This is a genomic window from Clostridium amazonense, from assembly GCF_056431285.1.
In genome coordinates this window covers 576211-806896 of record NZ_JBWKMH010000033.1, presented here as the reverse complement: position 1 = coordinate 806896, position 230686 = coordinate 576211, and the positions used below count along the sequence as shown (strand labels likewise).

Annotated in this window: 231 protein-coding genes, 1 other RNA gene and 1 other annotated feature (2 of these 233 running past the window's edge); of the genes, 212 read left to right on the top strand and 20 right to left on the bottom strand. The window is 27.4% G+C overall.

The genetic code is table 11. The features are described 5' to 3' along the window. The 5 genes from AC07E4_RS18605 to AC07E4_RS18585 form a co-directional block, all read left to right on the top strand. A protein-coding gene (locus AC07E4_RS18605; RefSeq protein WP_478217166.1) for a glycosyltransferase family 2 protein crosses the window boundary here: on the top strand, positions 1-487 show its end. The gene continues 545 nt to the left of window position 1, outside the view; only the last 487 of its 1032 coding nucleotides appear in the window; its start codon lies off the left edge, out of view; the stop codon is at positions 485-487. A gap of 56 nt (positions 488-543) precedes the next feature. Further along, positions 544-1809 (top strand): O-antigen ligase family protein, encoded by a 1266-nt coding sequence (locus AC07E4_RS18600; protein WP_478217165.1) that lies wholly within the window; start codon positions 544-546, stop codon positions 1807-1809. A gap of 103 nt (positions 1810-1912) precedes the next feature. Further along, on the top strand, positions 1913-2566 hold the full coding sequence (locus tag AC07E4_RS18595) for a sugar transferase (protein ID WP_430829929.1): 654 nt from the start codon (positions 1913-1915) through the stop codon (positions 2564-2566). After that, positions 2566-3273, top strand: a complete 708-nt coding sequence (locus tag AC07E4_RS18590; protein ID WP_478217164.1) for a WecB/TagA/CpsF family glycosyltransferase — start codon at positions 2566-2568, stop codon at positions 3271-3273. The genes AC07E4_RS18595 and AC07E4_RS18590 overlap by 1 nt, the downstream gene beginning before the upstream one ends. 42 nt (positions 3274-3315) lie before the next feature. Next, on the top strand, positions 3316-4437 hold the full coding sequence (locus AC07E4_RS18585; RefSeq protein WP_478217163.1) for a glycosyltransferase family protein: 1122 nt from the start codon (positions 3316-3318) through the stop codon (positions 4435-4437). 22 nt (positions 4438-4459) lie between these two features. On the opposite strand, the gene AC07E4_RS18580 is transcribed toward AC07E4_RS18585, so the two are convergent. After that, positions 4460-5620, bottom strand: coding sequence for a glycosyltransferase (locus AC07E4_RS18580; protein ID WP_478217162.1), 1161 nt, complete (start codon positions 5618-5620; stop codon positions 4460-4462). Positions 5621-5628: 8 nt separating this feature from the next. Then, the gene (locus tag AC07E4_RS18575; RefSeq protein WP_478217161.1) at positions 5629-6699 is read right to left on the bottom strand and encodes a glycosyltransferase; all 1071 of its coding nucleotides are present in this window, start codon (positions 6697-6699) and stop codon (positions 5629-5631) included. A gap of 323 nt (positions 6700-7022) precedes the next feature. Between AC07E4_RS18575 and AC07E4_RS18570 the strand changes: the two genes are divergently transcribed. The 14 genes from AC07E4_RS18570 (at position 7023) to spoVAE (ending at position 21804) form a co-directional block, all read left to right on the top strand. Then, positions 7023-7994 carry a glycosyltransferase gene (locus AC07E4_RS18570; protein WP_478217160.1) on the top strand — a complete coding sequence of 324 codons (972 nt, stop codon included), beginning with the start codon at positions 7023-7025 and terminating at the stop codon, positions 7992-7994. A gap of 460 nt (positions 7995-8454) precedes the next feature. Beyond that, the gene (locus AC07E4_RS18565) at positions 8455-10170 is read left to right on the top strand and encodes a peptide ABC transporter substrate-binding protein (protein ID WP_478217159.1); all 1716 of its coding nucleotides are present in this window, start codon (positions 8455-8457) and stop codon (positions 10168-10170) included. Positions 10171-10404: 234 nt separating this feature from the next. Continuing rightward, the gene (locus AC07E4_RS18560; RefSeq protein ID WP_478217158.1) at positions 10405-11331 is read left to right on the top strand and encodes a DMT family transporter; all 927 of its coding nucleotides are present in this window, start codon (positions 10405-10407) and stop codon (positions 11329-11331) included. A 337-nt stretch (positions 11332-11668) separates the two neighbouring features. Further along, positions 11669-13192, top strand: a complete 1524-nt coding sequence (gene hutH / locus AC07E4_RS18555; RefSeq protein ID WP_478217157.1) for a histidine ammonia-lyase — start codon at positions 11669-11671, stop codon at positions 13190-13192. Positions 13193-13323: 131 nt separating this feature from the next. Continuing rightward, positions 13324-14220: a glutamate formimidoyltransferase gene (gene ftcD / locus AC07E4_RS18550; protein ID WP_478217156.1), complete on the top strand. Its 897-nt coding sequence runs from the start codon at positions 13324-13326 to the stop codon at positions 14218-14220. A gap of 37 nt (positions 14221-14257) precedes the next feature. Further along, a complete protein-coding gene (gene hutI, locus AC07E4_RS18545; RefSeq protein WP_040330337.1) occupies positions 14258-15493 on the top strand; it encodes an imidazolonepropionase in 1236 nt (411 codons plus the stop codon). A 16-nt stretch (positions 15494-15509) separates the two neighbouring features. Beyond that, the gene (locus AC07E4_RS18540) at positions 15510-16145 is read left to right on the top strand and encodes a cyclodeaminase/cyclohydrolase family protein (protein WP_040330218.1); all 636 of its coding nucleotides are present in this window, start codon (positions 15510-15512) and stop codon (positions 16143-16145) included. 155 nt (positions 16146-16300) lie between these two features. Beyond that, positions 16301-18064: an Eco57I restriction-modification methylase domain-containing protein gene (locus AC07E4_RS18535; protein WP_341350024.1), complete on the top strand. Its 1764-nt coding sequence runs from the start codon at positions 16301-16303 to the stop codon at positions 18062-18064. A gap of 253 nt (positions 18065-18317) precedes the next feature. Further along, positions 18318-18653, top strand: coding sequence for an anti-sigma F factor antagonist (gene spoIIAA, locus AC07E4_RS18530; RefSeq protein WP_040330219.1), 336 nt, complete (start codon positions 18318-18320; stop codon positions 18651-18653). A 15-nt stretch (positions 18654-18668) separates the two neighbouring features. Beyond that, positions 18669-19100: an anti-sigma F factor gene (spoIIAB, locus tag AC07E4_RS18525; protein ID WP_040330220.1), complete on the top strand. Its 432-nt coding sequence runs from the start codon at positions 18669-18671 to the stop codon at positions 19098-19100. 9 nt (positions 19101-19109) lie between these two features. Continuing rightward, complete coding sequence (sigF, locus tag AC07E4_RS18520; RefSeq protein WP_081771052.1) at positions 19110-19862, top strand: RNA polymerase sporulation sigma factor SigF; 753 nt, start codon at positions 19110-19112, stop codon at positions 19860-19862. A 108-nt stretch (positions 19863-19970) separates the two neighbouring features. Then, entirely contained in the window at positions 19971-20417 is a 447-nt protein-coding gene (gene spoVAC / locus AC07E4_RS18515) for a stage V sporulation protein AC (protein WP_040330221.1), read from the top strand. Positions 20418-20421: 4 nt separating this feature from the next. After that, positions 20422-21444, top strand: coding sequence for a stage V sporulation protein AD (gene spoVAD, locus AC07E4_RS18510; protein WP_040330222.1), 1023 nt, complete (start codon positions 20422-20424; stop codon positions 21442-21444). Further along, complete coding sequence (gene spoVAE, locus AC07E4_RS18505) at positions 21445-21804, top strand: stage V sporulation protein AE (protein WP_040330224.1); 360 nt, start codon at positions 21445-21447, stop codon at positions 21802-21804. 68 nt (positions 21805-21872) lie between these two features. Here spoVAE and AC07E4_RS18500 read toward each other — a convergent pair whose 3' ends face one another. After that, positions 21873-24377: a transglycosylase domain-containing protein gene (locus AC07E4_RS18500; protein ID WP_478217155.1), complete on the bottom strand. Its 2505-nt coding sequence runs from the start codon at positions 24375-24377 to the stop codon at positions 21873-21875. 188 nt (positions 24378-24565) lie between these two features. Between AC07E4_RS18500 and yunB the strand changes: the two genes are divergently transcribed. Continuing rightward, complete coding sequence (yunB, locus tag AC07E4_RS18495) at positions 24566-25195, top strand: sporulation protein YunB (RefSeq protein ID WP_051540477.1); 630 nt, start codon at positions 24566-24568, stop codon at positions 25193-25195. Between the two features lie 23 nt (positions 25196-25218). Here yunB and hpt read toward each other — a convergent pair whose 3' ends face one another. The 4 genes from hpt to AC07E4_RS18475 all read right to left on the bottom strand — a co-directional run bounded on the left by hpt (position 25219) and on the right by AC07E4_RS18475 (position 27842). Next, entirely contained in the window at positions 25219-25743 is a 525-nt protein-coding gene (gene hpt, locus AC07E4_RS18490) for a hypoxanthine phosphoribosyltransferase (protein WP_040330226.1), read from the bottom strand. A 118-nt stretch (positions 25744-25861) separates the two neighbouring features. Beyond that, complete coding sequence (locus tag AC07E4_RS18485) at positions 25862-26929, bottom strand: tyrosine-type recombinase/integrase (RefSeq protein ID WP_478217154.1); 1068 nt, start codon at positions 26927-26929, stop codon at positions 25862-25864. A 27-nt stretch (positions 26930-26956) separates the two neighbouring features. Next, a complete protein-coding gene (locus tag AC07E4_RS18480; protein WP_478217153.1) occupies positions 26957-27406 on the bottom strand; it encodes an ImmA/IrrE family metallo-endopeptidase in 450 nt (149 codons plus the stop codon). 7 nt (positions 27407-27413) lie between these two features. Beyond that, the gene (locus tag AC07E4_RS18475; RefSeq protein ID WP_478217152.1) at positions 27414-27842 is read right to left on the bottom strand and encodes a helix-turn-helix domain-containing protein; all 429 of its coding nucleotides are present in this window, start codon (positions 27840-27842) and stop codon (positions 27414-27416) included. Positions 27843-28023: 181 nt separating this feature from the next. Here AC07E4_RS18475 and AC07E4_RS18470 point away from each other — a divergent pair, with 181 nt between their 5' ends. The 43 genes from AC07E4_RS18470 (at position 28024) to AC07E4_RS18260 (ending at position 57293) form a co-directional block, all read left to right on the top strand. Continuing rightward, positions 28024-28221: a helix-turn-helix domain-containing protein gene (locus tag AC07E4_RS18470; protein ID WP_478217151.1), complete on the top strand. Its 198-nt coding sequence runs from the start codon at positions 28024-28026 to the stop codon at positions 28219-28221. Positions 28222-28243: 22 nt separating this feature from the next. After that, complete coding sequence (locus AC07E4_RS18465) at positions 28244-28534, top strand: histidine kinase (RefSeq protein WP_478217150.1); 291 nt, start codon at positions 28244-28246, stop codon at positions 28532-28534. Positions 28535-28640: 106 nt separating this feature from the next. Then, the gene (locus AC07E4_RS18460; protein ID WP_478217149.1) at positions 28641-28802 is read left to right on the top strand and encodes a hypothetical protein; all 162 of its coding nucleotides are present in this window, start codon (positions 28641-28643) and stop codon (positions 28800-28802) included. Positions 28803-28903: 101 nt separating this feature from the next. Then, positions 28904-29776 (top strand): phage replisome organizer N-terminal domain-containing protein, encoded by an 873-nt coding sequence (locus AC07E4_RS18455; protein WP_478217148.1) that lies wholly within the window; start codon positions 28904-28906, stop codon positions 29774-29776. Then, the gene (locus AC07E4_RS18450; RefSeq protein ID WP_478217147.1) at positions 29773-29928 is read left to right on the top strand and encodes a hypothetical protein; all 156 of its coding nucleotides are present in this window, start codon (positions 29773-29775) and stop codon (positions 29926-29928) included. Before AC07E4_RS18455 ends, AC07E4_RS18450 begins: the two co-directional genes overlap by 4 nt. Before the next feature lie 107 nt (positions 29929-30035). Then, a complete protein-coding gene (locus AC07E4_RS18445; RefSeq protein WP_478217146.1) occupies positions 30036-30182 on the top strand; it encodes a Spo0E family sporulation regulatory protein-aspartic acid phosphatase in 147 nt (48 codons plus the stop codon). After that, a complete protein-coding gene (locus AC07E4_RS18440) occupies positions 30146-30283 on the top strand; it encodes a hypothetical protein (RefSeq protein WP_478217283.1) in 138 nt (45 codons plus the stop codon). Before AC07E4_RS18445 ends, AC07E4_RS18440 begins: the two co-directional genes overlap by 37 nt. Next, on the top strand, positions 30264-30401 hold the full coding sequence (locus AC07E4_RS18435) for a hypothetical protein (RefSeq protein ID WP_478217145.1): 138 nt from the start codon (positions 30264-30266) through the stop codon (positions 30399-30401). Before AC07E4_RS18440 ends, AC07E4_RS18435 begins: the two co-directional genes overlap by 20 nt. Next, a complete protein-coding gene (locus AC07E4_RS18430; protein ID WP_478217144.1) occupies positions 30401-30694 on the top strand; it encodes a hypothetical protein in 294 nt (97 codons plus the stop codon). Before AC07E4_RS18435 ends, AC07E4_RS18430 begins: the two co-directional genes overlap by 1 nt. A 197-nt stretch (positions 30695-30891) precedes the next feature. Further along, the gene (locus AC07E4_RS18425; protein ID WP_478217143.1) at positions 30892-31668 is read left to right on the top strand and encodes a DUF5986 family protein; all 777 of its coding nucleotides are present in this window, start codon (positions 30892-30894) and stop codon (positions 31666-31668) included. A gap of 34 nt (positions 31669-31702) precedes the next feature. Then, positions 31703-32917, top strand: a complete 1215-nt coding sequence (locus tag AC07E4_RS18420; RefSeq protein ID WP_478217142.1) for a helix-turn-helix domain-containing protein — start codon at positions 31703-31705, stop codon at positions 32915-32917. Positions 32918-33051: 134 nt separating this feature from the next. After that, complete coding sequence (locus tag AC07E4_RS18415) at positions 33052-33243, top strand: hypothetical protein (RefSeq protein ID WP_478217141.1); 192 nt, start codon at positions 33052-33054, stop codon at positions 33241-33243. Positions 33244-33312: 69 nt separating this feature from the next. Further along, the gene (locus tag AC07E4_RS18410; RefSeq protein ID WP_478217140.1) at positions 33313-33750 is read left to right on the top strand and encodes a sigma-70 RNA polymerase sigma factor region 4 domain-containing protein; all 438 of its coding nucleotides are present in this window, start codon (positions 33313-33315) and stop codon (positions 33748-33750) included. A gap of 40 nt (positions 33751-33790) precedes the next feature. Then, the gene (locus tag AC07E4_RS18405) at positions 33791-34339 is read left to right on the top strand and encodes a site-specific integrase (RefSeq protein WP_478217139.1); all 549 of its coding nucleotides are present in this window, start codon (positions 33791-33793) and stop codon (positions 34337-34339) included. A 226-nt stretch (positions 34340-34565) separates the two neighbouring features. Next, a complete protein-coding gene (locus tag AC07E4_RS18400) occupies positions 34566-34829 on the top strand; it encodes a transglycosylase (RefSeq protein ID WP_478217138.1) in 264 nt (87 codons plus the stop codon). Between the two features lie 2 nt (positions 34830-34831). Next, entirely contained in the window at positions 34832-35293 is a 462-nt protein-coding gene (locus tag AC07E4_RS18395) for a hypothetical protein (protein ID WP_478217137.1), read from the top strand. 11 nt (positions 35294-35304) lie between these two features. Continuing rightward, a complete protein-coding gene (locus tag AC07E4_RS18390; RefSeq protein ID WP_478217136.1) occupies positions 35305-35736 on the top strand; it encodes an HNH endonuclease in 432 nt (143 codons plus the stop codon). A gap of 320 nt (positions 35737-36056) precedes the next feature. After that, positions 36057-36563, top strand: a complete 507-nt coding sequence (locus tag AC07E4_RS18385) for a phage terminase small subunit P27 family (protein WP_478217135.1) — start codon at positions 36057-36059, stop codon at positions 36561-36563. Then, positions 36556-38301, top strand: coding sequence for a terminase large subunit (locus AC07E4_RS18380; protein WP_478217134.1), 1746 nt, complete (start codon positions 36556-36558; stop codon positions 38299-38301). Before AC07E4_RS18385 ends, AC07E4_RS18380 begins: the two co-directional genes overlap by 8 nt. A 1-nt stretch (position 38302) precedes the next feature. Beyond that, a complete protein-coding gene (locus tag AC07E4_RS18375; protein ID WP_478217133.1) occupies positions 38303-38479 on the top strand; it encodes a hypothetical protein in 177 nt (58 codons plus the stop codon). Further along, the gene (locus tag AC07E4_RS18370) at positions 38479-39708 is read left to right on the top strand and encodes a phage portal protein (protein WP_478217132.1); all 1230 of its coding nucleotides are present in this window, start codon (positions 38479-38481) and stop codon (positions 39706-39708) included. Before AC07E4_RS18375 ends, AC07E4_RS18370 begins: the two co-directional genes overlap by 1 nt. Then, positions 39701-39838, top strand: a complete 138-nt coding sequence (locus AC07E4_RS18365) for a hypothetical protein (RefSeq protein WP_478217131.1) — start codon at positions 39701-39703, stop codon at positions 39836-39838. The genes AC07E4_RS18370 and AC07E4_RS18365 overlap by 8 nt, the downstream gene beginning before the upstream one ends. A 53-nt stretch (positions 39839-39891) precedes the next feature. Beyond that, entirely contained in the window at positions 39892-40497 is a 606-nt protein-coding gene (locus tag AC07E4_RS18360; protein ID WP_478217278.1) for an HK97 family phage prohead protease, read from the top strand. A gap of 43 nt (positions 40498-40540) precedes the next feature. Continuing rightward, complete coding sequence (locus AC07E4_RS18355) at positions 40541-41722, top strand: phage major capsid protein (protein WP_478217130.1); 1182 nt, start codon at positions 40541-40543, stop codon at positions 41720-41722. Between the two features lie 9 nt (positions 41723-41731). Then, positions 41732-42037: a head-tail connector protein gene (locus AC07E4_RS18350; RefSeq protein WP_478217129.1), complete on the top strand. Its 306-nt coding sequence runs from the start codon at positions 41732-41734 to the stop codon at positions 42035-42037. Next, a complete protein-coding gene (locus AC07E4_RS18345; RefSeq protein ID WP_478217128.1) occupies positions 42037-42360 on the top strand; it encodes a phage head closure protein in 324 nt (107 codons plus the stop codon). The genes AC07E4_RS18350 and AC07E4_RS18345 overlap by 1 nt, the downstream gene beginning before the upstream one ends. Then, positions 42353-42739 (top strand): HK97-gp10 family putative phage morphogenesis protein, encoded by a 387-nt coding sequence (locus AC07E4_RS18340; protein WP_478217127.1) that lies wholly within the window; start codon positions 42353-42355, stop codon positions 42737-42739. The genes AC07E4_RS18345 and AC07E4_RS18340 overlap by 8 nt, the downstream gene beginning before the upstream one ends. Before the next feature lie 86 nt (positions 42740-42825). After that, complete coding sequence (locus tag AC07E4_RS18335; RefSeq protein WP_478217126.1) at positions 42826-43158, top strand: hypothetical protein; 333 nt, start codon at positions 42826-42828, stop codon at positions 43156-43158. Between the two features lie 20 nt (positions 43159-43178). Then, complete coding sequence (locus AC07E4_RS18330; RefSeq protein ID WP_478217125.1) at positions 43179-43790, top strand: major tail protein; 612 nt, start codon at positions 43179-43181, stop codon at positions 43788-43790. A 12-nt stretch (positions 43791-43802) separates the two neighbouring features. After that, positions 43803-44090: a phage tail assembly chaperone G gene (gene gpG, locus AC07E4_RS18325; RefSeq protein WP_478217124.1), complete on the top strand. Its 288-nt coding sequence runs from the start codon at positions 43803-43805 to the stop codon at positions 44088-44090. 92 nt (positions 44091-44182) lie between these two features. Further along, positions 44183-44308 (top strand): hypothetical protein, encoded by a 126-nt coding sequence (locus AC07E4_RS18320; RefSeq protein ID WP_478217123.1) that lies wholly within the window; start codon positions 44183-44185, stop codon positions 44306-44308. A 49-nt stretch (positions 44309-44357) separates the two neighbouring features. After that, positions 44358-49931 (top strand): phage tail tape measure protein, encoded by a 5574-nt coding sequence (locus AC07E4_RS18315; RefSeq protein WP_478217122.1) that lies wholly within the window; start codon positions 44358-44360, stop codon positions 49929-49931. A gap of 15 nt (positions 49932-49946) precedes the next feature. Further along, positions 49947-50816, top strand: a complete 870-nt coding sequence (locus tag AC07E4_RS18310) for a phage tail family protein (RefSeq protein WP_478217121.1) — start codon at positions 49947-49949, stop codon at positions 50814-50816. A 1-nt stretch (position 50817) separates the two neighbouring features. After that, the gene (locus tag AC07E4_RS18305; protein ID WP_478217120.1) at positions 50818-51894 is read left to right on the top strand and encodes a siphovirus ReqiPepy6 Gp37-like family protein; all 1077 of its coding nucleotides are present in this window, start codon (positions 50818-50820) and stop codon (positions 51892-51894) included. Continuing rightward, positions 51895-52863 (top strand): hypothetical protein, encoded by a 969-nt coding sequence (locus AC07E4_RS18300; protein WP_478217119.1) that lies wholly within the window; start codon positions 51895-51897, stop codon positions 52861-52863. Next, positions 52856-54022: a hypothetical protein gene (locus AC07E4_RS18295; protein ID WP_478217118.1), complete on the top strand. Its 1167-nt coding sequence runs from the start codon at positions 52856-52858 to the stop codon at positions 54020-54022. The genes AC07E4_RS18300 and AC07E4_RS18295 overlap by 8 nt, the downstream gene beginning before the upstream one ends. Positions 54023-54041: 19 nt before the next feature. Further along, positions 54042-54413, top strand: a complete 372-nt coding sequence (locus tag AC07E4_RS18290; protein ID WP_478217117.1) for a hypothetical protein — start codon at positions 54042-54044, stop codon at positions 54411-54413. Next, a complete protein-coding gene (locus AC07E4_RS18285) occupies positions 54407-54544 on the top strand; it encodes an XkdX family protein (RefSeq protein ID WP_478217277.1) in 138 nt (45 codons plus the stop codon). The genes AC07E4_RS18290 and AC07E4_RS18285 overlap by 7 nt, the downstream gene beginning before the upstream one ends. 104 nt (positions 54545-54648) lie before the next feature. Further along, a complete protein-coding gene (locus AC07E4_RS18280) occupies positions 54649-55035 on the top strand; it encodes a phage holin family protein (protein WP_478217276.1) in 387 nt (128 codons plus the stop codon). Then, positions 55035-55808, top strand: coding sequence for an N-acetylmuramoyl-L-alanine amidase (locus tag AC07E4_RS18275; RefSeq protein WP_478217116.1), 774 nt, complete (start codon positions 55035-55037; stop codon positions 55806-55808). The genes AC07E4_RS18280 and AC07E4_RS18275 overlap by 1 nt, the downstream gene beginning before the upstream one ends. Before the next feature lie 241 nt (positions 55809-56049). Further along, positions 56050-56229 (top strand): type II toxin-antitoxin system HicA family toxin, encoded by a 180-nt coding sequence (locus tag AC07E4_RS18270; RefSeq protein ID WP_478217115.1) that lies wholly within the window; start codon positions 56050-56052, stop codon positions 56227-56229. A 56-nt stretch (positions 56230-56285) separates the two neighbouring features. Then, on the top strand, positions 56286-56687 hold the full coding sequence (locus tag AC07E4_RS18265; protein ID WP_478217114.1) for a type II toxin-antitoxin system HicB family antitoxin: 402 nt from the start codon (positions 56286-56288) through the stop codon (positions 56685-56687). A gap of 432 nt (positions 56688-57119) precedes the next feature. After that, entirely contained in the window at positions 57120-57293 is a 174-nt protein-coding gene (locus AC07E4_RS18260; RefSeq protein WP_478217113.1) for a hypothetical protein, read from the top strand. Between the two features lie 127 nt (positions 57294-57420). Here the strand turns inward: AC07E4_RS18260 and AC07E4_RS18255 are convergent, their stop codons facing one another. Then, positions 57421-57849 carry a TIR domain-containing protein gene (locus AC07E4_RS18255; protein ID WP_478217112.1) on the bottom strand — a complete coding sequence of 143 codons (429 nt, stop codon included), beginning with the start codon at positions 57847-57849 and terminating at the stop codon, positions 57421-57423. Between the two features lie 61 nt (positions 57850-57910). Here AC07E4_RS18255 and AC07E4_RS18250 point away from each other — a divergent pair, with 61 nt between their 5' ends. Beyond that, the gene (locus tag AC07E4_RS18250; protein WP_478217111.1) at positions 57911-58105 is read left to right on the top strand and encodes a hypothetical protein; all 195 of its coding nucleotides are present in this window, start codon (positions 57911-57913) and stop codon (positions 58103-58105) included. A gap of 12 nt (positions 58106-58117) precedes the next feature. Here the strand turns inward: AC07E4_RS18250 and AC07E4_RS18245 are convergent, their stop codons facing one another. After that, the gene (locus AC07E4_RS18245) at positions 58118-58546 is read right to left on the bottom strand and encodes a DUF4231 domain-containing protein (RefSeq protein ID WP_478217110.1); all 429 of its coding nucleotides are present in this window, start codon (positions 58544-58546) and stop codon (positions 58118-58120) included. A 336-nt stretch (positions 58547-58882) separates the two neighbouring features. Here AC07E4_RS18245 and AC07E4_RS18240 point away from each other — a divergent pair, with 336 nt between their 5' ends. The 14 genes from AC07E4_RS18240 to AC07E4_RS18175 all read left to right on the top strand — a co-directional run bounded on the left by AC07E4_RS18240 (position 58883) and on the right by AC07E4_RS18175 (position 76530). Then, the gene (locus AC07E4_RS18240; protein ID WP_478217109.1) at positions 58883-59971 is read left to right on the top strand and encodes an AAA family ATPase; all 1089 of its coding nucleotides are present in this window, start codon (positions 58883-58885) and stop codon (positions 59969-59971) included. Between the two features lie 16 nt (positions 59972-59987). Next, positions 59988-62210, top strand: coding sequence for a S8 family peptidase (locus tag AC07E4_RS18235; RefSeq protein ID WP_478217108.1), 2223 nt, complete (start codon positions 59988-59990; stop codon positions 62208-62210). Between the two features lie 427 nt (positions 62211-62637). Continuing rightward, the gene (hflX, locus tag AC07E4_RS18230; RefSeq protein WP_478217107.1) at positions 62638-64431 is read left to right on the top strand and encodes a GTPase HflX; all 1794 of its coding nucleotides are present in this window, start codon (positions 62638-62640) and stop codon (positions 64429-64431) included. A gap of 148 nt (positions 64432-64579) precedes the next feature. Next, on the top strand, positions 64580-65236 hold the full coding sequence (locus AC07E4_RS18225) for a HEAT repeat domain-containing protein (RefSeq protein ID WP_040330342.1): 657 nt from the start codon (positions 64580-64582) through the stop codon (positions 65234-65236). Between the two features lie 14 nt (positions 65237-65250). Further along, positions 65251-65898, top strand: a complete 648-nt coding sequence (locus tag AC07E4_RS18220) for a YigZ family protein (protein ID WP_040330228.1) — start codon at positions 65251-65253, stop codon at positions 65896-65898. 132 nt (positions 65899-66030) lie between these two features. Continuing rightward, complete coding sequence (locus AC07E4_RS18215) at positions 66031-66768, top strand: YebC/PmpR family DNA-binding transcriptional regulator (RefSeq protein ID WP_040330229.1); 738 nt, start codon at positions 66031-66033, stop codon at positions 66766-66768. 839 nt (positions 66769-67607) lie between these two features. After that, on the top strand, positions 67608-68624 hold the full coding sequence (locus AC07E4_RS18210; RefSeq protein WP_203226306.1) for an ornithine cyclodeaminase: 1017 nt from the start codon (positions 67608-67610) through the stop codon (positions 68622-68624). Between the two features lie 217 nt (positions 68625-68841). Further along, entirely contained in the window at positions 68842-69732 is an 891-nt protein-coding gene (locus AC07E4_RS18205; RefSeq protein WP_478217106.1) for a GNAT family N-acetyltransferase, read from the top strand. A gap of 113 nt (positions 69733-69845) precedes the next feature. Beyond that, positions 69846-70799, top strand: coding sequence for a patatin-like phospholipase family protein (locus tag AC07E4_RS18200; protein ID WP_040330238.1), 954 nt, complete (start codon positions 69846-69848; stop codon positions 70797-70799). 229 nt (positions 70800-71028) lie between these two features. After that, on the top strand, positions 71029-71562 hold the full coding sequence (locus AC07E4_RS18195) for a hypothetical protein (RefSeq protein ID WP_040330239.1): 534 nt from the start codon (positions 71029-71031) through the stop codon (positions 71560-71562). 76 nt (positions 71563-71638) lie between these two features. Then, positions 71639-72331: a response regulator transcription factor gene (locus tag AC07E4_RS18190; RefSeq protein WP_478217105.1), complete on the top strand. Its 693-nt coding sequence runs from the start codon at positions 71639-71641 to the stop codon at positions 72329-72331. Positions 72332-72335: 4 nt separating this feature from the next. Then, complete coding sequence (locus tag AC07E4_RS18185) at positions 72336-73718, top strand: sensor histidine kinase (protein ID WP_478217104.1); 1383 nt, start codon at positions 72336-72338, stop codon at positions 73716-73718. Positions 73719-73844: 126 nt separating this feature from the next. Beyond that, on the top strand, positions 73845-75203 hold the full coding sequence (locus AC07E4_RS18180) for a hypothetical protein (RefSeq protein ID WP_478217103.1): 1359 nt from the start codon (positions 73845-73847) through the stop codon (positions 75201-75203). A gap of 37 nt (positions 75204-75240) precedes the next feature. Then, positions 75241-76530, top strand: coding sequence for a hypothetical protein (locus tag AC07E4_RS18175; RefSeq protein ID WP_478217102.1), 1290 nt, complete (start codon positions 75241-75243; stop codon positions 76528-76530). A 62-nt stretch (positions 76531-76592) separates the two neighbouring features. Here the strand turns inward: AC07E4_RS18175 and AC07E4_RS18170 are convergent, their stop codons facing one another. The 3 genes from AC07E4_RS18170 to AC07E4_RS18160 form a co-directional block, all read right to left on the bottom strand. Continuing rightward, complete coding sequence (locus AC07E4_RS18170; protein ID WP_051540479.1) at positions 76593-77621, bottom strand: PTS sugar transporter subunit IIC; 1029 nt, start codon at positions 77619-77621, stop codon at positions 76593-76595. A 382-nt stretch (positions 77622-78003) separates the two neighbouring features. Then, the gene (locus AC07E4_RS18165) at positions 78004-78852 is read right to left on the bottom strand and encodes a response regulator (RefSeq protein ID WP_478217101.1); all 849 of its coding nucleotides are present in this window, start codon (positions 78850-78852) and stop codon (positions 78004-78006) included. A 5-nt stretch (positions 78853-78857) separates the two neighbouring features. Further along, the gene (locus tag AC07E4_RS18160) at positions 78858-80144 is read right to left on the bottom strand and encodes an ATP-binding protein (protein ID WP_478217100.1); all 1287 of its coding nucleotides are present in this window, start codon (positions 80142-80144) and stop codon (positions 78858-78860) included. 191 nt (positions 80145-80335) lie between these two features. On the opposite strand from AC07E4_RS18160, the gene AC07E4_RS18155 reads away from it, so the two are divergent. The 21 genes from AC07E4_RS18155 (at position 80336) to AC07E4_RS18055 (ending at position 100865) form a co-directional block, all read left to right on the top strand. Further along, positions 80336-80962: a hypothetical protein gene (locus AC07E4_RS18155; protein WP_040330248.1), complete on the top strand. Its 627-nt coding sequence runs from the start codon at positions 80336-80338 to the stop codon at positions 80960-80962. A gap of 329 nt (positions 80963-81291) precedes the next feature. Continuing rightward, positions 81292-81885, top strand: coding sequence for a Holliday junction branch migration protein RuvA (gene ruvA, locus AC07E4_RS18150; RefSeq protein ID WP_478217099.1), 594 nt, complete (start codon positions 81292-81294; stop codon positions 81883-81885). A 34-nt stretch (positions 81886-81919) separates the two neighbouring features. Further along, positions 81920-82924 (top strand): Holliday junction branch migration DNA helicase RuvB, encoded by a 1005-nt coding sequence (ruvB, locus tag AC07E4_RS18145; RefSeq protein ID WP_478217098.1) that lies wholly within the window; start codon positions 81920-81922, stop codon positions 82922-82924. A gap of 145 nt (positions 82925-83069) precedes the next feature. Continuing rightward, complete coding sequence (gene queA / locus AC07E4_RS18140; protein ID WP_040330252.1) at positions 83070-84095, top strand: tRNA preQ1(34) S-adenosylmethionine ribosyltransferase-isomerase QueA; 1026 nt, start codon at positions 83070-83072, stop codon at positions 84093-84095. A gap of 24 nt (positions 84096-84119) precedes the next feature. Further along, on the top strand, positions 84120-85250 hold the full coding sequence (gene tgt / locus AC07E4_RS18135; protein WP_478217097.1) for a tRNA guanosine(34) transglycosylase Tgt: 1131 nt from the start codon (positions 84120-84122) through the stop codon (positions 85248-85250). Between the two features lie 211 nt (positions 85251-85461). Next, on the top strand, positions 85462-85755 hold the full coding sequence (gene yajC / locus AC07E4_RS18130) for a preprotein translocase subunit YajC (RefSeq protein WP_040330254.1): 294 nt from the start codon (positions 85462-85464) through the stop codon (positions 85753-85755). 54 nt (positions 85756-85809) lie between these two features. After that, positions 85810-86178: a TIGR04086 family membrane protein gene (locus AC07E4_RS18125; protein ID WP_040330255.1), complete on the top strand. Its 369-nt coding sequence runs from the start codon at positions 85810-85812 to the stop codon at positions 86176-86178. Between the two features lie 42 nt (positions 86179-86220). Continuing rightward, positions 86221-86358 carry a six-cysteine ranthipeptide SCIFF gene (gene scfA / locus AC07E4_RS18120; protein WP_017414649.1) on the top strand — a complete coding sequence of 46 codons (138 nt, stop codon included), beginning with the start codon at positions 86221-86223 and terminating at the stop codon, positions 86356-86358. A 60-nt stretch (positions 86359-86418) separates the two neighbouring features. Further along, positions 86419-87789 carry a thioether cross-link-forming SCIFF peptide maturase gene (gene scfB, locus AC07E4_RS18115; protein WP_040330258.1) on the top strand — a complete coding sequence of 457 codons (1371 nt, stop codon included), beginning with the start codon at positions 86419-86421 and terminating at the stop codon, positions 87787-87789. Between the two features lie 97 nt (positions 87790-87886). Continuing rightward, on the top strand, positions 87887-89131 hold the full coding sequence (gene secD, locus AC07E4_RS18110) for a protein translocase subunit SecD (protein ID WP_478217096.1): 1245 nt from the start codon (positions 87887-87889) through the stop codon (positions 89129-89131). Between the two features lies 1 nt (position 89132). Then, positions 89133-89999, top strand: a complete 867-nt coding sequence (gene secF, locus AC07E4_RS18105; RefSeq protein ID WP_040330262.1) for a protein translocase subunit SecF — start codon at positions 89133-89135, stop codon at positions 89997-89999. 142 nt (positions 90000-90141) lie between these two features. After that, positions 90142-91032 (top strand): DHH family phosphoesterase, encoded by an 891-nt coding sequence (locus AC07E4_RS18100; RefSeq protein WP_051540481.1) that lies wholly within the window; start codon positions 90142-90144, stop codon positions 91030-91032. Positions 91033-91186: 154 nt separating this feature from the next. Beyond that, entirely contained in the window at positions 91187-91705 is a 519-nt protein-coding gene (locus tag AC07E4_RS18095) for an adenine phosphoribosyltransferase (protein WP_040330263.1), read from the top strand. Positions 91706-91947: 242 nt separating this feature from the next. After that, positions 91948-94107: a RelA/SpoT family protein gene (locus AC07E4_RS18090; protein WP_040330264.1), complete on the top strand. Its 2160-nt coding sequence runs from the start codon at positions 91948-91950 to the stop codon at positions 94105-94107. 15 nt (positions 94108-94122) lie between these two features. Next, the gene (gene dtd, locus AC07E4_RS18085; protein ID WP_040330265.1) at positions 94123-94578 is read left to right on the top strand and encodes a D-aminoacyl-tRNA deacylase; all 456 of its coding nucleotides are present in this window, start codon (positions 94123-94125) and stop codon (positions 94576-94578) included. 20 nt (positions 94579-94598) lie between these two features. Next, positions 94599-95210 carry an MBL fold metallo-hydrolase gene (locus AC07E4_RS18080; protein ID WP_478217095.1) on the top strand — a complete coding sequence of 204 codons (612 nt, stop codon included), beginning with the start codon at positions 94599-94601 and terminating at the stop codon, positions 95208-95210. A gap of 18 nt (positions 95211-95228) precedes the next feature. Continuing rightward, a complete protein-coding gene (locus AC07E4_RS18075) occupies positions 95229-96686 on the top strand; it encodes a coproporphyrinogen III oxidase (RefSeq protein ID WP_478217094.1) in 1458 nt (485 codons plus the stop codon). A gap of 79 nt (positions 96687-96765) precedes the next feature. After that, the gene (gene hisS / locus AC07E4_RS18070) at positions 96766-98025 is read left to right on the top strand and encodes a histidine--tRNA ligase (RefSeq protein WP_478217093.1); all 1260 of its coding nucleotides are present in this window, start codon (positions 96766-96768) and stop codon (positions 98023-98025) included. 12 nt (positions 98026-98037) lie between these two features. After that, positions 98038-99831 carry an aspartate--tRNA ligase gene (gene aspS, locus AC07E4_RS18065; protein ID WP_478217092.1) on the top strand — a complete coding sequence of 598 codons (1794 nt, stop codon included), beginning with the start codon at positions 98038-98040 and terminating at the stop codon, positions 99829-99831. Positions 99832-99995: 164 nt separating this feature from the next. Continuing rightward, positions 99996-100176: non-coding RNA, 6S RNA (gene ssrS / locus AC07E4_RS18060), on the top strand. Positions 100177-100295: 119 nt separating this feature from the next. Continuing rightward, positions 100296-100865 carry a DUF3867 domain-containing protein gene (locus AC07E4_RS18055; RefSeq protein ID WP_040330270.1) on the top strand — a complete coding sequence of 190 codons (570 nt, stop codon included), beginning with the start codon at positions 100296-100298 and terminating at the stop codon, positions 100863-100865. 39 nt (positions 100866-100904) lie between these two features. Here the strand turns inward: AC07E4_RS18055 and AC07E4_RS18050 are convergent, their stop codons facing one another. Then, positions 100905-101357 (bottom strand): threonine/serine exporter family protein, encoded by a 453-nt coding sequence (locus AC07E4_RS18050; protein ID WP_040330271.1) that lies wholly within the window; start codon positions 101355-101357, stop codon positions 100905-100907. After that, on the bottom strand, positions 101354-102124 hold the full coding sequence (locus AC07E4_RS18045; RefSeq protein ID WP_040330273.1) for a threonine/serine exporter family protein: 771 nt from the start codon (positions 102122-102124) through the stop codon (positions 101354-101356). Before AC07E4_RS18045 ends, AC07E4_RS18050 begins: the two co-directional genes overlap by 4 nt. A gap of 473 nt (positions 102125-102597) precedes the next feature. Here AC07E4_RS18045 and glyA point away from each other — a divergent pair, with 473 nt between their 5' ends. The 9 genes from glyA to orr all read left to right on the top strand — a co-directional run bounded on the left by glyA (position 102598) and on the right by orr (position 113413). Next, entirely contained in the window at positions 102598-103836 is a 1239-nt protein-coding gene (gene glyA, locus AC07E4_RS18040) for a serine hydroxymethyltransferase (RefSeq protein WP_040330274.1), read from the top strand. A 13-nt stretch (positions 103837-103849) separates the two neighbouring features. Next, the gene (locus AC07E4_RS18035; RefSeq protein ID WP_040330275.1) at positions 103850-105208 is read left to right on the top strand and encodes a sigma-54 interaction domain-containing protein; all 1359 of its coding nucleotides are present in this window, start codon (positions 103850-103852) and stop codon (positions 105206-105208) included. 297 nt (positions 105209-105505) lie between these two features. Beyond that, positions 105506-106555, top strand: a complete 1050-nt coding sequence (gene ord / locus AC07E4_RS18030; protein WP_040330277.1) for a 2,4-diaminopentanoate dehydrogenase — start codon at positions 105506-105508, stop codon at positions 106553-106555. A gap of 35 nt (positions 106556-106590) precedes the next feature. Beyond that, on the top strand, positions 106591-106884 hold the full coding sequence (gene ortA, locus AC07E4_RS18025) for a 2-amino-4-oxopentanoate thiolase subunit OrtA (RefSeq protein ID WP_040330278.1): 294 nt from the start codon (positions 106591-106593) through the stop codon (positions 106882-106884). Between the two features lie 22 nt (positions 106885-106906). Beyond that, the gene (ortB, locus tag AC07E4_RS18020) at positions 106907-108319 is read left to right on the top strand and encodes a 2-amino-4-oxopentanoate thiolase subunit OrtB (RefSeq protein WP_040330279.1); all 1413 of its coding nucleotides are present in this window, start codon (positions 106907-106909) and stop codon (positions 108317-108319) included. A 102-nt stretch (positions 108320-108421) separates the two neighbouring features. Next, on the top strand, positions 108422-108790 hold the full coding sequence (locus AC07E4_RS18015; RefSeq protein ID WP_040330280.1) for an ornithine aminomutase subunit alpha: 369 nt from the start codon (positions 108422-108424) through the stop codon (positions 108788-108790). After that, positions 108784-110958 carry a D-ornithine 4,5-aminomutase subunit OraE gene (gene oraE, locus AC07E4_RS18010; protein WP_478217091.1) on the top strand — a complete coding sequence of 725 codons (2175 nt, stop codon included), beginning with the start codon at positions 108784-108786 and terminating at the stop codon, positions 110956-110958. The genes AC07E4_RS18015 and oraE overlap by 7 nt, the downstream gene beginning before the upstream one ends. 35 nt (positions 110959-110993) lie before the next feature. After that, positions 110994-112325 carry a GlmL-related ornithine degradation protein gene (locus AC07E4_RS18005; RefSeq protein ID WP_478217090.1) on the top strand — a complete coding sequence of 444 codons (1332 nt, stop codon included), beginning with the start codon at positions 110994-110996 and terminating at the stop codon, positions 112323-112325. Beyond that, on the top strand, positions 112322-113413 hold the full coding sequence (orr, locus tag AC07E4_RS18000) for an ornithine racemase Orr (RefSeq protein ID WP_081771055.1): 1092 nt from the start codon (positions 112322-112324) through the stop codon (positions 113411-113413). The genes AC07E4_RS18005 and orr overlap by 4 nt, the downstream gene beginning before the upstream one ends. Positions 113414-113444: 31 nt before the next feature. On the opposite strand, the gene AC07E4_RS17995 is transcribed toward orr, so the two are convergent. Then, positions 113445-114047: a zinc dependent phospholipase C family protein gene (locus tag AC07E4_RS17995; protein ID WP_040330283.1), complete on the bottom strand. Its 603-nt coding sequence runs from the start codon at positions 114045-114047 to the stop codon at positions 113445-113447. A 444-nt stretch (positions 114048-114491) separates the two neighbouring features. Further along, the gene (locus AC07E4_RS17990; protein ID WP_478217089.1) at positions 114492-115841 is read right to left on the bottom strand and encodes an aminotransferase class V-fold PLP-dependent enzyme; all 1350 of its coding nucleotides are present in this window, start codon (positions 115839-115841) and stop codon (positions 114492-114494) included. 566 nt (positions 115842-116407) lie between these two features. Here AC07E4_RS17990 and AC07E4_RS17985 point away from each other — a divergent pair. The 64 genes from AC07E4_RS17985 (at position 116408) to AC07E4_RS17670 (ending at position 186392) form a co-directional block, all read left to right on the top strand. After that, a complete protein-coding gene (locus AC07E4_RS17985; protein WP_478217088.1) occupies positions 116408-116851 on the top strand; it encodes an RrF2 family transcriptional regulator in 444 nt (147 codons plus the stop codon). Further along, complete coding sequence (nifS, locus tag AC07E4_RS17980; RefSeq protein ID WP_478217087.1) at positions 116844-118034, top strand: cysteine desulfurase NifS; 1191 nt, start codon at positions 116844-116846, stop codon at positions 118032-118034. The genes AC07E4_RS17985 and nifS overlap by 8 nt, the downstream gene beginning before the upstream one ends. After that, entirely contained in the window at positions 118034-118468 is a 435-nt protein-coding gene (gene nifU, locus AC07E4_RS17975) for a Fe-S cluster assembly scaffold protein NifU (RefSeq protein ID WP_040330288.1), read from the top strand. Before nifS ends, nifU (AC07E4_RS17975) begins: the two co-directional genes overlap by 1 nt. 11 nt (positions 118469-118479) lie before the next feature. Then, positions 118480-119556 carry a tRNA 2-thiouridine(34) synthase MnmA gene (mnmA, locus tag AC07E4_RS17970; protein ID WP_478217086.1) on the top strand — a complete coding sequence of 359 codons (1077 nt, stop codon included), beginning with the start codon at positions 118480-118482 and terminating at the stop codon, positions 119554-119556. Positions 119557-119781: 225 nt separating this feature from the next. Next, positions 119782-120321: a sigma-70 family RNA polymerase sigma factor gene (locus AC07E4_RS17965; protein WP_478217085.1), complete on the top strand. Its 540-nt coding sequence runs from the start codon at positions 119782-119784 to the stop codon at positions 120319-120321. Then, a complete protein-coding gene (locus AC07E4_RS17960; protein WP_040330291.1) occupies positions 120314-120604 on the top strand; it encodes a hypothetical protein in 291 nt (96 codons plus the stop codon). The genes AC07E4_RS17965 and AC07E4_RS17960 overlap by 8 nt, the downstream gene beginning before the upstream one ends. A 1-nt stretch (position 120605) precedes the next feature. Further along, positions 120606-121346: a PLD nuclease N-terminal domain-containing protein gene (locus AC07E4_RS17955; RefSeq protein WP_478217084.1), complete on the top strand. Its 741-nt coding sequence runs from the start codon at positions 120606-120608 to the stop codon at positions 121344-121346. Between the two features lie 429 nt (positions 121347-121775). Beyond that, on the top strand, positions 121776-122183 hold the full coding sequence (gene nifU, locus AC07E4_RS17950; RefSeq protein WP_040330299.1) for a Fe-S cluster assembly scaffold protein NifU: 408 nt from the start codon (positions 121776-121778) through the stop codon (positions 122181-122183). Positions 122184-122242: 59 nt separating this feature from the next. Further along, complete coding sequence (locus AC07E4_RS17945; protein WP_478217083.1) at positions 122243-124234, top strand: ATP-binding protein; 1992 nt, start codon at positions 122243-122245, stop codon at positions 124232-124234. Positions 124235-124345: 111 nt separating this feature from the next. Then, positions 124346-125653: a sigma-54-dependent transcriptional regulator gene (locus tag AC07E4_RS17940; protein ID WP_242838450.1), complete on the top strand. Its 1308-nt coding sequence runs from the start codon at positions 124346-124348 to the stop codon at positions 125651-125653. A gap of 450 nt (positions 125654-126103) precedes the next feature. Next, the gene (locus tag AC07E4_RS17935) at positions 126104-127450 is read left to right on the top strand and encodes a sodium-dependent transporter (RefSeq protein ID WP_478217082.1); all 1347 of its coding nucleotides are present in this window, start codon (positions 126104-126106) and stop codon (positions 127448-127450) included. Between the two features lie 160 nt (positions 127451-127610). Further along, on the top strand, positions 127611-128126 hold the full coding sequence (locus AC07E4_RS17930) for a PRC-barrel domain-containing protein (RefSeq protein ID WP_478217081.1): 516 nt from the start codon (positions 127611-127613) through the stop codon (positions 128124-128126). Continuing rightward, the gene (locus tag AC07E4_RS17925; RefSeq protein WP_051540484.1) at positions 128107-129135 is read left to right on the top strand and encodes an AI-2E family transporter; all 1029 of its coding nucleotides are present in this window, start codon (positions 128107-128109) and stop codon (positions 129133-129135) included. Before AC07E4_RS17930 ends, AC07E4_RS17925 begins: the two co-directional genes overlap by 20 nt. Before the next feature lie 127 nt (positions 129136-129262). Further along, positions 129263-129436, top strand: a binding site (T-box leader). A gap of 495 nt (positions 129437-129931) precedes the next feature. Further along, the gene (alaS, locus tag AC07E4_RS17920) at positions 129932-132574 is read left to right on the top strand and encodes an alanine--tRNA ligase (RefSeq protein ID WP_478217080.1); all 2643 of its coding nucleotides are present in this window, start codon (positions 129932-129934) and stop codon (positions 132572-132574) included. 148 nt (positions 132575-132722) lie between these two features. Beyond that, the gene (locus tag AC07E4_RS17915) at positions 132723-132974 is read left to right on the top strand and encodes an IreB family regulatory phosphoprotein (protein ID WP_040330761.1); all 252 of its coding nucleotides are present in this window, start codon (positions 132723-132725) and stop codon (positions 132972-132974) included. Positions 132975-133203: 229 nt separating this feature from the next. Beyond that, positions 133204-133614 carry a Holliday junction resolvase RuvX gene (ruvX, locus tag AC07E4_RS17910; protein WP_040330760.1) on the top strand — a complete coding sequence of 137 codons (411 nt, stop codon included), beginning with the start codon at positions 133204-133206 and terminating at the stop codon, positions 133612-133614. An 18-nt stretch (positions 133615-133632) separates the two neighbouring features. After that, positions 133633-133884, top strand: a complete 252-nt coding sequence (locus AC07E4_RS17905; RefSeq protein ID WP_040330759.1) for a DUF1292 domain-containing protein — start codon at positions 133633-133635, stop codon at positions 133882-133884. A 255-nt stretch (positions 133885-134139) separates the two neighbouring features. Further along, positions 134140-134586 carry a Fur family transcriptional regulator gene (locus AC07E4_RS17900; RefSeq protein WP_040330771.1) on the top strand — a complete coding sequence of 149 codons (447 nt, stop codon included), beginning with the start codon at positions 134140-134142 and terminating at the stop codon, positions 134584-134586. Positions 134587-134691: 105 nt separating this feature from the next. Beyond that, a complete protein-coding gene (locus AC07E4_RS17895; RefSeq protein WP_430830000.1) occupies positions 134692-136359 on the top strand; it encodes a ribonuclease J in 1668 nt (555 codons plus the stop codon). 550 nt (positions 136360-136909) lie between these two features. Continuing rightward, complete coding sequence (gene typA / locus AC07E4_RS17890; protein ID WP_040330757.1) at positions 136910-138730, top strand: translational GTPase TypA; 1821 nt, start codon at positions 136910-136912, stop codon at positions 138728-138730. Between the two features lie 28 nt (positions 138731-138758). Next, positions 138759-139760 carry an endolytic transglycosylase MltG gene (mltG, locus tag AC07E4_RS17885; protein ID WP_478217079.1) on the top strand — a complete coding sequence of 334 codons (1002 nt, stop codon included), beginning with the start codon at positions 138759-138761 and terminating at the stop codon, positions 139758-139760. Between the two features lie 77 nt (positions 139761-139837). After that, positions 139838-140521 carry an O-methyltransferase gene (locus tag AC07E4_RS17880; RefSeq protein ID WP_040330755.1) on the top strand — a complete coding sequence of 228 codons (684 nt, stop codon included), beginning with the start codon at positions 139838-139840 and terminating at the stop codon, positions 140519-140521. Next, entirely contained in the window at positions 140487-141716 is a 1230-nt protein-coding gene (locus tag AC07E4_RS17875; protein ID WP_430830003.1) for a peptidase U32 family protein, read from the top strand. The genes AC07E4_RS17880 and AC07E4_RS17875 overlap by 35 nt, the downstream gene beginning before the upstream one ends. After that, positions 141716-142351, top strand: coding sequence for a uridine kinase (gene udk, locus AC07E4_RS17870; protein ID WP_040330753.1), 636 nt, complete (start codon positions 141716-141718; stop codon positions 142349-142351). Before AC07E4_RS17875 ends, udk begins: the two co-directional genes overlap by 1 nt. A gap of 99 nt (positions 142352-142450) precedes the next feature. Beyond that, entirely contained in the window at positions 142451-144133 is a 1683-nt protein-coding gene (locus AC07E4_RS17865; RefSeq protein ID WP_478217078.1) for a penicillin-binding transpeptidase domain-containing protein, read from the top strand. Positions 144134-144297: 164 nt separating this feature from the next. Further along, positions 144298-145008: an RNA polymerase sporulation sigma factor SigK gene (gene sigK / locus AC07E4_RS17860; RefSeq protein WP_040330750.1), complete on the top strand. Its 711-nt coding sequence runs from the start codon at positions 144298-144300 to the stop codon at positions 145006-145008. A 44-nt stretch (positions 145009-145052) separates the two neighbouring features. After that, positions 145053-145829 (top strand): shikimate dehydrogenase, encoded by a 777-nt coding sequence (gene aroE / locus AC07E4_RS17855; RefSeq protein WP_040330749.1) that lies wholly within the window; start codon positions 145053-145055, stop codon positions 145827-145829. A gap of 374 nt (positions 145830-146203) precedes the next feature. Beyond that, the gene (ftsA, locus tag AC07E4_RS17850) at positions 146204-147457 is read left to right on the top strand and encodes a cell division protein FtsA (protein WP_040330748.1); all 1254 of its coding nucleotides are present in this window, start codon (positions 146204-146206) and stop codon (positions 147455-147457) included. 15 nt (positions 147458-147472) lie between these two features. After that, positions 147473-148600: a cell division protein FtsZ gene (gene ftsZ, locus AC07E4_RS17845; protein WP_040330746.1), complete on the top strand. Its 1128-nt coding sequence runs from the start codon at positions 147473-147475 to the stop codon at positions 148598-148600. Positions 148601-150068: 1468 nt separating this feature from the next. Continuing rightward, positions 150069-150872 (top strand): sigma-E processing peptidase SpoIIGA, encoded by an 804-nt coding sequence (gene spoIIGA, locus AC07E4_RS17840; protein ID WP_040330744.1) that lies wholly within the window; start codon positions 150069-150071, stop codon positions 150870-150872. After that, entirely contained in the window at positions 150872-151612 is a 741-nt protein-coding gene (gene sigE / locus AC07E4_RS17835; RefSeq protein ID WP_051540530.1) for an RNA polymerase sporulation sigma factor SigE, read from the top strand. Before spoIIGA ends, sigE begins: the two co-directional genes overlap by 1 nt. A gap of 76 nt (positions 151613-151688) precedes the next feature. Next, positions 151689-152462 (top strand): RNA polymerase sporulation sigma factor SigG, encoded by a 774-nt coding sequence (sigG, locus tag AC07E4_RS17830; RefSeq protein ID WP_040330743.1) that lies wholly within the window; start codon positions 151689-151691, stop codon positions 152460-152462. 115 nt (positions 152463-152577) lie between these two features. After that, on the top strand, positions 152578-152841 hold the full coding sequence (locus AC07E4_RS17825) for a YlmC/YmxH family sporulation protein (RefSeq protein ID WP_101541728.1): 264 nt from the start codon (positions 152578-152580) through the stop codon (positions 152839-152841). A gap of 94 nt (positions 152842-152935) precedes the next feature. Continuing rightward, complete coding sequence (nrdR, locus tag AC07E4_RS17820; RefSeq protein WP_040330768.1) at positions 152936-153388, top strand: transcriptional regulator NrdR; 453 nt, start codon at positions 152936-152938, stop codon at positions 153386-153388. A 908-nt stretch (positions 153389-154296) separates the two neighbouring features. Continuing rightward, positions 154297-155010, top strand: coding sequence for a peptidoglycan editing factor PgeF (gene pgeF / locus AC07E4_RS17815; RefSeq protein WP_040330740.1), 714 nt, complete (start codon positions 154297-154299; stop codon positions 155008-155010). A 9-nt stretch (positions 155011-155019) separates the two neighbouring features. Beyond that, the gene (locus AC07E4_RS17810) at positions 155020-155718 is read left to right on the top strand and encodes a response regulator (RefSeq protein WP_040330739.1); all 699 of its coding nucleotides are present in this window, start codon (positions 155020-155022) and stop codon (positions 155716-155718) included. Beyond that, a complete protein-coding gene (locus tag AC07E4_RS17805) occupies positions 155705-157426 on the top strand; it encodes a HAMP domain-containing sensor histidine kinase (RefSeq protein ID WP_478217077.1) in 1722 nt (573 codons plus the stop codon). Before AC07E4_RS17810 ends, AC07E4_RS17805 begins: the two co-directional genes overlap by 14 nt. A 234-nt stretch (positions 157427-157660) precedes the next feature. Beyond that, complete coding sequence (locus tag AC07E4_RS17800; RefSeq protein WP_040330738.1) at positions 157661-158995, top strand: radical SAM protein; 1335 nt, start codon at positions 157661-157663, stop codon at positions 158993-158995. Positions 158996-158997: 2 nt separating this feature from the next. Then, positions 158998-160317, top strand: coding sequence for a ribosome biogenesis GTPase Der (der, locus tag AC07E4_RS17795; protein WP_478217076.1), 1320 nt, complete (start codon positions 158998-159000; stop codon positions 160315-160317). Positions 160318-160545: 228 nt separating this feature from the next. Continuing rightward, positions 160546-161553: an NAD(P)H-dependent glycerol-3-phosphate dehydrogenase gene (locus AC07E4_RS17790; protein WP_478217075.1), complete on the top strand. Its 1008-nt coding sequence runs from the start codon at positions 160546-160548 to the stop codon at positions 161551-161553. Positions 161554-161746: 193 nt separating this feature from the next. After that, positions 161747-162868: a TlpA family protein disulfide reductase gene (locus AC07E4_RS17785; RefSeq protein ID WP_478217074.1), complete on the top strand. Its 1122-nt coding sequence runs from the start codon at positions 161747-161749 to the stop codon at positions 162866-162868. Between the two features lie 37 nt (positions 162869-162905). After that, the gene (locus AC07E4_RS17780; RefSeq protein ID WP_430829543.1) at positions 162906-163043 is read left to right on the top strand and encodes a CD1871A family CXXC motif-containing protein; all 138 of its coding nucleotides are present in this window, start codon (positions 162906-162908) and stop codon (positions 163041-163043) included. Further along, positions 163036-163911: a 4Fe-4S binding protein gene (locus tag AC07E4_RS17775; protein ID WP_040330735.1), complete on the top strand. Its 876-nt coding sequence runs from the start codon at positions 163036-163038 to the stop codon at positions 163909-163911. The genes AC07E4_RS17780 and AC07E4_RS17775 overlap by 8 nt, the downstream gene beginning before the upstream one ends. Before the next feature lie 262 nt (positions 163912-164173). Beyond that, positions 164174-165649: a stage IV sporulation protein A gene (gene spoIVA / locus AC07E4_RS17770; protein WP_478217073.1), complete on the top strand. Its 1476-nt coding sequence runs from the start codon at positions 164174-164176 to the stop codon at positions 165647-165649. 365 nt (positions 165650-166014) lie between these two features. Further along, positions 166015-166998, top strand: coding sequence for an asparaginase (locus AC07E4_RS17765; protein ID WP_478217072.1), 984 nt, complete (start codon positions 166015-166017; stop codon positions 166996-166998). A gap of 309 nt (positions 166999-167307) precedes the next feature. Beyond that, entirely contained in the window at positions 167308-168654 is a 1347-nt protein-coding gene (locus AC07E4_RS17760) for an NCS2 family permease (protein ID WP_081771080.1), read from the top strand. Positions 168655-169251: 597 nt separating this feature from the next. After that, positions 169252-170403, top strand: a complete 1152-nt coding sequence (locus AC07E4_RS17755) for an aminotransferase class I/II-fold pyridoxal phosphate-dependent enzyme (protein WP_101541727.1) — start codon at positions 169252-169254, stop codon at positions 170401-170403. A gap of 425 nt (positions 170404-170828) precedes the next feature. Continuing rightward, positions 170829-171707: a YicC/YloC family endoribonuclease gene (locus AC07E4_RS17750; protein ID WP_040330729.1), complete on the top strand. Its 879-nt coding sequence runs from the start codon at positions 170829-170831 to the stop codon at positions 171705-171707. A 12-nt stretch (positions 171708-171719) separates the two neighbouring features. Then, positions 171720-171995: an extracellular matrix/biofilm regulator RemA gene (gene remA, locus AC07E4_RS17745; protein ID WP_040330728.1), complete on the top strand. Its 276-nt coding sequence runs from the start codon at positions 171720-171722 to the stop codon at positions 171993-171995. 1 nt (position 171996) lies between these two features. After that, positions 171997-172596: a guanylate kinase gene (gmk, locus tag AC07E4_RS17740; protein WP_040330765.1), complete on the top strand. Its 600-nt coding sequence runs from the start codon at positions 171997-171999 to the stop codon at positions 172594-172596. Positions 172597-172598: 2 nt separating this feature from the next. Further along, positions 172599-172823 (top strand): DNA-directed RNA polymerase subunit omega, encoded by a 225-nt coding sequence (gene rpoZ / locus AC07E4_RS17735; protein ID WP_040330727.1) that lies wholly within the window; start codon positions 172599-172601, stop codon positions 172821-172823. A gap of 1 nt (position 172824) precedes the next feature. Beyond that, positions 172825-174018 carry a bifunctional phosphopantothenoylcysteine decarboxylase/phosphopantothenate--cysteine ligase CoaBC gene (gene coaBC, locus AC07E4_RS17730; protein WP_478217071.1) on the top strand — a complete coding sequence of 398 codons (1194 nt, stop codon included), beginning with the start codon at positions 172825-172827 and terminating at the stop codon, positions 174016-174018. 183 nt (positions 174019-174201) lie between these two features. After that, positions 174202-176412, top strand: a complete 2211-nt coding sequence (gene priA, locus AC07E4_RS17725) for a primosomal protein N' (RefSeq protein WP_478217070.1) — start codon at positions 174202-174204, stop codon at positions 176410-176412. 71 nt (positions 176413-176483) lie between these two features. After that, complete coding sequence (def, locus tag AC07E4_RS17720) at positions 176484-176924, top strand: peptide deformylase (protein ID WP_478217069.1); 441 nt, start codon at positions 176484-176486, stop codon at positions 176922-176924. 8 nt (positions 176925-176932) lie between these two features. Next, the gene (fmt, locus tag AC07E4_RS17715; RefSeq protein ID WP_478217068.1) at positions 176933-177874 is read left to right on the top strand and encodes a methionyl-tRNA formyltransferase; all 942 of its coding nucleotides are present in this window, start codon (positions 176933-176935) and stop codon (positions 177872-177874) included. Positions 177875-177979: 105 nt separating this feature from the next. Next, positions 177980-178660 carry a zinc metallopeptidase gene (locus tag AC07E4_RS17710; RefSeq protein ID WP_478217067.1) on the top strand — a complete coding sequence of 227 codons (681 nt, stop codon included), beginning with the start codon at positions 177980-177982 and terminating at the stop codon, positions 178658-178660. Between the two features lie 189 nt (positions 178661-178849). Continuing rightward, positions 178850-180178, top strand: coding sequence for a 16S rRNA (cytosine(967)-C(5))-methyltransferase RsmB (gene rsmB / locus AC07E4_RS17705; RefSeq protein WP_478217066.1), 1329 nt, complete (start codon positions 178850-178852; stop codon positions 180176-180178). Between the two features lie 8 nt (positions 180179-180186). Continuing rightward, a complete protein-coding gene (gene rlmN, locus AC07E4_RS17700) occupies positions 180187-181221 on the top strand; it encodes a dual-specificity RNA methyltransferase RlmN (protein ID WP_040330764.1) in 1035 nt (344 codons plus the stop codon). 2 nt (positions 181222-181223) lie between these two features. Continuing rightward, complete coding sequence (locus tag AC07E4_RS17695; protein ID WP_040330720.1) at positions 181224-181970, top strand: Stp1/IreP family PP2C-type Ser/Thr phosphatase; 747 nt, start codon at positions 181224-181226, stop codon at positions 181968-181970. Beyond that, complete coding sequence (gene pknB / locus AC07E4_RS17690) at positions 181945-183954, top strand: Stk1 family PASTA domain-containing Ser/Thr kinase (protein WP_040330718.1); 2010 nt, start codon at positions 181945-181947, stop codon at positions 183952-183954. Before AC07E4_RS17695 ends, pknB begins: the two co-directional genes overlap by 26 nt. A gap of 12 nt (positions 183955-183966) precedes the next feature. Further along, a complete protein-coding gene (gene rsgA / locus AC07E4_RS17685; RefSeq protein ID WP_040330717.1) occupies positions 183967-184833 on the top strand; it encodes a ribosome small subunit-dependent GTPase A in 867 nt (288 codons plus the stop codon). Next, entirely contained in the window at positions 184830-185480 is a 651-nt protein-coding gene (gene rpe / locus AC07E4_RS17680) for a ribulose-phosphate 3-epimerase (RefSeq protein WP_040330716.1), read from the top strand. The genes rsgA and rpe overlap by 4 nt, the downstream gene beginning before the upstream one ends. Position 185481: 1 nt before the next feature. Then, positions 185482-186114 (top strand): thiamine diphosphokinase, encoded by a 633-nt coding sequence (locus tag AC07E4_RS17675; RefSeq protein WP_430829553.1) that lies wholly within the window; start codon positions 185482-185484, stop codon positions 186112-186114. Between the two features lie 92 nt (positions 186115-186206). Beyond that, complete coding sequence (locus AC07E4_RS17670) at positions 186207-186392, top strand: hypothetical protein (protein WP_430829554.1); 186 nt, start codon at positions 186207-186209, stop codon at positions 186390-186392. A gap of 226 nt (positions 186393-186618) precedes the next feature. On the opposite strand, the gene rpmB is transcribed toward AC07E4_RS17670, so the two are convergent. Then, positions 186619-186810 (bottom strand): 50S ribosomal protein L28, encoded by a 192-nt coding sequence (gene rpmB, locus AC07E4_RS17665; protein ID WP_040330712.1) that lies wholly within the window; start codon positions 186808-186810, stop codon positions 186619-186621. 412 nt (positions 186811-187222) lie between these two features. Between rpmB and AC07E4_RS17660 the strand changes: the two genes are divergently transcribed. From AC07E4_RS17660 to AC07E4_RS17635, 6 genes are all read left to right on the top strand, one after another. Next, positions 187223-187573 (top strand): Asp23/Gls24 family envelope stress response protein, encoded by a 351-nt coding sequence (locus tag AC07E4_RS17660; protein ID WP_040330711.1) that lies wholly within the window; start codon positions 187223-187225, stop codon positions 187571-187573. 12 nt (positions 187574-187585) lie between these two features. Beyond that, on the top strand, positions 187586-189238 hold the full coding sequence (locus AC07E4_RS17655; protein ID WP_040330710.1) for a DAK2 domain-containing protein: 1653 nt from the start codon (positions 187586-187588) through the stop codon (positions 189236-189238). 49 nt (positions 189239-189287) lie between these two features. Continuing rightward, positions 189288-191321 carry an ATP-dependent DNA helicase RecG gene (gene recG / locus AC07E4_RS17650; RefSeq protein WP_478217065.1) on the top strand — a complete coding sequence of 678 codons (2034 nt, stop codon included), beginning with the start codon at positions 189288-189290 and terminating at the stop codon, positions 191319-191321. A gap of 26 nt (positions 191322-191347) precedes the next feature. After that, entirely contained in the window at positions 191348-191905 is a 558-nt protein-coding gene (rsmD, locus tag AC07E4_RS17645; protein ID WP_040330707.1) for a 16S rRNA (guanine(966)-N(2))-methyltransferase RsmD, read from the top strand. Between the two features lie 3 nt (positions 191906-191908). Continuing rightward, a complete protein-coding gene (gene coaD, locus AC07E4_RS17640) occupies positions 191909-192412 on the top strand; it encodes a pantetheine-phosphate adenylyltransferase (protein ID WP_040330706.1) in 504 nt (167 codons plus the stop codon). Between the two features lie 145 nt (positions 192413-192557). Next, positions 192558-193124 carry a hypothetical protein gene (locus tag AC07E4_RS17635; protein WP_040330705.1) on the top strand — a complete coding sequence of 189 codons (567 nt, stop codon included), beginning with the start codon at positions 192558-192560 and terminating at the stop codon, positions 193122-193124. Here AC07E4_RS17635 and ylbJ read toward each other — a convergent pair. Next, the gene (gene ylbJ / locus AC07E4_RS17630; protein ID WP_478217064.1) at positions 193107-194288 is read right to left on the bottom strand and encodes a sporulation integral membrane protein YlbJ; all 1182 of its coding nucleotides are present in this window, start codon (positions 194286-194288) and stop codon (positions 193107-193109) included. The two genes, AC07E4_RS17635 and ylbJ, sit on opposite strands and share 18 nt — an antisense overlap. 126 nt (positions 194289-194414) lie before the next feature. Beyond that, the gene (locus tag AC07E4_RS17625) at positions 194415-195644 is read right to left on the bottom strand and encodes a nucleotidyltransferase (protein ID WP_341350029.1); all 1230 of its coding nucleotides are present in this window, start codon (positions 195642-195644) and stop codon (positions 194415-194417) included. A 426-nt stretch (positions 195645-196070) separates the two neighbouring features. On the opposite strand from AC07E4_RS17625, the gene pta reads away from it, so the two are divergent. The 19 genes from pta to AC07E4_RS17530 all read left to right on the top strand — a co-directional run bounded on the left by pta (position 196071) and on the right by AC07E4_RS17530 (position 214098). Further along, complete coding sequence (gene pta, locus AC07E4_RS17620) at positions 196071-197078, top strand: phosphate acetyltransferase (RefSeq protein ID WP_040330702.1); 1008 nt, start codon at positions 196071-196073, stop codon at positions 197076-197078. Positions 197079-197210: 132 nt separating this feature from the next. After that, entirely contained in the window at positions 197211-198407 is a 1197-nt protein-coding gene (locus AC07E4_RS17615; protein ID WP_040330701.1) for an acetate kinase, read from the top strand. 290 nt (positions 198408-198697) lie between these two features. After that, complete coding sequence (locus AC07E4_RS17610; RefSeq protein ID WP_478217063.1) at positions 198698-199219, top strand: YceD family protein; 522 nt, start codon at positions 198698-198700, stop codon at positions 199217-199219. 12 nt (positions 199220-199231) lie between these two features. Then, positions 199232-199414, top strand: coding sequence for a 50S ribosomal protein L32 (gene rpmF, locus AC07E4_RS17605; RefSeq protein ID WP_040330700.1), 183 nt, complete (start codon positions 199232-199234; stop codon positions 199412-199414). A gap of 141 nt (positions 199415-199555) precedes the next feature. After that, positions 199556-200566: a phosphate acyltransferase PlsX gene (gene plsX / locus AC07E4_RS17600; RefSeq protein WP_478217062.1), complete on the top strand. Its 1011-nt coding sequence runs from the start codon at positions 199556-199558 to the stop codon at positions 200564-200566. A gap of 132 nt (positions 200567-200698) precedes the next feature. Continuing rightward, entirely contained in the window at positions 200699-200929 is a 231-nt protein-coding gene (gene acpP / locus AC07E4_RS17595) for an acyl carrier protein (RefSeq protein ID WP_040330698.1), read from the top strand. Between the two features lie 210 nt (positions 200930-201139). After that, positions 201140-201841 (top strand): ribonuclease III, encoded by a 702-nt coding sequence (gene rnc, locus AC07E4_RS17590; protein WP_040330697.1) that lies wholly within the window; start codon positions 201140-201142, stop codon positions 201839-201841. Beyond that, a complete protein-coding gene (locus AC07E4_RS17585; protein ID WP_040330695.1) occupies positions 201834-202883 on the top strand; it encodes an elongator complex protein 3 in 1050 nt (349 codons plus the stop codon). Before rnc ends, AC07E4_RS17585 begins: the two co-directional genes overlap by 8 nt. Positions 202884-203403: 520 nt before the next feature. Then, on the top strand, positions 203404-206961 hold the full coding sequence (gene smc, locus AC07E4_RS17580; protein ID WP_478217061.1) for a chromosome segregation protein SMC: 3558 nt from the start codon (positions 203404-203406) through the stop codon (positions 206959-206961). A 160-nt stretch (positions 206962-207121) separates the two neighbouring features. Then, entirely contained in the window at positions 207122-208033 is a 912-nt protein-coding gene (ftsY, locus tag AC07E4_RS17575; RefSeq protein WP_040330693.1) for a signal recognition particle-docking protein FtsY, read from the top strand. Between the two features lie 96 nt (positions 208034-208129). Further along, a complete protein-coding gene (locus tag AC07E4_RS17570; RefSeq protein ID WP_040330692.1) occupies positions 208130-208468 on the top strand; it encodes a putative DNA-binding protein in 339 nt (112 codons plus the stop codon). Positions 208469-208478: 10 nt separating this feature from the next. Continuing rightward, positions 208479-209840 (top strand): signal recognition particle protein, encoded by a 1362-nt coding sequence (ffh, locus tag AC07E4_RS17565; RefSeq protein ID WP_430829563.1) that lies wholly within the window; start codon positions 208479-208481, stop codon positions 209838-209840. Positions 209841-209879: 39 nt separating this feature from the next. After that, positions 209880-210122 carry a 30S ribosomal protein S16 gene (gene rpsP / locus AC07E4_RS17560; RefSeq protein WP_034438745.1) on the top strand — a complete coding sequence of 81 codons (243 nt, stop codon included), beginning with the start codon at positions 209880-209882 and terminating at the stop codon, positions 210120-210122. Between the two features lie 30 nt (positions 210123-210152). Then, on the top strand, positions 210153-210386 hold the full coding sequence (locus AC07E4_RS17555) for a KH domain-containing protein (protein ID WP_034438743.1): 234 nt from the start codon (positions 210153-210155) through the stop codon (positions 210384-210386). A gap of 196 nt (positions 210387-210582) precedes the next feature. After that, on the top strand, positions 210583-211077 hold the full coding sequence (gene rimM, locus AC07E4_RS17550; RefSeq protein WP_034438742.1) for a ribosome maturation factor RimM: 495 nt from the start codon (positions 210583-210585) through the stop codon (positions 211075-211077). Next, positions 211077-211808 (top strand): tRNA (guanosine(37)-N1)-methyltransferase TrmD, encoded by a 732-nt coding sequence (gene trmD, locus AC07E4_RS17545; protein WP_478217060.1) that lies wholly within the window; start codon positions 211077-211079, stop codon positions 211806-211808. The genes rimM and trmD overlap by 1 nt, the downstream gene beginning before the upstream one ends. Positions 211809-211915: 107 nt before the next feature. Continuing rightward, positions 211916-212260 carry a 50S ribosomal protein L19 gene (rplS, locus tag AC07E4_RS17540; protein ID WP_034438737.1) on the top strand — a complete coding sequence of 115 codons (345 nt, stop codon included), beginning with the start codon at positions 211916-211918 and terminating at the stop codon, positions 212258-212260. A gap of 131 nt (positions 212261-212391) precedes the next feature. Further along, positions 212392-213264 carry a ribosome biogenesis GTPase YlqF gene (ylqF, locus tag AC07E4_RS17535; protein ID WP_034438735.1) on the top strand — a complete coding sequence of 291 codons (873 nt, stop codon included), beginning with the start codon at positions 212392-212394 and terminating at the stop codon, positions 213262-213264. A 9-nt stretch (positions 213265-213273) separates the two neighbouring features. After that, on the top strand, positions 213274-214098 hold the full coding sequence (locus AC07E4_RS17530) for a ribonuclease HII (RefSeq protein ID WP_478217059.1): 825 nt from the start codon (positions 213274-213276) through the stop codon (positions 214096-214098). A 50-nt stretch (positions 214099-214148) separates the two neighbouring features. Here the strand turns inward: AC07E4_RS17530 and AC07E4_RS17525 are convergent, their stop codons facing one another. After that, positions 214149-214523, bottom strand: a complete 375-nt coding sequence (locus tag AC07E4_RS17525; protein WP_430829565.1) for a YraN family protein — start codon at positions 214521-214523, stop codon at positions 214149-214151. Between the two features lie 137 nt (positions 214524-214660). Here AC07E4_RS17525 and AC07E4_RS17520 point away from each other — a divergent pair, with 137 nt between their 5' ends. The 15 genes from AC07E4_RS17520 to AC07E4_RS17450 form a co-directional block, all read left to right on the top strand. Next, complete coding sequence (locus AC07E4_RS17520) at positions 214661-216187, top strand: YifB family Mg chelatase-like AAA ATPase (RefSeq protein ID WP_478217058.1); 1527 nt, start codon at positions 214661-214663, stop codon at positions 216185-216187. A gap of 10 nt (positions 216188-216197) precedes the next feature. Then, positions 216198-217280, top strand: a complete 1083-nt coding sequence (gene dprA, locus AC07E4_RS17515) for a DNA-processing protein DprA (RefSeq protein ID WP_034438728.1) — start codon at positions 216198-216200, stop codon at positions 217278-217280. Between the two features lie 197 nt (positions 217281-217477). After that, a complete protein-coding gene (topA, locus tag AC07E4_RS17510) occupies positions 217478-219565 on the top strand; it encodes a type I DNA topoisomerase (protein WP_034438725.1) in 2088 nt (695 codons plus the stop codon). A gap of 490 nt (positions 219566-220055) precedes the next feature. Beyond that, positions 220056-220829 carry a GTP-sensing pleiotropic transcriptional regulator CodY gene (codY, locus tag AC07E4_RS17505; protein ID WP_034438723.1) on the top strand — a complete coding sequence of 258 codons (774 nt, stop codon included), beginning with the start codon at positions 220056-220058 and terminating at the stop codon, positions 220827-220829. 285 nt (positions 220830-221114) lie between these two features. Continuing rightward, positions 221115-221816, top strand: coding sequence for a 30S ribosomal protein S2 (rpsB, locus tag AC07E4_RS17500; protein ID WP_034438719.1), 702 nt, complete (start codon positions 221115-221117; stop codon positions 221814-221816). 123 nt (positions 221817-221939) lie between these two features. Next, a complete protein-coding gene (gene tsf / locus AC07E4_RS17495) occupies positions 221940-222857 on the top strand; it encodes a translation elongation factor Ts (protein WP_034438717.1) in 918 nt (305 codons plus the stop codon). A gap of 97 nt (positions 222858-222954) precedes the next feature. Beyond that, a complete protein-coding gene (pyrH, locus tag AC07E4_RS17490; protein WP_034438715.1) occupies positions 222955-223680 on the top strand; it encodes a UMP kinase in 726 nt (241 codons plus the stop codon). A 17-nt stretch (positions 223681-223697) separates the two neighbouring features. Then, a complete protein-coding gene (gene frr, locus AC07E4_RS17485; protein ID WP_034438713.1) occupies positions 223698-224255 on the top strand; it encodes a ribosome recycling factor in 558 nt (185 codons plus the stop codon). 181 nt (positions 224256-224436) lie between these two features. Then, positions 224437-225231 carry an isoprenyl transferase gene (locus AC07E4_RS17480; RefSeq protein WP_430829567.1) on the top strand — a complete coding sequence of 265 codons (795 nt, stop codon included), beginning with the start codon at positions 224437-224439 and terminating at the stop codon, positions 225229-225231. 44 nt (positions 225232-225275) lie between these two features. Further along, the gene (locus AC07E4_RS17475) at positions 225276-226046 is read left to right on the top strand and encodes a phosphatidate cytidylyltransferase (RefSeq protein ID WP_034438779.1); all 771 of its coding nucleotides are present in this window, start codon (positions 225276-225278) and stop codon (positions 226044-226046) included. Positions 226047-226048: 2 nt separating this feature from the next. Further along, positions 226049-227065, top strand: a complete 1017-nt coding sequence (locus tag AC07E4_RS17470) for an AI-2E family transporter (protein WP_051539860.1) — start codon at positions 226049-226051, stop codon at positions 227063-227065. 179 nt (positions 227066-227244) lie between these two features. Further along, positions 227245-228402 (top strand): 1-deoxy-D-xylulose-5-phosphate reductoisomerase, encoded by a 1158-nt coding sequence (locus AC07E4_RS17465; protein ID WP_034438709.1) that lies wholly within the window; start codon positions 227245-227247, stop codon positions 228400-228402. Between the two features lie 14 nt (positions 228403-228416). Then, the gene (gene rseP / locus AC07E4_RS17460; RefSeq protein WP_034438706.1) at positions 228417-229454 is read left to right on the top strand and encodes an RIP metalloprotease RseP; all 1038 of its coding nucleotides are present in this window, start codon (positions 228417-228419) and stop codon (positions 229452-229454) included. A 12-nt stretch (positions 229455-229466) separates the two neighbouring features. Beyond that, positions 229467-230516, top strand: coding sequence for a flavodoxin-dependent (E)-4-hydroxy-3-methylbut-2-enyl-diphosphate synthase (ispG, locus tag AC07E4_RS17455; protein ID WP_034438703.1), 1050 nt, complete (start codon positions 229467-229469; stop codon positions 230514-230516). An 18-nt stretch (positions 230517-230534) separates the two neighbouring features. After that, on the top strand, positions 230535-230686 hold the beginning of the coding sequence (locus tag AC07E4_RS17450) for a PolC-type DNA polymerase III (RefSeq protein ID WP_478217057.1). It continues 4195 nt past the right edge of the window; the window shows 152 of its 4347 coding nt (coding positions 1-152); its start codon is at positions 230535-230537; its stop codon lies beyond the right edge, outside the window.

Below are 230686 nucleotides of genomic sequence, written 5' to 3'. Positions count from 1 at the left end.
TGAATTAGTTAGAAATCAAGATGACGAAATAAACTTTAGGGTTACTAAAGGAGGATATAAAATATTATTATCTCCAGAAATTAAAGCTACATATTATAGTAGAGGTTCATTTAAAAAATTATGGAGACAATACTTTCAATATGGTTTTTGGAAAGTTAGAGTTATGCAGAAACATGGAAGAACACCATCTGTAAGACATTTAGTACCAATGGCTTTTGTACTTGGAAATATAGGAGCAGCTATATTAAGCTTTTTATTTAAACCTATATTTTATATTTGGATGGTAGTTTTAGGCTTATATATTATAGGAGATTTGGTTTCTTCACTTAAACTTACTAAAGGAAAAAGAAAACTTTTGAAATATATTCCTATAGTTTTTCCAATATTACATTTTAGTTATGGAATAGGTTTTTTAGATGGATTAATAAATTTTTATTTATTAAAGTCAAATAAGAAAATAGATAAAAATATGAAAACTTCAAGATAATAAATTAAGGATATTTGTATAATTAAGCGCCCTTGCTTTAAGTATGGGCACTTTCAATGTTTATAGAAGTTGGTGGTAATATGAATAAAATATCTAAAATATTGTATTATTTAATTTGTGTGTATGTAATAACGTTACCTATTATAAATGATAAAATGGGTATAGTAGGTAAATTACCAGATATTATATTAATATCTACTATTTTAATTTTTGTTATCTATTCATTAATAAATAAAGAAAATAGAAAAAATTTATATTTAAATATAAAAAATTTTATAACTTCATTTTTAGGGGCGGTATTGGTAATATTAACAATACTGATGCTGATATCTACAACCTATGCAACAGAAAGAGCTTTAGCAATAAAGGAAGCTGTGAGATTTATAACATATATAGGTTTAATATTCATTATAAAATATGAAATCAAAGAAAAGAAAAATATTAAAAATATAATAAAATGTTTTATAGGAACAACAACTATTTTATGCATATATGGGATCATTCAGTATTTTACAAAAGTTGGATTAAATCCTACGTTTATATCTGAACAAGGAACTCGTATTACAGCAACAATGGAAAATCCTAATGGATTAGGTGCATATTTAGTATTAAGCTTTTTCCCAATATTTATGCTTGTTTTTGATGAATGTAATAAAAAGAAAAAAGCATTCTATGTGGCAATATCGTTATTAATGATTGTTAATATACTATTAACAGGATCAAGAAATGCTACAGTTGGATTTATGATAGGACTTTTAATTTTAGCTATTTTATATAACTATAAAATAGTAGCTGTGTTTATTTTATGTATTCCAGTATTCTTTTTAGATAAGTCTTTATCCAACAGGTTTTTAAATATTAAAGAATCTGTTTTAAATGATCCAAGAATAAAATTATGGAAAGTAGCAATAAAAATGATAAAAGAACATCCTATAAAGGGAGTTGGAAATGGCAATTATGTGGCATTGTATGATGAATATGTTTTAAAATATCCAGAGTTAGCATATGGTGATTATCATAGATTTAGTAGTCATAATTCATACTTAAAAGTACAAAGTGAATTAGGTATACTAGGGATAGTTACATTTCTATTGGTAATAATAGCATCTATTAAAAATGTTATAAAGGTATATAAAAATACAGAAGATAAAATGTATAAACTATTTTTTATGGGGGTAATGGCATCTATTGTTGCTTTCTTAGCAATGAATTTATTAGATAATTTATTTTTTTCACCACAAACAACAACTTATTTTTGGCTATTTATAGCATTAGCAGAAAGTATTTTATTTAATGAAAAAATAAATATAGATAAAAAGTAAAACTATAGAATTATAAATTAAAATTTAGGATAATATTAATAATGTATAAATTTAATTCTAAAATGTAAATAGAACAATATATAACAGTAGATGGAGGAGTATAATGGATGCTAAAGATATAAAAATTGATGTTTATAGTGAAATAAGAGGAAAATCAGTACAATTTTTTGTGAAAAGAATTTTTGATATAATATTATCTTTAATAGGAATAGTGGTATTGTCACCAATATTTTTAATACTTTGGATATGGATAAAGCTAGATTCTAAAGGACCAGCTGTGTTTAAACAAATTAGAGTTGGAAAAGATGGAAAGAATTTTACTATTTATAAGTTTAGAACTATGGTTATAAATGCAGAAGCTAAAAGAGAATTAGATATAAACCCAGAGGATATGGATAATTTTGTTTTTCAAAGTAAATCTGATAATAGAATAACTAAATCAGGTGCATTTTTAAGAAAAACTAGTTTAGACGAAATACCACAACTATTTAATGTGTTAAAAGGTGATATGAGCTTAGTTGGACCTAGACCTGAGATACCTGACATAGTAAAGTTTTATCCTGAAAGCTATTATCAGAGATTACTAGTTTTACCTGGTATTACTGGTCTTGCACAAACGAATGGTAGAGGCGAAATAGAACTTGGAAAAACAGTATATTATGATTTAACATATATAAAAAATTTTTCTATTTGGCTAGACATTAAAATATTATTTGATACAGTTGTTAAAGTGTTTAAAAGTGAGGGGGCATTTTAATGGGGTCAAAGTTATTTAACTATGACATATTTTCAGAAACCCAAGATGAACTTATAGAAAAAGTATTTTCTATGAATAAAGTTAATATTGTTTCAGGTAACCCAGAAATTTTAAATTTAGGATTACATGATGAAAAAATATTAAGTCTATTTAATGATGAGAAGTCAATTATAATTCCAGATGGTATAGGGACAGTTATAGCTTCAAAAATTGTAAAAAATCCTGTAAAAGAAAAAATTGCAGGTGTTGAAGTCATGGAGAAAATAGTAAAAAAGTGTTCAGTAACTAATAGATCAATATACTTACTTGGTGCTTCACAAGAAGTTGTTGACAAATGTGAGGATGTATTAAAGATAAAATATCCAGGAATAAATGTATGTGGAAAACACAATGGATATTTTGATATGGAAAATTGTGAGGATATAGTAAAAGATATAGAAGAAAAAAATCCATATGCATTATTTATAGCTATGGGAGCACCAAGACAAGAATTATTTATAATGAAATATATTAATAGACTACCTTGTAGTATATATATGGGTGTTGGAGGAAGCTTTGATACAATCTCAGGAAAAACAAAGAGAGCACCTAAATGGATGATAAATTGCGGAATGGAATGGGTATATAGAACTATTAAAGATCCTAAAAGAATTTCAAGATTAGTAGTAATACCTAAATTTTTATTCAAAGTAATAAAAGAGAAATAGTAATTTTATAAAGAACTTAAAGTTATGAATGAAGGTGAAAATATGAAACAAGTTTTATTTATATCATATTTCTTTGAACCATATAGTACAGTTGGAGCTAAAAGGGTATCTTATTGGGCAAAAAATATTAATAGAATAGATAATTCAATACAATGTGATGTTGTAACAGCAATAGAACAAAAAAATGAATATGATTATATAAATAAAGTTTACTATGTAAAAAATACTGGAAAAGGTTCTATGTTAAAAAAGGTAATAAAGGATGAAGGAATAACTTGGAAAAATGACTTGCTAACATTTTTTGAAAATAATTTTGATTTACCTAAATATGATGTAGTTATTATCAGTGGTGGACCTTTTATGCATTTTGAAATAGGAAAATACCTTAAAAATAGATTTGGATGTAGAATTTTATTAGACTTTAGGGATCCTTTTGCTAATAATCCTAGATTTGGAAGCAGTAAAATAAAAAATACTATAAAAGAACATTTTGAAAAAAAATTTATAAAATATGCAGATTATGCTGTAACAGTAAATGAATATTGTAAGAGTATATTAAGTTGTGAGGATGAAAAAAAATTAAAAGTTATAGAAAATGGGTATGAAGAGAATATAATTAATTTTGTTTTAGAAGAAAATATTAAAAAGGATAATAATAAAATACGATTAATTTATGCAGGGAAAGTATATAACAATTTCAATATAAGTAAATTAATTGATGTTATTATAAGTGATGACTATAAAGATAGATTTGAATTTAAATACATAGGAACTGATTGTAAAATATTTGAAAAGTACTTTAATATTAACAATATTTTTATAGAAGATGCAAAGTCTTATATTGAAGCAATGAAGGACATAAAAGATTCAAGTGTAGGGGTTATATTTACACATGGAGATAAGTTTGAATCAACTACTAAAATATTTGATTATATTGGATTAAAAAAGTCAGTATATATATTAACAGAAGGTAATACAAAAGAAGGTAACATACATAATATAACAAAGGATTTAAAAAATGTATTTTGGAGTATCAATAGTGAAGATGACATTAGAAGAGCCCTTGACTCTATGAAAAATATGGATTTAAATAATTCAAGTGATGATACTTATAAATTTTCAAGGGAATATGGCTTAAAAAAATTAATAGAATTAATAAAGTAAGGAATATAACCAATATGTTAAATTATACATATTGGTTATATTTTTTTATTAATTTAGATGTTATAACTTGTTCGCTGAAATTTTTTTCTGCAAATAAAGAAATATCATCAGCATTATAACTATTATAGTTTTTCATTATATTAAGGATGCCTTCTGCCATTGAGTCTATATCATTATTTTCAACTAGTATACCTGTAGAACTATTTACATATGTTTCAGGACCACCACATTTTGTAGATATAACAGGAAGACCACAAGACATAGCTTCTATTCCGGATACGCAAAATGTTTCCTTTTTACTAGAAATAACTAGACAGTTACATGATTTTAGATAACTAGAGATTTCATCATTTGATTTCATACCATAAAGTGTACAATAATCATTTAAATTTAATTTTGTTATTAGATTTTCGATAGAAGATTTGCTTGGACCGTCTCCTATTAAGTGAAAGTGTATGTTGTTTATATTATAAGTATTAATTAATTTATCCAACGCATTAATAATTAAAGGGATATTTTTTATATCTTTTAAAAGAGATATATTAATAATATTAAACTTACCATTGTTCTTAATTGCATCTATTACAGAAGAAGATTTAATAGATGTTAAATCTACATAATTAGGTACAACAGAGCAAGAACGACCACTATATTTTTCAACTTCATCTTTTAAAACATTTCCAACAGCCATATATTCACTAGCATTTCTAAATACATTTTTACAAATCTCAGGATTTGTATCAACTAAATTTTTAAAAAAGGAAAAGTGTTCTGTAACAACATATGGTATATTATATTTTTGACTTATCAAATATGCTAGATAACCACCAAAAAAAGTTGAATGAGCATGAATTATATCTGGCATACCAAATTCAGAAATTACTTTTTCAAAGCATTTATATATATGGATCTTATATAAGGAATTTACAATGTTTTTAAATTTCAAGCCATAATTAAATTCTCTAAAATGAAAAGTTTTAACGTTGTTTTCATTTTCGTAAGAATATTTTTTTATATTAGAATAGTTTTTCAAATTTTTTAATGAAAGCAAGTCAAAGTCTAGAACTGCAATGTCTAAATATTTAGCTAAAGCTTCAGATTGCTTTTTGAAAAATATGCCTCTTAAGGGCTCATGATTACTAGGATAAGTTGTTGGAATAACTAATACCTTTAGCTTTTTCATAATATCACCTATTTCTTTATTAATTTTAAATATATGTTGTGCATATGGTTTGCATTATCTTTCCAATCATAATTATCTAAAACAAATTTTCTTCCAGAAGAAGAAAACGAGTGCATTAAAGCTTCATTTTCAACTAGAAGTTTTAATTTGTTTTTTAAATCAACAATATCTTCTGATTTGAAAATGTATCCTGTTTTAGAATCAGAAACTACTTCTTTTAAGCCACCAACATCACTACAAACAACAGGCCTACCACAGGATTCAGCTTCCAGTGCAGCGACACCAAAGCTTTCACTAAGTGATGGTAATGCTACAATATCCATTTTATTCATATATATTGGAACATCGTTATTCTCTACAGAACCTACAAATGTAATTTTATCGGCAATATTTAATTCATGGGATAAGGTTTCTAAAGGTTTTCGTTCTGGACCATCACCAACAATTAAAAGTCGTATATCTTTATTAACTTCTTTTATAAGCATAGCAAAAGATTTTAATAAAATATCTATTCCATAAATTCTATTTAAGTGCTTAGAAACACCGATTGTAATATAAGAATTTGATAATATATTATTATGTATGTTAAATTTATTAGTATCAACACCAAAAGGTGTTATTTCAATATCTTTTTTATTGTAATATTTGCGTATCTCATTTGCCATATCATTGCTTGTTGAACAAATTACATCAGCACCATCTAAAATATAATTAAATAACTTTGCTTTTAGTTTACTTGATTTAGGAAATTCATAAACATCACTGCCCCAAACAGAAACAATAAATGGATGAAAACCACATAATCTTCCATACAAGCCATAACTAGTTGCATAATGACTATGAACTAAATCAGGATTAATTGATTTAATTAAATTTCTAATTTTATTAATTATAAAAAAGTAAGAAAATTTACTTTTGAATGGTGGTTCTATAATATGAAGTTTAACATTAGATTTATATTTATGATTACTTTTACGCATAGATATTAAATGAATTTCATCATAATAATCGGAAAAATAATCAACCCATTTTTGAGTATGAGAGCTATTTGCATCTGATAAATAGCAGATTTTAGTCATTTAAAAGTCCTCCAATTTTGAATTATAAATTAAGAATATTTATAAATATATTTCCATTTCAATGAAAATTATACTACAATAATTATGAATGTTAAAGAGACTATACAATTTATTCTTTACTATAAAAGTAGTATAATTTATAAATGATGATATTTATAAAAACATGTTAAACTTGGGAGGGGATTAGTATTAAAGTATTACATATTATATCAGGAAATGATAATGGTGGTGGTGCTCAACATGTACTTAGTATATGTAATGAAGAAAATATTTATTTTGAAAATGTATTAGGCTGTATAGGTGAGGGATATCTTTATAATAAAGTGGAAAATTTAAATATACAGTATAAATTATTTCCCAAGAAAGTTTTTAATAAGGAAATTGTAAAGTATGCAAATGATAACAACATAGATATAATAAATTTTCATGGAGCTCAACCATTTTTAATTCATTTATTTATAAAAAATAGATTGAAATGCGAAACTGTAGCTACAGTTCATAGTGATTATAGATATGATTTTTTAAATAGTAAGATTAAGTATTATATGTATACACCTTTAAGTGAACTTGGGTTAAAGAGCTTTGATAATTATGTAACAGTATCAGAAAATTTATTAAAACTTTTAGAAGAAAAAAATTTTAATGGTAATAGGTCTGTAATTAATAATGGTATAAATGTTGAAAAATTTATAAAAAGATCAAATAATGAAGATATAAGAGAAAAATTTGAAATAGGTAAAGATGAGTTTGTATTTGGAGTTATAGCAAGATTTCATCCTATAAAGAATCATGAAAGTATAATAAGAGCATTTTCAAAATTTATTAAAGATAATCCAAAATCGAAATTATTGTTATTAGGTGATGGAGAAAATTTAAAAAATATAAAAAAAATCATAGATGAATTACAAATAAATGATTATGTTATTATGCCAGGGTTTGTGGAGAATATATGTGATTATATAAAAATATGCAACGTAACTATAATTGCATCATATAGTGAAGGTGGTGCACCGCCATTAGCAATGATTGAATCGGCAGTAATGAGCGTACCCATACTATCTACAAAAGTTGGAGATTTAGAAAATATGATAAAACCTAATAATGGTTTAATAATTAATTCTCAAAATGAAAAAGATATATATATAGCTATGCTGGAGTGCTATGACAAAAAAAATAACTTAGAAGTATGGGGAAAGAATATAAAAACAATGGTTCTTGAAAACTTTACTATAGAAGAGTTTTGGAAACGATATAATGATGTTTATATAAATATCATTAGAGCTAAATTAAATTAATAAATTAGAATATAAATTTTTTAAATATAAAATGATAAGGATTTTTAAACATTCTTATCATTTTTTTTTATATGTTAATTAAATTCAAATTATCAAGTAAAAACATATATTAAAAAAAATCATTTTGTTTACATCATATTAATAAATAAACCATAAAAAAAATCAATTTAATACATTAAAGCCTTAAAAAAGAAAATAATATACATAAAAATTCACTTTATAATTAATAAAGTGTAAAAAAATAAATTCAGCATAATAAAAAATATATTAATATAAGTAAAAAAACTTTGTCACAATAGATAAAAAGTTCAATATATTTAATTATTGACTTAAAATTATAAGAGATATAATATAAAAACAAGGGGAAATAATTAAAATACCAATATAAAAATTTAGATATATTAAATTAACCAATAAAATTTTATAAAAACAATCTGTAAAATATTGAGGGGGTAGAATTATGAGAAAAAAGAAAATAATAGCAAATATATTATTAGTGGCGGTATTATCAACAATGGTGTTAGGTGGGTGTGGAAGTGATTCCAAGAAAAAAAATAGTAATAAACATAATATCAAAGAAGATACAAAAGAAAAAAGTGCAAGTATTGATAAGGATCAATACTTAAATTTATTATTAGGTTCAGACCCACAAACGCTAGATCCATCTAAAGTTTATGATGTTTATTCTACAATGATTCATGTTAATACTATGGAAGCATTAACTAGATTAGAGACAGATAAAGATGGAAAGGATTTAATAAAACCTGGAATTGCTGAAAGTTGGGAAGCATCTAAAGATGGATTGACATGGACATTTAAACTTAGGGATGCTAATTGGAGTGATGGAAAAGAAGTAACTGCAGAGCAATTTGTATATGGAATAACAAGAACTTTAGATTCTAAAACTGCATCGCCATGTGGATATTTATTATTTCCTATAAAAAATGGTGAAGAGTTTAATGCTGGGAAAGCAAAAATAGAGGATGTAGGAGTTAAAGCATTAGATGAAAAAACATTAGAAATAAAATTAGAACATCCATGTGCATATTTCTTAAATATGACATATTCAAAAATTATGGAACCACAAAGAAAAGACATTATAGAAAAAAGTGGTGAGAAATATGGTTCAGAGGTAAATACAATGCTATATACAGGTCCTTTTAAAATTTCAAGTTGGGTGCAAAATAGTGAAATTAAATTAGAAAAAAATTCAGAATATTGGGATAAAGATAAAGTAAAACTTGAAAAGGTTACATTTAAAATTATAAAAGAAGAAAGTGCAAGAATGAATGAACTATTAAATTGTAATTTGGATTTAGCTGGAGTAAGTAGTCCGGAATGGATAAAAAAATTAGATGAAAGTAATAAATTTAGTGTAAAAAAAGGATATGATACATCAATTTGTTATACTTTTTTTAATCAAAACGATAAGTATTTAAAGAATGCTAAAATAAGAAAGGCATTACTATTAGCGCAAGATAGAGAAGGTGCTGTTTCAACATTATATAAGAATTTAGCTGAACCAGCTTATGCATGGGTACCACCAACAGTTTTTGTAGGTAATGAGGAGTTTAGAAAAAAGAGTAACTATGAACCTATTAATGAACTAAAAAAAGAAAATCCAGATCCTAAAGCATTATTAGTAGAAGGGTTAAAGGAAGAAAATTTAGATCCAAATCCAGAGAATCACACATTAACATTGTTACAATCAGGAACAAGTTCATCTTCTAAGCAAATGGCTGAATTTGATCAACAAAATTTCAAAAGTAAATTGGGTATAAATATAAAGTGTAATTTTGTTGAGTGGCCAATATTTCAAAAAAGGACTAATGAGCAAGATTATCAAATAGCATCACAATCTGTATCAGCAGATTATAATGATCCAATAACGTATTTTGACATGTTCATGTCTACAGCTAGTACAGTTCCAACAGGATGGAAAAATAGTGAATATGATGAATTAGTAATAAAGGCATCTAAAACTAGTGATAATGAAGAGCGAGCTAAATTATTCAATGAAGCTGAAAAAATCTTTATATATAAAGATGCTGTAGTTAGTCCAACAGTTTGGAGATTGAAAAACACATATGTTCATAATTATGTTAAAGAGTATATGGCACCAACATTTGGCTCAATAGATTTAAAATACACTTATACAGAAGGAAGAGATAAGTAAATTTTAAAAGTTAATATTATATTAAAAAATTAAATTGATTAAGACAAATAGAAAACAATATTTTATGTAAATTAATAAGAAATTTATTAATTTTTGACATCTAATAGGGGATAATTGATAATGTAGATTGATTATCTAGTATATGCATAAATTCAAAAGATGGTTGAAAATATAATATGGCATAAATATTGAAGTTGATAAATTTAAATGAATATGTAAAATGGAGTGTTAATTATGGAGAATTTAAAGGGTAAAATATATGTTATATGTTCAGCTATTTTATTTGGAATTATGCCAATACTAGCTAAGTTATCATATGAATCAGGTTCTAATGTTCAATCTACATTATTTTTAAGATTCTTATTTAGTTCAATAATAATTTATATTTATTTAAAACATAAAAGGATATTGATAAAATTAAATATAAAAAATTTAATTTTGGTTTGTACACTAGGTTTTTTAGGATATTCACTTATGTCAATATTTTTGTTTACATCGTATAATTACATGCCTGTTGGTGTTGCGAGTATGATATTCTTTATTTACCCAACTATAATTTCATGTATAGAGTTTACTATTTTTAAAGAAAAAATTACAAAAAGAAAAACTTTAAGTTTAGTGTTATCAACAATAGGAATTATTACAATAATAGGAATAGGACAAAGCAAAATAAAATCAATTGGATTAATATTTGTATTATTAGCTGCATTAAGTTATTCCACATATGTAATAGGAATAAATACTAAATCAATAAGAAAAATTAATAATATTGTTATTATTTTTTATGTTGTTGCAACTTGTACAATAACAACAGGATTAATGGGGGTAGCAACTAATTCAATCAATTTTAAAATAGGCTATATGGGAATTATATATATATTAATATTATCCTTAATATCAACAGTTATACCATTTATTCTTTTTTTACAAGGTGCAAAAATTATAGGAAGTTCTAATGCTGCTATATTAGGAAATTTAGAACCAATAGTAAGTCTTTTATTAAGTGATATATTCTTAGATGAAAAATTAAATTTTAGAATTATAGTAGGAAGTGTATTAGTACTAATATCTATGGCACTAATACAAAGAAATGACATGCAGGATATTAAATCTATAGAATCAGAAAATTTTATTAAAAAATCTAAAATTAAGAATTCTTAATAGATATAATTGTATAAAATTATTTTAAAATCTGTAAATAGAAATAGACTTATGTTTTAATAAGTCTATTTCTATATTTTTATATAAAAATATACATAAAACTGTAAAATAATTTAGGACTTTATCAAATTAAAAATATTCAGACAATTTATTTTTCATTTTTAGAAGGTTAAACAGGTATTATAAAGAATATGTATAAATATATTTATATAGTAAAAGGGTAGTAAATTTTATTTGTAAATATAAAAATTGGGGAATTTTATATTTTATTTAATAGAATTAAAAAATAGTTTTATTAATTTTTAAATTTACTAATATAAAGAGGGGGCTATTAAAAATGAATAAAGTAATTATAAATGGAAACGATTTAACACTACAACAAATAATAGATGTTGTGCGAAATGATTTTGTAGTGGAAATTAGTGATGAGGCAAAAGAAAGAGTTATTAAATCAAGAAAAATAGTAGATAAAATAGTAGAGAATGAAGAAGTTATATATGGAATAACAACTGGTTTTGGAAAATTTGCAGATGTAACAATAAGCAAAGATGACTGTAAAACATTGCAAAGAAATTTAATAATTTCTCATTCTTGTGGTTTTGGAGAGAAGTTAGACAGAGAATATGTTAGAGGAATAATGTTACTAAGAGCAAATGCATTATCAAAAGGATATTCAGGAATTAGATTATCAACATTAGAAACTTTAATAGCAATGTTAAATAAAAAAGTTCATCCATGTATACCAGAAAAAGGTTCATTAGGAGCTTCAGGAGATCTAGCACCACTTTCTCATATGGTGTTACCAATGCTTGGTGAAGGTGAAGCTGAATTTGAAGGAGAAATATTAAGTGGTAGAGAAGCCATGAAAAAGGCTAATATAGAAGTTATAGAATTAACAGCTAAAGAAGGGTTAGCACTTATAAATGGAACTCAAGTAATGACATCTGTAGCAGCAATAACTACTTATGATGCTATAAATTTAGTAAAGCTTAGTGATGTGTCAGCAGCTATGACAGTAGAAGCATTGAGGGGAATAAAGGATGCATACGATAGTAGAACTCATATAATAAGAAATCATGAGGGTCAAGGAAAAACTGCTAAAAATATATTAAACCTTGTTAAAAACAGTACTTTTGTAACTAATCAAGGAGATATAAGAGTTCAAGATGCATACACATTAAGATGTGTACCACAAATACATGGCGCAAGTAAAGATGCAGTTAGATATGTTCAAAAAGTTATAGAAACAGAAATAAATTCTGTAACAGACAATCCAATAGTTACTGAAGAAGGAGATGTAATATCAGGAGGAAACTTCCATGGACAACCAGTTGCATTAGCAAGTGACTTTTTAGGAATAGCTGTTGCTGAAATGGCTAATGTATCAGAAAGAAGATTAGAAAGACTTATAAATTATCAACTAAATGATTTACCAGCTTTCTTAGTTAAACATGGTGGATTAAATTCAGGATTTATGATAACACAATATGCAGCAGCTGCATTAGTATCAGAAAATAAAATCTTAGCTCATCCAGCAAGCGTAGACTCTATACCATCTTCTGCAAATCAAGAAGATCATGTAAGTATGGGTACGATAGCAGCTAGAAAAGCAAGAGATATATTAAAAAATACTCAAAGAGTATTAGCAACAGAACTTTTAGCAGCATGTCAAGCAATTGATTTTAGAGAAAATCTAGAATTGGGAGAAGGAACTAAAGAATGTTATAAAGCAATAAGAAATAAAGTAAGTTTCATAGAAAAAGATGTAGTTATGTATAAAGAATTAGATGGAGTACTTGATTTAATTAAATCAGGAGAAATATTATCAGCAGTTGAAAATGTTACAAAATTAGATTATTAATATGAGCTTTTAAATTTTAAAATATTTAGCTTAAAATAGTTTAGTCAATTAGAGAAGAAGAAAAATCTTTTTCTCTACAACTAAACTTTAAAATTTTATTAAATATAAATGCTTTGAAGGGGGATTTTGTTATGGCAAGAATTATTGAATGTATACCAAACTTTAGTGAGGGAAGAGACAAAGAGAAGATAGAAAAAATAATGGACACAGTTAGAGGAAAAGATGGTGTCAAGTTATTAGACTATTCAAGCGATGCAGACCATAATAGAAGTGTAGTAACTTTAGTTGGGGATCCAGTTAAAGTTGAAGAAGTAATTATAAATATGGCTGAAAAAGTTTATGAACTTATTGATATGAGTAAACATGAAGGGGCTCATCCAAGAATGGGTGCATTAGACGTAGTTCCATTTGTTCCAATAAGTGAAATTACAATGGATGAATGCGTTGAAATAGCAAATAGAGTTGGTAAGACTATAGGAGAAAGATTTAACATACCTGTATATTTATATGAGAAGGCAGCATCAGCAACATACAGAGAAAACCTAGCTACTGTAAGAAAAGGACAATATGAAGGTTTCTTTGAGAAAATAAAAGAAGAAAAATGGTCTCCAGACTATGGTCCAAAAGAAGTTAATGTAAAAGGTGGCTGCGTAGCTATAGCAGCAAGACAACCATTAGTAGCATTCAATGTAAATTTAGGAACAGATAAATTAGAAATTGCAAATAAAATAGCTAAGACAGTAAGAAATCTAGGTGGTGGATTAAGATTCGTAAAAGCTATGGGAGTAATGCTTGAAGAAAGAAACATAGCTCAAGTATCTATGAACCTTGTAAATTATGAAAAAACTGCAGTATATAGAGCTTTTGAAATGGTTAAAATGGAAGCAAAAAGATATGGAGTGCCAGTAGTAGGTAGTGAAGTTATAGGTCTTGTACCAATGCAAGCTTTAATTAATTGTGCAGAATATTATCTTCAAATAGAAGATTTTTCAATGGATCAAATATTAGAAAAAAGAATAAGTGAATAATTTAAGATTATTTACAGTTGAGGTGTAGTATATGTCAATGATAATAAAGAATATTGACTGTTTAGTTACATGTAAAGGAAGTCATAAAAAAACAAAAGATGAAATAAAAGATGCAGGAATAATAGAAAATGGTTATATAGTTATTAAGGATGATGTAATAATTGAAGTTGGAGAAGGAAATGATTATAAAAAATATATAAATGATGAAACTACAATTATTGATGGAACAGGGAAGACTGTAACACCAGGACTTGTAGATCCACATACACATTTAGTATATGGTGGGTCTAGAGAAAATGAGCTTCCATTGAAACTAAATAAAATGGGATATATAGATATATTAAATGCTGGTGGTGGAATATTAAGTACAGTAAAAAATACAAGAAAAGCATCTTTAGATGAATTAGTTGAAGAAAGCAAAAAAAGATTAGATATAATGCTTAATTATGGAACAACTACTGTTGAAAGTAAATCAGGATATGGATTAGACTTAGAAACAGAGTTAAAAATGCTTGAAGTAAATAAAAAATTGAATGAAATTCATCCAATAGATGTAGTATCAACATTTATGGTACTACATGCACTACCAACAGAATATAAAGACGATAGAGAAGGTTTCTTAAAAATTGCTAAAGAAATGCTTCCACATATAACAAAAGAAAATTTAGCAGAGTTTGTTGATTGTTTCTGTGAAGATGGAGTATTTTCAGTAGATGAATGCAGAGAATTCTTAGAAGAAGGAAAAAAATATGGATTAATTCCTAAAGTACATGGTGATGAGGTAGAACCAATGGGAGGAGCTGAACTTGCAGGAGAAGTTAAAGCAATTTCAGCAGAACATCTTATTGCAGCTAGTGATGAGGGAATAAAAGCATTAGCTAAGAATAATGTTGTGGCTGTATTATTACCATCAACAGCATTTTATTTAATGGTAGGTAGTTTTGCAAGAGCTAGAGATATGATAGAAAATGGTGTTGCAGTAGCACTTGCAACAGACTGTAATCCAGGAACATCACCAACAGAATCTATGCAAGCAGTAATGACTTTTGCTGCTTTTGGAATGAGAATGTTTCCAGAAGAAATAATAAATGCAATGACAATAAATTCAGCAGCAGCAATTAATAGGGAAAAAGAAATAGGAAGTATAGAGCCTAATAAAAAAGCAGATATAGTTATGTTTAATTCTAAAAACTTGAATTACTTAATTTATCATTTTGGAATTAATGCTGTGCATAAGGTAATAAAAAATGGTAAAATCGTAGTTGAAAATTAATTTAGGAGGAATTTAAATGTTAGACAATAAAACAGTTAGAGAATTTATTAGTGAATTATCATCTAATTCACCAGCACCAGGTGGTGGAAGCGTAGCTGCAATTGCATCATCATTATCAGCAGCTTTAGTTGGAATGGTATGTAATTTAACAATAGGAAAGAAAGCTTATGAAGCATTAGGTGAAGTTGAAAAAGAAGAAGTTAATAATAGCTTAAAAGTATGTAACTCATTAAAAGATGAATTTTTAGATTTAATGAATGAAGATACAGAGGTTTTCTTAGAACTTATGAAGGCATTTAAAATGCCAAAAGAAAGTGATGAAGAAAAATCAGCTAGAAGTGCAAAAATACAAGAAGGATACAAAAAGTCTCTAGAAGTTCCTCTAAAAACAGCTAAGAGAACATTTGATGTATATGATTATATATTAGTGGTTGCAAAACATGGAAATAAAAATGCTATATCAGATGCTGGAGTAGCAGCACTTATGGCACAAAGTGGATTAGAAGCAGCCATATTGAACGTAAGAATTAATTTAGGTTCAATAAAAGATGAAAGTTATATAGCTACTGTAAAAGAAGAAATAGAACATCTTGTAAAAGATGGTATTCAAAAAAGAGATGAAATTTTATCTATAGTAAATGAAAAAATTTAATAGTAAATATAACAAAACAGTCACTAAATTTAATTTTTAGTGGCTGTTTTGTTATATTTATTTAAAATTACTCAGAATATTCAATATTTTTACAAAATATGATATACTGAACTTGATAAAATATTTTGAACTTTTGGGAAAAGGGGGAAGTTATTGTGGAGTTAGACATAATAAAAAAAATAGAAGAATTGTATGAACTTCTAAAAAGTCCTATAGATCAAGTATTTAAACAAACAGCCATAAATAGTTTTAAAAGAGATATAAAGATAGATGATAGTAAAATGATAGGGGAATATTACTATGAGTCGTTAAAAGAAAATAAAGAAAAGGGTATAGTTTATACTCCATATCCAATAAGTAAGTATATTGTTGAAAATACTATAATAGAGGAAAACGTTATAAATAATCCTTATATAAAAATAACAGATCCAGCTTGTGGAGCCGGAAATCTTATAATACCTTGTTTTTTACATCTTTATAATATTTATATAAAAAACTTAAAAGAAGTTAATAAGAAAAATAAATTAAAACTAAATGAAAACAATCTAAGTGAACATATTATAAAAAATAATTTGTTTGGTTTTGATATAGATAAATTAGCTTTAAAAATATTAAAAATAGATTTATTTTATTATAGTAATTTTTTTGATGAAAAGAATTTCTTAAATACAGATTTTTTATTTTGGGATGCAGATAATAAATTTGATATTATAATAGGAAATCCTCCATATGTAGGACCTAAATCTATAAATAAGGAATATTCATTAAAATTAAAAGAAGCATATAAAAATATTTTTAAGGATAAAAGTGATATTTCATATTGTTTCTTTGAAAAATCTTTAAATGTATGTAAAAGTAATGGAAAAATAGGATTTATAACATCTAGATATTTTTTAGAGTCTTCTAGTGGTAGTGAACTTAGAAAAACACTTACGGAAAGCACACACATAGAAAGAATAGTAGATTTTTATGGTGTTAGGCCATTTAAAGGAATAGGAATAGATCCAGTAATAATATTTATGAATAAGAAAAAGTCATTAGATATGGAATATAAGGATGTTGAAATTATAAAACCAATATCTGATAAAGGGAGAAAAGACGATAAGTTTTACAAATCATTGTTTTTAAATGAAGGATTAGAATATAGCAAGTTTTTAATAAGTCAAAAAGGTTTAGAAAAAGACAGATGGATTTTGAAAAGTGATAGTGTTAAGCGAATAATTGAAAAAATAGAAGAAAAATGTGAAGTAAAACTTTCAGATATATGTACAAGTCATCAGGGAATTATAACTGGATGTGATAAAGCTTTTGTTGTAGATGAAATAACTGTAAAAGTAGAAAAGTTAGAGAATGATATATTAAAACCATGGATAAAAGGAAGTTTTATAAAACAAAATGAAGTAAATAGAAAAAAAAGTTATTTAATATATTCCGACTCTATAGAAGACGAGAAAAAATATTTAAATTGTATAAATCATATAGCATTTTATAAACAAAAATTAAGTGGAAGAAGAGAATGTGTAAAGGGTGTTAGAAAATGGTATCAACTTCAATGGGGTAGAAACAAAGAAATATTTGAAAAAGAAAAAATAATATTTCCATTTAAAGCTGCAAGCAATAAATTTTCATTAGACTCAGGCAGCTACTTTAGTGCAGATGTATACGCACTTATATTAAAAGAAGATATGGAATTCAATTACAAATATCTATTGTATATATTAAATAGTAAATTATATGAATTTTATTTTAAGTCTTTTGCAAAGAAGTTAGGTGAGGATTTATATGAGTATTATCCCAATAATCTTATGAAACTTTTAATACCTAACATAAATGAAATAGAAAAATATGATAATGAAAGTTTATATAAATATTTTAAACTTACATCTGAAGAAATAAATTTAATTGAAAAAGTAATATAAAAATGTAGAAGGTATATGAAAAATAAACTCATATACCTTCTACATTTTTATAAATAATTTCTTAAAATGGATCAAAATTATTAAATTTCAAATTTAGAACTATGTACATCTAGACAAAAGGAAAATTATTATGTAAAATAATAGGAAAATAATGTAATTTAATATAATATATGTTATAATTAAAAAGTAATATTATGATGTTGTTATACATATAATTATAAGTTACCAAAATATAGAATCTGGAGGTAGGGATATGATTTTAACTTTTAGCAATGCAGATGATAAAATGATTGTTGAACTTGTAGGGGAATTAGATCACCATAGTGCGTCAGAGCTTAGGAATAAAATAGATGATAAAATGGAAGTAGATGGGATTAATAAACTTATTTTAAATTTCTCAGGAATATCTTTTATGGATAGTTCAGGTATTGGAGCAGTTATAGGAAGATATAAGAAATTAGCAGCAAAGGGTGGAACATTATGTGTTACTAATTTAAAACCAAATGTAAAAAGGATTTTTGAACTATCAGGTTTATTTAAGATTATAGATGTTTATGATGATGTAAAAGATGCTATTGGAAGCATTTAATGGAGGTATGTAAAAATGAAACATAATGAGATGAAAGTAGAATTTCTAAGTAAATCTGAAAATGAGAGCTTTGCAAGAGTGGTAGTATCAGCATTTGCTGCTCAACTTGATCCAACAATAGAAGAAATAAGTGACATAAAAACAGCTATTTCTGAGGCTGTTACAAATTCAATAATTCATGGATATGAAGAAGATGAAAGTAAATTAGTAAAATTAGAAGGGTATATAGATGATAATAAACTTACAGTTGTTGTTATAGATGAAGGTGTTGGTATAGATGATTTGGAAAAAGCAAGAGAACCATTATATACATCAAGACCAGATTTAGAAAGATCAGGAATGGGATTTACTGTTATGGAAACTTTTATGGATAAAGTAGAAATTTTATCTGAAAAGGGAAAAGGAACTAAAGTTACTATGAGCAAAACTTTTAATTCCTTAAGATAGGTGAATATTATGAACGAAAATAGTAAATCTAATGGATACAATTATAATGATAATATGGAACTTATAAAAAGGGCAAAAGATGGTGACAAATTAGCTCTTGATTACTTAGTTGAAATGAATTTACCTTTAGTTTCTTCTTTAAGTAAGAAATTTCTTAATAGAGGATATGAGTATGATGATATATTTCAAATAGGATGTATTGGACTTGTAAAAGCAATAAATAATTTTGATAATAGTTTTAATGTTAAATTTTCAACATATGCTGTACCTATGATAGTAGGAGAGATAAAAAGATTTTTAAGAGATGATGGAATAATAAAAGTTAGTAGAAGCATAAAAACTATTGCAAAGAAAATACATTATGATAAAGATACGTTGGCAAAAACGCTTGGAAGAGAGCCAACGGTTGAGGAATTATCTGAATTTTCAGGAATAGATAAGGAAGAAATAATAACAGCACTAGAAGCATCTAATAATATGCAATATTTATATGATACAATACATCATGATGACGGGGCTCCGGTACTATTAATAGATAAATTAAGTGAGGATTATGAAGAAGACACAGAAGTATTAGATAAAATTGCATTAAAAGAAGCACTAGGAAAATTAGATAATAAATCAAGACAAATAATAATGCTTAGATATTTTAAAGATAAAACACAAATAGAAGTAGCTAAAATGTTAGGTATAAGTCAAGTTCAAGTTTCAAGGATAGAAAAAAGAGTTTTAAAGAAAATGAAAGAGAAGCTAAGTGGTTAGAACGTGCCACTTAGCTTTATTTATTTATTTAAGAATAATATATTGAGTAAATACTAATAATAAAACATATGTAAAAGAAATTTTTAATAAGTGAGGTGAAATTTATTTATGAAAGAAAAAACTATAAAAAAGAAATTTGAAAAATTATATGAATCAGAAACACCAAAACCTAAATTGCTTAGAAATTGTTTTAGAGCATTTTGGACAGGAGGATTGATTTGTACAATAGGACAAATTATATATAACATATTAATTGCATTTGGAATAAGTATTGAACAAGCTAAAGTATATTTACCCATAATAATGATATTTATTGGTGCTAGTTTAACAGGATTAGGAGTATACGATAAAATTGGTGATTATGCAGGTGCTGGTTCAGTTGTGCCAATAACTGGATTTGCAAATTCGGTAGTATCTCCTGCTATAGAACATAAAAATGAGGGATATATATTAGGTGTTGGAGCTAAAATATTTACAATTGCAGGACCAGTATTAGCTTATGGAATAACTTCATCTATAATAGTTGGTATTTTTTATTATTTTATGAGGTGGTGATTATATGGCTGTTAGAATAGGAAAGCAAACAGTAAAATTAGAAAGTAAACCTAGGATAATATCAACTTATACTGTTGTTGGTCCTAAAGAAGGTCAAGGACCATTAAAAGATGAATTTCATAATGTACTAGAAGATGACATGTGTAATTGTGAAAGCTTTGAAAAGGCAGAGAGTAAAATGCATTATATTGCAGTACAGGGTTGTATAAGCAATGCAGGATTAAAAGAAAGTGATGTAAATTATATATTTAGTGGAGATTTATTAAATCAATTATTTTCATCTAGTTTTATGGCAAGAGATATATCAATACCATATATAGGAATGTATGGTGCTTGTTCTAATATGACTGAAACTTTATCAGTTGCTGGTATGTGTGTTGAATCTGGTTGTGGAAAATATGTTATTGCATCAACTTCATCACATTTTTCAGCTGCAGAAAGGCAGTTTAGAATGCCATTAGAAATGGGAAGTCAACGTGCACCAAGTGCACAATGGACAGTAACAGGAGCTGGGGCTATGATGGTTAGTAGTGTTCAAGAAAAAGATAAACCATATATAACTTATATCACCACAGGAAAAGTTAAAGACTATGGTATAAAAGATCCAAATGAAATGGGTGCAGCTATGGCTCCGGCAGCAGTAGATACAATAAGGCAACATTTTGAAGATACTAAATTAAAACCTGACTACTATGATTTAATAGTAACAGGTGATTTGGGAAAAGTAGGGAAAAGCATAACTGAAAAGTTGCTTTTGGAATTTAATATTGATATTAGAAATAACTACATAGACTGTGGAGATGAAATATATGATGATGAAAATCAAGGAACTAACTCTGGTGGTAGTGGTTGTGGATGCTCAGCCTCAGTAATGGGGTCATATATATATAAAAGACTACTAAATGGTGAGTTTAAAAGAGTTCTTTTAATTTCTACAGGTGCATTATTAAATAGTATATCTCCTTTGCAAGGTGAAAGTATACCAGGAATTGCACATGCAGTTGCAGTAGAAATGGGGGAGAATTAAATGAGCGAATATTTATCAGTATTTATAGTAGGCGGAATAATTTGTGTTATAGGTCAAATACTTATGGATACAACAAAATTAACTCCAGCAAGAATACTTGTACTATTTGTTACTAGTGGTGTTATATTACAAGCGCTGGGAATATATGAGAAAATAGTTAAGATAGGTAAAGCAGGTGCAACTATTCCACTTCCTGGATTTGGTTATTCACTTGCTAATGGAGTAATGAGAGCTGTTGACAAAGAAGGATTTTTAGGAGTGTTTATAGGCGGTGTTCAAGGAGCAGCTGGTGGGATTGCAGCTGCAATAGTTTTTGGATATATAATGTCAATAATAAGTAAACCAAAATCAAAACAATAATAAAATTTAAAAAGGTTATCTAAAATATAAATTAATATTTTAGATAACCTTTTTATAATGCTCAAATATTAGCTTTTAAATATTGCTGAAAATAAATTGTGAATAAAATTTTCAGTAGTTTCAGCAGGTTTAGATGGATCTATAGGTTTAGATGGATCATCTTCTTTAGGCGGAACCTCATTTTTAGGAGGTTCCTCAGGTTTTACAGGAACTGTAGGTTTATTAGGTTTAGATGGTTCCTTCTCCTTATAGACTGTTGGATCTTTTTCGGTTGGTAAAACCCATTGAGAATCATTTAAAGTTGCTGAAGGGCTATAATCTCTTTTAATAAATACCCTTGTTTCTATTTTATCCTTTGGAGTTTTATCAGATGGTAAGTAGTATTTGCCATCTTCTCCTTTTACAACTTTTGCTTCTACATGAATATTATCTAAAGATGATGGTTCAGTACCAGCTATGAACATTTCAGTGTAAACTCTATTACCTCTAGGATCTTTATATGATAGTTCTGTTGGCAATGTTCCAGAGTCTCTAGAAACGTCTAAATTTACAATTCCGTTAGGTCTAGGAACTTCAGCATATTGTAAATTTTCATGTGCTATACCCATAATTCGTCCCCAAAGTAATGCAGGAATATCACTATTCATATAAATACCTGCAGCTTCATTAGTTAGTGAACTATAATCATCATTTCCTATCCAAACAGCTGCAGAATAATATGGTGTTAAACCAGCAAATGTAACGTCATTAGAGAATGATGATGTACCAGTTTTACCTCGTATTTCCATATTTCCAAAGTTTGCACTAGGACCTGTTCCTATTATAGGCTCTTTTAATAAATCATAAATTATATAAGAAGCTTGAGGAGTTAGAATAGTTTCAGTTTCTAACTTATTGTCTAAAATAACTTTATCATGTCTATCTAAAACTTTAGTATATAGTTTAGGGTTAGTATATACTCCGTTATTTCCAAAAGTTCCATAGGCAGCAGCTAGAGTTAATGGATTTGTACCACCTAAAGAGCCACCGTCTAATTGGCCTAATGCTATAGCAGCCATTGAAGCTTTGTCTTCTTCATCTAATTGAACTTTAAATTTTTCACCATAACTTACAGAAGTGGCTAAACTAACTTTATCTACAATTTTTGTAGCAGCAGTGTTTTTAGAACTTCTAATAGAATCTCTAACAGTCATATATCCATCATAAGTTGGTGGTGAATTTTTTGGATCATATGGTGGATTTCCATACTTAGAACCTATATCACTAGGTATAGGGGAATCCTCTACCATACTTCCAGCAGTTAATATTTTTTCATTAATAGCAGGTGCATAAACTGTAAGTGGCTTCAAACTAGAACCAGGAGATCTTAAGAAATTTTCAGAAGCAGCTCTATTGTAAGAGTTAGGTTCTGGAGTTCCACGACCACCGATTATACATTTAACTTCACCTGTTTTATAATTCATGATTACGGCAGAAGCTTGAGCTTTTGGAAAATTATTTGGATTAATAATTTCACCATTAGTATCATCAACTACAGATTGAACTTTGTTTTGAAGTTCTGTATCCATAGTAGTATATACTTTATATCCACCATACATAAGTTTTTCTAAAGCCTCAGATTTGCTAATTTTATAAACATTAACCATATCATTAACAACTTCGTTAATAACAGGTCTTGAAAAATATTCATAATTCATCATATTTATAGATTTTTTAGAAAATGTAAATGTTAGTGGTTCATTCATTGCAGTATCATATTCCACTTTAGATATTTTTTGAAGTTCTAACATTTTAGCAAGTACTGCTTTAGTTCTTGGAGAGTCAAAAGGTGTTCCATTTTTATAATTTTCATAAGCATTATAATGTGAAACAGTTGGATTTTGAGCAGCACCAGCAATAAAGGCAGCTTGTTTTATTGTTAAGTCTCCTACTGATTTATTAAAGTACATTTGTGAAGCGGCTTCTACACCATGAGATGTTCCACCAAGAAAAATTATGTTCATATAGGAATTTAATATTTGTTCCTTGCTTAATTCTTTTTCAACTTTTAAAGCTAAATCCATTTCTTGAACTTTTCTTTTAATAGAGGTTCTATTTTCTAATGAATCTTCAAGAAAATATCTATACTTTACTAATTGTTGAGTAATTGTAGAAGCACCTTGAAGATTGCCTTTAGAAAGACCTAAAACTATTTTTATATCTTCAAGTACAGCACCGCCGAGTCTTTTAATATCGATTCCTGGATGAGTATAAAAACGTTCATCTTCTATACTTACAAAAGCATCTTTTAAAATTTTAGGAACTTCTTCAGAAGTTACAGTAATTCTACGTTCGGGAGTAATGAATTCATCTATTAAATTCGATTTAGAGTCATATATAGTTGATGTTTCTTCTACTTCTAAGAAAGCGTCTAAATTAAGTTTTGGAGAAGTTTGAGCAATTCCATATATAACACCTGTACCGATAGCGGCACAAGAAAAAAACAATACAAGTATTGTAATTAATATTACCTTAACAACTTTTTTCCATTTAGGCTTTTTAGGCTTTGATTTTTTAGCTTTATTTTCACTCATAAGGCGTCCTCCTTAAGATTTCTTAAACTTTTCGTAGTTTATTCCTTGTATTATATCATATCAAAGGAATTAATAAAATTACCATATTTTTATTCTGTATATAAATTAATACACATATAATATATTATTACTAATTTTTAATAAATTAATCATAAATATGTAAAAAAAACAAAAGGAAGGTAATTTTAATGAAAAAAGGGAAGAAAATAAAGCTAATATCTATAATAATATTTATATTAACTGTATTAATGGCTTTTATGTACTACTTTGATGAGATAATACTTCCCACTATATTAGTTATTTGTGATGGAGAGATGCGTGCAAAATCAGTTAATCTTATTAATGAAACTATCATTGAAAAATACATAGATAATTTCAATTATGAAGAAATTGTAAAATTTGATAAAGATGAAAAAGGAAATATAGTCTTATTAAAAGCAGATACTTTAAAAATGAATAAGATAGCTACAGAATTATCATTAGATATACAAGATAAGTTGAAAAATTTGGAGGATGAAGAAATTGAGTTTCCTATAGGATACATTACTAAAAATAATCTTTTATCCAATTTTGGACCTAGAATAAAAGCTAAAATGCAACCAATAGGATATGTTGAATCTAAGTATATATCAGATTTTGAAAGTGCAGGTATAAATCAAACTAGGCATAAAATATACGTAGAAGTTACAGCCACAGTAAAGGTTATATTACCCACTACAAGTAATGATGTTAAAGTAGTTACACAAGTACCAATAGCAGAGACTATAATAGTTGGAAAAATACCGGAATCATCTATTGTAGATCTTAATGCAAAATAAAAAAAGGGCTATATAGCCCTTTTTTAGCTTTCCCAGTTAAATATGTAAGGAATATTTCTATAATAATCACCATAGTTTAATCCATAGCCTACTACAAATAAATCTTCAATTGAAAAACCACAATAATCAGGTTTTATATCTGCTTTTCTTCTAGATGGTTTATCTAAAAGACTACAACATTTAACTGAATTTGCACCTAAAGATTTAACATGATCAACTACAAATTTCATAGTAATACCACTATCAACTATGTCATCTACGATAAGTACGTCAAATCCTTCTATATTGTCAGGTACATCATTCACAATAATAACATTACCTGAAGATTCTTCGTTATGACCATAGCTAGATGTTGTCATAAATCCTATTTTTGTTGGTACAGAAATATATCTTACTAAATCAGCAGCAAATATAAAACTACCTCTTAAAAGAGAAAGAACATAAAGTTTTTTGCCTTCATAATCTTTTGAAATTTCAGCACCTAAACGTTCATTAGCTTTATCAATTTCTTCTTTAGAAAATAATACGTTTACTTTTTTGTTTTCCATAGAATCACGTCCCTTAAATAATATTTACAATAATGAAGTAATATACTTAAAATAGCGTATAAACCGCTTAAAGTCAAGGTTGTATTTCAATTCGTCAAAAATTTCGTCAAAAATGTGATTAAAAAATATTTTCAATAATATTCGTTGCTCGTTTCATCATATCATCATTAACATGACTATAAGTTTTCATAGTCTGTTCAACTGTATGACCTAGAAGTTTAGCAGCAGTTTTAAAATCTACTCCATTACTGATTAACTTTGTAGCATAAGTATGACGAAGTTCATGAACAGTAATGTCATACCCATTAATTTTGAATAATCTATTAATACAAATACTAATTGAATCAGTATTTTTAAAATTAAAAATTCTAGTATTAATATTAACAACTTTTTTATGCTTTTTCAATTCATTTAATACATTAGCTGAAAAAGGCACAATTCTATTAGAATTTTTTGATTTTAAAGAACCATATCCATAAGTTGATATTCCAGTTTGTTTCCATTGCTTGTTTACATTAATGGTTTTATTTACTTCGTCTATATCCTCCCATGTAAGTCCTAATATTTCACCGAGTCTTAAGCCACATTTTAGAGCAATTAAAATCACAAGATAGTATTTACTATCTTTAAAATCTAATAAGATTTTTTCTTCTTCAAATTTATTTAATGCACGTTTTTTTATTTCCGCTTTATCTTTACTATATTTCAAATTTCGTGTTGGCATTTTATCTAATATATTATAATCATCTATAGCAGATTTAAATATTGTATTTAACTTAATTATATAGTCACGAACTGTAGAGGGTTTTATTCCAATACGTGTTAAATCATCTACAACAGACTGTATATCAACATTAGATATTTTAGAAAGTTCTTTATCATTTAAACATTGAAAGTGATTTAAAACTGTTTTAATAGCTAATATGGTGTTGATACTTCTATATAAACGTATATGGTCTAAATACATTTTAGAAAATTGCTCAAAAGTAATTTCAGTTAAAGATAAATCAATATTATTTTTAACAAATTTATCAAGCTCTGTAATAGCTTTATCCATAGCTATTTGTGCGTCTTGCCTTTTCTTAAATCCCTGCTTACTTTTAGTTTTCCATTTGTCATTTAACTTATACGTAATAATATATTGATAGCCTTTATCCTTTTTACGTATATTTGTAGAATATTGCAAATTATCACCTCAAATATTTAATATAAATTAGTATGTGTAAAATTTATATTCAACAAGTTCTTTAGGAACATTTAAACAGAGAGCTATTTGTTCAATAGTCATATTTTCTAATATTAGTCGGTCTATTTTATTTTCATCAATTAGTAATTGAGCTGCAAATTTATTTGCTTCAATTTCAAATTTACCTCTTTGATAAAATGTGTGATCATGTAGAAAAAATGCATCATTTGAACTATGTTGAACTGCATGTCCAAGTTCATGAGCTAAAACAAAATTATAATCACTTTCACTTTTTACCTTTGTTAAATTAATTATTATAAATTTTTGCTTCAATATTTTTTTGAAAAAACCCATTGGCATACTTTCACTAAAGTAATCTTCAATTATTTCAATCCCCAAAAATTTTGCTAAAGCATATGGATTTCTAGTGTTATATTTTTTTATAAGATTATTGACCTTTAATTTATAATTTCTCATGGTGCACCTACTTATCTGAATTCTTTTTTCTCTTCTCTTTGTTTTTAGATTTTGCTTTCCAAAAAAGTTCAGACATTAAATCTAACATTTCTTTTTTAGCTTCTTCATTTAATTCATCATTCATAAAGAATGCTTCATTTGATTTTTTCATTTCTTCCAAATATTGTTTTTTATCTTTAGATGTTACTTTGTATTTATCTTTATATTCTTTAGGAATAGTAATTTCAGTATTAAAATCTTTAGTTCCATTCAATATATAGTCAGTTGACACATTGAATAAATCTGCTAATGCTTTTAAAGTTTCTAAATTTAATTCTCTTTCTTCACGTTCAATCATTCCTATAGCAGAAGCACTTTTAAAATTAAGTTTTTTTGCTAATTCTGCTTGGGTATATCCATTTTCTTTCCTTAAAGATTTTATTATTTGACCGTACACAAAACTCACCTCAAAATAAATTTTAACACAAAATGTGCTAAAGTCAATGAAATATTAAGTATTTTAGCGATAAAAAGAGGTTAATAAATATAAATAATAAATATAAAGGAAATAAAGCACAAAGTGTGCTTTTAATATTAGCACGTTTTGTGCTAATATGTAAATGAAAGGAGAACATAATATGAATAAAACAATAAAAGATTTAAGAAAACAAAAAAATATGACAACAGATTATGTTTCTGAACAGTTAGGGATTAGCAAAAGTATGCTTTATAAGATAGAGAATGGAGCAAGAAGTCCTTCTAAAAAAAATATTTTGAAACTAAGTCAAATATATAATTGTTCAATTGATAAATTATATATAATTTTAAAAATATGAAGATTAAGGGTGAGTAAATAAGATGGAAAAACTTTTAACAAAAAGAGAAGTTGCTGAGAGATGGCAAGTAACAGAAAAAGCAATAGATAATTGGAGAAAACAAGGACTTATAAGTACAGTTGATGGAGTACCAGCTGTAAGATTTAATCCACAACATATAGCGGAACTGGAGGGAACTAGATTAGAGAAATACTCTCCAATTGAACGAAGAAAAATGGAAGCAGAATTAAACAAATTTAGAAAGGAAAATGAAGATTTAAAAAATATTTTAAGTAAAGTTTTAGGAGATTTAGCTCCTGTACTTAAATTATAAATTTAAGTAATGCAGGTCAAGCACTAGTATAAACCTAACTCCACTAGTGACTAAGGAGAGGTGTAAAAATGATTTTAACATTAGTTTTGAATTGAGGGAATTTAATATGAAAGTAAGTACACCCAAAGATTTACAAAAATTAGAGAGAAAAATAAAAATTCTAAAAGAGCTAGTTAAGACAGATAGAAGAGATATAGGCATAATTAGCTATAAACAAGCTCTTAAGAATTTAATGAAACATAGAAAAAATTTAAATATAAAAAAATAGATTGCTTTGCAGAGCAATCTAAACACTACGCTATAATTTTAAAAAATAACCAAATAAATTATAGCATAGTGTTTCAATAGTTGACAAGGGGGAAATAGCTAATGGCTAAAGATAAGAAATATTATTGGCTAAAAATGAAGGAAGATTTTTTTGAAGAAGACACTATTCAGTGGTTAGAGGAACAGGAAAATGGTAAAGAATACTGTCTTTTTTATTTAAAATTATGCCTAAAATCATTGAAAACAAATGGAATACTTATAAGAAATGTAGGGCAAATGCTAGTACCGTATGATGTTAAAAAATTAGCAGCAATGACTAATACTAGTCAAGATACAGTACGTGTTGCTATGAAAGTATTTGAAGAAATTGGATTAATTCAAATTTTAGAAAATGGAGAAATTTATATGGCTCAACTAGAAAATATGGTAGGAAGCGAAACGACAAAAGCATCATTGATGAGAGCTAAAAGGGCAAAAGAAAAACTAGAAAAAGGGAAAGGTAACAATGTTACTAAATTGTTACCTAGTGGTTACTCTAATGATGAAAATTGTTACACAGAGATAGAGATAGAGACAGAGTTTAGAGCTAGAGCTAGAGATAAAGAGTTAGAGACTACAACTATAGATAGTAATTTTAGTAGTAGTAGTGAAATTAATTATGATGACTTGAATAACTTTTGTAAGCAATATCAGTTTGAAAGAGCCAATAAGCAGAATATAAAAGGCATTTTAGAACAATTTCCTTCATGGTGGATTAAAGATGCATTAAGAATTGCAGTATTTAATTCAAATTTCAATTTAGCTTACGTATATGGGATTCTTAGAAATTGGAATGATGATGGTAAAACGAAAGATATAACACAAGTAAAACAAATCAATAATAATGAAAAAAAAGTAGATAGTTTTAATAACTTTGAACATAGAAAATACAACTATAGTGAGCTAGAAAAGGATTTATTAGGGTGGAATGAATGAGCAATAAGGAGCTTGCAGAATGGACTTATAGAGTAAAAGAACTTAGGAAAAGAAAAAAAGAAATTGAATTAAATGAATTTATGGCAGATAGATATAAAAGAAAAATGAATAATAGAAGAGTATCACATAAGAAAAGATTGGGACAACCATAGGAGGGCATTAGATGGCGTTTTTAGTACACATAATAATATTAGGAATACTGATTGTAGCAATTAGAGTTTTAAAGGCTTTAAAAAGCAAATAGGAGCGTTAAAAATATATGAGAAATGAAATGTATAAATTAATAAATAAATATGGATTGAATGATATAAGAACAATAAAGTTCAGCCAAAGGCTAGATGAAGAGATTGTTAAGGAGCAGAGAGAGAAATGGGAGAACTGGAAAAGGAAACAATTAATAAATTAATAGATGAAATAATTAAAGAGTATTTTAGGGGGACAAGCTTAAATATAGCAATTTTTGAAGCTGAGGGAAGGTTAAAGGGATATGAAAATAAAAGAAAGTGAGTTAAAAGAATCAAAAGGCTGGGAGTTTATAGAGTTAAGAATAGAACTAGAAGAAAAGCTGGAGCAATTAAGCTTATTTAATATATTTAGTTTAGAAAATAGGGGGAATATAAAATAATGAACTTAGAAAAAGAATTAAATAAGTATTCTAAAGAAGCAATAATCAAAGCTATAACTAAATTTGCATTTAATAGAAAACAAACAATACCGGAAGATGTAATAAACGAAGAAATTGAAATATGCTTTGATAAAAGGGAAAAGATAATTAATAGATTACAAGAATTAGAAGTGAAAAACATAGAAGGAACATATGAAAATCAAATCAAAATGCTTACAGATAGAAAAAAAGTATACAAGGAATGGAAGGCAGTAGATAAAAGAGTAGCTAAATTATTAAAAATAAATTATTAAATGTTTCAACATTTGATTGTGGTATGAATAAAAATTAAAATATGTTCTTTGAAAATTTAATATAGTGGTATAAGGTTAGAAAAATATAATTAATATGGAATTTTAATAGAAAATTATCAATTAAAAAACAAATCTACTTGACTAATATTCAAAAAAAGGATATTATACTAATATAAAATGGGTTTAGGAGTGAGAGAATGAATAAGTGTAAATTACCAACTGAATTACTTTCAGGTGAAAATATAAAATTAATGATAAAAGCTATTAATGATTCTATGCCACAATATGTAAGTTATGTAAGTAAAGAAGGCTTAACAACAGAAAATGGTAAATATCATCAGATATGGAATTATATTTTTAAAAATATAGATAATTCATTCAATAATTATCCTTATAAATGTTATAAGATATCACGTGGGAATTTGTGGCAATTTATTGCTGTATATAATGAAGAAAGCAGTATATTATATATTGTAATGAAAGAAGAACGATTTAATGAAATAAAAAATGCAAGAAATAAAGATTATCATTATATAAAGGTACTAAATTCTATGAATAATAATTTTTCAAAAGAAAAAGTTGAACAACTGTCTCTTTTTAAACAAGATGAAAATAAAAAAGAATATATAAAAAATGATTTAGAAAGAATGATTGGGGACATAAAGGGAAAGGTAAAAGTTTGTGTAGATATATTATTTTCAACAAAACAAAGTAAAGTAGTTAGTATATCAGGAAATATATTTGATTATAGTTTGAATATAATTAAATCATATTGCTGGGATAATTATATTAAGGCAGATATTGATGAAATTATTGATACAAAATATGAACATGATATTGTTGAAAATCCTCCGATTGAATTAAAAATTAAAAATACACCACGAATTGCACAAATTAAAGAGCAAGATAATGAAAAAACAAAAGGTATAGTTGCAAGCAAAGAGAAGCAAAAAGAAAAAATAGGAAAAGAATAAGAATAAGCTTGCATTTAGGAGGTTAGCATGAAAAATGTTAAATGAGAATAAAAATGCAGTAAAAGATTTAGGAATTGAAATAATAAAAAATCAAAAGTTTAATGGTAAAAGATTACAGGCAGCTAGAATATACAGAGGAAAAACTATAGTAGAATTATCAAAAGATGTAGGTGTATCAAAGCAAGCAATTTCACAATTTGAAAATGGTTTAACATCACCTCAGTTTAATACTCTAATAAATATTATTGACAATTTAAATTTTCCAAGAGAATATTTTTTTCAAGAAGATAATATAGATGTAAGTTTAGGTAATACTTACTTTAGAGCTCAAAGCAAAATGACAAAAAAGGATGAAAATAGGCAAAAAGAAAAAGTGAAATTGGTTGGGAAATTATATAGTTTTTTAAATGAATATATTGAATTTCCAAAGTTAAATATTCCTGAATTTGAAGAAGATTTATCTATAGAGGAAAAGGCTATAAAATTGAGAGAGTATTGGAAACTTGGAGATGAGCCAATAAAAGATATAATATATGTTTTGGAAAAAAATGGAATAGTGGTTACAGCTATGAAAACTGATAGCAATGAGGTTGATGCATTTACGCAGCAACAAATCATAGAAGGAAATCAGTATTTTATAATAGTACTTGGTAATGATAAAGGCTCAGCTACAAGAAGACAATTTAGTGCAGCTCATGAATTAGCACATATAATAATGCATGATGGCTTTATGAATTTAGATGAACTTACTAATGATGAAGTTAAAAATATGGAAAATGAAGCACATGAATTTGCTGCAGCATTTTTATTACCACAAAGTTCATTTTTAAAAGACATAGGTGCATATCCAACTAATTTAGAATATTATAAACAACTTAAAAAGAAGTGGAGAACTTCAATTTCAGCTATGTTAGTAAGAGCGAACCATTTAGGAGTTCTAAATTATAATTCCTATCAAAATATGATGAAAAAAATGAGTAGGTTAGGTTGGAGAAAAGAAGAACCATTAGATGATACGTTGATAATGAATAATCCAACAGTACTTAAAAGAGCTATCAGTGTTTTGATAGATAATGATATATTAGATGAAGATGAAATAATGAGAGAATTAGAGAATAAGGATTTAAGCTTACCAAGAGAGGAAGTAGAGAAGTTATTAGGGTTAGAAGAGGGTATTCTTGCTTCTAAACATAATGGTTTATCTAATAAAGTAATAGAGATACCAGTAAAAAGAGATTTGAAAAAATAATGAATATAAAAAGTTTATTGAGATACCGTATTATTTGAAATAGAATATGCGGTATTTTTTATGAAGTATTTTAAATAGTATATGAAGATTTAAAGTATTTAATATATTGGTATGATGTTGCTGGAGAAGAAGAAATGTCCTTTGTACTAGAAAGAACACAACAAACCATAGCAATTAAAGTTTGTAAGCTAAGAAAAAAAGGAATAATGAAAAAAATAAAAAAATATGCTTTAAAAGTAGTAGATACAATGGTTAACAAGAAAAAAATAGCAGAAAAGTGGCGGAAAAGTAGCAGAAAAAAAGCGGTTTTATATATAGAAAAGTAGCAGATTTAAGGGTTAATATATTAATATAGAAAAACGTAAGAAAGACGCAAGAAAAGCGGAGGTGAGAGCTTGAAGCATAATATAAAAAAAGTAGAAAATATGTTAAAACAATATAATGAAAATCAAACTGAAATAAGAAATATTGAATTAGAGCTTGAAGAATTAAATAACATAACAGTAAGCTCAATAAACTCGGAAGCCGAAAGAACTTCCAAGACAAATAAAATACAATATACAACAGAAGACCAGTTTATAAGAATAGAAGAACAAAGCGAAAAGCTTAAAAATAGAAAAAATGAATTAAATTTAATTAATAGAAAAATAGATAATACAATTAATGCATTAAAACCTAAAGAGCAACAAGCAATTAGATTAAGATATATTGATTTAGTTGGTTATTCATGGGGACGCATTTCAAGGAAAATGGACGTTTCGGAAGCATGGGCAAGAGGACTAAAAGACAAAGGCATTAAAAGAATGGCTGAGATAATGTTTAAACACTCGTAAGGGTGTTTTTTTATTATAAATAAATTTGTGAGGTGGTGCTATGAATTATGTAGAGCCAATAAGAGAACCGGAAAAAGTAGAAGATATAAGCAATTATTTAAGAAAATATAGTGAAAGAAATTATATCATGTTCCAAATAGGTATTTATAGTGGTTTAAGAATTTCAGATATTTTAAGGTTAAGAGTAAGGGACGTAAAGAATAAGGATACGATTTGCATAAGAGAACAAAAAACAGGTAAACAAAAAATATTCCCAATAGCTCCGCACCTTAAAAAAGAAATTAAAAATTATATAGAGAAAAAAGAGCTTAATGAATACTTAATTAAAAGTAGAAAGGGATATAATAAAGCACTAGGAAGAAAACAAGCTTATAATATTTTGAGTGAAGCGGGTAGAGCTGTTGGACTATATAATTTAGGTACACACACATTGCGTAAAACTTTTGGTTATCATTTTTATATACAGTATAAAGATGTTGTAGCATTACAAGAAATTTTTAATCATACAGAGCCGGAAATTACACTCAGATACATTGGAATAAAGCAAAGTAAAATTAATAAAATGATGAAGAATTTTAAGATATATTAATAAATGTTTGCACATTATTTTTTTAATGAATTGGACATATTGAGGTTAGGAGTAATTCAAAATCAATAAATGATGTAAAGAATTGAAATTAATATAGTTTGAGGGTAATGGCTAATTGGACACAATACGTATTGAAGGTAATTCCATACAAGTTTAAAATACAAATCTTGCATAATTTAGACAATATAAATTATGTGAGATTTTTTATGTTTTAGGAGGGTTTTTTATGAATGTTTTAACGTGTGATAAATGCAATAAAGATTTTATTTTAGACATGAAAACAAAGACATTCCCAGCTAGAGGAATAGAGGTTTTATATTTTGATTGTCCACATTGTAAAGAAAGAAATGTTGCGGTAGTAACAGATGTGCTGACTAGAAAGCAACAAGAGAGAATTAGAAACTTAAATAAGCAAGTAATAAAGCTTAAACAAGATATGTCAAAAAGAATGTTTGAGTTAAAAGAAGAAATAAAGAAAGAGGGGTTTTAGAAATGCAAGATAGATTACAAGAGTTAAGAGAAAAGAACGCAAGAAAAGAATTAAGAGAAGAACTTGAAAAAGCTAGAGAGCTTAAAAAAGATTTAGAAGATAAAATATCATTTATTGATTTAATAATTTCGATAGGTGAATTTAATGAGGGGCTGGAAAGGGTAGCACAGTTAGCACGCGATACGGTAGCAGAACAGAAGCACGATCAAGAGGAAACAATAATAGATACATTAATAAATACAGACACAAGTAAAGAGCAATACAAGATAGTAACTGAAAGTGATTTTATAGGGTATAAACTTTCTAAGCTATCGGCGGTACAAATAACAAAAAATACAGTAAATAATTTAAAAAGAAGTTGGGACAAAATGTCATGCGGGTTTAATTTTATGATTGCAGTAGGGAAAGAGGAATTAATGTTTTATAGTCCACAGTATTTTAGTAAAAATATTTTAGGAGATTAGAAAGTAATATTATGCCTAAAAAGATTTGTTACGCTAGAGGTTGTAATGAGTTAATACCAATGAAAGAAACTTATTGTGAGAAGCATAAGAAGAAGCATGATGAAGAAAAGAAAGTAAGTAACCACATATATGATTTAAGGATAAGAGATAAGGTCAGCACAGACTTTTACCATAGTGATGAATGGCTACTAACTAGGACAGATATAAAAGCAAAAGATAAAGGTTTATGTCTATTATGTTTAAGTAATAAAGATATAACATTCATGGAGCTTGTACATCACATAACAGAACTAAAAGAAGATTGGTCATTAAGATGTGAACATAGTAACCTTTTAAGCTTATGTAACAGTTGTCACAATGTAGTACACGCAGAGTATAAGAGAAGTGAAAGACACAAGGAAGCTATGCAACAGAAGTTAAAGGAGTTGATTAAAGATAGATAACGATAATATAAAGATTAATGAATTAATATATGGGTATTCATTTTCAATTAGTGGCAATGGATATAAATTCAAAAAGCTAGTTGAAATAAAAGTTAATTTTGATTTCGGAGTAATTGAAAATTGTCAGCTTAAAATACCAGTTGATACAGAACCAACAATAGAAAGCATAAAAAAAGAAATAATAAAAAGTATTGTTAAGACACTAGAGCCATAAGGGGGAGGGGTGGTCTAAAAATTTTTTAACCAATTCCCAAAGACCGCAGGGTCTCAGTCTTATAAATTTTTCTCGTTTTTTAAAAGGAAAGGGGGTCAAGGTACTTTTGGCTAGGAAGGTGATTTCAGTTTCGCAAATTCTTGCAAATGGCAACAAAGCCCATTTAACCAAGGAAGAAATAGAAAAAAGACAAGAACAAGAAGAAGAATTAAAAAAATTAAGTAGTGATAAAATACGACCGCCAACATGGCTAAATAAAGGAGCTAAGAAAATATTTAAGGATATAGTCAAAGAGCTTGAAGCATTAGAAATATTGGCGAACATAGATACTTATAATCTTTCTATCCTTGCAAATGCCTTTGATAAGTATATAGAAGCAACTTTAAAATTAAACTCAGATGAATTGACAATAGAACACGTAAATAAAAAAGGATTTTCAACAACTCAAAAAAATCCACTTATAACAGTTCAAATGGAATATGCGGAACTTGTTAGAAAAGTATCGGGTGAGTTTGGATTAACACCAGCCGCAAGATTAAAAATTATACAAGATAATTCCAAAGAGCTTGACGAGGACGAAAAAGAGTTTAATAGAAAGTTTGGTTATGTATAATACAGTTTTAGAAGAATTAATAAATTATAGCAATGAAATAGTTGACGGAAAGATAACCGCTTGTAAAAGACACAAACAAGCTTGTCAAAGGTTCTTAAATGATTTAAAAAAAATGGAACTTGATACATGGGATTGGTACTGGGACGAAGAAGAAGCACAAAAAATTATTAACTGGTATTCCTATTGTAAACATAGTAAGGGAGCATTAGAAGGAGAACCAATAATTTTAAATTCATGGCAAAAATTCGTTGTATGCAATATAGAAGCATGGAAGCACAAAGAAACTAATTACCGTAGATTTAGATTTGTATTTATTCAAGTTGCTAGAAAAAACGCAAAATCACAAATGGAGGGCGGTATGGCTTCATATGAGTGTGGAGCAAAGGGGTATAATGCCGCAGAAATTTACACATTAGGAGTTGAAAGAGAACAAGCAAAAATTGTATTTGATGAAGTTGGCTTAATGCTTACTAAGCCACTAAAGAAGAAATTTAAGATAGTACAAAAAGAAATAAGACATTTAAAAAGTTCTAGCTTTATAAGGCATTTATCTCAAAAAGCTGGTAAAACTGGAGATGGTAAAAATCCACAAATGGCAGTTATAGACGAGTATCATGCACATAAAGATAGTAGAATGTATGACGTTATGAAATCGGGTATGATGTCACGTACAGAGCCATTATTAGTTATAATTACAACCGCCGGTGAAAATTATGAGGGTACGGCTTGTTATTGTGAATACTTAGATTGTTGTAATATCTTAGATGGAACAATAGATAATGATAGATATTTTGTAATGATTTGTGAACTAGATAAAGGTGACGACCCATTTAAAGAAGAAAACTGGATAAAAGCAAACCCAGTATTATGCACATATGAAGCTGGTTTGGAAAGTATGCGAGAAAATGCAAAGCTTGCTAAAAATTCAAGTGATGAAAAGAAACTTCCGGAATTTCTAACAAAGAATTGTAACATATATGTTGCCGCTGGTGAAAAAAAATACATGGACGTAGAGCTATGGAAGAAGTGCAAAAGTGAAATAACTTTAGAAGATTTTCGCGGGTGTACTTGTTATGTTGGTATGGACTTATCAAAAACCGGAGATTTAACATCAATTAGTTTTGAATTTCCTTTTATAGATTTAGAAGACAATACACGAAAATATGCTTTATTTGGTCACTCATTTATTCCCGCAGCCGTTGAGGAAGAAAAAAGTAAAACAGACAATGTACCATATTCAATATGGCGAAGAAATGGTTGGTTAACTTCTACAGAAGCAAACGAGGGGCTAACGGTTGACTATTGGGCGGTACTAAATTATATAGAAGAAATAAAAGAAAAGTATGATTTAGATATTAAGCAAATAGGTTACGACCCTAACGGAGCTACAATGCTAGTTGGAGAGCTTGAAAGTCGTGGTTATACTTGTATTGAAATTAAACAAAGTGCAAGGGGATTAAATGAAGCTACTGTAAACTTTAGAGATTTAGTTAAGGTTAAGCAAATACAACATGATGGAAATAAACTAATGACATGGAGCTTAAACAATTCAGAAACAGATAAAAACAGTTTTGGAGAAATTAAAATTTCTAAAGTAAGCAAATTTAAAAGAATAGACCCGATTGCTTGTTCAATATTTTCGCACCAGTTATCAATGCAACATTGGAGCGATTCAAAAATGAATGTAAGTGAATTTGCTGAAGAAGAGTTCTTAAAAAAATTATGGAGGAAAAAATAACATGAATAAAATTAAAAATTTTATAAGTAAAAGCATTGGAGACATATTGTTTATAATAGGTCTTTTTTTAATTGTAAAAACTACATATAAAATCAGCCCGATAATAGCAAATTATCTTTTCGCTATAGTTTGTATTTGGCTGGGGTTTGCGTTAGATAAAATACTGAGGGATAAATAATGCTAGGGAAATTATTTGAACGTAGGACCAATGAAAAAAATGATTTTTCATTAGATAATGAAAAGCTTGCAGACTTATTTGGTTTAAATGGGTCTAATTTAGCCGTAAATGGATTTAATTCATTAAAGGAAGCTACAGTATATATTTGTACAAAAATACGTTCAGAGAGCATTGGAAAGCTACCTTTAAAGCTTTATAAAAATAAAGTTGAATGTAAAAGTGATGAATTATCATATTTATTAAAATTAAGACCCAATAAATTTATGTCAGCTATAAATTTTTGGAAGGCTATAGAAACACAAAGAGCTTTGAAAGGTAATGCCTTTGCGGCAATAATAAGAAATAAAAAAGGTGAAATAGATTCCTTAATACCAATTGAAGCGGATAAAGTAAAAATAATAGTAGATGATGAAAGCTTATTAAGTACAAATAAAGTTTGGTACATAGTAAGTGATAAAGGAAAGCAATATAAATTATTTTCTGATGAAATGCTTCATTTTCTAGGTGATATAACTATTGATGGATTAGTTGGTATACCACCGCTGGAGTATCTAAGATGTTTAGTTGAAAATGGCAAGTGTACACAAGAATTTGTCAATAAATTTTTTAGAAATGGTTTGAGTGTTAAGGGAATAATTCAATATGTTGGAGATTTAAACCCGGAAGCTAAAAAGGTATTTATAAAAGAATTTGAAAATATGAGTAATGGTCTTGCTAATGCTCATTCAGTTTCTATGCTTCCTATAGGTTATCAATTTCAGCCTATTTCTTTAAGTATGGCAGACGCACAATTTTTAGAAAATGCAAAGTTAAATTATAGGCAGATAGCCGCGGTATTTGGGATTAAATCACACCATTTAAATGATTTAGAAAGAGCAACACACACAAATATAGCCGAGCAACAAAATGAGTTTTATATAGATACATTACAACCTATGTTAACCGGATATGAACAAGAGCTTAATTATAAGCTTTTATCAAGGTCAGAATTTGAAAAGGGATATTATTTTAAATTCAACGTTGACGCAATACTTAGAACAAGTTTAAAAGATAGATTTGAAGCTTATAGAGTAGGAATTCAAGGAAGCGTACTAACGCCCAATGAAGCAAGAGGGAAAGAAGATTTAGAGCCGTTGGCTGGTGGTGATAAATTATTGGCTAATGGAAATATAATGCCGGTTGAAATGGCTGGAAAACAATATGTGAAAGGGGGTGAAAATAATGGATAAGGAAGAAAAAAGTAGATTTGAAGCTTATAGGGTTGGAATTCAAAGAAGGGTATTAACACCAAATGAAGTAAGAATAAAAGAAGGGTTAGAGCCGTTGGCTGGTGGTGATAAGTTATTGACTAATGGATAATATAATGCCGGTTGAAATGGCTGGAAAACAATATGTGAAAGGGGGTGAGGATAATGGAAAAGGAAGTAAAACGGGAAGTGAGGAATAATCATTGTCACTTAGAAGTAAGAAGCAATGAAGAAAACTCAGAGCAAAAGACAATAGAAGGATATGCCGCCAAATATAATTCAGAATCACAAGTTTTACGTGATTGGTGGGGTGATGAATTTATTGAAGTAATTGCCGAGGGTGCTTTTGATAATACTATAAGAAATAACACTATTAAAGCCTTGTATAATCATAATACAGATTATGTTTTAGGTTCTACAAAGAGCCAAACACTAAGGCTTGAAAGTGATAATATCGGGCTAAGATTTGAAATAGATTTACCAAATACACAAGTCGGAAATGATTTATACGAAAGTGTAAAACGTGGAGATATTGACGGTAATAGCTTTGGCTTTAAAGTATTAAATGATAAGTGGTCAGAGGTTGAGTTAGATGGCAAGAAGATAATGAAAAGGACTTTATTAGAGGTGGAACTATTTGAAATATCGCCTACACCGTTCCCAGCTTATGAAGATACTGAGGTGGATTGTAGAAGTTTAGAAAAATTTAAAACTGGATCGCGTGAAAAAAAAGAAAATAGAAGTTTATTAATTGAGTTGAAATATATTTAACTCTTTTTTTTATATTTAAAATTAGAAAGGTAAGGTAAAAAACATGAATTTATTTGCAAAATTAAAAGAATTAAGAGCAAAGAAAAAGGAGCTAGAAGAAAAAAGAAGCACATTAGTAAGTGAAATAAGAACGGCTGCGGCAGATAATAAAGAAGATGAAGCAAGAAAAAAAGCTATAGAAAAAGAAAGAGTTGAAGCAAGAAGCGAGATTTTAGAAGAAGAAATCCAAAACGTGCTTGATTTAATCGAAGAAGAAAGAAGCCAAGGCACAAAAGGTAAACAAATAAATAAAACAGAGGAAAGAAGCAAAGAAGAAACTAGAAGTTTACAGTTAAGAGCAATGGCTAATACAATCCTAAAAAATCAATTAACAGAGGAAGAAAGGTCAGTTATTTCAAGTGATAACAACGGGGCTATAATTCCCCAAGAATTTATAACAGAGTTTGAAAAATTAAAAGAAGGATATTCAAGCTTAAAGCAATATTGTCATGTCATACCAGTTAATTCTTTAAGCGGTAAAATGCCAGTAAGAAAGGGTACAACACCGAGTAAATTAGCCAATTTAGTTAAAGATAAAGAGTTAGTAAATGCAATGATAGAAACTCAGCCATTATCATATGATATTGATGATTATGGACTATTAGCACCAATTGATAATTCACTTTTAGAAGATGGCGGCATAAACTTTTTAGAATATGTAAATGAGGAATTTGCAGAATGTGCGGTTAATACCGAAAATGCAGAAATTATAGATAGAGCTTTAGAATTATTAAAAGTAGAAGCGGGAAAAGATTACAATGCATTAGTTAAAGCTATAAATAATTTAGCTCCAAATGCAAGAAATAGAGCAATAATAATTACTAATAGTGAGGGTAGAGCATACCTTGATGGATTAATGGATAAGCAAGGTAGACCACTTTTAAAAGAACTATCAGACGGTGGAGAATTAATTTTTAAGGGTAGACCAGTAATTGAAGTTGATAGTGAAGTAATGCCAGTAACGGCAGATAAAGCAGAATTTATTTTAGCAGACCTTAAAACATTAATTAAATTCTTTGATAGAAAGCAATATTTAATAGACCAATCTAAAGAAGCTGGCTACACTAAAAATCAAACTATAGTAAGAATTATAGAAAGATTTGATACTAAAGGAGCTATAGAAAAGACAGACGAAAGAGTTAAAAAGTTTGGTGTAAAAATAGATATAAATTTAGCAACAGCTTAGGGGTAAATTATGTTAGTAAGTTTACAAGAAGCAAAAGAATATTTGAAACTAGATGATTATGACGAAGAAGACAATTTAATAAATTTATTTATCCAAAATGCAGAAATTTACATTGAGGACGCAATAAAGCCAATTGAAGAAATGGGGGAAAAATCAAAAGCCAAAGCTAAATTAATAGCTTTGGTTTTAATTTCCGATTTTTACGAAAATAGAAGTCTTAATATGAGTTTAGGAAAAAACATGGGAGTATCAGAAAAAGTTAGATTTACAGTTCAATCTATGATTTTTCAACTTCAATTAAGGAGTGATAATTAGTGAAATTTTCAGAGCTTAACAAAAGAATTGAATTTATCATAATTGATAGTGGTACAGATGAAGAAGGTTATTCAGCAGACGTTGAAAAGGTAATTCGTAAATGTTGGGCTAATATTAAAGGGTTACGAGGTAAAAGCTTGTATGAAGCCGCACAAGTCCAAGCAGAGAAAAATAAAATTGTGAAATGTAGATATTTTAAAGGTTTGAATGAAGAGATGAAAGTTAAATATAATAATAAAATCTATGATATTAAATACATTAACGATATAAATGAAAAACATATAGAGTATGAAATTTATATATCAGCGGTGGATAATGTCTAGTATGGAATTGGACGGCATAGAAAAGATTTTAGAGAAAATAAATGAAATGGGTAAAGCCGGTCAAAGAGTAGAGAATAAAGCATTAAAAAAAGCTGGTGAGGTAATATTAGAACAAGCTAAAAACAATGTAAATGTCAGAACTGAAAGACTAAAAAAAGGTTTAAAAGTTAGTGGTGTAAGAAATAAAGAGGGTCGAAAGTATGTATTAGTCGGAATACAGAAAAGTGATAATAGTAATATTTTTTATGGCAAATTTTTAGAGTTTGGAACTAGCAAAAATCCAGCAATGCCCTTCATGGCTCCGGCATATGAAAGCCGTAAAAGGGAAGCAATAGAAATTATAAAAGAAGAATTAAAAAGTGCTTTACAATTAAAATAAATGAAAAAAGTTTTAATTCAAATTAGTATTTGATAGTTAGAAAATGAATTAAAAATATTTTTCTTAATAGAAAGGGTGTTAAATTTGTGAGTTTAAACAAAATTGTAAAAGAAACATTAAAGCCTTTAAATATTCCGGTTGAGTTTCAAACATATGGCGGTAAAAGTGAGCCATATATAACATTCTTTACTTATTTAAATCAAGCGGAGAGCTATGCAGATGATGAAGAAGAAGTAACCGGATATTATATACAACTGGATTTATTCGGTAAAAGCAATTTAGAAAAATTGCAAATAGAAATAATAAAATTATTAAAAGAAAATGGATTCATTAAAAAAAGTATAAATGATGGTTTATATGAGCCGGACACTAAGTTTTATCATAAAGTGTTTAGGTTCTTTTTTTATACAAAAAATTAGAAAGGCAAGGTAAAAATATTATGGCAATTAAAGGACTAAGAAATTTTAGATATGTAGTTTTAGAAGAAGATACAAACGGAGAATTAACATATAAGGCTGAAATTAAAAATCTTGTTGGGGCAAAAAGCATAAAAATAGCACCTAAAGTCGATACACAAGACCTTTATGGAGATGACCAGCTTTTGGAGACCGCTTCAACATTAGGAGCAATTGAGGTAGAAATAGATGTTGCAGACCTAACACTTCAAGAAAGAGCAGAGTTATTAGGATATAAATATGAAAATGGTGTTTTAGATGAAAACAAAGATTTTAACCCACCTTATATTGCGTTTGGGTTTGAAGCTCCAAAATCAAATAGTAAAACAGAAAATGAAGCATTTAGGTTAGTATGGCTGGCAAAAGGTAAAGCAGAGCCATTAGAGGAAGAAGGAAAAACAAAAGAGGATAAATTAGACTTTCAAACTCAAAAAGTTAAATTAAAATTTATGCCTAGAATAAATGACGGTACCTATAAAATAACCGCAGACACAGACGAAACGTCAGCACCAACAAAGGCAGAATTTTTCACAATAGAATTTTTAAAAACTAAGAAAAAAACAACAGTAGAATCAAAAGAAAAGGCGAAAGCGTAGGAGGATTAAAAAATGAATATTACATTAAAAATAGATGATAAAGAGAAAATATTTTCTAGTGGGTTTGTATCCACTAGAAAGCTTAAAAAAGCTTTAGAATTAACTAAGGATATAGATAAAATAACTCAAAATGCAGATGTAGCTTTTAATATACTGGCGGAGTTTATGCTAGAACTTTATAACCATCAATTCACAATAGATGAATTATTAGACGGTTATCCAGCGAATGAATTCTTTAAGAAAGCAATAGAAGATTTACAAAGCATAGTAGGAGATTTTAATTTAAGCTTGGGAAACTAACTAACGGAGAAGAAGGGGGCGAAAGTACTCTTTTAACTCCGGAGGAATTTATTTTAGATTTATACAGTAGTTTATTAGACCAAAGCTGGACTATGACAGAAATTGATAATATGGATATATTTTATTATTTTAAGGTGCTGGGATATAAATTACATAGTAAAGATAAAACTGGATCGAGTGAAAAAGATTTATTTATAGATGAATTAGGCTGGTTATAAGACTAAGATTTTTTCTTAGTCTTATTTTTATACCTAGAAAGGAGGGTAAATGGCGGAAGATATAGGAGATTTAGTTGTCCGAGTAGCAATGGAAGATACTAGCTTTAAACAAGGTATGAATGATTTAAATAGACAATTAAAAGTTAATCAAAGTGAGTTTGAAAATGCTACTGCCGGAACTAAAGAGCATTCTAACAGTTTGGATTTTCTAAAATCTAAAAGCGAAATGCTTTCTAAGTCTATTAATATTCAAAGCAATATTGTAAAACAGTTTGACAATAAATTAAAAGAAAGTAAAGAAGCATTAAATAAAACTACAGAAGCACAAATAACATTAAAAGATAAGGTAGACGCTTCAAAGAAAGCATATGAAGAGAGCAAAAAGAGTTTAGGTGGGAATAGTGAAAAGGCTAAAGAGCTAAAGGTGGAATATGAAAAATTATCAAAAGAATACGCAATTAATGAAGAAAAAATAAGAAATAATGTAAGAGCGATTGATAATTACAATATAAAAACTAATAATGCAAAGTCTAAGCTTTCAGAAATGAAAAGTGAATTAGTTAATACAAACAATGAAATGAAAAATTTCGGCTTCAATAATGGTATGACTGATTTAAACCAGCAATTACAAGTTACTCAAAGTGAGTTTAAAAATGCTACCGCTGGAATTAAAAATCATACTAATAGTTTAGAGTTTTTAAAGTCTAAAAATGAAATGCTTTCTAAGTCTATTAATATCCAAAGCAATATTGTAAAACAGTTTGACAATAAATTAAAAGAAAGTAAAGAAGCATTAAATAAAACTACAGAAGCGCAAATAATATTAAAAGAAAAAGTAGAAGCCACAAAAAGAGCATATGAAGAAAATAAAAAAAGTCTAGGTGAGAATAGTGAAAAGACTAAAGAGCTAAAGGCTGAGTATGAAAAATTATCAAAAGAATATGCAACTAATGAAGAAAAAATAAGAAATAATGTAAGGGCAATTGATAATTATAATGTAAAAGCTAATAATGCAAAATCTAAGCTTGCAGAAATGAAAAGCGAGTTATTAAATACCAGTAGTGAAATTTCAAAGCAAAGTAGTAACTGGAATAAGTTGTCTAAAGAATTAGCCAATGTACAAAAAGCATTAAATAGCGTTTCTGATAAAGTAGGTTCGGTAGGTAAAGAATTAACTACTAAGGTAACTACAATTGTTGGTGGTGCTGGTCTTGCAATTTCAAAATTGCATATGGATTTTAAAGAAAGTATATCAAAGATAAGTGCATTAACCGGAGCAACTGGAAATGATTTAAAAGAGTTAGAAGTTAAAGCAAGGGAAATGGGGGCGGGAACTTCTAAAAGTGCTAAAGAAGCGGCTGACGCAATGGGATATATGGCACTTGCGGGATATGATAATCAAAAGATAATGTCATCAATTGAGCCAGTTCTACGATTAAGTGAAGCTGGAAATTTAGACCTTGCAAGGGCTTCTGATTTAGTAACCGATTCATTAAGTGCATTAAATTTAAAAGTCCAAGACTTACCAAGATATTTAGATGTTTTATCACAATCATCAAGAAGAAGTAACACAGATATTGACGCAATGATGGAAGGCTTTTTAAAAGTTGGGGGAACTTTAAGCAATTTAAATGTACCAATCGAAGAAAGTGCAACATTCTTAGGTATGTTAGCAAACAGAGGTTTAAAAGGGTCAGAAGCTGGTCAAGCTTTATCGTCAACATTATCAAACATGACGGCAGGAGTAGGACAAGCACAAACAGCCCTTGAAGAATTAGGACTAACGGCATTTGATGGAAATGGAACATTTAAAGGATTAACCAATACATTCATGGAGCTTAAATCTAAATTATCCGGAATGACAGAAGAACAACAAAACCATTATATAGCAATGATTGCTGGAAAAGAAAATATAAAAACAGTAAATGCGTTATTAAGTGGATTAGGTGAAGAATATGGGACTTTAAAAGGTCAAATTGATGGTGCAAACGGTGCATTGATGGAGATGGCAAAAACTCAGCAAGCCAATAACAAAGGGTCGTTAAAAGAATTAATGTCAGCGGTTCAGGAATTAGCACTAAAAATTGGTGATATTTTAAGCCCTTCAATTGCTAAATTAATAGATAAATTAAAAGAAATAACCAATAATCTTAATAATGTAAATCCAAAAGTAATTGAAACTTGTGTAAAGATTGCTGGATTAGCAGCCGTAATTGGTCCGGTTTTATTAGGAATATCTAAATTAATAAAATTAGTTGGAACAGTAGCGGGAGCTTTTGGCATGGTAAGCGAAGCTATAGCCGTAGCAACAACTGGTGCGGTAGCTTCAACAACCGCCGTGGGTGGACTTGCTACAGTATTTACTGCATTAACCGGACCAGTAGGAATAGCAATTGCATTAATTGGTGGAGTTGTTGCTATCGGTAAATTGGTAGAAAATCATTTTTCAAAGGCTAGTTTAGAGGTTCAAGGCTTTGGAAAAGAAGTATCAAAGGGAACACAAGAAGCAATCGGAGCATATGAGGAATTAGACAATAATGTCGGTCAATCACTAACAAATTTAAAGCTTAAAAATCAAGTTGTATCAAAAGAAGCCGCAGACACTATAGTAAATAATTTTTCTGAAATGTCTAGTCAAGTAACACAAAAAATGAATGATAAGTTTAAAGAACAATATGACACCATGAATAATTTTATGGTACAGTCAAAAGCATTAACTGACGCAGAAAATGCGGATATTCTAAAAAGCATGCAAGAACACCATAATAAAGAAGTTACGGAAGTTCAAAAAGGCAAAGAACAGATAAACTCTATTATTCAAACTTCATTAGAACAAGGTAAGCAAATTACCGCGGAGCAATACGAACAAATAGACCAAATAAGAGCAGAAATGTCAACTAAGGCAATTGAAGTAATGTCCCAATCAGAACTAGAACAAAAGAGCTTGTTAGAAAGACAAAAAAATAATACTATAGCGACTACAGTAGAACAATCAACGCAAGTTGTTAAAGAAAGCATAATTCAAAGAGAAAAAGTAATTGATGAAGCTGAAAAACAATATGACGGTACAGTACAAAATATAATAAAACAACGTGACGAAATGGGTACTATATCAGACGAACAAGCTCAAAAATTAATTTCTGCCGCACAAAAGCAAAAAGAAGATATAATTTTAGAAGCAAAAAACACACACCATTTAGTAGTAAATGAAGCAATGAAACAAGCAAAAGACCATGCAAAAGAGGTTGATTGGGAAACTGGAGAGGTAAAATCTAAATGGCAAGTAATGAAAGAAACAGTTTCATCAAAAGCACGGGAAATAAGAGATAATGTCGTTAAGTCTTTTCAAGAGCAAGGTGAAAAAATAGATAAACAAGTTGAAGAAACTAAAAAAGGTATTGTGAATAAATGGAACGATACTATAAATTGGTTTGATACATTACCAACAAGATTAAAACAAAAAGCACATGATATGTTTGAAAACATGAAACAAGGAATTGACGAAAAGACGGCAGAAATCAAACAATCAGCTCAAAATATAGGTAATGGAATAGTTGAAAGGCTTCAAGAAATACCAAGTAAAATGGGCGAGATTGGGAAAAATATTGTAAATGGTTTAGCAAATGGAATACGTAATTTTGCTGGTGATGTATGGGAAGCCGCTACAGAATTAGGGCATAGTGTAACAAGTAAAATAAAGACCGCTTTGGATATTCATTCACCTTCACGAGAAACTAAAGCATTAGGTAAATATGCTTCACAAGGTTTGGCATTAGGTATTTTAGAAGATATGGATAAAGTTGAAAAGGCTTCAAGATTAGCCGCTGAAACAATTAAAAGTATTACAGAAGGAGCTTTATCAGATATAAAAGTAAAAACAAATACAAATGCTTTAGAAATAAAAGATAGAACAAGTAAACAACTTAACTGGGGAACTAATAATAAAAATGAGTACTCAGCATATATAGACTTTGTAAATAAATTAAATAAAGAAGAAGTAGAGAACACAAAGGAATGTTTAAAGGAGGACTATGAAAATAGAAAAAGCTCTTTAGAAGAAAGAATTAGAATACTTAAAAATGAAAATTCTATAGAATTAAAAGAAGAAAAAAATAAAGTAGATTCTCAAATTTCATATTTAGAAAAATTATCTAGGAATACGAAAAGTAAAGAAGATAAAAAGAAATATTCTAATGAACTTATTGAATTAAGAAAATATAAAAAAGAATTTTTAGATACAACTAAGGAGCAACAAAAAGCAAAAATAGAAAGTCTAGAAAAATCAAAAAGAGCTTTAGATGAATATTATAAAGTTGGTGCTAAATTATTAGATACAAGAGAAAAGAATATAAAGAAATCTTTAAAAACACAAGAGAATGTTTTTAAAGACCTTATGACAACCTATGATACTGCAATTAAACAACTTAGTATAAGTACTGGTGATTGCATAAAAGATTTAGAAAATCAAGAAGCAATTGTTGTTATTCAATCTAAAAAAGTAGAAGATTTACGTAAAAGATATGAAGAGCTAGCTTATTCATTTGGGACAACGGCAAGTGAAACAATAAAGGCTCGTGAAGAGTTTGAAAAAGCTAGAATAGAACTTGAAAAAATGGCGGATACCGTTAAAGATGCATCAAAAAAAATAGCAAATGAAATAAATAAATTTCAGAATGAAATAATGAATGCATTAAAAGAAAGGTATAAAGAGCAACAACAATTACAAGAAGAAGCAATAAAAAAAGATTTGGATTTACTTGAAAAATGGAAAAATGAAAGTATATCTAAAACAAATACCTTTTATGATACTAAAATAAAAAAAATTGAGGAAGCGGCTAATGCTCAAATTAATGCAATTGAAAAAGAACTTGCCGCACTTGAAGAAAAAGAAAAAATTCAAGATAGAGAAGAAAAAGACAAAGAAGAATTAAATAATATAAATAAAATCAAATCATCAATTGAATATGAACATGATGATTATAATAAAGCTCAGCTTCAAAAAGAGTTAGATAAAGCTATTGTTGAGAGAAAAAAAAGACTTGATAAACAAGCTTTAGATGATAAAAAAGAGAATTTAAAACAACAAATGATAATAATAAAAGAAGACGCAACTAAGAAAAAAGAATTTTTAGAGTTGCAAAAGAAAGATGAATTAGAAAGAATAAATTCTATTTATCAAAGTGAAAAAGAAGTATATACCCAACGACAAGAAGAATTGAAAAAATTCTATGATGAAAAGACAAAGGAAGCGGCACTTCAAGCTGAAGCCGAAAAATTAATTATGGATAAAAACCAAAAAGAAATTATTGAATTATTACATAGTTATAGTGCTGAATATAAAAAAGCTGGTCAAGCTTTAGGTGATAAACTTGTGGAAGGATTTAAACCAGCAATAGATGAAATAAAAAAATTGATTGATAGTATAACCGCTGAAATTAATGCCGCTAAAAAAGAAGTAATGAGCTTATCAAATAATTCAAAGGGTAAAAGTAGCAGAAGTGTTGCACCAACAAATATAACTAAAAATAGTAGAACGAGTAATTATAATATAAATGTGTCCGGTAGCAATTCAGCTAGTAGAGATATTGAAAGTACTATACGGAGCTTAGCATTTACAATATAAAATACGGGGGGAATAATGCAAAAGATAATATATAGAAATGAATTAGGTCGAGAAATTGTTTTAAGCAATTCTCGACCCTTTATTTTAGAAAGCTTAGATAATATATCTAATTCTACGGCAACCATTAATACTACTAATTCAGCTGGTCAAGAAGGAGTTACAATTGACAATATAACTTTAAAAGAAAAGTTAATTCCAGCTACTTGTGCAATTGTTGCGGAAAACATTTTGAATTTAGAAGAAAAAAGAAACTATATACTTTCAATTTTCAATCCAAAATTAAAGGGTGAATTAATATATACAAACAATTCAATAACTAGAAAAATTGAATGTACTATACAAGATATATCATTTCAAAAAAATGTTGGGCTAATACAAAAATTTTTAATTCAATTTTTATGTCCATTACCATTTTGGACTGAAATATTTGAACAAAAGGAAGAAGTAGCTCAATGGGTTGGTGATTTTGAATTTACTTTAGAAATTCCAGCAGATGAAGGAATAGAAATGGGTCATAGAGTCAGCAACCTTATAGTTAATATAAATAATTATGGAGCATTAGAGTGTGGCATGAAAATTCAATTTAAAGCACTTGCTACGGTAGTGAATCCAAGTATATTAAATATTAATACAAGGGAATTTATAAAGGTTAATCAGACATTAAAAGCTGGAGATGTACTAGAAGTTACAACTAATTTTGCTAATAAAAGAATAGAAATTTTAAAAAATAATGGAGATAAAGAAAATGTTTTTAATTGGTTAGATTTAGATAGTACATTTTTACAATTAAATGTGGGGGATAATCTTTTCAGATATGACGCAGAAAATGGCATAGATAACTTAGAAGTTGCTATATATTATTCACCATTATATTTGGGGGTGTAGTATGAACTCAATAAGAATTTTAGATAAACAATTTAATTTACTAGCTGAAATAGATAATTATGAAAGCTTTCAATTAAGAAGGCGTTTTTTCACTTATGGGGAATTTGAATTAAAAATTAATGCTAATAAAATACATACAGATAAGTTAATAAAAAATAATATAATTTTATTAGAAAAAAACTATAATAAGGCTTGTGTAATTTTGCATAGAGAATTTATTTATACAGAAGCTGGAGAAAAAACAGATACATTAACGATAAAAGGCTTCACACTTCAAGGAATATTAACAAGAAGATTAATAGTGCCAAAGGTAAATGAATCATATAGTTTATGTAATGGGAATCAAGAAACTATAATTAAATATTTCGTTGATACTAACTGTATTAATGTATCAAATAATTTAAGAAAAATTGAAAATCTTATAATTGCAACAGACCAAAAGCGAGGGAGTGAAGATAGATGGCGGAGTAGTTACGATAACCTTGCTGAAAAAATAAAAGAGATAGCTGAGTTCTCTGAATTAGGCTGGAATATATCTTTAGACCATAAAAATAAACAGTATATATTTGACGTTATAGCGGGCAGAAATTTATCAGTTAATCAAAAGATTAATCCACCAGTTATATTTAGGTCTGATTTTAATAATATAAAAAGCAGACATTACACGGAAAGCATAATAAATAATAAAAATGTTGGATATGTTGGAACAAAAGAAGATAATCAAAAGTTAGTTTTAAGTGTTGGAGCTATAGCTGGGTTTGAAAGGAATGAAACTTTTATAAGTTATAATAGCAACGATCCAAATGAATTAACCAAACAAGGTAATATATATTTAAAAGATTTAGAGGAATTAAAAAGTTTTGAATTGGAAATAGACCCTTTCAAGACTTTTTTTTATGAAAAAGATTATGATTTGGGTGACATAGTTACTATACAAGATAAAAAAATAAATGTGACTTTACACCCTAGGATAGTAGAAATAGAGGAATTTTATAATCAAAGCGGTGTGAAAATAAAAGCTACTTTTGGTAAAAGCATTCCAACATTGATAGAGAATATTAAAAGGAAGGTGAGATAAATGGAAAAAAGTTTTGTGTTTAACTCCATTAATGGAGATAGAAAATATAAAGCTGAGGATTTTAGAGAATACTTTGCAAGCTTTATCGGTAATGGCGTATTCCCCAACCCTAGCAATAACTTACAAGTAATATCAAATGATAATATGACCGTAACAATTAAGCAAGGTAAGGGCTGGATTAATGGAGCAATTTATATTAATACAAATGAATATATACATTCAATTGATGTTGCAGATGGTGTTTTAGATAGAATTGATAGAGTTATTTTAAGATTTGATAATTCAGAAAGAAAAATATACTCATACATAAAAAAAGGTACATTTTCAAGTTCAGCAATTGCACCAACTTTGCAAAGGGACGCAGACGCTTATGAATTAGCTTTAGCTGAAATATTAATAAAGAAAGGTAGTATATTAATTAAACAATCAGATATAACTGATTTAAGGCAAAATAATAATTTTTGCGGAATTGTTCATGGCACAGTTGAACAAATAGATGTTACAACATTATTTAATCAGTATTCAGCAAAATTAGAAGAAAAAGAACTTGAATTTCAAGAGGATTTTAATCAATGGTTTGAAACAATAAAATATCAATTAAGCGAAGATGTAGCTGGTAACTTAGCAAATCAAATAGAAGCAAATAAAAATAACATAAAAAGTATTTCAAAAAATATTGAAACATCTTTAGAAGAAATGATGTCCAAAATAGATAAAATAAATAGCATGAAAAATTTAAGTGTTGAATGTCTTAACAAAGATTCAGAAGGCATTTTCAAAGTTATTCAATGGAAAAATTTAAACAAACAATTAGTTAAAAAATCTACATTATCCGGTGGTGTTTCTCCAACCTATTCAAATAGAACTGTTGAATATTATGAAGATAATAATTTAATAAAATCAATAAACTATAAACTTAATTATGATAATGACAATGTTTTAATTTCGGAGGTGATATTAAGTGAATAATGATTTACAACTACATAGAATCATAGGAGATTCATCATCTAATAAATATCCTTATTTTGGTGATGGCTCAGATGGTATTCTTAATACTACTGGTAATGTAACATTACCTAGTTCTAAAGATACTGTTATTTCTAGGTTTTACAAAAGTATAAAAATAAATCGTGGACACACTTTAACAGTTTCAAGTCAATGTCAAGGATTAATATTATTTTGTGATGGAGATGTAGTAATTGATGGTACAATTTCAATGTCTCAAAAGGGTAATACCAACCCAACAACATACAGACCTTATGTAATAACTAAAGACACATACCCATCAACTAAACAAATTATTAAATTTTTTATGTCTAATCAAAAATTTAATTCATTAGATACTATTGGGTTACTTCCTACTGGTGGATTTGGTGGAGCTGGCGGGTCCGGTGGCTCTAGTGGAACAAATTCAAAATATAAAAGCTATGGTGGTGCGGGAGGTTTTGTTAGAGATATTGAATGTTATTGTGCTGGTACTGGCGGAGCTGGTGGCGGCGGTGGCGGCGGTGGTTATAGTTCTTCTTATGAAGGAAAAGCCGGCGGTAAAGGGGGTTCGTACATAAGTCCTATAAATTATTATCCCGCTGGTGCAAGAGGTGGTGTTTATGCCGTTGGGGATACTGGGTTAAATGGTGGCTCCGGTGGCGGTGGTGGTGGAAAGGCAAATGAAAGAACCGCAAGAGGTTATGCTGGAGGTTCCGCTCCTGGCGGTGGTGGTGGTTCCGGTTGTGATTATCCATCTTATAACGAAAAGACAGGTGAATCCGGCAAAATGGGTTCATATCCAGGTGGATTAATAATAATTATAGCAAAAGGAAATATTTTAATAAATTCAACTGGTTCTATTGTTGCAAATGGTGGAGCTGGTGGAGCTGGTGGAAGATGTGAATATACCACTTATAGTGGTGGTAGCATGAATACTCATGCTGGTTCCGGTGGCGGTGGTGGCGGTGCTGGTGGTGGCATTGTAGGAATTTTTCATGCTGGTAATTTTACAAACAATGGTAAAATTTCTGTGGCTGGTGGAATTGGTGGAAGTTCGCCCAATGCTCTTAATTACGGAGCTGGTGGAACTGGTTCATCGGGTTCAGCTGGAAATATAAAGATACAAAAAGTTAAAAAATAGAAATGGAGAGATTTTAAAAATGAGAATTTTATATGTTTATAGTAAATATATACCAAGAGAATTAGAGATATTAGATGAGTTCAAAAGCGAAATTCCTCAATTACTGGACTGTTTAGAAGTTAGTGAATTAGAAGAAGCTAAAAAGTTTTTTCATATAAGAGATACACCAGCCATTCTAGTTGTTCGAGATGACTTCCAAGGTTCATATGTATCAGACCATGATGTTAATGGAAATCTTTTAGCAACCGCTCTAATAGCAAAACAGTTTGAAGAAGAAGAAAAGGCATTATTTAATATAACTAACAATAGATTAGATAATATTATAAAAAATAATGCTCTTAAAGCACAGGAATCTTTAATGGAAAATATGGTTGAAAGGGGTGTATTATAATAGATATTTTTATTGACACATTAAAAAGACTATATGAAAAAGACATAATTAAAAAAGAAAAAATTGAGGAATATAGAAAAATTAATAAAATAACAGAAAATGAATATAACTATATCACAAAAGAAATATAAGATATTTTTAAAAGCAATAAAAAACTATTAGTTTTTTATTGCTTTTTTTATAGAAAGGGTGCTTTAAATTGGAAAAAGAAAATTTATTTAAAACTCTTATAACCATGATTGGAACAAGTTTTACATGGCTTATGGGTGCATGGGACACGGCTTTAATAGTATTAGTTACTTTTATATGTTTAGACTATGTAACTGGATTATTAAAAGGATATATAAAAAAGGAGCTTTCTAGTTATGTAGGAGCTAAGGGCATAGCAAAAAAAGCGGTTATATTTATTGTGTTAATAGCGGCGGTTGCACTTGATCGCCTTTTAGGAAATGGGAATTGGTTGTTTAGAACAATGGTATGTTATTTTTACGTTGCAAATGAAGGTTTAAGTCTTTTAGAAAATTGCACACAACTAGGCTTGCCAACACCACCAGCATTAAAACAAGCATTAGTTCAACTCAAAGAAGGAAATAGAAAAGAAATTAAGGAGGGTGAAGAATAATGAAAATAGCGGGAAGAAGCGGACATAATCCATTAGCTGGAGGTGCTAATGGATTAGTAAATGAAACTACAGAGGATAGAAAAATATTCTTAGCTTCAAAATCATATTTAGAAAAATATAATACCTTTGTAGATTGCTACCCAAATAATATGGCGGGGATAGATACTGAGTTAATGTGGGGCATAAATAAAGCTAATAATAACAATGCCGATTTATTTTATTCAGTACACTTAAATAAAGCATATACAAGCTATAACGGTGCAATAGGTGCTGAAATATGGCTTCATAATGTAGCAAGTCAAGAAACTAAAAATAGAGCTAATTCAATACTACGAAATTTACAAGCATTAGGGTTTTGGAATAGAGGGATAAAATATTCAAATGAACTTGCTGAATTAGATTTAACAAAAATGGAAGCAATGATAATAGAATGTTTTTTCTGCGAAGCAACAAAAGACGTTGAACTATATAAAAAGCATGGTTCAGATAAAATTGGACTAGCGATTGCAAGTGGTATAGATAACAGAGTAAAACAAACAAATACTATAAATCAAAACAAAAATGAGGTGCAAACAATGAAAAAAATAGTTTTATATGTTGGTGATATGGACGCATTGGCTGCGTTATATGTGGCTCAAAAAAATCAATGTCCAATGATGAAGAAAAGTGATTTTGAATCTAATAAATTAAAAGCGGAAACTATAATTACTATAGGTGGAAAAGCCGGCTCAAATAGATATACGTCTTTAAAAGACGCAGTCGCATTAGTTTAATTTAAAATTAGACTAATTAAGTTTTAAAATGTATGTTATTATTTAAATAACACAAAATATAAACGGACATTGAACAGGATTACACAAATTTTAAAAATTAAAAATGGTTACAGAAAAGGGCGGTACAAATTTAATTGTACCGCCCTTTTATTTTATTTAAAATAAAAAATAATATTCTTAACTGTATTATTGACACGTATTAATACGTATGGTATAATAAGTATATAGAAAGGAGTTAATAATGAATGCGAAACAAATAATAAAACTTGCAACTTCAAATGGTTGGGAATTAAAAAGCCAATCGGGTTCACACATGAAATTCACTAAAAATGGTAAAATTTCAATTGTTCCCTATCATGGCACTAAAGATTTACCAACTGGCACATTGAACAGTGTACTTAAACAGTTAGGGCTTAAATAGCCCTAACTAATAAGTTTTAATATATATCATAAAATATAAATTGGAGGTTAATAATTATGTATAATGAAAACTATGTATTTCCAGCTATAATAGAAAAATTAGGTGTAGAAGATTACAATGTTAAGTTTTTAGATTTTGACTATATAATTTCTTATGGTGAAACTTTATCAGACGCTTTTATCATGGCTGAGGACGCTTTAAAAATGGCTATATTTGATTTATATGAAGAAAAGAAAGAAATACCACAAGCAACATCAACAGATGATATAAAGGTTAAAGAGAAACAAACATTAATTTTAGTAAAGGCTAACTTAAAAGATATTTTAAAAGAATATGATAATAAGGCGGTAAAGAAAACTTTAACTATTCCATCATGGTTAAATAAAAAGGCTGAAGAAAATAATATTAATTTTTCACAATTATTGCAAGAAGCTTTGAAGTCAAAATTAAATTTATAAAATATTTCTATTAATAAAAAAAGACATATATCAAGTAATATGTCTTTTTTATGCTTCTATTTTATAAATTTTGATAAAAATTATTCATATGTCTTACTGTTGGTAGTACAACACGATTAAATGAGATGAGAGAAAGATGTTAGAAGACATCAAAAAATAGTTGAAATAGCTTGCTTAATCATCACCACAACGATTACCGTAGCAAGATATTTTGAAAATAAGGATTAGGGCTTAGCCCTAATCTTTCCCTCACACTCACTAAAAATATTCTAACATCTTTCAAATAATATGAAAAGAAAAAAATGGATTATATTTTAGCATTATGTGTAGCTAATAGTTTTTTCATAATATTATCTAATAATATTTACCTAAAAGTCATATTTACGACTTTATTAGTTATATTATATTTTTCAAATAGAAAGGGTGATTTACATGGAAAAAAACGCACAAACAGAAGCAAATAAAAAATGGCAAGAAAAAAACAGAGAAAAAACTAGATATTTAAGAAATAGGTCAGCAGCTAGAAACTTTATTAAAAAACAAGCTACAAATGAAGATATTAAAGAATTACTAAATGAAAGAAAAAAGGAGTTGGTGAGCCTATAAAGTTATATATAGGTTTAGATTAAATTCATATAAAATATAGATTTGGAGTTTGTAAAAGTAGCATATTTAAATTATGCTACTTTCTTTTTATAGAAATCAATAAATACTATGCATTTATATTAAAGAGTTATTTTACTAATTCGCGTATGGCTGAAACAATTGAATCAGTATTCCAATTTACGATTTTATCAGCATTATCAGTTACATAACGTGGTGTATTTGATTCAGCTTGTCCATAAGGTTTTATAGCAAGAATAGGTTTTTCCATTCTTACAGATTCGTCAATTTCATATTTCATCCAATCTTTATAACTTACATACATACCAGAAATAACAATAGTTATTTGTGATGGCTTAATTTTATCGGTAATTTTGGTAGCAATTTTTTTTTCCGTTAAAGGTGTACCTGCTGGAAATAAAGGTTTTTCTTTGGGTGCAGAATAATTATAGTAAGAAAAATTCTTTGCATTATTTAACAGATTAATTAATCTATCATAGTCATCACCATATTTCCAAGCATGGCTAATAAATAATTTATAATTGTGTAAACTAGGCATATAAATCATCCTTTCTAATTTGTATTAATTGATTTATAATTTAAATAAAGGAGGTGTTAATATGTGTAAATTAAAAAAATTTAGAAAAAAACCAATAATAATAGAAGCATATCAAACTGATAAAGAAATCATAATTCATACACTTGAAGGTGATATGAAAGCAGATGCTGGTGATTGGATTATAAAAGGAATAAATGGTGAGTGCTATCCATGTAAGCCAGATGTATTTAAAAAAACTTATGAATCAATAGATTAAAGATCATATGTATTACTTTTTATTAGGCTTTGAAAAAATATTACTCCAATTAATATGTTCACAATTCATGATGCACTCGCAATTTAATATAAATATATTTTCAGCATTTTCAGGATTATCATATGGTGAACAATTATTTATAAATAATGATTTATGAGTTTTTAATTGTTCGCATACTAATCTGTAGCTAGTACTAATTTTTTGAAATTTTTTAAAATTCAATAACCAAGCACATATATTAATAATTTCACTTAAAGTTGTTAGTATTATTTTACATATTAATGTATAGTTATCTGAAAAAATTGTTATTACAGGAATTAATGATGAACAAATAACTAATGTTAAAGTTGTAATAAATAAGTGTTTTTTTGCTTTAATACTTTTAGAATCATACCATTTAATTTGATTATTTAATCTACTTTCTATATAATTTTTAGACATAAAATGTTCTCCTTAAATATAAAATTATAAATATTCAAACAAATTATACAACTTATTATAAAAAAGGTCAAATATGTATAAAATTAACATGACATATAAATTGTTTTACAAATATAAATATATACATGTATATTTATAAGGTAAGATTGATGTTGTATAAGCAAATTTAAAGGAAGTTCTTAGGGACTACCTTTTATTTTTTTATAATTTAATAAATTAAAAAAAATTATCAAAAATGACATTGAAATTTAAAGTGAGAAAATTAATTGAAAAAGTACTGATATAATGCTATTATATAGTTATATCAAAAACATATAAATTTAGTAAGGTGATAAAATGAAAGTTATAGAAATAATTCCTCAATTAATTAGAGCAAGTTTGGAAAAAGATCAGAATTCTGTAGAAGTTATATCTTTAACAATTTCAAATATGATAAAAAATAAATATCCACATATTTCACAGGAAATTGATAAAGTCTTATTTGATAAAAATATAGGAAACAGTGCATATAGATCAATAGGGTTATCAGATATACCAACAGATAAAAAAAACAATGAAAATTTAATAGAAGTTAAAGAAGTTAATGAAATTGATATTCCAATTTTATCAAAGGAAAATACAGATGTATTGAATAATTTTATAAAAGAGCAAGAAAAAAAATTAGACTTAATGAAATTAGGATTAAAACCAACAAATTCAATACTATTTTTTGGGGAGCCAGGAGTTGGAAAGACATATTCAGCTATGTGGTTGGCTAGTAAATTAAAAAAACCTTTAGTTGTATTAGATTTAGCGACTGTGATGTCAAGTTATTTGGGTGAAACAGGAACCAATATTAAGAAGGTTTTGGAGTATGCAAAAAATAATGATTGTATATTATTTTTAGATGAATTTGATGCTATTGCTAAAACTAGAACTGATGATAGAGAACTTGGAGAAATAAAAAGAATAGTTAATGTTTTATTAAAAGAATTAGAAGAATGGCCTATAAGCAGTATAATAATTGCAGCAACAAACCATGAAGAGTTATTGGATAAGGCCATATGGAGAAGATTTGATTTGAAAGTTCATTTAGATTTGCCTAACAAAGAAGCACGAATGATGATTATAAAAAGGGAATTTGAAAAAATAAATGAAAATATTGATGACGGTGTTTTAAATCTTCTAGTAGAAGCCTTAAAAAATGAAAATGGAGCTGAGATAGTTAGACTATGCACAGAAGCTAAGAGACAACACATTTTAGAAGAAGAGCCTATACCTAAAGTACTCGTTAAGAAGTGTAGTAAGTATATTCATAAATGGGATAAACAATCAAAGATTGAATTAGTGAGGGAAATGAGTTTAAATGGATTCACTGTAAAGGAAATTAGCAAATTAACACAAATATCAATAAGCACTTTATATAGATATTTAGAAAAAAATTAAGATTGGGGAGAGAAATATGGAGTTTATGCCAATACTAGCTAATGGAGAAAAATTAGCAAAAGAAATAACCAAAGGAAAGTCAGGTGGACCTAAACAATTACCATATACTTATAAAGAGGCTAAAGAAAGATTAATGAAAGATATTAATAAACTTTCTGATGAAATACAAGAACATAGTGAACTATATTTAGATGATGAGATTATAATTAATATTAGAATGGCTGAAAATTTTATTGCAAAAAGCTATATTCCTAATGTATTCAATAAAAAGGAGTCTATGGAATTTGTTGGAGCGAGGATATATGATAGAAAAGTTTTAGAGAATAAAGAAGTAAAATCGAAATTATATTTTTTGAAATGTTCAAAGGACAATTTAGAATGGTTTGTAAATGATCTAAATATGGATAATTTCAATAAAACTCAGATGAATCAGCTAAGAAGTATTGAAAGAATAGATATGTTGAATGCAAAAGAAAAAACATTGGGGTTTGATGAAAAGAAAGATGAGTATGAAGTGGAAATAGTATTGCATCCATTAAGAAGTGAAAAGAAAAATGCATTAATGAAATTAAAGGCTTATCTAGAAGCAGGATATGTCATAAAAGAATATGAAAATGGACCAATATTTATATTAGCAAAGGTTACAGAAAAAAATTTATTGAGCATATCAAAGTATAATTTTTTAAGAACTATTCATCCTATGAGAGAAATTACATTACCAGATTTAAGAACATTTAATGGAAGTAAATTACCTAAGATACCAGAAAGTAAAGACATCAAAAACAAAATAAAAATTGGTGTTTTTGATGGGGGAGCGAATGAAGAAAATGTATATCTTAAACCATATTTAAGAAATTATGATTTATCATCATTACCATCACAGAATAGTACGTTGCAACATGGAAATGCTGTATGTGGAACTATATTATATGGGGAAATAAACAAATATAAAAATGAAGAACAGTTATCAGAACCAAAATGTATAGTAGAAAGCTTTAGAGTTTTACCAGAAAAAAATCTCTATGTTGTGATTGATAACATAGAGAACATAGTAAATAGCAGAGATGATATTGATATATATAATATATCTTTTGGTCCACGAGGCCCAATATTAGATGATCAAATAAATAGGTTTACATATTCATTGGATAAATTAGCATTAAAAAATAAAATTTTTTGTATTGCAGTTGGAAATGATGGAAAAGTAATAAAGCCATTTAATAGAATACAAGCTCCATCAGATGCAGTTAATTGTATTGGAGTTGGTGCTTATTCTAAATTTGATGGACAAATATATAGAGCTGAGTATAGTTGTATAGGAGAAGGTAGAGAAGGTGCAAAATTAAAACCAGACTTATTAGCATTTGGGGGAGATGAGCGAAACTTATTTCAAGCTATAAGCTTAGATGGGGTTAGTAGATTAATGACTGCAGGAACGAGTTTTGCATCACCAATAGTGGCAAGTAAAGTTGGAGAGATAACTCAGATATCAGAGGAACTAGATCCAATGATGGCAAGAACTTTGCTTGTGCATTCATCTCATAAAAAATTAAATAATGGTGAAGAAGAGGGGTTCGGAATTTTAGAAGATAGTGTAGAGAATATTGTAAAATGTAGCAAAAATAAGGTAACAACTCTATATAAAGGTTTCATAATTCCAAGTAGATGTATTAAGTTACCAATACCTTTGCCTGATATTTCTAATCAATCAGGTACTATTAATTTTAGTTGGACAATTTGTACATTGACAGATATATCAACATTAGATAGTGATCTATATACTAATACATGTATAGAAGAAACCTTTTATCCAGATTCAAATATTTTTTCTTTTACAAAAAAAGGAGAAAAACCAATCAATGTTAATGTAAGACAAGACCAACAATTAGTAAGTTGTTTAGAGTCGCAGGGGTATAAAAAAAGCCAAAATCCTGTTAGTGATACTGCGAAGAGAAGAAATGAACTTCAAAGAAGATTGGACTATAAGTGGGATACTATAAGCACAAAGAAAAAAGGAAAGAAAATAGAGGGTGTTAATGATCCATTTTTAATTATTAGTGCATTAAGTAGAGATGAAGGAGATCTTAGAAAGGTTAGATTTTCAGTAGCTATAACTGTCGAGATGAAAAAATATAAAGGAAATATGTATGAAGATATTTTGAATAAGTATGATGTATTAGCACCAATACAAATAGAACAAAAAATAGAACAAAAAATTCAAGATAATGAAGTTATTTAAAGTAATACATTTTAAAAATTTAATATAAATAATTAAATATATTTTATTGAATAAGTATTATATAGTTAAATATAAAAGCTTATATCTAATTAAAAAACTAGGAATATTAAATTCCTAGTTTTTATTTCGTCAAAAAAACGTCAAAAACATTTTTCTAAAGAGTTCTATTTTATTCTAAGTATGAATTGATATAAATCTATAAAACTATTGATTTTACTTGTTTTGTGGAAATAATTATATTTAAAATCAAGTATTTACAATAATGAAGTAATAGTATAAAATTAAATGAAAGTTGTCAACCGTAAATAAAGAAAAATTCGGTTTTTATAAAATATTTTGATTATATTTTATGTTATTTTCAAATAATAAATAACAATAATCTAATATTAATAAAATAAATATTAAGAAAAGTTTGGACGGTGAGTTTATGATAGATGGAAATATAGAAGGTGTAAAAAAATCTATACTTAATAGTTTAGAAACAATACTTGATTTAAAAGTCCCTAAGTATACAGTAGTAACAGAAGAGATTATAGAAGTTTTAAAAAAAGCAACTATAGATTTAGATAGAGAAGTAAGTGTAGCTATAGATAGAAAAGGTAATATAATAACTGTTGCTGTTGGTGATAGCACTACTGTAGATATGCCATTAATTGATGTAAAAGAAGGAAAGTTATCTGGTGTTAGAATAATACATACCCATCCTAATGGAAATCCTAAACTTTCAGCTTTAGATATATCAGCATTATTAAAGTTGAAATTAGATGCTATAGTAGCTATAGGTGTAAGTGATGAAAAACCATTATGCTATAATATAGGATTTTGTGATGTATCAAATAACATATTAGTAGAAGAAGAAATAAGTATTAAATCAACAGAAGATTTATTAAACTTCGATTTAATGGATAAAATAAAATACATAGAAAGTATAATAAAAGAAAATGAGATTATAGAAGAAACAAAAGAAAAAGCTATATTGGTAGGAACAGAAGATGAAGAAAGTTTAGAAGAATTATCTGAACTTACAAAAGCATGTGAAGTTTTTCCGGTATATTCAGTGCTTCAAAAAAGAAGTAAAAACAAAATAGATCCTGCCTTTTATGTAGGAAGAGGAAAAGTAGAAGAAATAGCAATGATTAGACAATCATTAAGAGCTAATGTTGTAATTTTTGATGAGGAATTGTCTGGTGCACAAGTTAGAAATTTAGAGCAAGCATTAGGTGTAAAAGTAATAGATAGAACAACATTAATATTAGAAATATTTGCAAGAAGGGCTAAAACAAGAGATGGTAAAATACAGGTTGAGTTAACCCAACTTAAATATAGATTATCAAGACTTGCTGGTCTTGGAACAGTGCTTTCAAGAACAGGTGGTGGTATAGGAACTAGAGGCCCAGGAGAAAAGAAATTAGAAACAGATAAAAGACATATAAGAGAAAGAATTTTAGAACTTTCAAGAGAGCTTGAAAAGATTAAACATATAAGAAGTGTTCAAAGAGAAAAGAGAAATAAAGATAGCGTGTCTAAAATAGCTTTAGCAGGTTATACAAATGCGGGAAAATCTACATTAAGAAATAAGTTATGTGATTTATATCCTTTAAAATCTGCTAATGTAAAAGAAGAAGTATTTGTAAAAGATATGCTTTTTGCAACTTTAGATACAACAACTAGAGGAATTATGCTTCCAGATAATAGAGTTGCTACTATGACAGATACAGTAGGATTTATAAGAAAACTTCCTCATGATTTAGTAGAAGCTTTTAAATCAACTTTAGAAGAAGTTATATACTCTGATTTAATACTTCATGTTGTAGATAGTTCTAATAGTGATGCACAATCACAAATAGAAGTAGTTGAGGACATATTAAAAGAGCTTAAAGCAGATGATAAACCAACAATATTAGTATTAAATAAAGTAGATAATGCAGATGAAGAAAAATTACAAGAATTAAAAGAAAAGAATAGTAATTATAAAATTATAGAAATATCTGCTAGAGAAAATATAAACTTAGATTTATTATTAAAAGAATGTACAGAATTACTTCCATATAAATTAAAATCATTTAAAGTATTAATACCTTATAGTGATTCAAGTACAGTTGCATATCTTCATAGAAATGGAAAAGTTGATAGTGAAGAATATGAAGCAGAAGGAACTTTAATGGAAGTTCAAGGTGATGAAGAAGTTTATAATAAGTGTCAAAAATACATTATAGAGTAAACATAAAAGAAGAAATTGATAATTCAATTTCTTCTTTTCTTTTAAATGATTAAATTTAAAATTTATATTATAATATATGTATATAGAATTAATAATTATAGGGTTAACGTTTAACTTAAAACTCTATAAAATGTTGGTGGTGAGAAAGATTAGTAGTGGATTAGTTAAGTTCGATTGGAATTTTATTGATAAATATTCAGAAGAAGAGATATCGTATTTTTTGCATTTAGAAGGAAAATCTTTAGATACTATAAGTAAGATTAGAAATAGAGATAAAAGCGAAATACAAAGACATATTATTTCAGCCAAAATTAAGTATAGATATTTAACTAAAAGTGAGAATATACAAGACTTATTTAATAATCTAGCCAATATTGCAAAGAATGAAAGAATTTATATATTAAATAGTTTAGATGTGGTAAACAAAACTAAGCTTATAGATTATATATTAAATAATCATTTAAATATTTCGTTAAAGGAAAAAGAAGCAGCTGTATGGATGCTAGGAGAATTAAGAGCAGAGAAAGCAGTGGATTTTTTAATAAAGTCAACAGTACATAAATTTGTAAATATAAGAAGGCTTTCTATTTCTGCATTGGGTAAGATTGGAGATAACAAGTGCGAGATGGCACTTTTAAGGGCATTACAAGATGAAAATGGTCAAGTAGTAAGTTATGCTATAAAATCTTTAGCAAAAATAAGAAGTGAAAAAGCATTTGAAAAGATAAAATGTATTGATGAAAAAACAGAACTTTCATATATAAAGAAAGCTTGTGAAGAATATTTTGAAATAATGAAAAAATAGATTGGAGAGTGGTTATGAGTTATTTTACAGTTAAAGATGAAGCTGAAGCTAAATTTGAAGAGAGAAAATCAGAGTTTATAGGATATGTAAAAAGAGTAACAACAGAAGAAGAGGCAAAAGAATTTGTTACTAAAATAAAAAATATGCATAAACAAGCAACACACAATTGTTCTGCTTATATTGTAGGCGAGAAAAAAAATATACAAAGATATAGTGATGATGGAGAACCACAAGGAACAGCAGGAATTCCTATATTAGAAGTAATAAAGAAAAATGATTTAACTGATGTTGCAGTAGTTGTTACTAGATATTTTGGTGGAATTCTTTTAGGGGCTGGTGGTCTTGTAAGAGCATATTCTAAGGGGGCATCAGAAGCTATAAAAGTAGCTGGAATAGTTGAAAAGGTAAAAGGAATTCAAGTGAAATTTACAATAGATTATGATTTGCTTGGGAAAATACAGTATGTATGTGGACAAAATCAGTGGCATATAGAAGATACTGTATATACTGATAAAGTTGAGATAATAATATATTGTGAAAGTAATAACTTTAATAACATGTGTGAGAAATTCACAGAATGTACTAATGGAAAAGTTATAATAGAAGATGAAGATGAAGAGTATTACTTTAAAATGGAACATAGACTTTATAAAGAAGCATAAACCTATAAAAATAAATTTATAACTATATAGTCAAGAATTTGAAAGCAAACTTTTGATATGTTATAATATTGCAGTAATATTTAAAAATGGGATGCATGAGCATTATTGATATATTAGTTAGGAGGAAATAAAATGTCAGGACATTCAAAGTGGCACAATATACAAGCGAAAAAAGGTAAAGTAGATGCTAAAAGAGGTAAAATATTTACTAAAATAGGTAAGGAAATAGTTGTAGCTGTTAAAAACGGAGGACCAAGCGAAGATACAAATGCTAGGTTAAGAGACGTTATAGCAAAAGCTAAAGCAGCAAATATGCCAAATGATACTATTCAAAGAGCAATAAAAAAAGCATCAGGAGAATTATCAGCAGTAAACTATGAAAATATAGTTTATGAAGGATATGGTCCTAATGGAGTAGCTGTAATAGTTGATGTTCTTACAGATAACAAAAATAGATCTGCAGGAAATGTTAGAAATGCCTTTACAAAAGGTGGCGGAAACATGGGTAACTCAGGTTGCGTAGGTTTCATGTTCCAAGAAAAAGGTGAAATCATCATAGAAAAAGAAGATAAAGATGATGACGAAATGATGATGATGGCATTAGAAGCAGGAGCAGAAGATTTTGCAGTAGAAGACGAAGTATATGTAGTAACAACTACACCAGAAGATTTTGGAACAGTTAGAGAAGCATTAGCAGCACAAGGAATAGAATTCTTAGAAGCTGATGTAAAAATGATTCCAGATACATACACTGCAATTGATGAAGAGACAGCTAAGAAAATGCAAAAAATGTTAGACTTACTTGAAGATGATGATGACGTTCAAGAAGTTTACCACAATGCAGAATTCCCAGAAGGATGGGAAGAATAATTCAATAGTTATATATGAATCACTTCTTATTAAATATAGGAAGTGATTTTTTGCGTTTAAATATTTGAGGTGAAAAATTTAAATTAGTGATATGGATAGATGATGTTTAAATCATTATTCGTAAAAACTTCAAAGAAACTCTAAATGTCTTTTTATTTAATTTTTAAGACTTCCCACTGAAGCGACGTCCTGTCTGGTGCAGTGGCTAATCCGTCCTTGGATTAGGTTATAAAAATTAAATAAAAATCCAATAAGATTTTTCTAAATCAGTTTTAAAAGAAATACTCATTTAAACATCACTATCCATAAATATAAGTTAATAAATTTATACTAATAAGACATGAAAAAGAGTTATATCAAGAAAGATACTTATTAAAAACATAGATTTTAATTCTTTTATGTAGCCAGGGGTTTTAACCCCGGAGAATTATAATGTGAATATAAATTTAAGAATTATAATTAAATTAGCGCCACGGATAGATGATGTTTAAATCGTTATTCGTAAAAATTAAATATTTGTAGTAGCTAATTTATTTTATAGTTTTTAAAATTAGTTAAGATTGAAAGGTGAGTTGGTAAGTTGTTATTTGAAGTTTTTTAAATACAAATAATAAGGTGTAATAATTTAACCATTAAATGTGAATGATGTTAATTTTACGTGACTACTATTAACAAAGTATTAACATTATTTGACATAAAACTAATAATTTGGTATATTTATAGTGTAAGTAATTCTTAAACGTTTTCAAAATGAACTTTTAGTAAAGAGTTCATAAGTATTTACAATTCTTCGGCCGAATAGTTAATGTTGAATAAAATTATATGAGGGGGAGTTTATTATGAAAACAAGGTATATTGATTTACCTACTATGGCAAAGTATTTAAAGTCAGTTGGTCCTGAAAAGGTTATAGAGCGTCTTATACCATATTTGGAGGATGATTATAGACGTTGGGAGGAATTTCATAAGATTCCTAGAACGGCTCATCATAGTGATATAGGTGTTCTTGAATTGATGCCAGTAGGTGATTCAGAGACTTATTCATTTAAGTATGTAAATGGTCATCCAGAAAATCCTAAACATAATTTTTTAACAGTAATGGCTATAGGTCTTTTAGCAGAGGTATCAACAGGATTCCCATTACTTTTAAGTGAATTGACATTAACAACTGCTATTCGTACTGCAGCTACTTCAGTAATGGCAGCAAAATATTTAGCTAAGCCTAATCCAAAGAAAATGGCGTTAATTGGAAACGGATGCCAAAGTGAATTCCAAGCACTTGGATTCCATCATGTATTAGGAATAGAGGAAATTTATTGTTATGATGTAGATCCAGTTGCTACTGAAAAATTAATGGAAAACCTAAAAGGTGTAAAAAATCTTAAATTAGTTAAATGTAGTAGTGCAAAGGAAGCATGTAAGGGTGTTGATATTATAACAACTATTACAGCAGATAAGAAGAATGCTATAATTATTACACCGGATATGGTTGAGCCAGGCATGCATATAAATGGTGTTGGAGGGGATTGCCCAGGTAAGACAGAACTTGATTCTAAAGTTCTTGATATGGGAAATGTTTATGTTGAATTTGAACCTCAAAGTCGTATAGAAGGCGAAATTCAGCATAGAGGTGAAGATTTTAAAGTAACTGAAATTTGGAACATAATTAAAACTGGAAAACCTATAGATAGAAAACCAGATGAAATTACTATATTTGATTCAGTAGGGTTTGCTTTGGAAGATTTTTCGATTTTAAGATTGATGTATGATATATCAAGAGAAGAAAACATAGGTGTTCCACAATCTCTTGTACCAATATTAGAAAATCCTAAAAATTTATACGGTATGTTAGCATAATGTAAACAAAAATAAGTTTTTTATATAAAAATCCAGGCAATTAAGTATATGCCTGGATTTCTTTAGTTGTAATACATTTTTAATAAACGGTTAAATGATGCAGGAGAAAGTACTTATAATGAAGAATTTATAGTGTTATAAGTTTGAATGTAGTATTAAAAATAATTTGAATTTTAAATATGGTTTATTAATAGAATAAATTTGAGAGGTGCAAATTATGAAGAGATTTCATATAAAATACAATGCAAATGAAAATATTGATTTTATTGATGAAATGTTGAGATATTCAAATGCTAATGATAATGTGGGTATTGGTTATCCAAGATATGATACAGTTAAAGAATTTATAAATGAGATAGAAAGTTATGATAGTACTTTAGAAGATAGTATTGGAATAATTTATTATGAAGATATTCCTATAGGTATTGTTGGGATTTTGTATGAAGAAGGTTCAGAAAGTGGATATTTTGTAGGTCCTATAGTGATTAAAGAGTATTTTAATGAAGAAAATGTTAAGAATATTATAAAATTAATACTTGAAAGAAAAAATTGTAATATTAAAATACTTAGAGCTGCACCACTAAATAGTAACAAGATATTGAGAAATGCTTATGAAGATAATGAATGGATTTATGATGGTGATCATAGAGTTATGGTATGTTATTTAGATAATAAAGAAAGACAAGTTAAATACAACATTAAAATGATGGAAAATGAAGAACTTACTTATAATGAGAGCATATTTAATATTTTAAATAGTACTTTTAATTGGAATGGAAGTAAAGAAGAGTATGATGATCTTTTAAGAGATGATTATTTTACTTCATGTGTATTAGATAGAGATAAAAAAGTAATGGGTCTAGTGGTTTGGTCTTTGATGGAAGATGAACAGTGTTGTGTTTTAGAATATCTTGTAGTAGATGAAAATTATAGAAATAAAGGTATTGGAAAAGCTTTAGTTAATTATGTTATTAATGATGCTATAAAAAATAATAGAAATAGCGTAGAGTTGTGTACTCAGATTAATAATAAAGCTGCAGAACTATATAGAAAAATAGGATTTGAAGATACATTAGTAATGAATTTATATAAGAGATTTAATAATTGATTATAAGTATTTCTAAGGATACAAACTTAATATTAAAATATATCTGTATATAAGAATAGAGGTTATAATTTTTGTATATAATTATTTAAAGATATATAGATGTAGGTGATAGTATGAATATAAGTTATGATTTAGAACATTTAAATATAGGGCTTGTGCTTTCTGGAGGCGGAGCTAAAGGAGCATATGAAGTTGGAGTGTTTAAGGCATTATGGGAACTTGATTTAGTAGATAATATTAAAGTTGTTTCAGGAACTTCTATAGGTAGTATTAATGCACTATTTTTAGCCATGAATGATAAAGAAATTTTAAATAGTGGATGGAGTAGTCTTTCATATTCTAGATTTATACATAAGCAAGAAAGCATAAGAATAGCTAAGGTATCGCAGCTTATAAATAGAGTTAGACATAGTGAAAATAGAATATTGGAAGAATTGAAAATTAGTGATATAGGGCTTTTATCTCAAAGTGGTATAGAAAATTTTATTGATGATTTCGTGGATATTGAAACTGTAAGAAAGTCAGAAAAAGATATATATGCTTGTACATATAATATAGATAAGGAAAGACCAGAATATTTTAAGTTAGATGAATTTAGTGAGGAAGATGTTAAAAAAATTGTTTTAGCATCATGTGCAGTTCCGTATATATTTAAACCTATAACTTTTAATGGTAATAGGTATGCTGATGGGGGAATAAATGCACCACAATACTCAAAAAACAATGTGGATAATGTACCGATAACACCACTAAAAAGTTATGATTGTGATTTTATTATAGTTGTACATTTGTCTTATAAAAATCCAATAAATAAAGATGAATTTAAAGATTCCAATATTATTGAAATTTTTCCATCATCAAGTTTAGAGCCTATAAATGGAATAGGTACAATTATTCTTGATCATCAAAGATTAATGAATAATATAGAACTTGGATATAGGGATGCTATGGTTATTTTAGCACCTATAATAATAAATTTAATTAAAGGGAAAGATATTTTACATTTGATAGATAAAAATGATGAGAGTAATAATTTATTGGTAAAGAAAAATAAAATTTTTGACTAAGTAACTAATTAAATTTATAAATATGTAATAATAGAAGAAAATACGACAATTAATGACATTATATATATATATAATTAAATAATATTTATAAAAATAAAGTTAAATTCAATTAATTGTTTTAAAGGTAAACTTATAGTAAATAATTTAAAAAATGTATAATATTATAAAAAAAATATGATATACTCCTATAGGCAATAAAAATGTATTGAGAAAATGGGAGGAATAATAATTGACAGCTTTTTTTGGAATTTTACTATTTTTATTTGTATTATGTATTATAGCTATTATATGTTCAGTTACAAAGAAAAAAAAGGGCTTTAGGTTCGTTTCTTTTGTAATAATTTTAGTATGCTTTTTTGAAGTTGTAATGTTTAAAAACTTATTTATGAAGACTTATGTTGAAGCTTTGAATTTAAACTGGAATATAAGTTTACCAAAACCTTATAAGCAAATAAATATACTAGATAGTGGGGGAAGTTTTAAAGGTAACAAGGAAAGTATCAAAAAGCTTGAATATAGTCAAGATGACATAAAAAGGATAAAGGAAGAAGCTAATTGGAATAAATCTAATGAGTACATAGTGTATGACATGAAAAAGTTTTACAATGAATCTAATAATAAATTAAAAAAGAAAGATTTAGATATAGGTAATAGTAATGATTTTTTATGTTTGCATAAATTTAAAAATAAAGAAAATGATTGGATAACAATGTTGTTGGATGAAAAAAATAGAGAAGTGTATGTGTTTGAATCAAAAGTATAAATGTATACAAAAGCCTTTGAGTTTTTATAAATTCAAAGGCTTTTGTATACATTTACAATTGAAGTGAGGGGATAATTTGAAAAATAAAGTTTTAATTATAGAAGATGAGAAAAATATTGTAGATATCTTGTATTTTTCTTTTAGAAAAGAAAATTTAGATGTTAGATATGCATATAATGGCAGAGAAGGTTTGGATTTAATAGATGTGTTTAAACCAGATTTGATTATTTTAGACGTAATGCTTCCAGATATGAGTGGATTTGATATATGTAAAACTGTTAATTTTAATTATAGAATTCCTATTCTAATGTTAACAGCTAGAAATGATATTGAAGATAAAATATTAGGATTGGAATTAGGTGCAGATGACTATATAACTAAACCTTTTAATGTTAAAGAAGTAATAATTAGAGCAAAGGTTATTTTAAGAAGAATAGAAAAATTTTCTCTATATTATAATTTAGAAGATGATGAAATTATAAAGGTAAATGATGATATTATAATTTATACAAAATCTAGAGTAGTAAAGAAGCGTGGAGAAGAAATAAAATTAAAGCCACGAGAGTATGATTTATTGTTGTTATTATCAAAGAATAAAGAAAAAGTATTTTCAAGGGAGAATTTATTAGAAAGTGTATGGACTCTTGATTTTGAAGGTGATATTAGAACAGTTGATGTTCATGTCCAAAGATTAAGAAAGAAATTAGATGATAAATGTGGACAATCTATAATTACTACAATATTTGGGGTTGGATATAAAATGAGGTGATTTTATGAAGATAAAATACAAGTTTTTATGTGGATTATTAACTATAAGTATACTAATTCTTATTATGTTAAACGTATCATTTTATAAACTTATGGAAGAAAATAATAAAAAAATAGTATTAAAAGAAATGGAAAATTTATATTATTTATCTAAAGAATACATTAAAAATGATTTTTTATTTTCAGATGAACATTATTTTGAAGAAGATTCATCTAAACTATGTAAGGAAATAAGCAATATGAATGATTGCAAAGTTACTATTTATGATAAAAAGAACCATGTTATAAATACATCCTATGGTGGAAATACTTTTAAAATCATAAATGATTCAGAATTTAAAAGTAAAAAAATGAAACAAATAGACTTAGCAAAAGAAGATAAAAGTTCATTTAAAATAAATAAAATACAAGGAGATACTGTTGCAACAGTGGCCTTTCCTATATATAAAAATGAAAATATATTATGTGTAATTACATTTGATAAATATTATACTCATATATATAAATCATCAGAAAAAATATTTAAGTCTCTAAAATTAATAATAATTTTAGGATTTATAGTATTAGATACATTCACATATATATTATCCATATCTATAACAAAACCAATAATTAAGTTAAATAAAGTAGCTAAAGAAATTGCTAATGGAAATTATAATGAAAACATAGAAATTAAATCAAAAGATGAAATTGGAGAATTATCAAATCAGATTTCAATTATGAAAAATAAAATTAGTAATCAAATTGAACATATAAATGAAATTGCAAAATACAGAAAAAACTTTTTTGACAATGTTACACATGAATTAAAAACTCCATTGACCATAATAAAAGGATATTCAGAAATTTTAATTAATGAAGAAGTTGATAATGACTTTAATAAAATTTCATTAAATCATATAAAGGATGAAAGTGAAAGATTACATAATATGGTTATAGAACTTTTAGAAGTATCTAAAGAGGATATATTAAATGAGAGTAAATTGGATATGAAGAAAGTGAATATATCGAACTTAATCGAAGATATTTGTTATCATATGAGTTTTAAAGCCAATAAATATAATATGGATATAAATGAGGAGCTAGAAGATGATATTTTCATCTGGGGAGATGAAAATAAATTAAAGCAAGTATTTATAAATATTTTAGACAATGCTATAAAATATGGAAAAGAGAATGAGGTTATATATATAAAGGAAAGTGTTAAAGAAAATAAAGTAAATATAAATGTAATAAATAAAACAACGGATTATAAAGAAAAAGAAAAAGGAAGTTTAGGTATAGGGCTTAATTTAAGCAAAGTTATAACAAAGCTTCATTATGGAAATTTAGATTTTTATAATGAAAATGGAGTAAATAAAGTTAATATTGAGTTTCCGTGTATATGAAAATAACAGGTACTAGAAATAATTTAAATTTGGCAATAACTTGGCAACATATATATTAAAATTGGTAACAACTTAAAACTAATATAGTAAGTAATAATAAAAGTATTTTAAATTTGAGGTGATGAGTTGGGGAGAAAAATTTCAAAATATTTATTGATGATTATTACTATAAGCATAATGATAAATTTTTGTGGTTGTGAAAGTGGAAAGGAGGAAGATAAAAATAAAAGTAAAGATGATATTGTAGTATTAGAAAACAATCCATCCAAAGCTATTGATGATCACTTAACATTTAAAATAAATAAAAGTGTAGAAAGAAATGAAAGTGAAAAAGATGTAGTTCCTTTTAAAAGTAGATATAAAGTAAGGTTAAATAAAGACAATGTAGTAGAAGTTAAAGATAATGAAACAAAAAATAAAAAGTACAGTATTGAAAAAATACAAATGAAAGATAAATATATTAAAAATAAATTTTGTACTAATAATGGTAGTGATATATTTTTTTTAGGTTATGATGAAGATAAGAATATGGGAATAATGAAAACAAATTTAAGTGGGAAAATATTAAAAGTAATAGAACTGAATAGTAAAGATAAGATAAATAATTTTTATTTGTTACAAAATGAAAGTATTGTTTTTAGTGGTATTTATAATAGAGAAAGTGGAGTTTTTTATTATAATAGCCAAAATAAAGAAATAAGTAAAATGTTAAATGGAAAAAACATTGTTTTTACAGTTTCACCGGACGAAAGAAAGATAGTGTATAGCATATTAAAGTCAAAAAATAAATTAAATTTATATGGTGCAAAATTTAATGAAAATAAGTTATTAAAAAACGATTTGATTTATGAAAATGTTTCTAGAAAGTCACTAAATCTTAATGATTCAAAATGGAATAGTAATTCTAAGATACTTTTAATAAAAAAGGATAAAAGTGATAAAGAAAACTATACTATTTCATTTGATGAAGGAACTGAAGAGATAGAAATGATGATAAAAAAATTTATAACCTTTTATTACACTGTAGATGAAGAGGTTTATAAAAAATATGATAAGGTCATGAATGATATATCTATGAAAACGGAAAATGCATTTCAAAATATGGAAACAGAACTTGAAAATGATGTAAAGGTGTATAAAGATGATAAAGGTTGTATGATTGTATACAATGGCAAGGAAATAGAAGATTTAATTGAGAGTATAAACCCATATGTAAATAAAGAGTTTAAAACAAATATTCTTAGATGGTATCCTTATAATAGTTGGAATGATGGATTTAAATTTAAATATTGTTATGAACCTAGCAATATAGAAGTTACAAATATAGCTTTAAAGGATGACTATATAGAATGTAATTGTAAATTTCAAATTGTTAAAAAAGTAAGCAATGATGAAGAAACTACTGAAAAAGAAATGAAGATTGTAATAGAATATGATGTTGATAGATGGGTAATAAATGAGCGTACAGAATTAGGGGATCAATAATAATGAGAAGTGCTTCTAAATTTAAGGGGATGATTATATGAAGAAAAATTTAAAAGTAATATTAATAATTATGGCGGCAATTATGACAATTACTTTTTATGGTTGTGAAAATAAAAAAGGTAAAGAAAAAAATAATAAAAAGGATATTGTTATTTTAGAAGAAAATATAAGAGAAAAAGATGAAAAAGAAGATGATTTACAATTTATTATACAAAAAAGTGTAAAAGGTAGTAAAGATATACCAGCATTTAAGTCAAAGTATGAAATTGGTATGATTATAGAAGATGATACTAAAATAATAAAAGTTAAAGATACTGAAAAAGATACAACGGAAGAAATAAAGTTTATGAAAGGTGACTCAAGTGAAGAAGAAAAACTTAGAACTAATGATGGTAAAAATATATTTTTTTTAGGTTACAATAAACTTAGAAATAGAGGAATAATGCGTGTAAATTTAAGCGGAAAGGCAGAGACGATACTAGAGCTAGACGGCAAAAAAGATAGAATATCAGATTTTAATATATTAAAAAGTGAAAAAATTATTTTTTCAGGAACTTTTAATAGTGAAAAAGGATTATTTTATTTTAATAGAACAAAAAACGAGATAAAAACTATTTTAAAAGGTAGGGATGTTGCATACACAATTTCTCCAGATGAAAGAAAAATTATATATATAGCTTTGTCATCTGAAAATAAGTTTAATTTATATGCAGGAAAATTAGAGGAAGATAAAATTACAAGTAATGAATTACTTTATGAAAATGTGCCACAAAATATATTGAATTGGAATAATGTGTTATGGGAAGAAAATTCAAAAGCTGCATTAGTTGTAAAATTAAAAGAAGATAAAGAAGTGAAAGAATACTATGAAATCAAATTTGATGAGGGAATAGATGAAATAGAGAATGTTGTAACTAAGTTTATAACTGGATTTTATACAGTGAATAAAGAGGTATATGAAAAAGATAATAAGATTATTAATAAAGTATTTGAAGATACTTACACAGAAAATGATTTCTATGAAAATTGTGCTCCAATAGTTCCATATGTTAGTGATAAATTAAAATCAATTATAATTAATGATAGACTATATCCATATAAGGAGAGTTTGGAAGAGTATAAAAGGAAAAATGTTTATTATGAAGTAGAAGATATAGGGATTTCTGATATTACAACTAAAGATGAATATATTACATGTGAATGTAAATTTAAATTAATTAAAATAGTAGATGAGAGTAAAGAAGTTGAAGAAAAAGAAAAAACTATATGTTTGGAGTGGGATATTGATAGATGGGTAGTAAATGAACTTACTGGCGTATATGATTAATTATAAAGAAAAGAGTTTGAGAAAAGTCACATGACAAATTCCAAACTCTTTTTTCTTAATTTTTAGGCAATTTCACTATCTATTTTAGATGTGCAAGAAGTATTTCTTTTATTCTTAAATACAATTCCACCTAAAATACCAGCGACTGTACCACCTAATATAGCGAAAATTAATGCAAATATAACGTTTCTAGGAGTATTAAATGCAAAAGGTGCAAGAAGTCCAGGGATTGGTGAAGCAGTTCCCGGTGCATTGTTTATAATTTTGAAGAATGCAGCTGAAAGGCCAGCAAGTCCGCCACCTATAAAGTTAGAACAATATATAGGAATTGCATTTTTAGTTATTATATGTGCTTGAGTTAGAGGTTCTAGCATAACAGCTATTACATTACTCTTATTACCTAACTTAAGTTTGTGAAAAATTATTCCATTTGTAAATGATCCACCTACACAAGCTATAGATGCTATACCCATTGCTAATCCTTTAAGTCCTAACATTGCAGTAAGGGCCATTGAACTTAATGGGGATGTACAAATCATTTTCATTATACCACCTAATAAGAATCCCATAATTAGAGGAGATTGTTCAGCAGCAACAGTAATCATATTACCTATATTTACAAGTGTAGCATTTACTATAGGATCTACAGCAAAAGCTAATAATCTAGCAAGTGGAGCTATAAGTAGAGCCCCTATTATTATATTTAAACCTTCAGGGAGTTTTTTTTCAAGAAGAGGAGATATAAGTCCTACAACATAACCAGCTATAAATCCTGGTAATATACCAAAGCCACCTACAGCAACTCCGGCTGCAACTGAAAATACAGGGTTAGATCCCATACTTAGAGAAACTAGTATAACAGCAGCAACGCCACCAAGACTTCCAGATGTTGAACCTACAGTACTTAAAAAACTTATGTTTAATAAATCACCTGTGATATACTTGTGAATTGCTTCTACTAAAAATGTAGCTACAGCAGCGTTTGCAAGACCAGACATAGCCTTACCACCTTTAGGCATCTTAGTACTAAATAACGAAAAAAGGGTGAGTGTTAGTAATAGTAATCCTATTCCTTGTAATATTGTTAACATAAAATCCCTCCTATATAAATACGTAAATCCATTAATCAATAAATTCAATAGATAAAAGTTTATTTATTTATCATTATAATAGTTGATTACAAAAAAACTCAGAAAAATACAAAAAGTAAAAATAAAAAAATCAAAATAAAGAAAATTCAATAAAATGTTAACATATATTAATAAAAATCAAAGAAAGAAAACACTTTACTTCATTAAATTGGAATGTGATATCTATTGGGTTTATGAAAAGGTTTTAAGTGATATTAAATATTTTCTAGAAATTATTATCTAGATTATAAATAAAGAATAAAAAGAATAAAGAAAAAACATGAAATATAACTTGCAAAAAAATAAGTTGTATTTCATGTCTAATTAATTTAAATATTAAAATTTAATTTTGGCTATAAAAGATAAGTGCATTAATAAATTTTTTTATGTTTATTTTTCCGTGGGAACTACTAATACCTCTAATATAATCCATTTCTTTTTTTACTTGTTCAAAATTATAAAGAGTGTTGGAATATTCGTTGAAAATTTCATTCATATAATCTTCTATACCTATATTAGCTAAATTTATCATGCCTACACTCGCAGCTCGTCGTATTCTTTGTTCCATAGTCTTAGGATTATCGGTAAATTTATTGCATAACTCACTTAAAGTATAATCATAAACAGTTTCATAAGAATCAATTAGATATTCTACAAGAGTTAGTATATCCTTACTACCTAGTTCACCCATTATGCCTAATCTCTGAAGTACAGTTTTTAGCTTTATAATATGTTTAGATTCTTTTGGTGTATTATTATCTATAGATATATTATCTGTTGGAGATATTTCGCTTAATAATAAGTTTTGCATTTTATTAAGTGTTCTATTCATAGCTATATTTTTAGATACGTTTTTAATAATTTTCTCTACTTCTATAGCATTTACTGGTTTTTGAATGAAAAATTCTATTCCGTTTTCATAAGCCTTTGATATCATATCTTTAGCATTTACTTGTGATAACATAATAAAATTAGTATTTATGTTTTTACATTCTTGTACTACAGAAATACCATCCATAAGCGGCATCAATAAATCTAAAATAACAATATCAGGAAGAAGGTTTTTAATATCTTCTATTCCATCTAATCCATTTGTAGAATAGCCTATAACTTCACCAAGTTCTCTATCTTCTATAATTATTTTCAATATATTTATTATATTTATATCATCATCTATTAGAAAAAATTTCATAAACTTTAAACCTCCAATATATTCTTTGGTATTTTTATCAAAAATCTTGTACCAATATCTTCCTTAGAATCAACGGTGATAGTTCCTTGTAACTCTTTGGTTACTATGTCTTTAACTAAGCTTAAACCTAAACCTCTATTAATTTCACCTGTATTATAATTTATTTTAGTAGAAAATCCAGGAGAAAAAATTAAACTTAGATGATCTTCTTTTATACCATTTCCATCATCTTTAATTTCAAAAATATGATATAAATCATCTGAAGTATGATTAAACCATATATGATTTAAGTTAGGAGATGGTGAAATGGCTTCTGTAGAATTAGTGATAAGATTTCTAAAAACTGACATAAGAAAATAATGCTTATTTGTCAAGAAATCATTGTTTGTACTTATTATAAGTTCTATATTTTTGTTTGAATTATAAATTTCTCTTTCTATAGTTTCTTTTAATATTAGCAGTATAACTTTGAAAGAGGTTGAATTATTAACATCAGTGGTGTCTAAAGCTTCTTTAATACCACGAACTATTAAAGAATATTCTTTTTTTACCTCATGAATATCTTTTGCAATAGTTAATGCTGAGGTAGACCAGGTTTTTATATCTCTATTTTGCTTGATTTTTTCAAACAATTCATATGAAATGGACATAGTATTTTCAATTTGGTACATGTTCTTTTCCATCCAAAAAATTTCACATTTAAGCTTAGAAGTTGTTAAAAGTAATTTTTTATATCTTTCAGCGTGTTCCTTTTTTAATAATAAAATTTCATAGTAATCAAGACAAAAAAATATTATAACAACTATAACTGTTCTAAGTGTAGCAACGAAAATAAGACTTTGCTGAATGGTAGAAGAAAAGCATTCGGGCCCAATTCTTACATACATTTCTAGTAAATTTGAAAGATAGTCTATTAGAATCATTATAATGAAAAAAAATTTACTGTTAAAATTATTTTTAAAGTGTTTAGTATATAAGTAAAAAAGAAATCCATAACCAATATAAAACAATATTTCAGGTGCATATAATGCCAAAATGTTATTGTAATTACCATGGATAAGAAAATGTAATAAAATTCTTAACAAGAAAACACCTAATCCAGAAAAAATACTAGCTAGAATCACATTAAAATCTTCTAAAACATAAAGTGTTATAGGGAGTAATATTATGGCAAACGATACTTTAAGTTCCGTGGAAAATATATTAATATGCATTTGAGATATAAGAGAAATTACAATACTTATAAAAGCAACTTTCTTAAAATTTGTTGTAATATTTTTTGAAAAACACATAAAAATCATCCTTTTACAATATTTAAATTAGAAAATTAAATTTATTGAAAAAATTATCTACATTATAACTTTATAAAAATTATATTATTAATATTATCATAAAATCTACTGATTTTAAAAATTATTGATGAAAAGTGTATAAAAAAATACTTTATGGATAAAATTCCCTATATAAAGGAGGGAATTAAGATATGCTAGAAAAAATTAAAAAATATAAAAATCAAATAGCTATTTCAACTGGAGTACTATTAATTTTATTTATTAGTTCTTATACAATAAGTAGATACAATTTTAAAGATAAAGATGTTAATACATTAACTAAAGAAACTGCATCTCAAAATATAAAATCAGAAGGTGCTGAAATAAAATTCCTTATAAAATATAGTAATTGCAATGATTTTATAGAAGATGAAAAAATGAACAAAATAGTTGAAAAAGATAAAGACAAGTTGAAAGGTTTAACTCAAAAAGAACTAGAGGAAATTTATAAAGAATATAATTACAAATTAAGCAAATGTATAGATAATAAAATTGAGTTTGTAAAAGACATTGAAGGATATCAATATGGAAATGGTAAATTTTTTATAGGAATTAGTGGAGAAAAAGTTGTTATTTATAATAGAAACCAAGAAGGGAATTTAATTATAGCAGAAAGTGTAGTTCCTAATGGAAGAAGCGAAGATCAAAGACCTATAAAATTAAATAATATTAAAGATAAGGGAAATCTTACAGAAACACTTTATGAAGGAAAAAAAGAATATCAATTTGATACAAAAGAAGAAGCGTTAGAATATGCAAAAGCTTTATGTAATTCATAAAAAATAGCAGACACGTATACTTGTGTGTATAAGTGTTTGCTATTTTTATTATAAAGAAATTTAAATTTGTATTATAACCTTTTTCACTCTTACTTTTTATTTGGTTTTAAATGTAATGATAGAAATAAACTATAATCTTAGAAGTATCTTTTTGATAAAGACGTTATTTAAACTTCGAAGTTGGAACCCTATAAATCATGCTATAATATTGTTTAGAGTTGAATGAAAAATATTTAAATGTTAATCTATTATAAGAATAAAGACATAAATTTAGATTAAATCAATACAAAATGGATTAGTATGAATTTTTATTTAAGGAAGTGATAATAATGTATGAATATATAAAAGGAAATTTTATTTGTATAAATAAAGATTATGTTGTCATAGAAAATAACAATATAGGATATAAAATATTTACATCAGGAAACACTATGGCGAATATGCCAACTACAAAAGAAGAGGTGTTACTTTATACTATACAAATTGTAAGGGAAGATTTTATAGGATTATATGGATTTCTAACAAAAGAAGAACTTAGTATGTTTAATTTACTTATAACAATAAATGGTGTGGGTGCAAAAGCTGCATTATCATTACTTTCTATATGTAATGTAAATAATCTTAAATATGCAATTTTAAGTGGAGATGAAAAAACTATAACAAAGGCTCCGGGAATAGGTAAAAAAATTGCACAAAGGGTTATACTTGAATTGAAAGATAAGTTAGATTTAAATGAAATTATAGACAAAGATGTTAAAGATGAGACTATGATAGAAATGGATAGTATACATAATGAAGCTTTTGGAGCATTATTAGCATTAGGTTATTCAGAAAAAGAAGCTGAAAAGGCAATAAAAGCTGTTGGAAAAGAAGCAACTGTAGAAGAGATGATAAAAAAATGCTTGAGATACTTAATGGTTTAAAGTATGTATTGAGTTATAGAAAAGGGGTGTCTAGGTGGAAGATAGACTTATTACTTCTGAATTTACATCAGAAGATTGTGATGTTGAATACTCTTTAAGACCTCAAAGGTTAAAGGAATATATTGGTCAAGAAAAGGTTAAGGCAAGATTAGAAATATTCTTAGAAGCGGCAAAAATGAGAAATGAACCATTGGATCATACATTGTTTTATGGACCTCCAGGTCTTGGAAAAACAACACTTGCAAATATAATTGCAAAAGAAATGGGTGGAAATTTAAAGGTTACATCAGGACCTGCTATTGAAAGGGCTGGAGATTTAGCATCTATACTTACATCTTTATGTGATAATGATGTTTTATTTATAGACGAAATTCATAGATTAAATAGAGCTGTAGAGGAAATATTATATCCTGCTATGGAAGATTATTCTTTGGATATAATAATAGGAAAAGGGGCATCTGCGAAATCTATAAGATTAGATTTACCTAGATTTACATTGATAGGGGCTACTACTAGGGTTGGTCTTTTAACAGCTCCACTTAGAGATAGATTTGGAGTGCTATGTCCTATGGAATATTATAATGATGAAGAACTTAAGGAAATAGTTGTAAGATCTTCTCATATATTGGGCGCAGATATAGATGATGATGCTGCTCTTGAAATATCTAGAAGGTCAAGAGGTACGCCTAGGGTTGCAAATAGGTTATTAAAGAGAGTTAGAGATTTTGCAGTAGTTAAAGGTGATGGTAGAATCAGTAAAGATATAGCTGATGATGCAGCAAAATTATTAGAAATAGATAGTGAGGGATTTGATCAAGTTGATAATAAAATTCTAGAAGCTATAATATATAATTTTAGTGGTGGTCCAGTTGGAATTGAAACATTAGCTTATTATATAGGAGAAGAATTAGGTTCTTTAGAAGATGTGTACGAACCATTTTTAATACAGAAAGGATTTATAATAAGGACTCCAAGGGGAAGAATAGCATCAGAAAAAGCATACAAACATTTTGGTATAGAAAGGTCTAACAAAAATTAAAAATAATTTGTTATATCATAAACATATATGGTAAAATAGATAATCTAGGCGTTTTGTGTAGAATGAATGTGAAAACATAGTTTGTTTTTCAAAAGCCTATTTAATCTATTAATTAGTTAATTAATTTTTAGGAAGGTGTATATTAGTGAAAGTTAAGGACTTCTATTTTGATTTGCCAGAAGAACTTATAGCACAAGTACCATTAGAAAAAAGAGATGAATCTAGACTTATGGTAGTTGATAGAAAAACTGGTGAGTTAGAACATAAAAAATTTAAAAACATCATAGAATATCTAGAGCCTGGTGATTGTTTAGTTTTAAATGATACAAGGGTTATGCCAGCTAGATTATATGGAGCAAAAGAAGGTACAGGAGCAAAAATGGAATTTTTGCTATTAAGAAGAATAGAAAAAGATTTATGGGAAATTCTTGTAAGACCTGGAAAAAGAGCAAAAGTAGGCAATAGATTTGTATTTGGAAATGGAGAACTTAAAGGTGAAATAGTAAAAGTTCAAGATGATGGAAATAGAATAGTAAAGTTTGAATATGAAGGTATATTTGAAGAAGTGCTTGATAGACTAGGTGAAATGCCATTACCACCATACATAACAGAAAAGTTACAAGATAAGGAAAGATATCAAACAGTATATTCAAGAGAAGTAGGTTCTGCAGCAGCACCTACAGCTGGACTGCATTTTACAGATGAACTTTTAGAAGAAGTAAAAGCAAAAGGTATAAAAATAGCATTTGTAACACTGCATGTTGGACTTGGAACATTTAGACCAGTTAAAGCTGAAACTGTAGAAGATCACCAAATGCATGCGGAGCACTATTACTTAAGTGAAGAAAATGCTAAGATAATAAACAGTGCAAAAGAAAATGGAAAGAGAGTAATTGCTGTAGGTACAACATCTAATAGAACATTAGAAAGTATAGCTAGTGAAAATGGAAGAGTTAAAGAAGAGTCAGGATATACTAGTATATTTATATATCCAGGATATAAATTCAAAATAGTAGATGCTCTTATAACAAATTTTCATTTACCAGAATCAACACTAATAATGTTAATCAGTGCATTTTCAACTAGAGATATAGTAATGAATGCGTATAGTGAAGCTGTTAAAGAAAGATACAGATTTTTTAGTTTTGGAGATGCTATGTTCTTACATTAATTTTGTTAAAAGGAAGGATATTTTATGTACAAATTATTAAAAAAGAGTGGAAAGGTAAGAAGAGGTGAGTTTACAACACCTCATGGAGTAATTCAAACTCCAGTATTTATGAATGTTGGTACTATAGCCGCTATAAAAGGTGCAGTATCATCAATGGATTTAAAAGATATAGGATGTCAAGTAGAATTATCTAATACATATCACTTACATTTAAGACCAGGTGATAAAAATATAAAAGCGCTTGGTGGATTACATAAATTTATGAATTGGGATAGACCAATTCTAACTGATTCAGGTGGATTCCAAGTATTTTCTCTTTCTAAAATGAGAAAAATAAAAGAAGAAGGAGTATACTTTAATTCACATATAGATGGTAAAAAAATATTTATGGGACCAGAAGAAAGTATGCAAATACAAAGTAATATTGCATCAACAATTGCAATGGCATTTGATGAATGTATTGAAAATCCAGCACCAAGAGACTATGTAGAAGCATCTGTTGCAAGAACAACAAGATGGCTTGAAAGATGTAAAGTTGAAATGGATAGATTAAATTCTCTACCAGATACTATTAATAAAAAACAAATGTTATTTGGTATTAATCAAGGTGGAGTTTATGAGGATGTTAGAATTGAACATGCTAAAACTATTGCAAAGATGGATTTAGATGGATATGCAATTGGTGGATTAGCTGTTGGGGAAACTCACGAAGAAATGTATAGAATAATAGATGCTGTAGTTCCACACTTGCCACAAGAAAAGCCTATTTATTTAATGGGAGTTGGAATTCCAAGTAATATATTAGAAGCAGTTGAAAGAGGTGTAGACTTCTTTGATTGTGTATTACCAGCTAGAAATGGAAGACATGGACATGTATTCACAAAGTATGGTAAAATAAATCTTATGAATGCAAAATTTGAGTTAGATGACAAACCTATAGATGAGGGATGTCAATGTCCAGCTTGTAAGCATTACACTAGAGCTTATATTAGACATTTATTTAAGGCGAAAGAGATGTTGGCTATGAGACTTTGTGTATTACATAATCTATATTTCTACAATAAACTTATGGAAGATATAAGAAATGCTATAGATGGAGATTACTTCCCAGAATTCAAAAAGCAAAAACTTGAAGAATGGGGCGGAAGAGCTTAAGTAAAGTTTATATATAATAATATATTATTTTAAAAAATTTATATATAGTATAAAATATATAAAAAGGGCAAGGATTAAAAAATGAAGTAAAAGATTAAAAAAAACTAAACTTTTACTGAAATATATGCTAGAATGTTCCATAGATATTTAAGAATAAAATATGGATTGATTCAATTTAATTAAATTGTAAGTTAAGAAAGGAGAATGAATTATGGCAGTTTTTGTACAAATGCTACCAATTCTATTAATGTTAGTATTATTTTATCTTATGATATTTTTACCAGAAAAGAAGAGAAAGAAAAAATATGATGAGATGTTAACTAACTTAAACTTAAATGATGAAATAATGACTAAAGGCGGTATAATGGGAAAAATCGTTAATGTACAAGATGAATTCATCATTTTAGAAAGTGGTCCAGATAGAGCAAGAATAAAATTATCTAAAAATGGAATTAGCTACGTTGTAAAATCAGCAGAAACAGCTGCTTTAAATAACGCAGAATAATGAATAAAACCCTCCATTTAATAATATATATTTAAATAAGTGGGGGGGATTATAATGGTTAAAAAACTTAAATATTCCTGTATAGGGCAAGGTGTTCTAAGGGCAATTTTACTTACAATTGTTTGTTTATTAGTTTATTCTTTACTTATAACACTTATATCTGTAGGAGGAAAATTTACTTCATTAATTATGATGATTGTAACTTTAGGTAGCATAATATATGGAACTATGTATGCAACCTTAAAAGCTGGAAGTAATGGATGGCTTATAGGGATTTTAGTTGGATTATTTTATATGATAGCTATGTTTATAGTTTCTATAATATGTGGGAAAGAATTTGCTTTTACAATAAAAGAGTTTTTAAGATTAATTATTGCAATTGTAGTAGGGGCTTTGTCAGGAATGATAACTGTAAATCTATAATATTTTATATAGATGTAATAATTAAAGATGGAGGAAATCATAATGAAACACATTAAAACAATTAACAAATCAAACATAAAAGAAAGCTTAAAAAAACCAGGTTGCAAAGAGTGTGCTAACTCTTGTCAATCAGCATGTAAAACTTCATGCACAGTAGCTAACTTAGCTTGTGAAAACTAGGAATATTAAAAGAGCAGTAACTTTTATGGTTGCTGCTTTATGTTTAGTAGGAGGGAAATTATGGCTTTAATTCATAAATTTAAACAAGGCAATGATTATTATGTAATAGATGTAAATTCAGGAGCAGTTCATTCAGTAGACGAATTAGTTTATGATCTTTTAGATGAAAATAAATTAAGAAGTAAAGAAGAGCTTGTTGAAGAATTCAAAAATAAGTATAAACAAGAAGAGGTAGAAGAAGTTTATGAAGAGCTTCAGGAACTTGTAAAAGAAGGAATGCTATACTCTTTAGATTTATATGAAGGAATAGCAAGAAAAACTGGACAAGCAGAGTCTTATGTTAAAGCTTTATGCTTAAACATAATTCATGATTGTAATTTAAGATGTAAATATTGTTTTGCTGATGAAGGTGAATATCATGGATGTAGAAAAAGAATGTCAGCAGAAGTTGGTAAGAAAGCAATAGATTTTGTTATAAAGAGTTCTGGACCAAGAAAAAATATAGAAGTAGATTTATTCGGTGGAGAACCATTAATGGCAATGGATACAATAAAGGAAATTGTAGACTATGCAAAAGTGGAAGAAAAGAAATACAATAAAAATATAAGATTTACTATGACAACAAATGCAACTCTTTTAAATGAAGAAAATATGAAATACTTAGATGAAAATATGGGTAACCTAGTACTTAGTATAGATGGAAGAAAAGAAGTTAATGATAAAGTTAGAGTAAGAATAGATGGAAGTGGATGTTATGATAGTATACTTCCAAAAATAAAGAAAATGGTAGATGTGAGAGATAAATCTAAATTGTATTATGCAAGAGGTACATTTACAAGAGAAAATACAGATTTCTTTGAAGATGTAAAACATATGGCAGATTTAGGATTTGATGAAATTTCTATAGAGCCAGTAGTACTTCCAGATGAACATGAGTTATCTTTAAGAAAAGAAGACTTACCAGTTATATTTGAACAATATGATAAATTGTATGAAGAAATGATTAGAAGACATAAAGAAGGAAATGAATTTAGATTCTATCACTTTAATATAGATCTTCAAGGTGGACCATGTGTATATAAAAGAATTTCAGGATGTGGAGCAGGTCATGAATATATAGCAGTAACTCCTGATGGAGATATATATCCATGTCATCAATTTGTTGGAAATGAAGAATATTTACTAGGAAATATTTATGATGGAATAAAAAATAATGATATGGTTCAAGAGTTTAAAGAAGCTCATATATACAATAAGCCAACTTGTAAGAAGTGTTGGGCTAGATTCTATTGTAGTGGTGGATGTCAAGCAAATAACTTTAATTTTAATGGTGATATGCATATACCATATGAAATTGGTTGCGAAATGCAAAAGAAAAGAATTGAATGTGCTATAGCGTTGAAAAGTAAAACAATGGATATGGAAGAGTAAAGCAAAACTTGAAAACATTGACTATTATTCATCTAGAGGATATAATAAATAACATTAGAAAAGTATAAAATCTACTAGAATAGGAAAGGGGATAAACATGAAAAGAGGCAAAAGTAGTGCTTTATTTGTGATAACAGTTTTAGTAATTGCGTTATTAGCATATATTGGCTATTTTGGGGCTGAAGCTTTTGGATATAGATTTAACTCTTTTGGTCAGTCTATAAATAAAGGCCTTGATCTTCAAGGTGGATCATCTATGCTTATGGAAATAAAAGAAGATAACGTAGATACTAGCACTATTGAAAGAACTATTGAACTTATTTCTATGAGAGTTAATAAAATGGGAGTTAGTGAAATATCAATAACTCGTGAGGGTGAAAAAAGGATAAGAATAGAAATACCAGGTCAATTTGATACTAAATCAGTTTTAGAAACTGTAGGAAAAACAGGTGAACTTCAATTTGTTGGTCCTGATGATAAGGTAATTCTTACAGGAAAAGATGTAAAAGACGCAATAGTTCAATATGATGAAAAAAATCAACCTGTAGTAGGATTAGAATTTAATGAAGAAGGAACTGAAAAGTTTTCTGAGGCAACACAAAAATTCCAAGGACAAAAGATAACAATAAAAATGGATGGTGAACAATTAACAAGCCCAGTAGTAAGTGCTGTAATATCAGATGGAAAAGCAGTTATTAATGGAATGGCGTCATTAGAAGAAGCTACAAAACAAGCAAATATTATAAAATCTGGTGCACTTCCAGTAACAGTAGAAACTCTTTCAGTTAAAACTGTTGGACCAACTATAGGTATGGAAGCTGTTGGATTAAGTAAAAAAGCTGCAATAGTAGGTATAGCATTAGTTATGATATTTATGGCGGTTTATTATAGGGTGCCAGGAATTTTATCTTGTATAGCAATTGTTTTGTATGTAAGTCTTTTATTATATGCATTTGCCATATTTGATGTAACACTTACATTGTCAGGAATAGCAGGATTCTTATTAACAGTAGGTATGGCTGTTGATGCTAATGTTCTTATATTTGAAAGAATAAGAGAGGAACTTAGAACAGGTAAAACATTAAAGTCATCTGTTCAATCTGGGTTTGATAAAGCATTTGCAACAATATTAGATTCAAATGTAACAACAATAATAGCAGCAGTATCATTATATATAATTGGAACTGGATCTGTTAAAGGATTTGGATTAACACTTATAATTGGTATAATTATAAGTATATTTACTGCTCTTACAATAACTAAATTTTTACTAAATTTAGCTGTAGATATGAAATTATTAAATAAACCATCTCATTTTGGTGTTAAAAGGGAGGAGAAATAGTATGAAGATAATAGAGAAAACTAAAATTTGGTTTACTATTTCCCTTACTGTAATCATAATAGGAATAGGTTTTATGATGTTTAAAGGTCTAAATTATGGTATAGACTTTAAAGGCGGAACTGTTATAGATGTTAAAGTTGGAAAAGATGTAAACAAAGAACATGTTGGCAATATAGTAGATAAATATGCTAAAAATAAGTATGCATTAAAAACTGTAAATGATGGTAGTGAAATAGAAATAATTATCCAAGATGGAGTACTTACAGAAGATACTAATGACAAACTACTAAATGATATAAAAAAAGAATTAAAATTGGATGATAAAACAATAAACTCAGAAACTATTGGTGGAACTATTGGAAAAGAATTAAAAGAAAAAGCAATTCTAGCAACAATAATAGCAATGATTGCTATGTTAATATACATAGGCATGAGATTTGAGCTAAGCTTTGGTATTGCAGCAATAATTGCATTAATTCATGATGTTCTTATTACTATAGTGGTATATGCAATATTTGGAATACCAGTAAATACTCCATTTATAGCTGCTATTCTTACAATAGTTGGTTATTCAATAAATGATACAATAGTTGTTTTCGATAGAATAAGAGAAAATTCTAAGAAAATGAGAAAAGTAGAATTAAAAGAAATTGCTAATGTAAGTATACAGCAAACAATGTCTAGATCAATTAACACTGTTTTAACTACATTGTTTACAATTACAGCAGTTTATATATTTGTGCCAAGTATAAGAGAATTCTCATTACCATTAATAATCGGTATAGCAATGGGAGCATATTCATCTATATTTATAGCTAGCCCTATGTGGGTTATACTAAAAGGCAAAAAGAAAACTGGAAAAAGATAAAAATATACAAATTATGTAAGAGATAATGAGATTTTTTGATAAAAATTTCATTATCTCTTGTTTTTTTATAAAAATATTTGTAAAGTTGTAGATTTTAACTTATAATATAATGTGTTTTCTATTGTTGTGGAGGGTCAGATTTATGGATGAATACTACATAAAAAATACTTATAGTTCTCTATTATTAAAAGGAATGAAGAATGCTCTTAAAAGAATAATAAAAGCTATAAATGAAAGAGAAAAAATTGTCGTTTATGGATACTATGATTTTGATAGTATTACAGCAATATCTCTTTTAGTTTTGGTATTAAAATATTTGAATGCAGATGTAGAGTATTTTCAACCTAATAAGAATAGAGAAAATAGAAATTTAATTGAAAAAGACATACAAAATGATATAAAATATTTAGGTGCAAATCTTATAATAACCGTAGGCGCAACTGTTAACTCGCAAAGAGAAATTTCGCTTTGTAGAGAACTTAACATAGATATTATAGTTACTGATTATCATAAATGTACTAAACCATTTGATGATATTATAGTTATAAATCCAAATCAAATTGGATGCAATTATCCATTCAAAGAGCTTTCAGCATCAGGAATAGCATATAAATTAGCGCAAACTGTATCTTCATATTATAAAATGACTTGTATAAATAAATATATAGATCTTGTTATGCTTGGAACTATATCTAAAAGAGTTCCAGTTGTAGATGAAAATTTGTATATTGTAGATGAAGGATTTAAGCAATTATATCATAGTAACAATTATGGTATAAGAGCATTGATTGATGATAATAATGTAGAAGATATAAGTAAATTTATACATAATGATTTAACTATGGATATATTTCAAAAAACTAATACAATGGGAAGAATAGATAACGCTAAAATAGCAATAGAGCTATTTACAACCAATGATAAGTATCGAGCTAAACAAATATCAAAATATCTTTATAATGAAATAAAGAAGAACAAAAAGTTAAAAGATAAGAATAAGGATAATTTAAATTGTAAATTAAGTACAGTTTGAGAAATAAAAAATAATACTGGGAGAGCAATATATAGTATAAGATTTTAATAATATATGTATTTTTCTTATATATCATTGTATAAAATATTAATATGTATATAATAATAAAATATGATATATAGTTTTCCATCAAAATTAGAAGGGGGAAATAAAATTGAATTTAAAAGATAAAATTAGAGTTATAGACGGATTTCCAAAGGAAGGAATTAGCTTTAAAGATGTAACAACAATACTACAAGATAAAGAAGCTCTAAATGTTTGTGTAAATACGATAGTAGATCATTTAAAAGATAAAAATATAGATATTATAGTTGGACCAGAAGCAAGAGGATTTTTATTTGGAGTTCCAGTTGCATATGCATTAAATGCAGGATTTGTACCTTGTAGAAAACCAGGCAAATTACCATTTGAAACTTTTAAAACTAGTTATGGTCTAGAGTATGGTAGTGATGTTTTAGAAATTCACAAAGATGCTATAAAAAAAGGTCAGAGAGTAGCAATAGTGGATGATTTACTTGCAACAGGAGGAACAGTAGCTGCAGTTGCTGAATTAGTTGAAAAACTTGGTGGTGAAGTTGTAGCTTTGGATTTTGTAGTTGAACTTACAGAATTAAAGGGAAAAGAAAAAGTAGATAAATATGAGGTTATGTCAATAGTACAGTATGACTTATAATAATATTAGATATAACTAGGTTCATATAGTAGCTAAATATTTAAAAAACAAACCCATGGTATATAATATAAATTTTATTATATTTTATTTAAAATTTATAGTTTGACATAGAGTTTTACAATAATGTCACAATTTACTTAAACAAAATTGCATTAATAAAAATGTTATTATATAATAATATCATTAGTAAAAATAGTGGCTGGTTAAGGTAACCAGCCTTTAGTTTTAGGAGTGTAATCTATATGCTAGAAAAATTATTGGAGAAAATAAATAAAAATTGTACAAATATAGATATTGAAGAAGTAAAAAGAGCATTTGAATTTTCAATGGAAGCTCATAAAGATCAAAAAAGAGAATCAGGAGAGCCTTATATAATTCACCCAGTAGAAGTGGCATGTATATTAGCTGAATTAGGACTAGACACTTCTACTATAGTAGCTGGTTTATTACATGATGTTATAGAAGATACTGAATATACATATGAAGATGTATGCAATATATTTAGTGTTGAGGTAGCAGATTTAGTTCAAGGCGTTTCTAAATTAGGAAAATTTAAATATAAAACTAAAGAAGAACAGCAAGCAGATAATGTTAGAAAAATGCTTCTGGCTATGGCAAAGGATATAAGGGTTATTCTTATAAAACTTGCAGATAGATTACATAATATGAGGACTATAAAGTTTAAGAAAGAAGCTAAACAAAAAGAAAAAGCAAAAGAAACTTTAGATATTTATGCTCCATTAGCCCATAGATTAGGAATATCTAAAATAAAATGGGAGCTTGAAGATTTAGCATTAAGATATTTAGAACCAGAAGAATACTATAAATTAGTTAACGATATAGACCAAAAAAGAGCAGAAAGAGAAATAGAAATAGAACATATAATAAACAAATTAAAATCTAATTTGGGTAAAGTGGGTATTGAAGCTGAAATTGTTGGAAGACCCAAGCATTTTTATTCAATTTACAGAAAAATGGTAAGAAAAAATAAGACTATTGATCAAATTTTTGATTTGACTGCAGTTAGAATATTAGTTAATGATATTGGGGATTGCTATGCAACTTTAGGAATAGTACATACTTTATACAAACCAATTCCAGGAAGATTTAAAGATTATATAGCAATGCCAAAACCAAATATGTATCAATCTATACATACAACTGTAATAGGTCAATTTGGTAAACCTGTTGAAATTCAAATTAGAACATATGAAATGCATAAAATAGCAGAGTATGGAATAGCAGCACACTGGAAATATAAAGAAGGTGTAGAAGGTAGTGATTCACTAGATTCTAAGCTTTCATGGCTTAGAGAAATGCTAGAGTGGCAAGGAGAAACTTCAGATGCAGAAGAATTTATGGAAGGATTCAAAATAGATTTATTTTCTGATGAGGTTTTTGTATTCACTCCCAAGGGTGATGTTATAAATTTACCACATAATTCAACACCAATAGATTTTGCTTATAGTATACATACTGATATTGGACATAAGTGTATAGGCGCAAAGGTAAATGGTAAAATGGTACCATTAAATTATGCATTAAAAACCGGAGAAATAGTTGAAGTAGTAACTGCTACTAATTCAAAAGGTCCAAGTGTGGATTGGATTAATATAGCAAAAAGTAATAGAGCGAAAAGTAAAATAAAATCATGGTTAAAAAGATCTAAACGTGATGAGAGTATAGAAAAAGGTAAAGAACTTTTAGAAAAAGAAGGTAGAAGACAAGGTGTTACATTGAATCAGCTTCTAAAAGCACCATCTATGGAAAAAATATTGAAAAGATACAATTTGAAAAGTGTAGATGATTTATATGCTGAACTAGGAGTAAATGATATACTACCTGCAAATGTAGTTAATAAATTAAAAGAATCCATAGAAGGATTAGAAGTTAAAAAAGAAGATATAAAAGAGAAAAGCATTGTAAAAATAAAGAAAAATTATAGTAACTTATCACAGGTAAATGTAAAAGGAGAAGGAAACCTTTTAATAAGGTTTGCAAGATGTTGCAATCCAGTTCCTGGGGATGAAATAATTGGATATATAAGTAAAGGCAGTGGAATTTCAGTACATAGAAAGGATTGTAAAAATCTTAGTGCTTTAAAAGAAAAGAGTGCTGAAAGAATTATATGTGTAGAGTGGGAAGATGAAAAAGAATTTGGGGAATATATTAGTGAGATTCAAATAAAGGCAGAAGATAGAGTTGGAATACTTACTGATGTAATACAGTTAGTGAATGATAATAAAATAGCGATTACATCAATAAATGCAAAAACAATGAAATCTAATGAAATAATTATAAATTTAAAAATTTCTATATCTACAGTAGAACAATTGTCTAAGATACAAAAGAAAATAAGAGCACTTACAAGTGTTATGGATGTTTATAGAATAAAGAATTAGATAAGGGGAGAGAATATGCGCGCGATAGTTCAAAGAGTAAAAAATTCTAGAGTAGAAGTTGAAAATAAAATAATAGGAAGTATAGATGAAGGGTTTAATGTTCTAATAGGAATAAGCAATGAAGATACAAAAGAAGATATAGATTATATAGTTAGAAAAGTTACTGGCATGAGAGTATTTGAAGATGAAAATGGGAAAATGAATTTTTCACTTCAAGATGTAGGTGGAAGTGTTCTTTTAATATCTCAATTTACTTTATATGGTGATTGTAGAAAAGGAAAAAGACCAGATTTTATGAAGGCACAAAAAGGTGAAACTGCAATTAAGTTGTATAATGATCTTATTGATGCATTTAAAAATGAACTTGGAGAAGAAAAAGTTCAAACTGGAGAATTTGGTGCAGATATGCAAGTATTCATACAAAATGATGGTCCAGTTACTTTACTTTTAGAGAGTAAAAAAGATTTTTAGGTGTTAGGTGGTGTATTAAAGTGATTATAAAAAGAGTAGTTGCAGGAATTTATGGAGCAAATTGTTACATTATAATGGATGAAAATACAAAAGAGGCTGTAGTTTTAGATCCTGGTGGAGATGTAGATGATATAGAAAAAGCTATAAAAAGTATAAATGCAGATGTTAAATATATTCTTTTAACTCATGGTCATGTAGATCATGTTGGTGGTGTAGATGAACTTAGAAATATAGTTAATGCAAAAGTAGGAATAAGTGAAAAAGATTATGTTTTAATGGAAAAAGGAACATATATTTATGGAGATGCATTTAATAAAAATGTTGATTTATTTTTAAAGGAAAATGATATTATAAAGTTGAATAACTTTGAGGTTGAATGTATAGAAACACCAGGACACACTAAGGGTGGATTAGTTTTTAAAATAAATGAAAATGTGTTTACAGGAGATACATTATTTACAGGTTCTATAGGGAGAACAGATTTAGAAGGTGGTAATTATGAGGAAATAATGGACTCATTAAAGAATAAATTAGTTTCATTAAATGACGATTGTATTGTATTTCCAGGTCATGGACCACGTTCAACTATAGGAAATGAAAAAATGACTAATCCTTTTTTAAAAGAATTATAGAAAAGGAAATGATATAAATTGTACGATAGGAATAAAGTAATAAAAATAAATTTAAATAATTTAGATTTTAGATATGATGTTTTTCAAATGGTAAACTTATTTTATCCTTTTAGTGATATTGAATTTATAGAAGAGAAAATGAAGGATGATAACACTTTATGTGTTGAAGTTAATGACAATGAAGTTATTATATCTTATGAATTAGATAGTTATATTAGTAAAATAGATAAAAAATGCAGAGTAAAAGAAGAAGTGAAAAAATCAATCTTTAAATATATGAACAAAATAACAGGAAAAAAATTGGCATGGGGAACATTAGTAGGCATAAGACCATCTAAAAAAGCTTTAGAAAAATTAGATGAAGGAATTTCAGAAGAAGAGATAATAAGGGATTTCAATGAAAGATATTTAACATCTAAAGAAAAAGCAAAACTTTGTATAGATGTTGCAAAATGGGAAAGAAATATAGTTAATAAAGATGAAAAAACTATAAGTATTTATGTTGGTATGCCATTTTGTCCAACAAGATGTGCATATTGTTCTTTTACTTCTAACCCAATATCAAGTTGTAAAACAATTGTAGAACCTTATTTACAATGTTTAAAAAAAGAAATTAAAATGATGAGTAAATATGTTAGAGAAAAAGAATTAAATGTTGAATGTGTTTATTTTGGAGGGGGAACGCCTACATCTATAAATAATGAACAATTTGAAGATGTTATGAAATCAATATATGAATCATTTATAGAAAACTCTAATGTGAAAGAATTTACAGTTGAATGTGGAAGACCTGATAGTATAACTAGGGAAAAACTTATGTCAATGAAAGAATATGGTGTTCATAGAATAAGCATAAACCCACAGACCATGAATGATTCAACCTTAAAGTTAATAGGAAGAAGTCATGATGTTAAATCTGTTGTAGAAACATTTAAAATTGCAAAAGACTTGGGCTTTGACAATATAAACATGGATATAATTGTTGGTCTTCCAGGAGAAAAGTTTGATAACATAGAGATAACATGTAGTGAACTTGAAAAGTTAAAACCACATAGTATAACAGTACATGGAATGTCTATAAAAAGGGCATCTAAACTTCATGAAAACTTAGTAAATAATAAAAAGTTCGAAATTCCAAAACAAGATGAGTTAAATAAAATGTATGAAAGAACAGTAAATATGTCTAAAAAACTTGATATGAAACCTTATTATATGTATAGACAAAAAAACATGGTTGGTTCTATGGAGAATATAGGGTATGCAATAGAAGGGAAAGAAGGCATATACAATGTTCAAATGATAGAAGAAAAACAAACTATAATAGCATTAGGAGCAGATGCAGTTTCAAAAGTTGTTTTCTTAAATGAAAACAGAATTGAGCGATTTGCAAATGTGAAAGATGTTAGGGAATATATAAAAAGAATTGATGAAATGATAGATAAAAAAATAAATTTATTAGATTCTATGTATAATTAAATTTAAAAACTAGTTCTATCTATTTAGATATAAGAATTAAAATCCACATATTTTAAGTTTTGTGGTTAGGAGGTTTTTTATGAATTTTAAAGCACCAAAAGGTACTAAGGATATTTTGCCAGGAGAAATTTACAAATGGCATTATATAGAAAACTTAATGAGAGAGATTGCTGCAAGTTACGGTTGTAGAGAAATTAGAACACCAGCATTTGAGCATACAGATTTGTTTAAAAGAGGTGTTGGAGAAACTACTGATATAGTTCAAAAAGAAATGTATACTTTTGAAGACAAAGGTGGAAGAAGTATAACTTTAAAACCAGAAGGCACAGCACCAGCTGTTAGAGCATATGTAGAAGCAAGTTTATATGCAGATGCAAGGCCAACTAAATTATTTTATTTTACTCCAGCATTTAGGTATGAAAAAATGCAAAAAGGAAGATTAAGAGAACATCACCAATTTGGAGTTGAGGTTTTTGGAGCACAAGATGCAAGTGTAGATGCTGAAATTATAAGTATAATAATGAATGTTTATAATCACTTTGGAATAGAAGGATTAGAATTACATATAAATAATTTAGGATGTCCAACTTGTAGAAAAAAATATAATGATGCATTAAAAGCTTTTTTAGAGTCTAAAAAAGATGAGCTATGCTCTACTTGTAATAGTAGATTAGAAAAAAATCCACTTAGAATATTAGATTGTAAAGTAGATCATTGTAAAGAAATTGTAAGTGATGCACCAATAATACTAGATTATATTTGTGATGAGTGTAAAAATCACTTTGAAAACTTAAAGAAATATCTTGAAGTAATGAATATAAATTATATTGTAGATCCTAAAGTAGTAAGAGGGTTAGATTATTACACTAAAACTATTTTTGAAGTTATGGATAATGGATTTACACTTTGTGGTGGTGGAAGATACGATGGATTAATTAATGAGATTGGAAATCAAGATATTCCAGCAGTAGGATTTGGTTTAGGTATAGAAAGATTACTTTTAACATTAGAAGAAAAGGGGATAGAAATACCTAAACCTAATTACATGGACATTTATGTTGGTTCTATGGGCGAAACAGGAAAATTAGAAGCAATAAAACTAATAAATTCATTAAGAAAATTAGGTGTAAAAGCGGAATGTGATCATATGGAAAGAAGTGTAAAAGCTCAAATGAAGTTTGCAAATAAAATAGGTACAACTTTTACAACTATTTTAGGTGAGGAAGAAATTCAAAATAGAGTATTTAAGTTGAAAAGAATGAGTGATGGAACTCAATTCGAAGTAAATTTAGATGATATAGATGAAATTATAAATATAATTAAGAACAACCAAAATTAGGAGGAAAGACATATGGGAGAATCATTAAATGGACTAAAAAGAACCATAATGTGTGGTGAACTTAGAGAAAGTCATATTTCAGAAAAAGTTACTGTAATGGGATGGGTTCAAAGAAAAAGAAATTTAGGTGGTTTAGTTTTTATAGATTTGAGAGATAGAACAGGAATATTACAAGTTGTATTTGGAGAAGCTATAAATAAGGAAGCATTTGAAAAAGCTGATTTAGCTAAGTCTGAATATTGTATAGCTGTTACTGGTGAAATAGTAAAAAGAGAATCACCAAATAGCAATATACCAACAGGAATGGTAGAGTTAAAAGGTGAAAGTATAAAAATATTATCAGAGTCAGAAACTCCACCAATATATATAAAAGAAAATTTAGATGCAGCTGAAAATGTAAGATTAAAATATAGATATTTAGATTTAAGAAGACCTGATATGCAAAATATATTCATGATAAGAAATAGAGCTAACAAAATAGTTAGAGATTACTTAGATGAAAATGGATTCTTAGAGATTGAAACTCCAATGTTAACTAAGAGTACACCAGAAGGTGCAAGAGATTATTTAGTTCCTAGTAGAAATTATCCAGGAATGTTTTATGCACTTCCACAATCACCACAAATATTTAAGCAATTATTAATGGTTTCAGGATTTGATAAATACTATCAAATAGTAAAATGTTTCAGAGATGAAGATTTAAGAGCAAATAGACAGCCAGAATTTACACAAATAGATATGGAAATGTCTTTTGTTGAGATGGAAGATATAATTGCATTAAATGAAGGTTTAATAAAGAGAGTATTCAAAGAAATTAAAGGAATAGATGTTAATCTTCCTATAAAAAGAATGCCATATAGAGAAGCTATGGAGAAATATGGTTCAGATAAACCAGATTTAAGATTTGGCATGGAAATAAAAAATATTACGGATTCAGTTAGAAATTCAGAGTTTGCAGTATTTAAAAATGCAATAGAAAATAATGGTTCAGTAAGAGCTTTAACTGTTAAAGGTTCATCTGATATGGGAAGAAAGAAAATAGATAAATTAGGTGAGTTTGTAAAAACATATAAAGCAAAAGGACTTGCATGGATAGCATATAAGCAAGACGAAATTAAATCACCTATAGCTAAATTCTTTAGTGAAGATGAAATGAAAAATATATTAAGTGCAGCAGATGCAGATGTTGGAGACTTAGTATTAATAGTTGCAGATGTAGATAGTGTTGTATTACAAGCACTAGGTGCATTAAGATTAGAGCTTGCTAAAGAGTTAGAGTTATTAAAAGATAATAAAGAATTTAACTTTGTATGGATTACAGAATTCCCATTAGTTGAATATGATGAAGAGGAAAAAAGATGTGTAGCAATTCACCACCCATTCACATGTCCAATGGATGAAGACTTAGAACTTTTAGATACTGATCCTTTAAAAGTTAGAGCAAAAGCATATGACATAGTTTTAAATGGTGAAGAACTTGGTGGAGGAAGTATAAGAATTCATGATACTAAACTTCAAGAAAAAATGTTTACGCTTTTAGGATTCACTAAAGAAAGTGCTTGGGAGAGATTTGGATTCCTATTAGAAGGATTTAAATTTGGACCACCACCACATGGCGGACTTGCATATGGATTTGATAGAATGATTATGTTCTTAGCAGAAACAGAAAATATTAAAGATGTTATTGCATTCCCTAAAAATCAAAATGCTTATTGTCCTATGAGTGAAGCACCTAATGTAGTAGATGATAAACAACTAAAAGAATTAGCATTAAATATTGATAAAATAGATAATAAAGAAGAGTAATTTTTAAAAATATAAAAAATAAGTTACTTAATTTTAAATAAATGTAACATATATACAAAAAAATAGAGAAAATATTAAAATTGTATTATAAAATATTAAATTTTACTTATTAGTATTTGAAAATGAAAAGAATTTGATATATAATATGTTTATAAGTTAAATTAAATTTCCTGCTGTGTACGTGGAAGAGGTTATGTTGACCCAACATTTATACAATAGGAACCTAACTCTTTGCTTGGAGTTGTTGACTTGAGTACGGCTCAGGTACCAGAAGAGCAAAGGAAGGTTCCGCCCGTTGGAGAACGGGTTCAAATATTATCTTGGAGACGGCATGGTGGGGTTAATTGGAAAATTGAAGGGTTGCTTTATAGTGACCCTTTTTTCATATACTACTTTAAAGTAATATTTTGTTAAAAATTAGTTTAAAGCATTTTGTAATAAGACATGCTAGGAGGATTAATATTATGGGAGAGAATATTATTGATTTCAATAAGTTAAAAAGTAAAGCAAGTGATAAAGATATAGACAAATTTGAAGAATATATATATGGGTTATATTATTCAATGTCAGAAGGTAAACTGAACATGGGTGAATTCACTAAAAGTATAAAAGAGTATATGGAAAAAAACAATATTTCAGACGAAAAACTGATGAATATACAAAAAAAATTAATGGAGAGATATGGCTTTGATCCAGAAAATTTAGGCGAACAAATGAAAACCTTTGGTGTGGATTTAGAATCAATGGGACTAGGAAATTTAAATGAGAATTATGAAGAAGTTAGAAAAAATTTAAGTTTTCAAGAAAAATATAAATCCAGAATAACAAACGCTACTGTTATTACTTATAAGATTAAAAATGATTTAAATGATTTAGATATAATATTAGAAAAAGAGAATGTTATACTTAGAAGTAGTAAGTTGATAAATATTCAAGACAATGAATTAAACGAGTTTTTATGCTCATACAAAAAACTTTCAGAAGAGTCTTTAAAAATATCTATATGTGAAAATGCTAGAGAATTTGAATATTAAGAATAAAGAAAAACAAGATGAATATCTCATCTTGTTTTTTTATTTATTTAGCTTAGCCAATTTTCTTTTCATTGTAGATTTTGTTATAACTTTGCTTAATGTAGAAACAAACATTACACCTATTGCTATTGATCCAGCACTAAATAAAGTTTGTATTCCTTTAGTAAGAGCAAGATTATAATTTCCTTTTACAGCTTCGAAAGTTGTATAATACATTCCTCCACCAGGAACTAGTGGTATCAATCCACAAATTAAATAAACTGTAACAGGATTTTTAAATAAACGAGCCCATATTTCAGAAAGAATACTAACAGCTAAAGTACCCCAAAATAATGAAAGTACATCAGAGCATCCAATTTGTAAACTAAATTTATAAACTATCCATGAAACTGCACCACCGAGAGATGCAAAAAATAAATCTTTTCCTCTGATATTAAAAACAATACCAAATCCTAAAGAACTTATAAATGCATATAAGAAAGCTAAAATCATAGTACACCTCCTAATATGAAGACCATTATTTTAAATCCAAGTGCAGTACCAATTGCTATACTTGCAGCGATAATAATAGCCTCTATTGAACGAGAAATTCCAGAAAGTAAGTCTCCAGAAAGTGTATCTCGTATAGCGTTTGTAATTACAAGACCAGGTACTAATAGCATTATAGAACCTATGATTATTGTATCTTTATTAAATTCAGGATTAATGTGATTTACTAAAACTGCAATCATAGAAACAATTGCACCACAGCATACATTGCTGAAAAAACTATTAACTTCATGTTTATCAAAAAGTCTAGCAACTAATGTAATTATAAATCCAATTATAAATGCGATAACAAAATCTCTTAAAGCACCACCAAATAGTAAAGTGAATGCGCCAGCACTAATTGCTGAAGAAAATAATGTAATGTTTTCACCATAACGTGGTAATGTGTTTATGTAATGCAATTCTTTTCTTATATCATCCATAGATAGATCATTTAAGTATAGACTTCGGGATAAATTATTTACAAGTGAAACCTTTTTTAAATTAACAGTTCTATTAGTTACACGTCTCACAGTTGTAATAGTTTTCTTATTGTCATTAGTTATTGAAAGTACTAAAAATGATGGAGTAACAAAATTCTCAACGTTTTTAACATCATATGCTTTACAAATCATTGAAAGAGTTTGTTCAACTCTGTAGGTTTCTGCACCATTTTCGAGCATTATTTTTCCTGCATCAGCAGCAATATCAATTATATTATCGGTATACATAGTTACTCCTTTCTTTTATGGAAAATTACTAACGATACATATTATATATTAAATTTAAGTAAATACAATAGCTCTTTAAAATATTAGAAAATTAAAAAAATGTATACAATAATTTTTAAAATAATAAAAAAATAAGTCTTATAAACATTTTTCCACAAAATACTACAAATTATAATTAGAAAATTGTCTATTTTTCAATTATAATTTATTTTATTAAAATTGTTAATGGTAACAAATGAAATAAAATTTAAATTTATAAATTTAAATTTTATTTGTGGCAAATGGTTATTATAAAAATATCTTAATAAATTGAAGTATAAGTAAAATGTATTTATAGTTTAAAATTTATTAGCAAAATAAATGGAAAGAATTTATAGAAAATAAAAAAAATTCTTCACTTTATCATTGATTATTAGTAAATATAAATTTATAATCGTAGGTATAAAGAACTTTTATACTAGGGGGTTATATATATGAGCTTAAATCAATTAGAAATTCATGATAATGAAATAATGAATCTTATTAATGAGGAGACAATGCGACAAGAAGAACATATTGAACTTATTGCTTCTGAGAATTTTGTATCAGAAGGTGTAATGAGAGCTTTAGGTTCTGTTTTAACAAATAAGTACGCAGAAGGATATCCAGGCAAAAGGTATTATGGGGGATGCTTTGTTGTGGATAAAATTGAAGATTTAGCAAGAGAAAGAATGAAAAAGTTATTTAATGCGGAACATGCTAATGTTCAACCACATTCTGGATCACAAGCAAACATGGCAGTATATTTAACAGTTTTAAATCCAGGTGATACAGTTTTAGGAATGGATTTAAGCCATGGTGGACACTTAACTCATGGTAGTCCAGTTAATTTCTCAGGAAAATTATATCATTTTGTTTCTTATGGAGTTGATAAAGAAACTGAAACAATTGATTATGAAGAAGTTAGAAATAAAGCAATAGAGCATAAGCCTAAGTTAATAGTTGCAGGTGCTAGTGCTTATTCAAGAATTATAGATTTTAAGAAATTTAGAGAAATAGCAGATGAAGTTGGTGCTTATTTAATGGTTGATATGGCACATATAGCTGGATTAGTAGCAGTTGGAGCACATCCATCACCAGTGCCATATGCAGACTTTGTAACAACAACTACACATAAAACATTAAGGGGACCAAGAGGTGGTGCAATTCTTTGCAAAGAAGAATTTGCAAAAGCATTAGATAAAACTATCTTCCCAGGAATACAAGGTGGACCACTTATGCATTGTATAGCTGGAAAAGCAGTATGCTTTAAAGAAGCTATGGAGGATGGTTTTAAAGTTTATATAGATCAAGTAGTTAAAAATGCAAAGGTACTAGCAGAAGAACTTACTAAATATGGTTTTAGAATAGTATCTGGTGGTACAGATAATCATGTTATGTTAGTTGATTTAACTAATAAGGAAATGACAGGAAAAGAATTAGAAAAACTTTTGGATACTGTAAAGATTACAGTAAATAAAAATACAATTCCATTTGAAACTAAGAGTCCATTTATAACTAGTGGAATAAGAATTGGTACAGCTGCTGTTACTAGTAGAGGATTTAAAGAAGAAGAAATGAGACAAATTGCTAGTTTAATTAATGAGATTGTTGAAAATAGAGATGGTGACTTAAAAGGTGTAAGTGAAAAAGTAGCTACTATATGTAGAAAGTATCCATTGTATAATAAATAAATGGTGATTGTTAATGAAAAGTGAGTACATTTTAGAGTATTTAATAAATAATCTTAATGAAGGAATTCATATAGTTGATAATAAAGGAAAGACAATATATTACAACACTGCAATGGAAAAAATAGAAGGATTAAAAAGGGAAGATGTAATAGGAAAAAAGGTTTATGAATATTTAAAAGAAATGGAAAACAGCTCAACACTTATGAATGCATTAAAAGATAGAAAAGAATATAAAGATGTACTGCAAAATTATTTTAGAAAAGATGGTAGAGAAATAACATCTTTAAATACAACAATTCCTGTTGTTGTTAATGACAAAGTAATAGCAGCTATAGAAGTTGCTAGAGATATGACACAAATAAAATCATTAAATGAGAAACTATGTAATTTAGTTAAAAATGATAAAAAAAGTCAAGGACATTATCTCTTTGATGATATAATAGGTGAAAGTTTAATATTAAAGAATGAAATTAATAAAGCTGTTAGAGCAAGCCTATCTAATTCATCAGTATTAATATATGGAGAAACAGGAACAGGAAAAGAATTGTTTGCACAAAGCATACATTATGGTGGTGTAAGAAGTCAAAAGCCATTTATTCCTATAAATTGCGCAGCGATACCTAGTGCATTATTAGAAGGAATGTTATTTGGAACAGTAAAGGGAAGTTTTACTGGTGCTGAAAATAAAAAAGGTCTTTTTGAGGAAGCAAACAGAGGTACTATTTTATTAGATGAGGTAAATTCCATGGAGCCATATCTTCAATCTAAACTTTTAAGAGTTCTTCAAGATGGATATATAAGACCATTAGGTAGCAATAAAATAATAGATGTAGATGTAAGAATAATTGCTACATTAAATGAAGAACCTAAAAAATTAATAGAAGAAGGAAAATTAAGAAAAGATTTTTATTATAGGCTTAGTGTTATTCAAATAAATGTTCCTCCACTTAGAGAGCGGAAAAATGATATAGAAACTTTAGCTTATTATTTTTTAGATTATTACAATAGAGTTTTAAATAAGAATGTTAAGTTTATAGATTCTAGTATTATAGAAGATTTTTTATCTTATGATTGGCCAGGAAACATTAGAGAGTTAAAAAATGTTATAGAGTCAGCTATGAATATGATAGATGATGGAGAAATGTTAAGTAGAGATGCTTTTGAAAATAGAAATATATTTTTAAAATCTGAAACAGATTTAAAGTCTTTAAACAAAAATATTTCTTTGAATGATTACTTAAATGGAATAGAAGAAAAGATTATAACAAATGAAATGAAGAGAAATCTAGGAAATATAACTAAAACAGCAAGTAAATTAAAAATTTCAAGACAGAATCTTCAATATAAATTAAAAAAATATAATATACAATAAAAATATTAATTGAAATAGATAAACTGAAAAATATTTTGCAGTTTATCTATTTTTTTATTTTTAATATGGAAATTAATTAAATAGAGCAAACTAAATAGCAAAAATTTTTGCACTATATGCAAGAAAATAGGCAATATCAAAAGAAGTTAAGCAAAAATTAAAAAATAATTACTATTTATTCAAAAAAATACATATAAATACTATGTATTTATATAAAAAAATTGGTATGAAAATTGCTATTAAATTAATTATAGGAAAACAATTGTTTCCCATAGTTGTAGTTGGAGGAATATATGTATGGATACAATAGGAATATTTCTTTGGGGATTAGGTACAGTAGGGGTTGAACTTGCAAAGTTAGCTTTAAATAAAGAAGGTGTAAAAATTTTAGGTATAGTAGATGAAGATAAAAATAAAATAGGAAAAGATTTAGGTGATATTTTAAGTATAGAAAAAACTAATATAATTATCAGTGATCCAAAAGAAAACTTAATAGATAAAGTAGAAGCAGATGTAGTGATATTATCTACAAAATCTCAGATAAAATCAATATTTACAGTAGTTAAAGATATATTAAAAAGTAAGAAAAATTGTATAACTATTGCTGAAGAAATGGTTTATCCATATTGTGTAGAGCCTGAATTATCTATTAAAATAGATGAACTTGCAAAAGAAAATAATGTTACTATATTAGGCACTGGTGTCAATCCAGGATTTATTCTAGATTCATTAATAATAACACTGTCTTCTACTTGTAATAAAATTAGGAAGATTACAGCAGAAAGAATAAATGATTTATCTGATTTTGGATTAGAAAGTATGAAGTTTCAAGGAGTTGGAACAACATTAGAAGAGTTTGAAAAAGGTATAGATGATGGAGAGATAGTAGGGCATATAGGTTTTCTACAATCTATATCTATGATAGTAGATACATTAGGGATAGATTATGATGAGATCATTGAATCAAAAGAACCAATAATATCCAATACTTATAGAACAGCAAATGGAATTGAAGTTGAACCAGGAATGGTAGCAGGTTGCAATCATGTAGCTATAGCATATAAAAACGGAAAAGAAATCGTAGTTTTAGAGATGGTAAATCAAATATATCCACAAAGTGAGGCAATTGATACAGGTGATTATATAAATATATATTGCGAAAATGATTTACACTTTTCAATAAAATCTGGAATCCAAGGTATAAAAGGAAGTGCATTATTAGCTTTAAATATGATACCACAAGTAGTAGCTAGTGAGAGTGGTTTAAAAACAATGGTAGATATGAAAAATCCACATGCTATTGAAAATAATTTTATGGACCAACTTAAGTATTACAAGAAATTATGATATTTGAAATAAAATTTATTAGGGAGGATTTGAAAATGGTTAAAAAGGGAACATATGTTGAAATATCATCTATTGTATTAGAGGTTAAAGATAGATCACAAAGTATACCAGATGACACAAAAAATACTCCACTTAAGATGTGGGCAAGAGGTAATACTCTTTATGACTCTGAAATTGGGGAAGAAGTTGAAATTGAAACTATTATAGGAAGACGTATGAAAGGAATTCTAGAAAATATAGAACCAAATTATGATCATAATTTTGGTGCACATGTAAGTGAAATAGATTATATAGGAAAACAAGCAAAGGATATTTTATTTAATAAATAGATTATTTGGAGGTGATATAAAAATGAACAAATATGAAGCTTTAATGGAAAGAAAAAATGAAATAATGATTAAATCAGTTGGAATAGATTTTTCTAAATATGAAAAAGGTAAGTTAGCTTTTGATTATGAGGAAATGATGAATGATATAGGATATTCTTTAGAAGAAGTAATAGAAATTCAAAAACAAACAGGTGTTGGAAATACACCATTATTAGAACTTAGAAACATTACTAATTTAGCTAGAAAGGTATCTAAAACTGGTAAAGCAGCAAGAATATTTATAAAAGATGAAAGTTCAAATCCATCAGGAAGTTTTAAAGATAGAAGAGCAGCTATATCTGTATATGATGCTAAACTCAGAGGCTACAAAGGTGTTGCTTCAGCTACATCAGGAAATTATGGGGCAGCTGTAGCATCACAAGCAGCAATGAGAGGACTTGATTGTATAATAGTTCAAGAATGTTATGATTCAAAAAAGATAGGACAACCTGAAATTATTGAAAAAGGAAGAAAATGTGATTGCTTAGGAGCAGAAGTATTGCAACTTACTGTAGGCCCAGAACTTTTTTATACTTTTTTAGATGTTCTTGATAAAACAGGTTTCTATAATGCTTCATTATATTCTTCTTATGGTGTAAGGGGAATAGAAACCTTAGGATATGAAATTGCAAATGAATGTAAGAGTAAGTTTGGATGCTATCCATCTGCTGTAATAGCAACTCATGCTGGTGGTGGGAATGTAACAGGAACAGCAAGAGGACTTATAAAAGCTGGAGCAAAAGAAACCCAAATGATAGGTGCTTCTGTAAATTTAGAAGGTCTTCATATGGCAAGTGATAATGCGTTTAATAGAAAATCTTTTACAACAGGACATACTGGTTTTGGAATACCATTTATGGTGTGGCCTGATAGAAGTGATGTTCCAAGAAGTGCTGCAAGACCATTAAGATATTTAGATAGATATGTAACAGTATCTCAAGGAGAAGTATTTTATATGACAGAACTATTATCTAAGATAGAAGGTCTTGAAAGAGGTCCAGCAGGGAACACATCTTTAGCAGCAGCATTTGCAATAGCTCAAGAGATGGAGAATGATGAAATTATAGTAGTACAAGAAACAGAATATACAGGAGCTGGCAAGCATATATTGCCACAATTAACATTTGCAAAAGATAACGGCATTGATATTTTAATAGGAGATCCATGTGAAGAAGTGGCAGGAAAGAATATTATACTTCCTGATCATCCATCTAGATTATCTGTAAAGGATAAGGATTTGAATCATTATAGGGAATCACTTATAAAAAATAATATTAAGTTACTAAAAGACAAGTATATTTCTAAAGTGGATTTAGAATATTTAGCAATAGAAACTAAATTGTCTGAAGAAAAGGTAAAAGAAATTCTTTCAAAAAAAGAAATAAATATAGAATAAATTTTTATTTTCTTATTTGTATATCATTAAAAGATAATAGATATAAAGTGATTTAATACAGCTATATTGAATTATTTATTAATAAAAAAGGGGGAAATGGCATTGAAAAGAGAAGATGATTTTGAGGTAAGAAGAAAACATTTAAGTAATTTAAGTGATGAAGAATTATATAATAGATTTTGGGAGTTAACAGAGGAAATAGTAAGTCCGCTTATAGATTTAGCTTATAAAAACACATCTCCATCAATAGAACGTTCAGTACTTTTGAGAATGGGATTTTCAAGTTTAGAGGCTTCTAAAATAACCAATGAAGGAGCTAAATTAAATTTGTTATCTAAAGGTATGGGAAATGTTGTTGTGAAATATGCAAAGAAAAATAATATAGATTATTTAGAGGCTGGAAAAATTTTAAGTGAAGGAACTGGATGGAATGAAGTAATAGAAATTTTTAGGGGGGATAAAAATTGTTAGAAAGAAATGAAAAAATAAATGTAGAAGAAATATTAAAAGATTTAGATAAATACACACCTAAAAGAAGAGGTTGGCATTGGAGAGAAAAGTATGAAATGCCAGTAGGTGAATTTAAATATGATGAAATTTCAATGCCATTAAACAATAGTAGAAGTCTACCATCCTCCAGAAGTTTTAATAGTATAGATCCACAACCGATACCAGTAATAACATCAGAAATAGCATCAGGTAGATTTGAAGATGATATAAGAAGAATGAGAATGGCAGCTTGGCATGGTGCAGACCATATTATGGTTATAAGGACAGCAGGTCAAAGTCACTATGATGGATTGATTGAAGGTACACCAGAAGGAATAGGTGGAGTTCCTATAACAAGGAAAGAGGTTAGAGCAACAAGAAAAGCATTAGATTTTATAGAAGAAGAAGTTGGAAGACCAATAAATTTCCACTCATATGTATCTGGAGTTGCAGGTCCTGATATAGCAGTAATGTTTGCTGAAGAAGGTGTAAATGGGGCACATCAAGATCCTCAATATAATGTTTTATATAGAAATATAAATATGGTGCGTTCATTTGTGGATGCAGCTGTAGCTAAAAAACTTATGGCATGGGCTGGAATATTGCAAATTGATGGAGCACATAATGCAAATGCAACAGCTATGAAAGGATATAATGTAATGCCTGAATTAATGGTGCAACATGCTATAAATTCAAAATTTTCTGAAATGATAGGTATAAAAAGTGAAAATATAGCACTTTCTACAGTTCCTCCAACAGCACCTCCAGCTCCATGCTTAAAATATGATTTACCATATGCTGTAGCACTTAGAGAGTTATTTAGAAACTATAAAATGAGAGCTCAAATGAATACTAAGTATATGGATTCATGTACAAGAGAAGCAACTGTTACTCATGCATTAAATTTATTATTATCAAAGCTTACATCTGTGGATATTCAAAGTACAATAACACCAGATGAGGGAAGAAATGTGCCTTGGCATTATAATAATATTCATGCTGTAAATACTGCTAAACAAGCACTTATAGGTATGGATGGCTTAATGGAAATGGTTGAACTTAAAAAGGATGGATATTTAAGAGATAAATCCAGAGAATTAAAAGAAAGAGCGGTTCTTTTCTTAGAAGAAATTTTAGAGAATGGTGGATATTTTGAGGCTGTTGAAAAAGGCTTTTTTGTAGATTCAGGAGAATATCCAGCAAGAAATGGAGATGGAATTGCAAGAAAAATTCAAGGAGGAATTGGTGTAGATACAATAGTGGAAAGAGATGAAGATTATTTTGCTCCAGTATGTGCACATTTTGGATACAATAATATTCCAAAAGAATATGAAAACCCTTGTGATGCTATAAATGGATGCACACTTTGTAAACATGAAAAAATTCAATATATAGATGAATTAGATGATGAAGATAATGTATATAAAAGAATGGAGAGAGTTAAAGATGATGGAACTATAGTTCCAGAAGTAGAATGGAAAAATGATGGATATGTATCTGTAACATTATTTATACCAGAAGAAGAACGTATAGCTGAAGCAGCTGCATTAGAAATGGGCAAAAATATGAATTTAAGTGATGTTGAAGTTATTCATAAGCAAATAATGCAAGATGCTGAGGGAACTTTAGTTGAAATAAAAGGAAGGGTAAACTTTAAGATTAAAAAGAATGAGCTAAAAGTTCCAGAGAAAAAAGAACTTTTAAGTGACGATATTATGAGAGAATATGTTAAGGAAAACCCAGTTAAGATAGTTGCAGCAACAGTAGGTGAAGATGAACATTCTGTTGGTTTAAGAGAAATAATAGATATAAAACATGGCGGTATGGAAAAATATGGAATAGAATGTGTTTATCTTGGAACATCTTGTCCAGTAGAAAAATTAATTGATGCTGCAATAGAAACGAAAGCAGATGCAATAGTAGCTAGTACAATAATAACTCATAATGATGTTCATACAAAGAACATGCAAAAAATTCATGATTTATGTGTTGAAAAAGGCGTAAGAGATAAGTTTATATTAGTTTCAGGTGGTACACAAGTTACTGATGAAATAGCTAAAGCACATGGAATGGATGCTGGATTTGGAAGAGGTACTCATGGAAATAATGTAGCATCATTCATAATAGAAACATTAATGAGAAGAAAATAACTTTAAATTTGAAATTTTTTATAGGGAGGTGAAAAATGATGAATGTAGATTATTTAGTTGCAGAGATAGGAAGTACTACTACATTAGTAACGGCATTAGATTTTAAAAATGGTGCAGAAATAGTAGGGCAAGGAAAAGCTTTTACAACAGTGCTAGATGGAGATGTTACAATAGGATTAAAAAATGCTATTAGAGAAATTGAAGAAAATATAGGAAGTAAGCTAACGTATAAAAAAATGTTAGCTACTAGTAGTGCTGCTGGAGGACTTAAAATAACAGTTCATGGCTTAGTAGAAGATATGACTGTAAAAGCAGGAAGAGAAGCAGCATTAGGTGCAGGTGGAATAATAAAAATGGTGACAGCGGGAAAATTAAGAAAAGGTGATTTAAAAAGAATAAAAGAGATAAATCCAAATTTAATTATGATTGCTGGTGGAACAGATTATGGTGAAAGAGATACAGCTTTATATAATTCAGAAGTTATAAGCAAAGAAGGTTTAAAAATACCTATAGTTTATTGTGGGAATGTTGCAAATATAGATGAAGTAAAGGAAATTTTTAATGGACAAGAATTATATATTATAGAAAATGTTTATCCAAGGGTTGATGAAATTAATGTAGAGCCTGCGAGAAAAGTAATACAAAAAGCATTTGAAAATAATATTGTTAAAGCACCAGGCATGGAAAAAATAAAGGAAATGGTAGATGGAACAATTATGACAACTCCAGGTGCAGTTATGGAAGCTACTAAACTTTTATATGAAGAAATAGGTGATGTAGTGGTTATTGATGTAGGGGGAGCGACGACAGATGTACATTCAGTAACAGAAGGATCCTCAGAAATATTAGATATGTTAGTTATTCCAGAACCTAAAGCAAAGAGAACAGTAGAAGGTGACTTAGGCGTTTATATAAATAGTTTAAATATATTAGAATTAATGAGCAATGAAGAATTAAATGGTATGAGTAGAGAAGAAATATTAAAATATATAAAGCCTATACCTAGTAATGAGATAGAAAAAAAATGGAGTGAAGTATTAAGAGACAAAGCCGTTAATATTGCCTTTAAAAGACATGTAGGTGTAATTAAACGCTCCTATGGAAGTGGAAAAAATTTTTTGGCATATGGAAAAGATTTATCAAAGGTAAAATATATAGTAGGCACAGGTGGTGCACTCACTAAATTACCTAATGGAAAGACAATTTTAGAAAAAATTAAGTATATTGGTAGTGATTTAACTATGTACCCTAAAGATGATGCAAAAGTATTATTAGATAATTTATATATAATGGCTCTTGCTGGAGTATTATCTAAAGAAGATAAAACTTTAGCGATTAAACTTTTAAATAGGAGTTTGGAAATATGAAAAGAATATATCCTTGCATAGAAATAGATTTAGCAAAGATAAAAAATAATTGTAGTATTATAAAGAAACTTTGTGATGATAAAAATATAGAAGTTGTAGCTATAACTAAAGGATTTTGTGCTGAAAAGCCAATAATAAAAGCAATTATAGATTCTGGTATAAAGAGTGTAGGTGATTCTAGAATACAAAATCTTAAGCCAGCACAAAATTTTAATTGTACAAAATATTTAGTAAGAATACCAATGGAAAGTGATGTTAATAATGTAATAAAGTATTCAGATATAAGTTTAAACTCAGAATTGGAAGTTATAAAAAAATTATCTAAAGTAGCAAAGAAAGCTAAAAAAATTCATAAGATAATACTTATGATTGATTTAGGAGATTTAAGAGAAGGTATTTTGGAACTTGATCTTTTAGATGTAGTAAAAGAAGTGTTGAAACTGCCTAATATAGAATTAGTAGGACTTGGAACAAATTTAACTTGTTATGGTGGAGTAATACCAGATAAAGATAATTTAGGGAAGCTTATAAAACTTAAAGAGCGTGTTGAAAATGTATTTAATATTCAAATACCAATAGTGTCAGGTGGAAACTCCAGTAGTTTATATATGGTTATAAATGGTGAAATACCAAAGGGTATAACTCAACTAAGAATAGGAGAAGGAATACTTTTAGGTAATGAAACAGCTTTTGGAAATGTTATAGATGGAACATCTCAAACAGCATTTAAGTTAAAAGCTGAAATTGTTGAAATAAAAAATAAACCATCAGTTCCAAAGGGGAAAATTGGATTAAATGCATTTGGTGAAGTGCCTACGTTTAAAGATCTAGGTGTTATGAAAAGAGCCATAGTTGCAATTGGAAGACAAGATATTAATATAGATGGCTTAATTCTTGAAGATGAGAAGATAAGGTTATTAGGTGCAAGTAGTGACCATTTAATATTAGATATTACAGAAAGTGATAAGGAATATAAAATAGGTGATATAATTGAATTTAACATAAAATATTCATGTTTATTACAATCTATGACATCTAATTATATTACAAAGTATTATAAAAAGTATGACAATATAAAAGATGAATGATAATTATCATTCATCTTTTATATTTATAAGTTTAAGCATTTTTAAATATTATATGACGACTGTTACATTTCTTAGAGTATGCTTTTAAAATACATTCACCAACTAGAAGACAAGCTTTAGAGGAATATACAACATCCTTTTCAAAATCATTATCTAAAGATGTATCACTTGCATAATCATCATGCAAACTTTTAATAGCGCTTAAAACATCTTCTGAAGAAGTAAAATCATACTGAAAATTTAGTAAATTTTCTAAAATTTTATCTGCATTTTTTTTAATATAAAAAACTTCGTTTTGTTCATAAATATGATGTTGAGACCTGCTTCCTTTATAATATTCGTTATGAGGTAAACAGAAATAATCACATATGAAATGAAATATAGAACCAAGTTCAATTACAAATTTATTATAAGTAAGATTATCATTTTCTATATCAGAATATATATTATTAGTTAATCTATTTATATGCTCTAAGCAGTAGTGATTTACATGATATTTCATTATTTTTGTTTTCTTTATATCAGGTCTAATATTGCCGTATAAAAAACTTAAAGGTTTTATCTTTATATCTAATTTTTCTTCCAATATAGGTCTAAATTTTGATGCCAAAGATAAATGTGCCATTATATTCATTATTGATACCTCTTTTAAAATTAATTTTAATTATATGATTCCAAATTTGTAATATAAATTATTCATTTTTAAAATTTAATATATTTTTAAATAAAAAATAATTTCACATTCATTGCTAAGTGTAATTCATCAATAAAAATAATAATTTAAATTAATGTTTTAAATATATAAAACTTACAATGTATGTAATTAATATTATATTATAAATTTATTAATAAAAGTTACAAAAGTATATCTAAATAAGCTTGAATTTTCACTAAATAATATTATAAATTAATATTTCGAAAATTTCATTATAAAAAAAATGGCAGAAATCAAATAAAAAACATTATGCAATAAAAAATTTAGTATATATTGTGAAATTAAAAAAGCTTTCTATTAATTTATAGAAAGCTTTAAAATTTTTTACATATATAAATTTATATTTAATAGTAAAGTTATTTATTAATCAAATAAAATAGAGGAATCTATTTCGGAATATTTATCTAGATAGTATTTTCTATTAGTTGCTATTTTATTAAGTGCAAAGATTAATTCATTTATTTCAGATATAGTATTGTACATACCAAAACTAATTCTTAAGGTTCCTGGATATTTTTCCTTTGGTAATGTTAAATTTTTCATAATTTCACTTTGAGAAATATTTAAAAGTTTTTGCATATAAGGTTGTGCACAAAAACAACCACTTCTGACACCTATACCAAATTCTAAAGAGAGGACTTTGGATACAAGTTTATGATGAAGACCATTAATATTAAAAGGTATTATACTTACTTTATTATTAAAATTTAAATAATCACCATAAAGAATTACATTTGGAATTTTAAGCATATTTAGTGTTGCATATTTAGTTAAATACCTTTCATAGTTTTCGATATTTTTCATACCACAATCAGATAATGTTTCAATAGCCGATACAATAGCGATTGAACCTAAAACATTCGGTGTTCCTGCTTCGTATTTATCGGGTGAATCGGCCCAAATTACAAAATCATGTGTAACAAAATCAATAGTACCGCCACCTACGTAATCAGGAGAACAACAAGATAAAATATCTTTAGGACCTATTAATGCACCACTTCCAAATGGTGCATAAAATTTATGACCAGAAAATGCTGCAAAATCTATATGCTCTAAACTATCATAAGGCATCAAATTTACTGGTGAATGTGGAATTAGTTGAGCTCCATCAACTAATATTTTAGAATTATAATTGTGAACCAATTTAGCAATTGAATTTATAGGTGTTTTATGCCCAGTAACATTTGAAGCGCCAGTAACTGTAACAAGCTTAACTCTATTATTATATTTAATAAGTTTAGATTCCAAATCATTTATATCTAAATTGCCATTATCATCTACATTAACATAATATACAGAATACAATTTTCGCCAAGGCAAATCATTAGAATGATGTTCCATGAAGGTAGATAGTATAACATCTTTTTCAGGTTCATAATCTTTTAAAATATTAGCTAATTTGTTAATTGCTTCTGTACAATTTTTTACAAAAATTACATCCATTCTATCATCATCACAGTTTAAAAAACTTTTTATAGTATCTCTGCTATCATCATATATCTTTGTGGATAATTGAGATTTATATCCATCACCACGGTGAATTGAAGAATAATATGATGAAAAGTTATTTATATCATTAAGAACTTTATGAAGCGGTGGTGTAGTTGCTGCATTATCAAAATTTATATAGTTCTTTAAATATCCAGTTATTAGAGGTACTTTAGCATTAACTCCAACTACTAAATCTCTATAAGGATTATAGTTATTATTCATTTTATACCCCCTAACTAAAATAAGATAGGATTATAGGGAAACAAGATAAAACTTAAAATTATCTTTTTTACTGTATATATTTGATTTCGAATTTATTATTTATTTTAAAAAATTTTCAAGTTATTTCATGGCTTACTATATGAAATAGGAACTTAAAAATTCATAATAAGTTCTTTAAAGTATATAGGTTTCCTCAATATATAGGGTTATCTCCCTATATAAATATAATATTAAAAAAAAATATAAATGGTACAATATAATTTGAAAAAAAACCACAATATAGGTGATTTATTGGCAAAATATAAAGGTATATTACATAATATAAAAAAATATGTAGATTTATAAATCAAAAATATTGGTTAAATTATTTAGTAGTAAAAAACAATAAAATATAAAATTTTAAGCATAAAAAAATATATGTTTTATTTTCAAGGTTTATAATGCAAATAGCTTCAAATAGCCATTTAACGTCTTAATAAATAAAAGAAAATTTATAGTTGACAAGAATACTCTGATTTGCTATTATCAAAGTATAGTAAAACACTCAACATTAAGGAGTGATAAAAATGAAGTTATCTACAAAAGGAAGATATGGTGTAAAAGCCATGGTAGACTTAGCTATCAATTATGGAGGAAATCCAATATCTATAAAAAATATATCAGAAAGACAAAAAATATCTGAATATTATCTAGAACAATTATTTTCTAGTTTAAGAAAAGCTAAGCTTATAAAAAGTATAAGGGGTGCAACTGGGGGATATGTTTTAGGAAAGGCTCCAGAAGAAATTACAATATATGATATATTAGAAGTTTTAGAAGGACCAATAGAAATATCAACTTGTTTAGACAGTGATTGTTGTAATAATATTGATTGTTGTGCAACAAGAATGGTTTGGAAAAAAATTAAAGATAGTATAGATAGTGTTACAACGTCTATAACTCTTAAGGATATAGTAGAAGATTACAAAAGTATTTCAAAAATCAAAGGAGTGACAATTCAAAATGAATAAAAAAACTGTTTATATGGACTATGCGGCAACAACATACACAAAACCAGAGGTTCTAGAAGAGATGATTCCATATTTTAATCAATATTTTGGAAATCCTTCTTCAATTTACTCAATTTCAAGAGAAACTAAAAAAGCTATAGATATGTCTCGTGACAGAGTAGCTAAAGCCCTTAATTCAGATAGAAGTGAAATTTATTTTACAGGCGGTGGATCAGAAGCTGATAACTGGGCAATAAAAGGAATAGCATTTGCTCATAAGAATAAAGGTAATCATATTATAACAACAAAAATAGAACACCATGCAGTATTACATACTTGTGAGTACTTAGAAAAATATCATGGCTTTGAAATTACATATTTAGACGTTAATGAAGAAGGCATAATAAACTTAGAAGACTTAAAAAATGCAATAACAGATAAGACAATATTAGTTACAATAATGTTTGGAAATAATGAGATTGGTTCAATTCAGCCAATAAAAGAAATTGGTGCAATTTGTAAAGAGAAAAATGTATTTTTCCATACAGATGCAGTTCAAGCAGTAGGCAATGTAAAAGTAGACGTAAAAGATATGAACATTGATTTATTATCTTTAGCATCACATAAATTTTATGGACCTAAAGGTGTAGGTGCATTATATATAAGAAAAGGAATAAGAATTCATAATTTAGTTCATGGTGGAGGACAAGAAAAAGCAAGACGTGCAGGTACAGAAAATGTAGCTGGAATAGTTGGAATGGGAAAAGCTATAGAACTTGCTACAGAGGATATAGAAAAGCATCAAAGTAGAATATTACCATTAAGAGAAAAATTAATAAAAGGATTACTAGAAATACCACATACAAGATTAAATGGACCTACAGGAGATAAGAGACTTCCTGGAAACGTAAATGTTTGTTTTAAATTTATTGAAGGAGAATCAATACTTCTAATGTTAGATGCTATGGGAATATGTGCATCAAGTGGTAGTGCTTGTACATCAGGTTCACTAGATCCATCACATGTCTTATTAGCAATAGGACTTCCACATGAAATAGCTCATGGATCACTAAGATTAACAATTGGAGACGGAACTACAGAAGAAGATATAGATTATGTTCTTGAAAAAGTACCAACAATAATACAAAGATTAAGAGATATGTCACCATTATATGATGAATTTATAAAAGGAGATGGAAAATAATGATATACAGTGAAAAAGTAATGGACCATTTTACAAACCCAAGAAACGTTGGAGAAATAGAAAATGCAAGTGGAATAGGCGAAGTAGGAAACGCAAAATGTGGCGACATAATGAGAGTTTACCTAAAAGTAGAAAATGATGTAGTTACAGATGCTAAGTTCAAAACTTTTGGATGTGGATCAGCTATAGCATCTTCAAGTATGGCTACAGAACTTATAAAAGGAAAATCTGTAGAAGAAGCTTGGACATTAACAAATAAAGCTGTTGCAGAAGCATTAGATGGACTTCCACCAATAAAAATGCATTGCTCAGTATTAGCAGAAGAAGCAATTCATAAAGCTATAAATGATTATAGAGAAAAACAAGGTTTAGAACCATGGGATTTTAAAGAAACTGATCATGATGCATTACATGATGTTGTTCACGGAGAATAGGTGATAAAATAATGAAGAAAAAAGTTGTTATTGGAATGAGCGGAGGAGTAGATAGTTCTGTTGCAGCATATCTTTTAAAAGAACAGGGATATGATGTTATAGGAATTATGATGAAACTATCTCCAGATGATCCAGAGTATGCAGAAAATGAAGGTGGATGTTGTTCGCTTTCAGCAGTATTAGATGCAAGAAGAGTAGCAGATAAATTAGATATACCATTTTATGTTATGAATTTTAAAGCTCCATTTCAAAACTATGTAATAGATAATTTTATTGATGAGTATTTTAATGGTAGAACACCTAATCCATGTATTATGTGTAATAAACATATAAAATTTGAAGAGCTTTTAAGAAAAGCTATAGCTATTGGAGCAGATTATGTTGCTACAGGACATTATGCTACAGTAGAAGAGATAGATGGAAGGTATTTACTTAGAAAATCAGAAGATGATAAGAAAGATCAAACATATGCATTATACAATTTAACTCAAGAACAGTTAAAACATGTATTAATGCCTTGTGGAAAATATTCTAAGCCAGAGATAAGAGAAATTGCAGAGAAAATTGGATTAGAAGTATTTAGAAAGAAAGATTCACAAGAAATATGTTTTATACCAGATAATAATCATGGTAAATTTCTTGAAAAGAAAAGTGGTAGAAAAGTAAAACCAGGAAATTTTGTTGATAAAGATGGAAATGTTTTAGGCAAACATAAAGGTATTGTGTATTACACAATTGGACAAAGAAAAGGTCTTGGTATAGCCCTTGGAAAACCAATGTTTGTAACAGACATAATTCCAGATAAAAATCAAGTAGTGCTTGGTAATGAAGAAGATATATTTAAAAATACTTTAATTGCTAAGGATGTTAATTTGATACCTTTTGATAAAGTTGAAGATGAAATAGAAGTTACAGCTAAAGTCAGATATTCAGCGAGACCAGCAAAGGCAAAATTAACTCAAGTTGGAGAAAATAAAATAAAATTAGTATTTGAAGAAAATCAAAGAGCTATTACTAAAGGCCAATCAGTAGTGTTTTATAAAGGAAACTATGTAGTTGGTGGTGGAATAATAGAAGAAATACTATAAAATAAAAAACCTTAAGATAAGAAAAAACTTATTTTAAGGTTTTTATTTTATATATAAATTTAAACTTAAAAAAATCGTGATATAAGTATAGATAGTAATATGTTTGTCAATATGTGCAAAAATAAATTTATAGAAAATAATGGTGAAAAGTTCAAACAAATAGATGTGTAAAATGTATAGTATATATGAAGAGGGAATTAATTGAGGGAAAGGGGGGATGAAATTTTGAACAAAAGGGAGTTTATGGAGAGCCTTATTGATGACTACAAAGATATGGTATATGACTTATGTATGAGGCTTACTAATGATGTTTATAAGTCGGAAGATTTGTTTCAAGAAACATGGCTTAAGGTAGCCAAAAGTTTAGACAAAGTAAATAATGAGAGAAACATTAGAAATTATATTTATACTATTTGTATAAACTCTTATAAAAACAATTATGGTAAGGAAAAAAGATGGTTAAATATTATAAAAGATTATTTTTCAAATAATGAAAAAGAGAGTGTTATAAATAATATATGTTTTGATGAAGATGAAACAATCAACGATGTCATTAGAAAATTTGATGAAACTATAATTCAAAATGAAATAGCTAATTTAAAGGAAATTTATAGGATACCTATAATCCTATTTTATTATAAAGATTTTTCTTATGAGCAAATTTCAGAAATTCTAAAAATACCATTAGGAACTGTGAAGTATAGACTTAATATGGCTAAAAAGTTATTAAAAGAAATGTTAGAGGGGGAAATGAAGTATGTATGAAGCACCAGAAGAATTAGTAAAAAAAACTAAGGAAATTGTTTTGAAAAATATAAAAGAGACTAATTATAAAAAGGAAAATAATATAGTGATAATTTTAGCAACAATTGCAAGTGTTATTATTGGAACAATTAGATTGTTGGTATTTATAACTAATTCATCAATAGGTTTAAATTTAGATTTAATAGGTATGATTAAATGGCTTGGAAATTTAAATGGAATTATTTGTATGACGACTTTGCCTTTAATTATATTTGCATTTTATAAAAAAGAGGGGGTTAAATAATATGGATTTTAATTTTTTGATGTGTATACCATATATTCCTATAGTAACTATGTTTGTCATTAATATACTTATGGGAGTTTGGGTATATAAAGATGCACGTAGTAGAGATATGAATGGACTTTTATGGTGTTTAGTAACAATAGTTGTTCCTAATTTTTTAGGACTTTTAGTTTATTTAATTGTAAGAGGAAAAGAAAACAGGTATAGATGTGAAAAATGCAGTAAATTACTTGAAGAAGATAGTATGTACTGTAAATATTGTGGAACTATGATTGATTATAAAAATTTTGAAGCTATAACATTTAAAAAGAACAATAAAATACTAATTGCTATTTTAACAATAATAATAATTGTTAGTTTATTTTTTGCTAGTATATTTATAATTCAAATGAAATCAATGAAAAGTACTATAAATGGCGAGAGTTTATTTAATAGTGAAGCTAAAATTGAAAATAAAATAGTAGAAAAAGATGGATATGGATTTAAGTATTATATTTCATTTGAAAATTGTAGTAAAAAGAAAAAGAAAACTATAGAAATTGATTCTAATACAGAATATATAGATTGCAACTTAAATTTAAAAGAAGGAAATGGTACAGTAAATATAAGTGATGATAATGGAAATAGACTTGAAACTATAAACAGTAAAGGATATAAAAAAATACCTATTGAAAAAGGAACCAATAAAATTGTAGTAGAAGTAAAACTAAAAAAAGCTACAGGAGCATTTACTATAAATTAAATTATTTTAAATTCTAGCTTGAAATCCTATATGGCTTTCAAGCTAGAATTCAAAGTAATATTTTTATCAAAGGATACTATTAACCTTACAGTTTATTCTGATATCATGGTTGAAAGTAATTAAGAACTAAGAGTGAAAAGTTATGGTGAATATTACTAGCTTCGCTTTTAATATCTAAAAATAGAAATATAAAAAACTGATACTTCAGTTTTATCCTTCATTGTTCATTGTTAATTTTTCAATATTGTAGCTGAGGTTTTAACCTTGGCGGTTTTTGATTTGGATACAAATATTTAAAAGCAATATATAAAAGTAAAGTTTTCAAAGAATGAACTATAAATAACTTAACTTTCAAATTTTAAAAACTATATGTTATAATAAAAGAAGATTGAAAATAGTTTTACAATTTATTTTTAGGGGATGATTTTAATGGAATATAGCGATAAAGTATTAGAACATTTTTATGCTCCAAGAAATGTAGGAACAATGCCAGATGCAGATGCCATAGGTGAAGCAGGAGATGCTAATTGTGGTGATATTATGAAAATTTACATAAAAGTAAAAGAAAACGTTATAGATAAAGTGAAATTTATGACTTTTGGATGTGGCTCAGCAATAGCGTCCTCTAGTATAGCTACAGAACTAATTAAAGGAAAAACATTAGAGGAAGCATGGAGTTTAACTAATAAATCAGTAATTGAAGCATTGGATGGACTACCAGCTGAAAAAATTCATTGCTCAGTACTTGCAGAACAAACGATACATAAAGCTATAAATAATTATAGAGAAAAAAATGGTTTTGAAAAATGGAAAGACAAATGGGAGAATGACAATTAAGAATTCATGTTAAATCATGAATTCTTTTTAAATATAAAAATATATTTTGAGGTGGTTAGTTGAAAAATAGGGTTATAGTATTGGTCGGATTCATTTACTCAATTTTAATAGGTATAATTCTATTAAATATATATTCTAAATATGCTTATGATATAAATTTTATTGAGTATATAGAGAAATCGAGAAAGATAACTTATGAAGAAAAAAATTGGTTAAATGAAAATAAAAATATAATATATATATCAGATCAAAATTCATATCCATTAGCATTTAAAAGTCAAGAAGGACAGTATAAAGGAGTTTTAGTAGATTTTATGAATGCATTATCTATAGAAATAGGTAAAGATATTATATTTGAAGTTAACGATGGGTGGCAAAATTATATAAATAAAAGTAGTGTTGATGAAATAAAATGCTTTGGATTAATTCCATCAAAAGAAAGAGAAGAATACTTTGTGTTTTCAGATCCTATTTATATTATAAGAGGAAATATTGTAAAGCCTAAAAGGTTAAGGAAGATAAAAAGTTATAAGGATTTAAAAGGATATAAAGTAGCAGTTCCCAAAAGTAATTATGCTGTAGAATTCTTAAAAGAAAATTTAAATGAAGTAGAATTTGTTTTTACTAAAGACTTAGAAGATACTATAAATGCACTAGAAGAAGGAAGAGCAGATGTGGCTATTGGGGACGAACCAGTATTGAAATATTATATGGAAAATAAAGGCATGAATAAAAAATATGAATTTCTTAAAGAATGTGTGTATAAAAAGCCTGTAGTAATTTCAATACCAAAACAAAAGAGAGAGTTACTGAATATTATAAATAAGGGTATATTTTCATTAAGAAAAAATGATATGTTTAAAAGTGTAAAAACAAAATGGTATAGTGAAGATTTGGCTTTGTTAGATGAAAATAAAAATGATAACATGGTTAGATTTGTGTTTATATTTATTTATGCTTTATTTATTATGATATATATTTTTTTTACTTTAAATTATACATTAAAAAAGCAAATAAAGATAAAAACTAAGGAATTATCAGATAGTAGAAATTCTTTAAGAAATACATTAGATAGTATAACTGATGTAGTTATTGTACTAGATAAAAATAATGATATATTACATGCAAATAGAGCTTTTAATAAATTTATAGAAAATAATAATGTGGATTTAAACGTAAATCAATGGATATTTAAAGATATAATAAATAATACATTCAAAGAAAAGGCTGAAAATTCTAAAGAATACTTTTTGAAAGAAAAAATATTAAAAATAAATACATTTCCTTTTGATGATAGTGATAATATTTTAGAAAGTATAGTAATTGTAATTAAGGATATAACAAAGGAGAAAGTAGCTGAAAGAGAAATTATTCAGGATAATAAAATGATCGCAATAGGACAATTAGCATCTGGAGTAGCACATGAAATAAGAAATCCATTGGGAATAATAAGAAATTATTGTTATCTTCTAAAAAGCAGTATTGAAGATGAGGAGAGTTTAGAATTTATAGGTGCTATAGAAAATAATATAGAAAGAGCTAGCAAAATAATATCTAATTTACTTAATTTTGCACGAATATCTACAAATGCTAAAAACAATTTAAAAATTAAGGGTTTTTTAGAAGATATAATGTTGTTAGAAGATAAAACTTTAAGAAATAACAATATAAAAGTATCAATTGATTGTGATGATAATATAACATTTTATATAAATGAAGAGGTATTAAGACATATATTTATCAACTTAATATCTAATTCAATTGATGCTATAAATGAAAATAAAAAAAATATATATGAGGGTGAGATTAGAATAAGTGTTATTAAAAAAGATAAAACTTTGTCAATAGATATATCTGATAATGGATGTGGAATAGATGAAGATGATATGATAAAAATATTTAATCCTTTTTATACAACAAAGCCAATTGGGAAGGGAACAGGCCTGGGACTTTATATAACTTATAATGAAATAAAAAGAAACAATGGAAATATAAAAATAAACAGTAAAAAATGTGTTGGAACTACTTTTAAATTAGAATTCAAAAATTAATAAAAGTAGAGTTGATTTACATTTGTGCAATAGAACTTACTATTAAGTTAAAATATTAAAATGAACTAAGAAATTTACTATATGTTAGTTATGATTGGGGGAATATGTTTTTTGAAAATTTTAATTGTTGATGATGAAAAAGAATATAGAATGATTTTAAAAAAAATCATAGAAAAACATGGTTATAGTGTAGATGTGGCTTGTAGTGGTGAAGAAGCAATTAAAAAGATAAAAAATGAAAAATTTAATTTAATATTATCTGATTTGATTATGGACAAAATGAATGGGATAAAATTGTTATCTAAAGTAAAAGAAAGTGATAATGATATAGAAGTAATATTAGTAACTGGATATGGGAGTATACAAAATGCAGTTGAAGCAATGAAAAAAGGTGCTTTTTCATATTTTATAAAAGGTGATCCACCAGAAGAACTTATAAATGAAATAAAAAAAGTAGAAGAAAAATTTAAAGATGACACTGATGGTGAATTTATTCTTAAAACCAATAATAAAAAATTTTTGGAGTTATTAGAGCTTGCAAAAAATGCGGCGAAAAGTAATGTTAATATATTAATTTTAGGTGAGTCTGGTGTTGGAAAGGATGTTATAGCAAATTATATTCATAATTGTAGTGATAGGAAAGAAAGAGATTTTATTCCTGTAAATTGTTGTGCATTTTCAGATTCACTTTTAGAGTCAGAACTTTTTGGGCATGAAAAAGGGGCTTTTACAGGAGCATTGGATAAAAGAATTGGAAGATTTGAAAGTGCTAACAATGGAACTTTGTTTTTAGATGAAATAGGAGATATATCATTAGATGTTCAAGTGAAATTATTAAGGGTTTTAGAAAAAAGAACTGTTGAAAGAATAGGAAGTAATGAAGAAATAAATGTTGATTTTAGGCTTATATGTGCTACTAATAAAAATTTAAACAATGAAATACGAAAAGGAAACTTTAGAGAAGATTTCTTTTATAGAATTAGTACTATAGTATTAGAAATACCACCATTAAGAGAAAGAAAAGAAGATATAGAAATGCTAATTAAATTCTTTTTGAATCAATGTGAAAAAGAATTTAATAAGAATATAAAGAAAATTGATGAAAAAGTTATGAGTTTTTTAATGAATTATAATTACCCAGGAAATTTAAGAGAAATGAAAAATATAATAAGAAGATTAGTTGTACTAACACAAAATGGAATCATAACATCAAAATATTTACCAAATGAAAGTAGTATTCTTATAGAAGATGATTATGATGAAGTAAGACCATTAAGAGAAATACGAAGAGAATTTGAAGCTGAATATATAGAAAAAGTTCTAGGAAAATGCAAAAATAATGTATCTGAAGCTGCAAGAAGATTAGAGATAAGTAGAAGACAACTTAGTAATAAAATAAACGAATATAATATAGGATAGGAAAAAAATTTCATAGTGTATAGGAAATTTTTTTCACACTATACAAAAAAAGAGGCAATTATTGCCTCTTTTTCTATTTTAGAATGCTTTATTAAATAATTATTAAATAAAATATGTAAAACAAAATTTAAACATTTACATTTATATTTATTTATGTAAAATATGAATTTAAATATTAATAAGGTGTGAATATATTTATATGATAAAGCTTTTTTTCATGTTGGCATATCAGTTGCTTATTATATAGATAAATAGATTTATAGTTAATGGCTAAGAGTGAAATTATTTCTACAATCAAAGGCTAAGGTTGAGAATACAAATTAAAACACTTTAAAACTAGCAACATTACTGGGGTATTCTTTGTTAATAAGTTTAAACTTGAAAATAAGTTATTGTAAATAATAAAGTATACGCCTATAAATTTAAAGTTAATAGAAGGAGGGGCTATGAATGGAACAAAAAAGAGAGAATTGGGGAAGTCGATTTGGATTTATAATGGCGACAGCTGGTTTTGCGATAGGACTTGGAGCAGTTTGGAGATTTCCTTATATGGTAGGTGTAAATGGGGGTGGAGCATTTTTATTAGTATATATAATAATATCAGCAGTAATTGGAATTCCATTATTTATCGCTGAAATGGGACTTGGAAGAAAGACTCAACTTAACCCTATAGATGGAATGAGAAAACTTACAAAGAAAGGGAGCATCTGGGTAGCTATAGGTTGGTTAGGAGTTGCAGCCGCAACTATAATAATGTCATACTATGTAATGCTTATAGGTTGGATGCTTGCATATTTTGTTAAAATGATAACTGGACAATTTACAGGAACAACTGCAACTGAAATTTCAAGTATATACACAGCATTTACATCGAATCCAGGGCAAGTAGTTGTATACACATTAATTATGATAGTTATTTTAGGGGTAATAGTAAATAAAGGTTTGAAAAATGGAATAGAAAATTGCTGTAAATATTTAATGCCAGCATTATTAGTGCTTTTAATTATATTAGCAATTAGATCACTTATGTTACCTGGAGCAATGGAAGGTGTTAAATGGTATCTAAAACCAAATTTTTCAAAGATAAATGGTAAAGTAATTCTAGCTGCACTTGGACAATCTTTCTTTGCAATAGGTATAGGATTTGCAGGATCCTTTGTTTATGGCAGTTATTTAGATAAGAACAATAGTAACTTACCAGGAGATGCAACAATAATAGTGGTAGTAAATACTATTATTGCAGTAGTTGCTGGACTTGTTATATTTCCGGCTATATTTTCTTTTGGAATGTCACCAACAGAGGGGCCAGGGTTAACCTTTATAACTATGCCAAATTTATTTTCTAAGATGGCAGGAGGAAGAATATTTGGTGGTGCATTTTTCTTTTTAGTTATAATTGCAGGGATAACTTCAGGAATAGGATTTTTAGAAGCAATAACTTGCACAGTATCAGAAGTTTTTAAAATAGATAGAAAGAAGACTGTATGGAGAGTTTTGGCAGTTATATTTGTATTATCAATACCATGTATATTATCTCAAGGACCATGGAGTAATGTTGAAATAATAGGAAAAAATTTATTTGATTTAGCTGATTATATATCAGGAAGTGTATTAATGCCATTAGGAGCACTTTTAATATCATTATATATAGCTAAAGAGTGGAAGTTCAAAGGATATATGGATGAATGTAATGTAGGTGGAGGAAAATTTCAAATAAAAAGATGGTGGAAACCTATAGTAATTTTATTAATACCAATATCAGTATGTACAATAATGATAACAGGACTAATTCAATAAACAACACTTTAAAATATATAATTTAGAAATATGAACTGCAAAAAAGCTATGAATTTAGATTTATTAATTAAATTCATAGCTTTTTTGTAGACTAAATAAACTAGGATAGGTAAATAATATATACAAAATCAAATCGCTTTTGTATATGGAGATGATGAATTTGAGCAAAATTAGAGATTATATATATATGGATGTTGTTGATATTAATGGAAAGAGACTTGGATATATAAAAGATATACTTATAAATTTTCACGAAAAAAAAGTTATTGGGTTTGACATAACACCATACAAACTATTTGGGAAAAATTTTAATATTATGAAAGAAGATGTTTTATATTTTAATAAATATATGGTTGTAAAAAAGATAAGCAAAGAGAAATGCTTAAGATTTGAAGATATAAATAAAATGTATGTTATTGATAGGAATTCTAATATATTAGGTGTAGTTAAGGATTTGATTTTTGATGAAGATGAAATGAATATACAGGGAGTTATTATAGCTACAAATATTTTAAATTTATTTCTAAAAAGACAAGTTCTATTGGCTAAAAATTTAATATTAGGAGAAAAAAACTTATTTTATATGTCTACTGAAGAAAAAATAAACTTGGAGTGCATACCAAATAAATTTTTGAGTATAGGAGAAGGTGATATATTTGAAAAAAGAAGTAAGTAAAAAAATTATAAAGTATATAATTATAGGTTTAATAATTATATTTACAATTATATTAATAAAGAAAATTCCTATATTTTTAGATTTATTTGGAGTTATAGTGATATCTTTTATAATTTCATATAGTTTAAGACCATATTATAAATTTTTAGTTAGAAAAGGAGTAAGTAAAAAAGTAAGTGCATTATTAGTATTATTAAGTATAGTAGTATTTATAATACTAATTTTAACTATATTAATACCTTGTATACTAAGTGAGGGCAAAAACTTAGCAGAAATATTGAGTAACTTGGAAGGGTATTTAGGAAGTGCAAAAAACATAGATATTCCTTTTGGTGATAATGAATATGTAATTAAAGGTTTAAATAATGTATATTATAAACTTCAGGAAATTGTAAGCCAAGGCATAGGAAACTTAGGCGAAAAAATAATATCTATAGGTGAGAATATATTAATTTTTTTAATTTCTCCAACTATGATATACTTTTTCCTTTGTGATGATGAATTAATATTAAATGGAATAGCAAAATTCATACCTAATGGTGGTAAAAGAGAGTTTAGAAAAGCAATTATACATGTTGATAAAGTATTGGAAAGATACATAATAACACAATTCGAATTATGTGGAATAATAGGGATTTTAACATTTATTTCATTGATGATACTAAGAGTTAAATTTCCATTATTATTATCTTTTATAAATGCTATGTTTAATATAATACCGTATTTTGGACCTTTTATAGGAGCAGTACCAATAGTTATACTTGCAAGTATAAAGTCAATAAAAAGTGGAATATATGTGGCAATTGTTTTAACTATAATACAACAAATAGAAGGTGATGTAATAGGACCCAAAATTATAGGAGATAATATAAATGCACATCCATTAACAGTACTTATGCTATTACTAATAGGTGGAAACATAGGTGGAGTTTTAGGTATGATAATAATAATACCTATATGGGTTACTGCAAAGGTTCTATATGAAGATTTAGAAGGATATCTATATTAAAATACAATAATAATAAATAACTACTAGTTGATAAATGTGTAATTTAAAAGCTAAATCTATAATTTTATATTGTGAAAAGTAGTTGACAAAAAAATCTTTTTTAATATAATGAAAATATAAAATTTAATATTAAGTGATGATAAGAATTAGTAAATATATTGAGGCATTAAGAGAGGAAGTGGTTGGTGAAAACTTCTTGGGAGATATATTGAAGCTATCTTGGAGCTAACATATAATTAAGTGATATTAATATTTAGTATTAATATAATTAGGGTGGTAACGCGGAACTTTCGTCCCTTTTCTGGGAAGGAAGTTTTATTTTTTTATTTAAAAATAAAATATAGAAATAAAGATTAGAGTTAAATTTTTAGAATTATAATTAACAATTTATATATAGGAATCCAAGTTAAAACTTTAAGTTATTCATGTTTCATTTGAGAAAGAGCAATTTGAAGTGTTATTCAAAATTAACAATTAACGATGAACAATTAACAATGAAGGATAAAACTGAAGTCTCAGTTTATTTAAATCAATTTTTATGATAATTTGCACAGCAAATTAGTTGAAAACAATATAAAAACGTAGTTTTTATGTATATCTATTCATAAATATTAAGAACAAAGTGAGTAATATTAACTATCATTGTTAATTGTTAATTGATTCCAAATATTATAATAGAATAAACTGTAAGATTAGTAGTATTATTTGAGAAAGCTATTATTTAAAGTTTCAACTTGGAACCCTATATAACTTTAATTAAAAAAATCTATATTAATATAAAGTAGGAGGAAATATTATGAAGAACATGACAGTAAACGAAATAAGAGAGTCATTCTTAAAATTTTTTGAAGGAAAAGATCATTTAAGATTACCAAGTTTCCCATTAGTACCTAAAAATGATAAAAGTTTATTATTAATAAACGCAGGTATGGCACCATTAAAACCTTATTTTACAGGGCTTCAAACTCCACCATCTAAAAGAGTGGTTGATTGCCAAAAATGTATAAGAACTGGTGATATAGAAAATGTAGGTAAAACATCAAGACATGGTACATTTTTTGAAATGCTTGGAAACTTTTCTTTTGGAGATTATTTTAAAGGTGAAATAATTCCATGGGCATGGGAGTATATAACAGAAGTATTAGAAATACCAAAGGATAGATTATATGTAACTATTCATTTAAATGATGACGAAGCTAATGAAATTTGGACTTCAAAAACAGATGTAAATCCCAATCGTATATTTAGATTAGGTGCAGATAACTTCTGGGAAATTGGTGTAGGACCATGTGGACCAAGTTCAGAAATTCATTTTGATAGAAATCCTGAATTAGGTGAAATAAAAACAGCAGAAGAATTTGTAGAGGCTTCTGATAATGATAGAGTAATTGAGTTTTGGAATCTAGTATTTACTCAATTTGATAAAGATGAAGAAGGAAATTATAACAAGATTGAACATACAAATATAGATACTGGAATGGGTCTTGAAAGAATTTCTACAATAATGCAAGGTGTTGATAATATATTTGAAGTTGACACAATGATGGCTATAATAAATGAAGTTTGTAAAAAAGCAAATAAAAAATATAAAGAAAATGCAAATACTGATGTTTCTATAAGAATTATAACTGATCATGTTAGAAGTGTGACATTTATGATTGGTGATGGAGTATTGCCTTCAAATGAAGGAAGAGGTTATGTATTAAGAAGATTACTAAGAAGAGCTGCAAGACATGGAAGATTACTAGGAATAGAAGGAATATTCCTAAGTGAATTATGTGATGTAGTAATAGACAGTTGTAAGAGTGAATATAAAGAATTAGTAGAAAAAGCCGATTATATTAAAAAGGTTATTAAGTTAGAGGAAGAAAGATTTAGTGAGACAATTGACTCAGGAATGGAAATATTAAAATCATATATAGATGAATTAGAGGAAAATAAGGAAACTACTTTAAAGGGTGAAAAAGTATTTAAACTTTATGACACATATGGTTTCCCAATGGAACTTACAAAAGAAATCTTAGAAGAAAAAAATCTTAACCTTGATATAGATGGATTTAACACAGAAATGAAGAACCAAAGAGAGAGAGCAAGAAATGCTAGAGGCTACTCTAACTATATGGGAAATGATGATGGTGTAATAAATAAAATAGATAAAGATATAGAAATTGAATTTACTGGGTATACTAGTTTAATAGAAGACTCAAAAGCTATGATTTTAATAAAAGATGAGGAATTTGTATCTAAACTTGAAAAAGGTGATAAAGGAATAATAGTTACACTTAAAACTCCATTCTATGCTGAAATGGGTGGTCAAGTAGGAGATAAAGGAATAATATGTAACGAAAAATTCAAAGCAGAAGTTTATGATTGTAAAAAGAATGCTGGTGGAAAGACATTACACTTTGTAAATGTTGTTGAAGGTTCAGTTAGCATAGATGATGAAGTTAAACTTTCAGTAGATGAAACAAGAAGAAATAGAATATGTAAAAACCATACAGCAACTCATATGTTACATGAAGCATTAAGAGAAGTTTTAGGAGATCATGTAAATCAAAGTGGTTCATATGTAGATGACGAAAGATTAAGATTTGACTTTACACATTTTTCAGCAGTTACAGAGGAAGAACTTAAAAAAGTTGAAAATATTTTAAATGAAGAAATAATGAAAGTATATAATGTTTGTACTGATGTTATGACTTTAGAAGAAGCAAAAAATAGTGGAGCTGTTGCATTATTTGATGATAAATATGCTGATGATGTAAGAGTTGTATCAGTTGGAAGCTTTAGTAAAGAACTTTGTGGTGGAACTCATATTAAAAATTCAGGAGAAATTGGATTATTTAAGATTTTAAGTGAAAGTGGAGTTGCCGCAGGAACAAGAAGAATAGAAGCTACAACAGGAGAAAAATCTGTAGAGTATATTGAAAATAAAAATGAATTATTAAAAGAAGTTTCTAGTGCATTAAAATGTACTGAAAAAGATTTATTAAGTAAAGTTCAAGGATTACTACAAGAACTAAAAGATAAAGACAAAGAAATACAAGAATTTAAAAATAAATTAACAAGTGGATTAGAAGATGAATTATTATCTTTAGTAAAAGAAGTAAATGGAATAAAAACAATAGTAACTTCAGTTAAAGATGTAGATGCTAATTCTCTAAGAAATTTATGTGATAAGTTAAGAGATAAATTGCAAAGTGGAGTAGTAGTACTTGGAAGTGCAAATGGTGAAAAGGTACAATTAGTTGCTATGGCTACTAAAGATGTTACAAATAAAGGTATTCATTGTGGAAAAATAATAAAAGAGGTTGCACTAATAGCTGGTGGTGGCGGCGGTGGAAGACCGGACATGGCTCAAGCTGGTGGAAAGCTACCTGAAAAATTAGAAGAAGCAATGAACAAAGGAAGAGAAGTAATAGAAACTTTAGTTAAATAGTATACTTTTTACTATATATGATTTATAATAGAAGTAATTATAAAATAGTAAATTGTTAAAATGAAGTAGTATTCAAAAAGTTTAATAATAACTTTTTATAATATACAAGACTTATTAAAAATAGGTTATAAGAAAGAGGGCGATTATAATGGATAATCAAAATACTGTTCAGTTTGATGGAATAAAAAGCAAAAAAGATATGACAAAAATGATACTAACTGACGTGTATGATGCCTTAATAGAAAAAGGATATAATCCTGTAAATCAATTAGTAGGATATTTAATTTCAGGAGATCCAACATATATTACAAATTATAATGGAGCAAGAGCATTAGTTAGTAAACTAGAAAGAGATGACATATTAGAAGAAGTTTTAAAAGCTTATCTAGATATAAAATAAAAATGCCTTTAAGGCATTTTTATTTTAAATTTAAGAAAAAGTAACTTAAATTTACATAAACAACAATATTATTTAATTACGGTTACATATTTTATTAAAAGTTAAGATAAATATAAATATTATAATAAATAGTAATTGTTTTTATTGCTTTATTAAAAAGATATAATATATATTAGATATATATACTTTTTAAAATTAAATTATTTTAATAGTATTAGGAGAAATTTCAATGAGAATACTAGGATTAGATGTAGGTGATAGAACTATTGGCGTTGCTATAAGTGATCCACTAGGTTTTACAGCACAAGGAATAACAACAATAAGAAGAAAAAAATTAGAAGAAGACATAAATGAATTGTTAAAAATATGTGATGAATATAAAGTTGAAAAAATAGTATCAGGACTTCCAAAAAACATGAATGGAACTGTTGGAGAACAGGGCGAAAAAGTAAAAATGTTTTGCGAAGAGTTAAAAAAACACATTGATAAAGATATAATTTTTTGGGATGAAAGATTAACAACTGTAGCAGCTCATAAAGCAATGCTAGAAGCGGATATGTCTAGAAAAAAAAGAAAGCAAATAGTAGATAAAATAGCAGCAACTTATATTCTGCAAGGTTATCTAGATAGTATATATTAGAAAGTAGGAGAATAGAAGATGGAAAACAATATGGAAACAATAGTATTAATTGATGAAAATGGAGAAGAAGTTGAATTCGAAATAGTTGTAAAAATGGACATTGAGCAAGATGAATATGTAATAGTTACACCAGTAGATTCAGATGAAGAGTATGATATTGCTTTAAGAATGGAAGAAGATGAAAATGGTGAAATGATACTTATTCCTGTAGAAGATGAGGATGAACTTGCAATCATTTCAGAAGCATATGAAGCTTTAGATTTAGAATAATAGATATAAACTAGTAAATTTTATATGCTTATGTGCACAAAATAAATTTTGATTATTAAGTTATTATCCTAAAAATAATTAAATAAAAACTATGAATAGTTAGATAATATTCATTAGATTTTAAAATTAACTTTAGTAAACCTTAGTTTTTTTGAATAGAATCCAAAATATTTTAAAAATATTAAGTTCAGGAGAAGTTTACATTAATTGTTTTAAAAGGATAGTTACTTTTAGAAAGGATGTAATGTATTGAATATGTCTCATGAAAAAATTGAAGAGTTAAAAGATGAATTAAAAGAAAAAGGATACAAACTTACTCCTCAAAGAAGAGCTATATTAAATGGTATAATAAATAGTGAAGGCGAACATTTGACAGCGGAAGAGTTATATGATTTAGTAAAAGCTGATTGCCCAGAGATAGGATTAGCTACTGTATATAGAACAGTTCAGTTGTTAGAAGAATTAGGTGTCATTTGTAGATTGGATTTAGATGATGGAATAAGTAGGTACGAGCTTTCACAAGGTGATGATAATCATAACCACCATCATTTAATATGTACTAAGTGCAATAAGGTCATTGAAGTTCAAGGAGATTTACTAGAGGAAATTGAGAAAGTTATAGAGGAAAAATATAAGTTTAAAATAGAAAATCATAGTTTGAAATTTTATGGTTTTTGTGATGAGTGCAACGAATCTAAATAATATGTTTACTGAAGATGTATTATAGATTTTGTTTAAGATGAAGATAATTTTATCCATGATAAAGGATTTAATATAAAAAAATAAAAACACAAAGGAGGGGAGAAAGTGCGTAAAGAGAAAGAAAAGATAAAAATTATACCTCTAGGAGGATTTAATGAAATTGGAAAAAATCTAACAGTAATTGAATATAAAAATGATATTGTTGTTGTAGATTGTGGACTTAAATTCCCAGATGATGATATGTTAGGAATAGACGTGGTAATACCAGATATTACTTATCTTATAAAGAATAGAGAAAGAGTAAAAGGTATATTTTTAACACATGGTCATGAAGATCATATAGGAGCGTTGCCATATGTTTTAAAACAAATCAATGTTCCGGTTTATGGTACTAAGCTTACATTAGGAATTGTAGAAATAAAGCTAAAAGAACATGGATTATTAAGCTCTGTTGAATTAAAATGTGTAAAACCAAAGGATATAATAAAGCTTGATAATGTATCTGTTGAATTTATAAAAACAAATCATAGTATAGCAGATTCTGTAGCTTTAGCAATTCATACTCCAGCAGGGGTAGTGGTTCATACTGGGGACTTTAAAATCGATTACACTCCTATTGATGGAGGAGTAGCAGATCTTACTAGATTTGCAGAATTAGGTAAAAAAGGTGTTACTGTCATGTTGGCAGATAGCACAAACGTGGAAAGACCAGGATACACTATGTCAGAAAGTACTGTTGGAGAAACTTTTGATAAAATCTTCTTTGGAGCCAAGGGAAGAATTATAGTTGCTACATTTGCTTCGAATATTCACAGAATTCAACAAGTTATTGAATCAGCTAGTAAATATGGAAGAAAAGTTGCTATATCTGGTAGAAGTATGGAAAATATAATGGCAGTAGCTATAGAGCTTGGATATGTAAAAATGGAAAAAGACATATTAATAAATGTTGATTCTATATCTAAGTATCCAGATGACAAAGTTGCAATTGTAACAACAGGAAGTCAGGGAGAACCAATGTCTGCACTTTCAAGAATGGCTGCATCAGAGCATAAAAAAGTTAACATTCAAAAAGGTGATACAGTAATAATATCTGCAACACCGATTCCGGGAAATGAGAAATTAGTTTCCAAAGTAATAAATCAATTATTTAAAAAAGGTGCAGATGTTATATATGAAGCTTTAGCTGATGTACATGTATCAGGTCATGCTTGTCAAGAAGAGTTGAAATTAATGCATGCTTTAGTTAAACCTAAATTCTTTATACCAGCTCATGGTGAATATAGACATTTAAAACAACATGGAGAATTAGCTGTAAAGTTAGGAATGCCAGAAAGAAATGTTTATTTAGGTGAAAATGGAGATGTTATAGAAGTTTCAAGAGAATCTATAAGAAAAATATCATCTGTAGTATCTGGTCAAGTTTTTGTTGATGGATTAGGTGTTGGTGATGTAGGAAATATAGTATTAAGAGATAGAAAACATTTATCACAAGATGGTATATTAACAGTTGTTGTTACTATAGAAAAGGAAACGGGAGCTGTAATTGCTGGTCCAGACATTATTTCAAGAGGGTTTGTATATGTTAGAGAATCAGAAGACTTAATGGATGAGGCGCGTGAGCTTGTGAAAAATGCATTAAAAGAATGTGAAGAAAATAAAATTAAAGAATGGCCAACTATAAAAGGAAACATAAGGGAAGTATTGAGGTCTTACTTATATGAAAAAACTAAAAGAAGACCTATGATATTACCAATAATCATGGAAGTATAATTATTAAGAAAAGTCTGCGAAATAATTCGTAGACTTTTTTTAGATATATTATTAGTAATATAATTGTTTTTTTGAAAATATGATATTATAATATAGTATGAAATCTGTACATTTAGTCAATGTTATATAAAGTACCAATTAATACATTTTGAAAGTACCTTCTAAAGTATAATAATTTTATGTAATTGGAAAAGTTAAAATAAAACTTAAAACTTTATAAAAAAATTTCAAATTGAGATACATAGAATAATTTTGTTTATATTATAAAATTTAAATGCACATTTTAATTGCGACTGATATGACTATATAACTTAAATAAGAGATATAAACATGTATATATGATCATCTAAAATTTAAGGTTTATATTATGGTTTTATTGGTAAAAATTATTATATTAGATTAAAATTACAATGGATAATAACTATTAGAAAGTTGACTTTTATTAAACATAATATTAGAATAGGTATAGTTGATTAAAAGTTGGGTACAAGGTTCGTATCCAATTTTATTTTGTACGTATTTTGAGAAAACAAAAATTTGGAGGCAAATAATGAATAAATTTACAAGAGATGATATAAGAAACATAGCTATAATAGCGCACGTTGACCACGGTAAAACTACATTAGTAGATGCGCTTTTAAAACAAAGTAAAGTATTTAGAGAAAATGAAAAAGTAGAAGAAAGAGTAATGGACTCTAATGACTTAGAAAGAGAAAGAGGAATTACAATCTTATCTAAGAATACATCAGTACACTATAAAGATAAAAAAATAAACATCATAGACACTCCAGGACACGCTGACTTCGGTGGAGAAGTTGAGAGGGTTCTTAAGATGGTTGATAGTGTTCTTTTAGTTGTAGACTCTTATGAAGGGGCAATGCCACAAACTAAATTCGTTTTAAAAAAGGCATTAGAACTTTCTTTAAAACCAATAGTTGTAATTAATAAAATAGACAAACCAAATGAAAGAGCTGCAGAAGTTATAGACGAAGTGTTTGACCTATTTGTTGAATTAGGAGCAAATGATGAGCAATTAGACTTTAAAGTTATTTATTGTTCAGCAAGAGATGGTATAGCAAAAGCAGAATTAGAAGATGAATCAGATAACATGATTCCACTATTTGAAGCAATAGTTGATTATGTAGCACCACCTTCAGGATACATAGATATGCCAATGCAAATGCTAGTTACATCATTAGATTACAATGAGTATGTTGGAAAAATTGGAATTGGTAAAGTTGAAAGAGGAATTATAAAGAAAAATCAATCTGTTGCAGTAATGAGAAAAGATGGTACAACAAAGAATGTAAAAATATCAAATCTTTATGTATATGATGGATTAAAAAGAGAAGAAACAGATGAAGCTAAATTAGGTGATATTGTTGCAATATCAGGAATTCCAGATATAAATATAGGAGAAACAGTAGCAGATGCTCAAAACCCAGAAGCTCTTCCATTTGTAGAAATAGACGAGCCAACACTTAGCATGAATTTCATAGTTAACAATTCTCCTTTTGCAGGTCAAGATGGTGATTTTGTAACATCTAGACACCTAAGAGATAGACTTATGAAAGAATTAGAAACTAACGTAAGTTTAAGAGTTGAAGAAACAGATTCTGCTGATTCATTTAAGGTAAGTGGTAGAGGAGAATTACATTTATCTATATTAATAGAAACAATGAGAAGACAAGGTTATGAGTTCCAAGTTTCTAAACCAACTGTTATCTTTAAAGAAGAAAATGGTAAGAAATTAGAGCCTATAGAAAACTTAACAATAGACGTTCCAGAAGAATTTATGGGAGTTGTTATGGAAAAATTAGGACCTAGAAAAGCAGAAATGGTAAACATGACAAGTGCTATAAATGGATACACAAGATTAGAGTTTACAGTTCCTTCAAGAGGACTTATAGGATTTAGAAATGAGTTTATGACAGATACTAAAGGTAACGGAATAATGAACCATATATTATCTGGATATGAGCCATTTAAAGGAGAAATTCCTGATAGAAGTAGAGGATCTTTAGTTGTATTTGAACAAGGTGAATCAATTGGTTACGGATTATTCAATGCACAAGAAAGAGGAACTTTATTTATAGGACCTGGAGTACCTGTATATCAAGGTATGGTTGTTGGTGAATGTTCAAGAAATGAAGATATAGAAGTTAATGTATGTAAGAAAAAGCATCTTTCAAACACAAGATCATCAGGAGCAGATGATGCTTTAAAATTAACACCACCAAGATTATTATCTTTAGAGCAATGTCTTGAGTTCATAGCAGCAGATGAGCTAGTTGAAATTACTCCAAAGAACATAAGATTAAGAAAAAGAATATTAGATCCTAATATAAGAAAAAGAAATGCAAGAAAATAGATAAATTTAATATAGTGGGGTGTGTCATGTGAAAAAGGGCATTATTATAGCTACTTTTTGTCTAATAGGTATATTAATTTTCGGCACAATTTTTTACAGTAAAAGTATAAAAAATCCTTTTGAAACTAATGATGATTTTATTGTTAAAGTAAAAGAGGGAGATACTTTATATACTATAATTGATGGTATTGATGAAGATGGTATATTAAAAAACTCAGTTATAACAAAAATGTATATAAAAATGAGTGATAATAAACCAGTAATAAAACCAGGGACATATAATGTTGAAAAAGATGCTTCACTAGGGGATTTATTAAATATTTTAGGAAATGAATCTTTAAATAATAATAATGTTTCTGTTACAATTCCAGAGGGTTATGATATAGATCAAATTGCAAAAGTCTTAGATGAAAAAGGCATAATTAGCAGTGAGAAATTTATAAAAGGTGTTAAAGAATATCCTGTTCCTAAATATATAAAACTTGATGAAAAGAAAAGATATCAGTTAGAAGGATTTTTATTTCCTGACACTTATACTTTTACAAAAGGTGTAACTGCAGAGGAAATAATTAAAACTATGAATAATAGATTTAATAGTATTATAAAAGAATTAACTAACAAAGAGGCAATAGAAACTCAAAATATAAATGATATAGTTACTATGGCATCAATTGTAGAAAAAGAGGCAAGTAGTGAATCTGAAAGAGATATTGTGTCTTCAGTATTCTATAATAGGCTTAATAACAAGATGAAATTTCAGTCTTGTGCTACAGTGATTTATGCATTAGGGGAGCATAGAGAAAAACTTTATGAAAAAGATTTGGAAGTTAAATCTCCGTATAATACGTATTTAGTAGAGGGTCTTCCGGTAGGACCAATAAGTAATCCAGGAAGAGCATCTATAAATGCAGCAATAAATCCTAAAAAAACTAATTACTTGTTTTTTGTATCTAATAATGATGGAACGCACTTTTTTACAGATAACTATGAAGAATTTTTAAAAGTAAAAGAAAAAACTCAAGGATTTTAATATATAGGGCATCCAGAGTGAAATTATTATTGCTATAATTTTACTTTGGATGCCTAATTAAGAAAATGGAGGGACTTATGAGTGGAGTTACTTATGAATATATGGAAAACTATATAAGAAATCTTATACCTAATCGTGTAGGTCTTTTAAAAGAATTAGAAGAATTTGCATTAGAAAATAAGGTGCCTATAATTCAAAAAGAGGGTGCTAAGTTCTTGGAATTTATGGTTACTATGAAAAAACCTAAGAAAATTTTAGAACTTGGAACTGCCATAGGTTATTCCTCTATTTTAATGACTTTAGTATCTGGATGTGAATCTAAAATAACTACAATAGAGAGAGACGAAAAAATGCTAAGTATAGCAAAAGAAAATGTAAAAAAGTATAATTTAGAAAATAATATAAGCATACTAAGTGGAGATTGTCTTGAAGTTTTAGAAAGTCTAGATGATGAGTACGATATGATATTTATGGATGCAGGCAAGGGACATTACAATCATTTTTTACCACATTGTTTAAGATTGTTGTCTAAAGATGGTGTAATAGTTGCAGACAATGTTTTATTTAGAGGTATGGTTGCTAGTGATGAACTTGTAAAAAGAAGAAAAATAACTATAGTAAAAAGAATGAGAAGTTATTTAGATATGGTTTCTGCGGATGAAGATTTAGTAACAACGGTAATACCTATGGGTGATGGTATTGCGCTTACTGTAAGGAGGAATGAAAATGATAAAACCAGAAATTTTAGCTCCAGCAGGTAATTTAGAAAAATTAAAAACTGCTATTAGATTTGGGGCAGATGCAGTATATTTAGGTGGAAGCAAATTAAATCTAAGAGCATTTGCGGATAATTTTAGCAATAAGGAACTAAAAGAAGGTATAGACTATGCTCATGCTAGAGGAAAAAAAGTTTATGTAACATTGAATGTTTTTCCACATAATGAAGATTTAGATGGATTAGAAGAATATTTAAAGGAACTTTATGAATTAGGCACTGATGCAATAATAGTTTCGGATCCAGGAATAATAATGACAGCAAGAGAAGTAGTTCCAAACTTAGAAATTCATTTAAGTACTCAAGCTAATAATGTAAATTATAAGTCAGCTATATTTTGGCATAAACAAGGCGTTAAAAGGGTAGTATTAGCTAGAGAAGTGTCTATGGAAGAAATAAAAACAATAAATGACAAAACACCTGAGTCTTTAGATTTAGAAATATTTGTACATGGTTCAATGTGCATGTCTTATTCAGGAAGATGTCTACTTTCAAATTATATGACTGGTAGAGATTCTAATAGAGGTGCATGTGCTCAACCATGTAGATATAAGTATAAATTAGTAGAAGAAAAAAGAAGTGAAGAGTCTTTCCCGATATTAGAAGATGAAAGAGGAACATACATAATGAATTCAAAGGATTTATGTATGATAGAATACATTCCTGAACTTGTTAAAACAGGTGCAGTTTCGCTTAAAATAGAAGGAAGAATGAAAAGTGCATATTATGTAGCTACAGTTGTAAAAGCTTATAGAGAGGCTCTAGACGCATATATTAGTGATCCTGAAGGATATAAATTCAATCCAAAATGGTTACAACAATTAGATAAACCAAGTCATAGAAAATATTATACAGGATTTTATCTTGGAGACAAAGATAGTCAAATTTATGAATCATCTTCTTATATTAGAAACTACGATATAGTTGGAACTGTTGTAAGTTTTGATAAGGAAAATAAAGTGGCAGTTATTGAACAAAGAAATAAAGTATTTGATAACGAAACTATAGAAGTTTTAAGACCAGTAGGTGATAATATAGAAGTTACTTTAGCTGATATGAAAGATGAAAATGGAAATAAAATAGAATCAGCACCAAGTGCACAAATGCTATTTCAAGTTAAAGTAGATAAAGATTTAGAAAAAGATGACATACTTATAAAGGCCAAGGAGGAAAAGAAGTAATGAGCCGACCAGTTATAATAGGAATCACCGGTGGAACGGGTTCTGGAAAAAGTACTATAGCAAAGGAAATATACAAAAGTTTTGGAGCAGATTGCATAGCAATGATAGAACAAGACTCTTATTACAAAGATCAAAGCCATTTAACTTTAGAAGAAAGAGTAAAGACTAATTATGATCATCCAAATGCATTTGATACAGAGTTATTAATTAGTCAATTAAACAGCCTTATAAATGGAGAAGCAATTAAAAAACCTATTTATGATTTTGAAGTTCATAATAGAAATCAAAGTGAAACTGTAAAAGTTGAAGCAAGAGATATAATTATAGTTGAAGGTATATTAGTTCTTCAAGAAAAAGAATTAAGGGATATGCTAGATATAAAAATATATGTAGATACTGATGCTGATGTTAGATTTATTAGAAGAATGGTTAGGGACGTAAAAGAAAGAGGTAGAACTATAGATTCTGTTATAAATCAATATTTAACAGTAGTAAAGAAAATGCATGAAGAATTTACAGAAAACACAAAGAAATTTGCAGATATAGTTATTCCAGAAGGTGGCCATAATAAAGTTGCTATAGATATAATAAATGCAAATATAAGACAAATATTACAAAGTAAAAAGACAATATAAATTTGTACATAAAATATAATTGGAAATCATTATATTTGAAATTAAGGAATATAATACCTTGCTTTAGTCAAGAATTTGATTGAGGTGAGGTATTTTATTATGAGAAAAAATAGGAAGAAGATATATGGCAGATATAATTGGAGAAGTGTAATTATAAATAGAGCATATGGTGTTACGATTATATACACATGTATTTTTATTGCATTAGTAGGTAGACTTTTTTATATTCAAAACTATAAAAAAGATTCATATCAAGTTTTAGCAAATAAGCAGTATTATTATGAAGAAAATTTAAGTAATATGAATTATACACTACTAGATAGAAATAATGAAAACTTATTAGATATAGAGAAGGAATATTGTATTGTTTTGGATCCTATGACATTTCTTCATATGAATGAAAAAACTGATGAGAAAGACATAAAAAAAATTCTGTATATAATAAAAGATTATAATAACGAGTATGATTTATATAAAGCAGCTTATATGGATAAAAGTAAAAAATATACTTATGTAGTTGATAAGAAAACATATGAAAAATTTAAAGAATCTAATCAAGTTAATGGAATTTATGGATATGTTAGAGATAGAGCTATAGTTAAAAAGGATTGGAAAATAGAAAATTTAATAATGTCTCCTAATTTATATGAAAATGGTAAATTGAAAGATGATGGTTGTATTGAAAGGCAAATAAATGAAAAAATAAAGAAAAATAAATTTTCTAAGATGATTTTTGAAAAAAATGTAGATGGAAAGATAATAGATGAAAAGATAGAAAATAGTGAAGAGAATATAAATGTAAAATTAACATTAGATAGAAAAATAGAAAATAAAATTAATGAAGTATTGAGAAATGATAAATTCAAACGCTATTCTCAAATTGGAGCAATAATAACCGAGTGTGATACAGGAAAAATTTTAGGAATGTGTCAAAAGGATGATAAGATATCAAATGTCAATATAGGAGTGCCAAGTAGCAATGGATTTTTAGTTGGATCTGTATTTAAAACAATTGTATTAGAAGCGGCCCTAGATAATAATGTAGCTACATTAAATGATGAATTTGAAGTGAAGAATATATTTCCTAAAAGTAATGAACATAAAAGTAAGTATGATTTAAGTGAAGCATATTTGTATTCATCTAATGATGTTTTTGCACAATTAGGTTGGAAAATAGGATTAGATAAAATGACAGAGTACTCTAAAGAACAAGGTCTTTTAGATAAAGTTCTTAATTTGAATGATGAAAGGTGTGGAAGAGTAGAAAATTTAAATGATGATGAGAGTGTTGGTGTAACAACTAATATGTCTATAGGGCAGAGCATAAGAACTACACCTATAGCAATAAGTACACTACCTATAGCAATAGTCAATGGTGGTATATATGTAAAACCATATATTTTAGATTCTTATGTAGATACAAAGTTAAATGAAATTGAAAAGAGTAATACAGAGAAAAAAAGAGTAATAGGTGAAGAAACAGCATCATTATTAAAAAAAGAAATGCAAAGTGTAATTAAGTCTACAGATGCAACTGGAAGAAATGCAAATGTAGAGGGTGTAAATATGGGAGGAAAAACAGGAACTACAGAATATTTTGTTGATGGAAAGGAATATTCGGATGGATGGTTTGTAGGCTTTTTTGAAAAAAATAACAAATACTATTCTTTAGTTGTATTTATACCAGAAATAGATATAAAGGAAGATGCTGGCGGTCGTACATCGGCACTAGTTTTTAAAGAAATAGTTCAAGAGCTAATTAAAAATAACAATTTAATATAATAAAAAAATATACAAGATGTTACTAATTTTAATGTCCTGTATATTTTTTTGCATAAAAATCAGTAATTTTGGCAATAAATAAGTTTAAAAAAATTTATGTGGACAGGCTACTTTTTAGAAAATAAATCATACTATTATAATAAGCACTATTAGGGGGAGCAGCTATGGTTTTCTTCAATTGGTTTTTTAGTATGATTGGAGATGTTACTTTATTAACAGCTTATGTTTCAGGAAGCAGTTCTTTTCCACAACCTTTAACAGATGTAGAGGAGAAGGAATATTTACAAAAGTTTAAAGATGGTGACTTAGAAGCTAAAAATGTTTTGATTGAAAGAAACTTGAGATTAGTGGCACATATAGTAAAAAAATATTCATTCCCAGGAAAAGAAGTAGATGATTTAATATCAATAGGTACTGTAGGATTAATTAAAGCAATTGATTCTTTTGATAGTTCAAAGGGAACTAGACTCGCTACTTATGCAGCAAGATGCATAGAAAATGAAATATTGATGCTTATTAGAAATAATAAAAAAGTAAAAGGTGAAGTATATCTTCAAGATCCTATAGGTATTGATAAAGAAGGAAATGAGATATCGCTTATGGATATATTAAGTAGTGATAAAGATTCTATTGCAGAAATAGTAGAAAACAAAATTCAAGTTAAAAAGTTATATGCTAAGATTAATACTACTTTGCAAGAACGAGAAAAAGTAATAATAGAAATGAGATATGGTCTTATTGATGGAAAAGCAAAAACACAACGGGAAATTGCTGGTATTTTAGGTATTTCTAGATCTTATGTATCAAGAATAGAAAAAAGAGCTTTAAAGAAGCTTTTCAAAGAGCTAAATAGTGCAGAAAAAACTTTAAGTTGATTATTTTTTTAAAGAGGTGTTTAATAAATATGAGGTGATATGAAATGAAAAGTGGATTATTAGGAAATAATATTAAGTATAGCTTGTCACCTTCAATTCATAATAAGTATTATGAACAATTTAAAATACCTTTAAATTATAAACTGTTTGATGTAGAAAATAGTGAACTGGAAAAATTTATAATTACTGCAAAAGAAGAGGTAGTTGGGTTTAATGTTACAATTCCATATAAAGAAGTGATAATTAATTTTTTAGATGAATTAGCGTATCCAGCTAACAAAATAAAAGCAGTTAATACTGTTTTAAATAAAAATGGTGTTTTGATTGGGTATAATACAGATTATTATGGATTTATGAGGAGTTTACAAGAAAAAAATATAGATTTACAAGATAAATCAGTTCTTATAATTGGAGGGGGTGGAGCAGCTAAAGCTGTATTATATGCTGTTAAAGACCTAAAAGCAAAAAATATAGATTTTGTACTTAGAAATAAAAATTCAGTAAAAGAGCATCTAAAATATATTAATAACATTTTAGATATTAAAGAGAAGATAGATTTATCTAAATATTATATTGTAATCAATTGTACTCCAATAGGTGGTGCTAACCATGTTGGGGAAACACCTATACATATAGAAGGAGAAATAAAAGATACAATATTTTATGATTTGAATTACAATCCTGAAATTACTAAATTTTTGGAGCTAGCTAAAGATAAAGGTGCTAAATTTATAAATGGATATAGCATGCTTTTGAATCAAGCTTATGAATCAATAGATATATGGAAAAATAATTATATGAATGAGGATACTGAAAGTTAGTATCCTCATTTATTTTTTTAAAAATAAATTTCTGTAAAAAAATATATACAGATTTTATAAAAAAGTTCGAAAATTAGAAAGTATAAAAATAAAAATCAAAGTTGATAAATTTAAAGATGCATTAATTGGAAATATAAGTGTAAATAGAGGTTATTTTCACAGTTTTTGTAAATAATTGATAAATAAAATTTTAATAAGTAAAAGATTAGGTTGTGTATGAAATATTGCATTTTAGAGGTAAAGCAATTATACTAAAACTAGAGTGTTTATATTTATGTATAAATAAATTCTAAAAATTCGCACATTTAAAAGGAAAAGAAGATTTGTTGTTGAATATATACTTTTGAAGCTTCTCTTAAAGGGGGGTAATTTAAGTGAACAATTACATAGTAGGAATAGACATCGGTTCATCCAAAATATGTGGTGTAGTTGGAAATTTAGATGATGTAAGAAAGTTTCAAGTTTTAGGAGTTACTACATCTAAATGTCATGGAATAAAAAAAACAGGAGAGTTAGATATAGAGAGTACTTCTAAAGCTGTTAAAGATGTTGTAGAACAACTAGGAAATATAATTAATGCAACTATTTGTGGCGTATATGTATCAGTACCTATTACTTTATGTGAGGTTATTAGAAGAGAGGATGTTTTAACATTGTCTTCGCAAGATAGGGAAATAACACCTCAAGATGTTTCTAATTTAATAGATGTTATTAGGTTAGAAGCAAAGAAAGATACTAATAAAGAAATAATAAAGATAGAGCCTGTTATGTATAAAATAAATGATGTAGAAAATATAAAAAATCCTTTAGGATTATTAGGTCGCAGATTAGCTGTTGCTGTAGATATGATAGTTGTTCAAAAAGAAATTTTAGAATTATATAAGATTCCAGTTGAAAAAGCAGGAATTAAAGTTTTAGGAACTACTGTAGATTCTGTTGGAGTTGCAAAAGATGCTTTAATGAAAGCGGAGTTAAATGATGGTGTGGCTATTATAGACATAGGCGCAGAAACTTCTGATATTGTAATCTATAAGAATAATAAGATTCAATATGTATCAAGTATTAATCTTGCTGGAGATACAATAACAAATGACATTTCTATTTGTTTAAAAATTTCTAAACAAGATGCAGAAACTTTAAAGCTAAAAAGTGGAAGAATATATAAAGAAAACATTGAAAATGGAGAAAAAATTCGAATTTATTCTCAAACAGATGGCCAAGCTATAGAAATAGATTATAGTATGTTAGTAGAAATAATTTATGAGAGAGTTAGAGAGATATTTACTCTAATAAAAGAAGAATTGGTCACAAATGGAGTTTTTAATGATGTAAAAAATATTGCAATATATGGTGGTGGTATTTCTTTCTATAGAGGAATTACAGATTTAGCTAAAGAAATTATAGAAAGAGATATAAGAATAGCAATACCATCTTATGTTGGAGCTGCAAATCCAATCTATACGGTAGCAATTGGAATAATAAAGGAATTGTATTTAAAAGAAAATATTAAAAGTGAAGTGCAAAAGGATAATATAAGTATAAACTTAAAAGATGAAGTTGCGATTGATAAAAAAGAAAAAGTTAAAGTTTTATCAAAAGTTAAAGCATTTTTATCAGATTTTTTCTAATGAGGAGGTAATATTGTGCTGGATTTTGATGTTCAAGACAGAGAATTATGCAACATAAAAGTAATAGGATGTGGTGGCGGAGGAAACAACGCTGTAAATAGAATGATTGAGGAAGGTTTAAAAAACGTTGAGTTTATAGGGGTTAATACTGATAAACAAGCTTTAGCCATGTCGAGAGCTTCTCAAAAAATTCAATTGGGAGAAAAATTAACTAGAGGATTAGGTGCAGGAGCAAATCCAGACATAGGAAGAAAAGCGGCGGAAGAAAGCAAAGAAGAATTAATTCAAATTCTAAAAGGCGCAGATATGGTATTTATAACTGCTGGTATGGGCGGTGGTACTGGAACAGGTGCTGCACCAGTAGTGGCAGAAATAGCTAAGTCTATGGGAATATTAACAGTTGGAGTTGTAACAAAACCATTTTCTTTTGAAGGAAGAAAAAGAATGTTACATGCAGAACAAGGAATTAAATCTTTAAAGGAATCTGTTGATACTTTAGTTACAATTCCTAATGAAAGACTGTTAACTATGGTAGATAAGAAGACTACACTAGTAGACTCTTTTAGAAAAGCAGATGATGTATTAAGACAAGGTGTTCAAGGTATATCAGACTTAATTACTATACCAGGAATAATAAACTTAGACTTTGCTGATATTAGTACAATAATGTTAGACAAAGGACTTGCACATATGGGTGTAGGTTATGGAAAAGGCGATAATAGAGCTCAAGAAGCAACAAAGCAAGCTATATCAAGTCCACTATTAGAAACATCTATAGTAGGAGCTACAGGAGTTCTATTAAATATAACAGGAGGATCTGATTTATCATTATTAGAGATAAATGAGGCAGCTCAAATTGTACAAGAAGAAGCAGATCCAGATGCTAATATTATATTTGGTGCAGTGATAGATGAAAGTTTAAATGATGAGATTAGAATAACTGTTATAGCAACAGGTTTTGAATTAAACGAAGTTAATGAAGTACAACCACAAATAAAAACACCTATTAAAAATAATGTAAGTGAGCCAGTTGTTTCAAGAAGACCAGTGGAGCACAAGGAAGAAGAAGCAGCGGTTACTAAAGAGGAAGAACCAGAATTAGATTATTCTGTTCCTACTTGGCTTAGAAGAAGTTCAAGATAAATATAAATACTAAAAAAGAAGAATGATTAGTCATTCTTCTTTTTTTATTTATATTAAAAACTTTAAAATCTAAATTCGTTAAATATAAGGTTCAAAGATGAAAAATGAAATTATTCAAATATTAAATGAGAATGGTAGTATTCCAAGAAACAGTAATTATTTAAAACGTTATTCATAAAAATTTCAAAGAAACTCTAATAAATTTGCCATTTTATTTCCAAGACTAAACGGCTATAAGTGAACTAAATTAAGAGCTATGTAATTAAATTCTAGTCTATTTTTCATAACTCTTCGTCAGTAATTAGCATTAATAAAATTACATTATTGATGTTAATTACTTCCTTGATTTATAAAAAATATACATTGAATTCTCAATTACATATTTCTAAATTTAGTTCACACGACGTCCTGTCTAGGCAGTCGCTGAACCCGTCCTTGGGTTCAGGTCTTGAAAATAAAACACAAATTAATAAGATTTTCTAAAGCAATTTTAAAAGAAATACTTATTTAAATAATTTCTGTTTCTTGATGAAAGAAAAAGTTTTTCAATTGATAAATTTGTTATTTTGAATTTGTAACCCTATATATAGATATTCAAAGTTCTAATTAAAAAAAATAGCTTTGTCAAATGATACGACTAATCTTATAATTTATTCTATTATTATGTTGGAAACTAATTAAAAAGTAAGAGTGAAAAGTGAAAAGTTATGGTGAATATTACTCACTTCGTTCTTAATATTTAAAATAGAAATACTTAAAAACTATGTTTTTATATTATTTTCAACTAATTTGCTCTGCAAATTTAATAAAAAATCGTTCTTTAAAATTGGAAATCCAATTTTTACATTCACTTTCCATTTTCCATTTTCAATTAAATTAATTAGAACTCTCAACTGAATCATCAATAACTTAAAGTTTAAACTTGTATTCCTATATCATGTTTGGAACCAAGTAAGAAGTAAGAGTGAATAGTGAAAAGTTATTGTAGGTATTACTCACTTTGTTCCTAATATCTAGAAATGCCTAAAAACTACGATTTTACATTATTTTCAACTAATTTGCTTTCAGAATTATTATAAAAACTGATACTTCAGTTTTATCATTCATTGTTAATTTTTGTACAATATTTTAAATTTCTTTTTCTTAACGTAAATAATAATAATTTCATTTTTCAAATATCAAATGATAATGCTATTCCAAGAAAAAGTTTTTCAATTGATAAATTTGTTATTTTAAATTTAAATACTATAAAGTTACATAAAAACATTTCAACTATAAACAACATATATATTTACCAAAGGACTAATTTTTATTATAAAACATAGAGAGATATAGAATATATTAAGTTAATATAATATAAAAGTTTATAAAGTGACGAAAAAAAATAGGAATATATTTAAATTAAAATGGAAATTTTTACAAATTTCCCTTTAGCATGTATGTATAATAAGTGTAGGGGGGAATAACTTTGGTTATTTATCTAGATGAATTAATATTAGAAAATTTCTTAGTTAATTTATTTTTATTATCTATTACTTTTAAAGGTGTAAAAAAGAAATGTAGTTTTACTAAACAAATAATATCTGCTTTCTTAGGCAGTTTATATGTACTTGTTATGGTATTACCACAACTAAAACCGTTAAACAATAAAGTAACGAGTGTAATAGTTGCATTAGTTATGATTTATATTTGTTATGGTAGAGGTGATAAGAAGAGTTATATTAAAGCCACTATTACGTATATATTTTATTCAATGGTATTAGCAGGAATAACTTTTTATATTTCTATAAATAGCAAAAATTATTTTTCAATAAATAGGAATACATTTACTTTTAATTATAAGAAATTAATGTTGGCTATAATTATTTTTTATTTAATTTGTGAACGATTAATTACTTATATAAAAAGTAGAAAAAATCTATTTGATTATGTTTATAATCTTAATATAAAAATAGGTGAAGAAAATATAGATGTTAAAGGTTTTTTAGATACAGGAAATGAACTTAGAGAGCCTATAACAAATCTTCCAGTTATTATTATAGAAAGGGAATTGTTAAAAAATATAAATATAGATTCTTATACAAAGTATACTATAAGTTATTCTGTAGTTAATGGTGGGTGTGGGAAACTTTTAGGATTTAAACCAGATGATATAGTTATAAAGGGTGAAAATGAGAATATTTTAAAAGAGTCAATATTAGCTATATGCGACAATAAATTGAGTAAAGAAAATGATTATAATGCATTATTACCGAGAGGAATATTAATTTGATGGGAGGGGTTAATTTGATTTTAAAAAAACTAGTAAAAAAAATAACGGAAAAGGTAAGTGTTTTTTTAAGTCAATTCAAAAAATTAAGTAAGTCTATATATTATATAGGTGGAAATGATGCATTGCCACCACCATTAACAAAGGAAGAGGAAGAAGAGTTAGTTAAGAAACTTGTAGATGGTGATGAAAGTATAAGGTCTATACTAATAGAAAGAAATTTAAGGCTAGTTGTATATATAGCTAGAAAATTTGAAAATACAGGAGTTAATGTAGAAGATTTAATATCAGTAGGAACTATTGGATTAATAAAAGCAGTTAACACTTTTGATCCAGAGAAAAAAATTAAGCTTGCTACATATGCATCGAGATGTATAGAAAATGAAATATTAATGTATTTAAGAAGAAATAGTAAAATAAAGACAGAAATATCATTTTATGAACCATTAAATATAGATTGGGATGGAAATGAACTTCTTTTATCTGATATTTTAGGAACTGAAAATGATGTTGTTTACAATTCTATTGAAGATGAAGTAGATAAACAGTTATTGGTTATAGCTATGGATAAGCTGAATGATCGTGAAAAAGAAATTGTTGAATTAAGATTTGGATTAAATGGATATAATGAAAAAACACAAAAAGAAGTAGCAGATATGCTTGGAATATCACAATCTTATATTTCAAGATTAGAAAAAAGAATAATCAAAAGATTAAAAAAAGAAATTAATAAAATGTTATAAGGTTTGTCTCAGGTATAAAAGTTATTGTATAAGGAAATAATTAAAATGCAATTACTCTGAAGGGAATGATGACCTTATGATGATAAACAAAGTAGAAATATGTGGAGTAAATACAGCCAAATTACCAGTCTTAAAGGCTAAAGAAATGAGAGAACTTTTAGAAAAAATGCAAAATGGAGATGAAGAATGTAGAGAAAAATTTATAAAAGGTAATTTAAGGTTGGTATTAAGTGTTATTCAAAGATTTAATAACAGGGGAGAAAATGTGGATGATTTATTCCAAGTTGGATGCATAGGACTTATAAAAGCTATAGATAATTTTGATTTAAGTCAGAATGTAAAATTTTCTACTTATGCAGTTCCTATGATTATTGGAGAAATAAGAAGATATTTAAGGGATAATAATTCAATTAGAGTTAGTAGATCACTTAGAGATATTGCATATAAAGCATTGCAAGTAAGAGATAGACTAATCAGTAAAGATAATAAGGAACCTACAGTATCACAAATAGCTAAAGAACTAAAAATCTCTAGAGAAGAAGTAGTTTTTGCATTGGATGCTATACAAGATCCTGTGTCTTTATTTGAACCTATTTATCATGATGGTGGAGATGCTATTTATGTTATGGATCAAATAAGTGATAACAAAAATTTAGATGATAGTTGGCTTGAAAACATATCTATAAAGGAAGCTATGACCAAATTAAGTGATAGAGAAAAGCTTATATTAAACTTAAGATTTTTTGATGGTAGAACACAGATGGAAGTAGCAGATGAAATAGGAATTTCTCAGGCACAGGTATCTAGACTAGAAAAAACAGCATTGAAACATATGAGAAAATATGTGTAAGGCCTTATTTTAAGGCCTCTTTTTTTATCTTATAATAAATTGTGAATATTTATTATAAGTATAAATATATATATAATAATAAATTTATATTTATAAAACAAAAGGGGGTAAAAAATTGGAAAGTTCAATGTATGCTATTAATGGATTAAAAATGATGGAAGTAATAGATTTAAACACTGGAGCTAAACTTGGATATATAAAAGATTTAAAAATAGATTGTGATGAATACAGAGTAAAATCTATAGTACTTCCAACACAAAAAGTTGGATGGTTTTCTAAAGAAAATAATATAGAGATTCCATGGGAAAAGATTAGAAAAATAGGTGTAGATGTGATATTAATAGATGGAGATGGCATAATTGATATAGATGAAGAGTAAAAAATTAGTTACTATAAAAATAGTTATAGAATTTTGTTTTAATATGTGTATAATAAAAATATAATAAATTGTTTTAAGAAAGTAGTGAATGAAGATGAAATGTCCGTTTTGTAGTGCAGAAGATAGTAAAGTAGTTGACTCAAGAGCTACAGAAGATAGTTTAGCTATTAGAAGAAGAAGAGAATGTCTTAATTGTGGAAAAAGATATACTACATATGAAAAAGTAGAATATATGGCTATATTAGTAATTAAAAGAGGTAAAGATAGAGAATTTTTTAATAGAGAAAAAATAATAAGAGGCATAGTAACTGCTTGTCAAAAAAGACCAGTACCAAGAGCTATAATTGAAAATATTGCTGATGAAATAGAAAAAACATTAAATAACAATATGATTCTAGAAATTAGTTCAGAAGAAATAGGAGAAATGGTACTTGAAAAACTTAAACAAGTGGATGAAGTTGCATATGTAAGATTTGCATCAGTGTATAGACAATTTAATGATATAGATACATTTTTGCAAGAAATACAAAATTTAAGAAAAAATTAGTAATAAAAGTAAATGTTTGATTAAACATTTACTTTTATAATATAGGGTTCCAAGTTGAAAAATGAAATTATTCAAGTATTAAATGAGAATAGTGTTATTCCAAGAAGCAGTAATTATTTAAAACGTTATTCATAAAAATTTCAAAGAAACTCTAATGAATTTGCCATTTTATTTCCAAGACTAAACGGCTATTAGTGAACTAAATTTAGAGCTATGCAATTAAATTCTAGCCTATTTTTCATAACTTTTCGTCAGTAATTCACATTAATAAGATTCCATTATTGATGTGAATTACTTCCTTGATTTATAAAAAATATACATTGAATTCTCAATTACATATTTCTAAATTTAGTTCACACGACATCCTGTCTAGGCAGTCGCTGAACCCGTCCTTGGGTTCAGGTCTTGAAAATAAAACACAAATTAATAAGAGTTTCTAAATCAATTTTTAAAGAAATACTAATTTAAATAATTCCTGTTTCTTGATAAAAGAAAAAGTTTTTTTAAGTGAGAAAGATATTATTTTAAATTTGAACTTGGAACCAGTTGACAATTGAAAATTGACAGTTATGGTTAATATTATTCATTTTATTTATAATATTTAAAATAGAAATACTTAAAAACTATGTTTTTATATTGTTTTCAATCAATTTGCTGTGCAAATTTAATAAAAAATCATTCTTTAAAATTGGAAATCCAATTTTTACATTCACTGTCCACTGTCAATTGTCAATTTAAAAAATATAGATTAGAATTTAGCATTAAAATTATTAATTGGAAACATACATAGCTTAAAGTTTAAATTTAAATTCCTATATAAGTAAAAAAGATTAAAATTATAAAATATATTATAATTTTATAATAAAAGTTTTGAATTTTATAAATAAACAGTTAGAAAGTGTGGAGTTATGGAAATTTTAAAAAATGATAAAAACAAATTTTTGAAATATAGAGTAGGTAATATAAACGTGGTATTTTCAACTGCGGAAGGAAATCTTAGTTTTAATAAAAGAACTGAAGAAGGGATATATAATTTAAATAAATTGAAGGATACTTTTAAAGTAAATAATGTTGTATACTTAAATCAAATTCATAGTGATATTATATACGAACTTAAAAACAATGATATAGTAAACTTAGAAGGAGATGCCATTATTACTGATGAAAAATCTGTTGCTATAGGAGTATTTAATGCAGACTGTGTCCCAGTAATAATAGTAGATGAAAAAAGTAAAGTGATTGCAGCTATACATAGTGGCTGGAAAGGAACTATAAAAAAAATAGTCTATAAGACAATAATGAAGATGATTAAAGATTATAATTGTAAAGAAGAAAACTTAAAAGTATTTATAGGGCCGCATAATAAAGTATGTTGTTATGAGGTAAGTGAAGAATTAATAGATAATTTTAAGGAAGAGTATGTTAATATTAATATAAATGAAGGTAGACATTTAAACTTAGAAAAATGTATAATATCACAAATAAATGAGTTTAATATCTTACCTGAAAATATTAATCTATTAGGGGTTTGTACTCATTGTTCAAAGGAATACAAATTATTCTCTTATAGAAAATCAGAAGAAAGAGAGGGAAGACTATTCTCATTTGTATATATAGAATAGAGTAATATTATGTCAGATAAAAGAATTTTAGTTGTAGATGATGAGGAACATATTGTAGAGTTAATTAAGTTTAATTTAGAAAAAGAAGGATGCACTGTCTTTACTGCAAATAGTGGGGATGTTGCACTAAAAATTGCAAAGGATAAAATGCCAGATCTTATACTATTAGATCTTATGCTTCCAGGAATAGATGGCTTAGAAGTTTGCAAACTTATAAGAAAAGATGAAAATATATCAGAGATTCCTATAATAATGATAACAGCGAAAAGTGAAGAGATAGATAAAATAGTTGGACTTGAAATAGGAGCAGATGATTATATAACGAAGCCATTTTCAGTTAGGGAAATGGTTGCTAGAGTTAAAGCTATTATGAGAAGAACATCAAATAAAAAAGAAGTTAATAATTTTAGTTTTGATAATATATATATAAATTTTGATAAACATGAAGTTAAAAGAGATGGTGAAAAAATAGAACTTACGCTAAAAGAATTTGAACTTTTAGAGATACTTATAAAAAATGAAGGAAAAGTTGTTACAAGAGAATTTCTTTTGGATAAAATATGGGGTTATGAATATATTGGTGAAACAAGGACAGTAGATGTTCATATAAGGCATTTAAGACAAAAAATAGAGAGTGATGATAAAAATCCTATATATATTCAAACTATAAGAGGGATAGGATATAAATTTAATAATGAAAAAAACTAAAAAAAATTCATTAATGAAAAGAAAGTTAACAATATATATATTGCTTGCTATAATTGCAGTATTTGTATTGGTAACTACGTTGTTTATAAACTCAATAAGTTATCAAAAAGAAGAAAATACAAAAAGAAATTTTAAAATTTATACTGAGATGATTAATGATGTATTGAAAGAAAAAAATTCAGAAGAAGAGTTTGGGAAAATAGTAAATACATTAAAAGATCAAAAAATAAGAGTTACAATTTTAGATTTAGAAGGTAATTTAATAGTTGACAGTTTTAAAGATGAATATGATAGTGAAGAGTATAATATTAAATCGGAAATACTAGAATCTACGGAAAATGGACAAGGCTTCAATGTAAGAAGAAGTGAATATTTAAATAAAAATATGATTTATTATGCTGAAAAATTTGATAGTTATATAATTAGAATTTCTGAAGTTGTTGAAATAATCAATAGTGATGATAAAGCATATATATATATATATGTATTATCTATAATAAGTACTGTGGGTTTTTCTATTTGGATAGCTAGTAAATTATCATATATAATATCTAAACCTATTAGTGATTTAGAAAAAACGACATCGTTAATTGCAGAAGGAGAACTTTGGAGGAGAGTTAAAATTTCTTCAAAGGATGAAATTGGTCAATTAGGTGAAAGTTTTAATGAAATGGCAGATAAATTAGAATTAACCTTAAATGAAGTGAAAGAAAAACAAAATAGATTATCAGCAATATTACAAAGTATGGACAGTGGTGTTATAGCTATTGATATAAACAATAATATAATAATGGTAAATCCATATGCTAAAAAGATATTTAATATTTGTGAAGATGTTATAGGCAAAAATATTAAATGTATAGGTACTGATTTTGATATTTTTTCTATATTTCAAGATGCTGATGAAAATTATAATGAGATTAAAATTGAAAAGCCTAAAGAAATTTATTTAAGGATAAGAACTGCGGATATAATAAATAGAAATCAACATATAGGTAAGGTGGCTGTAATTCAAGATGTTACCGATATAAAGAGGCTAGAAAATGTAAGAAGTGAATTTGTTGCAAATGTATCACATGAACTTAAAACCCCATTAACTTCTATTAAAGGTTTTACAGAAACTTTAAGATATGTAGATGATGATGAAACTAGAAATAAATTTTTAGGGATAATAGAAGAGGAAAGTGATAGGTTAACAAGATTAATATCAGATATACTTGCACTATCAGATATTGAAAGAGAAAAAGAATTCAAGTTAGTAGATGTAAATATAAATGATATAATAGTAAATATATTTGAACTTATGAAAAATTCAGCTAAAAATAAAAATATTAAATTAGATTTAGAATTGGATAATGTAGGCGCTGTAAAAGGTGATGTCGATAAGATAAAGCAAATGATAATAAATCTTGTAGACAATGCTATAAAATACTCAGAGGGTGAAAATATAATAGTTAGAAGTATAAATTCTAAGAATTATTGTATATTAGAAGTAGAAGATGATGGTGTAGGAATATCTAAAGAACATTTATCAAGGCTTTTTGAAAGATTCTATAGAGTAGATAAAACTAGGTCTAGAGCTAGTGGTGGTACTGGACTTGGACTTGCTATAGTAAAACATATAGCATTAAAATTACAAGGTGAAATTGGTGTAGAAAGTACATTAGGAAAAGGTACAAAGTTTATAATTAAATTACCTTATATATAAAATAAAAAATTCCTTGTAGAAGGAATTTTTTATTTTATATATGTTTGTTTTTCAATACGTATATTGACTAATAAGCTTAATTAATATATTATAACATAATGGTATAGATAGCTTTAAATATGGATATAAGTTATATATATCTGTAAAATTGTACATAATCATATATAGTATAGAGAAAAATAATATATATTATTTAAAACTAGCCTATATAATTTTTAGATAAGGAGGAAGAAAATGAAAAATATTGTAGCAAAAGTTCTTCCTAATAGCATAGCAGAAGAAGTAGAAATTGAAAGTGGAGATAAACTTTTAAGTATTAATGGAAATGAAGTTAAAGATATTATAGATTACAAATTCTTAATTACAGATGAATACTTAGAAATAGAAGTTGAAAAGCCTGATGGTGAAATATGGGAAATAGAAATAGAAAAGGATTATGATGAAGATTTAGGTATAGTTTTTAAAGAAGCAATTTTAGATAAACCTATGAGTTGTCATAATAAATGTATATTCTGTTTCATTGATCAATTGCCAGAGGGAATGAGAAAAACTTTGTATTTTAAAGATGATGATTCTAGATTATCTTTTTTACAAGGTAACTTCCTAACATTAACAAACATGAAAGAAGAAGACATAGATAGGATAATTAAATATAGAATTAGTCCTATAAATGTTTCAGTACATACTACGAATCCAGAATTAAGAAAGCAAATGCTTAATAATAGATTTGCAGGTAATATATATGATATATTAAAAAAGCTTGCAAATGCAGGTATTAAAATTAATACTCAAATTGTTTGTTGTAAAGGCATAAATGATGGTGAAGAACTTATAAGAACTATTGAGGATTTATATAAGTTATATCCTAATATAGAAAATCTAGCTGTTGTGCCATTAGGGGTTACAAAGTATAGAGAAAGTTTAGCAAAACTAAAATTATTTGATAAAGAAAGTTCAAAAGATCTTATAGTATATGTTTCAAAATTACAAGAAAGATATATAAAAGAAACTGGAAGTCCTTTTGTTAGATTATCAGATGAATTTTATGTAATGGCAGACATGGAAGTTCCAAGTGAAGAACATTATGGAAATTATGAACAATTAGAAGATGGAATAGGTATGATACGAATGCTTAAAAATACCATTGAAACTGATGTTGATAATTTAAATGAAACTGGAAAAGGAACATTTACTATAATTACTGGAGTTTCCGCAGAGAGATTTATAAAAGATGCTGCAAAAAAAATAATGAAAGTAAACTCTAATATAACTATTAATGTTATAGGGGTTGAAAATGACTTCTTTGGAAGAACAATAACGGTAGCGGGATTATTAACAGGAAGTGATATAATAAGAGCAGCTAAAGAAAATGTTCTTGGAGAATACATAATAATGCCTAATAACATGTTGAAAAGAGGATATGAATTAGGTGATGAAGGTAATGGATTATTGTTAGATGATTACACTGTTGCACAATTAGAAGAAATTTTAGAAAGAAAAATATTAATATGTGATTATTCAGGTGATGACCTTATAAACATAATTAATGAACAGTTAAGGGAGGATTAAATATGGGAAAACCAGTAGTTGCTATAGTTGGAAGACCTAATGTTGGTAAATCAACATTATTCAATAAATTAGCAGGAAAAAGAATAGCTATAGTTCAAGATACACCAGGAGTTACAAGAGATAGAATTTATGCAGAGGCTGAATGGCTTAATCATAATTTTACAATGATAGATACAGGTGGTATAGAACCAACTAATGAAGATATTATAATGGCTCAAATGAGAAGACAAGCGAATATAGCAGTTGAGACAGCGGATGTTATCGTATTTATTGTAGATGGAAAAGCTGGACTTCATCCATCAGATTACGAAGTTGCTCAAATGCTTAGAAAAAGCAACAAGCCTATAGTTTTAGTTGTAAATAAAGTTGATAGAATAGAATTAGAAGATAATGCGTATGAGTTTTATAACTTAGGAATGGGAACACCTGTTACTATATCAGCATCACAAGGATTAGGACTTGGTGATATGCTAGATGAAGTTGTAAAACACTTTAATAGTGATGGTGCAAATGAAGAAGATGATGAATATGTAAGAATAGCTATGATAGGAAAACCTAATGTAGGTAAATCTTCATTAATAAATAGACTTTTAGGTGAAGATAGAAATATAGTTAGTAATATTCCAGGAACAACAAGAGATGCTATTGATAGTAAATTAGAAACAGAAGAAGGCAAATTTATATTAATAGATACTGCTGGATTAAGAAGAAAAAGCAAAGTAAAAGAAGAAATTGAAAGATATAGTGTAGTTAGAACACTTGCAGCTATAGAAAGAGCAGATATATGTATATTAATGATAGATGCTACAGAAGGCTTAAGTGATCAAGATGAAAAAATAGTAGGATATGCACATGAATTAAACAAAGCTATAATGGTAATTGTTAACAAATGGGATTTGGTTGAGAAAGATGACAAAACTATGAAAGAATTCCAAGCTAATATAGCAAAAGGATTATCATTTATGAGTTATGCTACATATCTATTTATTTCTGCAAAAACTGGTCAAAGAGTAAATAGAGTTCTTAAAGTTGCAAAAGACTGTTATAGTAATTACAGTAAAAGAATTGCAACTGGCGTTTTAAATGATGTAATAAGTAGAGCAGTACTTATGAAAGAACCACCAATAGTTGCGCTAAGAAGGTTAAAAATATTCTATGTAACACAAGTTGGAACTAAACCACCAACATTTATATTCTTTGTTAATGATCCTAATTTACTTCACTTCTCTTATGAAAGATATTTAGAAAATCAATTAAGAGAAAGCTTTGATTTTAAGGGTACAGGTATAAAATTAATATTTAGACAAAGAAAAGAAGATTAGAATTTTAAAACTTCATTTAGTATGATATTATATAATAACATACTAAATGAAGTTTATTTATATTTAAAATAGGATAACTTATTAAGGTTATGTATAAATTTGAAAAAATTTAGTTAAATAACAAGTTAATAATGTAAATAAATAAATCATAGATTTTTATTAGAAAAATTAAAATATTGAGTATAAAATTCTATTTAGAAATTTTAAATAAATTTGGAGGTGTAATTTATGAATTTAAATAAAGTATGTTTTTTAGGAGCTGGAAGTTTTGGAACTGCATTAAGTGTTATGTTAGCTAAAAAGGGTATAGAAGTAGCTATTTGGGCTCATAGCAATAATACAATTGAGGATATTAATTTAAGAAGGGAAAACATAAAATATTTACCTAATATAATTATACCGAATAATATTAATGCTTATAGTGATATGGAATGTGCTATTAAAGATAGTAAAATAGTAGTCTTGGCAGTTCCATCTCATGCTATAAGAGATGTTAGTAAAAAAGCTTCGAAATATATAAATAAGGATCAAATTTTGGTTACTGTAGCTAAGGGACTGGAAAATAAAACTTTTAAAAGAATGTCTGAAATAATAAAAGAGGAAATACCAATTTCAGAAGTTGTAGTTTTAAGTGGACCATCTCATGCAGAAGAAGTTGCACTAGATATACCTACTACAGTAGTTGTTGCGTCAGAAGATATGAATGCAGCAAAAATAGTTCAGGATGTTTTTATGTCTAATAAATTTAGAGTATACACTAATAGTGATATTATTGGTGTTGAAATAGGTGGAGCATGTAAGAATATAATTGCACTAGCAGCTGGTATTTCAGATGGTATAGGATATGGAGATAATACAAAAGCAGCACTTATGACAAGAGGTATGAGTGAAATAATAGATATAGGTGTAAAACTAGGTGGAAAGAGAGAAACTTTTAATGGTCTTACAGGAATGGGAGACTTAATAGTTACTTGTACTAGTATGCATAGTAGAAATAGAAGAGCAGGAATTCTTATAGGTGAAGGACTTAGTGCTGAAGAAGCTACAGAAAAAGTAGGTATGGTTGTAGAAGGAATCAAAGCTTGTCGTGCTTTTTATGAACTTAAAAGTAAAGACAATGTTTCAATGCCAATAACAGATACTTTATATAAAGTTTTATTTGAAAATAAAGATCCTAAATATGGTGTATATGAATTAATGTCCAGAGATAAAAAGGATGAACAAAATATAGAGTAGAAAAAATGATAAAAATAGAGCTTAACTTTATTAAAGTTTAAGTTCTATTTTGTTGTTTAAAATTATAAAAATTATCTACAAGTTTATATGTAAGGTTAAATTAAGGTTAATGTTATTTTTATGTAAGTTAATGAATATATAATAAATTTTGTAAGATAAAAAAATATTTACTAAGATTTAAGGAGAGATTTAAATGAAAAAGAGATTTTTAGCATTAATGATAGTAGCAATAATACCATTTTCAATGGTTGGATGTGGAAATAGCGATAAAACAGTAAAAAATGATAAAAAAATAGAACAAAGTAATAAAGAAGAAAAGAACGAAAACATAATGGAATTTGACAATATGGGAATAGCGTTTACTAAACCTGAAGGATTTAATGAAATGAAAGAAAATCAGGGAATTGTAGACATAATGGCAACTGGAGAAGGAAATGATGGAGTTTATGGAACGGTAGTTGGTACATATGCAAGTAGTAGAGGAATTAAAGAAATGCAAGACTTTTCAAAGGAAAATGAAAGTAAATTAGCTGACGATAAAAAATTGACTAAAGAAGAGGAACAAAAGTCAATTGAAGAGTATTCAAAAAAGATGGGAGAAGTATTTAAACCTTTATTTGAAATAGTTGCAGTAGAAAAAGATAAAGTGAAAAAGGAAACTTTAGATGAATTAAAAGTTAAGTATAATAATAGTGAAAAAGTAGGAGAACAAAAAAATATAGAATATTATTTAATGTTTGGAGGAAAAGATGAAAGTCTTAAGGGATTAAATAATGAAGAAAAGAAAGAATATGAAGAATATTTAGCTAAAGTTAGTGAAATAAAAAGTAGTATAAAAACTATTGATATAGTTACTGTAAAAGATGAAATGGATAAAATAAAATCTTCCAATATTGTAGAATTTAATTCAAAAGATGTTAAAGGTAATGAAGTTTCTTCAGATATGTTTAAAGATTATAAATTAACTATGATTGATATATGGGGAACTGAGTGTGGACCATGTGTCAGCGAAATGCCAGAACTTGAAGAGTTATACAAAGAACTTAAAAACGAAAAAATAAACCTTATAGGAGTTGTAAATAATGCTAAAGATGAAGAAACTACTAAGGTTGCAAAAGAAATATTAGAAAAAAAGGGAGTATCATATACGAATATAGTTCCAGATGAAAAGTTGGAAAAAGGTATATTAAAAGATGTTGTAGGAACGCCAACAATATTATTTATAAATGACAAAGGCGAAATAGTTGGAGATCCTATTATAGGTGGAAGAGGAAAAGATGAGTATAAGAAAATAATTTCAGAAGTTTTAAAATAGAAAAGTTATACTAATTTTATTTAGGGAGTAAGTGGGTATGAAAAAGATGATTTTGAAATATTCTATTTTAGCTATGAGTATTTCATTTATAGTTATTGGGGTATATAGAGATGAGGCGAATATGGTATTACAAAAAGCTATAAATATATGTTTGGAGTGTATAGGAATTGGATAAAAGAAGAATAACACAAATAATTACAACTATACTTACAAACAGTAATATAAATGGATTTTTAAATGGAACAATATTTAAAGGAAAATCCAAGAAAGCTTGTGTTCCGGGACTTAATTGTTATTCTTGCCCAGGAGCATTAGGCTCATGCCCTATAGGTTCATTACAAGCGGTTATAGGAAGTATGAAATATAATCTTTCTCTTTATGTTATAGGAATAATGATGTTCTTTGGTGTTTTGTTTGGAAGATTTATCTGTGGATTTTTATGTCCATTTGGACTTATACAAGATTTATTAAATAAAATTCCATTTAAGAAGATTAAAGTAAATAAAAAAATTAATAATATAATGAAATACTTTAAATACGTAATATTAATGGTGTTTGTAATTATATTACCTATGTTTTGGGTTAATGATGTTGGTATGGGAAGTCCTTATTTTTGTAAATTAATATGCCCATCAGGTACATTAACAGCGGGTATACCACTAGCAATATTAAATAAGCCCTTAAGAGCAACTTTGGGATTTTTGTTTCAATGGAAAGTATTTATTTTAATTATAACTATATTATTATCAATAATAATATATAGACCATTTTGCAGATATATATGTCCATTAGGGGCAATATATTCAGTATTTAATCCTATAAGTTTTTATAAAATGGATATAGATAAAAGTAAATGCAATGGATGTAAAGCTTGTGAAAGAAAATGCAAGATGAATATAGAAGTATATAAAAATCCTAACAGTTTGGAATGTATAAGATGTGGAGAATGCGCTAAAGTATGTAAACAAAATGCTATAGTTACAGGGTTTACTACAAAAAATCAACTTATAAAAAATAGTAAAAATAAATCTGAAAATATATAAATATAAAAAGAACTATAAAATTAGAGTTAACAACTTAATTTTATAGTTCTTTTTATATTTAAAGCATAATAACTTGTATTATAGGGTAGAAGAAAACTTAATTATCAGGTATTAAAACAAAAAATATCATTCATGACTTTTAATTGAAGAGAAAACAAATAAGTACACAAAAGATTAAGATAATATTATTAAAAAATAGTCTATAAAAGAAATGTTAGGAATATATATATAATGTAAATATTTAGTTATGGGAGGGTGGAACTTGGAAAACTTTGATATATATAATGATATAGCAGAAAGAACACAAGGAGATATATATGTAGGTGTAGTTGGACCAGTTAGAACTGGAAAATCAACTTTCATAAAAAGATTTATGGAAATGATGGTTATACCTAACATAGAAAATGATCATAAGAAGGAGAGAGCTAAAGATGAACTTCCACAAAGTGGATCAGGAAAATCTATTCATACAACAGAACCTAAGTTTGTACCTAATGAAGCTGTAGAAGTAAAACTTGAAAATGGTGCTACATTTAAGGTTAGAATGGTGGATTGCGTTGGGTATATAGTAAAAAATGCAATAGGATATAATGAACAAGATGTGCCTAAAATGGTAAATACACCATGGTTTAATCATGAAATACCTTTTGAGGAAGCAGCAGAAATAGGAACTAAAAAAGTTATTACTGATCATTCAACTATAGGTATTATGGTAACAACAGATGGATCAGTTACTGGACTTAATAGAGAAGATTATATAGAAGCAGAAGAAAGAGTTGTTGCAGAATTAAAATCTATAAATAAACCATTTATAATAGTATGCAACTGTAAAAATGTTGATGCCCCAGAAAGTAAAGAGTTAAAAAAAGAATTGCAGGAAAAATATGACATTCCAGTTCAGTTAGTGAATATAATGGAAATGAGTGAAAAAGAGGTATCAGACATATTTAATGATGTACTTAAAGAGTTCCCTGTTAAGGAAATTAACATAGACATGCCAGAATGGATAGAAGACCTTGACAGCAAACATTGGTTAAAGGTTAATATCATGACTATACTTAGAAGTATGAGCAAAGACATAGTTAAAGTTAGAGATATTAAAAAAGCTTTACAATGTTTCGAAGGAATAGAATTTTTATCAGATATAAAAGTAAAAGAAATGAAGATGGGTAATGGAACTTCAAGATTAGATATAATTCCAAAACAAGAATTGTTTTACAGAATAATAGGTGAAACATGCAACTTGGATATTAAAAATGAAAGTGAATTATTAAAAACTATTGAAAGTTTCCATAAAGCGAAAATAGAATATGATAAGATAAAAGATGCATTAATAGAAGTTAATAATACAGGCTATGGATTAGTTGCACCTCAATTGTCAGAAATGAGATTAGAAGTTCCAGAACTTGTGAATAGCGGAAGTAGAAAAGGCATTAAATTAAAAGCCTCAGCACCGTCACTTCATATTATAAGAGCTGATATAGAAACAGAAGTTCCTATAATGGGGACAGAAAAGCAAAGTGAAGAGTTTTATAAATCAATATTAGATCAATTTGAAAATGATCCTTCTCAAATTTGGCAAAGTAATATGTTTGGAAAGCCATTAGAAGAAATTGTTAAAGAAGGTTTACAAAGTAAGTTATATAAAATGCCAGAAGATGTACAACATAAACTTCAAAAAACATTGCAAAAAATAATAAATGAAGGTAGTGGAGGATTAATTTGCATAATATTATAACGAAATAAAAAGATATAATTCGTAGAAATGATAATATCTCAGAATAAAATAATATAATTATTTTATTCTGAGATATTTTTGTATGAAAAATATACAACAATGAAAAAATAAGATATATAGTAATTTCAAAAAGATAAAAATACTGCAAATAAAAATATTAATGAATAGTATAATTCATTTTTTTGAAAATAATTAATATTTATAAATAAAAACATTACTTTGAAATATTTTAAATATGTTGTAAAATAATTATTAATAGAGTATTAAAAGTTGCAAAATATAGTATTTATAATTATATTTTATCTAGAAGGGCATAAATTAGTTCTATTTAGATAATTTACCTAAATTCGGGAGGTACATAATAAATGAAAAAAGTAGTAGTTATTTTTAATGGTGGAACAATTGCAATGAAAGTAGATGAAAGAATTCATGCAGCTGTACCAAGCTTAAGTGGGGAAGAAGTTATGTCAATGGTAACTGGGATTGAATCTCATGCAGTAGTTGAATCTCATAATTTCTCATCATTACCAAGTCCACATGTTACACCAGAACTTATGCTAGAATTATCTAACTATGTTAAAACATTTTTAGATAGAGATGATGTTGATGGTGTAGTTGTAACACACGGAACAGATACTTTAGAAGAAACAGCATATTTCTTGCATTTAACAATAAATAGTGATAAACCAGTTGTTGTTACAGGCTCAATGAGAAATGGCTCAGAACTTGGATATGATGGACCAGCTAATTTATCAGCAGCAATTTGCACAGCTATTTCTGATGAGTCAAGAGGTAGAGGTGTACTTGTATGTTTAAATGATGAAATAAACGCAGCTAGTGAGGTTACTAAATCTCATTCAATGAAATTGAATACATTTGAAAGTCCAGAATTCGGATTAGTTGGTATAGTTGATGATAATAAAGCTCATTTCTATAGAGAAAGTTTAGATCATGATTATATTGATACTGATAAAATTGAAACAAATGTAGATTTAATAAAAGCTTGTGCAGGAATGGATGGAAAACTTGTAGATTTTTGTGTTGAAAATGGTGCAAAAGGCTTAGTAATTGAAGCTATGGGAAGAGGAAACATACCACCAAAAATGGCGGCATCAGTGAAGAATGCGATATGTAAAGGTATTCCTGTAGTGCTAGTTTCAAGATGTTATAGAGGAAGAGTTTTAGATAGCTATGGATATGAAGGCGGTGGAAAAGACTTAAGAACAGCTGGTGTAATTTTTGGAGATGATATGCCAGGACAAAAAGCTAGAATAAAATTAATCATAGCATTAGGAAAAACTAACAGTATTGATGAAATAAGAGAAATTTTTGAAAATGGACGTTACTAATACGAACAAAAAAATAAATTTATAAAAAAATATACGTAAATTTCATTGACATAGATTAAAAGAATTGATATCATTAAATCAAGGAAAAGGTGAACGAAAAAATAAAAATAATAAACAAAGTTTGCTTTTAAACGAATAATATGACTTGGTGATATAGAAAATATTAAGAAAAATAGAAGTCGCTAGGTTATACTAGCGACTTTTTAGTTTTAATTAAATAGAAGTTATTAAATTAAAAATTAGATTTTAAAAGTGGATTGTGTTTTATTAGACAATTAAATTATAAAATTTATGTTTTCGGAGGGTAAGATGGAGAGTTATTTTAATCTAAAAGAAAATGGAACAGATGTAAGACGGGAATTTATAGGGGGAATTACAACATTTTTAACTATGGCATACATAATAGCTGTTAATGCTAACATATTAGGAGCTGATGGAGTAGGAATGGCTCCAGGTGCAATAGTAACAGCAACTTGTTTGACAGCTGGATTAACAACAATATTAATGGGGATGTATGCAAATTTACCATTTGCTTTAGCACCAGGTATGGGGTTAAATGCGTTCTTTGCTTTTTCAGTAGTAATTGGTATGGGAATATCTTGGCAGACTGCATTAACAGCGGTGTTTGTAGAAGGAATCATATTTATTATATTATCTTTAACTAATGTAAGAGAACAAGTAGTTAATGCAATACCAACTAATTTAAAATATGCAGTTACTTCAGGAATAGGATTATTTATTGCATTTATAGGGTTTAAAAATGCAGGAATAGTAGTTGCAAATAAAGACACATTTGTATCAATGGGACATTTAGTTACTCCAACAGTGATAATTACAGCAGTAGGAGTATTTACAATAGTACTATTATCTAAAAAGAATGTTAAGGGTTCAATACTTTGGGGAATATTAGTGAGTTCAATTGTAGCATGGGCATTTGCAATTATATCACCAGAGGCTGCTTTGGAATATGGAATAAGAGTGCCAGAAAAAATTTTTAAGTATGAATCTTTAAAACCTATAGCATTTAAGTTAGATTTCTCTTTCTTAAATAGCAAAGAACATTTGTTTCAGTTTATGACAATAGTTTTCACTTTTTTATTTGTAGACTTTTTCGATACGGTTGGAACATTGATAGGTGTGGCTTCTAAGGTTGGAATGGTAGATGAAGAGGGCAGAGTTAAAAATGCAGGAAAGGCTTTAATAGTAGATGCTGTTGGAACAACTATGGGAGCAGTATTAGGTACATCAACAGTAACAACTTTTGTTGAGAGTTCTGCTGGTGTAGCAGAGGGAGCTAGAACAGGACTTGCATCAGTAGTTACAGGAATATTATTTTTAATAGCATTATTCTTCTCACCATTATTTGTAGCTATACCATCTGCAGCAACAGCTCCAGCTTTAATAGTGGTAGGATTTTATATGATTGATAGTATAAAAAATATAGATTTTTCAGATTATGTAGAAGGTGTTCCAGCATTCTTAACAATAGCATTAATGCCATTAACTTATAGTATTGGAGATGGGTTAACTGTAGGAATATTATCTTATGCAATATTAAGTTTATTATCAAATATTTTTTCAGAGAAGAAGAGAAAAGTTTCGTATGTTATGTATATACTTGCAGTGATTTTTCTAATAAAGATTATTCTTGCTTAATAACTATGACCATATATAGGAATCCAAGTTAAAACTTTAAGTTATTCATGTTTTAGTTGAGAAAGAGTAATTTGAAGTGTTATTCAAAATTAACAATTAACGATGAACAATTAACAATGAAGGATAAAACTGAAGTCTCAGTTTATTTAAATCAATTTTTATGATAATTTGCACAGCAAATTAGTTGAAAACAATATAAAAACGTAGTTTTTATGTATTTCTATTCATAAATATTAAGAACAAAGTGAGTAATATTAACTATCATTGTTAATTGTTAACTGTTAATTGTTAATTGGTTCCAAATATTATAATAGAATAAACTGTAAGATTAGTAGTATCATTTGAGAAAAACTATTATTTAAAGTTTCAACTTGGAACCCTATAAAACAAATTTATTAATTGAAAATAAGTTGTGATAAAGTTATTTGAAATTTGCTTTTTCACAACTTTTTTATTTGTATATATATAAATATTCTTATACTAAAATAGAAATTAATAGAGTATTTTAAAGTAAAACTTCTATTTATGTAACAATTTAACTATTATTGGAATAACATAGTTTATATCATTAAAATAGATTGTAAGGTGATTATGATTATGAAACTAAATAATAGAATTATTGATATTGGAGAATATCATTTTAAAAATTTAGATCTTTTAAAGAAAACTAAAACTTTAAATGGAGAAGAAGTTTTTGATTTAAGTATTGGTGATCCTAAAATGCCAGTTCATGAAAACATAAAAAAAGCACTTGTAGAAAGTTTAAATTTAGAAGGTTTTAATAATTATCCACCATATGAAGGTATTGAAGAGTTAAAGTATAAGATAATAGAATATTATCACAATGTATTCAATGTAAATTTAACTAAGGAAGAGGTAGTAGTTTTAATAGGATCAAAGGAGGGGATTAGCAATATAGTACCTTCTGTGTGTGATGTAGGTGATTATGTTATAGTTCCTGATCCTGGTTACCCAGTGTATAAGATAGCTACTAAATTGTGGGGTTGCATTCCATATAGTGTACCTTTAAAAGAAAATAAGGGATACTTAATTGAAACTTCAGAGATACCACAAAAAATAACTGAAAAAGCTAAATTAATGTTTGTGAATTATCCTAATAATCCAACAGGAGCAGTTGCAAATAAAGAAGGGTTTGAAGAACTTATAGAATTTAGTTATAAAAATAACTTGGTTTTATGTAATGATTCAGCATATAATGAAATAGTAGATAAAGATGAAAAAATTATAAGTTTATTACAATTTGATAAAGAAAAACGTTGTATTGAATTTGGAAGTTTATCTAAGATATATAATATGACAGGATTTAGAATAGGATATGCAGTTGGAAATAGTGAAGTTATAGAAAGATTATCTAATATAAAAAGTAATTTAGATTCAGGACAATTTATACCAATTCAAAAAGCGGCAGTAGAGGCTTTATCAATAAATAGAGAGTATAATAAAGAAATAGTTTCAGAATATAGCAAAAGAAAAGAAGTTGCAAAAAAAATTTTAAAAGAAAAAAATATAAAATTTTTTGATGGAAAGGGAACATTTTATATTTGGTGTAGAACTCCTAAAGGATATACTTCAAATGAATTTTGTTTAGAACTGTTAAATAGATATGGAATAATTGTTACACCAGGTGAGGTTTTTGGGATTGTTGGATATGATTATTTTAGGATATCCTTAACTGAAAATTCTGAGGTTATAGAAAAATGTCTTTCAAGACTTGACAAATACCAGTAAAAATTATAAAAATTATAGTATATGTTTTTAAATTGTATAAAATATAACTAGATAATTGTGATATGGATAATATTTTAGTATTTTAGGTTAAATACAGAAATATAAAATATTTTATCCATATCTTTTAAATTTTTAAACTAATATTGAATAAAGTAACTAAAATTTGTAGAGGATATTACAAGATTTAAGGATGTTTTTTTATAAGAGAGTTTAGAATATGATATAATTAGTTAATATTATATTTATGGGAATAGTAAAAATAAAACATGATTTACTGTAAAAAAATTAATTTTACTTTAGATTTCTACAAATTAATCGGAAATGCTAAATAATTCATGTATTTTTAGCTTGAAATTGACAATGTAAATTTTGTATAATAGAGTGAATAGAGAATTTACAAAGAACTCGGAAGGATGCGTTGGTTTATGATTAAAAGCATGACGGGCTTTGGGCGTGGGAGTGCAACTTGTGAGCACTCAAATTTTATTGTAGAAATAAAAAGTGTTAATCACAGATATTTTGAATTAAATGTTAGAATGCCAAGAGCTTTAATTTCATTAGAAGATAATATAAGAAAAGTTTTGAGTGAAAAAATTAAAAGAGGAAAAGTAGATGTTTTTATAACTCAAAAATCTGTAGAAAAGGAAAATGTAGAAGCTGTTTTAAATGAAAATCTTGTTAAAAGCTATTTAAATTGTTTGAAAGAAATTCAGGGATTAACTGGAGTTAGAGATGATATTTCAGTAATGAGTTTAGCAAGACTTCCAGAGGCAATAACATTAAAGCAAAATGAAGAAGACTTAGAAGAGGTATGGAAAGAACTTAAGGCTTCTTTAGATATTGCGGTAGAAGCTCTTGTCTCAATGAGAGAAGAGGAAGGAAAAAAATTAAGTGAAGATATAAATTCTAGATGTAACTTAATAAATGAGTATGTTGACAATATACAAGATAGAGTTCCAAAAATGATAGATGAGTATAGGGAAAAATTAAGAAAAAGATTAAATGACCTATTACAAGATACTAATATAGATGAAAATAGATTTTCAATGGAAGTTGCATTACTTGCAGATAAAACTGCAATTGATGAAGAGTTAGTAAGACTTAATAGTCACATATGTCAAGTAAAGGAAACTTTACTTATAAATGAACCTATTGGTAGAAAACTTGACTTTATAATACAAGAAATGAATAGAGAAGCAAATACAATAGCTTCAAAGGTTGTTGATTTAAATATTACTAATGTAATTTTAGAAATAAAAAGTGAAATAGAAAAAATCAGAGAACAAGTTCAAAACATAGAATAACAGGAGGTACTAATGGGTATAAAATTAATTAATATAGGATTTGGCAATATAGTTTCAGCAAATAGATTAGTTGCAATCGTAAGTCCAGAATCAGCGCCAATAAAAAGAATAATTCAAGAGGCAAGAGATAGAGGTATGCTTATTGATGCTACATATGGAAGAAGAACAAGAGCTGTAATAATAACAGATAGTGATCATGTTATATTATCAGCAGTTCAACCAGAAACAGTTGCACACAGATTATCATCAAAAGACGAAGATCATCATATAGATGAAGAAGATGAATAAAATGAATAGTAAAGGTCAATTATTAGTTATATCGGGGCCTTCAGGAGCTGGAAAGGGTACTGTGTGCAAAGCTTTATTAGAAAAAAATGAAATATGGATTTCAGTTTCAGCTACAACAAGAAAGCCACGTAATGGTGAGGTTGATGGAGTAAATTATTTTTTTACTTCTAGAGAAGAATTTTTAGAGAGAATAGAAAATAATGATTTTCTTGAATATGCTGAAGTATATGGTAATTTTTATGGTACTCCAAAATCAAAAGTTTTTGAGATGCTAGAAGAAGGAAAAGATGTAATACTAGAAATAGACATACAGGGTGCATTAAAAATAAAATCTGCATATCCAGATGGCATATTTATATTCATATTACCACCATCTATGGAAGAGTTAGAGTCACGTATAACAAATAGAGGAAGTGAAACACCAGAATCTTTAAAAACTAGACTAAGTGCTGCTTATGATGAAATATCTTTTGCATCAAAATACGATTATGCAGTAGTAAATGATGAAGTTCATAGGGCAGTAAAGAAAATTGAAAGCATTATTGTTGCTGAAAAATGTAGAGTATATAAAATAAAAGATGAAATTTTAGGGAGGTTTTAATTATGAAAAGAAATAGTTCAATGATTAACCCATCAGTTGTTAATTTATTAAATAAAGTTGAAAATAGATATTCACTAGTAGTTGCAGCATCTAAAAGAGCTAGACAGCTAATAGATGGATCAGAACCATTAATTCAAACAGATTCTGTAAAGCCTGTTACAATAGCTGTTAAGGAAATAGATGCCGATGCTCTTTATGTTAAAGAAGATAATGAGGATGTAAAGTAAGATGAGTGAATCAAAAACAGTTGTTATAGGAGTATGTGGAGGAATTGCAGTTTATAAAGCTTTAGATGTTATAAGTAGACTAAAAAAGCAAAATGTGAATGTCCATGTTATAATGACTAAATCAGCAACAGAGTTTGTTACACCACTTAGTTTTCAATCTTTAAGTCAAAATATGGTGGTTACAGATATGTTTGCAGAACCAAAGGCTTGGGAAATACAACATATTTCTTTAGCAAAGAAAGCAGATGTTATGGCAATAATTCCAGCTACAGCAAATATAATAGGAAAAGTTGCTAATGGAATAGCAGATGATATGTTATCTACAACTATAATGGCAACACATGCAAAGGTTATATTTGCACCAGCTATGAATACTAATATGTATAATAATCCTATAGTTCAGTCTAATATATCTAAGCTTAAGGAGTTTGGATATGATTTTATATGCCCAGCTAGTGGAAGATTAGCTTGCGGTGATGTAGGTGATGGAAAACTACAAGAAACAGATATTATAGCTGAACAAATTTTAAGTGCTTTAAATAGTAAGAAAGATTTGCAAGGGAAAAAAGTATTGGTAACAGCAGGACCAACTATATCAAAAATAGATCCAGTTAGATATATAACAAATGGTTCTAGTGGAAAAACAGGTTATGCAATAGCAAAAGAAGCAAGAGATAGAGGTGCAAAAGTAACACTTATTTCTGGACCAACAAATCTAAAAAAACCTGTAGGTATAGAGGTTATAAATATAGAAACAAATGAAGAAATGCATGAAAGTGTTATGAAGCATTTTGATGATAGTGATATAGTAGTTAAGTCAGCAGCAGTTGCAGACTATAAAATTAAATGTTATTCTAATGAAAAAATAAAGAAAAATGATGGAGCTTTAAATTTAGAATTTATAAGAGATAATGATATTCTAAAAGAATTAGGAAGTTTAAAGAAAAATCAAATTTTAGTTGGATTTGCAGCAGAAAGTCATAACTTAATTGAAAATGCAAAAGGAAAGTTAGATAAGAAAAATTTAGACTATATAGTTGCAAATAATATAACTGAAAGTGGTGCTGGATTTAGATGTGATACTAATAAAGTCAGTATCATAAAAAAGGATAAGACAGTAATTCCATTAGAAGTTATGACTAAAAAGAAAGTGGCAGAAAAATTATTTGATATAATTAATGAAGATATAAAATAAAAAGCGACATGAGTCGCTTTTTATTTTATAATGAATCTTAACAAGAAAGGAGGTACTACTACTAAGCAAAATTTTTGTGATGAGAAAAAGTTTATATGTAAAATAGTATGAACTTAAGGTTATTTACATTTAGCTGAAAAGTTAGAGTTTAAAATTTGCTTTTATGAGTGGTAGGATGTTATAATGAAAAAATTTGCTGGAGTTGTTGTAAATAATGATGCAGTAAAACTTGATAGAATATTTACTTATAAAATTCCAAGTGAATTACAAGATAAGATATTATTAGGACAGAGAGTAAAAGTGCCTTTTGGTATGGGAAATAAGTATATAGATGGTTTCGTTATGGATTTTTATGATGATAATTATGTTGAAAGTGAAAATATAAAAAGAATAAAAGTTATAAAATGCATCTGTGATGAATTCTCATTAATGAAATCTAGTGATATAAAACTTATAGAGCTTATGAGAAAAAAGTATTTATGCACTTATTTAGAAGCTATAAAAGTTATAATTCCTAACGGAATAACAAAAGGTATGAAATTTAAAGTTAAGTCTGTAGTAGCAATCAAAAGTGAATTAACAGAAAAATATTTAAAAGAAAATTACATAAACATATATAATTTTATAAAAAAAAATAATGCTGAATTTACTAAAAGTGAGTTGGTAAATAATAATAAATTTTCATTATCATCTATAAATACATTGATAAAACATGACGTACTTAAAATAGAAGATAGTGTTGTAAATAGATATAATGACAAAGAATATAAGTTGTATGAAAGTAAAGTTTTAAATGAAGAGCAAAAGCATGCGGTAAATACAATTATGAATTCTGAAAAGAAACAGTTTTTAATACATGGAGTTACAGGTAGTGGGAAAACTGAGATATACATGAATTTAGTTTCTAAAATGATTCAATTAGGAAAAGATTCTATTATATTAATTCCAGAAATTGCGCTTACACCACAAATGGTAGAAAGATTTAAAGGTAGATTTGGAAAGAATGTAGCTATATTTCACAGTAAACTTAATGATGGCGAACGGTTTGATGAGTGGATGAGAGTAAAATTTAATAAAGTTAAGGTTGCAATAGGAGCTAGATCTGCTTTGTTTCTACCATTTAATAACTTAGGATTGATTGTTATAGATGAAGAACATGAGACTAGTTATAAGTCGGAGAGTGACCCTAAATATGTTTCAAGAGAAATAGCCGAAATGAAGTGTGAGCTTGAAGGATGTAAATTGATTTTAGGCTCTGCTACACCATCAATTGAAAGTTATTATAAGGCATTAACTGGTGAATATGAAATTTTATCTATAAAAAACAGAGCAGTAAATTCAAATCTTCCCAGTACTATGATTATAGATATGAGAGAAGAGTTAATTAGTGGAAATAGAACTATATTCAGTTCAGAATTATATAAAGATATAGATGAGGAATTGAAGAAGAAAAATCAAATTATTTTATTTTTAAATAGAAGAGGATATTCAACTTTTGTATCTTGTAGGTCTTGTGGATATGTTTTTAAATGTGATAAGTGCGATATTTCTTTGACATATCATAATGCATATTCATCACTAAATTGCCATTATTGTGGAAGTAAGGTGGCACAACCTAAGGTTTGTCCTAAATGTAATAGTAAGTATGTAAAACATTTTGGTATAGGAACTGAGCAATTAGAGGCTCAAGTGAGGAAAGCTTTTCCTCATGCTAGAACGTTAAGAATGGATTTTGATACTACTAGAGAAAAGAATTCCTATGAAAGGATATATAAGACTTTTAAAAATAAAGAAGCGGATATTTTAATAGGCACACAAATGATAGCAAAAGGTTTAGATTTTCCAGATGTTACATTAGTGGGAATAGTAGCAGCGGATTTATCGCTTAATATACCAGACTATAAATCAACAGAAAAAACATTTCAACTTATAACGCAAGTTTCAGGAAGAGCTGGTAGAGGGATAAAATCAGGAAAAGTTGTAATTCAAACGTATAACCCTGATAATTATAGTGTGAAATATGCAGCAAATAATGATTATGAAAGTTTTATAAAAGAAGAATTACAAATAAGAAAAATAATGGATTATCCTCCTTTTTCTAAAATTATGTGTATAAATTTTAGTAGTGAGAAAGAGGATATATTAATTAAAAAAATTCAAGAGTTAGGATATAGATTAAAAGAATTTTTAAAAGAAGAAGATGTGTTATTATTGGGACCATGTCCATGTGGTATTTCAAAAATAAAAAACTTTTATAGGTGGCAAATTATTATAAAAGGTAATTTGGATGAAGAAATTCCATTAAGAATAAAAAATTTTATTTATGAAAATATAAATGATAATTATAATGATATAAGGATAGGTATGGATGTAAATCCTAATAATATGCTGTAAAATATATTATGTTATAATAGCTATTTAGAGTGTAAAATTATTTAGTAAGAAATGAAAGGAAGATTTAATTTATGGCTATAAGAAATATTAGAACTCAAGAAGATGAGATATTAAGAAAAAAAAGTAAAAAAGTAAGTGAGATTGATGAGAGATTATTAACTCTAATTGAAGATATGAAAGAAACAATGTATAAAGCAAATGGAGTTGGTCTTGCAGCTGTGCAGGTTGGTATACTTAAAAGACTTGTAGTTGTTGATATAGGCGAAGGTCCTATAGTTTTAATAAATCCTGAAATAATTGAAAAAAAAGGAGAAATTTTAGGATATGAAGGATGTTTAAGTGTTCCAAATGAACAAGCAAAAGTAAGAAGACCTAAATATGTTAAAGTAAAAGCTATGAATGAAAATGGAGAACAAGTTATTTTAGAAGGTGAAGATTTTTTAGCAAGAGCTTTCTGCCATGAAATAGATCATTTGGATGGAATACTTTATATAGATAAAATAGAGATGTAGGTGATAATATGGAAAAATTAAAAATAGTATTTATGGGTACTCCAGATTTTGCAGTACCATCTTTAAAATTATTAATAGAAGAATGTGATGTTAAGGCAGTTTTAACTCAGCCTGATAGACCAAAAGGTAGAGGGAAAATGGTTGCTATGTCGCCAGTAAAAGAATTAGCAGTAGAATATAACATCCCAGTATACCAACCTATAAGACTTAGAAAAGAACAAGAAATAATTGATAAGATAAAAGAAATAGAGCCAGATTTCATAGTTGTTGTTGCCTTTGGGCAAATACTTTCAAAAGAAGTATTAGATATTCCTAAATATGGTTGTATAAACTTGCATGGCTCACTACTTCCAAGGTTTAGAGGAGCTGCTCCAGTAAATTATGCAGTAATGGCAGGAGATAAAGTATCTGGAAATACAACAATGCTAATGGATGAAGGTTTAGATACTGGAGATATGCTTCTAAAAAATGAGATTGACATAGATGATGAAATGACTGCAGGAGAACTATATGATAAGTTAATGCAAACAGGAGCACCATTGCTATTAGACACATTAAATAAGTTAGTTAATAATGAAATAGTGAAGGAAAAGCAAGATGATACATTAACATGTTATGCTCACATGTTAAATAGAGATATGGCTAATATAGATTGGAATAAAAGTGCTTATGAGATACATAATTTTATAAGAGGGTTGAATCCAGTTCCAATAGCATATAGTTATTATAATGATAAAATGATGAAAGTATTAAAAAGCAAGGTATTAGAAGAAAAAACTAATAAAGAACCTGGAACTATATTAAAAGTAAATAAAGATGGAATAAGAGTAGCAACAGGTGATGGTGTACTACTTATAACAAAAGTTCAATTTCCTAATAAAAAAGCATTAGAGGTATCTGAATATATTAAAGGAAATACTATAGAAGAAAATATAATTTTACATTGTTAAAATATATTTATTAAAAGATGGATAAAATGTAATAGAAATAACATCAAATTGTAATGAAAAACATTTATAATTATTAAAAATAATTAATACAAAGGAGAATGTTAAATGTTTTATGTTGATTCTACAATGTTAATACTTATACCAGCTATGTTAATAGCTCTATGGGCACAAGCCAATATAACATCGACTTTTAATAGATATTCTAAAATGTATAGTAGAAGTGGATACACTGGTAAAGATGTGGCAAGAATGATATTAGATGCATATGGATTATATGATATTCCAATAGAGATGACAGGTGGAAAATTGACAGATCACTATGATCATCAAAGAAGAGTTGTAAGGTTATCTAGGGATGTATACACAGGGACATCAATAGCATCTATTGGAGTTGCTGCTCATGAGATAGGCCATGTAATTCAGCATAAAGAAGGGTATTTGCCTATAAAAATTAGAAATTCGTTAGTACCTGTTGCAACTATAGGGTCAAATGCATCCTGGTTTTTGTTTATCTTAGGAATATTTTTAAGCATAACACCATTAGTTAATATAGGAATAGTATTATTTTCTGCAACAGTATTATTTCAAATAGTAACACTTCCAGTAGAATTCAATGCATCAAATAGAGCGGTAGCTGTATTAGAAAGTAAAGGGATTTTAGTAGGTGATGAAATTAAAGGTGCTAGAAAAGTTTTAAATGCAGCTGCACTTACTTATGTTGCAGCTGTTATAACAGCAATATCCCAACTTCTTAGATTATTAGCAATTAGAGATAGAAATGATTAGATAATTTAAAGAAGAATTAGGAGTTATGAACTAAGAATAACATTATTATTTAATTGTAATAAATTATGCTATATTATATAATTCATAACTCTTAATAATTAATGATTGATTCAAATAATAAAATTGTAAGTTGTATTATAAAATTTGAAATCATATATAAATAGTTATTTTAAAGATAGAGGTAAAAGAATGAATAATGCAAGAAAAATAGCGGTAGATGTTTTAATACAAGTATTTAAAAATAAGGCATATTCAAATATTGTTTTAGGAATAGAATTAAATAAAAGTAAATTAAGTGATGTGGATAAGGGATTAACAACTGAAATTGTTTATGGAACTATAAAATATAAATATACAATTGATAAAATTATAGAGAGTTTTACACAAAAAAACTTTAAAAAGTTAGATGATTTTGTATTAAATATTTTAAGGATATCTGTGTATCAAATAAAATATTTAGATAAAATACCAGATTTTGCGGTAGTTAACGAAGCTGTTAATCTTACTAAAAAAAATGCATCAGTAGGAGCATCAAAGCTTGTTAATGGCGTTTTGAGAAATTATTTAAGAAACTTAGATAAAGAATATTGTAAAGATGATAAGTTAGAAAAAATGAGCTTTGAATATTCGTTCCCTAAATGGATGATAAATCATTTTATTACTCAATATGGAGATGAAAACACTATAAAGATTCTAAGTGGATTAAATGAAAGACCGGCATTAACTGTTAGAGTTAATGAATTAAAGTCAAATTATGAAGATGTTTTTGAAAGATTGAAAGATAATGGTTATGAAATTCAAGATGGATTTGTAGCACCAGAGGCAATAAGAATTGTAAATGGTAGAAGTGTTGAAGTAAATGAAGTTTTCAAAAATGGATATGTAACAGTTCAAGATGAAAGTGCTATGCTTGTAGCACCTTCTATGGAATTAAAAGATAATGATGTAGTTTTAGATTTATGTAGTGCACCAGGAGGAAAGACAACTCATATTTCAGAAATACTTAATAATACAGGAAAAGTTTTAGCTTTTGATATACATGAAAATAAATTATCTTTAATTATGGATAATGCTAAAAGATTAGGTATAGAAAATATAAAATGTGATGTTTTAGATGCAACAGTATACAAAGAAGAATTAAAAGAATTTGCTGATGCAGTTCTTATAGATGTGCCGTGTTCAGGGCTTGGTATAATAAGAAAAAAACCAGAGATAAAATATAGCAAAACAAAAAAAGAATTAATTAGCATAAATAAAATACAGAAAGAAATTATGAAAAATGCATCTAAGTATGTAAAAAAAGATGGAATTATATTATACTCTACTTGTACTTTAAATAAAGATGAAAATGAAAGTAATATAAATTGGTTTTTGAATAATAATCCTGATTTTAAATTAGAACCATTATTTTTCGGAAATGCAGAAAATCTTGTGTATGACAAAAGTGGATGTGTAACTATACTTCCAAATCAATATATGGATGGATTTTTCATAGCAAAAATAAGAAGAATAGGATAGGTGCAATTATGAAAAATATATTGGACTTAAACTTAAATGAACTAAAAGTTTGGATGAAAGAAAATGGAGAAAGTGAGTTTAGAGCAAAGCAAGTATTTACATGGTTATATAAAAATACATATGATTTTGATAATATGAAAAATATATCAAAATCCACTATTTCTAAACTAAAGAATAATTTTTCAATAGAGCTTCCAAAAATATTAGAAACATATAAGTCTATAGATGGAAATACAAGAAAACATTTGTTAAAATTAAAAGATAATAATTTAATAGAAACGGTAGTTATGCAATATCATCATGGAAATTCAATATGTGTATCTACTCAAGTAGGATGTAGAATGGGATGTAAATTTTGTGCTTCAACTTTAGATGGTGTTGTAAGAAACTTAACAGCAGGAGAAATTTTAGGGCAAATTATAATCGCTCAAGAAGAACTGGGAGAAAGAATATCTAATATAGTTCTTATGGGGAGTGGTGAACCATTAGATAATTATGATAATGTTTTAAAGTTTTTGGAACTTGTAAACGCTGAATATGGTTTAAATATAGGCCAAAGACACATAACATTATCAACTTGTGGGATTGTTCCTAAAATTAAAGATTTAGCAGATAAAAATTTACAAATAACACTTGCGATTTCTCTTCATGCGCCTAATGACAATGTTAGAAAGCAAACTATGCCTATAGCTAAAGCATATAATTTTGAAAATTTATTTGAAGCATGTAATTATTATGTTTTAAAAACTAATAGAAGAATAACTTTTGAATATGCATTAGTTAGGGGGTTTAATGATAGTGAAGAAGATGCTATGGAACTTTCAAAGGTATTAAAAGGAATGCTTTGTCATGTAAACCTAATTCCTATAAATGAAATTAAGGAAAGTACTTTAAAAAGGGCAAATTTAGAAGATATAAATAAATTCAAGAATATTTTAAGTAAAAATGGCATAGAAACAACTATAAGGAAAGAAATGGGATTAGATATAAATGCAGCTTGTGGACAACTTAGAAGAAGTTATTTAGAAAAAAAGGAGTTGTAACAATGGGGAGATTAATAGGTATAAAATCTGATGTAGGAAATAAGAGAAGCTTAAATGAAGACTCTGTAATTTATTTTGAAGAAGATAATTTAAGTTTCTTTGGAATTGCTGATGGAATGGGTGGACATAATGCTGGAGAAGTAGCAAGTAAAATGGCTTTAGAGATAGTTGTTGATTATATAAAAAAACATAAAGATGATGAAGGGAATATAGCTTTAAATAAAGCTATAGCACTTGCTAATCATGATATATACAAGAAATCATTGTTAGAAGAAAAATACAATGGAATGGGAACAACTATTACAGCATGTTATGTAAAAGATGATAAGTGTATAATAGCTAATGTTGGAGATAGTAGATGTTATAGTTTTTCTAAAGGTAAATTAGAAAAAATCACTAAGGATCATTCTCTAGTTCAAGAACTTATAGATAATGGAACTATAAGTGAAGAAGAGGCTGTAAATCATCCCAATAAAAATGTTATAACAAGAGCAATAGGAACTAAAATTAATGTAGATGTGGATATTTATGAGTTAAATATCCATGAATTTGAAAAAATAATACTATGTACAGATGGACTTACTAATGAATTAAAAGATGAAGAAATTATATCGATAGTTGAAAATGATAAAAAAGATATTTGTGAAGAACTTATAAGAGTTAGTAAAGAGAGAGGCGGAAGAGATAACATTTCAGTTATCATATTTAAAGGAGAGTGTGGAGATGATTGGAACCATATTAGGAAGTAGATATGAACTGATTGAAAAGATTGGCGAAGGTGGAATGGCTGTAGTCTATAAAGCTAGATGTCGACTTTTGAATAGGTATGTAGCAGTGAAAATCCTTAAAGAACAATATACTTCTAATATTGAGTTTATGGATAAATTTAGAAAAGAAGCAGCAGCTACTGCAAGCTTTTCACATACTAATATTGTAAATATTTATGATGTTGGTGTAGAAGGAAAATATAATTATATAGTTATGGAACTTGTTAATGGAAAAACATTAAAACAAATTATTTGTGAAAAAGGAAGTTTAGAACCATCAGAAGTTATAGATATGGGAATACAAATTGCTAAGGCGTTAGAGTGTGCACATAAAAATGGAATTATTCATAGAGATATAAAGCCACATAACATATTAGTAACAGAAGATGGAATAGCAAAGGTAACAGATTTTGGAATAGCCAAAGCTTCCAATAGTGATACAATAACGCATACTAGTAGAGTTATTGGATCTGCACATTATTTTTCGCCAGAGCAAGCAAAAGGTAAAGTTGTAGATTTTAGAACAGATATATATTCACTAGGAATTGTTCTTTATGAGATGGCAACAGGCAAGGTACCGTTTGATGGAGATAGTCCAGTATCAATAGCATTGAAGCATATACAAGAACCTGTAGTGCCTCCTATAGCTATAAGATATGATATACCATTAAGCCTTAGTAATCTTATATTAAAGGCAATTGAAAAAGAGCCTATTAGAAGATATCAGAGTGCAACGGAAATATATCATGATTTAGAGCAAATAAAAAATAACAATAATTATACTATACATCAAAAAGATAGGGAGACTGAAGAATTTACAAGAATAATGTCCCCAATAAACCCAGAACCTAAAAAAGCTTCAAAAGTGAATTATACATCTAAGAATGAAGAGTATGAAGATGATTATGAAGAAGATGATGATTATGAAGATGATGATGATTTTGAAGAAGTTAAACCTAAAAAGAAAAGTTCAAAAGATGCTAAAAAGAAGCGAAATATAGTAATAGCATCAATAATGGTTTTGGTTGTACTATTAGGAGCATTTGGAATTACAATGTCAATAAAATCTTTTAGTGGTTCAGCAAATGAAAAAAGTAGAAAAGAAGTTAAAATTCCTCAAATAGTAGGTAAAGATAAAGATACTGTTAAAAAAATGTTAGATGAGCTTGGACTTGTTTTAGTTGTAGATAATGAAGAAAAAAGTGATAAGGAAAAAGGAACAATACTTAGAGTTATGCCAAGCGAAGGTACTACTGTAAAGAAAAATTCTGAAGTAAAAGTTACAATTAGTTTGGGAGAAGAAGAACTTTCAGTTCCAGATATAAGAAATTTAGATTCAGCTGAAGCACAAAAACAAATAGCTGCTCTTGGACTAAAAGTAGGAAAAATTGAAAAGGAAAACAATGAAACCTATGGTGAGGGAACTGTAATAAGACAAGATCCACAACCAGGAAGCACAATCAAAAAAGGTGGTACAGTAAATATAGTTATAAGTCAAGGATCTGCTATTGTATATGAAAAAGTTCCAAGTCTTACAAATATGACTATAGATGAAGCAGCAAATGTTTTAAGTGTATCTAATTTACAATTAGGAGAAACTACAGCTGTAATAACAACTGATAAATCTTTGGATGGTAAGATATTTAATCAAAGTGCAGCGGTAGGATCAAAAGTAAAACAACAAACACCGATTAATGTTAATTATTATAAATATCAAGAACCGGAGCCAGAAAAAGTTTCAGTACCAAGATTTGTTGGAAAAACTTTAGGTGAAGCAAAAAGTCTTGCAAGTAGCTTAGGATTAAATATTAATGCTACTGGGGAAGATAAAGATATAGTTGAGTCACAAAGTACATCAGAAGGCGAAAAAGTTGTAAAAGGTGAAACTATATGGGTAACAGTAAAAAAAGCACCAACAGAAGAAGAAAAACCAGTAAAGCCTGAGAATGGAACAAATCAGCAATAATTTGGAGGATGTATGGAAGGAATAATAGTTAAAGGTATAGGTGGACTTTATTACGTAAAATGTGAAGATAAGCTTTATACATGTAAGGCTAGAGGTAAATTTAGACATAATAAATTATCACCAATGATAGGAGATTATGTTAAAATTTCAATAGATGGAGAAGATGGAGTTATAGAAGAAATCTATGATAGAAAGAGTGAATTAATAAGACCAGTAGTTGCTAATGTAACTCAAGCTTTTATAGTTTTTTCTTTTAGACATCCAGATTTGAACAGGGATTTGCTTAGCAAATTCCTGTTATTATGCGAGTATAATAATTTAAAATCTATAATTTGTTTTAATAAAATGGACTTAGAAAACGAAGAAATAGATAAAGTTAGAGAAGAATTAGAATCAGCGGGATATGAGGTTTTATATTTAGAAGCTAAAAATAATGTAGGTTTAGAAAAATTAAAAGATAAAATAAAAGGAAATATAAGTGTTTTTTGTGGACCATCTGGTGTTGGGAAATCAACTATATTAAACAAATTTCTAGGTAGAGAATTTATGGAAACTGGTGAAATAAGTAATAAGCTAAAAAGGGGAAAACATACTACAAGGCATAGTGAACTTGTTGAAGTTGAAGATGGACTTTTAGTAGATACTCCAGGATTTTCATCTTTAGAATTAGATTTTATACCTAAAGACGAATTACAATATTGTTTTAGAGAATTTGATAAATATAGAGATGGTTGCAAATTTAATAATTGTATGCATTATAAAGAACCAAACTGTGCAGTAAAGGAAGCTGTGCAAGATGGGAAAATTCATAGTTCAAGGTATGAATTCTATATAAAAACATTAGAAGAAATTATGAGTTGTAGGGGGAATAAAAAATGATAAAAATATCACCATCAATACTATCAGCAGATTTTGCAAATTTAGGTAGGGATGTAGAAAAATTAGAGCAGTGTGGAGCTGATATGGTTCATATAGATGTAATGGATGGAATGTTTGTTCCAAATATATCTTTTGGATTACCAGTAATTAAAGCAATTAGAAAATATACAACTATTCCATTTGATGTTCATTTAATGATTGAAGAGCCATCAAGATATATTAAAGAGTTTGCAGATGCTGGTGCAGATATAATAACTATACATGCAGAAGCAGATAGACATTTAGATAGAACTATAAATTATATTAAAAGTTTTGGTGTTAAAGCAGCGGTAGCATTGAATCCAGCAACACCAGTAGAAGCTATAAAACATCTAATTCCTAATTTAGATATGGTGCTTATTATGTCAGTTAATCCGGGATTTGGTGGTCAAAAATACATAAATTATAGTGCTGATAAAATAAAAGAAGTAAAAGAACTAAGTGATAAGTTTAATAGAAATTTAATGATTCAAGTAGATGGTGGAGTAAGTAAAGATAATATAGAAGAAATAGTTAAAAGTGGTGCAAATGTTATAGTTGCTGGATCTAGTGTATTTAAAAATGGTGAAATAGAAAAAAATATAAAATCTTTAAAAGAAGGATTTTAATATGAAATATATTATAGTATCAGGAGGAACACCACCAAGCTATAGGCTTTTAAAAAGATATATAGATGATGGATATAATGTTATAGCAGCTGATAGTGGTGCTAATGTATTGTATACAAATAAAATAATTCCTAAATTTCTTATAGGAGATTTTGATTCTATAGATAAAAAAGTTCTTGAATATTTTAAGGGTAAAGTTGACATAGAAAAATATCCACCAGAAAAAGATTATACAGATACAGAATTAGCTCTTTTAAAAGCTATTGATAATGGAGCTACTGAGGTAATATTTTTAGGCTGTACAGGTAGTAGGATGGATCATGTAATAGGGAATGTGTGTGTGCTTTATAAGGCTATAAATAAGGGTTTAAAAGCATATATAGTTGATGATAACAATAAAATAACTATAATAACGAAACCAAGTAAAATAATGGGTTGTAGAGGCGAAGGATTTTCATTATTTGCATATGATAAAGAAGTAAAAAATCTAAAAATAGAGGGTTCAAAATATAATTTAGATAATTATAATTTAAAAGTTGGTGATAATTTAACCGTATCAAATGAATTTTTAGAAAATGAAGTATATCTAAATTTTAATTCAGGAAGCTTAATTTTAATAAGGGCAGTAGATTAAAATAGACTTAAATTAAGTCTATTTTTTTTGTGTCAATTTGAGATGTAATACATATATTGGTAATATGAAAACATATTTATGGGGGGAGGTAAATGTCTAAAAAAAAATATAATAAAAGCATTACTCCAAAAAATAATAACTTAGAAAAAATTAATAAAAATACTATAACTGCATTAATTATAGGTATAGTTTTAGGTCTTATAATACCATTTTGGGGATGGGTAGTTGTAATAATTATAAGTGTAATTTTTATAGGTGCTGAGATAATAAGTAAATAAAAAAATATATATGTATACATGGAGGTGATTATATGAAAATAATGGCAGTTAAACTTCCTAAATTTTTATCTAAAATTGTTAAATTATTTGTTAGAAAAGAAAAATAAATTTTAGTTTAGGCAACAAGCTTCAATGATTATTTGTATACATATAGCTTGAAAACCTATATAAAAAAATATTTGTGAAAAATAAAAATGCAACTTAAATATAAGTTGCATTTTTAGAACTATATAGCACGTTGAACTTTACCTGAACGTAAGCATCTAGTACATACATGGATAGTTTTAGGAGATCCTTTAACTATAGCTTTAACTTTTTTTAAGTTTGGAGCCCATGTTCTTTTTGATTGACGGTGTGAGTGGCTATACTGAGTACCTGCAACAACACCTTTGTTACATATTTCGCATCTTCTTGACAATTCAAACACCTCCTTATAATTCCCAAGATTAATGTTTAAATCAAACACAAGCTATTTTACCATAATACTTATAAGTTATGCAAGTAAAAAAATATAAACAGTTGAAAAATATATAAATATATTTTCAAAATATATATGTAATAAAAGGTAAAATATTGAAATTACAGCTTGTTATAAATAAAACATTATATATAATATTTTAATATGAATAAAAATAAATTAGAAGTAAAAACTAGTAAAAAGCATAAATTTATATTGAAAATGTTATATATAGTATATTTTTTAATTAATATATAGTATAATTATGAAATTAATATATTTATATAAAATTTAGAAGAGAATTAATTTCTTGATATAATTTATTTTATAATATAAAATAAATTTATATGGTGTTATTTAAGGAGGAGTTATTATGAAAGCTAGCATAACTAATCAAATAGGTAACGTTTATTACTCAGAAGAAGTTTTGGCTAACATAGCAGGAGTTTCAACAATGGAATGTTATGGTGTTGTTGGAATGGCATCTAAAAATGCTAAAGATGGATTATGGGAGCTTTTAAAAGGTGAGAACCTTGGAAAAGGTGTAAAAGTTAATACAAAAAATGAATCTTTAAGTATAGAGTTATATATAATAGTTGAATATGGAACAAAAATATCTGTAATTGCTAATAATATAATTCAAAAAGTGAAATACAATGTAGAAAGTTTTACAGGACTTAAAGTTTCACAAGTCATAGTAAATGTTCAAGGTGTTAGAGTCTAGGAGGTACTAAAGTTGGAATACTTAAAAATAAATGGGCAAGATTTTTGCAACATGTTAAGAAATGCGTCCAATAGATTAGAAGAGCAAAAAGAATATGTAAATGCGTTAAATGTTTTTCCAGTTCCAGATGGAGACACAGGAACTAATATGTCTATGACATTTAAAGCTGCTGTAACTGAAGTAGATAGCATGGAAAATGAAGGCGTTGGAGAAATAGCTAAAAAATTAGCAAAAGGTGCTCTTATGGGAGCAAGAGGAAATTCTGGAGTTATTCTTTCTCAAATATTTAGAGGAATAGCTAAAGGTGTTGAAGGTAAGGTTGAAGCAGAAGCGGATGATATAAAAAATAGTATTATAGAAGGTGCTAATTTTGCTTATAAAGCTGTTATGAGACCTACAGAGGGAACAATACTTACAATAATAAGAGCAGCAGCAGAAGGTGCTAAAGAAAGCAGTGAAATAGATTTAGTTAGTCTATTTAAAGAAATATGTGATAATAGTGAGGAAATGTTAAGCAAAACTCCAGATATGTTACCACAATTAAAAAAAGCAAAAGTTGTAGATGCTGGTGGTATGGGATTATTAATCTTATTTAAAGGTATGTATGAAGTTTTAAAAGATAACTTAACAGTAAAACTAAATACTAAAGCTGTTGAAAGTAAAAATGTAGAACAAGTTAATCCGGAAGCTAACATAAATCCAGAAGATATCAAGTTTGGATATTGCACTGAATTTTTAATATTATCAGATAAAGTTGATAGTAAAAATTTTAAAACTTACTTAGAAGAAAATGGAGATTCAATAGTTCTAGTTGGTCTTGATGAATTCTTTAAGGTTCATGTTCATACTAACAATCCAGGAGCAATTTTATCAAAAGCAATGACTTTTGGGGAATTAACTAAGATAAAGATTGAAAATATGAGAGAACAAAATAGAAGTTTAAAAAATGATTCAGATGAAGAAAAAGCTATTGAAAAAATAGAAGAAGAAGTAAAAGAAGAGTTAAAACCATACGGATTTGTTACTGTAGCTAGAGGAGAAGGTATTAAAGATATTTTCAAAGATCTTGGAGTTGACGTTGTAATTGAAGGCGGACAGACAATGAATCCAAGTACTCAAGATATAGTAGAGAGTATAAATAAAGTTAATGCTAAGACAGTATTTGTATTACCAAATAATAAAAATATTATAATGGCAGCAAATCAAGCAGTTGAATTAGTTGAAGATAAAAACGTAGTGGTTATAGGTACTACAACAATTCCACAAGGAATTACAGCAATAACTATGTTTGATAGTGAACAAAGTGCTGAAGAAAATCAAGCTACTATGGAAGATATAATAGGAACTGTTATATCAGGTGAAGTAACTTATGCAGTTAAAGATACAGAACATGATAATAAAGTTATAAAAGAAGGTAACATTCTTGGAATATTAGAAAAAGATATAAAAGAAGTTGGCACAGATGTTTATGAAGTTTGTGAAGACTTAATATCAGATATGGTGAATGAAGATAGTGAAATAATAACATTATTTTACGGAGAAGATTGTGATGAAGAAAAAGTTCAAGAGCTTGTTTCTAAATTAGAAGAAAAATATACTGAGATGGACGTACAATGTTTTAATGGTAAACAGCCATTATATTATTTTATAACAGCTGTAGAATAAAAGCCTTAGGGCTTTTTTCTATTATATAGAAGTATTATGGAGTGTTGGTATGAATATATATGACGATATAGCTTATGTAAAAGGTGTTGGGCCTAAAATGGCTGAAAAGTTAAATAAGTGTGGTATATACTCAATATTAGATTTACTTTTATACTTTCCAAGAGACTATGATATTATTAAAGTAGGAAGCAACTTAGAGATTTTTAATGAGAATGATAAAGTAATATTAGAATGTAGAGTAAAGAGTATAAAACCAGACATAAGAACAAAAACAAATAAGATAATATCTACTGTCATTTTCCAAAGTGATGAAGATATAGTTAGAGGTCAATGGTTTAATCAACCATATGCAAAGAATAGTTTTAGAATAAATGAGACATACATTATTACAGGTAAGATAAATAAATTTAATAAGGAATATAAAATTAGCAATCCTAAAATTTTAAAGAATATAACAAATGATACGAATAAAATACTAGCTAAATATTCATTAAAAGATAATCTTAGTAATAACTTTTTAAATAAAATAATAAGTGAAGTTCTAGCACATGTAAAAATAATTGAAAATTTACCAAGGCACATCATTGATAAGTATAAATTCATGTCATTAGATGATGCGCTTAAAAATATTCATAATCCTAAAAATAGAAGTGATTTAGATGAAGCGAGAAGAAGATTAAAGTTTCAAGAACTTTTTACATATTCTATGAAGATTTTAATGTTAAAAAATAGTAATACAAATTCAACAGGAATACCTTTTAAAATTTCTCCAGAACTTAAGGAATTAAAAGCAAAATTACCATTTGAATTGACTGATGCTCAAAATAGAGTAATAAGAGAAATATTAATAGATGAGAAAAAGCCTATAGTGATGAATAGGCTTGTACAAGGTGATGTTGGAAGTGGAAAAACTATAGTATCGTTAATAACACTTTTTAATATAATTAAAAATGGATATCAGGGAGCATTAATGGCACCAACAGAGATTTTAGCCAAACAACATTACTTAGAAGCAGTTAAACTATTTGATGAGTTTGATATAAAAGTAGGATTATTAACTGGAAGTATTACAGCTAAGAATAAAAAGATTTTAAAAGAGAATGTAAAAGATGGAGAAATTGATTTGCTTATAGGAACGCATGCGATTATAGAAGATGATGTAGAGTTTAAAAAGTTAGGTATGATAGTAACTGATGAGCAACATAGATTTGGTGTAAATCAAAGGAATAAATTAAGTTCTAAGGGGAATAATGTTGATGTTTTAGTTATGAGTGCAACCCCTATACCTAGAACTTTAACATTATATATGTATGGTGATTTAGAGGTATCTATAATAGATAAATTACCACCAGGAAGACAGAAGATAGATACATATTATTTAGATAAAAAAGAGAAGAATAGAGCTTACAACTTTGCTTTAAAACAAATAGAAGAGGGAAGGCAAATTTATATAGTATGCCCTTTAGTTGAAGAAAATGAAGATTTAAAATTAAGTTCTGTAGAAAATTTATATAACGAAATAAAAAAAGACTATTTTAAAAATATAGAAGTTGCAATTCTACATGGTAAAATGCCAAATAAAGAAAAAAATGATATAATGGAAGAGTTTAAAAAAGGTAATATAAAGGTGTTAATATCTACTACAGTTATAGAAGTGGGTGTAAATGTCCCAAATGCAAGTGTTATGATAATAGAAAATGCAGAAAGATTTGGACTTTCACAGTTACACCAATTAAGAGGAAGAGTTGGAAGAGGTAAATATAAATCCTACTGTATTTTATTACCTGAAATTAAAAGTGAAACAACTAAAAAAAGAATGGAAACTATGAAAAATAGTAATGATGGCTTTTTTATAGCAGAGGAAGATTTGAGGATTAGAGGAGGAGGAGAAGTTTTCGGATATAAACAATCTGGTGAAAATGGGCTTCTGCTCGCTGATTTAGTAGAAGATTTTAAGATTTTTTCTTTTGCTAATAGAGAAGCTAAGGAAATTATGAATAACAATTCAGAAGAAAGTTTAAGAATAAAAAATGAAATAGCAGAAAAATTGGAAAAGAGTTCAAAATATATTTGCTTTAATTAAACAGTAAAAACTTAAGGAGGAACAATATGAGAGTAATTGGAGGAATTGCAAGAGGAAGAAAATTATTGCCACCAGAAGGTATGGGAACTAGACCAACTTTAGATAGAGTTAAGGAAGCAATGTTTAATATAATACAAAATAAAACTCCTGAAGCAATAACATTAGATATGTTTTCAGGAACAGGAAGTTTAGGTATAGAAGCAGCAAGTAGGGGAGCTGAAAAGAGTTATTTAATAGAAATGGGAGATAGAAGTTATACTCTACTTAAACAAAATATAGAAAATTTAAAGCTTAAGGATGTATGCGTTCCAATAAAAGGAGATTCTTATAAATATATTGAAGAATTTCACAAAAAAGGTGTTGAATTTGATATTATATTTATAGACCCACCATATTCCAAAGAAATGATACCTCCTGCAATTGATTTGATTTCAAAAAATAAAGTATTAAAAAAAGATGGATTAATTGTTACAAAAATAGATGCAGGAGAGGAAATTTACGAGGGTAATGATGAGGTTATTTTAATTAATCATAGAAAATATGGAAATACAATAGTTTGTTTTTATGAGTATAAGGAGATTTAGAGAATGAAAAAAGCGGTATACCCAGGGAGTTTTGATCCTATTACAAAAGGACATTTAGATATAATAAAGAGAGCTTCAAGTATATTTGATGAGGTTATAGTAGCAGTGCTTATAAATCCTGATAAAAAGGGATGGTTTAGTATTGATGAGAGAGTATCGCAAATAGAAAAAGTTACTAAAAACATTAAAAATGTAAAAGTAAAAAACTTTACTGGCCTTCTTGTTGATTTTATGGAAGAAGAAGATGTAGACGTAATAGTAAAAGGTTTAAGATCTATGTCTGATTTTGATTATGAATTTCAAATGGCACTAATGAATAAGAAGTTAAATAGAGATAAGGAGACATTTTTTATGATTACAAATGCAAAGTATTCATATTTAAGTTCTTCTTCAATAAAACAGGTTGCATTATTTGGAGGATGTCTTGAAGATTTAGTTCCAGAAGAAACGCAAGAAGAAGTTAAGGCTAGAGCTAAGGTGTATTCAAAAAATAACAAACCAACGTAATGATTAATTTTGTGTAATGAATTATTTGCAGAAATATTGAATAGATTAAACTATTTATATGAACTTTTGAATGTACTCAAATTTATTTTGTGAAATTGGTTATCTATTTTTTCTATATACTAAAACTAAAAGGAGGGATTAGTTTATGGATAGAAAAGTCAACAATATATTAGAATTAATAGACTATCTAGAAAAAACAGCAAAGACATCAAGTAATTTATTAGGAAAAGTAAGTATAAACAAAAATGAATTATTAAAAATAACTGCAGAAATAAAAGAAAATTTGCCTCAAGAATTTGAAGAAGCAAAAATGATTGTGGAAAAAAGAGAAGAAATATTTTTAGCGGCTAGAAAAGAAGCAGAAGAGATGAAAAAGGAAGCATCTATAATAATACAAAAGCAATTTGAAAATGCTGATATATTGAAAAAAGCAGAACTTAGAGCAAATGAAGTTTTAAATGAAGCAAATATGGAAGCAAGAAAAATAAAAGCAGAAGCAAATCAGTTTTCAAAGGAATTAAAATCAGGTACTGTTGATTATGTAGATGAAATACTTACAAGATTACAAAGAGAAATAGATTTAAAGAGTGAGTCAATGATTTTAAAAGTAAACAAAGAAGTGGATATGACACTTAGAAGTATATATGAAGATTTTCAAGGTACAACATCCACTATAATAGATAATATTAAAGAACTAGGAGAGTTTAGATAACTTCCTTTTAAGTGAAATTATAAATGGCAAAATAATTATAAGAATAGTAATAATATAAAGGTGAGAAGCAGTAGTGTTATAGTTGATGCTAGGTGAAAAAGTCTCTAAAGAAGAGAAATTTAAGATGGACACATTACATAAAATTGCTGTAATAACACTGCTTATTATACCTTGGATGGTTTTTAAAAATAGATATTTTTTCATATTTATTTTAAATTTATATATCATTGAATAAACTTGAGAGGTTATAGAAATGCCGCTAAATCCAATTAAAAAACTTAGTATTATTAATTTAATACTAGTAGAAAGATTACTTGTGCATATAATACTACAACCATTAGTTAATTCAATCATACCTAAAGATAATCCTTTTATAATTTCGCTTGGTATATTGAAAAAATTAGAAATGTTTTCTGTGGCAATGCTAAATAGAGCATTGTCTTTTATTATGTTTATAAATACAGAAAAAATAATTATAAAGCCTCCGATAGAAAGTACTGTTTTTATGGAGTCTTCTATGGCATTCTTAAAAGATAAACCTAAATTAATATTACTTTTGGATTGATTAGAGTTAACGTATGGCTTATAATCTTTTAATCTGAATTTATTTGGTAATATAAGGCCCATTACTATACAGGATAAACAATTAGAAAGTAAAAGTATATATCCTAGTTTAGAGTTAGAAAGCATTGAAGTTCCAACTGCACCAATTATAAATAAAGGACTACCATTAGATGCTATATTTAGTAATCTCTCATAAGTTTTAAAATTAATTAAATTTTTTTCATAAAGGTCAGAAGAATATTTAGCACCAAGTGGATAACCACAAAATAAACTTATTATAATGGCTAAACTGCAAGTTTTAGGTAGACCTAAAGGTTTGCAAATTACGTTACCAAACAACTTAGAATAAACGTTAATACCACCACAAGATATAATTATATTTATTAAAATTAAGAATGGAAAAAGTGATGGAAAAACTGAATAGAAAAAAAGTTTAGTGCCAGAAATAGTGTAATTTATACAATCTTTTGGGTTTACAATTATGTATATAATTATAAAAGTGCAAAGCATGGTTATAAGTAGATTAGACCCATGTTTTTTTATTGTTATATACATACATAATATAAAACATAATAGAAGAAAAAAAGAAAAAATATTCAATAGTAATCACCACCTTAATACTTGTACATATTAAAAATATATTTAAATTAGGTTATGAATATGATTTATTATAAAAATAAATTAAAAATGCAGGAATTTAATAAAAATAAATTCCTGCATTTTTAATTAAATATTATTTAATATTATAGGACTCTTTAAAAAATCTTCATTATATCTATAATTATTATTTATTAAACTATATGCTTTTGAAGCCTGCAAATCTAATGAAAGTGAATTATTATAAGTTTTAGGTAATTTTGTATACAATGGTATTGAAGAAGTTGATTTTAAAAGTTTTAATATTTTTTTACCAGTTGTATTCATTCCTAAAATTTTAGCATAACTGCAAGGTTGCGTTCTTAAATAATTACAATTAAAAGTGTCAAACCCTATAAAATATTGACATAGTATTCTACTAATTCTAGTAAGAGTGTATCTTTTGCTTTTGATATTTTCAAGAACATCATAATAATTAAAATTGTTAAGTAAAGATTTTTCAATTTTATTATGTATTCCCTCTGAAACATCAGGTATATTTTCAAGTGATTTTGGATTTGTAAGGCATTTGTACTTTATAAAAGGCAAAATTTCAAAGTCAAATGTAAAATCATAATTAATATCTTTTAAGTGTTTAAAACGCTCAAAATTATAATTTGGTATATGATTTTTTAATAGGTCGATATCACAATTATTCATAAGCGAATTTCTAATAGAAGTAGCACTAGAAAATTTGTTATCTAAAATTTGGTCATTATAATTACTACCTTCTCTTTTGATTGTGTATGATTTTATAGGACTGTTAATTCGTAAAATTGATTTTATATATTCAATACCTAAAATATTATTAGATGAATTTACTATAGATGATATATTCTCACATGATGAATCAATATATTGGTTAAAATATTTTTCAAGAGCGTAAGACCTAGCAGTTGGAAATAATGAACCTTCATCAAGTTTTAATCTAAGTAATTCTTTAAATTCTTTTGGCTCCCTCGTTAAAATCTCTGATATTTTATATAATATATCGGTAGAACCATATTCACTTCCAAAACAAATACTGTCAATCATATTAAGATTATTTAAAAGGCTAATAGCACCAAAAGCAAAAAATTCAGCAGATGATACTGCATAAATAGTTGGAAGCTCAAGTACTAAATCAATACCGTTATTTAGTGCCATAAGGGTTTTTTCATATTTATCAATTATTGAAGGAATACCTCTTTGGTTGAAATTTCCACTTATAACAGCTACAATACCATCACAATTGGTCAATTCTTTTGTTTTATTTATATGATAAATATGCCCATTATGCATAGGATTATATTCAGCTATAATTCCAGCTAATTTCATCATTAATCACTCCGTTATTTTAATATAGATTATTATAAAATTTAGTATATCAAAGTTTTTAAATTTTATATAGGTTATATACTTAAATAAATTACAAAATAAAAAATTAACAATAAAAAAATAGAATATTACAATAATATAAATATGCAATTTTAGTTTTTTTAATATTTTGATAAATAAATTTAAAATATACTAGTTAAAGTGAAATAAATTTAATATATTAAACATAAAAATAATAAAATGTATGACAGAAAATTCAACAAATTGCGGTTGAGATTAAGATATAATCTAATATTTCACATTTTTATATAATATATTTTAAAAAAAACCATATTTTATGAATAAAATTTTACTTAAAGGTTGAAAACTATATTGAAAAAGGGGTATATTAATAAGGTATTAAAGTTTCTATCGAAAGGAGAATTTGAAATGAGTTTTGTAGATAAAATATGGAAATTAGCTCAACAAGATATGAAAAAAATAGTTTTACCAGAAGGTGACGAAGAAAGAAACTTAAAAGCTGCTGAAATAATAGTTAAAAATAAATTAGCAGAAGTTGTTTTAGTAGGATGTACTGAAACGATAAAAAATAACGCTAAAGAACTTGGTGTAAACTTAGAGGGAATAGAAATAGTGGATCCAGCAACTTCTGATTTAACACAAAAATATTCTGAAGCATTTTATGAATTAAGAAAAAATAAAGGTGTTACAATTGAGAAGGCTTTAGAAACAGTAAAAGATCCAGTTTATTTTGGAACAATGATGGTTAAAATGGATGATGTTGACGGATTAGTTTCAGGTGCAGTACATAGCACAGGAGATTTATTACGTCCAGGTCTTCAAATAATAAAGACAGCTCCAGGAATAAAAGTAGTTTCAAGCTTTTTTGTTATGGAGGTTCCAAATTGTGAATACGGTACAGAAGGAACTTTATTATTTGCAGATTGTGCTGTAAATCCAAATCCAAATGCAGAAGAATTAGCATCAATAGCAATAAGTACTGCAGAAAATGCTAAAGCATTATGTAATATAGATCCTAAAGTTGCAATGTTATCATTTTCAACTATGGGAAGTGCTAAACATGAAAATGTAGATAAAGTTAGAACAGCAACAGAAATTGCAAAATCTCAAAGACCAGATCTTGAAATTGATGGAGAATTACAATTAGATGCAGCTATAGTTGAAAAAGTTGCAAACCAAAAAGCTCCAAATAGTAAAGTTGCAGGAAATGCTAATGTATTAGTATTCCCAGATTTACAAGCTGGAAACATAGGATACAAATTAGTTCAAAGATTTGCAAAAGCAAATGCTATAGGACCAGTTTGTCAAGGTTTTGCAAAACCAATAAATGATTTATCAAGAGGATGCAACGTAGACGATATAGTAAATGTTGTAGCAATAACAGCTATTCAAGCTCAAAATGCTTGCAATAAGTAAAAAAAATATTATATACTATAAAGCATGATTGTAAATTTATTTATAATCTAAAATAAAATAAATAAACTAATAAAAAAATTATTAGTTTATTTATTAAATTAAAAATTAGTTTAAGTTTAAGGAGGAATTACAATGAAAGTACTTGTAATTAACTGCGGAAGTTCTTCATTAAAATACCAATTAATAAATATGGAAAATGAAGAAGCTATAGCTCAAGGATTAGTAGAAAGAATAGGAATTGAAGGTTCAATATTAACTCAAAAGGTTCCAGGAAGAGATAAATACATAATACAGGAACCAATGCCAACACATAAAGAAGCTATACAACACGTTATAGATGCTTTAACTGATAAAGAGCATGGAGTAATAACTAGCATGAGTGAAATCAATGCTGTTGGACACAGAGTTGTTCATGGAGGAGAAAAATATGCATCATCAGTAGTAATAACAGATGACGTAATGGCTAAATTAGAAGAGTGCATAAAACTTGCACCACTTCATAACCCAGCAAACATAATAGGAATTAATGCTTGTAAAGAATTAATGCCAACTACACCAATGGTAGGAGTATTTGATACAGCATTCCACCAAACTATGGGAGAAGAAGCTTATATCTATCCATTACCATATGAACTTTATGAAAAACATGGAATAAGAAAATATGGTTTCCACGGAACATCTCACAAATTTGTTTCAGCTCAAGCAGCAGAAATGATGGGAAAAAACATAGAAGATATAAAAATAATAACTTGCCACTTAGGAAACGGTGCTAGCTTAGCTGCTGTAAAAGGTGGAAAAGTTGTTGATACAAGTATGGGATTCACTCCGCTTGAAGGTATAGCAATGGGAACAAGATGTGGAAACATAGACCCTGCTATAGCTATGTTCTTAATGAGAGAAGAAAATATGACTGCTGATGAAGTTGATAACTTATTCAACAAACAATCAGGTGTTTTAGGAATTTCAGGAGTAAGCAGTGACTTCAGAGATATAGAAAATGCAGCTAAAGAAGGAAATAAAAGAGCAGAGCTTGCATTAGATGTTTACAACTTCAGAGTAAGAGAAACTATAGGTGCATATGCTGCAGCTATGGGTGGAGTTGATGCAGTTGTATTTACAGCTGGACTTGGTGAAAATTCTCCAACAACAAGAGAAGCAATATGCCAAGGTTTAGAATTTATGGGAATAAAAGTAGACTCTGAGAAAAACAATGTAAGAGGAAAATCTGTTGAAGTAAGTACTTCAGATGCTACAGTTAAAGTATTTGTTATACCAACAAATGAAGAGTTAATGATAGCAAGAGATACTAAAACTTTAACTGCAAAATAATTTATATTTCTCTTAATATAAAAAGCAAACCTAAATTTAATTATAAAAATTAAGTTTAGGGTTTGCTTCAACGATATTTTTGAAAATATAATATTATTATATTTAATAATTAACTATTGACTTTTATAGATATAATTTATATAATAACTTATGTTTGAAAATAGTAAAGTCTTGAATGAAAAATAAGGAGGGGCGAAGTAGCTATTGCTCGAGCTATGTGAAGTTATTCACATTATGTATGGACAAAATTCATTTATATATGGATGAAATTCATATGAGAAAAATATATAATGTTTTTCAGAGCGAAAAATATGTACATAGACCTTTCAGAATTAAAAAATAAAAAACATGGAAGAAAAGAACTAAATCTAGAAATTTGTAAAGAATATTTCAATGATAATGGTGAAATCGTAAAGTTTTTAAGGCCTATAAAATTTAATGGATCTGTGAGATATGTAGATGGAATCTTTGATTTAACAGGTAAAGCAGAAACAGAAGTTTTATTAGCGTGTTCAAGATGTAATGATAGTTTTTCTAAGAGTATTTCAATAGATATAAAAGAAAAGCTTTCAGATACTATTAATAACGATGATGCAGAGATTATCTTAATTGATATCGATAAATTAAATCTTTACCAAATCATAGAAAATAGTTTAGCATTAGAACTTCCTGTAAAAAGACTTTGCAGTGAAAGTTGTAAGGGATTATGCCAACAATGTGGAACGAACTTAAATTCTTCAGAGTGCAAATGCAATAATGAAGATATTGATCCCAGGTTGGCAAAATTAAAGGAATTATTTTCTAACTCATAAGGAGGTGTTACAATGGGAAATCCTGCGAGAAAGTTCTCTAAAGCTAGAAGAGATTCAAGAAGAGCACAAACATTTAAACTTGGTTTACCAGGAATAGTTGAATGTCCTCAATGTCATGAAATGAAACTTGCGCACAGAGTTTGCAAGAGCTGTGGATATTACAAAAATAGAGAAGTTGTTTCAACTGATAAATAATAAAAGAAAGTCACTTGACTTTCTTTTATTTTTTATATAATATTTTTACATGATATATTAAATATAAAGTAGCTTAAAGATAGTGGAAATATTTTTATATTGTAATATAATTAATTTATAGAATAAGTGAGGATTTAATCTATGAAATTTGCAGTAGATGGCATGGGTGGAGATAATTCACCATCAGCAGTTGTAGAAGGCACTGTGATGGCTGTAAATGAGTTTAATGATATAGAAATAGTTATTACTGGACCAGAAAAGACTATAAAAGAGGAATTATCAAAATACCAATATGATAAAAATAGAATAACAGTATTAGATGCAACAGAGGTTATAAGTCCTAATGAGCATCCTGTAATGGCTATAAAGAGAAAAAAGGACTCAAGTATCAATAAGGCATTAAACTTACTAAAAAACAAAGAAGTAGATGGAATAATATCTGCAGGAAGCACAGGTGCGTTTTTGGCAGGATGTACTCTTATTGTTGGCAGAATAAAAGGTATAGATAGACCTGTTTTAGCACCAGTTATGCCAGGATTAAATGGACCTTTTATGGTTGCAGATACAGGTGCTAATGCTGAATGTAAGCCTCATTATTTAGTGCAATTTGCGCTTATGGGAAAAATTTATTATGAGAGTGTATTAAATTTTAAAAATCCAAAGGTTGGGCTTATAAATATTGGAGCAGAAGAAGAAAAAGGAAATGAGCTTACTAAAAATGCACATAAACTTTTAAAGGAAACTTCATTGAATTTTGTGGGTAATGTAGAACCGAGAGATATTACATCAGGTGATGTTCAAGTATTGGTGTGTGATGGATTTGTAGGAAATACAGTTCTAAAAATGTATGAAGGTGTTACATCAAATTTATTTTCTATAATAAAGAATAATCTAATGAGTACTATGAGAACTAAAATAGGTGCTATGCTTGTGAAACCAGCATTCAAAAAGATAAAAAAAGATTTTGATTATACAGAAGAAGGCGGAGCAGCTTTTTTAGGTGTTAAAGGGATTTGTATCAAAGCACATGGTAGTTCCAATGCTAAAGCCTTTAAAAATGCTATAAGGCAAGCAAAAAAGACATATGATAATAAAGTGGTTGAAAAAATTCAAGCTGAATTAGAAAATCAACAAGGAATGAATAATCTGTAAATAGTGAATAATTTTGAAAATTTTAAGTATATTATTAAAATGTATTTAATATTAAAATATATATTGATTAGTATTAATATATATTTTAATATTAATAATGACATGTTATATATTATTAGGAGGCTGAAGTAAATGTTTGAAAAAATTAGAGAAAAAATAGCAGAACAATTAAGTATTAATCCAGAGGAAATCACATTAGAGTCTTCATTTATAGATGATTTAGGTGCAGATTCTTTAGACATAGTTGAATTAATAATGGCTTTAGAAGAAGAGTTTGATATTGAAATTCCAGATGAAGATGCTGAAAAAATATCTACAGTTGGAGATGTAACTGAGTATTTAAAAACACGTATAGAAGAATAATTATTCTATATTTAGAAAAACTTAGATGTAGAATTATATTTGAAAAGTGCAGAAATGACACTTAATTAATACACTATTGAAGAAGTATTGAAATGAAGTTCTGTAAAGATGCGGGACTTCATTTTCTAAAAAAAGATAACAGGGAGTTTTTTCCTCAACTTATTAAATTTATAATAAGCTGAGGAATACACTCCTAAAAGGAGAAAAGTAATGAAAATTAGGCAAACTACAGTAGAATTAAAAGAAAAGTTAGGTATAGATATGAACAATATAAGGCTTTTACAAAAAGCAATTACACATAGTTCATATGCTAATCAAAAAAAAGGTGTTGAATATAACGAAACATTAGAATTTTTAGGAGACTCGGTTTTACAACTTGTCATATCTGAGTATTTATTTAATAATAATGAAAAAGAGGGTGAAGGATATTTAACAAGGGTGAGATCTTTAATTGTTTGTGAAAATTCTTTATATGAAGTAGCTAAAAAGTGGGATTTAGGAAATTACATAACTATGAGCAGGGGAGAAGAACTTACAGGGGGAAGAACTAGAACATCTATTTTAGCGGATGCTGTAGAAGCAATAATAGCGGCGGTTTATTTAGATAGAGGACTTGAAGTTGCACGTAAGTTTATTCTAGAAAATTTCAATGTCATAATTGAAAAAGCTATGAAAAATGAAATTATTATAGATTATAAAACTAAACTACAAGAAAATTTACAAAAAAATGGTGAGGTAAGTATAGTATATAATCTTTTAAAATTTGAAGGACCACCTCATAGAAGATTATTTTATGTAGAAGTTGTTATAAATGGGAGTTCTAAAGGTCAAGGTGTAGGATATAGTAAAAAAGAAGCAGAACAAAATGCAGCTAAAGAAGTAGTTTTAGGCAAGGAGATAAAAGATGAGTAAAAACCATTATATAATACCTATATTTGTTCCACATGAAGGATGTCCACATACTTGTGTATTTTGTAATCAAAACAGTATAACAGGAATTCAACAAAAAATTGATGGTGAGTATGTAAGAAGAACTATAGAAGAATATTTAGAAACTATAGATCACACTAATGCAACAATAGAGGTATCATTCTTTGGAGGAACATTTACAGCTATAAATATAAATAAACAAAGAGAACTTTTAAAAGTTGCTAAGGAATTTAAGGATATTGGAAAAATTAAATATATAAGAATGTCAACGCGTCCAGATTATATAGATGAATTTATACTTGAGAATTTAAAACAATATGATGCAGATATAATAGAATTAGGAGTTCAATCTCTTGATGATGAAGTTTTAATAAAAAGTGGAAGAGGACATAGTGCAGAAGATGTAGAAAAGGCATCTAAGCTAATAAAAGAATATGGTTTTACATTAGGGCATCAAATAATGTTAGGACTTCCTGGTGATACTGAGGAAAAAGATATAAATACTGCAAGAAAGAGCATTGAAATGAAGCCAGATATATGTAGGATTTATCCATCTTTAGTTATAAAAAATACACCTATGGAGCTTTTGTTAGAGAGAAAAGAGTATAGTCCATACACTTTAGATGAAGCTGTTGAGATAAGTAAAAACATTTATAAAATGTATGCAGCAAATGGCATAAATGTTATAAGAATAGGATTGCAACCAACAGAAGAGATAAATTATGATAAAGAAATAGTTGAAGGCCCATTCCATCCAGCATTTAGAGAACTTGTTGAGTCTTCTATATATAAGGATTTGATATTGAAATATGTATCTATAAATGGAGAACTTAACAGTTTGAAGATTAATCCTAAAGATATATCTAAACTATATGCAAATAAGAAGAGATATTTTAATGATATGTTAAAGAATATTAATAAATCCAAATTGAAAGTTTATCAAGATGATAAGATAAAAAGAGGTAGCATTGAGTTAAACTTTATTGATAAAGATGTATTAGTAAGTGAACTAGATGTATTATAGTAAAATAAAATTTAATTAATTATGAAAATAACTAGTTATATGCAATTGATATTACAATAAAATGTAAAATTAACACATTTATATTATAATATTAAAAAAGTTGCGGATAACTTGTTATTTTTTTTATATGACTTGTACAATTTATATATTATAATATAATAAATATGGTGTATAGGAAAATGAGAATAGTCAAAATAAAACTGAAGTTTTTTATAGAAATAAACAAATAAATTTTTAATTATAGAATATATAGGAAAAAACGATTTAAAAAGTATTCAATACAATTAAAGGATGATAATAAAATTTAATGTTGAAGTTAAAATATTTTAGGGGAGCATTAAGTTTAAAAGTGTTTAGAGTTTGACTTAAAGCCCTATAAAAAAGAAAAGGAAAGAGGTAATATATTATGAATAAGAAAAAAAGGGAAAAAATGATTAAAATAATGGCCACAGTTATTTCAGTAGTAATGATTTTAGGAATTGTTATGCCATTAATAATAAGATATTAGGAGAAATTATAGATGTTTTTAAAATCTATTGAAATAAGAGGATTTAAATCCTTTGCAGATAAGACAGAATTAGTATTTAAAAATGGAATAACAGCAGTTGTAGGGCCAAATGGAAGTGGAAAAAGTAATATATCAGATGCAGTAAGATGGGTTTTAGGTGAGCAAAGTGTTAAAAATTTAAGAGGAGACAAAATGGAAGATGTAATTTTTGCAGGAACTCAATTTAGAAAGCCTGTAGGACTTGCACAAGTTTCGTTAATTCTTGATAATTCAGATTCAGAACTAGCTGTAGAATATTCAGAAGTAGTTATATCTAGAAGATTATATCGTTCAGGGGAAAGTGAATATCTTATAAACAATACTATATGCAGATTAAGAGATGTACAAAATCTTTTTATGGATACAGGTATAGGAAAAGAAGGATATTCTATTATAGGTCAAGGAAAAATAGATGCTATTTTGAGCGGAAAGCCAGAAGAAAGAAGAAAACTTCTTGAGGAAGCAGCAGGAATAGTTAAGTATAAGAACAGAAAAGAGGAATCTGAGAGAAAGCTAGAAAATACTGAGCAGAACTTAGTGAGGATAGATGATATTTTAGGAACTTATGAAGAAAGAATAGAACCTTTAAAAATGGAAAGTGATAAAGCTACAAAATTTTTAGAGTTATCCCAAGATTTAAAGGTTAGTGAGATAAATATTATCATTGACTTTATAGAAAAAAATCACATTAAGATATCTAGTTATAAAGGTCAGTGCGAAGTTATAAATAGAGAATTACAAGAAAAGTTAGATGAGAGACGAAAGTTAAAGTCAAAAGTAGAAGAACAAACAAAAATATTAGAGGAATTTGAAGTTAATATATCAAGGGATAAGCAAGAATTTTATAATAATAAATCTAAACATCAGCAAGTATTATCAGAAATAAAAATATTAGAAGAGAGAATACAAGTTATAAATGAATCAATTATAAAAATTGGTAAAGAGAGAGATGAAATAGGAAACAGATTAAATGAAGTTTCTGAAAGTCTTTGTAAAGCAGAAGATGAATTGAAAAAGTTTTTAGAGTTAAAAACTAGTATAGAAAACAAAATAAAAGAAAAAGAAGATGCAGTTGAAGATATATTAGGAGATAACTTAAAAGAAAATAAAAAACTTCAAGAAAATGAAAGAACAAAAGACAAGTTAAATTTAGAAAAAAATAAACAAAATAATAACATTGTTATTTTTAATAATAAAATAGAAAGTATTAAGCAAAAAATAGAAAGCTTAAAATATGAGATAGAAAGTATTGAGAGTTCTATAAAAATAAATAAAAGTACAAAAAATGTTTTAGAGAATGAAAAAGAAAATATATCTAAAAAAATAAATAATTATGAAGAACAAGTGAAAGTAAATAAAAATGAAATAGGGAAGCTTAGACATAGTCATACAATAGAAGAGAAGAAGTTAAGGGAATTAGTTGCTACATCTAATAGAGTAGATGCAAATTTAAATATGCTTGTAAATTTAGAAAAGCAATATGAAGGATACAACCGATCAGTAAAAACCTTAATGCAACATGTTGACCAAGGTAAAGTGGAAAATTTAAAAGGTAATTGCTACATATTAGGTGAAATTATTGAAGTTGATAAAAAGTTTGAAACAGCTATAGAAATTGCATTAGGTGGAAGTTTATCTAATATTATAACAGAAAATGAAGATCAAGCTAAAAGACTTATTGACTATTTAAAGAAAAAATCACTAGGTAGAGCTACATTTTTACCGCTTGGAATTGTAAAAGGAAAAGTTATAGAGCTAGGTAATAATGTTAAATCAATGAATGGATACATTGGTATAGCAAGTGAACTTTTAAAATTTGAAGATAAGTTTAAAGGGATAATTGATTACTCGCTAGGAAAAACTGTTATTTGTGATAATATGAATAATGCATTAAATATAGCTAAAGTACTTAATTATAAACAAAAAATTGTTACATTAACAGGAGAAGTTATAAGTCCTGGTGGAGCATTAACTGGTGGTAGTATATATTCTAAAGCTAATAATGTTATAGGTAGAAAAAGAGAAATTGAAGAATTAAAGATAAAATTAAATGAAGTTACTAAGGATATAGAAAATAAAAATCAAACTATAACAAATTTAATGGATAGCATAAAGTTGTTAGATGAAGAAAACTTAAATTTGAGAGATTATATTCACTTTGAAAATATAGAGAAAACTAAAGTAGAAGAAAAAATAAATGCCATAAAAGAGGAAAGTATAAAATTACAGAAGGATTTACAAAGTAATTTTGAATTATCTAAAACTATTAATGAGGAAGAAAGCATTATAGCTAGGGATTTGAATGATAGTAAAGAAATATTAAAAACTATAGATGAAGATTTGAAAAATATAGAAGAAGAAGGTAAAATTCTTAAAGAGGGCCTAAAAGAAAGAAATGAAATTGTAGAATCTCATAAAAATAAGTTAACTGATTTAAAGATTGAAAAAGCAAAAAATGACGAGATTCTTAACTCTAAGGAAAGTGATATAAGTAGAATAAAGGAAAGTATAAAAGAGTATAGCTTAAAAATAGAGTCTTTAGAAAAGGAAAAAGTTTCGTTTAATGATAACTTAGAAAAATATAAAGAAATTTTGAATAGTAATAAAAATAGTATAGAAGATATACTTTCAAATTTAAGTGTTATGGAAAAAAATATAGAAGAAAGTGAAGTAAAAAGAATAAGTTTAAAAGAAGATAGTACAAAACAAAAAGCAAAAGAAGAAGATTTAACATTGGAATTAGAAAATATAGAAAAAGAACTTCATAAATATCAGGTGGCACTTGCAAAAATAGAGACAGAAAAAGAAAATTTATTTACAAAATTAAATGAAGAATTTAAATTAACCTATGCTGAAGCTTTAGAGTTTAAAGAAGATATAGAAAATATTAATATATTAAAAGAAGAAGTTTCTTCAATTAAGTTGCAGATAGCTTCATTAGGATCAGTTAATGTTGGTGCCATAGAAGAATATAAAGAGGTTAAAGAAAAATATAATTTTATGCTTTCACAAAAAGAAGACTTAGTAAATGCTAAAAATGAATTATTACAAGTAATATATGAAATGACAGATAAAATGAGAGAAGTTTTTAAGGATAATTTTGTTAAACTTAGAAAAAACTTCAATGAAACTTTTAAGGAATTATTTAAAGGTGGAAGTGCAGATTTAATTTTAAGTGATGGAGATGAATTAACTTCAAAAATTGATATTAATGTTGAACCGCCTGGGAAAAAACTTCAAAATATCAATTTATTATCAGGTGGAGAAAAAGTTCTATCAGCTATAGCATTATTATTTGCAATATTAAAGATGAAACCTACTCCATTTTGTATATTGGATGAAATTGAAGCTGCATTAGATGATGCTAATGTAATAAGATATGCAGAGTTTTTAAAACAGTTTTCAGATAATATACAATTCATAGTTATAACACATAGAAAAGGTACTATGGAAGCAAGTGATATGTTGTATGGAGTTACTATGGAGGAAAAAGGAGTATCTAAAGTTGTATCAGTAGATTTTACAACTTAGAGATGATTTTAATATTATATATGGTTACAAATTAAATTTTGAAATTATGACTTTGTTAAATGAAATTTTAGTTTATAAGTGGAAATGTAGAAAACTATAAAATTAAATTTGATAAATTTATAAATATAGTTTGTAATCTCATACTTAAGGAGGAATTTTTATGTTTGGAAAATTTTTTGATAAATTAAAGGAAGGATTGACAAAGACAAGAGATAATATAGCTAGTGCTGTTTCTGACGCTTTAAGTTTAGCAGTAACTATAGATGATGACCTTTATGAAGAACTTGAAGAAGCGTTAATAGTAAGTGATATAGGTGTTGAAACATCAGTAGAAATAATTGAGAAGTTAAAAGAAAAGATAAAAAGAGAAAAGATAAAAGATGTTGCTATGGTTAAGCCATGTATGAAAGAAGTTATAATTGAAATGATGGGTGAAGAAGTTACATCTATAAAGCCAGAAAAAACACCGGAAGTTAAACTTATTATTGGGGTAAATGGTGTAGGAAAAACAACTTCAATAGGAAAAATAGCAACTAAAATAAAAAATGAAAACTATAAAGTGTTGTTAGCAGCAGCTGATACATTTAGAGCAGCTGCAATTGATCAATTAGAAGTTTGGAGTAAAAGAGCAAACGTGGATATAATAAAACACCAAGAAGGTTCTGACCCAGCAGCAGTAGTATATGATGCAGTTCAAGCAGCGAAAGCTAGAAATACAGATGTACTAATATGCGATACAGCAGGTAGGCTTCATAATAAGAAAAATCTTATGGATGAATTGGCAAAAATAAATAGAGTTATAGATAGAGAATTTAGTGAAGCACATAGAGAGACGTTATTAGTTTTAGATGCAACTACGGGGCAAAATGCAGTTATACAAGCAAAACAATTCATGGAAGCATGTCCGATTGATGGAATTGTACTAACAAAATTAGATGGTACAGCTAAGGGGGGAGTTGTTATATCTATAAAGAGCCAATTAAATATACCTGTAAAATTCATTGGTGTTGGTGAAGGAATTGATGATTTACAAGAGTTTAATTCAAAAGAATTTGTTGAAGCATTATTTTAAAAATTTAAACATTAATAAAAAATGTATATGTTAAGTAAAAGTACTTGACAGTGAAAAAACTTTTTGTTAATATAATCTTTGTGAGTTGGTGATTATATGGAGAAAAGATTTGAGTTATCATTACTCTTAGATTTTTACAGTCCATTGCTTACTGAGAAACAGAATAATGTAATGGAGTTTTATTTTAATGATGATTTATCATTAAAGGAAATATCAGAAATTACTCACACCAGTAGGCAAGCGATTCATGATACGATAAAGAGATGTGAAAATCTTTTATTAGAGTATGAAGAGAAACTTCATCTTTTAGAAAAAAGTATGGAGAATGAAAATCGTAAACAAAAGATTATAGAAAAACTAAAGAGTTTAAGTATAGATAATAAAAAAAATTCTACATTAATTGATGATATTATAGAAAATATCATTGAAATTTAGGAGGTCTACTATGGCTTTTGAAGGATTAGCTTCTAAATTACAAGAAACTATTAAAAAGTTAAAAGGTAAGGGTAAGCTTTCAGAAAAAGATATAAAAGAAGCCATGAGAGAGGTAAAATTAGCCTTACTTGAAGCAGATGTTAATTTCAAGGTAGTAAAAAACTTTGTAAAAGATGTCAGTGAAAAGTGCCTTGGAAATGAAGTTTTAGAAAGTTTAACTCCAGGTCAGCAAGTTATAAAAATTGTTAATGATGAATTAACAAAGCTTATGGGAGAATCTGAAAGTAAATTAGAACTTAATTCTAATGGGATTTCAGTTATTATGCTTGTTGGATTGCAAGGTGCAGGTAAAACAACTATGGCGGGAAAGCTAGCACTTAAACTTAGAAAAGATAATAAAAAACCACTTTTAGTAGCTTGTGATGTTTATAGACCAGCGGCTATAAAACAATTGCAAGTTGTAGGAAAGTCAATAGATATACCAGTGTTTACTATGGGAGATCAAACAAGTCCTGTAGATATAGCTAAGGCATCTATAGAACATGCTAAAAGCATAGGATGTAATGTAGTTATAGTAGATACAGCTGGTAGATTACACATAGATGAAGAACTTATGGATGAATTAAAGGATATAAAAGAATATGTAAATCCAAATGAGATTTTATTAGTTGTAGATTCTATGACTGGTCAAGATGCTGTTAATGTGGCTGAGAGTTTTAATTCAAAATTAGAATTATCAGGTGTAATATTAACAAAGTTGGATGGTGATACCAGAGGTGGTGCTGCCCTTTCAATAAGAGCAATGACTGAAAAGCCAATTAAATTTGTTGGTATGGGTGAAAAAATGTCTGACTTGGAGACTTTTTATCCAGAAAGAATGGCATCAAGAATACTTGGTATGGGAGATGTACTTTCTTTAATAGAAAAAGCTCAAGAAGCTATTGATGAAGAAAAAGCTCAAGAACTTGGAAATAGAATGTTAAATCAAGAATTTAACTTTGAAGATTTTTTAAGTATGTTAGAGCAAATGAAAAATTTAGGACCATTAGGTAAAATTTTAGAAATGATGCCTGGAGCTAATGCAAAGGAACTTAAAGATTTAGATTTATCTCAAGGTGAAAAAGAAATGTCTAAAATAGAGTCTATAATTCATTCTATGACTTTAGAAGAAAGAAGAAAACCTAGCATAATTATAGCATCACCATCAAGGAAAAAGAGAATAGCTAATGGATCTGGTACATCAATACAAGAAGTTAATAAAATTTTAAAACATTATGAACTAATGAAAAAGACTATGAAAAATATGAAGGGCATGCAAAAAGGTATGCAAAAGAAGATGAAAAAAGGGTTATTTGGAAAATTACCTTTTTAACATAAAATATTTTATTCTTTAAAGGAGGTGAATTTAAAAATGGCAGTAAAAATAAGATTAAGAAGAATGGGTGCTAAAAAAGCTCCTTTCTACAGAATAATAGTAGCTGATTCAAGATCTCCAAGAGATGGAAGATTTATAGATGAAATAGGATACTACAATCCTACAACAGAGCCAGTTACAGTAAAAATCGACGAAGAAAAAGCTAACCAATGGGTAAAAAATGGTGCACAACCTACTGAAACAGTAAAAAGACTTTTCAACAATGCAGGAATAAAATAATTGATGTTGAAATGAATGGAGGCGCATTCCATGAAAACATTACTAGAGGTAATAGCTAAGTCTTTAGTTGACAACCCAGAATCAGTTGAAATCAATGAAGTTTGTAGTGAACATTCTATAATTTTAGAATTAAAAGTTGATAAATCGGATATGGGAAAAGTGATTGGTAAACAGGGAAGAATAGCTAAGGCTATTAGAACTGTTGTAAAAGCAGCAGCTATAAAAGAAAATAAAAGAGTTGTTGTAGAAATTATAGAATCATAAGAGTTAGGATATGACCTAACTCTTATTTTAATATAAAAATAAAGTATTCTATTTTATATGAATACATATTAAACTTTAAATAAAAAACATAAAGTGAAATTAAAAATATAGTGTATAAATTTATATTTATATTGATAATAATTAATATATAATTTATTATATATTTAGTTATAATATGTTGTGAGGAGGCTTAAAAATGAAAGAGTTTATGAGCATAGGACAAATAACTAAGCCACATGGCGTTAAAGGTGAAGTAAAAGTTTTTTCTTTAACAGATAGTTTAGAAGAATTTAAAACGCTGAAGAAAGTGTATATAGATAATGTTGAGAGAAGAATAACATCTTGCAAACTACAAAATGATAGAGTTATATTAAAAATAGATGGTATTGAGTCTATGAATGATGCTGAAAAGTATAGAAATAAATATTTAAAGATTCATAGAGAAGATGCAAGAATTTTAGAAGAAGATACATATTATATTGCTGATTTACTTGATTGTGAAGTTTTTGATACAGATGGAGAAAAGTTAGGAAAAATTTACGATGTTATAGAAACAGGAAGCAATGATGTTTATTGGGTAAAAGGTGGAAAAAAAGAAGTTTTAATACCTGCATTAAAAGATATTGTTCTAGAGGTTAATATAGAAGAAAATAAAGTTCTTATAAAACCTGTTAATGTTTGGAGTGAATAATGAATATTCATATATTAACTCTTTTCCCAGAAATGTTTGATGTTTTTAATCATAGCATAATAGGCAGAGCTCAAAATTATGATATTCTAAAAATTGAGACAGTAAACATAAGGGATTATACATTAAATAAACATAAAAAAGTTGATGATTATCCATATGGTGGTGGTGCAGGTATGGTTATGATGCCACAGCCTATAGTTGATTGCATAAAAGAAGTAAAAAAGAAAAATAGTGGTAAGGTTATATTTTTAGGGCCACGTGGAAAAACTTTTAATCAAGATATGGCAAAACAACTTAGTAAAGAAAAAGAATTAATATTTTTATGTGGTCATTATGAAGGAATAGATGAAAGAGTATACGATTATATAGATATGGAGATATCACTAGGTGATTTTGTTTTAACTGGTGGAGAAATGGCGTGCATTCCTGTTATAGATAGCATAAGTAGAATGATTCCTAAAGTGCTTTCTTGTGATGAAAGTTTTATGGAAGAATCTTTCTACGACGGTGTATTGGAATATCCACAATATACAAGGCCTTATGATTTTTGTGGAAACAAAGTTCCTGAAATATTATTATCTGGACATCATGATAATATAAGAAAATATAGAAGATTAAAATCTCTACTAATTACTAAAGAACGAAGAAAAGACTTATATAATGATATACAACTGACAAAAGAAGATAAAAAATTACTTGAAAATTACTATAAAGATAAAAAAGAGTATTGATAAAATTAAAGCAATATGATACAATCAAGCTTGTGTTAGTACCGGCGGTCCTCTGTCGCAGATTGTGTGATTATGAACGTCAAAAAAAAATTTTAGGAGGAATACACATGTTAGACATAATAAGAGAAATTGAAGCAGAACAAATAAGAACAGATTTACCAGAATTCAACGTTGGAGATACTGTTAAAGTTCACATAAGAATTAGCGAAGGAAACAAGGAAAGAATCCAAGTTTTTGAAGGAACAGTTCTTAAAATACAAAATGGTGGATCAAGAGAAACTTTCACTGTAAGAAGAGTTGCATCTGGAGTAGGAGTTGAAAAAACTTTCCCAATTAACTCACCTGTTATAGAAAAAGTTGATGTTGTAAGAAGAGGTAAAGTAAGAAGAGCTAAATTATTCTACTTAAGAAATAGAGTAGGAAAAGCTGCTAAAGTTAAAGAGTTAATTTAGTAATTTGTAAAAAATGGGGCTATAAAGTCCCTTTTTTTATTTAATTTTTTAAGAGAAGAATTTGAAACTTGATAAAATTTTAATAAGTGTTTAAATATTAAATAAAATAATATAAAAAGAAGGTGTTTTTTATGAGTATAAATTGGTTTCCAGGGCATATGGCAAAGACTAGAAGACAAATAAAAGAAAGTTTAAAGCTAGTAGATGCTGTAATAGAAATAAGAGATGCAAGAATAGTAAAATCAAGTGCAAATCCAGATATAGAAGAAATATGTAAAGGAAAGCCTAGAATAATATTACTAAATAAAAGTGATTTAAGTGAAGACAAAGTTACAAAAGAATGGATAAAAAGTTTATCTAATGAATATACAAAAGTTTTAACTGTAAATTGTTTGAATGGAAATGGACTTAAAAATATAAAACCTGCATTAGATCAAATTTTAAAAGAAAAACATGATAGATTAAGAAATAAAGGTTTAGTTAATATTGTTACGAGAGTAATGGTTGTAGGGATACCTAATGTAGGAAAGTCAACATTTATAAACAAATTAGCGAAGAATAATATTGCTAAAACAGGAGATAGACCTGGTGTTACAAAAAGTAAACAATGGATAAAAACTAAAATAGGTATAGAACTTATGGATACACCAGGAGTTTTATGGCCTAAATTTGAAGACGAAACTGTAGGACTTAATTTAGCATTTACTGGTGCGATAAAAGATGAAATTATGGATACTGAAGAATTAGCTTTAAAACTAATAGAGAGACTTCAAGAGTATTATCCGGAAAGATTAAAAGAAAGATACAAACTTACAGAGTTAAGTGAGTCTGCACTCGAAAATATGGATAACATAGGCAAGAAAAGAGGGGCAGTTATATCTGGAGGAAATATAGATTATAATAGAGTATCAACAATGTTGCTTGATGAATTTAGAGGCGGAAAATTAGGCAATATATCATTAGAAAAGCCAGAAACACAAGAAATATCAGAAAATATAGAGTAGGTGTTACATATGAATAATTTTATATCAGATTCTAAGAAATTTTCTGATATTAAAACTTATATAGATGATTTTATTAATAATAATTCTGTAGGTGATAATAAGAAAAGATACTTAGAATTAAGTCATCAACTTTCTAAAGATGAAAGAAAAAATGTAAAAAAATTATCAGAAAAGCTTTTAAAAAATGTTGAAAAATATGATAAAGAAGTTTTAAGAGTTAAGAATATGTATGATTTTGACAAAGGATATAATGGCTATTATATAGCTGGTGTAGATGAAGTAGGAAGGGGGCCTTTGGCAGGTCCTATAGTATCAGCAGCTGTAATAATAGATTTAGATTATTCAAAGGATAAGGATTTAATATTATATATAAATGACTCCAAAAAGCTTTCGCACAACTTGAGAGAACAACTTAGTGAAGAGATTAAGAATAGAGCAATTGCATATAATATAGCTGTTATGGACAATTTAGAGATAGATTTAAATGGAATAGGGTATTGCAATCATGAAGTCTTTAGACGTGCATGTAAGGGGCTTAAAACAGCACCAGATTTAGTTTTATCTGATGGTTACTTAATAAAAGAATTTGATATGAAAAATGAATATGTGATAAAAGGTGACACTAAAAGTGCTAATATTGCATGTGCATCCATAATAGCTAAAGTTTATAGAGATAAGTTGATGGAAGTATATGGTGAAAAATATCCTCAATATAATTTTAAAAAAAATGTAGGATATGGAACTGAGGAGCATGTAAGGGCTATAAAAGAATTTGGTTTAACACCTATACATAGATTAAGCTTTTTAAAAAATATATTAGAAAATAATAGATAAAAATAGATCATGATTTAAAATATTTAAATCATGATCTATTTTTATGTAAGTTATATATAACCATCTATAATGAATGCATTTTTTATCAGGTTGAGTTTTGATGTAGTAGAACTAAAAATTATTTCAACTACATCAAATCTTAAGTTATACTTATGCAAATCCTTTTTTAGTATATAGTATTGAGCTACCTTACATATTTTTCGCTCTTTATAGTAATTAACAGCTTCACTTGGCATGCCAAAATAATCTGAAGTTCTAGATTTTACTTCTATAAAACAAATATTATTTTCATTTTTTGCAATTATATCAATTTCGCCAATTTTACAAGAAAAGTTTCTTTCAAGTATTTTATAATTATGATTTTTCAAATATTCTGCCGCAATATTTTCACCAATAGTGCCTATAGATTTATTATCAAATTTCATAAAATACATCCTTTCTAAAAATATCTTTTTTTAAATACTTGACAAAATTCAATAAAATAAACTTATATTTGAAAAATAGATTATTTTATTGTATAAGTGTCAACAATTAACTTGAGTGTAAGGAGGATGATTAAATTATGGCTATACAATTATCATGCGCTAGTTTTTTAGGCGTAGAAGGTGTTATTATATCAGTAGAAATAGATATATCTCGTGGAATACCTTCTTTTAATATAGTTGGAATGGCTGATACTTCAGTAAAAGAAGCAAAAGATAGAGTGAGAGCAGCAATAATAAATTCTGGATATGAATTTCCCAACAATAAAATAACTATAAATCTAGCACCAGCAGATTTGAAAAAAGAAGGGACAATGTTTGATTTACCTATAGCAATAGGATTGCTAATTGAAAGTGAACAAATAGAAGTTGAAGACATAAATCAGTATTTAATAATGGGTGAATTATCTTTATCAGGAAATTTAAAGAAAGTTAGAGGTGTATTACCTAGTGTAATAGAAGGACATAAGAAAGGTTTTAATAAATTTTTAATACCTTATAATAATTACAAAGATTGTTCAATGATAAAAGATATAAATGTATATCCTTTAAGCAATTTAAAACAAACAGTGAATTTTTTAATTTATAAGGATATGCCTAAATATTATTTTCCTGTAGAAGAAAAAAAGGAAAATAGTGAAAGTAATTTAGATTTTGAAGATGTGATAGGACAGGAAGCTACTAAAAGAGCTTTAGAAGTATCAGCAGCCGGTGGACATAATATATTAATGTTTGGTGCACCTGGATCAGGAAAAACTATGCTAGCTCAAAGAATAGTTTCTATACTTCCTAAATTAACTTATGAAGAGTCGTTGGAAGTTACTAAAATATATAGTGTATATGGAACATCGAATTATAAAGGTGGTTTAATAGATGAAAGACCATTCAGAAGTCCACATAATACAACTACAGAGATTGCATTATGTGGGGGAGGAAGAAATCTTTTGCCAGGTGAAATATCTTTAGCTCATAATGGTGTTCTATTCTTAGATGAAATTTTAGAATTTAAAAAAAATATTATACAATTATTAAGGCAACCATTAGAAGATAGAAAAATAAAAATTACAAGGAATTCAGGGACTGTTGAATATCCATGTAGTTTTATGTTAGTTGCAGCACTAAATCCATGTCCGTGTGGATTTTATGGTACAAATATAAAACCTTGTAGATGTAGTGATTATGAGATAAAAAGATATATTGGAAAACTTTCTGGTCCGCTTTTAGATAGAATAGACATATTTACATATGTAAATCCATTATCATATGGAGAGATAAATTCCAACATAAAAAAAGAGAGTTCTAGTGAAATTAGAAAAAGAGTTGAAAATGCAAGAGAAATACAAAGTAAAAGGTTTGAAAATGAAAAAATAAGATGTAATGCAGAAATGTCCCAAAAACATATAAAAGAGTATTGTGCTATTGACAACAAAACCAGTAAAGTATTAGAATTAGCTTTTGAAAAGTTTCATTTAAGCACAAGAGGTTATAGTAGAATTTTAAAAGTTGCTAGAACTATTGCAGATATAGAATCTAGTGAGAAGATTGAAGAACATCATATAATAGAAGCATTAAATTATAGAAAATTTATAAACAATGAAATTATTTAAGGAGTTAGGGATGTATAATAAATTTAAGCTTTGGTATACAATAACGCAAGTTCCAACAGAAATAAAATTAGAACTTATAAGTGAACTTGGCAGTGAAGAAGATGTATATAACTATATGATGTTTAATAAAAATGTTAATAATAGAATTGTAAATAAGTTTTTAAAGTATTATGATGAGTATAACCTTAATAAAATAAAAAGTATATGTGAAGAAAGTAATATTAAATTCTGTACAATAAATTCAAAGGAATATCCTGAAAATTTAAGGGAAATCAGTAATCCACCATATGGGTTATTTTATAAAGGAAATATAACTACATTAAACAAAAATAGTAAAAAAATAGCAATTGTAGGTTCTAGAAAATCAAGTTGTTATGGTAAAAATATTGTACAAATTATTTCAAATGAATTAAAAGAATACGATGTTCAAATAATAAGTGGGCTTGCAAAAGGTATAGATGGAGAAGCTCATAAAGGTGCTATAAAGAATAATATTTATACTTGTGCAGTTTTAGGATGTGGTATAAATATAATATATCCTAAAGAAAATGAAAAATTATATTATGATATTTTAGATAAAGATGGGTGTATAATATCAGAATATGAACCTTTAGCAGGGCCGGAGAAATTTAGGTTTCCATTAAGAAATAGAATTATAAGTGGAATTTCAGATCTGATTGTTGTAATTGAAGCAGGGGAAAAAAGTGGCTCGTTAATAACTGCTAATTGGGCGTTAGAACAAGGAAAGGATGTAATGGCTGTACCGGCATCAGTATTTTTAGAAGGAAATAAGGGAACAAATAAATTAATAAAAGATGGAGCACATGTTTTTACTAAGATTGATGATATAATTGAAGTTTTGGGACTGGAAAAAATTCGACATAAAAATAAAAAAATATCTATAGCTTATAATGAAGAAACTGACAGAATATATAGTATTTTGACAACAGAACCAATGCATATTGATGATATTAGTAGAAATACTAATGTTGACATAAAACAATTATATAGGTTATTATTTGAAATGCAGCTAAGGAAAGAAATATATTGTTTAAATGGTAATTATTATGTTAAGGTAGAAAAGAGTATATAGTAAATGTAGATTTTGCATTAGTAATATAAAATGATATTATACAATATATATGTAGTTGAAAATTTAAAGATTAAAGTTTCAGAGCAAGTGAAAAACATTTAATAAAAATTACTTTTAAAATAGTATATTAAAATCTGAATACAATATTAAGACGAAAAGTTATACAAAATTAAGAGAAAGTTACTGGAGGGGATACGATGGGTCAAAAACTAGTTATAGTTGAGTCACCAGCTAAAGCTAAGACCATAAAGAAGTATTTAGGAAAAAATTATGTAGTTGAAGCTTCAATGGGGCATGTTAGAGATTTACCTAAAAGTCAATTAGGTGTTGATATAGATAACAATTATGAACCTAAATATATAACAATTAGGGGAAAAGGCGACTTAATAAAAAAATTGAAAAAAGAAGCTAAAAAAAGCGATAAAATTTATCTCGCAACTGACCCTGATCGTGAGGGTGAAGCGATATCATGGCATTTAGCAAAAATATTAAAAATTGATGAAAGTGAAAAGTGCAGAATAGAATTTAATGAAGTAACAAAAAATGCTGTAAAAGCAGCTATAAAAGAACCGAGGTTAATTAATGAAAACATATTTGATGCACAACAGGCAAGAAGAGTTTTAGATAGATTGGTTGGATATGAAATAAGTCCTATATTATGGAAGAAAGTTAAATGGGGACTTAGTGCAGGAAGAGTTCAATCAGTAGCATTAAAAATTATTTGTGATAGAGAAAATGAAATAGATAAGTTTGAGGCTAAGGAATATTGGACTATTGAAAGTGAAGTCTACAAGGAAAATAAAAAAGAAAAATTTTTAGTAAAACTTCATAGTAAAAACAAACAAAAAATAGAAATAACATCAAAAGAAGAAAGCGACTTTATAATTGAAGAGCTTAAAAAAGGTCAGTTTGAAGTAAAAACTATTAAAAATACAGAAAAGACTAAAAATCCATTACCACCATTTACGACAAGTACTCTTCAACAAGATGCATATAGAAAACTTAATTTTTCAACTAAAAAAACAATGTCAGTAGCACAGGAACTTTATGAAGGTATTGAAATAAAAGGATTTGGAACAGTAGGATTAATAACTTATATGAGAACGGATTCTGTAAGAATATCAGAAGAAGCTCAAGAAAGTGCAAAACAATATATTCTAGAGAACTTTGGTGATTTATATGTACCAAAGACAAAAAGAGTATATAAAGGAAAGAAAAATAGTCAAGATGCACATGAAGCAATAAGACCAAGTAATATAAATATAACGCCAGAAATTGCTAAGGAAAATTTAAAAGATCCTCAATACAAGTTATATAGTTTAATCTGGAATAGATTTATGGCAAGTCAGATGGCATCATGTTTATTAGATAGTACTACCGTAGAAGTAATAAATATTGATTATTTATTTAAAGCCACAGGATCAACTACTAAATTTGAGGGATTTACTAAACTTTATAAAAATGATAACGAAGATGAGGATAAGGTTGTAAAAATACCTAAAATAGAAGAAAAAGATAAACTTTGTAGTAATTTTACAGAAGGTAAGCAGCATTTTACTCAACCACCAGCTAAATTTTCAGAAGCTTCACTTGTAAAAAATTTAGAGGAAAATGGAATAGGTAGACCTAGTACTTATGCACCTACAATATCCACATTATTGAGTAGAAAATATGTTGAAAGAAATAAAAAAATATTAGAACCTACAGAGCTTGGAAAAATAGTAAATAACCTAATGTGTGAGTATTTTAAAGAGATAGTTAATATTGAATTTACAGCAGAAATGGAAAACAAACTAGATAGAGTAGAAGAAGGAACTGTTGAATGGAAAAAGATAGTTGAAGAATTCTTTGCTCCATTAAAAGAATCTATTGAAATAGCAGAAAAAGAAATAGCCAAAATTACTATAGAAGATGAAGTTACTGATATAGTTTGTGATAAGTGTGGAAGATTTATGGTTATAAAACATGGAAGATTTGGAGATTTCTTGGCTTGTCCAGGATATCCGGAGTGTGAAAATACAAAACCTATATCTAGAGAAGTAGAAGCACCTTGTCCTAAATGTGGCAAAGCTATTTTAGAGAAAAGAAGTAAAAAGGGAAGAACTTTTTATGGATGTAGTGGATATCCAGAATGCGACTTTGTGAGTTGGTTTGAACCTGCTAATGAAAAATGCCCTGAATGCAATGAAATAATGTTAAAAAGATATAGCAAAGCAAAGGGCGATTATTTAGAGTGTTCTAACAAAGAGTGTAAATATAAAAAGTACTTAAATAAAGAACAATAGTTGTAATTGTTTTTTTTATATAAAACACACAAGTAATCAAGCAATATTAATAGTATTGCTTGATTAAATTTTGTGTTCAATTAATGTTTTTCTTTTACGATAATTAAAATAAAATTTACTTTAAGTAAAAAAAAATGTAATAAGATAACACTTTAAGTTGACAAAGTATGTATAAAAGATGTATAAATAATTAATAAAGTATTAACGAAATGTTAAGTGAAAAATAAATGCTAGTAAAATCAATATCTGAGTAAAATACTTTAAATACCAAAAAAATAATAAAAAAATAAGAAACATGTCGAAATAGGTAAAAATATATTGAAAAGCAAAAATATATATGTTATTATATAACTGAAATAAACAATTCTAAAAATTTTAAATTACATAAAAAATGCAAGAACTGTTTAGTATGACAACTTTATATAGAGTGGATGATATGTTGAAAATGTAGAAAAAATAAATTATAGCAAATTGAAGGAGGAGAACTAGAGTGTCATTATTAGATAAAACTAGAAGATTAAATAAAATATTACAAAAATCAGGAACAGAACCAGTTGTATTCGATGAAATATGTAACTTATTAAGTGAGGTACTTGAGTGTAACGTATATGTGATAAGTAGAAGAGGTAAGGTTTTAGGATATAACTTTGCTGGTGGATTTGAATGTGAAATAGTTAAAACAGAAGTTATAAAAAATATGAGATTCCCAGATCATTACAATGAAAAACTTTTAACTATAGATGAAACAAGAGAAAATCTTTCAAGCAAAGGTTTCTGCGTATTTGAAAATGAAAAAGAATGTGAAGTTGAAGGAAAGTTAACAACTATAGTTCCTATAAATGGAAACAGAGAAAGATTAGGTACTTTAGTTTTAGCAAGATTTAACAAAGAGTTCACAGAAGAAGATTTAGTTATTGCTGAATACAGTGCTACAATAGTTGGTTCAGAAATACTAAGATCAAAAAATGAACAAATAGAAGAAGAAGCAAGAAAGAAAGCTATAGTTCAATTAGCAATAGGAACACTTTCTTATTCAGAATTAGAAGCTGTAGAACATATATTTAATGAATTAGAAGGAACAGAAGGATTATTAGTTGCATCTAAGATTGCTGATAAAGTTGGAATAACAAGATCAGTTATAGTTAATGCATTAAGAAAATTCGAAAGTGCTGGAGTTATTGAGTCAAGATCTTTAGGAATGAAAGGTACACATATAAAAATTCTTAATGATAAATTAATGGAAGAACTAGATAAATTAAAATAGAGCTTATGCTCTATTTTTTTTTCAAGTTTTAACTTAAATAAAGAATTTACTCAAAATGTTTACGGGCATTTTATTTGGATATAATATTAATGAAGTTATTACAAATTTTAAAGTTGAAAAAATAGTTATTATAAGTGTTAAATTTATGTTGAATAGTTATAATGATTATGATATACTAACACAGGTAAGAAATACACACATTGCTGATTCACTAAAAAGGTGCCTTTCTAAAAGGGTTTTTTAGGAAAATGATAGCAATGGAGGAATAACCAGGAGGAATTTAAAATGGCAGTAATATCAATGAAACAATTATTAGAAGCTGGTGTACATTTTGGACACCAAACAAGAAGATGGAACCCTAAAATGGCTCCATACATATTCACTGAGAGAAACGGAATCTATATAATAGATTTACAAAAAACAGTAAAGAAAATCGATGAAGCATATGATTTCTTAAAATCTGTATCAGAAGAAGGAAAAGATATTCTTTTCGTTGGAACTAAAAAACAAGCTCAAGAAGCTATTCAAGAAGAAGCAATCAGATCTGGAATGCACTTCGTAAACAACAGATGGTTAGGTGGAATGTTAACAAACTTCACTACTATCAAAACTAGAATAGCAAGACTAGAAGAATTAGATAAGATGGAAGAAGATGGAATATTCGAAGTTCTACCAAAGAAAGAAGTTTCTCAATTAAAAAATGAAAGAGAAAAACTTGAAAAGAACTTAGGCGGAATCAGAAACATGGATGCTAACAAAATTGGAGCATTATTTGTTGTAGATCCAAGAAAAGAAAAAAATGCTATATCAGAAGCTAAAATATTAGGAATACCAGTTATAGCAATAGTTGACACAAACTGTGATCCAGATGAAGTTGACTATGTAATACCAGGAAACGATGATGCAATCAGAGCAGTAAAACTAATAACTGAAAGATTAGCAGATGCTATAATCGAAGCAAGACAAGGTGAACAATTAGCTGAGTAATTTTATTTTACCTTGAATAATTAACATTTAAAAAAATGTTATAGGATATAAATTTTTAAGGTAAGTGAAGGCGGTGTCTTTCATTTACCTTTTAAATTAGTTAAGAATAGGAGGAATTTATCAATGATAACTGCAAGCATGGTAAAAGAGCTTAGAGAAAGAACTGGTGCAGGAATGATGGACTGCAAAAAGGCTTTAAATGAAACAAATGGAGACATGGATAAAGCTATAGAAACTTTAAGAGAAAAGGGTCTAGCGGCAGCAGCTAAAAAAGCTGGAAGAATTGCGGCTGAGGGTCTAGTAGTAACTTATATTAGTGAAGATCACAAAAAAGGTGCAGTAGTAGAAGTTAACTGTGAAACTGACTTCGTTGCTGCGAATGAAGAGTTTGCAGCTTTAGCAAACAATGTTGCTAAACAAGTTACATTATCAAATGTAACTACAGTAGAAGAGTTAGTAGAAGAAAAATACATAGCTGATGAAAATTCTACAATTAAAGACGTATTAACAGCATTAATTGCTAAAATTGGTGAAAATATGTCTATAAGAAGATTTGAAAGATTCTCAATAGAAAATGGAATGCTTCAAAGTTATATCCATGGTGGCGGAAGAATTGCTGTTATGGTTGAATTAGCTTGTGAAAAACAAGGAGAATTCTTAGAAGTAGTAGGAAAAGATGTTGCTATGCAAGTTGCAGCAGCTAATCCATTATTCTTAGATGAAAGCAAAGTAGATCATGAAACTTTAGAAAAAGAAAAAGAAATCTATAGAGTTCAAGCTTTAAATGAAGGAAAACCAGAAAACATAGTTGAAAAAATGGTTTTAGGAAGAGCTAAAAAATACTTAAAAGAAGTTTGTTTAGTAGACCAAATTTGGGTAAAAAATGGAGACTATACAATAGCTAAATACCTTCAAGAAGAATCTAAAAAAGCTGGAGCTGATATAAAAATAACAAGATTCGCTAGATTCGAAAGAGGAGAAGGAATCGAGAAAAAAGAAGAAAACTTTGCAGAAGAAATCAAAAAAATGCAAGGAAAATAATAAAATTAAAGAGAACCCTGTGTTCTCTTTTTTTAAAATAGACATATAAATTTACAAATCTTTGATATAATAATAATAATTTGGAGGTAAAATATATATGGAAGCTGCAAAATATAAAAGGGTTATGCTTAAACTTTCAGGTGAGGCATTAGCTGCTGAAAAAGGATACGGAATAGATTTTGATGTGGCTAATAAAATAGCATTACAAATAAAAGAATTAGTAGATATGGGTGTAGAAGTTGGTGCTGTAGTAGGTGGCGGAAATATCTGGAGAGGCAGAAATGGAGAAGATATGGACAGAACTACTGCAGATTATATGGGGATGTTAGCAACTTGTATAAATGCACTAGCTCTTCAAGATTCTTTAGAAAGTGTAGGTGTTCACACAAGAGTACAAACTGCTATTGAAATGAGAGAAATTGCTGAACCTTATATAAGAAGAAGAGCAATGAGACACCTTGAAAAAGGAAGAGTAGTAATATTTGCAGCAGGTACTGGAAATCCATATTTCTCCACTGATACAACAGCAGCTTTAAGAGCAGCTGAAATAGAGGCAGAAGTAATATTATTAGCAAAAAAAGTTGATGGAGTATATGATAAGGATCCGCATAAATATGATGATGCTGTTAAATTTGATAGTTTAAATTATATTGATGTACTTGAAAAAGGACTACAAGTTATGGATTCTACGGCTACATCATTATGTATGGACAATAATATTCCAATATTGGTTTTTGCTTTAGATGAGCCTAAAAATATAATAAAGGCAATTAAAGGTGAAAAAATTGGTACTCTAGTATCTAGAGATATTTGTAAAAAATAATTGGAGGTAGTTTTTATATGATGAAAGAAGTAATTAAAACCGCTGATGAAAAAATGAACAAAACAATATCAGTTTTAAAAAATGAATTATCAACAATGAAAGCTGGAAGAGCTAACCCTAAAATGCTTGATAGAATAGAGGTTGAGTGCTACGGAAGTATGGTACCTTTAAACCAAGTGGCTAATGTATCTGCACCAGAACCAAGAGTGCTTTTAATTCAACCATGGGATAAAAGTTCTTTAAAAGATATAGAAAAAGCTATATTAAAGTCTGATTTAGGGTTAAATCCAACAAGTGATGGATCAGTTATAAGATTAATAATAGCTGAACTTACAGAAGAAACAAGAAAGAATCTTGTTAAAAACATAAAAAAAGTTGGAGAAGATGCAAAAGTTGCAATAAGATCAATAAGAAGAGATGCTAATGATAAAATAAAATCATTGAAAAAAGATGGGGAAATTAGTGAGGATGAAGTTAAAAAAGCAGAAGAAAACATCCAAAAAGAAACTGATAAATTTGTAAAACAAGTTGATACTATTATTGCTGATAAAGAAAAAGACGTTATGTCAATTTAATTTCATATTATTAATAAAACCTGCAGTTTTGCAGGTTTTATTAATAATATGAAATTATGAAAATAGGTATATTATATAAAATCTTTTACAATATAATAGATATAAAATGTTTATTATATTGTATAATTATTATAAAATATTTGATAAAATTAGTAATATAAACAAATACAAAAGAAAATATATGACTTTATGGAATGGAGAGAAAATAGTGTTTAAATTTATTAAAAGAAATAGAAATAATGATGATAAAGAAAGTATAGAATTAGATTATGATAGAATGCCTAAACATATAGCTATAATAATGGATGGAAATGGAAGATGGGCTAAAGAAAGAGGTCTTCCAAGAATGATGGGACATAGGGAAGGTATGAAAACAATAAAAAAAATATTAGATAGAAGTGCACATTTAGGTGTAAAATATTTAACTTTATATGCATTTTCAACAGAAAATTGGAATAGACCTAAAGATGAAGTTAATGCACTTATGAATTTAATAATAGAATTCGCACAAAAAGAAGGTGAAAACCTACATAAAAACAATGTGAAATTTAATACTATAGGTGACATTTCAAAATTACCATCTAATAGTTTGAAAGCAATAAAGGATTTGAAGGAACTTACAAAAAACAATGAAGGAATAGTTCTTAATATAGCTTTGAACTATGGCGGAAGAAATGAAATAGTTTATGCAACAAAGAAAATTTGTGAAAAAGTTTGTAAAGGTGACATTAATATAGAGGATATTAATGAAAATTTAATGTCTATGAATTTATATACAAAAGGAATGCCTGATCCAGATTTAATAATAAGACCTAGTGGAGAACAAAGGCTTAGTAATTATTTATTATGGCAAAGTGCATATTCTGAATTTTGGTATTCAAATATAAAGTGGCCAGATTTTAGTGAAAGAAATTTAGAAAAAGCTATATATGACTATCAAAACAGAGATAGAAGATTTGGCAAAGTTAAGCAATAAAGGAGAGAATAAAAGTGGTAAATAAGAGATATATTGGTGCTGCAATGATAGCACCAGCTTTAATATTTTTCTTAATAGGTGGTATTTGGTTAAAATATTTTGTAATGATTTTAGCCTTATGTGGTATCTATGAGTTTAATAATGCATCAAAAAGTAGCAAATTAAATCCAGTACCGTATATAGGGTATTTAATGACTATTATATATTTTGTAACTTTAGGAGAAAAATTTAATTTTGAAGTATTTTCTTATATAATAGTGGGCTTTGTATTTGTTTCGTTGATAATACCTATAATAAATACTAAGTACAATTTTATAGATATAGCAGTTACTATTCTACCCTTTTTATATGTAACAGTTTTTTTTAGTTTATTAGTTCTTATAGAACGAAAAGTTAATGGAAATTATTTAATATGGATAGTATTTATATCATCATGGGTATGTGATACTTTTGCTTATTATACTGGTAGATTTTTAGGAAAACATAAGATAAGTCCTAAAGTCAGTCCTAATAAAACTTTGGAAGGTTCAATAGGTGGATTGATAGGAAGTGTAATTGGATGTACTATATATGGTTATGTAATTTCTAAATTTGGTGTTGAAATTTCATTATATAACTATGTAATAATAGGTATTTTAGGTGGGGTATTTGGACAAATAGGAGATTTAGTGGCATCATCTATAAAAAGACATGCAGAAATAAAAGATTATAGTAATCTTATACCAGGACATGGAGGAATATTAGATAGATTTGATAGCATACTTTTTGTATCGGTAGTAGTATACTATTATATAACAATTTTTATGGGGATGTAGGGGTGAAATATAAAGAACTTGTTTATAGTATATTATTATTAATATCATTTATAATTTTTACTGTTGTAATTACTAAGTATATAAGACCTATAATAGTGACAATAATTATAATCTTACTTTCATTGCCGCTATATAGAATGTTAAAGAGAAACAATACATTTGGAGAAAAGGCAAGTGCTATAATTAGTATAGTTTTTATAAACAGCCTTTTCTTTATTATTTTATTTGCTTTAGGAAATTTTGTATTTACATTTGGAATTACTTTTTTTAAGAATCAATTAGAAGGAGTATTAGAATATTTAATTGAAATATATAATAGCTTTTTACCATTTAACAATATAAATATGAACACTTTAAAGAATGTTATTATAGAAAAAATATATTATGTAATTAATAGTGGGATTATTACTAAGGGTGCAATATATACGACAGGACATATTTTTACGTATTTTATAGGAAATATAACAGCTTATTTTATATTATCAGATACAAAATCTATAGGGTGTTTCATTATCAGAATAATTGGTAAAGATAATTATATAAAGATATGTAAAAAAATATGCGATTTAAAAAATTTAATTAGAGTATTATTCTACTCTGCTTTTATTAATATGATAATAACAATTATTGGATTTGTAATTCTCAGAATAAAAAAACCTATAAGCTTAGGGGTTATTTGTGGTGTCTTAGATTTTGTACCCTATGTTGGTACAGTTATAGTTTTTATACCGCTTATTATATACTATTGGTGTATGGGAAATAAAATAATATCTTTAGCTTTAGTAATATTATATATAATATTAGTTTTCAATAGTCAAATTATTCAAACAAAGTTTATGAGTTATAAAATGAACATATCCCCATTAGCTATGATTTTATCTATGTATATAGGTATGAAAAATTTTGGAGTAGTTGGAATGGTTATGGGAATATTATATGTTGTAACTTGTGATGAATTTATATTTAAAAATAGTTGTGAATTTGATAAAATTTATAGTGTGAATAAATACATTAAATAATAGATAAGTATAATATAAATTATTTAATACAGATATTTGTTAACTAATTTAAACTTAAGAAAAAGTAAAAGTTAAATTTCCTCCATATTAAGATAAAATCAAAATAACATAGAGGTAATTCAACTTAATATTATTATAACTTTGAAGATTGAAGTTATAAATTAGAAGGAGCGATTTTTTTGAAAAATATAAGTATATTAGGTGTTACAGGGTCAATTGGAACACAAACATTAGATGTTGTAAGAAATGAAAAAGAAAATTTTAATATTGTAGGGGTATCTGCTAATACAAGCTACGAAAAAGTAATAGATATTATTAAAGAATTTGATCCTAAATATGTTGCTATGATGGATGAAAAATCTTTTGAAAAGGTTAAAAATTATTGTGAAGATAATAGCTTAGATATAGAAGTATATAAAGGATTAGATGGGCTTAACAAAATAGCGACATTAGACGAAATAGAGATGGTTGTTACTTCTGTTGTAGGGATGATTGGACTTACTCCAACAATAAATGCTATTAGAGCTAAAAAGGATATAGCCCTTGCAAATAAGGAAACATTAGTAGTTGCTGGTGATATAGTTATGAGAGAAGCTAGGGAAAATAATATAAGAATATTACCAGTGGATTCAGAACATGGAGCTATTTTTCAAAGTTTACAGGGAAATGATAAAGAAAGTGTTAATAAGATAATATTAACAGCATCAGGGGGACCTTTTAGAGGGAAAAAAAGGGAACAACTTTCTAAAATAGAAGCTGAGGAGGCACTTAATCATCCTAAGTGGTCAATGGGGAAAAAAATTTCTATTGACTCATCGACTTTGGTAAATAAAGGATTAGAAGTAATAGAGGCACACCATTTATTTAATGCTAATTATGATGATATAGAGGTTGTAGTACATCCTCAAAGTATAGTACATTCAATGGTAGAGTACATAGATGGTAGTGTTATTGCTCAACTAGGTAGTACTGATATGAAGTTGCCTATACAATATGCATTAAATTATCCTAAAAGAGAAAAGTGTGTAGTTGAAAAATTAAATTTTGCTGAAATAGGTAAATTAACTTTTGAAAAACCTGATATAGAAACTTTTGGATGTTTAAAACTTGCTTATATAGCAGGCAGAAAAGGTGGTAATTTACCAGCTATAATGAATGGAGCAAATGAAATTGCAGTAGAATTATTTTTAGAAAATAAAATATCATATCTTCAAATTGAAGATATAATAAGAGAATGTATGAATACATTAGAATATATAGAAAATCCAACATTAGAAGAGATAATATCAACAGATGAAAAAGTTAGAAATTATGTAAGAAAAAAATTTAATATGTAGGGAGATGAATTGATATGGGAGCTGTTTTTCAAAATATAGGACATATACTTATGGCTATAATTGCATTTGGAATTTTAGTTATAGTACATGAATTTGGACATTTTATTTTAGCTAAAATAAATGATGTTCGAGTAGATGAATTTTCAATAGGAATGGGACCTAAATTATTTGGAATAAAAGGAAAAGAAACTGAATATAAGATTTGTTTATTACCTATAGGTGGATATGTAAAAATGTATGGAGAGGATGATGAAGTTACAAGTTCGGATCCTAGAGCATATGCAAATAAGTCATCATGGCAAAAATTATCTATAGTTTTAGCAGGTCCAATAATGAATATAGTACTTGCAATTTTACTTTTTGCTATTGTTGGAAGAGTAGAGGGAATTAAAATTCCAATAGTAAGTCAATTAATTGATAATTCACCAGCACAACAAGTTGGTATTAAGGCTGGAGATGAAATAAAAAAAGTAAATGGAAATGAAGTAGTTTCTTGGGAAGATTTTGTGACAGGAATTATGCTAAGTGAAGGCAAAGAAGTTAATATAGAAGTAAAAAGAGAAAATGAAACAAAAGAATTTACTATAAAACCAGAACTTGATGAAAGTAAAAAACAATATTTAGTTGGTATTTATGGTAGTATAAAAACACCTAATATATTAGAAGCAGTTAAACATGGGTTTGGTGAAACTGTAAGTCTTACAAAACAAACTTTTGGTTTTTTTGGACAGTTATTTAAAGGACAGCTATCAGCGGATGATGTAGGTGGTCCTATAACTATAATTAGAATTTCTGGTGAAGCAGCAAGACAGGGGCTTACTACATTAATGTTTTTAGCAGCGTATTTAAGTGTGCAGTTAGCTATATTCAACATAATTCCATTCCCTGCATTAGATGGAGGATGGACATTAATACTAATACTGCAAATAATAACAAGAAGAGAATTTAATAAAGAAAAAATAGCAAAGTTAAATTATTATGGATTTATGGTGTTAATGGCGCTTATGGTAGTGGTTTTAGTTAAGGATATAGTTAGACCTATTAAGTTCTAGGAAGGAGCAATTATGAAAAGACGTGACACAAGAAAAATAAAAGTTGGCAATATATATATAGGTGGAGATTCTAAAATTGCGGTTCAATCAATGACAAATACAGATACAAGAGATATAGAAGCTACTGTTAATCAAATATTAAGACTTGAGAAAGCAGGGTGTGACATAGTAAGGTGCGCTGTTCCAGATATGGAAGCAGCAGAAGCTATAAAAGAAATTGTAAAAAGAGTAAATATACCTGTTGTTGCTGATATACATTTTGATTATAGATTAGCAATAAAAGCTATGGAAAATGGTATATCTAAACTAAGAATCAATCCAGGCAACATAGGAAGTAGAGATAGAGTTGAAAAAGTAGTTGAAATAGCAAAAGAAAAAAACATTCCTATAAGAATTGGTGTGAATGCAGGTTCTTTAGAAAAAGGAATATTAGAAAAGTATGGTAGACCTTGTCCAGAAGCTTTGGTTGAAAGTGCACTAGAACATGTTAAAATTTTAGAAAGCTTAGATTTTCATGATATAGTTATTTCGATAAAATCTTCAAACGTAAATGAAATGATAGAAAGTTACAGGCTTATGTCAAGTAAAGTAGACTATCCTCTACATTTAGGTGTAACTGAAGCAGGAACAATATTTCAAGCCACAGTTAAATCAAGTGTAGGAATAGGAAGTGTTCTTTCAGAAGGAATAGGTGATACTTTAAGAGTGTCTATAACTGGTGATGTTGAAGAAGAGGTTAAAGTTGGAAGGGAAATTTTAAAGTCTTTAGGTTATATAGATGATGGTATTAAATTTGTATCTTGTCCAACTTGTGGAAGAACTGAAATAAATTTAATAGATATAGCTAATGAGGTAGAAGAAAAACTTTCAAGTGTGAATAAAAACATAAAAGTAGCGGTTATGGGATGTGTTGTTAATGGACCCGGTGAAGCTAAAGAGGCGGATATTGGAATTGCTGGGGGAAAAGGTTGTGGAATAATATTTAAAAAAGGTCAGATAATAAAAAAAGTAAAAGAAGAAGAACTTGTATCTGAACTTATGAAAGAGATAGACAAATTATAAGACTAGGAGGGATTACAGATGAATAAAAGCCTAGTTGAATTATTAAAAGGTCATTTAGATGAGAATAAAGATATTTGTGACTATGATATTAAGGTACTGAGAATTCAGTACCTTAAAAAAAGCGAAAAATTGATAATTTATTTAAAAGGTGAAAGTAGATTAAATGAAGA

Excerpts from the sequence above, each read along its gene's own strand:
- AC07E4_RS18540 (WP_040330218.1), top strand. The coding sequence starts at position 15,510 with ATGTTAGACAATAAAACAGTTAGAGAATTTATTAGTGAATTATCATCT.
- AC07E4_RS18320 (WP_478217123.1), top strand. The coding sequence starts at position 44,183 with ATGACAGAAATTGATAATATGGATATATTTTATTATTTTAAGGTGCTG.
- AC07E4_RS18260 (WP_478217113.1), top strand. The coding sequence starts at position 57,120 with ATGGAAAAAAACGCACAAACAGAAGCAAATAAAAAATGGCAAGAAAAA.
- AC07E4_RS18170 (WP_051540479.1), bottom strand. The coding sequence starts at position 77,621 with ATGTTAACAATATTACAAGGAATAGGATTACTATTACTAACACTCACC.
- yunB (WP_051540477.1), top strand. The coding sequence starts at position 24,566 with ATGAAAAAAGGGAAGAAAATAAAGCTAATATCTATAATAATATTTATA.
- AC07E4_RS17985 (WP_478217088.1), top strand. The coding sequence starts at position 116,408 with ATGAAGTTATCTACAAAAGGAAGATATGGTGTAAAAGCCATGGTAGAC.
- sigK (WP_040330750.1), top strand. The coding sequence starts at position 144,298 with ATGGTTTTCTTCAATTGGTTTTTTAGTATGATTGGAGATGTTACTTTA.
- secF (WP_040330262.1), top strand. The coding sequence starts at position 89,133 with ATGAAGATAATAGAGAAAACTAAAATTTGGTTTACTATTTCCCTTACT.
- AC07E4_RS17955 (WP_478217084.1), top strand. The coding sequence starts at position 120,606 with ATGGATTTTAATTTTTTGATGTGTATACCATATATTCCTATAGTAACT.
- AC07E4_RS18560 (WP_478217158.1), top strand. The coding sequence starts at position 10,405 with ATGGAGAATTTAAAGGGTAAAATATATGTTATATGTTCAGCTATTTTA.
- hisS (WP_478217093.1), top strand. The coding sequence starts at position 96,766 with ATGAATTTTAAAGCACCAAAAGGTACTAAGGATATTTTGCCAGGAGAA.
- ortA (WP_040330278.1), top strand. The coding sequence starts at position 106,591 with ATGGTTAAAAAGGGAACATATGTTGAAATATCATCTATTGTATTAGAG.
- AC07E4_RS18360 (WP_478217278.1), top strand. The coding sequence starts at position 39,892 with ATGGAAAAGGAAGTAAAACGGGAAGTGAGGAATAATCATTGTCACTTA.
- nrdR (WP_040330768.1), top strand. The coding sequence starts at position 152,936 with ATGAAATGTCCGTTTTGTAGTGCAGAAGATAGTAAAGTAGTTGACTCA.
- AC07E4_RS18425 (WP_478217143.1), top strand. The coding sequence starts at position 30,892 with ATGAATAAGTGTAAATTACCAACTGAATTACTTTCAGGTGAAAATATA.
- AC07E4_RS18415 (WP_478217141.1), top strand. The coding sequence starts at position 33,052 with ATGTCCTTTGTACTAGAAAGAACACAACAAACCATAGCAATTAAAGTT.
- dtd (WP_040330265.1), top strand. The coding sequence starts at position 94,123 with ATGCGCGCGATAGTTCAAAGAGTAAAAAATTCTAGAGTAGAAGTTGAA.
- rpe (WP_040330716.1), top strand. The coding sequence starts at position 184,830 with ATGATAAAAATATCACCATCAATACTATCAGCAGATTTTGCAAATTTA.
- AC07E4_RS18565 (WP_478217159.1), top strand. The coding sequence starts at position 8,455 with ATGAGAAAAAAGAAAATAATAGCAAATATATTATTAGTGGCGGTATTA.
- nifU (WP_040330299.1), top strand. The coding sequence starts at position 121,776 with ATGGAATATAGCGATAAAGTATTAGAACATTTTTATGCTCCAAGAAAT.
- AC07E4_RS18575 (WP_478217161.1), bottom strand. The coding sequence starts at position 6,699 with ATGACTAAAATCTGCTATTTATCAGATGCAAATAGCTCTCATACTCAA.
- AC07E4_RS18160 (WP_478217100.1), bottom strand. The coding sequence starts at position 80,144 with ATGTGTTTTTCAAAAAATATTACAACAAATTTTAAGAAAGTTGCTTTT.
- AC07E4_RS17585 (WP_040330695.1), top strand. The coding sequence starts at position 201,834 with ATGAGTAAAAACCATTATATAATACCTATATTTGTTCCACATGAAGGA.
- AC07E4_RS18005 (WP_478217090.1), top strand. The coding sequence starts at position 110,994 with ATGATGAATGTAGATTATTTAGTTGCAGAGATAGGAAGTACTACTACA.
- AC07E4_RS18450 (WP_478217147.1), top strand. The coding sequence starts at position 29,773 with ATGAGCAATAAGGAGCTTGCAGAATGGACTTATAGAGTAAAAGAACTT.
- gpG (WP_478217124.1), top strand. The coding sequence starts at position 43,803 with ATGAATATTACATTAAAAATAGATGATAAAGAGAAAATATTTTCTAGT.
- AC07E4_RS17915 (WP_040330761.1), top strand. The coding sequence starts at position 132,723 with ATGGATAATCAAAATACTGTTCAGTTTGATGGAATAAAAAGCAAAAAA.
- tgt (WP_478217097.1), top strand. The coding sequence starts at position 84,120 with ATGTACAAATTATTAAAAAAGAGTGGAAAGGTAAGAAGAGGTGAGTTT.
- topA (WP_034438725.1), top strand. The coding sequence starts at position 217,478 with ATGGGTCAAAAACTAGTTATAGTTGAGTCACCAGCTAAAGCTAAGACC.
- gmk (WP_040330765.1), top strand. The coding sequence starts at position 171,997 with ATGAATAGTAAAGGTCAATTATTAGTTATATCGGGGCCTTCAGGAGCT.
- ispG (WP_034438703.1), top strand. The coding sequence starts at position 229,467 with ATGAAAAGACGTGACACAAGAAAAATAAAAGTTGGCAATATATATATA.
- rsmD (WP_040330707.1), top strand. The coding sequence starts at position 191,348 with ATGAGAGTAATTGGAGGAATTGCAAGAGGAAGAAAATTATTGCCACCA.
- rpoZ (WP_040330727.1), top strand. The coding sequence starts at position 172,599 with ATGAAAAGAAATAGTTCAATGATTAACCCATCAGTTGTTAATTTATTA.
- AC07E4_RS18310 (WP_478217121.1), top strand. The coding sequence starts at position 49,947 with ATGCAAAAGATAATATATAGAAATGAATTAGGTCGAGAAATTGTTTTA.
- AC07E4_RS18600 (WP_478217165.1), top strand. The coding sequence starts at position 544 with ATGTTTATAGAAGTTGGTGGTAATATGAATAAAATATCTAAAATATTG.
- AC07E4_RS18185 (WP_478217104.1), top strand. The coding sequence starts at position 72,336 with ATGAAGATAAAATACAAGTTTTTATGTGGATTATTAACTATAAGTATA.
- AC07E4_RS18205 (WP_478217106.1), top strand. The coding sequence starts at position 68,842 with ATGAAGAGATTTCATATAAAATACAATGCAAATGAAAATATTGATTTT.
- der (WP_478217076.1), top strand. The coding sequence starts at position 158,998 with ATGGGAAAACCAGTAGTTGCTATAGTTGGAAGACCTAATGTTGGTAAA.
- AC07E4_RS17865 (WP_478217078.1), top strand. The coding sequence starts at position 142,451 with ATGAGAAAAAATAGGAAGAAGATATATGGCAGATATAATTGGAGAAGT.
- AC07E4_RS18280 (WP_478217276.1), top strand. The coding sequence starts at position 54,649 with ATGATTGGAACAAGTTTTACATGGCTTATGGGTGCATGGGACACGGCT.
- AC07E4_RS17990 (WP_478217089.1), bottom strand. The coding sequence starts at position 115,841 with ATGAATAATAACTATAATCCTTATAGAGATTTAGTAGTTGGAGTTAAT.
- udk (WP_040330753.1), top strand. The coding sequence starts at position 141,716 with ATGAGCCGACCAGTTATAATAGGAATCACCGGTGGAACGGGTTCTGGA.
- AC07E4_RS18440 (WP_478217283.1), top strand. The coding sequence starts at position 30,146 with ATGGGAGAACTGGAAAAGGAAACAATTAATAAATTAATAGATGAAATA.
- glyA (WP_040330274.1), top strand. The coding sequence starts at position 102,598 with ATGAGCTTAAATCAATTAGAAATTCATGATAATGAAATAATGAATCTT.
- scfB (WP_040330258.1), top strand. The coding sequence starts at position 86,419 with ATGGCTTTAATTCATAAATTTAAACAAGGCAATGATTATTATGTAATA.
- AC07E4_RS17710 (WP_478217067.1), top strand. The coding sequence starts at position 177,980 with ATGTTTTATGTTGATTCTACAATGTTAATACTTATACCAGCTATGTTA.
- recG (WP_478217065.1), top strand. The coding sequence starts at position 189,288 with ATGAATATATATGACGATATAGCTTATGTAAAAGGTGTTGGGCCTAAA.
- AC07E4_RS18420 (WP_478217142.1), top strand. The coding sequence starts at position 31,703 with ATGTTAAATGAGAATAAAAATGCAGTAAAAGATTTAGGAATTGAAATA.
- AC07E4_RS17935 (WP_478217082.1), top strand. The coding sequence starts at position 126,104 with ATGGAACAAAAAAGAGAGAATTGGGGAAGTCGATTTGGATTTATAATG.
- spoVAC (WP_040330221.1), top strand. The coding sequence starts at position 19,971 with ATGAAAGAAAAAACTATAAAAAAGAAATTTGAAAAATTATATGAATCA.
- AC07E4_RS18125 (WP_040330255.1), top strand. The coding sequence starts at position 85,810 with ATGGTTAAAAAACTTAAATATTCCTGTATAGGGCAAGGTGTTCTAAGG.
- plsX (WP_478217062.1), top strand. The coding sequence starts at position 199,556 with ATGAAATTTGCAGTAGATGGCATGGGTGGAGATAATTCACCATCAGCA.
- AC07E4_RS17810 (WP_040330739.1), top strand. The coding sequence starts at position 155,020 with ATGTCAGATAAAAGAATTTTAGTTGTAGATGATGAGGAACATATTGTA.
- ffh (WP_430829563.1), top strand. The coding sequence starts at position 208,479 with ATGGCTTTTGAAGGATTAGCTTCTAAATTACAAGAAACTATTAAAAAG.
- ord (WP_040330277.1), top strand. The coding sequence starts at position 105,506 with ATGGATACAATAGGAATATTTCTTTGGGGATTAGGTACAGTAGGGGTT.
- ruvX (WP_040330760.1), top strand. The coding sequence starts at position 133,204 with ATGAGAATACTAGGATTAGATGTAGGTGATAGAACTATTGGCGTTGCT.
- rpsP (WP_034438745.1), top strand. The coding sequence starts at position 209,880 with ATGGCAGTAAAAATAAGATTAAGAAGAATGGGTGCTAAAAAAGCTCCT.
- ylqF (WP_034438735.1), top strand. The coding sequence starts at position 212,392 with ATGAGTATAAATTGGTTTCCAGGGCATATGGCAAAGACTAGAAGACAA.
- AC07E4_RS18470 (WP_478217151.1), top strand. The coding sequence starts at position 28,024 with ATGAATAAAACAATAAAAGATTTAAGAAAACAAAAAAATATGACAACA.
- acpP (WP_040330698.1), top strand. The coding sequence starts at position 200,699 with ATGTTTGAAAAAATTAGAGAAAAAATAGCAGAACAATTAAGTATTAAT.
- sigG (WP_040330743.1), top strand. The coding sequence starts at position 151,689 with ATGATGATAAACAAAGTAGAAATATGTGGAGTAAATACAGCCAAATTA.
- AC07E4_RS18305 (WP_478217120.1), top strand. The coding sequence starts at position 50,818 with ATGAACTCAATAAGAATTTTAGATAAACAATTTAATTTACTAGCTGAA.
- rimM (WP_034438742.1), top strand. The coding sequence starts at position 210,583 with ATGAAAGAGTTTATGAGCATAGGACAAATAACTAAGCCACATGGCGTT.
- AC07E4_RS17570 (WP_040330692.1), top strand. The coding sequence starts at position 208,130 with ATGGAGAAAAGATTTGAGTTATCATTACTCTTAGATTTTTACAGTCCA.
- rpsB (WP_034438719.1), top strand. The coding sequence starts at position 221,115 with ATGGCAGTAATATCAATGAAACAATTATTAGAAGCTGGTGTACATTTT.
- AC07E4_RS17670 (WP_430829554.1), top strand. The coding sequence starts at position 186,207 with ATGTCTAAAAAAAAATATAATAAAAGCATTACTCCAAAAAATAATAAC.
- AC07E4_RS17610 (WP_478217063.1), top strand. The coding sequence starts at position 198,698 with ATGTTTTTCAGAGCGAAAAATATGTACATAGACCTTTCAGAATTAAAA.
- aroE (WP_040330749.1), top strand. The coding sequence starts at position 145,053 with ATGAAAAGTGGATTATTAGGAAATAATATTAAGTATAGCTTGTCACCT.
- AC07E4_RS18155 (WP_040330248.1), top strand. The coding sequence starts at position 80,336 with ATGCTAGAAAAAATTAAAAAATATAAAAATCAAATAGCTATTTCAACT.
- ortB (WP_040330279.1), top strand. The coding sequence starts at position 106,907 with ATGAACAAATATGAAGCTTTAATGGAAAGAAAAAATGAAATAATGATT.
- AC07E4_RS17675 (WP_430829553.1), top strand. The coding sequence starts at position 185,482 with ATGAAATATATTATAGTATCAGGAGGAACACCACCAAGCTATAGGCTT.
- AC07E4_RS17765 (WP_478217072.1), top strand. The coding sequence starts at position 166,015 with ATGAAAAAAGTAGTAGTTATTTTTAATGGTGGAACAATTGCAATGAAA.
- AC07E4_RS18395 (WP_478217137.1), top strand. The coding sequence starts at position 34,832 with ATGCAAGATAGATTACAAGAGTTAAGAGAAAAGAACGCAAGAAAAGAA.
- AC07E4_RS18055 (WP_040330270.1), top strand. The coding sequence starts at position 100,296 with ATGGGAGAGAATATTATTGATTTCAATAAGTTAAAAAGTAAAGCAAGT.
- AC07E4_RS18255 (WP_478217112.1), bottom strand. The coding sequence starts at position 57,849 with ATGCCTAGTTTACACAATTATAAATTATTTATTAGCCATGCTTGGAAA.
- AC07E4_RS18585 (WP_478217163.1), top strand. The coding sequence starts at position 3,316 with ATGAAACAAGTTTTATTTATATCATATTTCTTTGAACCATATAGTACA.
- AC07E4_RS18245 (WP_478217110.1), bottom strand. The coding sequence starts at position 58,546 with ATGTCTAAAAATTATATAGAAAGTAGATTAAATAATCAAATTAAATGG.
- AC07E4_RS17875 (WP_430830003.1), top strand. The coding sequence starts at position 140,487 with ATGATAAAACCAGAAATTTTAGCTCCAGCAGGTAATTTAGAAAAATTA.
- AC07E4_RS18100 (WP_051540481.1), top strand. The coding sequence starts at position 90,142 with ATGGATGAATACTACATAAAAAATACTTATAGTTCTCTATTATTAAAA.
- nifS (WP_478217087.1), top strand. The coding sequence starts at position 116,844 with ATGAATAAAAAAACTGTTTATATGGACTATGCGGCAACAACATACACA.
- alaS (WP_478217080.1), top strand. The coding sequence starts at position 129,932 with ATGAAGAACATGACAGTAAACGAAATAAGAGAGTCATTCTTAAAATTT.
- AC07E4_RS18405 (WP_478217139.1), top strand. The coding sequence starts at position 33,791 with ATGAATTATGTAGAGCCAATAAGAGAACCGGAAAAAGTAGAAGATATA.
- AC07E4_RS18050 (WP_040330271.1), bottom strand. The coding sequence starts at position 101,357 with ATGATTTTAGCTTTCTTATATGCATTTATAAGTTCTTTAGGATTTGGT.
- AC07E4_RS18480 (WP_478217153.1), bottom strand. The coding sequence starts at position 27,406 with ATGAGAAATTATAAATTAAAGGTCAATAATCTTATAAAAAAATATAAC.
- AC07E4_RS17615 (WP_040330701.1), top strand. The coding sequence starts at position 197,211 with ATGAAAGTACTTGTAATTAACTGCGGAAGTTCTTCATTAAAATACCAA.
- AC07E4_RS17995 (WP_040330283.1), bottom strand. The coding sequence starts at position 114,047 with ATGAATATAATGGCACATTTATCTTTGGCATCAAAATTTAGACCTATA.
- AC07E4_RS18445 (WP_478217146.1), top strand. The coding sequence starts at position 30,036 with ATGAGAAATGAAATGTATAAATTAATAAATAAATATGGATTGAATGAT.
- pknB (WP_040330718.1), top strand. The coding sequence starts at position 181,945 with ATGATTGGAACCATATTAGGAAGTAGATATGAACTGATTGAAAAGATT.
- ruvA (WP_478217099.1), top strand. The coding sequence starts at position 81,292 with ATGTATGAATATATAAAAGGAAATTTTATTTGTATAAATAAAGATTAT.
- AC07E4_RS18315 (WP_478217122.1), top strand. The coding sequence starts at position 44,358 with ATGGCGGAAGATATAGGAGATTTAGTTGTCCGAGTAGCAATGGAAGAT.
- AC07E4_RS17905 (WP_040330759.1), top strand. The coding sequence starts at position 133,633 with ATGGAAAACAATATGGAAACAATAGTATTAATTGATGAAAATGGAGAA.
- AC07E4_RS17960 (WP_040330291.1), top strand. The coding sequence starts at position 120,314 with ATGTATGAAGCACCAGAAGAATTAGTAAAAAAAACTAAGGAAATTGTT.
- AC07E4_RS18435 (WP_478217145.1), top strand. The coding sequence starts at position 30,264 with ATGAAAATAAAAGAAAGTGAGTTAAAAGAATCAAAAGGCTGGGAGTTT.
- def (WP_478217069.1), top strand. The coding sequence starts at position 176,484 with ATGGCTATAAGAAATATTAGAACTCAAGAAGATGAGATATTAAGAAAA.
- AC07E4_RS18340 (WP_478217127.1), top strand. The coding sequence starts at position 42,353 with ATGTCTAGTATGGAATTGGACGGCATAGAAAAGATTTTAGAGAAAATA.
- AC07E4_RS17800 (WP_040330738.1), top strand. The coding sequence starts at position 157,661 with ATGAAAAATATTGTAGCAAAAGTTCTTCCTAATAGCATAGCAGAAGAA.
- AC07E4_RS18500 (WP_478217155.1), bottom strand. The coding sequence starts at position 24,377 with ATGAGTGAAAATAAAGCTAAAAAATCAAAGCCTAAAAAGCCTAAATGG.
- rseP (WP_034438706.1), top strand. The coding sequence starts at position 228,417 with ATGGGAGCTGTTTTTCAAAATATAGGACATATACTTATGGCTATAATT.
- AC07E4_RS18165 (WP_478217101.1), bottom strand. The coding sequence starts at position 78,852 with ATGAAATTTTTTCTAATAGATGATGATATAAATATAATAAATATATTG.
- spoVAE (WP_040330224.1), top strand. The coding sequence starts at position 21,445 with ATGAGCGAATATTTATCAGTATTTATAGTAGGCGGAATAATTTGTGTT.
- AC07E4_RS18275 (WP_478217116.1), top strand. The coding sequence starts at position 55,035 with ATGAAAATAGCGGGAAGAAGCGGACATAATCCATTAGCTGGAGGTGCT.
- spoVAD (WP_040330222.1), top strand. The coding sequence starts at position 20,422 with ATGGCTGTTAGAATAGGAAAGCAAACAGTAAAATTAGAAAGTAAACCT.
- yajC (WP_040330254.1), top strand. The coding sequence starts at position 85,462 with ATGGCAGTTTTTGTACAAATGCTACCAATTCTATTAATGTTAGTATTA.
- AC07E4_RS18220 (WP_040330228.1), top strand. The coding sequence starts at position 65,251 with ATGAGTTATTTTACAGTTAAAGATGAAGCTGAAGCTAAATTTGAAGAG.
- AC07E4_RS18290 (WP_478217117.1), top strand. The coding sequence starts at position 54,042 with ATGAGAATTTTATATGTTTATAGTAAATATATACCAAGAGAATTAGAG.
- remA (WP_040330728.1), top strand. The coding sequence starts at position 171,720 with ATGGGTATAAAATTAATTAATATAGGATTTGGCAATATAGTTTCAGCA.
- AC07E4_RS18300 (WP_478217119.1), top strand. The coding sequence starts at position 51,895 with ATGGAAAAAAGTTTTGTGTTTAACTCCATTAATGGAGATAGAAAATAT.
- AC07E4_RS18390 (WP_478217136.1), top strand. The coding sequence starts at position 35,305 with ATGCCTAAAAAGATTTGTTACGCTAGAGGTTGTAATGAGTTAATACCA.
- AC07E4_RS17635 (WP_040330705.1), top strand. The coding sequence starts at position 192,558 with ATGGATAGAAAAGTCAACAATATATTAGAATTAATAGACTATCTAGAA.
- AC07E4_RS18365 (WP_478217131.1), top strand. The coding sequence starts at position 39,701 with ATGGATAAGGAAGAAAAAAGTAGATTTGAAGCTTATAGGGTTGGAATT.
- AC07E4_RS18215 (WP_040330229.1), top strand. The coding sequence starts at position 66,031 with ATGTCAGGACATTCAAAGTGGCACAATATACAAGCGAAAAAAGGTAAA.
- AC07E4_RS17555 (WP_034438743.1), top strand. The coding sequence starts at position 210,153 with ATGAAAACATTACTAGAGGTAATAGCTAAGTCTTTAGTTGACAACCCA.
- rplS (WP_034438737.1), top strand. The coding sequence starts at position 211,916 with ATGTTAGACATAATAAGAGAAATTGAAGCAGAACAAATAAGAACAGAT.
- AC07E4_RS17900 (WP_040330771.1), top strand. The coding sequence starts at position 134,140 with ATGTCTCATGAAAAAATTGAAGAGTTAAAAGATGAATTAAAAGAAAAA.
- rsmB (WP_478217066.1), top strand. The coding sequence starts at position 178,850 with ATGAATAATGCAAGAAAAATAGCGGTAGATGTTTTAATACAAGTATTT.
- AC07E4_RS18400 (WP_478217138.1), top strand. The coding sequence starts at position 34,566 with ATGAATGTTTTAACGTGTGATAAATGCAATAAAGATTTTATTTTAGAC.
- scfA (WP_017414649.1), top strand. The coding sequence starts at position 86,221 with ATGAAACACATTAAAACAATTAACAAATCAAACATAAAAGAAAGCTTA.
- AC07E4_RS18595 (WP_430829929.1), top strand. The coding sequence starts at position 1,913 with ATGGATGCTAAAGATATAAAAATTGATGTTTATAGTGAAATAAGAGGA.
- hflX (WP_478217107.1), top strand. The coding sequence starts at position 62,638 with ATGATAGATGGAAATATAGAAGGTGTAAAAAAATCTATACTTAATAGT.
- orr (WP_081771055.1), top strand. The coding sequence starts at position 112,322 with ATGAAAAGAATATATCCTTGCATAGAAATAGATTTAGCAAAGATAAAA.
- AC07E4_RS18465 (WP_478217150.1), top strand. The coding sequence starts at position 28,244 with ATGGAAAAACTTTTAACAAAAAGAGAAGTTGCTGAGAGATGGCAAGTA.
- ftcD (WP_478217156.1), top strand. The coding sequence starts at position 13,324 with ATGGCAAGAATTATTGAATGTATACCAAACTTTAGTGAGGGAAGAGAC.
- spoIIAB (WP_040330220.1), top strand. The coding sequence starts at position 18,669 with ATGAAACATAATGAGATGAAAGTAGAATTTCTAAGTAAATCTGAAAAT.
- AC07E4_RS17760 (WP_081771080.1), top strand. The coding sequence starts at position 167,308 with ATGGAGAGTTATTTTAATCTAAAAGAAAATGGAACAGATGTAAGACGG.
- AC07E4_RS18270 (WP_478217115.1), top strand. The coding sequence starts at position 56,050 with ATGAATGCGAAACAAATAATAAAACTTGCAACTTCAAATGGTTGGGAA.
- AC07E4_RS18580 (WP_478217162.1), bottom strand. The coding sequence starts at position 5,620 with ATGAAAAAGCTAAAGGTATTAGTTATTCCAACAACTTATCCTAGTAAT.
- AC07E4_RS18330 (WP_478217125.1), top strand. The coding sequence starts at position 43,179 with ATGGCAATTAAAGGACTAAGAAATTTTAGATATGTAGTTTTAGAAGAA.
- hutH (WP_478217157.1), top strand. The coding sequence starts at position 11,669 with ATGAATAAAGTAATTATAAATGGAAACGATTTAACACTACAACAAATA.
- AC07E4_RS17660 (WP_040330711.1), top strand. The coding sequence starts at position 187,223 with ATGAAAGCTAGCATAACTAATCAAATAGGTAACGTTTATTACTCAGAA.
- pyrH (WP_034438715.1), top strand. The coding sequence starts at position 222,955 with ATGGAAGCTGCAAAATATAAAAGGGTTATGCTTAAACTTTCAGGTGAG.
- rpmF (WP_040330700.1), top strand. The coding sequence starts at position 199,232 with ATGGGAAATCCTGCGAGAAAGTTCTCTAAAGCTAGAAGAGATTCAAGA.
- trmD (WP_478217060.1), top strand. The coding sequence starts at position 211,077 with ATGAATATTCATATATTAACTCTTTTCCCAGAAATGTTTGATGTTTTT.
- AC07E4_RS17805 (WP_478217077.1), top strand. The coding sequence starts at position 155,705 with ATGAAAAAAACTAAAAAAAATTCATTAATGAAAAGAAAGTTAACAATA.
- AC07E4_RS17520 (WP_478217058.1), top strand. The coding sequence starts at position 214,661 with ATGGCTATACAATTATCATGCGCTAGTTTTTTAGGCGTAGAAGGTGTT.
- AC07E4_RS17790 (WP_478217075.1), top strand. The coding sequence starts at position 160,546 with ATGAATTTAAATAAAGTATGTTTTTTAGGAGCTGGAAGTTTTGGAACT.
- AC07E4_RS18455 (WP_478217148.1), top strand. The coding sequence starts at position 28,904 with ATGGCTAAAGATAAGAAATATTATTGGCTAAAAATGAAGGAAGATTTT.
- AC07E4_RS18035 (WP_040330275.1), top strand. The coding sequence starts at position 103,850 with ATGAAAAGTGAGTACATTTTAGAGTATTTAATAAATAATCTTAATGAA.
- typA (WP_040330757.1), top strand. The coding sequence starts at position 136,910 with ATGAATAAATTTACAAGAGATGATATAAGAAACATAGCTATAATAGCG.
- pgeF (WP_040330740.1), top strand. The coding sequence starts at position 154,297 with ATGGAAATTTTAAAAAATGATAAAAACAAATTTTTGAAATATAGAGTA.
- AC07E4_RS18250 (WP_478217111.1), top strand. The coding sequence starts at position 57,911 with ATGTGTAAATTAAAAAAATTTAGAAAAAAACCAATAATAATAGAAGCA.
- AC07E4_RS18090 (WP_040330264.1), top strand. The coding sequence starts at position 91,948 with ATGCTAGAAAAATTATTGGAGAAAATAAATAAAAATTGTACAAATATA.
- AC07E4_RS18265 (WP_478217114.1), top strand. The coding sequence starts at position 56,286 with ATGTATAATGAAAACTATGTATTTCCAGCTATAATAGAAAAATTAGGT.
- AC07E4_RS17480 (WP_430829567.1), top strand. The coding sequence starts at position 224,437 with ATGACTTTATGGAATGGAGAGAAAATAGTGTTTAAATTTATTAAAAGA.
- AC07E4_RS17780 (WP_430829543.1), top strand. The coding sequence starts at position 162,906 with ATGAAAAAGATGATTTTGAAATATTCTATTTTAGCTATGAGTATTTCA.
- AC07E4_RS18350 (WP_478217129.1), top strand. The coding sequence starts at position 41,732 with ATGTTAGTAAGTTTACAAGAAGCAAAAGAATATTTGAAACTAGATGAT.
- pta (WP_040330702.1), top strand. The coding sequence starts at position 196,071 with ATGAGTTTTGTAGATAAAATATGGAAATTAGCTCAACAAGATATGAAA.
- aspS (WP_478217092.1), top strand. The coding sequence starts at position 98,038 with ATGGGAGAATCATTAAATGGACTAAAAAGAACCATAATGTGTGGTGAA.
- AC07E4_RS18375 (WP_478217133.1), top strand. The coding sequence starts at position 38,303 with ATGAATAAAATTAAAAATTTTATAAGTAAAAGCATTGGAGACATATTG.
- AC07E4_RS17530 (WP_478217059.1), top strand. The coding sequence starts at position 213,274 with ATGAATAATTTTATATCAGATTCTAAGAAATTTTCTGATATTAAAACT.
- smc (WP_478217061.1), top strand. The coding sequence starts at position 203,404 with ATGTTTTTAAAATCTATTGAAATAAGAGGATTTAAATCCTTTGCAGAT.
- AC07E4_RS18590 (WP_478217164.1), top strand. The coding sequence starts at position 2,566 with ATGGGGTCAAAGTTATTTAACTATGACATATTTTCAGAAACCCAAGAT.
- AC07E4_RS17625 (WP_341350029.1), bottom strand. The coding sequence starts at position 195,644 with ATGATGAAATTAGCTGGAATTATAGCTGAATATAATCCTATGCATAAT.
- AC07E4_RS18175 (WP_478217102.1), top strand. The coding sequence starts at position 75,241 with ATGAAGAAAAATTTAAAAGTAATATTAATAATTATGGCGGCAATTATG.
- AC07E4_RS18380 (WP_478217134.1), top strand. The coding sequence starts at position 36,556 with ATGTATAATACAGTTTTAGAAGAATTAATAAATTATAGCAATGAAATA.
- AC07E4_RS18240 (WP_478217109.1), top strand. The coding sequence starts at position 58,883 with ATGAAAGTTATAGAAATAATTCCTCAATTAATTAGAGCAAGTTTGGAA.
- coaBC (WP_478217071.1), top strand. The coding sequence starts at position 172,825 with ATGAGTGAATCAAAAACAGTTGTTATAGGAGTATGTGGAGGAATTGCA.
- tsf (WP_034438717.1), top strand. The coding sequence starts at position 221,940 with ATGATAACTGCAAGCATGGTAAAAGAGCTTAGAGAAAGAACTGGTGCA.
- AC07E4_RS17695 (WP_040330720.1), top strand. The coding sequence starts at position 181,224 with ATGGGGAGATTAATAGGTATAAAATCTGATGTAGGAAATAAGAGAAGC.
- ftsY (WP_040330693.1), top strand. The coding sequence starts at position 207,122 with ATGTTTGGAAAATTTTTTGATAAATTAAAGGAAGGATTGACAAAGACA.
- AC07E4_RS18355 (WP_478217130.1), top strand. The coding sequence starts at position 40,541 with ATGAATTTATTTGCAAAATTAAAAGAATTAAGAGCAAAGAAAAAGGAG.
- AC07E4_RS17475 (WP_034438779.1), top strand. The coding sequence starts at position 225,276 with ATGATAGCACCAGCTTTAATATTTTTCTTAATAGGTGGTATTTGGTTA.
- frr (WP_034438713.1), top strand. The coding sequence starts at position 223,698 with ATGATGAAAGAAGTAATTAAAACCGCTGATGAAAAAATGAACAAAACA.
- fmt (WP_478217068.1), top strand. The coding sequence starts at position 176,933 with ATGGAAAAATTAAAAATAGTATTTATGGGTACTCCAGATTTTGCAGTA.
- spoIIAA (WP_040330219.1), top strand. The coding sequence starts at position 18,318 with ATGATTTTAACTTTTAGCAATGCAGATGATAAAATGATTGTTGAACTT.
- hpt (WP_040330226.1), bottom strand. The coding sequence starts at position 25,743 with ATGGAAAACAAAAAAGTAAACGTATTATTTTCTAAAGAAGAAATTGAT.
- AC07E4_RS18200 (WP_040330238.1), top strand. The coding sequence starts at position 69,846 with ATGAATATAAGTTATGATTTAGAACATTTAAATATAGGGCTTGTGCTT.
- AC07E4_RS18460 (WP_478217149.1), top strand. The coding sequence starts at position 28,641 with ATGAAAGTAAGTACACCCAAAGATTTACAAAAATTAGAGAGAAAAATA.
- AC07E4_RS18430 (WP_478217144.1), top strand. The coding sequence starts at position 30,401 with ATGAACTTAGAAAAAGAATTAAATAAGTATTCTAAAGAAGCAATAATC.
- AC07E4_RS17750 (WP_040330729.1), top strand. The coding sequence starts at position 170,829 with ATGATTAAAAGCATGACGGGCTTTGGGCGTGGGAGTGCAACTTGTGAG.
- priA (WP_478217070.1), top strand. The coding sequence starts at position 174,202 with ATGAAAAAATTTGCTGGAGTTGTTGTAAATAATGATGCAGTAAAACTT.
- rsgA (WP_040330717.1), top strand. The coding sequence starts at position 183,967 with ATGGAAGGAATAATAGTTAAAGGTATAGGTGGACTTTATTACGTAAAA.
- AC07E4_RS17755 (WP_101541727.1), top strand. The coding sequence starts at position 169,252 with ATGAAACTAAATAATAGAATTATTGATATTGGAGAATATCATTTTAAA.
- AC07E4_RS17525 (WP_430829565.1), bottom strand. The coding sequence starts at position 214,523 with ATGAAATTTGATAATAAATCTATAGGCACTATTGGTGAAAATATTGCG.
- coaD (WP_040330706.1), top strand. The coding sequence starts at position 191,909 with ATGAAAAAAGCGGTATACCCAGGGAGTTTTGATCCTATTACAAAAGGA.
- mnmA (WP_478217086.1), top strand. The coding sequence starts at position 118,480 with ATGAAGAAAAAAGTTGTTATTGGAATGAGCGGAGGAGTAGATAGTTCT.
- AC07E4_RS18210 (WP_203226306.1), top strand. The coding sequence starts at position 67,608 with ATGAAAACAAGGTATATTGATTTACCTACTATGGCAAAGTATTTAAAG.
- dprA (WP_034438728.1), top strand. The coding sequence starts at position 216,198 with ATGTATAATAAATTTAAGCTTTGGTATACAATAACGCAAGTTCCAACA.
- rlmN (WP_040330764.1), top strand. The coding sequence starts at position 180,187 with ATGAAAAATATATTGGACTTAAACTTAAATGAACTAAAAGTTTGGATG.
- hutI (WP_040330337.1), top strand. The coding sequence starts at position 14,258 with ATGATAATAAAGAATATTGACTGTTTAGTTACATGTAAAGGAAGTCAT.
- AC07E4_RS17880 (WP_040330755.1), top strand. The coding sequence starts at position 139,838 with ATGAGTGGAGTTACTTATGAATATATGGAAAACTATATAAGAAATCTT.
- AC07E4_RS17785 (WP_478217074.1), top strand. The coding sequence starts at position 161,747 with ATGAAAAAGAGATTTTTAGCATTAATGATAGTAGCAATAATACCATTT.
- sigF (WP_081771052.1), top strand. The coding sequence starts at position 19,110 with ATGAACGAAAATAGTAAATCTAATGGATACAATTATAATGATAATATG.
- secD (WP_478217096.1), top strand. The coding sequence starts at position 87,887 with ATGAAAAGAGGCAAAAGTAGTGCTTTATTTGTGATAACAGTTTTAGTA.
- nifU (WP_040330288.1), top strand. The coding sequence starts at position 118,034 with ATGATATACAGTGAAAAAGTAATGGACCATTTTACAAACCCAAGAAAC.
- AC07E4_RS18045 (WP_040330273.1), bottom strand. The coding sequence starts at position 102,124 with ATGTATACCGATAATATAATTGATATTGCTGCTGATGCAGGAAAAATA.
- AC07E4_RS18235 (WP_478217108.1), top strand. The coding sequence starts at position 59,988 with ATGGAGTTTATGCCAATACTAGCTAATGGAGAAAAATTAGCAAAAGAA.
- AC07E4_RS18370 (WP_478217132.1), top strand. The coding sequence starts at position 38,479 with ATGCTAGGGAAATTATTTGAACGTAGGACCAATGAAAAAAATGATTTT.
- rnc (WP_040330697.1), top strand. The coding sequence starts at position 201,140 with ATGAAAATTAGGCAAACTACAGTAGAATTAAAAGAAAAGTTAGGTATA.
- sigE (WP_051540530.1), top strand. The coding sequence starts at position 150,872 with ATGGGAGGGGTTAATTTGATTTTAAAAAAACTAGTAAAAAAAATAACG.